Raw genomic sequence first — 230,686 nt, forward strand, 5'->3', positions numbered from 1 at the left:
TGGTGCTTGTTCACTAATGATGTCGGTAACTTCAATACCTTCCTCTAGTGTTTCGAATTGTAGGTTTTGCTCTTCAGGAATACCGTCAAGCACTCTTTTTGCATATTGAATTAAGGTTGGGTGAGCAGGAATTAAATACATAAAACGTTCAAAGCCACGACCTATTTACGTTAGGATAAAGAAAACTCATACCAAGGATAGCCATAATGAAAACCCTTTTCTCCCTCCTGTTTGTCTTGCTTTGCACCACTCCCGCCTATGCCGCGATATCGGATTTTAAGGCCGGCCCGGTGTTTACCGACTATGGCACCCATGCCCCGGTCCCTGGTGTATCCATTGCTCCCACGGAAACGTTTAATATCGCCTTTGATGCGGTAAAAGGGGCAGAGCCTGGTGAAATTAATCGAAAATTCGATACCCTCGCTCGGTTTATCAATATGCATGTAGCCAATGGTGCAAAATTAGAGAACATTCACCTTGCCATTGTGGTTCACGGTTCGGCTACCTTCGATGTGTTAAGCAACGCTGCTTATAAACAGATTAAAGGGGTAGACAATGCCAACACGCCGTTATTGCAAGCCCTGTTAAGTAAAGGGGTAAGGGTACTGGTATGTGGTCAATCGGCTACGGCAAAAGACATAAGCGCTAACATGCTTGAAAAGGGCGTAGAAGTAGAACTTTCAGCCATGACCGCCCATGCCCATTTGCAACAACAAGGTTATACCTTAAACCCGTAACCGTTATATCACCGAGAGTAAATCGTTATTATGCTGCGCTTTTTTTCAATTTTACCATCCAAAATGGGTATGCTGATTTTCAGTGTCTTGTTCCTTTGCTGTCACTCCGTGAGTGCCAAAGAATTTCTACTTAGTTCTGGGGCCAGTGCGGCATTAGAACAACCTAACTGCACGCCCAAGGCGAGTGTCTTGATGATCCACGGTTGGGCTGGGCAAAAAGACGAAGTGGCAGATATCTATAAAATTTTAGCCCAACAACTGGCGGAAAATTGTATCGCCTCGTTGCGCTTTGATGTGCGAGGAGAATCTGAGCGAGAAAAAAGTGATTACACCTTAACCAGTACGTTTGCCAGTCGTGTAGAAGACGCCCAGTCGGGACTCGATTATCTACAAGCCAAATACCCAAAAACGCCTGTAATCGTACTTGGTTTTAGTTTAGGGGGGGCCACCGCCATGGAATTAGTAAGCCAACATCCCGATGCTTTTTTCGCCATGATCCTGTGGTCTACTGCAATCAACCCAAGTGCCATCGCCACCGATACTGTCAACTTTAAAACCATTCGTCAGGCGGTAAGCGAAGGAAAAGGCCTGTTAAATACCTGGGCAGACTTTACCCTTACCCGAGAACATATAGTGGGTATGCTAGGCTACAATCCACTGCGGAATTTAGGCCAGTTCAAGGGGCATATTTTATCTATTCGCGGTAGTGATGACTTTTTACCCGCCGACGAAGACAAAATCTTTGCCGCTAGCAGCGCAGTAACAGAAGATGCCTATTATTTAGGTGGCGCTGATCATACCTTCCGGGTTTTCGAGCCAGAAAAAAGTCAAAAAAAGAAGGTGCTGCGGCTTACTCAGCAGTGGCTAGTTGCTACGCTAGAACTGGCATCAGCTTCTCTATGAGTTATCTGCCTTCTTAATCATGTGCAATAGTGTAGCGGTGCTCAAACAGACAAAGATACACGACACACCTAAAAAATAAACTCTAAGGGCGCCATTGGAGCGTCCTTGTAGTAGCGGGGCTTGAGGTCAATAAGCTTTCTATTTTCAGTAAAAAGAATATGCCGAACAGGGGTAAAATTGCGCCTAGAGGAAGGGCGTATAGCAATTTGATTTTAGATACTAGAAGCCCCAGAAAAGTACTGACTAAGCATGCTACTACGTAAATTATTATCGTTAATAATTTAAAATATAATCAGCTATATCAAAGCTATCATTGCTTGTATTTGAGGCCTTCGCCTTATTTAAAAACAATTTAATTGATAGATGCAAACCATACACAGCCGCTCCAAGATTTTATGTAGCCTACACAACAGAGCATACTTTTTGTCACACTTATGTCGGTAATAACAAATTCTGACGCCTTTATCGCAAATGGGGCCATACCAAAAAACCGTTACTTCTAGCCACCGTAGTTATTGGGTATCTAAGATAAACACGGTGAATCAATTATGAGTAATACAGTTGCAGACTTTATTGTGCAAACACTGGAACAGGCTGGTGTAGATCGTATATGGGGCGTCACCGGAGACTCTCTAAACGGCATCAGTGACCGTTTACGCGCCCTCGGAACGATAGAATGGCTAGGCACTCGACATGAAGAGGTTGCCGCATTTGCCGCAGGGGCTCAAGCCCATATTGCTGACAAATTGGCCGTGTGTGCAGGTTCATGCGGCCCTGGCAATATGCACCTGATGAATGGGCTCTACGATTGCCACCGAAATAGAGTACCTGTTTTAGCTATCGTATCTCATATTCCATCAACGCAAATTGGTAGCTTATATTTTCAAGAAACCCACCCTGAAACCCTGTTTCAAGAATGCAGTGTTTTTTGTGAAATGCTGTCTAATCCAGCTCAAATGCCGCAACTGCTTGAAAGCGCTATGCGGCAAGCCATTTTACACAACGACGTTGCGGTTATTATCCTGCCTGGCGACATCACCCTGCAACCGATGCCGAGTAATATTAAGCCTAAATGGACAACGCCAAAACAAGGTGTGCTAGTACCGCCAGAATCTGACATCCAGCAACTAGCTAAGGCATTAAATAACAGCGAAAACCTTACCCTATTATGCGGTGCTGGTGTAAAAGGCGCTCACAAAGAACTGGTTACACTAGCGGATAAACTAAAAGCCCCCATTGTCCATGCGCTTCGAGGTAAAGAGTACGTCGAATACGATAACCCCTTCGATGTGGGCATGACTGGGCTGATTGGCTTTGAGTCGGGTTATCACGCGATGAATAGCGCCGACACCCTCTTGGTCATTGGCTCTAGCTTTCCTTATAAGAACTTCTACCCACAATCAGCGAAAATCTTGCAAATAGACAACGACTCATCAGCTTTAGGTCGCCACGCACAAATAGACTTAGGGGTGATAGGAGGTACTAAACCTACGCTAAATGCACTATTACCCTTGCTAGAAGAGCGAAAAGATAGACGCCATTTAGACGCCTGCTTAGCAAGCTATAAAGAAGCCCGACAAGGCCTAGATGACTTAGCCAACGGTAAAACATCCCGTACCCTTATTCACCCGCAATATTTAACACGCTTAGTGGATGAAACAGCAGACGACAACACCGTATTTACTTGCGATGTGGGAACCCCTACGGTGTGGGCGGCAAGGTATTTATCGATGAATGGAAAACGAAGACTAGTAGGTTCATTCAATCACGGCTCGATGGCAAATGCCATGTCACAGGCCATTGGTATTCAAGCCCTAGATAAAAAGAGACAAGTGGTTGCCTTGTGCGGTGATGGCGGCTTTGCCATGTTAATGGGTGACTTAATAACCTTAAAACAACACAACTTACCCATTAAAATCATTATTTATAATAATCACTCGTTAGGCTTTGTGGCCATGGAAATGAAAGCAGCCGGCTTTTTATCTCAAGATACCGAATTAGATAACCCAGATTTTGCAGCCATTGCCCGCGCCTGTGGCATGAAAGGCACAAATGTGAGCAACCCTGAAGATCTACCTGATGCCATCGCAGCAACCCTATCTTGTGATGGACCTGCGGTATTAAGCGTACAAACGGCGAAACAAGAATTGGTTATGCCACCGAAAATAGAGGTTGAACAGGCGAAGGGATTTAGTCTTTATATGCTTAAGGCAATACTTAACGGCAGAGGCGATGAAATAATCGATTTAGGAAAAACAAACTGGTTAAGATAAATTTTTCCGCGGGCTTATCAATGGGTAACTCGGGCATAGTTTACCACTGTACTTTAAGAAATAAATTCGCGTACGCGCTTATGCGCAATCACTTGTTTGTCTAAAAGGCTAATGATACGCCCTCTGTACAGATAAAAATAAGCCAAAAAAAAACCCGCTTTAGTAGCGGGTTTTCTAAATTAAGATTTTATTTCTAACTTTGCCTGAGGTGAACTCTAGAACGGAATATCATCGTCAAAGTCAAAATCAGGCTCTGCCATAGGTGGCTTGTTACCGCCTTGGTTATTCCCCTGTGGAGGCGCTTGGGTTCCTGGGTTATTTCCTTGAGGACGCTGTTGATATCCGCCACCTTGGTTGTTATTGCTATAACCGCCTTGCTGACCACCTTGCTGTCCGCCTTGAGGGCGCTGCTGATAACCACCACCAGATTGACCGCCTTGGCCACCACCGTCACGGCCGCCTAACATCTGCATTTGGTCGACAATAATTTCGGTGGTGTAGCGATCCTGACCTTGTTGATCTTGCCATTTACGTGTTTGTAATTTGCCTTCACAATAGATCTGCGACCCTTTTTTAAGGTACTCGCCTGCAATCTCTGCTAACCGACGATACATGGTCAGTCGATGCCACTCTGTCCGCTCTTGAACCTGACCTTGCTGATCTTTCCAGCTTTCACTGGTGGCCAAGCTCAGATTTGCTACGGCGTTTCCATTTGGCATGTAACGCACTTCAGGGTCGTTGCCCAGATTACCTACCAAAATGACTTTGTTGACGCCTCTCGTTGCCATCGATGTCTCCTGTAATTCTGTCTATATTGCGCAAGGACTCTGCCGACAGCGCGAAATGTATAACGGATAAAATAAGTTATTTAAGCCTGCTAGTATACCTGAAAAAGGCAGCAGGCTAAGGTAAATTTCATTTAGATATAAGACTAGAGTAACTGATCATATTCTTTGTGAAAAGTCAGACAAAAGATCAGTCTGACTATCGCGGTTGTAACTAACTGAAAACCGGGTAATCCCGCGTTTATTGTCCACGCGTATGGTGGGTGGAAAACCGCCGTTGCGCGCATGCGCTGTGACCAACAGGAAAGCAAACTCGAGGATTAATCCTGCTTCTTGTATCGCGGCTTAAAAAGAGACCAGTGATAACGCCCCATTCCCCGCGGCTCTTTTTTTCATCATTTATTTCGTTTGATGCTTGTTAATTATAAAAAAAACTTGGCATTATGGAGGAAATAAAAAGGAGTCGCTCATGCCCGAGACGGGAAAGTACAGTCAATTAAGTCTACAAGAATTACGCGCCATTGCCGCCACCGTTGATGGGGATGCCGAACCCGAGCGAGCGGCGCAAATTTATGCTGAAATCGTAAAAAAGCAGCAGGGAGAATTTTCTGAGGAAAAGGTCCCCCCTGTTGCCGATGCCAACCACCACAGCGAAGCCGTAGACCATAATCCAAACCCAACCAACCAGCAGGAAGAGGAGCGTTTAGCCTCTCGGGGAGAGCGTTTTGCCGCGGCGCTGATCGATAGCGTCGTCTCTATACTGGCCACGATCCCGTTTATTTTTATAGTCGGTGCCGAAAAATTTGCTACCCCCAGTGTTTCGTTAATTATATTGAGTTTTGCTTACGGTTTATTAAGCCTGTTAGTGATTCACGGTTATTTGCTATTTAATTACGGACAAACTGTGGGGAAACGGTTTTTAAACATACGTATCGAAGATTTATCGGGGCGACAAGCGAGCTTTGGCACTATCATTCTAAAGCGATATATTCCCGTCAGCTTATCGATTTATATTCCAGGAATTGGTGGCATATTGTCACTGGTAGATGTGTTTTTTATCTTTCGACGTGATAGACGTTGCATCCATGATCACATTGCCGGTACCCGAGTATGTCGAGCACCAACATCATTAACGGTATAACGTGCTAGCTTCACATGCCTTTTAAGCGTCTCACGGCCCTGATAAACAAACGATATTGACCTTTGACGTCAGGATAAGACATGGATTTATTGTGTTTACCGCCAGGGACCACATAAATCCATTTGTCGTGGCTTGGTGAGGCTTCGTATAGTTGCCGACTAAAGGTAATGGGCGTCGTTCTGTCTTTGTCGCCAACCACCAACAAAAGCGGTTTGTCGAACTGACGAACAAAATCCTCATTCTCTATAATGGCCAATTCCGGGGAGACTTTTAGCACGGTGAAAAGACGCGTCCAGTCTGGCACCATATTTTGCACCACATCGTTTACCCGATTAATGGCGCTGTCTAACACCAAGCCATCAATGTCTCGTTTTACCGCAACATAGCTTGCCAGTATTGAGCCCATTGAAATACCGTGCACCACCGTCGGTAAGTTGTTTTTAAAGACTTGATTGGCATAGTCAAAAACCATAAGCGCATCACGTTTTAATTGATACATTCTAACTCGACTGGCTTTTTCACTGGCGCCTGTTCCCTGGTAATCAACCCAAAGCACATTTGCAGGCAACTGCCCAAATTCGTGTAACAACGGCGAGTTTTTGGTAATAGACATTTCATTGTCAGCAAACAAGACCACGTTGGCGATGGCGTTAGGATAGGTCACGGCCACCCCGTTAAGGGTTAAATCTTGACTGTTTTTCAGTTCAACCTTGGTAATGGTCGCTACGGCTTCATCTTGGCTAATTGACTTACTTAAAGCTGTTACTTCAATAGGTTGCGTTGATGTGTCCTGCTGTAGATAACTTGATGAACTGACATCGATAGCACAGCCTGACAGTAACGCCACGGACAATAAAAAAACACAATTTTTGATAACGTTAACCACAACTAAATACGCCTTGCTCGGTGAGTTTTATGTTTCCGGTGCAATGCGCTCTCATTCCTATGCTAAGCGATAACACACCCAAAGAAACCCCCTTAATATTGTACCTTTCCCTTCACCACCAGCTTACAGTCCATCCCTGCATTTGCAGCGGCTTGTTGACCTATATCAGTGTCTTCGAAGACCACACATTGCTGTGGTGAAAGCCCCATTTGCTGTGCTGCCGACAAAAATGTGTCGGCAAAAGGTTTACCATTTTTTACGTCTGATGAGGTGACCAGCGCATCAAGCTTATCAATAATTCCAAGATGGGATAGAAGCTTTTCAGCATGAGCGCGATCAGCACCTGTGCCTACAGCAATTTTCATAGACGAACGATAATGGTTAAAAATGGCAAACGTTTCTTCAATCAGCGAAGGCACAAAATTCATCCGTCCTCGGGTTGCCATTTTATAATCCGCCACCTCTTTAGGATCGGCTTTATAACCGTATTTTTCGTTTAAGATAATGGCGGTTTGGTGAGTCGGCACGCCCCCTAAGCTGTATATATAATCGCTGTCAAAAGGGTAACCAAAATGCTTACAGGTAGCTTGCCATGCTTCAAGGTGTGCCCCCATGGAATCCACCAAGGTCCCATCCATATCGAATATGATGCCTTTATAATGGCTTAAATCTATCATAATGCACTTGGCCTCCTTTAATATGTATTCATCACCAACTACGGGCTTTTTTGCGATTTAACTATGTAACATCCGAGGCCGCCGGCTGAGTAAAACGACTTAGCAGGGTTCGTGCTGCAGATGCATCGAAGGCTCTACTGACTTTTAAATATATGACGCTATCACTGGCTGACACAACCACCTCGTCTACGCCAGTTAAGCTTTGTAGTGCCGTTTGTACCGCAGTCTGATTTTCTTCATCCACAGAAAACTGCAACACCACACGTTTTAATTTGCTTACTTCTTTTAAACCGAAAAGCACAATGATCCAGACACCAGCCCCTAAAGCCCCGACCAAGTAGGCCGTTTTAGCCGTCCATAGGTCGGTCACGACGCCAGATAGTACCCCTCCCATAAATGCACCGAAGAACTGAAAACTGGCATAAAGCCCCATGGCCGTGCCCTTTTGTCCTGCTGGCGCGATGGTGGATACCAAAGCGGGGAAGCTGGCTTCTAAATAATTAAACCCAGTGAAGAACATCACCACTGCGCACACCACTACCCATTCGCGATGGTGCTGCATATTTAACATTAAAAATGCCATCATCATAAGGGCGGCCGCTGTGATCACTACGCTTTTAGGGGTACGGCCACGACCGATCCCCATCAACACCACAAGCCCAATAATAGAAATAGCGAGCACTGGTAAATAGATGGTCCAGTGACTTTCTAAGGTCATGCCAAATTGGGTGAGGGTCACCGGTAATTGAACAAAAAGCAGCGTAATAAGCATGTGCAAAATCATCACGCTAACGTTTAAACGCCACAGTTGAGGGGATGAAAATAGCGAGGCCACTTGAGATAATTTGGGCAATGTATCACCACTGGCGGAAAGGGTGACATCAGGTACGACCCATTTCACCAACGGCATACAGCAAACCGCCAGAATACCGGTGATCCCAAACACACCGGCCAGCCCCCATCGCTGAGCAATAAGAGGCCCAATAAGTACCGCCAGGTAAAATGAAAAGCCGATGGCAATACCAATTACCGCCATGACTTTTGCCCGCTGAGATTCACGGCTAATATCGGTTGCCAGCGCCATGATTGCACCGGCAATGGCCCCCGCCCCTTGTAATATTCGCCCCACTAGCATCCACACCATGGTATCCGCAGTGGCGGCGACAAAAGAGCCTAAAGCAAAAACCGACAAACCCATTAATATTACCGGTTTTCTGCCCCAGCGATCTGACAGCATGCCCATGGGAATTTGTAGCGCAGCCTGAGTGAGACCATAACCACCCACCGCAAGGCCCACTAAAAGAGGGGAATAATCGGGATATTCCATAGCCGCCACAGCTAAAACGGGCATGACCATAAACAGGCCCATCATGCGCAATACATATACCAGCGCCAATGTGAGGGCAGCGCGAAGTTCTAATGCGTTCAAAGGTTCTCGTCCTCGTTATACCAAGGCCGCGAAGTGTACCATAAATCCTTTCTACGCCTAATATTCGAATGATCCCAAATGCCTTTAGAGCGTAACTAATGATTAACTTTGGTGCCGTCTGTGGCATACTTCTCTTTTTGGTAATCGTCAGGCTTCAATGGATAAAATCGAAATACGCGGTGCCCGCACCCACAACTTAAAAAACATCGATTTAACCCTTCCCCGCGACAAACTGGTTGTCATCACCGGGCTATCAGGTTCAGGCAAGTCGTCGCTGGCGTTTGATACGCTGTATGCAGAAGGGCAACGGCGATATGTCGAATCCTTGTCGGCATACGCCAGACAGTTTTTATCGATGATGGAAAAACCCGATGTGGATCACATCGAGGGTTTGTCTCCCGCCATCTCTATTGAGCAAAAGTCTACGTCTCACAACCCCCGTTCGACGGTGGGAACCATTACAGAAATTTATGATTACTTACGTTTAATGTTTGCCCGGGTGGGAACCCCCCGGTGTCCAGAACATGACGTCCCTCTTGATGCACAAACCGTTAGTCAGATGGTCGATAAAGTGCTGTCGATGCCAGAGGGCACCAAGCTAATGCTATTGGCCCCGGTCATTGAAGCCCGTAAAGGTGAGCATGTTAAAACCCTACAAAATTTGGCTGCACAAGGGTTTATACGGGCCCGTATCGACGGAGAAGTATGTGATTTATCCGATCCACCGGAATTAGATCTTCGCAAGAAGCACTCCATTGAAGTGGTGGTAGACCGGTTTAAAGTGCGCGATGACTTACAGCTACGGTTAGCTGAGTCTTTCGAGACGGCGCTGGAGTTGGCCGGCGGTAACGCAAAAGTGGCCTACATGGATGATAGCGATGCCGAGGAAATTATTTTTTCGGCTAACTTTGCCTGCCCTCATTGTGGTTACAGCATTAGCGAGTTAGAGCCACGGTTATTTTCCTTTAATAACCCTGCCGGTGCCTGTCCTACTTGCGATGGCTTAGGTACACGTCAGTTTTTTGATCCCGCCCTTGTGATCACCAATGATGAACTCAGTTTGTCTGGCGGCGCAATTCGCGGATGGGACAAGCGCAGCTATTATTATTTTCAGATGTTGCAGGCCGTTGCCGAAGCATACGATTTTAGCCTCACCGCACCATTTAGCGAACTCAGCGAAGAGGCCAAAGACACCATCCTTTTTGGTTCTAAAGGGAAATCGTTGAAGTTTAAATATATAAACGAGCGCGGCGATGTAATGGAGCGCAAGCATCCCTTTGAAGGCATCATCCCCAATATGGAACGCCGCTATCGAGAAACAGAATCGAACGCGGTACGGGAAGAATTGGCGAAACATTTAAGCCAACAACCCTGTAACAGCTGCGGTGGCGCACGACTACGTACCGAAGCTAGGTATGTCTTTATTGAAGGCACCAACCTACCAACAATTACCGAGATGTCTATCTCAGAAGCATTAGCCTTTTTCGAAAACTTAAATTTAAGTGGTCAACGAGGGCAAATTGCCGAGAAAATCTTAAAAGAAATTCTCGATAGGCTGGGCTTTTTGGTCAATGTGGGCCTTAACTATTTGTCTCTATCTCGTAGCGCCGACACCCTATCTGGCGGTGAAGCACAGCGTATTCGTCTGGCCAGCCAAATTGGGGCAGGGTTAGTCGGTGTTATGTACGTGCTGGACGAACCGTCCATCGGTTTGCACCAGCGAGATAACGAGCGCTTGCTAAAAACCCTCACCCGGCTGCGGGATTTAGGTAACACTGTATTGGTGGTAGAGCATGATGAAGATGCCATTCGCGAAGCAGATTATGTGGTGGACATTGGCCCAGGCGCGGGGGTCCACGGCGGTGAAATTATTGCCGAAGGTACGCTGGAAGATATTTTAAATAGTGAAGACTCACTTACAGGAAAATACCTGTCTGGAAGAGAAAAGATTGATATTCCGACCACGCGTACGCCGTGTCAGAAAGAGAAATGGCTTTCGCTAAGTGGCGCGACCGGAAACAACCTAAAAGATGTCACCCTTAATATTCCAGTGGGTTTAATGACCTGTGTAACCGGCGTTTCTGGCTCTGGTAAATCCACCTTAGTCAACGACACCTTTTATCGCATCGCCCATCGTGAATTAAATAAAGCTACCACCTCTGAGCCCGCGCCTTATCACGAAATGAAAGGCCTGGAACAACTCGATAAGGTGGTGGATATAGACCAATCTCCCATCGGACGCACACCGCGCTCGAATCCGGCGACCTACGCCGGCATTTTCACCCCCATTCGTGAATTATTCGCCGGCACACAAGAAGCCCGCTCAAGAGGGTACAAACCCGGCAGGTTCAGCTTTAACGTCAAAGGCGGTCGCTGCGAAGCGTGTCAGGGTGACGGCGTCATTAAGGTCGAAATGCACTTTCTACCCGATGTTTATGTACCTTGTGATGTGTGTAAAGGGAAGCGCTATAACCGTGAAACCCTCGAAATCCAATACAAAGGAAAAAGCATTCACGAAGTGTTGGATATGACAGTGGAAGATGCACGGCAGTTTTTTGATGCCATTCCATCCATTGCTCGGAAATTACAAACATTAATGGACGTGGGTTTAGCCTATATCCGCTTGGGGCAGGCAGCCACCACACTATCCGGTGGTGAAGCGCAGCGGGTGAAGCTGGCCAAAGAGTTGAGTAAACGAGATACAGGACAAACCCTATACATTCTTGATGAACCGACTACCGGGTTACACTTCCACGATATCAAACAGTTATTGGCGGTATTGCATCGCCTAAGAGATCACGGCAACACCGTGGTGGTCATTGAACACAACCTTGATGTAGTTAAAACTGCAGACTGGGTGGTGGATCTTGGTCCCGAAGGTGGCTCTGGCGGTGGTCAAATTATTGCTGAAGGGACACCAGAGACCGTTGCAGAAGCCGAAGTCTCTCACACCGGACGTTTTCTTAAGTCTATGCTGTAGGCTTCGACCAGTATTATAAAGGGGTCGCTCAGTGACCCCTTTTTTATTGCAGGTTATGAAATAATACGACGATAACTTAAAAAGAAGATACGACGATGTTGTTTACTAAAAAAATTACAATGTGTTGGTTACTAGCCCTCATATGCATGTCACTGCCAGTATCAGCAAAAACACCAACTGAAGTATTCTGGGAAGATCTGGTACCCGAGGGTTTCAACGAGCTAGCCCCTACACCGTTAATGAACCATGAAAATACCATGGCCCAATTACAGCCCAACGCCCCCGTAGTAGAAGCTTATAACGGCAAGTACGTAAAAATTCCTGGGTTTGTGGTGCCGTTAGAAGGAACCGATGAGCTAACCACCGAGTTTCTCTTGGTTCCCTACTTTGGTGCGTGTATCCACGTCCCGCCCCCTGCGTCGAATCAAATTGTTCATGTTACCTTTGAAAACGGCGTAGCCATAGACGACCTATACGATGCAGTATGGGTAACAGGAACACTATCAACGGAAGGCTGGCAGGGAGATATCGCATCTGTGGGTTATCGGTTGAAAGGAGCCGCTGTAGCGCCCTATTAAGGCGCTAACATCGGCAAAGCGGTTGTCTAAAGCCGATGACATTTAACTATTGGGTGTAGATTTTTTCGGCTCGATTAAACAACATCCATGATGTAAGAATATATTTGTCATTGCTCACCGGCACATTACCCCGGTGGGTATGAGTAAAACCAGCAGGCGCAATCACCATGCGACCGACCTTCGGTTGAATGCATTGTTGCTGGTAATAAAACTCAGTTTCTCCCCCTTCCTCTACATCATTTAAGTAAAACATAAATAGCAGCACACGATGCAAGGCTTCATTATGAGGTAACTGAGGGTAAACTTCGGAATGCCAATAAGGATAGCCTCCTTTCTCGGCGGTATAGCGTTGGGTATTAATGTCACCAATGCGAAAGAGGTAATTAACCAGGTTCGCCAAATTCGGTTTACCCACTGCATGGAAGTTCTCTTCAGTAAGTTTTACCGGCTGCCCTGTTTGAGGGTGCATCACCGTTAAGCCGATAGGACCCGTTAGCGCGAAAAAATGCTGCTCTATATAACGCAGCAATTCGTTACCGGTGGCCGTCATAACTGCCTTAAGAAAGGGCTTGAACACCTCATCTTGGGTAAAAGACACATCCATACTACGTTTTTTATCCGGATCAACACCGCCGCCGGTTTTTCCTGCCGATAAGTGCTGGCTTTGTTCAAATGCTGCGGTAATCTGCTGACATAGCTTGGCGGGCAGAACGTTATCGACAACCGTAATGAAATCTGTTGGCGTGGTTTGCAATGACAATTTACACCTCTTTGATATACGGCTTCACCTTTTCCCGAATGGCATCGGGGATGGGCTGTGCCTGTTGCTTAACATAATCAAAATACACCATGGTGGTATTTCCGGTGGCGCAATGGGTATTGTTCTGCCAAATTTCCTGATACACATCAAATGAACTTCGGCCCAAACGCCCAACCCAGGTTTTCACGATCACCGAACTGCCGTAATAAATTTGGGCCAGAAAATCCACCTTGTAACTGGCTAAAATTAGCGGCCAGTCAGACAAAGATAGGGATGGCGAAAAGAGGCGAAACAACGGATCTCTGGCCGCTTCAAACCAACCGACGTGCACGGTATTGCCCACATGGCCAAGCCCATCTGTTTCATAAAACCGCACATCAAATTGAGTTTCCATAGGCGTCACAACAGCCATGAAGCCTCCTTATTTTATTTGTTTTCACTATCGAATGAATCAAAACATATCATAGGACACTCGAGATTGACCTATCTCTTTTTTCAATTACTGTTTGTCGAATAATTTTACAAATTCATTTAATAAACTTTGAAGATAAAAAATAAATCAATATAAATCATGCATATAAAAAGTGGCGTAATACATGCATAAGGCCAAAGCACAAGCTACTGTTCCCACAACGACGTTGTATAAACAGTAATTCTTAGAAAGTAATTATCGCAATATTTTAAGGAGTACGATAATGAAAAACACACTGTTAAAAACTGTTATTGCTGGGTCCGTTTTACTATTAAGTAACGTAGTAAGCGCTGCTTTAGTCACAATCGATTTTGAATCAGACACCACAGGGGTTCAAGTAGATGGATTTTCAAGTGTTGATGCGTCTGGTGTGTACTTTAGTAACTCTACAGGTAATTCTCTGGAATTAGGAAATTTCGGTTCACAAAGCGACGGTATAGGCCTGGGAATATTTGCAGACGATGCCAGTGCATTGAACATTAGCTTTGATAGTCAAATCTCATTTCTATCTTTAGATTTTGGTAACGACGACCCAGGCTACACCCAATCCGGTGATGTTGCTCTGTTAACCCTTTTCAATGGGGCCTCTCAGGTTGCACAAACTAGCATAGAAATGAACCTAGACGATATCCTGAACCAAACCATCTCTTATAGCGGCGTGCTGTTCGACAGTGCCAGCTTTGTTTTCGCAGATGCATCGTTCAATCCTCTTAGTCTGATTGAAATCGTTGACAATATTACCTATGAAACAAGTGCGGTAAGCGTACCTGAACCTTCCACACTCGCTATCTTAGCATTAGGTGTATTTGGTCTTGCTGCCCGTAAGCGCTGCCAAAAATAAGTTAAATGCTCATGTAGCATGCTAGATATATAATAAAAATGCCCCGTCTTTACGGGGCATTTTTATATCTCGATTAAATCACCACATTCATCTACCTAAGAATAGTCCGCTGTTAATGTGCATGCCGGTGATCCCGACACGCTTCACCGGGCGCTTCAAACTCAATGGTTGTGTGGGCCAGTGCGAATGGAGCAAGCTTTTCGTTAATGCATTGCTTAAGTTGTCGGGTTTCAGTGGCATCTAACTCAGCATCTAATTCAATATGTGCAGTAAGCACATGATGTTCGCCATCTAACGACCAAAAATGAACGTGATGTAAGTTATCAACATGTCCTAGCGCCAATAAGGTGTCTTGAATTGCTTGCTGTTGCTGAGCATCTGGGCTGCCTTGTAAAAAAATACGAATGGTTTGAAAAATATAGCGGCCCACATTGAACAAGATAAACAGAGTAAATAGCACCGACAACAGTGGATCTAACACTGGCCAATGCACAAACTGCAGCACGACCCCGACGATCAGCACGGCAACCCAACCAAGTACATCTTCCAACAAATGCCAATTAAGCACTTTTTCGTTAAGGGTGTCTCCGCCAGACAGTTTGTACGCCGCAGTACCATTTACCACAATGCCTAAAATTGCCAAGCCTATCATCCCTTCGGTAACCGGCATTTCGGGCGACCACAACCGTGGAATAGCTTGGGTCAAAACCCAGCTAGATCCGACAATAAGGATCAGCCCATTTATCATTGCACCTAAAAGGCTTAAACGCTTGTACCCGTAAGTAAAACGCTCGTTAGCTTGTTTATGCCCCGCCTTACTTAGCACCCAAGCAAGACCAATAGACAGGGAATCCCCTAAATCATGAACGGCATCAGCCATGATGGCCACTGAATTAAACAGCCACCCGCCGATAAACTCAATAATAGTAAAAATAAAATTAAGCCAGAACGCCCAACCGATTCGCGATGTGTCGCCGCCATGATGATGACCGTGGTGATGATGGTGATGGTTGTGAGAATGCAATCGAGTTCCCTAGCTATGGGGTTGTAATTAGGATTATAAAGAGCCTACCAATGGGAATACAAGACAGTTGTTGGGCATCAGACAATGGCTCATATCAGTGGCTTTATATTTGCCTTGTTAAGCTAGGCTCGTTCGCACGGCTTCAGCGCTCACTATAATGAAAACCAAACAGCCGGTCTATTTACCGGCTGTTTATTTAGAACATTATAAATTAACTAAGCCCGAGGACTTGGCTATGTTTGAGTATTCAATTCCTTCGTTGCCTATGGCAGCACTAACGACGGAAAAGGAAAGGTCAGCAAGATCATCAATACAATAATACCGACAATAACCGTTGTTTCTAGGGTGACTCTACTTTGAGCCTTACAGCAGGGGCACTCCCCCCGATCCCCATTACCCATAACATTGCGATAACCTTGCCCGTTAGGGCTTTTTAACCATTGGGTAGTCAATGCCCAATTGCTCCAGATAGGTATCGTACTTTTCTGGGTCATAATAGTACTTCCTCATCTTCTCTCGATACTTTTCCATTATATCTTCGTTTAAGTAGGTCTGAGGTTCATCGCCGTCTCTGAGTAACGAGGTATATTGAATATCCTTGGTTTGTACCTCTTTAAAATATCGGTTCATCTCTGGCAATAAATCGGGGTTAGTAAATAAATCCACCAAGTTCATAGCATGAGCTTTTGCCCCTGCAATAATGCCTTTATGCGCAATAGGCGTGGCCATGGACACCGCATTTGCCCAATTATGTCCCGGTAAGTTAGGTATGTTCGACGGATACAACATAAAGATTGTTGGGACGTTCCAGGCAATATCACCTACATCATCAGAGCCGCCACCGGTGAGTTTTTCCTGCGGTGGTGGTGCTCGCATGGGCATAACGTCTGTCGGCAAGCCGATGGGTTCTGCACCAATTTCAGTTTGTAACGCCTTGGCCAGGGTTAGATCGTCTTCTGACCATGTGGGCATGCCTACTTTTTTGATATTTTCGTAAGCCGCTAACGCTAATGGTTTATTGAAATGTCCGGGCCATGCTGTCCCCATCACCACCGAATCCCAAGTGGTATTGCTCATCATGGCTGCGCCCTCGGCCATTTTATCGCCAATTTCCCACAACGCTTTTATATGGGGGTAATCGGTTTCCCGAAAGAAGTACCATGCCGTCGCCTTTTGTGGCACAACATTGGGTTGATCGCCACCATCAACGATAACCGAATGGGTACGCTGGGCAAGACGTAAGTGCTCGCGGCGATAATTCATCCCAACGGACATAAGCTCTACGGCATCTAATGCACTTCGGCCTCGCCAAGGAGAGCCTGCACTATGGGCAGATTCGCCATAAAAGTTATACTTCACCGAGACCAAACCGGAAAACGCGGGGTTGCCGTAAAAAGTACCGAAGCTACTACCAACGTGGGAATAAAGTACTGCATCCACGTTGTCAAAGTACCCTTCACGAACATAATAGGCTTTGGTCGCTAACTGTTCTTCGGCTACTCCGGGCCACAATACCAAGGTACCTTCAATGTCATTGGCGATCATATAATCTTTCATCGCCAGTGCGGCAATAATATTTACCACCTGCCCAGAATTATGCCCTTCGCCATGACCTGGAGCGCCCTCTACGATAGGATCGTGATAGGCAACACCCGGTTTTTGCGACGCTTTAGGGATGCCGTCAAGATCGGTACCTAACGCTATCACAGGCTTACCTGATCCCCAGGTGGCGTACCACGCGGTGGGAATACCAGCCATCCCTCGCTCAACTTCAAAACCGTGCTGTTCTAAAAACGCAGTTAAATACGCTGAAGTTTCTACCTCTTGAAAGCCCAATTCGCCGAAGGAAAAAATCATGTCATTCATGACCTGAGCCAGCTTCGTTTGCTTATCAATGGCCGAGACTAAGGCTTCTTTTGCAGATTCCCGTTCGTTTTCACTGAGGGTTGTTGCCTGGGCTGCGGAGAAAAAGTGGCCCAACACAACCATGGTACCCAATGCCTTTAACACTTTATGTTGCATATAAACTCCTTTTGATGAAGGGTGAGGAAAACCTCACCCATTCCGTTTTACTCTTTAACAGTGGGATAAGTGATACCGAGTTGTTCCATATAGGTGTCGTACTTGTCCGGATCGTAGTAAAACTGTGACATATCGCCTTTAAATTCAGCCATGATCTCTTTGTTTAGATGTGTGGCAGGCTTATCTTGCTCACGCAGTAACGGCGTGTAAGTTTCATTTTTGGTTTGTACATTTTTGTAGTAACCCCATGCGTTCTCTAGCAGGGCATCATCGGTGATCAAATCAAGTAATGTGAGCGCTTGAACTTTTGCTCCGGCCACAATTCCCTTGTGCGCGATAGGCGTTGCCATTGCCACTGCATTCGACCAGTTATGCCCTGGCAAATTGGGAATATTGGCAGGATAACGCAACGTAATGGTCGGCACTTGCCAGGAGATATCGCCAATGTCGTCTGAACCGCCACCCATGTTTTTATTCGGATCAGGTGGATCAGTCAGTTCGTCAATTTCAGTTTTTAATCCCTCAGGTGCTACGCCAATTTCCTTCTGCAAGGCTTTGGCCAAAGCGATATCGTCTTCACTCCACTGGGGCATCCCCACCAGCTTGATATTTTCATAGGCATCTTCAGCCATGGGTTTATTCATGTGCTGTGGCCAAGCCGACCCTAACACCACCGAATCCCAGGTTGTGTTAGACATCATGGCGGCACCTTCGGCCATCTTATCGCCAATTTCCCATAACGCTTTGATATGGGGGTAGTCAGTTTCGCGAAGGAAATACCAACGACTGGCAACAGGAGGAACAACGTTAGGCTGATCCCCACCATCGACCACGATAGAGTGGATGCGCTGGGATAATCGTAGATGTTCACGGCGATAGCTCATGCCCACTTCCATTAATTCCACGGCATCCAACGCACTTCGGCCCCGCCATGGCGACCCAGCACTGTGGGCCGACTCACCATAGAAGTTATACTGTACCGAGATCAGTCCGTTGCCTCGGCCATCTCCCCAACGGGTACTAAAGCCATTCCCCACGTGAGAGAAAAGCACCGCATCCACATCGTCAAAGTAGCCGTCCCGCACATAGTAAGCTTTGGTTCCCAATTGCTCTTCGGCTACGCCAGGCCACACTTTGATGGTACCTTGCAGGCCGTTGGCTTCCATGTATTCCTTCACCGCTAAAATAGCAATGATATTCACAACCTGGCCCGAGTTATGACCTTCGCCGTGACCTGGCGCCCCTTTAAGAATGGGATCATGATACGCCACGCCAGGTTTTTGTGATGCTTTTGGAATGCCATCAATGTCAGAACCAAGTGCAATAACAGGTTCACCTTCTCCCCATGTTGCCATCCAAGCCGTGGGGATCCCGGAAATTCCCTTCTCTACGGTAAATCCATTTTCTTCTAAAATATCGGTGAGGTATTTGGATGTCTGATATTCCTGAAATCCCAGCTCACCAAAGCTGAAAATCATATCGTTCATCACCTGCACTTGCTTAGCCCGCGCATCCACAGCTTCAATTAACGCTTTTTTGGCATCCATTCTTTCGCTGGCAGACATACTGGCTGACGCTAGGGTCGGCCATGCCGACCCCGCGAGCGCCATGGCGACTAATGCAGAGCCGACTTTACGGGTAAAATGTTGTGATATTACTGACATGGTTTACTCCCTTACATTTCTAGACGGAAGCCGACTTTAAACTGGCGACCTAGCACATCGTACAAACCACGGTTAGTCGACAGATAACCCGCTCGGTTCTCAGAACCTTGATATGCTGGGAACGTCACTTCAGCGGGATCAGAGTTCATGAGATTACGTACTTGTAAATAGAGCTCTAAAGTACTGGCATCGCTAAAGGGGATAGTTTTTGATGCGTAAGCATCTAAATAAACTTTTGCAGCCACATGATTGTCGTTAATGGTGTAATTCGGCGCCGTGCTTACTGGGCAGTTGGATGAACATTCAATATAAGCATTGCTTAACGTTCCTTCACTGATACCCCGTGCTGTTAAATCAAAGCGCATATCATCAAGATCGTAGGTCACTGACGCACGATATTTCCAATCCGGCGTACTGTTCGCCACAGAACCGGCTTCATCAATCGCGGTAACACCGTTGTCCGTGATGGCTTCTAAATAATTGGTTGCTAAGAATCGCAACTTAAAGGAACCTGGAGCGCCTGCTACGATATCTGCCGTATCAAAGCGATAGGTTAAATCATAATCTATGCCCTTTGCGGTCATTGAGTTAAGGTTTTCATACAACAAGTTGATGGTTTGCAGGGTACCGCTTGAATCGTAAACCATGTTGTCGCAGTAACGCTCTACTCCGTATTCCACACAGTATTCTGCGGTTGAATCGGCTGTTACGTAACTAATAACACCATCAATTTCCACATCATAATAATCGATAGTGGCAGAGAACCCTTCTAGGAATGACGGTCTCAAGACCACACCTACCCCCCAGGAATCAGCTTCTTCTGGGCTAACATCTGGGTTGCCCTGTAGGTTCTGAACCATAGGTACAGACTCACCATCAATGGTGACTGAGTTTGAACGAGCTGTGCCCGCCGCATACAATTCTGATAAATTAGGAGCTCGAATGTCTTTCGAACGGGTTAAACGGAATGTGGCATCATCAATGGGTGTCCAGGTTAAGCCGCTTTTCCATGTGGTTACGCCGCCCGAAGTACTGTAATCGGTATACCGTACTGCACCGTTAAAATCTAAATCATCCATAACGGGAACTAACATTTCTACATAAGCTTCTTTCACGTTGTAAGAACCTGTTGTCACTTTGTAGTTACCGTACTTCCAGCCCGTTGTATATTCTTCATCTACCGAACCGCCCATTTCTTCACTGCGGTATTCGGCACCAAATGCTAAGGAAATTGGTCCCGCCCAACCTTCAAGATCATTGGTACTAAAGTTAATGGCTGCCACTTGTTGCGTAAAATCTTGCTTACGTCGAGGTTGGCCTAATACATAATCTAAAGCTTCTTCGCTGGCTACCCCTACCCCTAAGCGGTTTAACGGCACACAACCATTGCTAGGATCGGTTAAGGTAGAACGACATACAATGTCGCCACTATCAGGGTCAACCACTGCATCCGTGGCCAAAGTTAATCGTTCGGTATTGTAGGTAGGCGTCATATGTTCATCGGTATTGGTCTTACCATACTGGTAATACGCATCCCAGGTGAAGAACTTATCTGACATCATAAATTCGCCATTAGCCCCGGCTACAATACGAGTGGTATCCCGTTTGTTGTTGCTTCCCGATGCTGGCATATCGACGTTACTGGTATTCATAGAAAAGCTATCTAAACCTAGCTCTGCCATTTGTGCGGCGACAGAATCGGGTAAATAGGCATTATCGGCGTAAATGGTGACGCCTGTGGAAGTAGGATTAATATAGTAGCTTAACCCTTCGTATTCCGCGTACGACCCTTGTAAAAACACTTCTGTATCGCCTAGCATCCAACTTAAGCGCCCAAAAAAGTTATTTCTGTCAATTTCTGCTGCCAATGAATTGGTACCAATCATGCCTGAGGTGGTGTATTGCCAGTCACCGCCAATCATCCATTGTCCAGAAACATCACCATAAGCGAGTTGACCAGGAGAGCCGTCGACACCAAAGTAAGTGCCCTGCAAAGGACCGGATGAAATTAACCCACCAGGTGTGTAACTTGAAATACCGATGCCGTTACCCACGTAGTAAAAAGGCGCGCCTTCAGAGGTATCTGGGTTAATAATGGCAACGCTGCCATCTTCGGCGTAATCCCGGGTGGTATTATGAATACCATTGGCATGAAAGGTTTCACCACTTAGTAATAAGTGGCCATCACCATTACCGAGTTCAGTACCGTAAGTAAGTACAATTTTATTGTTTTCTCGATCGCCGTAAGTTGTTTCACCGTATTCGACTTCGGTTTTAAACCCGGTGTATTCTTTGTCTAGTATAAAGTTAACCACACCACTAATAGCATCTGAGCCATACACCGACGACGCCCCACCGGTCACAATATCTACCCGCTTTATAAGCGATTGGGGGAAGGTATTGGTATCTACCTCGCCGGTAGATGCTGACACCACTGAACGCTGTCCATCGAACAGCACCAAGGTACGCCCTGTACCTAAGCCACGAAGGTTAAGTGCTGCTATACCCGATGCTCCGTTACTTAACGAACCTGAACTTGTAGACGCGGTACTACTCCCGGTAACCGATGGCATGGTGTTAACAAAATCAGCCACACTATTTGGCGCAAATGTATTTATGTCCTCCTCTGACATAGAGGCAACAGGCGTGGGTGTATCGTACCCATCTCGGGATACACGAGAACCGGTAACCTGTATAGATTCCATCTTTTGTTCGTCAACAGCGGTTGAAGTAGATGCCTGCTCCTGCGCGAGTGCAGGCAGGGAAAGTGCGCTAGCTATTGCTGCCGCCAGTGTTAGCTTTTGGGTCTTAAACGATACCTTTGCCTTCATAGTGGTTTTCCTGTGTGAGACTGTGCTTGCTGAACTGTTGATTATTATTTGCGTCAGACGCTTGTCGACGCATGCCTATTTCAGTGATCCTTCACTTTCCAAAAAGTGATGAGTGACTCAACAGACAATTGCACAAGGCATACCCAAAACATTGTTTTAAATAATTTTTATTGAAAGTAAATTATTCTTGGGGAATTAAACACATAGGAAAAAAGCATTAAACACACGAATTTCAGGCTCTTAGAGCTCATAAATAAATCTATTAACAAACAATAAACACATAAATAATATTTATCCAAAAGTGATGAAATTAATTAAATATGTTTATGCCAGAAAAAACGCATAATTATTTTTTATAGGTAAATTAACTTACTTTATGATTAGCAAAAATTTGCACATTTTTAATGCAGGGAGGGAAAATTGAAGGAATACCACAACACGGATGTTATATCATAACATTTATTAAAATGTAAAATATTCATCCTAAAAAAACAGGTTATTGTCGCAATTTAGTGCGCGAAAGTAAGGATTACAAAGGGGTAGAGGAAGGTGCTATGGATCTATTATTAAGGAAGAATGACAATGTTACGAATATACACAATACATAAAAACACCATGTAAAAAATAGGAAAAGATGGTGCAATACTGAATAAATACCCAATCGTTACTGCACCATTATGGTATCAATAAGTTCAATGCCTTATCGTTAGTTTTCGGCAATTGAACTCACATTTTAATCAATACAGGGGATTCTTTGTGTACAACGTCGGGTAAAACATGTGTCGCGACAATCACTAACGAGGTCTTTGACTGCGCAATTAAAGAGTGGGCGACCCCCTCTATGTTGTCCTGATCTAACCCCTCAAAAGGCTCATCAATTAACCATACCGCAGGGTTAGCTAACCAGGTTCTAGCCAATGATAAGCGCCTAGCCTCACCGCCAGATAAGCGCCTTCCCCCTTTACCTAACCAAGCCTCAAGGTCGGTTAAATAACCTAAACCAACAAGGCTCAGTGCCTGTTGCGCGTCGTCATCGGCCAACTGCCGATTATTTGGTGCCAGATTCATTTTTAACGTGGCTTCTAAAATAACAGGCGATTGTTCTACGTAGATCCAATTTTTGCGCCTACCCGCTTTTACCGGTTTACCATCAAAAAACAAACTTCCCCGCGACTGAGTCATGCCAGCGAGGGCCAACAACAAAGATGACTTGCCGCAACCAGAAGGGCCAGACAAGATCACCAAACCCTTGGCCGGCAATTCAGCGTCCATGCCTTTTGTTAAATAGGCCGACTGAAAATCCTTAAGTCCAATGTGATGAGTGGCTTCATCGCCGACCACATCTGGCAACGCCTCGCCTTCATTCAGCTGCACCGCCTCGTTCGCCTTGCGATAACGTCCGAAGTGAGCAGCGGTTGTCAGTGGACGCCCCAGCCAGTCAGTGATGCTTAACAACAGCATAGGTACAATAAGTGATGTAGGTTGGTGAAAGCCTTGGTTGTCATTCAAGATAAACAGCATCAATAAGCCTACGATAGACAAGCCTTGCATACACCACAATGCCCACTGTCCAGCCGACTCTATCCGTTGGTGATCACGCCACACCTTACGTAAATCCGGCGCCGAGGGAAACTTACCCTGGTGTTCTTTTAGCTGCATATGCCAAAGGCTACTGCTACTTAAAAAGTGTTCTGACTGAAAACGAAAGTCGGTTTCTTGCTGAACCTGTTTTTGCGCAATCCTAAGACCATAAAAAACCAACCACCCAGTAAGCAGCATCCAGCTTAACGCCATCATCCACATAACCTGAGTACCCGGTAGCGCAAGACTGCTCACAATAGCAACCGACAACACTATCAGCACCACAGCACTCGCTTGATGAGCTACCCAGCCCACCCATATAGATGAGAGGGTTTCAGTTTGTGTAGCAAGTCGTTCAACGTCGCCGGCACGGGTCGGTAAATATTTGTCTTTGAGGCGAGAAAAAAGCTCACTTCGCAGCCAGGTGGTGCGCCCCAACAAGTCGTGGTGAGCCAACCACATATGCCCATAGCCAGCGCCTATTCGCACTAACGCCAAACCACGTATGATGACAGCGGGCAACATATAATTAAAGTTAGCCGGCACCAGCGCACATGCAGCAATAAACCAACTAGAAAAAATAAGAATGAGTAAACCGGCACTGGTATGAATGATGGCCAATAGCAAGCTTATAAAGGGAATACGCCCTAACATGTAATGCCTCCATCTTTGACCACCCAATGCTGAGTAAACCAGTCTTGTGATAGGGGTTTGTGGGATGCCCAAATGACGGTTGCATCATGACTGGCTTGTTGGATAAGCGCTGAAATTTCGTCATGTTGCTGGGCAGGTAGATGGGCCGTAGGTTCATCGAGCAGCCACACTTGGGGTTGGCGTAACAACACCCGGGCAATGGCAAGCCGTTGCCCTTGTCCGCCAGAAAGGGGCGGATGTTCCCCCATCAGGGTATGGATATCTTGTGGTAACGCCGCCACCCAGTCAGCCAATCCCACCGCATTCAACACCTGATGCAAGTTTTCATCTGTATAGTGGCCGCCTAACGTGAGGTTATCTTTCACGCTACATGGCAGCACCACCGGCGTTTGGGTAAGTAGGGCATAATCTTCTAGCGGGTTTTGTAACCCCGCTCTTTGTCCGCAAAGATACTCCATTAAAACCGTTTTACCCGCCCCCGAGGGCCCACTTAGCAATATCTTATCGCCGCGGGTTAAGGTAATCCCTTTCGTTTGTAAATCAGGGGCGTAGGTCAATGGTCCACTTAAGCTTAAGGTTTGTAACGGACGCCCTTGGCTTGCTGATGATGCTCCCGCCTCACTTAGCAAATCTTGTAAAGCATCCTTAGCGGCTTCGGCTTGGGCCTTTTGATGATAAAACTGCCCGAGCTTTTTCATTTCCGCCAACAATAAAGGCGCGGTCAGTAGCAACCAAAGCCCTTGCTGTAAATTAATGGCCTCCCCTAAATCAAACTCTCCCAATAAGGTAAAGCCGATATAAACGGCAATAAGAGCCACCGCTAAAGTAGAAAAAAAGTCGAGTACCGTTGTCGATAAAAACGCGATGGACACCACTTTCATGGTGCGATCACGAAGCCGACGCCCGGCCTTGTCTAAAAGCTGTTGCTGAGCATCGTGAGCTTGAAACATCGTTAGCAAGGGTAACGCGGATAACCGATCAACAAACAACCGTCCTAGCCTTTCTAATGCAATAAAGTGCTTTCGGTGTAACGATGCGGCACCTTTGCCTACCAGTACCATAAACAATGGCACAATAGGAAGTGTGATCAGTAAGCTAGCGCCCACCACCAAATTGACAATAAAAATCGCTACCAAGGCAATAAGGGGAACCACTACCGCGACCATTTGTTGAACGCGATAATCAAAATGCCAGTTCACCACGGCGGGTATGTGCATTTGCCAGAGGGTTTGCCAATAAAAAGTAGAATGCTGTCGAAGCAACGCATGCTGCTGGTGAAAAAATGTGGCCATCAAACGCTGTTGCAAAACCGCCGATAGCTGCAAACGTTTGTGATGGTTTAAGAATATAGCGAGTCCGGTGGATATCCACACCACCACCAAACCCATCGCCGTAAGCCACAGCATTGTGCGACTCGCACTGTGTCCGTCAATAACCCATTGACTGACAATACCGGCAAAACCCCAGTACGCGGCAATTAAGGCGATGTCTTTTAACACCTGTAGAAAAGTTAATGCCACCAAGATGCCGTTTGAGGCGGCATCAGAGGTGGCGACTGATTGCTGAAACCAGCGCGATAAAGTTTGGGAACGACTCAAGTTATCCCTTATTCTTCGTTATCGGGGCGGTCCAGGTTCTCTGTGGCTTCTAGCCACATGGCGTTAATAATACCAAATGAACAAGCTAACAATACGCCTAGTATCCAAGTGAAATACCACATATAGCCTCCTAGTAAATAGCGTGAGATTTGTTTAAATCAGATTGTTTCACCCGGCCACGCATTACATAAAATCCATACGCGGTATAAGACAATACAATGGGAACAAATATGCAAGCGACAACAAACATTACACGAAGGGTAAATTCGCTGGATGTTGCATCCCACATGGTCAAACTATCATTAGGAACAGTGCTGCTTGGCATTAAAAACGGGAACATAGAAAAGCCCGCAGTTAATATCACGCCTGCTATCATGGCAGAACTGGATACAAATGCCCATCCAGCGCGACCAATTTTAGAGAAAAAGCTGCATGCCATACCACCCGCAATACCCAATGCCGGAGCAATGATCATCCAAGGGTATAGGCTGTAGTTATTTAACCAAGCGCCTGTCTGGGTAATAACGGTTTTTACTGTGGGGTTTGATACGGCAGAAGTATCAACCGTAGAGGAGATAATGTACCCATCGATACCAAACGCCACCCATACACCGGCTAATACAAACAGCACCACGGTTGCGAGTGATAAAACCACCGACGTTGTCCGTGCTCTTGATTCAATAAAACCATCGGTTTTCATTTGCAAGTAAGTAGCACCGTGATTTAGCAGTAACGCCACAGAAACTAAACCGGTAAGGATACCAAAGGGGTTCAACAAGCCGAAAAATGACCCGGTGTAAGTTGAACGCAGTACGTTATCGAATGAATATGGCACGCCTTGTAACAGGTTACCAAACGCAACACCAAAGATAAGTGCAGGTACAAAACCGCCGGCAAATAAGGCCCAATCCCAGTTTGTACGCCATCTATCACTGGGTAATTTACTGCGATAATCAAACCCTAAAGGTCGCATCCATAACGCAGCAAGCGTTAAGAATAGGGCAATATAAAAACCTGAAAAGGCGGTAGCATAGATCATCGGCCAAGCAGCGAATATTGCGCCACCTGCGGTGATAAACCAGACCTGGTTACCGTCCCAGTGTGGCCCAATCGTGTTAATCATTACCCGACGCTCTTCATCAGTACGACCGATAATTGTCAGTAAGGCACCGACCCCTAAATCAAAACCATCTGTTATAGCAAAACCGATGAGTAGGACACCCACAAGTACCCACCAAATAACGCGCAGAACTTCATAATCGATCATGATTTTGCTCCTTGTGTTGATAAGCCAATTACACTGTCATCATCTTCTGGTGGAACTGGGCCTTTTTTGGCGAATTTCTTCATCAGATAGAACGCAATGACAAACATCACCGTGTAAAACAAGGTGTAGCCGACAATGGTAAATAACACGTCTGATACCGACAGGTTAGACACAGACACATGTACCGGTAACACTTCGGCAATAGACCATGGCTGACGACCAAATTCAGCAACAAACCAGCCCGCTTCACACGCAATCCAAGGTAAAGGCATGGCGAACAGAGCGGTCTTCAACAACCAACGAGGCTGAGTAATTTTGTGCTTGGTGCTATACCAAAAAGACGCGGCAAACACCCCTAGCATAATAAAGCCGGCTAATACCATAATGCGGAATGAATAAAACAGTGGTGCAACAGGAGGAATACTGTAATCCACGGCCCGTTTTAGTGCCTCTTCTGAAGGCGCAGTCACATCACTTGTGAACGGTTGCAATAACATGGCATAGCCAAGGTTATCTTTGTTCGCCTCAAACAGCGCTTTTTGCGCTTCAGTTGCGGTGCCATCGCGCACTGCATCCATATTTTTATACGCTTGTATGCCCGATAGAATCCGTACTCGGTGTTGATCTTTTAGATCTTTAATACCGGTAACTTCTTCGTCCACACTACGGGTTGCGATCAAGCCCATTAACCAAGGCACTTGCAGTGCATACTCCATTTTTTCTTCTTCGTCGTTGGGTATACCAAAAATGGTGAACGGCGCAGGCGCTGGATGGGTTTCATATTCAGCTTCAATGGCGGCCAATTTTACTTTTTGAACGTCGCCAATTTCATAACCGCTTTCATCACCTAAAATGATGACTGACAAAATGGATGCCAAACCAAAACTGGCGGCAATAGCAAATGACCGACGGGCAAAGGCGACATGGCGATGTTTAAGCAAGTAGTAACTAGAGATAGCAAGCACAAACATAGCGCCAGTGGTGTAGCCAGCGGAAACTGTATGCACAAATTTCACTTGCGCTACGGGGTTGAACACCACATCAGCAAAGCTGGTCATTTCCATGCGCATAGAGTCGATGTTGAAATCGGCACCTACAGGATATTGCATCCAGCCGTTAGCGATTAAGATCCACAAAGCCGAAAAGTTTGAACCAATGGCGACCAACCAAGTTGCCGCTAAGTGTTTTACTTTAGACATGCGATCCCAACCAAAGAAGAACAAACCGACAAAGGTTGATTCTAGGAAGAACGCCATTAGGCCTTCAATGGCCAGTGGTGCGCCAAAAATGTCACCCACATAGTGGGAATAGTAGGACCAGTTCATACCGAACTGAAATTCCATCGTTAGTCCGGTCGCCACGCCAATGGCAAAGTTTATCCCGAACAACTTACCCCAGAACTTAGTCATCTCTTTATAGATTTCCTTGCCGGTCATCACGTAAACAGATTCCATGATGGCCAGCATAAAACTAAGCCCAAGGGTAAGTGGCACGAAGATAAAGTGATACAACGCAACTAATGCAAATTGCAGGCGCGATAACTCCACTAATGTATCGCTCATAGGAACATCTCCAGTGTAATTGATAAATAGGTTGAGTGCATAAAACGCAGAGCGCGTTTATTGATGGAGCTTCAGCCACTTCGTGCCAGTAGAGTTTAAATAGTAGAATTGGATTATTTTAGCTCTAACAGACAGGCATGAGCTTCCTGCATCTCATTGGCAGAACAATACACCCATTCCTGAGATAGGCATTTGATCCAACGCAAAGAAACTCATTGAGAAAAAGGAACATGAGGTAACAAAATACGTAAGTGAAGGCGTTAAAATTTAGGCGGTGTAGATAAAATGCCAGCAGCAAGTAGTTTACTTACCTGATCGGTAAACCGAGACAGCAAATGTAAATGGCTCGAAAGTCGTTTTGTCTTGTAGGTTTGGTAATAAAGAGAGATGTCTTTACTTGCCTGTTGCTTAAATAGGTCAGTATCTAGAGCCCTGCACTGTGCGTGTGTCTCAAGAAAAGCAGCAAGCGCGTGACTGTCGAGCACCGACAGCGCGCTACCGTAGGCCGGCCTTTTTGCCGAAGGTGCGAAATATAAAGATTGCAGATCATGCACTTCAGAGAAACACACAACCTCATCACAGCGCTTTGCCAGTAAGGGCGTAAACATTTTATCGGCATGTTTACGTCGTTGTAGCACCACAATTTTGCCGGGTATTTCTCCAAGCAACTCCAATACGTGTAACGCCGTTCCTTCTGCGAATATTAGCACCTCAGCACTTTTGTAATAAATAAGCTGCTCTTGTAAGCTCAAATTTTCTGGCTTCATAATAAAAAAGCCCTGCTTTGCAAACATCGCTTCTAACACGGACTCACCGGCAAAGGCTCCTCTGAGCAAAAACCCGGTGCGGCTAATATAGATTTTTTTGGGTTTACTAGGGTCGGCTTTTATTCCTGCGGCTTTTTCCCGTGAAACAAGAAATTGACGGTAAGGCTCAGAGATCCCCGTTCTTGAGCGAAACACACTTTGCTGAGGAGCAATCCATAAATTGGCGGCAACAAAGCTTTTTGTGGGCAACAAAACATCCTTTTTAGCAATGCCGAAGTAAGCCAGTATGGCGTAGAAATGGGGCGGCAATACAGGCGTAGGCAGGCCCCTTTTCCTCGAATAACGCTGTGGAAGGAAAACCACCTTACTAATAGTATCTAAGCGCCGGGCTTCACTTAACGCCGCTAAGCGATGCACGCATTCGGCAAGAAAGTGGCCAAAGTTGTTAAACACGGGGCCACCATAGTAGTAAACCCCGCGTCTGGTTTTTAACGATGCCTGGCTCTTACTGAGGCTAGACATGTCTGTGGCCGATATGGGGCGGTCATCACTCTTATAAATCGGGTGGTGACGATACTGTTGAGCAAAATCCGGTAACGCCTCACCTCGCAACCCACCTTTTACAATAGCCGGGTTCGCGCCCTTTTCTTGAATAAGGATATCAACGTTAGCGCAGCGGATTGCGCCAAAGCCACAAGACGTTTCCTTTGATATGTGTTCCCCTTGGGTTATCCGTTCTTTTAACGACCCAACCAGGTTTCGTCGCCACAAGACCAGCCCACCTGCGAGCCTGGCCAACAGCGATACCTTAAACAGTGAGGGAATAAAATTATTTGTCTTGGGATTTTTGTTCTGCGCTAACACATTGGCTAAGGCCCGATATAATGACGGCCGCTCTTGGTGTAATTGCATAACCAGTTCTGCCACTTTATCTTCACTGTGAGCCTGATCAACAAAGGGCAATAGCGTAAGTTGGGCCTGCGCCTCTGCAATCAGTTTCCATTCTGCCGGTGTAAGCAGCGAACGGAAACGACACATGGCCGCCTCTAATTGCTGCTGACACTGGGTTAAGGCCTCATCATCAATTAAGCGATAACGCGGGCTATGCTGACTGGTCGCTTGTAAATAGGTATCAAGCTCTCGCTGCAACGACGCAATGGGAAACTGATTAAGACAACGCTTTAGTTCGAGTGCCGCAAACGAATAAGACACATTCACTGAGGTTGTAGAGACACTTACATCCTCTTCGATATGTAAGACCTTCAGTAAATCACCGATAATACTGCCTTGATCATCGGGCGATTTATAAGCAAAGCAATGGAATAGATCGGGTAGAAGCTGATTATTTGCAACCAACAGTTTCTCCCACTGCCCAAGATTCAACTTCGTGCGCGGGGTAAAGGGCTTGTGATTACCATGTCGTTTCACCGACTGATTATAAATCGACAGCTGAAACTCGACGGGGTTGCGAATAAAACAAACGATTTCGACCCCAGGTACCTGTTCAATAACATCATCTAAAATACGAAAAAAAGACTCAGAGCTTAACAGGAGTGTGTGATAATTTTTTTCGTTTTCAAATGCATCAAGGGCACGTATTAACTTTTTCGAATCAAGGATTAAGCGCCCTCTTTCATCGGCAGAGCACACCACTCGGGCATTACCAGAGCTAATACCATTTTCGTCAACGGTATGATTGGGGTACAAAATGCCAAACGAAGCCAGTTCGGTGCGATGATGATGAAGAAAATGCTGTATCGCAGAGCTACCGGTTTTAGGTGGCCCTATATGAAAAATGATCCGTTTCGACAATGCTGCTGCTCTGTTCGGCTAAAACGACGGGAATGGTAGCACAAAGCTCGCATTCCGCGAATCCGAATGAACCGTTCTTATGACTTAAGCGCCAGTTCCTTTTCAGTTTTAAAACCGAACACTTTACGTAACACAATGGTGGCAGGGCAAAATCCGGTAAAACTTTGTTGAAACAAATTGGCCCCCACAAACACAGTTAACCAAACAAAGTATTCACTTACATAAACCGTCAGTACAACACTTATCAACACCATCATTCCGGCAAAAGCGGTAAGGGCTCTTTCAGCTGACATACATTACTCCTCAAAAAAATATCTAAACGCTAGATACACATTACTGCCATCTTTAAATTGACTATAAAATGTGTAGGTTTCATCACCATAAAACCCATTCACTCCACCACTAATTTGCCACCGGTCGGTGGGCGAATAAGTGCCACGAAGGCGCAGGTAGCCGTCGTTATCGGAGGGAGAATAAAAATTAAAAAGTTGAAGGGTTAAAGTTTGTTGCAACGCAAGGTAACGCAATTCGGTTGTTAGCACATGGCGGCGCTCTTCATCTTCATATTGTGGCCACAGACTATTGGCAACAAGAGCGGCGTAATCATGATTGAACTCGGTATACCACTGTAGGCTACCGGTTAAATTCGCGATCAGTTCTTGTTCATAACCTATCAACAAACGACTTTGATCGTTGGCAGTAAAAGGATCGTTTCCAAAGGTATCCTCACCATCGTAGAAGGCATATTCTAGCTTTCCAATGCCTGCCCCTATTGGCCTAACCGCGCTAAACCCCGATACCGTCAGTTCACTGTAACGGGGATTGCCCTGTACATCGGCCCCTTGGGGTAACTTGCTATACCCTTTGTATCCGTATAACGCTAACTCTGTGCCTGCCAGTGTTCCGTATAACCGTATAGCGTATTCAGGCTCATCAGGTAAATTACTGTCTAGTACACTAAATTCGTCTGCTATCAGGGTACCGGTTGAAGGGGAAAAGTAAGAAAAGTACTCGCCATTTATGCCATTATCTGGCTCAAACTCAGGTGTTATCACCACATCGAAATTAACCAAGGTGGAATAGCCGCTAAGCTTTACCGACAACGACGGTGCTTTGAGGTAATCATCATCCCGACCGGCAAAGAAAGATTGATAATCCTTCGAGAACAAATCATTAAGAAAAAGATAATCACCGGTACCCCAGGTAAGCACCTGTTGGCCAGCTTTTAGATCAAAGTGGCGACCCATTGTCCCAAGAAAACCCAAGTTTCCCTGCCAATACAATTCTCGTATTTGGCTTTCTAATTGATTTTTCACGCCGTCATAATAGAGATCGCCACGAAAACTCACTTTTGACGATGACAGCAGGTAGTCGCTTTTAAGTTGCACGCGGGCATCTTGTAATGTGGTATTTCGTCCTATCACGTCATCACGTTGCAAGCGTCGCCCTAAGGCCACTTCAGCGAAGCCAGCCCAACTAAAAGGCGATACTTCTTGCTCTTCCCAGTTGTCCATTTCAGCCCATAGGTCATCACTTTGTTGCTCTTGGGCTAACACGCTTCCGGTTAACAATAGAAGGCCAATCAGATACTTAGCCATGCTATTTCAACCACTGCACCGGCGGCGTGCGCAAGCTTCGCTCGCTAAAAACACCCTCGTTAAGCCCTAAGTTGTAAGTCATGTTTCTAAATTCCATTAGGGTGTATCCGCCACTGGTTAAGTCAGTCACTTTGGATCGGGTCACGGTGGGATATCCCTCTATCGTGTCCACACTCACCGCTTCCACTCGCCGATAATTGGTATGGTTTTTATCGTAAAAATTGATAAGTACGGGCAGATTATTTTGTTTGTCAATTTCCACCACATAGTAGGCAAACTCCACTGAGTGCGTATCTTTGGCTTCCGCTTTAAGGATATAGCGGGTCTCAGTTTCTTTTTGCAGTGAAAACGTGTCTTCACTGACAGCGCGACCAGATACATCTTCATAGAAAAAGTGGGAGCCCACAAAGGATGTTCTTTTATCGCCAGCAGAAATACGCTTCACCAAATCCAACGCCGGTAGATACAACCAACGATCATCGTCTTGGTCTAGCTCAACGTGCTTTTCTACGCGAAAGACCGTATCGCGCACATCAGCAGGCCGAGAGAAAAACACCATCATTTTTTGATCACCATTATCTTCAACATCCTTGCGTAAAATGGTGAACTGGCGCATCTGTTTTCGGCCTTGGCCATCAACAATGATCATGCGGGCATCTGAGCGACTATCATCGCCAGCGTAATATGCGGCTTTTTCTGATGCGAGAATAAGCCCGTCAACATCCACCTCCTGTGCCACGCCGGATGCTGACAAAAACGTAAAAACGCTCAGTATTGCAAAACCTACCCCTTGTATAGCCATTTTATCTTCCTCTATTTTGTTTGATTGGGCGGACGAAAAACAAACCGACTCAATAAACTTAGTGCCGATGGCAATACCAACAAGGTCACCAACGCAGACACCGCCATGATACTGGCTAAAAACACCCCTACGGTGATATACGGCACGAGAGGGGCAAACAATAGCGGCGTAAAACCAAATGCAATCACCAAGGCATTGCGGGTGATAGCGGAAGCCGGCTCTTCAAACATAGCGTTAAGGGTGGCAGAGACACTGTTGGTCTGGCGAAACAACGCCCTTGCCCGCTCTAAAAAATGAATGGCAAAATCCACCGACAAGCCTAAAGTTAGTGCCGATAACACCGCAATGGGCATATCGTAATCTTTGCCAACAATGCCGATTAATCCATAAATAAAAGCAATGGTTATGGTTAACGGTAGCATGGCAAGCAGCCCAAATATCAAAGAGCGAAACAGCACCACCATCATCACAAACACCATAACGAATGCCCCTAACAAGCTATCGAGCATGCCGGCAACCATATTCTCTTGCCACACCACATTTAAATACGCTTTACCGGCCCAGTGATAAGCAAGCCCCTCAGGCAGCGGGTGGCGCTCAACATATTCTGCCACCTGCTGGGTAACCGCTGTCATATCTTGATTATCGCCACTGGTGAGTTGTAGCCACAATAAGGTTTGCCGGTAGTCTGGAGTGACAAAATGCCATAAATCCTGGGGGCGATGAGAAGACTGATACTGCAACAATGCTTGCGCTACGCCTTGAGGGCTCTTTGGTAAGACGTAATCCTCGTCTTTGCCGCTGCGCAATTCTCGGTTAACAACTTTTACCACATCAGCCAACGTATTGGCTTTACCCACCAACCCCGTTTGCGTCAAAAACTGCTGCAGATTAGCAATGTAAGCGAGTGCGTCAGGAGACTGAAACCTTTTACTATTTGAAACGGCTTGCTCTACCTTTGTCATCAGCGTATCGAGATAGTCTATGGCCTCATCTGATTGTACTTCGAACATGGCATCATCAATGGCAATGATTAGACTTTCTAGGGCCTCGGTACCGCTTTGCTGGCCAAGCTGTTGCTGTAGCTGTTGTTGCCAGGGAAGTAATGATTTAGGTAGCACAATTTCAGCGGCGGTTTGCGCAAATAGATCAGCGGTGGATGGCACCACACCGGTGTCTTCTATAACCAAATACGCATTGTAGGTTCCGGCGAAGTGTTCATTTAACACTTTGTCGGCCACGCGTATTTCATGGTCGGCTTTAAACCACCGCACGGGATTATCATTAATTTGTATTTGGGTGATGCCCCACACCGACACACCGAATAGGGCGGCAAACACCAACAACCAACCTCGCCGCCATGATAACGCGAGCTTGCCAATCCCTCGAGCAATGGCTCCCACTCGACTACTGTTGCTACCGTTTGGGTGCATGGCCTGCTGCAATTTTTCGAGGGTCGTGTCATTCATTCTCGACACATAGGCCGGTACAAAAATGATTGTCACCAAAAAGGCGAATAAAATACCAAAGCCCACAAACGCCCCGAATATTTGCACCGGAGGAATTGGCGTTAGCATTAGCGAAAAGAAACCGACGGTAGAGGTAATCGACGTAAACAACATTGGGGTGAATAAATGTTTGACCACGGCGCTAATCACATCCCCCGCTTTCTCGTTGGGCTTATAGCGATCGGAAAACTCCGAAAGAATATGGACAGAATCCACCACCGCAATGGGCATAAGAAATATGGCAATCATGGATGACATAATATGCACGGTATAACCTAAGCCAATCATGATGCCCATGGTGACAATAACGGTGGACATGGCCACAATCATAGGCGCAATTATAAGCGGAATATTGCGGAAAAATAGAAATAGTAGCGCAAAGATCATAAGACCGGCGAGTGGGGCAGACACCCCCATTTGGACGAACATTTCCACCCCAAATTGGTCTTCGGCCACAGGCAACCCAGTGATATACCAGTGTTGCGAGGAATCGAGGGCATCAATTTTTGTGCGAATATCTTCTGCTATCCGATAGCTTTCGTTTTTGTCGGCAATAGGTACATAAATCGCGGCGGCTTTACCCGTTTGCGCCACTAAGGTGTCGTACAGCAAAGGTAGCCGAGAAATATTACGTTCAATTTTTAAAGCATCGTCTTCACTTTTAGGTGGCGTGTGCATCATCCATTCAAAGCGAATGGCGCCAGTGTCTTGCTGAGCAATATTATCCACCGTTGACAGCGACATCAAATCGGCGTCGAGCACACCATCCAATTGCAAAATAGCATCGGTTAATTGCGCCAATTGCTGCAGCGTTTGAGGACTATAGATGCCGTTTTTAGCCTCTCCTGCAACCACGCCCACCACAATGGCATCGTGCATGGCAAAGGTCTTTTTCGTTTGATTATGAAAAATGCGTGCGGGATGGTCTGCCGGCAGCATATTTTCGGGGTCGGTATCAACCTGCAAACCAGGAATTAGCGCCCCCGCTCCAAGGGTAATGAGTAAAAGCGTGCCATACACCCATCGAGGATAATGAGTGCTTAACGAAATAAGAAAGGACACCACATTTTTCATGATTCATCGCTCAGCCAGAAACTGACAACCATTATATAATATAAATCTTATATATCAAGACAAAGAAATTTTACACTTTTGAAAAATGGCACAGCGATGGGGTAGCTAAAGGTGATTTTGGGCTAGGTAGATTACCCTAGCAACGGATAAGCCAGCGCCGTAGGCTGACTCACCAGCGGATACTAGAGTTTGTCGATGAGGTTACGAATAATATCAAGACTAAGAAACTGGGCAGCAACGGTTTGTAAACGCAGTTGCAGCCGTGCCACAGGGTAACCTCTAAACACCCAAAATTTGCGTTTTTTATTGTAACCTTCATACAGCTGGGCTTTAGCCGTAGGTATAGCTGTTTGCCCTATCTGTTGCCAAGCTTTGTACGCACCGGTGATGTCCGCACCTCGCATAAAGCGTTGTATTGCTTTGGGAAAGTGTGACAAACGCACAGCCGACTGGTAATCAATAATATGAGGCTTACCTTCTTTAGTACAAAGTACATTACCAAAGTTACGCAAATCAAGATGGCTCAAACCTATGCGGTGCATCGCCCCAATCATGCGTTCCATTTCAGTGAAAAATGTCGCCGGCAGTGTTGCTTCTCGATCCCGAATGGCTTTAAGGGACTCTCCTTCCACATAGGGGTAAGCAAATGCGATATCGCTTAAACGATAGCACTGAACATCAAAATAAGGGCTATTAGATAACATCGATAAAGCCCTGACTTCTCGATTTACAAAGCTTTTTGCTAGAGTACGGCGCACCCACCACGGACAATGACTGAAGTCTTTAATGATAAAATCTGCCTGTGCCCCTTTCACCAAATAGACTCTGGCATTGGCCCAACGCCCAGCATGCAACAATTCGACACTGATGACGTCACACGTTGATTGCATCGCCTTAGATAACCAGGCTTCAGCTTGTTGTTTATTCATCACATTACCTCGTCAGATAAAAACGTCGGCATTGTGAAAGCACAAGGTTGCCTAGGCAACCAAATGGCGAGTACTGGGCCAAAAAGTAAGTTAAATAGCAGTTAGAAGGTTTTCATTGCTGACGATAAAGCGTGATCTAACACGGTTAACTCTGCAGGTTCTACAGGGGCTAAACAGTGGGCAAATACCGCCGTAACACATTTATGTGCTTGGGAAAATTGCAAAGCCCCCTGCTCTGTCAGTGCCACCACAAATGAGCGCCCATCGGTTTGAGGTTTTTTGTATATCAATGATTTACTTTCAAGCCGCTTAAGCATTCTGCTCATTGCCCCTTTATCGTAAGCCAATGATTCGCACAACTGGGCCGGGGTGGCAGTTTTTAATTCTACCAGATTAATCAGCACACCATATTGGGCGGCAGTTAAACCGCACGCATCTAACGAGCTATCTAACTGGGCAACAAGGGCGTTACGTAAGTGGATAACCGAACGACAAATTTTGGTTGTCTGTGTTTCTGAATAACAGGTTGGCTCAGAATCCAAAGCAATACTCCTGATGCATTAGCGAAAAACATTACCGTCACAATAAAGCGTGTATGAAAATATAGACACTTACCGTGTAAATAATTCCCTACTCTTTTCCCATCTTCATCAATTAATTTGCAAAAATCAATTTATTTACTTTATTTTCATAGGTTTATATATTTTTTTAAATGATGGAATGTATTGGCATACTAATCGCTTATTACACTGTAGTCGTCAGCAAGTAGGGTTCACTGTGGTTTAGGCTATTTAGTCCGAAACGAGAGCCTTACAAGCAGAATATTCTGGTCAAATCGAGAATGCTGCCGATAACGTTTTTACGTTAGTGTTGCTATGATCTACAGGCAACCTTAGCGTTGATGGGTGTGGTGATATGAGAAATCATCGACTACATTCATAATGGACACTGATAACGTCGCTGACGTTGAAAGTGAACTGTCCTAACGGACAGTTATCTCCCCTAGGCCATTCAGGCCTAATTTATACCTCTGATTTTCTCCCGCTGAAAGGCGGGAGTTTTTTTATCTAACAGGCAAAGTTAAAGCTACACAGACTTTTTATAGGACACGCTGTAATTCCAATGTTTTGACAGTGGCGTAACTAACTTATTCTCAGACATCTGTTGCTGTTGAGATATTTCAATAAATTCGTCGATGGACTCGGGGTGAGACTGGTCTATGTTGTTTGATTGGGTTTGTAAAGGGTCGTTGAAACGATAACTGATCAACATCCTTGTATCGCCATCTTCATCATACCAAACTGGCATTTTAAGGGTGCAACGGCCTTCCACAGTGCGGTAATTTATGCCATCAATATCCACGGTGTCGGCCAAGGCAAGAATGGCCTTCTCGTTTTGCGAGCCAGTACCAATATGATACACATCCTCATCTTGGGCATTACCGACCCGACAGGCCAATGTAGCTAGCATGGAAAATGTCGAGCGATTTTCCCGAAAGTGGGCGGTTAACTCGTCGGAAGACGGACGGGGAGAGCACCCCGTTAAAGCTGCAATGAGTACCGTCAAAAAGGTGATTCTCGTCACTGATAATCGTCCTGTTGCCATACTGAGCATAAAATTGTGCCAAACCCGATACCAATTTCCAACCCTACAAACATTAAGTCTGCTTTTTCCTACACCCTTTGTATTAAAAGGTATCAGTAAAACCACTTAGATATAAAACCCCATATCGCTAATTAACCACTTGGCAACTACAGTATTATTAACAGTTTCATCACTTCCTATGATTCTGTGAATTCCTAAATGTCTTTGCCGGAACTTAGCTGTTCCGGCTTTTTTTATTCTAAAAAGACGGTCACAACAAACTTCATCATTCTGAAAACTGACATTTAATTAATAACAATTCTCATTTAACATTGCCGCTGTTGTTCATTTTTAGGATGTTTATGAAAAAGAAAGCCCCACCTCGCCCAATTTGCCTATCTGTAGTGGAAAACAACCCCATCACTCCCCATATGCGTCGCATTGTTTTAACCGGAAGTGCATTGGCTACCTATCCTGCTATTTCAACATCGGCCTATATAAAACTTCTTTTTGATCTAGACGGCAACCCGCTAGACACGCCACCTTCATCAAAAGAGGCCGTGCAAATGCGTACTTATACTATTCGGGCTCTAGAGCGCCAAAATAAGCGCCTATCAATTGATATGGCATTACACGGTGAAGGAAGTCAGGAGGGCCCGGCGTCTCACTGGGCTAAACATGCACAACCTGGCAGCTCCATTCTTGTGGGCGGACCAGGCAATGGCAAGCCGCTGGCCAAGCATTATGATTGGGTTTTATTTGCGGGCGATATGACATCCTTGCCTGCAATTGCTTCACACCTAGAAGCATTACCTAGCAACGTACACGGTTATGCGGTGATACAGATCACCAGTGAAGAGGATAAACAGTTGTTGAAGACGCCTGACAATGTGCAGGTAAAGTGGGTGATTGGTCATGGCTCACAACTTGTCGAAAACGTTGCGCAACTACCATGGTTAACGGGTATACCGGCTATTTGGGCAGCTTGCGAATTTTCTTCAATGCGGGGGTTAAGAACCTTATTTCGTGACCAGCGACAAGTGCCCCATTCACAACTTTATATCAGCAGTTACTGGCGGGAAGGACGTTCGGAAGATCAACACAAGGTAGATAAGCGCAAAGATGCCGAAGCCTTTGCCACCGCTAAATAAACCTTACTTCACTTCGCCCTTTACACATCTGCGTGTAACGCGGCATGGGGCAAGCGTTGTTTAAAAGTTAGCTCCGTATCGCTATCCATGTGATAGCCTTTTTGGGTAAGCCATGTTGACGCTTCTTCATAATAGCGAAAAAATGCATACTCAAACTCAAAATGGGTATAGAGCTTCTCCAGTTGCATACGGGATGCAACACCAACAAAAGATTCACCCGTCACGATAGCCACATCTTTTAATCCGTGTTCCGTAGCCCAACGAACTTTCTCGGATAACGTGCGCTCGGCTTCTGGGATCAATAAACTTTCACCACGTAACACAATGATATCGGCCCAACTCTCATCTTTTAGAGATCCCAGCTCATTAGCATAGTGCTTGGCAAATTGCTCGACACATTCAGTGTTCCAAGGTCCAAAGGCTTGGGTCAACATAACATTGCCAGAGCGAGTAATAGTAAATTCTCCGTGTGCCTCATTCATAACTAATAACAATATATTGCCGTAGACATTAATAAGTATAGTTGATGATTGCTAACTCGGGTAAATAGCGTGGAATTATCTGGGGGTGACGTTAAGCGAGAAGAGATTTCTAAGGGCCAGACACATGTCTAGCCCTTACACAAATTACCTAAGCGGCAATCACATTAGATAACGCAGAAAACGAGGGTTGCGCTTGTATGTCCAAGGGCAAGCGTAATTCTCGTGCTATATCGCTAACACTAATAATGCCGCGGATCACATGCTCTTTGCGATCCACCACTAGACAGTGCTGCTGGCCATTATCTTTTAATGTCTCAACAATATCCCCTACCGTTGACTGCATAATACTTTCGTAATCAAAGGATTGAATAGCAGACTTTGGCCGCATAAAGTCAGCCACGGTAAGTTCCTCTCTGCTGATGCCTTGTGCCACCTTTTGCATAATAGATTGCTCGGTGATGTCGTGCAGGGAAATGATACCGGCAAACTCGTCCTTGTTATCCAACACAATTTTCATTTTAACGTGGGATTGCTTCATCAATTGCTCAAGCTCGAGGGCTTTTACATTGTAGCCAATCACCAATGGCAGGTGCTCTTTAAAATCGGTAAATACCGCACTTGCAGGAGATTGCAGGGTCAGTTTGCCAGGTACTTCAGGCCAAGCGAGTTTTTCAACATTTTCAGTTTTAAATAAAGGTAATGCGTGCATGAGATATTCCTCAACAAATTTATAGACATGGGAAGGCTTTAAGCCTTAATAAATGTTGTTTAGGAAAGTACGGGTGGGGCACGGATGGCATTGGCCTTGAGGGCTATGCACACTGGGGATTCAAAAGTATCAAAGAACATAGCCACCAGTTCACTGGTGACAATGGCTATGCTATTTGAAATAAACTTATCACCGCCATCTTTTTCGTTCTCAGGCTCCACCTTGTCTGTTTGTTCTAAGACAAAGACATCAGCAGAAATAACGGCGATTTCAGACTTTATTTCAGTTGTCGCAACCCGACCGTCTCCATTAAATGGAAACAGCGCATACAGCAGAATCGCGATTAACCAATAGCCCATAACATTCTCCAACGGGTAGAAACCATTTTTTCTACCCTATAGATAACCATACGACCGTTAGCATAAAACGGAAGCCCCCTTTAACTACAGAATTACCGCATTCATCGACATAACACTGTTAACGACCCATTAACCTTAATAAGTGCAAGGTTAATGGTACTAAAGTAGCATATTACTCTGTACCATAAGTTAATGTTATGTAAATTATGCTTACTCTACGCTTTGAGGTATATCACTAGGGAATATAAATATGAACGCCCACTTAACCCGAAAAAGCGTACTGGCTCTTGCCATAAGCTCAGTTTTACCCTCATTGCATGCAGCAGAAGTCAACTGGGATGATGAGGAGCATATTGCGATATATGGCTCTACCCCTTTATCTACCAATTTTGAGGACAACTCAAAGGTTAACGGTGTATTAACCACTGACGATCTGTCTCTTGCCAAGGGAGCGACGCTTGCCCGTTTACTAGATAGCGAGCTATTGTCGGTATCTATTAATGATGTCCAGAACAATCCGTTTCAAACCGACGTCCAATATCGGGGCTTTACGGCTTCGCCTCTGCTTGGCCTTCCTCAAGGTCTGTCGGTTTACATAAACGGAACACGGTTTAATGAACCCTTTGGCGACACAGTAAACTGGGATTTACTGCCCGCTTCTGCCTTAAATAGCGCCAGCATGATAAGTGGCGCAAACCCGCTATTTGGACAAAACACCTTGGGCGGTGCCTTATCCTTGCGCAGCAAAACAGGCTTTAACTTTCAAGACAATAAACTGACCGTCCAAGGCGGTAGCTTCGGTCAGCAAGGCGGCACCCTAGAAAGCGGCGGCAATAACGGTGAGTGGGGTTATTACGTTAATGCCAGTTTTTACGAAGAAGATGGATGGCGAGACTTTTCACCTTCCGAGGTAAAACAATTATTTGGTACTGTTACTCGAAAAACGAAAGGCAGTGAAACACAGCTCACCCTGGCTCTGGCTGATAATGATCTTATTGGCAACGGTGCCATTCCGGTGGATCTGATTCCCCATGAGGGCCGAGATGCTATTTACACCCGGCCCGACCAAACGTTGACCAACCTCACTTTTGTCAGCCTCAACCAGCACTACGAACTATCAGATTCCATTGACCTAGCCATCAACCTGTATTATCGAGAAAACGATATCGATACTTATAACGGTGATGACAGCGATTATGAAGACTGCGATGTAGGCTTTGGTGAAACCCTTTGTGAAGAAGGGGAGGACGATGACGACGATGATGACGATGACGACGATGACGACGGGGATGATGACGACGGAGACGATGGCACGCCTGTAGCGTTTACCGGCTATCTGCCTGAAACACCGTTATCCGATATTATTGATACCGATCCAGACGAACTTGACGGTACAGCAAATACCAGCTCTACAGAAAACCAAGGTTACGGCTTAAGCTTTGAGCTTAGCGGCACCACAGACGGTGACATGACACATCATTGGGTCTTTGGTGGCGGCGTCGACAAAGCAAAGATAGATTTTCGCAGCCAGACAGAATTTGCCATTCTGGATAACGACACAGCCGAAGACACCCGGGGCGTTACCGGTGTTGGCGTCTATGATGCAGACTCAGAAGTCTTCCTAAAAACGGATGTAACCCACTATCATCTTTTATTTAGCGATACTTTGATACTTTCTCCCCAATGGCAACTTTGGTTTGCAGCACGTTACAATCGCTCAGAAATAGAAATGCGAGATCAAATCGACAGTGGTGAGGGCTCTTTGAATGGAGATCATACCTTCAATCGTTTAAATCCATCGGTAGGTCTTCAGTATTTCCAAGATAATAGCATGATAACCTTAAGCTACAGCCAGTCTTCCCGCACACCAAGCCCTGCAGAACTGTCCTGTGCCGATGAAGATGATCCGTGCAAATTACCCAACGGATTTGTTGCCGATCCGCCCCTCGACCAGGTTGTCACCGATACCCTGGAACTGCGATATCAGTGGCAGAAGGAGGACAGTGAATTTATTGCCGCGATTTACCACAGTGACTCTGATGACGACATTATTTTCCAACAAGCCGGCGATCGTGCCTCTGTGGGTTATTTTGTCAATATCGATAAAACACGGCGCCAGGGCGCAGAAGTTTCTGCGCGGCAACACTTCGACACCCTCTCAGTGGGGGCTTCGGCCAGTTACTTAAAAGCCACTTTTGAATCTAACTTCACGTCTTTTAGTCCACAGAATCCTCTGGGCCCAAATAGAGAGGTAGAAGCAGGCGATACGATCCCAGGACAACCGGCATTTCAGGCCGGCTTGGATTTAGATTGGCAAGCCTTGGACGCACTGGTGATAAGTGCAACCATCGATTATACCGGCGGTCAGTATTTCCGCGGTGATGAAGCCAATGAAAACCGGAAATTAGGGGGTTATACCTTGCTTGATATTGCGGCAACATGGCAAGTATCGCAAGCACTCGAGCTGGGTGTACGCGTAGATAATGTGCTGGATAAAGATTATGATACCTTTGGTACCTACGGCGAAGCCGATGAAGTCCTCGAAGGTATTTATGACGATATCGAATCCACAGAATTTGTGGGCGTAGGGCAACCTCGAACCTTTACCGCTTATGCCAGCTGGCAGTTTTAGCAGCCTATCTCAACGGGGTCTTGATCAGATCTCGTTGGCTTGGTTAAAATGGCAAAAAACATAACTACCATGAATTGCCAGAATAACATAAATACATAGTACTTATAAATCAGTCAGATAGATCAACCATTTACATAATTTAAACATCAAGTACAACTATAAAAAACACTAGTTACATCAAACAAACAACTTTCATCCTTCTACAACTTAGGTCTTATACTTAAGTTGTAGCATTCAGGTAAAGTAAATACTCTTTTCTATTTGCAGCTTGTTAACAACATCCTCTGTTCGGCAGTATACCTATAATGTTAAAACATCCTGGTCGGACTGAGAGCTGCGCGAGCTATTTATTGGAGTTTTCATGTTTTCTCAAAGCAGAATTCTGTGCCCTCAACTACGTAAAAAAGTAATGTCAGCCAATCAGGCTGCCCAGTTTATTGAGCACGGCGACACCGTTGGTATGAGCGGTTTTACAGGCGCGGGCCATCCAAAATCTTTGCCTGCCGCTTTAGTGGAAAAAGCCAAGGCTCATCATTTGGAAAGTAAACCTTTTCGCATTGATTTGTGGACGGGCGCCTCTACGGCACCCGAGCTTGATGGCCTGTTGGCCGAAGTTGACGGCATAAACCGTCGTTTACCCTATCAGTCCGATCCTATTTGCCGCAAACAAATCAATGAAGGGCATATGCATTATGTGGATATTCATTTATCTGAAGTATCCCAATATGCTTGGTCCGGCTTTTTGGGCAAGTTAAACACCGCCGTTATTGAAGTGGCCGGTATTCACGAAGATGGGCGAATTATTCCGTCGTCCTCCATCGGTAACAATAAAACTTGGGTAGAACAAGCTGACAAAGTCATACTGGAAGTAAACGACAAGCAAAGTATTAAGTTAGAAGGTATGCATGACATTTATTATGGCACTGCGTTACCGCCGCATCGCAAACCTATTTTGCTATCTAACCCGTCAGATCGTATTGGTGAACAATACCTTCAGATACCCGTAGAAAAGATCGTTGCTGTTATCGAAACCTCTTCGCCAGACCGCAACAGCCCATTTTCACCGGCTGACGATTGTTCCAATCAAATTGCCGCCCATATTTTAGATTTCTTTGACCATGAAATTAAGCAAGGTCGATTACCCGCTTCACTGCTGCCCATTCAATCTGGTGTAGGTAATATCCCGAATGCCGTATTAGATGGCCTAGATAAAGGTGCATATAAAAACCTCACCGCTTACACCGAAGTGATTCAAGACGGCATGCTTAACATGCTTAAAAGTGGCACCTTGTCCGCCGCTTCAGCCACAGCTTTCTCGCTGAGCCCTGACGCCATGGATGAGCTAAATGAGAATATCGATTTCTATCGAGAAAAAATCATTTTGCGCCAGCAGGATATTAGTAATCACCCTGAAATCGTGCGCCGTCTGGGCATTATTGCTATGAATGGCTTACTGGAAGCGGATATTTATGGCAACGTCAATTCAACCCACGTTATGGGCACCCGTATGATGAATGGTATCGGTGGATCAGGCGATTTCGCCCGTAACGGATACCTGTCTATCTTTATGACCCCTTCTGTGGCCAAAAACGGCGCCATTTCAGCCATTGTGCCTATGGTTTCCCATGTGGATCATACCGAACACGATGTGAAGGTTATTGTGACCGAGCAGGGTTTAGCCGATCTACGGGGCCTTTCTCCTCGACAGCGTGCCACCACGGTTATCGAGAAGTGCGCTCACCCTATGTATAAAGAAAAGCTACTCGATTACTATGAACGGGCCTGCCACAACGGCCGAGGAATGCATACGCCCCATATCCTCAGTGAATCACTAAGCTGGCACGAACGGTTTGAAGAAACCGGACACATGTAAGCAAAGCATCGGTGCGTCGCCTTTCGCTACGCACCGACTTCCCTAAATGAATTCCTGCTTCAACTTTACACACAACCTGATAAAGTATTAGGCTCTGTTTTTATCATGGCTACTGTATGAACTATCGCCCCTTACTCTTTTTGTTTACTCTGCTAAGTTTCACTTCGTTGACGGCCTGTACGTCTGTCTCTGAGAGACAAGAGCTACTCCCTCCAACGACTAACGTTACTGTTGAGGATGTGCGCTCCTTCGCTGCAGTTAATGAGCAGATAACAGCGCTAAACAATTTATACGGTGCCGAAAATGTACTGGTGGTGTCTGATATCGACAATACCTTGCTTACCAGCACTTCAGATTTAGGCGGTGATATCTGGTATCAGTGGCAACGGGGGAAGCTGCCCTTAAAACCAAGCCCAGAGCAAACGGTAAACTGCCTATTTGAAGATGCCATCGGCCTGTTGTATGAACTGAACCCCATGGTATTAACCGAGCCAGATTTACATCACATGGTGGCGCAATGGCAACAACAAGGAAACGCTGTCATCGCCCTAACTTCCCGCTCTCCGAAGTACCGCACTGCCACTGAACGGGAGCTGTATCGCAATGGTTTCGACTTGGCCACCACCGCCATTAAAGAGACAGATTTACCCTCTGATTCGCTAACGGTATACCGACAAACCTTAGCAAGGGAAATGAGTTACAGCCGGGGCATTATGATGACCACTGGTATGAACAAAGGCACCATGCTGCATTGGCTATTAGCCCAAACAGGGCAAACATACCAAGCCATCGTATTTATTGATGATTCAAAAAAGAATATTGATGATATGAATACCAGTTGGCAAGGAGACACCGTTCCTATGCATATTTTCTACTACACACGGGTAGAACATGAACGCATCAGCGCCAATGGAAGCGTCTTAACCGCTCAACAGGCGGATAAAATGGCCCGTGATTACCAAACCCTGACCACCACACTACAACAGGTATTCCCTGCCCGCCCTGCTCAGCAATGTCTCAGCGTTCAATAGTATGACAATTGCCATTACCGGTTCATTGGCTATCGATGACGCCGAAGTAGACATGACAGCCATTCGAGCCCAAGGCTCGGGTGGTCAGAATGTGAATAAAGTGAGCAGTGCTATCCATTTGCGTTTTGATGTTAAGGCTTCCAGCTTACCGGATCCCATTAAACAACGCCTCTTGGCAAAAGCAGATAGCCGCTTAACGGCCGAAGGCGTTTTCATCTTAAAAGCACAAAATTTTCGTACTCAGGAACAAAACCGAGCCGATGCCCTGAATCGACTCATCACCTGGGTAAAGGGCGCCACGGTAGTACAGAAAAAACGACGACCAACGCGAATCGGAAAAGGCGTGAAAAAACGCAGAGAAGCGTCGAAAAAACAACACAGTGAACGCAAGCAGCGACGGCAGAAAATCAACTTCTAACCAACCCTCGCCACCTTATTTTGGCCATCGTCCGGTTGCAACGGGCTGGCGCAAGATTGCCGTTTTACCAACGAACAAGGTACAAGCATACGCGTGTTCACCGATTTAGGATTGTTTAGTTTATTCATTAACATTCTTGCCGCTTCACTGCCAATCTCGTATGGCTGCTGCTTTACAATGGTAATAGGCACTTTAAAAAATTCAGCCATAGGAATTTCTTCAAACCCTAGCAAAGAAACTTGTTGAGGGATGGCAATGTGTGCATTTTCCAACGCTTTTAACACATCAATGGTAATGGCAATTTGTTGGGTAAAAAACGCTGTAGGCGGATTCGCCATTTTCAGCATTTCTACCGGTGAACTTTGCAATCCTAGCTTGCGATTCCAGTGAATAATCAGTTCATCATTGACCGCAATATTGTGTTTATTGTGGGCATCCACAAAGCCTTGGTATTTTTCTAGCCGCGATTTTACCGTCTCAAATTGCTGAGTGACAAAACTGATATTTCTGTGACCAAGACCAATTAAATATTCCGTGGCTTCAAAAGAGGCCCGTTTATAATCGGCCACCACGATGCCGGTATCACAGTCATCATGTTCTAACTGGAACTGCACTACCGGCACGGTATGGTTAGAAATCTCTTCAATTAGCGCCGCATTATTGCCGCAAGACGCAATAATCACTCCGTCCACATTTAACTGGCACAAGGCTGTCAGGGCGTTTTTTTCTGTTTTCGGTTCAAAGTCAGAATTATAAATAAACAAATCGTAGCCATGACTTTTACAGTAGTCATCCATGCCCCGAATAGCCTGACTGGTATAGTAACTGGAAATATCCCGCACAATAACGCCAAGGGTGCGGGTTTTATTTGTTTTTAGGCTACGAGCAATATTGTTAGGGACGTAATTTAACTCTTCTACCGCTTTTTGAAGACGTAAACGTGTATCTAATGACATAAAGTCAAAGCGACCATTTAGAAATTGAGATGCCGTACTCTTAGATACGCCGGCTTTGGTCGCCACGTCGATAAGTCTTACTTTATTTTTATTCATCTGCATGTTTCTCTTACTAACATTCGGCTCGCATTGACGCCTAGAATTAAAAGCCTGTGCTATTGCACAGGCACTGCTTCACCTACATTTAAGTAAGAAAATGACACGCTGGTATAGTTACCGTTTTGCTTATCCGTTTCCCAATCGCCCGTTCCTGGACAGGCCGGATAACGGAAAGTGGGAGCATCTTTTGTGCTGCACTGGTTATACGCACCAACCTTAAAGAAAAGCCAGTCGTTTTTATACCCATTTGGATCATCAAACGTATCCGTTTCACCGTTGCCATCCACGTTATTCGCCAGATTAATCTGATGCTTTACCGTGGGGTGATTATCAGCGGAAAATGTGAGATACATTATATCGCCATAAACATTCACGGTGTAACTAAAAGACTCACCTAGGGCAATGCCCTCATCTGCAGGATCGGTCTTATCATCCCAACCTACACCCCAAACCGGGTAATCAATATCAATACGGTTAGCATCGTCCTCAACAAGATTTCGTTCATAGTTCCAAAATACAGAGCCGGTCTTATGCTGAGGAAATTTCTTATAATAGATTTTTAACGGTTCGTTGCCCCAACCAAACCCCGAATCGTGGCTTCTAAGCTCATCGAGTTTGCCCGCATGAATTTGCCCTACCACCACAGAGTAAGCAGGCTCTTTGTCGCCATATTTCGCATTCACTGATACATGATTCACTTTAAGGGTCGCTTCCATGCGTCCACCGAGGGCGGCAAATTCATCAGCGCGGGGGTTGGATGTCAACGCAAAGTAGTTTTTAGGGCTATCCATGTCTGGCACATTGCCGTTTTCATCCACAAACACTTGCCGTAGTTCACTGCGAGTATTGGTGGAAGTCGGTGACGTAAAGGCTTTGTTTGCGGCGGCAAATACCATGTGATTGTTATCATCAAGGTAAAAGAAATCATCAACTTGGAAGGTTTGCAGATCGTTATTGTTCACCCTGTCGGCTGCGCCGTCGCCATCACTATCTAGTGGCAACAAGATATTCCAAGAGGACAGGTCAAACACCTCGCCAGGAGCCTTTTTGTGCATGCCGTTAGCCTGCTGCTCTTCTGAGTTTGCTGCTGGTGAATCGCCAGCATCATTACACCCTGCCAGCAATGTGGTGCCAAGTAACGCCATTGTAGCGGTACACGTTAATGTTAACTTTTTCATTGATTGTTCCAGATTATGTTGTCATTGATAACGCAGAAGAAAAAAGAAAAACGGCTAGCAAAAGATATTGAAGGGAGAGGTTAACTGCCATCTTATCTATAAATTTTGCTTTGCTAGCCGTGGAAATCAACCTTACCAGCGGGCTCTTACACCCACGGTAAAGCGTCGATCAGACTCGCTGTATTGCCAGATACTGCCAAGTTCAGTGACCTGAGTCACAGGCTCGCCGGTCAAGTTCACCGCATTGGCAACCACAGTGACATGCTCGTTCACATCGTAGCTAGCAGAGAAGTCAAACTGACCTCTGGCGTCACGATAGTTGTTACCTAACGTTGGGTCATAATACGCAGCGTCCGGATCCGTACGGTTGTAGATACCAGTCGCCAAGGCGCCGACTGGACGCACACGTTTTTCATCTTGGGTATCGAGATATTTATCACGCCAGTTATAGGCTAAACGAAGTTGAATACCTTCATTTTCCCAATAAATTTGACCATTGAAGGTATTGTTTGAAATATCTAATAGGGGGTTTCCATCGGGCTGCTCACTGTCGGCATAGGTGTAGTTCGCACTCACCCCTAAACCAGACCACAAACCGGGTAAGAAGTTAAACTGTTGTTGATACGCCAGCTCAAGACCTGTCACTTCACCGCTACCGCCATTCACATCAGTATCAATAACAATACCGGTAAGGCCTGCATCTCGCTGGGCTTCAACGTAGGCTAGGTCTTGGTCTCCAGACACATAGTTCACATTGGCTTGGCTAACGCCTGCCACATCAAGCAAACACACGTTAACGTATTCGGTCACGTTTTGTCCGGCCACCGTATCTGAATCGGCCATACAAGAACTGCTAGACACAGTGAACGACTTTACGTCTTTGTAGAAAAGCGCCGCCGATACCATGCCCCCTTCACCGAAGTAATGCTCCGCTGACAGGTCATACTGGGTGACTCGATAGGGGTCTAGTTGATAAGAACCTTGGGTACCGGTAACCAATGAGTTATCTACGTTTATAGCCGGACTTAATTCACCAAATTCAGGACGACGCATGACCTTGGCTGCGGCAAAGCGCAAAATGGTGTCGTTAGTTAATGTATAGGTGGCATTTAGGCTAGGCAGAAAATCTGAATACTCATTGGTGCCACTTTGATCATAGGTATTAGACGTTAAATCCGTTTCGATATAACGGGCCCCTACCACTGCGGTTAAGCGATCGAAATCTAAATGGAACTGGGTGTACAAGGCTCGTGTTTCTTCACTAATTTGTGCATAGGAACCCGTATTGCGCACCATGTTGTCGTCCAAAGAACCGGTGATCTCATGACTGCTGCCTGCTAACATTTGTTTTACCCGATCAAAGGTACCATTGATGTTGTAAGCTAATTCAGCGCCATCATAAACATAGTAATGGGTAAGAGCATTGCTACCGGAAATGCCGGTTTGCTCAAAAGAGTTACTATAATTGACTTCCTTAAACCCGCCGTAGGCTTCATTAAACTCATCCACCCAAATTGGCGTGATGACACCATCATAGGAGACACTGGTTTGCAGGTTTTTCAGCTCACTACCGTTAACACGAAGATCGTATCGGTCTAATTCGTAGTCTCGGTCAGTGGTGCGCACACCCGCTTTAATCTTAGTAAGAAAGCCTAAACTGGCGAACGGCTCGGTATATTCCACATCAAAGCGAATGGCGGTTTCTTCATTATCTTCATTGTAACGCTGATGGGTAAACTGACGGATGGCCAGATTATCCGGATTAAGTAAGGCATCAGGATCAGAAAACGCGACACCCGGCACCTTGTCACCATCTTGAGTCATGGTAAGTGTAAACAAATGCTCGGTTATCGTGCCGTCTTCTTCAAATTGAGAGCGAGAAATGGGTCGTAAGTTAAATTCTGAGTTAGTACGTAAGCTCTCAGATTTGGTATAGGCCACTTCACCGGAAATTTTCAGTTGATCGGTAATGTACCACTCACCACCTAGCGCATTTGACATAGACTCATTGGTAGTGAAATCGGCCCATGTTTTTGGCTGTACAAATACACTCCCAGAGCCAAAGTTTTGCAACTGGCCTTGGGCATCACCATAGGCATCGTCTAACACCAGATCGGAATAATCTTTACTGTCGTTCAGCACCGAATAGGCTTCCTGCCCACCATCTAGATCCGTAGAGTTAACATCTAGATAAATAAAGCCGTCAGCATTTTTTGGTGCCCACTGTAACGACAGGCCGATTGCCGTACGTTCACGTTGCTCTGTTTTTTGTTCAACGGTGTTTTGACTACGTACCAAGAAGTTGCCACCGGCGTTATTGGCTTCTTCGCTAGTACCATCGCCATCTAAGTCAAGCTCGGTGGGCGTAACCAGATTGAAAAATTGGTCTCGGCGTAAGGTGCGATCTTGATAAGACACCACCACTGATGCGCCAAACGTACCGGCATCCCCTAAATCCCAATTTCTCCCGGCAGCGCCAGTAAACATGGGCGCCCAGTTTTCCGCTTTATCAGCATATTCACCATCCAATGTAATAGCCACTAGGGGCTCTTCTAACTCCAATGGACGCACTGTGGTCATATTGATGGTGCCGCCGAGCGCGCCTTCGATCATTTCTGGTGTGGGCGATTTAACCACTTCCACGGTTTTCAAAAAGCTTGAAGGAAAATCATCTAAACTAATACCACCACGACCACTTCCCGAAGTAGAACGGCCATTAAGTTCCACACGGTTTTGTGAAATACCACGAATGGTCACCGATTCCCCAACACCAAAGTCTCGACTGATGGAAACCCCGGTGATGCGCTGGAGCGCCTCTGCAATATTATTGTCCGGTAACTTACCAATATCTTCCGCAACAATGGCATCCACAATGCGAGAATCAAAACGCTTTAATCGTGCTGATTCGGCAATACTGTTTGCAATGCCTCGCACTTCAATAACTTCTACCGGTTCTGAGGAATCAGATACTTGTGGGTTCTGCGTTTCCTGGGCAAAAGACGGCATCGATATCCCCACGGTGGTGGCAGATAAAATGGCAATAGTAAGTTTAGACAAGTTGTTATTCATGTTGCTTCTCCAAAAGCTGGTCAGCTGCCACTTCACATGCACCACATGTCCTTGCTTACTCATGTGAAGTTACTGCTTTCTAGTAAACCGGTCTACTAAATCGGTTTAGCTAGCCGGTAAAAAAATTCCTGGTCAGCCAGGAAATTAACAATAAAGTTACATTTTATCGTAATTGCGTCAACAGTTGTGTCAAAAAAAGTTCATTTTTTTAAAACATTTTTACGCTAACAAATGATAACCCCATGAAAATACTCAATTATTATTTTTTACCCTTTTTGGTATCACAACACAGGCCCCTTGTTAAAATCCATCCAAAAACTCCACCACCAATCCTGAATACCTTTAAATATTTCTCATAAAATTTACAAAAGATAGATTAACCACTGTATTAAAAGGATTTTTTACCATTAGAATGCAACCAGATCGTTAACAAAATAAAGGCTTGATGTATCATTTCATTTACTTTTACCGTTGACAACGTAACTTCCTATGTTAGCTTACTGGGCAACTAAAACGGTTTAGCCCGGTATAAAAGCCCATCGGCTGCACTTCAGTTTTGCGCTAGAAATGCCACAAAAAAAGTGCCTCAGCCAAGGTTAAACACGACTTTCTAATACGGTGGTGGATACAAATATGAACTCATTATCTGGTAAAAATGTCTTGGTAACTGGCGGTGCCAGCGGTATCGGTGGCGCTATTTCAGCAGAGCTTGCCTCCCAGGGCGCTCGGGTTATTGTGCATTACTTCCGTTCTAAGGATGCGGTGGAAGAACTAGAAAAAGAAGTGAAAGCCAATGGGGTGGGCGAAATCATTCCATTACAGGCGGATCTCACCAAAAAAGACACCGTGAACGCCTTCGCTGATGAAGTGAAAAAGCATTTTACTTGTTTAGATGTGTTGGTAAATAACACCGGTGATCTGGTGGAACGACACACCCTAGACGATATCGACAACACGTTTTGGGAAAAAGTGATGGCAGTGAATGTCACTTCCATGATGATGGTGAGCCGTGCCATGTTACCGCTTTTACAACAAGCTCAAGACGGCGCATCTGTTGTGAATTTGTCTTCTCTTGCCGGCAGAAAGGGCGGCCATGGCGGCTCTTTAGCTTACTCCACCTCAAAAGGGGCTGTACTTACTTTCACCCGTTCATTGGCATCGGAACTGGCCGCTGATGATATTCGGGTCAATGCAGTGACACCCGGTCTTATTCTTGGCACCCGTTTCCATGCTACTCACACTACCGATGAATCCGCCAACAAAACCATCAGTGAAATTCCGTTAAAGCGCGCCGGTAACCCATTGGACGTTGCACGGGCTGTCGCCTTTTTAGCGTCGGAATATAGCGGTTTTATTACTGGGGCCACCCTCGACATCAATGGCGGCGTGTATATGGCGTAAGCCATTTTCGCCCCCCCTTAGAATTCATAACAAAAACAGAGGTAACAAGATGTCATCACTTTTGAAAAAGATTATGGCGTTCGGCCCTGCGTTTTTTGCCATAGGCTACACCATAGGTACAGGCAGCGTGACATCCATGATTGTTGCGGGTAGCACCTATGGCATGGATTTGCTATGGGTATTATTTTTAAGCTGTTTGTTTTCCGGCGCACTTATCTATGCCTATGGCAATTACGCCATCGTGACTGGCGAAACAGCGTTATACAGCTTTAAAAAACACATCAAATTCGGCCGACCTATTGCCATCTTGATTATCGTGGGGGTGACATTCGGCCAGTGGAACTCATTGATGGGTATTTTAGGTATTTCCTCAAATATTATTTTCGAAATGCTTGCCCTCTATGCCCCCTCGTTAAAGCCCTATAAATACGAATTAGTGCTGGGCATCGCTGTGAGTGTCATCAGCATTATGTACGCCATTATGCTAATTGGTAAGTACTCCTTGTTTGAAAAAATCCTGGTGATGTTTGTTTCCTGTATGGGGCTTTCCTTTGTATTTTCCCTGTTTATCGTTCACCCCATGCCCGCGGAAGTGGTGGCCGGTTTTGTACCGTCAATCCCCCAGGTTGAAGGCGGAAAAATGATGGTTGCCGCTTTTGTAGGCACCACCATGGCAGCGGCTACCTTTCTTTCTCGCCCCTTGTTTATTCAAGGTAAAGGCTGGGGATTGGCCAACTTAAAACAGCAAAAGAAAGATGCCTTTGTTGCTGCGTTTTTAGTTTTTGCCATTAGCGCGTCCGTGATGGCCGTGGCCCAAGGTGCGTTATTTCACGAAGGCAAAAAAATTACCCACGTATTAGATATGGTTAATGCCTTAGAACCCATCGCCGGTAAAACTGCTTTAACCGTATTCTTTTTCGGCACCCTAGCCGCGGGCCTGTCTTCGGTATTCCCGTGTCTTTTAATTGCCCCTTTGCTCATTGCCGACTACCGTTCCGGTAAGCTCGATACCAATTCAAAACAATTTAGAATCATTACCGGTATTGCCTGTATTGTGGCGCTGATTATTCCCGTGTTCGGGTTTAATCCCATAAAAGGGCAAATTCTTTCCCAAGTATTTAATGTTTTTGTTCTACCGTTAGTGGTGGCAGGGATATTAATCATGATAAACAAGCGGGAATTAATGAAAGGCTATACTCCAGGGAAGTTACTAAACACCGTACTTGGCCTGGCCTTATTGTTTGCCATTATCATTTCGGTTAATGGTGTCATCGCCATTGCGGAACAAATCTAAGGGGTGGCATTGATGATCATTATTGTGGCCGGCGTATCCGGTACCGGAAAATCCACCATTGGCAAAGCCATTAGCGAGCATCTGCACTTACCGTTTTTCGACGCGGATGATTTTCATCCCCAATCCAATATCAACAAAATGCAGTCTGGATTGGCCCTCACCGATGAAGACCGCTGGCCATGGCTTGAAAAGCTTGCCGCCCTGCTGACCCAATATCAGCACCTTAAAGGTGCAGTACTTGCCTGCTCGGCTTTAAAAGAGTGTTACCGAGGCGTGTTAACCCACCACGGAACCCTCCCCGTTCAATGGATAATGCTGACTGGGAGTGCTGAGTTACTCCAACAACGGCTGTCTGCCAGAGAAAACCACTTTTTTGATGGCCGCTTACTCGCCACACAATTAGCCACATTAGAGCTACCCGACTACGGGCTCACCGTGGATGTATCCGACCCAGTTGAAACGGTTGTTGATAAAGCAATCGACTATATTCAAAAGGTTATCTGACACCGTCACTTTTGAAATGGATTTTTCCCAAGTACGGTACCGAAAAAGAGGAAATTAGCTATGTTTGGAATGCCAAGGTTGCAAATCCGAAAATCATTTATCGCCCTGTTATTGCTGGCGTTTCATCAAGTGGGCATGGCCCAGATAGTAAAAAACATTGATCAATTTAACGCCGCGGTTAAACAAGCCAAAGCCGGCGACACCATTGTGATGGCAAACGGTGAATGGCACGACGTAGAATTGGTGCTCACAGGCTCGGGAACCGAAGAAAACCCCATAACCCTTAAAGCCCAGACCCCCGGTAAGGTGAAGATCACAGGGGTTTCTAATTTGAGTTTTTCTGGCGAATACCTGGTTGTTGATGGCCTGTTTTTCACCGATGGGCACACCCCCACCGGTGAAGTCATTGCATTTCGTACCTCACCCGATGATCTAGCAAATCACTCACGGCTTACCAACACGGTTATCGACAACTTTAGCCACCCAGAAAGAGAGTTGTCTGATCTTTGGGTGGCGATTTACGGCAAGCACAATCGCATTGACCACAACTCCTTTATTAATAAACGTAACCGTGGCGTCACCGTAGCAGTACGGATGAACTCTGAAGGAAGCAGAAAAAATTACCATACCATCGAGTATAACTATTTTGGCCCACGACAAGTGCTAGGCGCCAACGGTGGTGAAACCTTGCGTATTGGCACCAGCCACTTCTCCCGTGAATACGCCAACACGTTAGTACAATACAATTATTTTGATCGCACCAGCGGCGAGCACGAAATCATCTCCAATAAATCCAGTGGCAATACGTTTAAAGGCAACGTATTTTTTGAAGCCCAAGGCACACTAACCATGCGCCATGGTCACTACACCACGGTAGAAAACAACTATTTCTTAGGGAATAGAAAACCCAACACCGGTGGTATTCGTATTATTAATGAACATCAAACGGTAAAAAATAATTATCTGTACGGACTAACCGGTCGCCGTTTCCGCGGCGCGTTAGTGATTATGAATGGGGTGCCTAATTCACCGCCTAACCGTTACGACCCAGTTATTGAATCTGTGATGAACAATAACCTGGTGATTGACAGTGACTACATTCAACTCGGTGCGGGTGCAGACGAAGAACGTTCAGCGCCTCCCACCACCTCAGAAATGAAAAACAATATTATGCTGGGTAAGCAAAACCTCAACCCCATCACCGTATTTGATGATGTATCCGGCATAGAATTTAGTGGCAATGTACTCAATGAAGATGCTAACAACCCTATTGGTGCGGGTTTTAAAGCTGCCCCCTATGCCATCCATAAAAATGAAAATGGGCTTTATGTACCGGAACAATCTCTATTGGATGCCATTGATTTTGGCGAAGTAAAATTACCCGTCGAAAAAGCTGACACCGGCGCCCCCTATTATCCTAAAAAAGACCATCAGGTCGCCTTTAACAGCGGTAAAACTATTGCGGTAAAACCTGGCATCGACACCCTAGCCATGGCACTGGCAAACAGCAGCGCCGGCGATACTTTGGTGCTTGAAAATGGCGGCGACTACTTACTCACTCGTTTCGCTACCGTCCACCACCCCATTACCATTATGGCCAAAGCCGGTGACAAGCCCATGATTCGTTCTGAAAAGCCCAGCTTCATCGTTATTGAAAACGGCGGGGCACTGGAAGTTGAAAACCTTTGGTTTGACGGGGCTGCATCGCCGGATTACAAAGGTAATAGCATCATTAGAACCAGCCGCTATTCCATGAATATTAATTACGCATTATCGGTCAAAAATGTGAAAGTCACCGATCTAGATATCAATGGCTACTTCTATTTCTTTAAGGCCCATCCAGGCACCTTTGCCGACTATATTGAAATTATTGACTCACAGATGAGCAATATTACCGGTGCCGTGCTGTCTCTTAATAAAGAAACCGAAGATTTAGGTGTCTACAGCGTAGAAAACCTCACGTTAACGGGCAACACCTTCAAAGACATCAAAGAAGAAGTGGCCACTGTATACCGGGGCGGATTTGACGAAAGTACCTTTGGCCCTAAGGTAACGATAACAGACAATCTTTTGACCAATGTGGGCAAAGGGAAAACCCATAGAACTGCGGCATCCATGTATTTTCATGGTGTTCAGAACCTTCATATTAGCAATACGACCATAAAAGATAGCGCGCCAATTTCAATGTACCTTACAAATGGTGAACCCATTACGGTACTCGACAACCTGCAACTGATTAACACGCCTAACATTAAATCGAACAGCGATGACTATACGGCCAAAGATATAACCTATCAGTAGCCGTCCCCTTTCACACCGCCAGCCTATAGCCTTATAGGCTGGTACTGGTGTTTACACTTTACAGGTCAATCAGCGCTTTTTTCCCATGTAGTATTATAATATTACCTCCCACTGCTTCAGATATGCTCATATGAATAAGTTGTAACAGTGAACTTTACACATTATTAACAGGACAAGGTTATGAGCAAAATATTGATGATTACCGGCGATTTCGTCGAAGATTACGAAAACATGGTTCCATTTCAAGCACTTCAAGCCTGTGGCCACAGTGTTGATGCGGTTTGTCCGGGCAAAAAAGCAGGCGAGACCGTTAAAACCGCCATTCACGATTTTGAAGGTGATCAAACCTATACCGAAAAGCCAGGTCATAACTTTGCACTCAACGCCAGTTTTGACCAAATCAATGTTAGCGATTACGATGGACTCTATATTCCCGGTGGCCGAGCCCCTGAATACCTAAGATTAAACGACAAGGTTCTTGCGATGGTAAAAGCCTTCTTTGATGCCGATAAACCCGTAAGCTCTGTTTGTCACGGCCCTCAACTCCTTGCAGCGGCTGGCGTACTTGAAGGCAAAAACGTTTCAGCATATCCCGCATGCGAGCCTGAAATAAAATTGGCCGGAGCCACGTATGTAAGCGTTGAAATGGATGAAGCAATCACCGACGGCAAACTCGTTACCGGGCCTGCGTGGCCGGCTCATCCTGCGTTGTTGAGTCAGTTTATGGCTTTGCTATAAACCATTAATTCTACTAGGAGGTTTTCATGTGTGGTCTGTTCATCAATGCTGATCCCGATTTGTGGAAAAGCACCACTCGTTCATTACGTATTGACGGGGTTGTGACATCCATTCGCATGGAAACCTTTTTTTGGAATATTCTGCAAGAGATTGCTTTTCGTGATGATCTTGCCATCAACCAACTCATTTCAAAACTGTATCTTGAAGCCCTTGATGCTGATCACGACATTGGTAATTTTACATCGTTTTTAAGGGTGTGCTGCACCCGCTACCTATCCATGGTAGCAGATGGTCATCTTCAACGGGACAGCGTACATCCCCTCGTTGATATGGATGCTAAAAACCTCATCAATCAAGAAGCGCAATCCATCGCACAGCGTAAATCCCGTTATTTATTAACCCGCACAGAAAAGCACTAACCACCTGCTAATAATGTAAAGAAACCCCGTTCACTTTGCCCCCAATTTCCGTGTAGCCAACCCCCCTCAAGGGTTTACAAACCTTGCAATTGTAAATTTGTTATAATATAACATAATCAATTTTTGAACCACTATACGGATGTGAGATGAAAAATAGGAACCAATTGGCAGTGTTAGCGGGCTTAATGCTGCCCTGCACTTCCATGGCTGCGACAATTAACGGCGAAGCGTTAAATCAAAACGGTGCGCCGCTTAAAAATGCGACGATAGAAATCGAATCGTTAAACGTCACAGTAACCGCTGATAAGAATGGTAAATTTACCCTTCCTGGGCTTGAGCAAGGCGAGTATATACTTCACATTGTATCGCCAGGCTATGCCCATTTACATCAAACCGTACAAATTAACGACGACGGCACGGTGCCGGTGTCTTTTTATCTGAAACGCTCGCCCATCGAAGTTATTGACATCGTGGCATCGCCCATGCACATGTCTATTATGGAATCAGCGGCACCGGTAAGTGTACTAGGGGGAGAAACCTTACGTCGCCAACAAGCCGCCACGCTAGGCGATACATTAGAAAAACAGCCCGGTGTACAAAGTAACTTTCACGGCAATGTGGCTAGCACCCCCATCATTCGCGGCTTAAGCGGCCCCCGTGTTCTAATTGCCCAAAACGGCTTAGATGTGAGTGATGTATCAAGAGTGGGGCCTGACCATTCGGTTGCCTCCGAAGCGTCCACATCACAACAGATAGAAGTACTTCGCGGTCCTGCAACATTGTTCTATGGCAGTGGCGCCATTGGCGGCGTGGTGAATGTCGTGGATGGTCGAGTGCCCACCAGCAGTGAAACACGAGGTGAATGGTTACTGGAAACAGATTCCGTTAATAATCAGAAACTCGGCGCATTTAACCTTACTACTGGCACCGACAATATCGGCTTTTACGCCGACGGCTACTGGCGGGAATCCGATGATTATGACACCCCTGTGGCCCCTGACATTGACGATCCAGATGGCGCTCATACCGTTGCCAACAGCGCGGAAGAATCCCATGGGTTTACCTTAGGCACCAGCTACCTTTTTGAAGAGGGTTATATTGGTGTTGCAGTAGAACAATTTGATCGTGAATACGGCATCCCAGGTCACTCCCACGGTGACGAAGGTGATCTTGATGAAGACGAGCAGGTTTATGCCGATCTTGAACAAACCAAAGTTCAACTACTTGGTGAGTACAACATAGACAGCGAATGGCTTAGAAAAATTCAATTTAAAGCCGGCTACACCGATTACGAACATGCTGAAATTGAACTCGGTGCCGTGGGTACCCTGTTTGAAAATACCACCAATGAAGTGCGTGTTGAATTGATGCACAACAAAATTGCTGACTGGAATGGTGGAATTAGCCTGCATTATAAAAATGCCGAGATATCTGCCCAAGGTGAAGAAGCCTTTACCCCGCCATCAGAAACCGAATTACTGGCTCTAGGCTTAATGGAAGAACGGCATTTTGGTGATTTTCTTGTTCAACTAGGCGCCAGAATTGAACGGGTAACGTTAGACGCCCCCAATGTGCTGTTACCTCAACTTAGTGCCCACAGTCATGAAGAAGAAGAGGATGAAGACGACCATGATCACGAGGAAGAAACCAGTCTTACCCGTGTTTTCGCGGTAGACCAAACCTTCACGCCGGTCTCTTTATCTGCCGGTATCGTGTGGGACTTCACCCCTGGCTACAACGTGGCATTGTCTGTATCTCGTTCGCAGCGAGCACCTTCAGCTTCTGAGTTATTATCCTTTGGACCTCATATTGGTACGGGCTCGTACGAAATAGGCGCGTTATTCGCACTCTCTGATGATCATGACAGCGCCTTAGCCTTGTCTCAACAGCCTATCGATTTGGAAACCGCCAATAATATCGATATCAGCTTTCGCAAAACCTCCGGCGATATCGGTTTTGTGTTTAACCTGTTCTATAACGAGGTAGATAATTACTACTATCAAACGAACACCGGCTTATTTGCTGAAAGTGGTCATGATCATGACCATGAGGAAACAGAAGTCGAAACTGATGAGCATACCGATGAGCTTCCTGTTTACTTATTTGAAGCCGATGATGCCATTCTGCATGGTTTCGAGGCTCAGGTTGCATGGCAAGTTACCGACGCTTTCAAAGCGCAAGTATTCTCTGATTATGTTAGAGCTCGCTTGAAAAACGGTGGCGAGCTACCACGCACACCACCACTGCGTTTTGGTACCCAATTGAGCTACGAAACAGAAACATACAGCGCTCATTTGGACATCACCCACTACAGTGAACAAGACCGCATCGCTGACTACGAAACCACGACTGATAGCTACACCCTAGTGGATGCCGTGGTGACTTACGATATGACGGTACTACAACAAGATATGTCGTTGTATTTAAAAGGTACCAATCTTACCGACACGGAAGCCCGTGTTCACACTTCATTTTTGAAAGATCTGGCGCCACGCCCTGGACGCAGCATAGGAATAGGCCTTAGAGGCTACTTCTAAATTTTTCAAAAATACGATTAAAAGGAACTCAACAATGAACACAAGCAAAAAATTAAGTTATTTGGCCGTGCTTATCGGCTCGATTTTACTCACCGGTTGTGGTGACGCAGAAACGAATATCGTAGAACAAGATCCGATTGTGGGTGAAGATGATGATGATCACGACCATAGTGATGATGAGTACGCCATTGAAAGCTTGGGCCGGCTATCCGTTTTAGATGCCGACTCTAACGCCCTAGCTATATACGACCTAGACGACGGCGACTTACTTGACAGCTTTTCAGCAACCTATTCAGGCAGTGCACTGAGCAGCTCTGCGGGCTATCGTTATGCGGTGCTCGCTAGCCGGTCAAACGACCTGGTTGAATTTGTTGATGGTGGCTTATGGCAAGAAGACCATGTTGAACACTTGCATGACTATGCGCAGGCTCCCGCCATGTCTGATTTCATCCTCACCGGCAGTTTACCCACACATGTGGTCACCCATGATGGTCAGATGGCAGTCTTTTTTGATGGCGACGCAGAAAGCAGCCAAGTTTCATCGGTAACGGTGCTTTCCGATACCAATATTGCAGCACAATCAGATACTCTGCCTACACTGACTTTTGACGTCAACATGCACGGTGTGGCAAAGCCGGTGGACGACATGCTTATTTCCACTTTTCGCCGGGATGACAGTGAAACGATCTCTGCTAACCCAATTTTGCCTGACAGTATCGCGATTTATCATTTACACGACGGTGAATATGAGCAAGAACAGTTGTTTGCTGGCGAATGTCCAGATTTACATGGCTCAGCGGTAAATGATGATTATGCTGTTTTTGGTTGTAGCGACGGTGTACTGGCGTTACACGCTCATGATGAAGAGTATGAGTCTGCCAAAATTGCTAATACCGATGACCTCGTCGCTGACGCCCGTATTGGTACGGTTTACGCCCACCACGATACCGATACCTTTTTCGGTATTGCCACCGTATATGGTGAAAGTGGCGCCATCATTATGGCCATTGACCCATCACATGGCGAAATGGAAGCGGTTGACTGGGAACCTGAAACCGACGCAACACCGGTAAGCTATGGCTTCTCCTACGACGGCGAGCACTTTTTGATTTTAGATGATCAAGGGTACCTTTCTGTCTTAACGGCCCATGCCCACGATGACCATGATCATTGGGAGTTAACGTCTCGGGTAGATATTAGTGACGAAGATCTCAGCTTCATGCCTGAAGGGGTCAGTTTCAGCATGGCAATTTCACAAAATGGCCATTTTGCTTATGTTGCAGACCCTATCGCAGGCCACGTGCTAACTATTGACTTGGATGATGCCGAAGTTATAGGCGACATAGAACTTGGCATAACCCCCGCTGCCATCAGCTGGTTAGGTATTCCTGAAGCCCACTAGTAGGCATAGGAAATCCACACCGCCGGGCCCTCCGGCGGTGTGCTCTTCTCTCTTTTTATCTCTTACCCTCAATATGTTTGCACATCATGTTGGCGCACATCATCCGGTTGCCCCACAAAAGGTACCACGGCCACGGCATCCATTAGATACGCCGAGGATCCCATGGGATCTTCAAACATCGAGGTTTTTAATATACCGGTGACAGAAACAGGGTTTTCAATGTCATCTATTTGTAGTCCCCCCGGCGTGCGCACATAGACCATTTGATTTGGAGAGGGAGGTGGAAAATGTATACAAGCACCAAAGTAAGGCACCAAAAAAAAGCTCAGCACCTCCCGTTCATCATTAGTATCTACCGGCACCACAAAACCGCTTAATTGTACTGACAAGTTGTTCATTTCAGGCACCGTTTGCATCGAATGTTGCATAGACTGATAGCGCTCATCGAACGAGGCCTGCAGCGCAGTAAAAACCTGTTCATGAAGGGGAATATCCTTTTTAGACTGGTACTTTTGGAACACCGCGTATTCTTCATCCGGTAAAAGCTCAGACCAGCCAATAACACGAGGGGCTTGCGCCTCGAAATGCTGCTGTAAGGCTGTATCCGATGTTTTATAAAGGCTACTTTCGCCAGAGAAAAGCGAATAAACATTCGTCCCACCGAGAAACGCAACTAGCCCGATGACCACTGCACATACGCACACCATGGCTATCAGGTACACAGTAGGTCTACGCAGGTATTTTGCTAACGCCATGAAAAAACCTTTTAGGTAACTAAACAGATTGTAAATTTTCCCTTCTTGGTGCGTTTTCACAAACAAACCCATAAAGACAAAATAGTATCGGCTATGTTATAACATAGAAAAAATATGACGGTTAACCATGCCGCTATGAAGTACCGTTTTTAGCCGCCTATTACCCGGGCGCAGCAGAAGGTTGAAGGCCAACAAACTATGAAAATAAAAAACGCGCTTGTCATCGCCGCAAGCTTTTTGGTTTTATCCTGCTCCACTGAGACGTTTCACGTTAACGCTCCTGATACACCGATGCCTGAGGTTGTGCCACAACCCCTTAAAGTGGCAACCTGGAATACAGAACACCTTGCGTCTCCGAGTCTATCCGGCTGTAAGCCTAGACAACCGTCAGAACTTGACGCCATGAAACGCTATGCCAAATCGTTAGATGCCGATATTATCGCATTGCAAGAAGTGGCCTCTAAAGAAGCCATTGCAGCCATTTTCCCAGCCCAAGAATGGAAAGTCATTCTGTCTAGCCGAGCCGACAGCCCCGCCTATGAATGCCGAGGTTCTGGCTATACATCCACCCAGCAAAAAGTGGCTTTTGTAGTTAAAAACACCCTTCCCATTGGCGATGTAAATGATTTTGAAGCCTTAGCTTTGGACATGCCGGGTTTGCGCTATGGATTAGCCATTACCCTCGATGAACCCACAGGGCCGGTCACACTGTTAAATGTCCATTTAAAAAGTGGCTGTTTTGTCGATGACTATCAAACCAGCGACGAAAGATCCTGCCAAGTCTATGGCCATCAAGCCGCCATTTTAGAAAACTGGATAGCACAACAACAATCAAGCCATGGCCGGTTTATTATTATGGGGGATTTTAATCATCGACTTTCACTGCCCCAAAATCGCTTTCGCCATGAGTTGTTAAACATGACGCCTAGCCCTATTCTGGTCACTGACAAGATGACTGGGTGTCATCCCCGTTATCCTGTGCCCATTGATCATATCATTGTAGGGGGCATGCCTGCCTCCGCCATTGCGTCACCCCCCCAAGTGCATTTGTTTGACGATATGCATGAAGAGGCCATGTTAAGTGATCATTGTGCCGTTTCTTTTGCCATTAGCCCCTAACTAAAGGGCCGCAGACTTTTTCAGCCCAGCCTGATTGCTAAGTTATGCTCAATTAGGAATAATGCCACCAAGAAAGTAAATAGTATGATGTGGGGACGACCCCACCGCTCAATTTTCATCGGGGACGGCCCCATCAAAATTGAGAGGTAGTAAGTAATGAACTGGCTAATTTTGTTCGCCGCAGGCGTTTTAGAAGTATGCTGGGCAGTTGGGCTTAAATATTCTGATGGCTTTACAAAGCTCTGGCCGTCGGTGTTCACCGTGGTTTCCTTAACGGCCAGCTTTATTTTACTGGGATTGGCGCTAAAAAGCTTACCCGTTGGCACCGCCTACGCCATCTGGGTGGGTATTGGCGCCCTTGGCACTGCGGTCATGGGGATCCTTCTATTCGATGAATCTTCAGACGTGGTAAAGCTTGTTAGCTTAGGTTTAATATGCGCAGGTATAGTTGGCCTTAAAGTATCCCAAGCTTAAATTGGCAACGAACCTGCGCTAATCACTGAGAGCACACTACAGGTTCTGATGTGGACCAAACAATTCATAGTGGATCTGATCATCCGCCACACCCGCATCCAGCAGTTGTTGTTTTATCCCCAGCATAAAGGGTAAAGGGCCACACAGATAAAACTCGCCATCATTCAGCGGTAACTGGGATTTTACCGCTGCAATCTCCATACGCCCTTCAAATTCGCCTTCATCAAATATGCCAACACAAAGCCGTTGTTCGATTTCCTGCCGACTCTCCGTTACCCGATCCCTACGATGGCATGGTCATCGGTCACAGTGAAGATATGTCAGTGCATTCGTGTATGGGGTTACCCTTATATCAACACACCCAGCTTATGGGCGTACTGACCCTCGATAGTATCGAGCCCAATGTTTTTGACCTACTCGACGATGGCGCACTCGACGTCATTGGTGAACTGGTGTCACGGATACTGTCCACGGCTCGGCGTATGGAGACACTTGAAAGTCAATCCTCACATACTCAAAACATATTACGGGAATTAAACGAACAGGCAGGCGGGCAACATAACGCCACAGAAATGATTGGTAATAGTGAATCCATAAAAAAACTGAATAAAACCATTCGCCTGGCTGCCCCTTCCGATTTAACCATTCTCATTGAAGGGGAAAGCGGCGTGGGTAAGGAACTGGTGGCCCGCGCCATCCATCATCAGTCTAACCGTAAAAACAAGGCGCTGGTTTACGTTAATTGTGCGGCTATCGCCAAGCACCTAATAGAAAGTGAGCTATTTGGCCATGTTAAAGGGGCATTTACCAGTGCCAGCGAAGACCGACAAGGCAAGTTTCTACTGGCCGATGGCGGCACCTTGTTTCTTGATGAAATTGGCGAGCTTCCCCTAGAAGTACAAGGGACCTTATTACGGGCTATTCAAAATCAGGTGATAACCTAATTATTTGCACACAAACTTGCCAAACACACTGAAGCCTAGACAAAAAGTTTCACTTCAAGGTAATGAAACCGTTATTATAGAATCAACAACCGGTAAGCACTCTGTCGCGCTTAGTCTGCCGCTCGCCGCGAAAAACGTTTACCATTAACAGAGTGACTACCCATAAAAACTCGCTTTCGTCACATTATAATATTCATGCTTTGTTGAAAGGAACGCTGTACATGCCCGTTAAACGCCCGCTTTCTTGCTTTATCATTGCCTGCAATGAGGGCGACCGTATTGAGCGGTGCTTACGATCCGTTCACGGCTGGGTCGATGAGTTAATCGTATTAGACTCTGGCAGCACCGATGATACCGTTGCCATAGCCCGTCGCTATGCCGATAAAGTCTACCAAACAGACTGGCCTGGCTTTGGTGCACAAAGGAACCGCGCGCTGTCGCTGTGCTCACATTCCTGGGTGATGAATATTGATGCCGATGAAGAAGTCACGCCACAACTTAAAGACGAAATCATCGCCGTGCTCAGTGAAGAAAACCTCGATGTTAATTTTATTAAGTTTCCGTGGCACACGGTACTTTTTGGCACCATCTTAAAGCATGGTCGCTACAGTTCTCCTCAGGGCAAGCTTTTTTATGCACCTGGCGCTAAATTTAAAGACACTAGCGTACATGAAACCCTGATTTTACCGAATTGCAAAGCACGCACCTTGCGTTCTCCCCTTTTGCACTATAGTTGGCGAGATTACGAACACGCAGTGGCCAAACATCTTCATTACGCCTCGTTATCGGCAAAGGACAAATTTAAACGAGGAAAGCGAGCCTCGCTGGCCTTTGCCAGCTTGCGTTTCTTCACCGACTTTTTACAACAATATATATTGCGCGGCGGCATACTCGATGGCAAGGCGGGGTTTGTCATGGCGGTGATCTTGGCCCAATATGGGTTCCATAAATACGCTGCGCTATGGTCGTTGCAAAGAATGGCACAGAAGGATACCGATAATGACAGATAAGCTTCCGGTTAGCGTTTATCTGATTACCCTAAATGAAGAAGATAAGTTGGCCGACGTGCTGAGCAAGTTAACCTTCGCCACGGAAATTATTGTCGTGGACTCGGGCAGTACCGACAAAACCCAGGCCATCGCCACCGCCTATGGCGCCAAAGTGATCCACCAACCATGGTTAGGCTTTGCTCAACAAAAAGCCTTTGCCATGAACCAGTGCTCGCAGCCTTGGCTACTTAATCTTGACGGCGATGAAGTACTTTCCAAGGCCAACATCGACAGTCTTCATAAAATACTGTCAAACCCTCAACATGATGCATATCGTCTTTATTTTGAAGATATTTTTTGGGGCCGTCCCATGTCGACTTATGCGGGAAAAAGAAACATCGTACGCTTATTTAAGCGAGATGTAGCAAATTATCCCACCGACAGACTGGTGCATGAAAACGTCAAACTCACAGCCAACGCCACCGTGGGTGATGTGAAAGGTTTAGTAACCCATTACGGCTATAACTCAACCGACCAACTAATGGCGAAGCAAAATACCTACTCAACCCTCAAAGCTCGGCAAAAATACAATAGCAACAAAGGGCCATCGCTGTTGAAATTACTGTTGGTGTTTCCCGTCACTTTTGTCAAAGTCTACCTGCTAAAGCGGCAGTTTTTGTCGGGCAAACGGGGGCTTGTGGTCGCGTATATTGATGCTATGTATGCGTTTTTAAAAGAAGCCAAGTTATTTGAGCAGGTAGCCACCAACAGCCAGCAAAATTAACATCAAGGTTGTCACCACCCGCTCTTCGCAACAGGTGGTGATGGGGTTACGCGTCCTGAGACTAAGGACAAGGGGTTAATGGAGTTTTAACTTCGGGCCGACAAAATTACTGACCTTACGACCCAATAATGTCATGGTCCCCTTAAACCAGCCATGAATAGAGAACTGGTGCATATTGTATAAAGAAATATACACCATTCGCGCTAAGCGCCCTTCTATAAACATACTGCTGTTTACCAACGCCCCCATCAAGCTACCCACTGTGCTATAGCGACTTAAATGCACCAGTGAACCATAGTCTTTGTAGGTGTACGCTTTCAAGGGTTTGTCATTGAAAATACTGATGATATTTTCCGCTGCCACGCTGGCCATTTGGTGCGCAGATTGAGCGCGAGGTGGAACCCAAGAGCCATCTTTTTGCTTAAAACCACAGCAATCACCAATTACAAAAATATGATCATCCACCGTACTTTGCAGAGACTCATTCACCAATACCTGGTTGGCTCGGTTGGTTTCAAAAATACCCATATCCACAAGAAAATCGGGCGCTTTTACCCCTGCGGACCAAACCAATAAATCGGCGTCTATGGTACTTCCATCTTTGGTGACAAAGCCGTTCGCCGTAGCCTCGGATACCATGGCGCCTTCCAATACGTTAATCCCCAAATCGGTAAGGGCTTTTTTAGCCGACCCGGCAATACGTTCGGGTAGAGCAGGTAAAATACGCGGACCCGCTTCGATAATGGATACTTGTAACCGTTCCGCTGACATTTCTGGCATACCGTATGCTCGGGCGAGATTCGCCACATGATGCAACTGTGCCGCTAATTCTGTGCCGGTAGCACCGCCACCCACAATGGCCACGTGTAAAGCCGATTGCTCGGTACAAGATTGATTAATGCGTAACAACTGATTGAGCAGGGCTTTGTGAAACCGTTCCGCTTGGGAGAGCGAATCAAGAAAATAGCAATGGTCGGCCACGCCAGGCGTACCAAAGTCATTACACACACTGCCCATCGCCAGCACCAGATAATCAAAAGCAATGGTTCGCTCGGGCAGAATTTGATTGCCGTCTTCATCATTTAGCGGGTCGAGCACAATGCACTTATTGTCTTGATCAAGGTGGCGCATGTTACCCAGTTGAAACTGAAACTTATGCCGCACTGCATGCATACGATAATCAACGCCATCGGAATTTTTATCAATAACACCGGCGGCGACTTCATGGAGTAAAGGCTTCCAAACGTGAGTTTGACTTCGGTCGACCAAAATTATTTCAGCCTTCCCCTTGCGCCCCAGCTTTTTACTTAAGCGTGTTACTAGCTCAAGTCCTCCAGCTCCCCCGCCAACAACGACGATTTTTTTCATGGTGGATCCTTAAATACAATTTTTCCAGCTATAGAATGCCAAGCAAGCATGCTATAGCTCGAAAAACTGCGCGCCCAATACCCCCTACAGGCTAACAACAACGGGAAACAAAAAAAGCGCGATCAACTGACATGAGGCGCTGATATGGGGCACAAACCTAGCATTTAAACAACAAAACCGACTAACCCTATATTTTTGCCGATGACTCGGCATTGCCAGCTAGCCTTTCTCTACTGCGGCCAGCCGCCGTTATTCCCTTGTAATAAATGCGCTACAAATAGTAAGTGCAAACGCCCAGCCAGAGAAGCTATTTTCGAGGTCTATTATGGGCTATTTCCTTACTACTCTTTAACCCAACCTGAAGTCAGTAACATGCCCAGTACTTTAGTACCAATACGATGGTGTCATTATCGCGAAAGACTAAAGTGTAACGGAAAAGACCCTATCGGGGAGTTTTCAATTTTGTCCCTGACAACAATACTCGATACACATCACAACAGTCTTCTGACAACGCATCAGAAGCATGGGTGAGAGCGACCCGGGATCGAAGTTCATGTTGCTCAACCAAATAAAAAACTAATTTTAAAAAGGTAGAACACATGAACAACCAAAATATACGCCTTAAATTAAAACCCGTTGCCTTAGCATTAACCGCCCTCGTGAGCACCACCTCATACGGCGCCATTACCTTATTTGATGATAACGATGTGGGCACTGTCTCTGTGGACGCGTCGTTTAACACTTTTTACGTAAATAGCAGTACTGACAGCGAAATAAGCGGAATTGAGCGAGACCAATCTCGCGTGAAAATGGGTTTTTTACCCAATTGGCTGGGAATGAATTTCAGCAAAGAGATCAATGGCCTCAAAGTGGGTGGACGCAGTTCATTCTGGGTCAGTATTAACGACAGCAATTCAGGCATTACGTCTACCGGTATTGATGTCAGACAATTCTACGCCACCGTGGGCGCAGACTGGGGCGAAATACTGATTGGTAAAGATTTCACCCTGTTTAACCGCAGCAACATTTTTATGGATGAGATGCTGCAAGGCTACGGGAACGTGAATGACACCTTAGGGCTGATTGATGGCCAAGGCGTGTCTTTTGGCAACATTGGTAGTGGTTATACCTACCCGTTCCCAACAGCACAGATTACGTATCGCTCGCCAGAATTTGGCGGCGGATTTAAGTTAGCGGTAGGACTTATTGACCCGTCTAACACCTCTTCTGACGATGGCCCTAACCGGGAAAGCGAAGAAAGTCGCCCTCGTATCGAAGCAGAATTAACTTATACCACCAAATTTGACGACGGGATGTTTAACGCTTGGGTTGGATTTTTAAATCAAACCACCGAAAGCGATACCCAAGGAGATGTGGACTCTAACGGCGTTTCTTATGGCGCAAAAATTAACATGGGTGGCTTTGCCTTACATGCCTCTGGTTTTAGCGGCGATGCCATCGGATTTTTACTTGGCCCCACAGATAACGCATTAGATCTACAAGGGCTTTTGTATGAAGCCGGTGACGAAGTAGAAAGCAGCGGGTATCTGGTGCAAGGCTCTTACAAAACAGGGAGTAACCGTTTTGTTCTGTCCTACGGCAACACCGAAGTAGAAACAGAAACACCGTGGGAAATGGACGCGACACAGGCTGCATGGTTTTACAACATCAACAGTAATGTGACCTTCGTCCTTGAATACAGTATGAACGAAATTTCCATTGGTGATGCCACGGAAGATACCGACAGCATTGCTATTGGCGGCATTGTGAATTTCTAAGCCCTGGCTTTCATTGCCAGAGAAAACCAGGACACAAATTTCCGGTCACCGGGGCCGGAGCAACAGGGCACACTGATTACTCTGTAAGCTGAAACCCGGCATCTGGCAACGCTTTTAAAAATTGAAAACCGGAGTAATAATTATGATCTACGCAGCACCTGGACAACCAGACTCGAAAGTAACGTTCAAAGAACAATACGGCAATTATATTGGTGGCGAATGGGTCGCCCCAGTTAAAGGTCAGTACTTCGACAACGTTTCGCCGGTGAACAACGAAGTTTTTTGTTCCATTCCTCGTTCAACCGCTGAAGATGTGGAATTGGCACTCGATGCCGCTCACAAAGCTAAAACAGCGTGGGGCAAAGCTTCTGTCACCGAACGTTCTAACATACTTCTTAAAATTGCCGATCGCATTGAGGCGAACCTCGAAGCTCTCGCGGTCGCAGAAACTTGGGATAACGGTAAAGCCGTGCGTGAAACTCTGAATGCTGATGTACCATTGGCTGCAGACCATTTCCGTTATTTCGCCGGCTGCATGCGTTCTCAAGAAGGCGGCATCAGCGAAATTGATAACAATACCGTTGCCTATCATTTCCACGAACCCCTTGGCGTTGTTGGCCAAATCATTCCATGGAACTTCCCGCTGTTAATGGCGGCATGGAAACTGGCGCCGGCCCTTGCTGCTGGTAACTGTGTTGTTCTTAAGCCTGCGGAACAAACCCCAGCGTCAATACTTGTGTTCGCTGAAATTGTGGGTGACTTGTTACCTCCAGGTGTACTTAATATTGTTAATGGATATGGCGCTGAAGCAGGTCAAGCGTTAGCCACTAGCACTCGGATTGCCAAAATCGCTTTTACCGGATCCACCCCCGTTGGCGCACACATTCTCAAATGTGCAGCGGAAAACATCATTCCATCAACCGTAGAGCTGGGTGGTAAATCACCTAACATTTACTTTAGCGATGTGATGAAGCAAGAAGACGAATTCTTGAGCAAGTGTGTTGAAGGTATGGTTCTGGCCTTCTTTAACCAAGGTGAAGTGTGTACTTGTCCTTCTCGAGCACTGATCCAAGAAGATATGTACGACGACTTTATCTCACTTGTAGTAGCTCGCACACAGCAAATTAAACGCGGTAACCCTCTGGATACTGAAACTCAAGTGGGTGCGCAAGCTTCTGCTGAACAGTATGACAAAATTCTCGGCTACCTAGAGCTGGGTAAAAAAGAGGGAGCAGAAGTGCTCATTGGCGGTGGCCCTGCCAATATCGAGGGCTTCAGCAAAGGCTTCTATATTGAACCTACGTTGCTAAAAGGCAGCAACGACATGCGGGTGTTCCAAGAAGAAATCTTTGGCCCTGTGGTTGGTATCACAACCTTTAAAGACGAAGCCGAAGCCTTGGCCATTGCTAACGACACCGAATTTGGTTTAGGGGCAGGTTTGTGGACTCGTGACACCAACCGCGCCTACCGTATGGGACGTGGTATTCAAGCCGGTCGGGTTTGGATGAATTGTTATCACGCCTATCCTGCTCACGCCGCGTTTGGTGGCTACAAGAAGTCAGGTGTTGGCCGCGAAAACCACAAAATGATGTTAGATCATTATCAGCAAACCAAAAACATGCTGGTGAGCTATGACATCAACCCACTGGGCTTTTTCTAAAAGCGTTGCCTGAGAAGGCGTAAGCCAGGCACCCGTTTCAACTGCGGGTGCCATTTTCCTGCCCTGATGCAACTTCAACAACCTGGGGGTAGGACTCAAAAAAAAGGATACATCATGCCTAAATTTATAATAGAAAGAGATATTCCTGACGCCGGTAAACTTACCGAACAGCAATTAAAAGAGACTTCAGATGGCTCTTGTTGCGTGCTGAACAAGCTTGGCCCCAAAATCCAATGGGTAGAAAGCTATGTCACCGCAAACAAAGTGTATTGTGTATACATTGCCCCAGATGCTGACATGATTCGCAAACATGCCCAAGAGCTGGGATTACCAGCCAATGAAATCAACCAAGTCACATCAATTATCGACCCCACCACCGCTGAATAGTAAGCCACAGATGAAGAGATTAGTGTGTATATTGCTACTTACCGTGAGCAGCATGGTTTTTTCACCCTTTCTCTTTGCTGCCAACGAGTTACGGGTGGGTATTTTGCAATATGGCACCGTCAATTGGGAAATACAGGCAATACAAGAACGTCACCTTGAAAACGCCTTTAACTTGTCTTTATCGGTGGTGCCTTTATCTTCTCCCCAAGCCCTGCTGGTTGCGCTACAAGGGGGCAAGGTGGACGTCATACTTAGCGATTGGCTATGGGTGGTGCGCCAAAAAGAAATGGGGCGTGACTACTATTTCTCCCCCTACTCGACCAATGCCGGGCATTTGGTGGTCAATAATGACGCCGGCATTCATGCCCTGACTGATCTTAAAAATAAAACCCTGGGTGTGGCCGGTGGACGGGCCAATAAAAACTGGGTGTTGTTTCGTACCTACATTAAACAAACTACCGGGTTAGTAGCCAATCAAGATTACACCGTAAAGTTTGCTGCCGCTCCTATTCTCAATGCACTCATGGCACAAGGCGAGTTGGATGGCGCGATCAATTTCTGGCATTACGCAGCCCAACTTAACGCTAAAGGAATGCCCACACTGCTAACCTTGCAACAACTGCTGGCGAACACTGGCATAACCCAGCCCGTTCCCATGTTAGGTTGGGTCTTTTCGGCTAACTTTGCGCAGATGCACAACGCCACCCTAAAGCAATTTTTAGCGATGTCTCAAGAGGCTCGAAAACAGTTAGTTCGCGACGATGATCTTTGGCAGCGACTACCGGCTTTTCAACGTTATCCCAATGCCGCTCATGACACTTTGAAAACACAGTATCGACAAGGCGCAGTGGTAAGCACTCCGGCCGATTTTAGCGCCAACATGGAAGCCATTTACCAGCGCCTTAAAGCCAACCAAGGTAGCGACAATATCACCGGTAGTTTTACCCACTTACCAAACGATTTACTTTGGTCTTATGAGCAACATTAGCAAACCACCACCGCCTGGTTCTATGTTCCGCATGCTTGGAGCACGTACAAACCGGGTTTTATCGTTGCTAGTGTTGCTTCTTATTTGGCAAGGTATTGTGATGGCATTTGCGCCGTCATTGCTTCCAGCCCCCACGGCGGTGTTTGTTCGCCTCATAGAAGCCCTACAAACTGGAAATATGCTATTTCATCTTTTAGAAACGTTACGCCGAGTGGGGATCACCTTTACCATCTCTCTTCTTTTAGGCTCCGGGTTAGGGTTGCTTATGGGGCACAGTCGGCGCGTGGATGAGTGGCTTGATGGCCTACTCACTCTGCTACTTAATGTGCCCGCATTGGTCACCATTATTTTGTGCTTTATGTGGTTTGGGCTGAATGAAACATCGGCCTTGCTAGCCGTCATCATTAACAAATTACCCAATGTGGCTGTCACCTTACGAGAAGGTGCCCGCGCCATCAACACCTCACTACTTGACGTCGCTCGGGTTTATCAGCTTTCGCCGGTACGCAAATTTGTAAAAATCTACTTACCTCAACTTTATCCTTACCTGTTAGCCGCCGCGCGCAGTGGACTCGCTTTGGTATGGAAAATTGTCTTGGTGGTAGAACTGATCGGTTGCAGTAGTGGCGTGGGCTTTCAGTTGTCCAGCTATTTTCAACTTTTTGATGTCACCGCCATTTTAGCTTATACCCTAGCCTTTGTAGCCATTGTCTATGCCATCGAAAGCGGCATTCTAAGGCCCATAGAGCGTTACGTTTCACGGTGGCGTCAATGCTAAACGTACATATTAAACATAAAGCCTATCAAGGTAATCACACACTCATCCGCGACTTTTCTTTATCGGTTAAAGCCAACGAAATCGTGGCGCTAATTGGTCCTTCTGGGGCAGGGAAAAGTACATTGCTCAATATTATTTGTGGCCTTGATTCACAGTTTGACGGTGACATTACCTACCAGCAGCCCAGCAATGTGAGCATGATGTTCCAAGAAGCGCGGTTAATGCCGTGGTTAACCGTATTGGAAAACATTACCTTGGTAGCAAAGAAACAAAGCGAGGACGTAACCCGCTATGCTTACCAATTACTCGAACAAGTAGGGCTGTCAGAGGTTGCCAACGGTTACCCGGGGCAGTTATCTGGCGGTATGAGCAAACGCGTTGCCCTAGCACGGGCAATGATGTTTAACCCCGACATATTGCTGATGGATGAACCCTTTTCATCACTAGACACGCCATCGGCAGAAGCCCTTAAACAGCGTGTGCTCGAGCTAAAAAATAAAAGACCATTTAGTATTATTTACGTAACCCATGATTTAAAGGAGGCCATTGCTATTGCCGATCGCGTACTTGTTTTGTGCGCCAACCCCATGCAACTTGTTCATGAACAGATTGTCAACTTGCCCCGTCCCCGACATCTCCACGACGATGCCATCGCCGCCCTGTGTCATCAACTGTACCAGCGATACCCAGGTTTGCTATCAGGAAACGTAAACGATGATATTTTTGTGTAAATACAAATACATTCTTGTTAAGCAATTGTGAAAGAGATATTATTCCTTCATACATCTGGAGGATCCATGAGTCAATTATCACAACTGGCCGTCGCTCAGCAACCACTTACCGGTGTAGCCCGAGCAGGAAGTGAAGAAGCCGACCCCATACTGGCTGCTGCCGAAATATACCGTGCTCTCGCCCCTTGCGAACCTGCGTGTGTGGTGTTTTATTGCTGTACTCGTTATCCTCTGGCCCTGTTATCGCGGGAACTAACCCGTTATTTCGACGGCATCACGGTTATCGGATGTACGTCCGCTGGCGAAATCACACCATTGGGCTTTCGCAAACACAGCATCAGTGCTTTTGGCTTAAGCCAGCATTTATTCTCTGTAGAATCCGTACTCATTGAGAATTTAACCACTTTTACCTCTGACGATTCAGACAGTGTGGTGAGTTGCATGCTCGATAACTTAAGGAAAAAAGCGGTCACACCCACGCCCATCGAAAAGCACTGCTTCGCGCTTTCCTTGCTCGACGGTTTATCGGTAAAAGAAGAATTGGTTATCAACGCATTAAGCACGAGCTTACATGAGATCCCCTTAGTAGGTGGTTCTGCCGGAGATGATCAACACTTTGTTGATACCCAGGTGTATTACGGGGGCGAATTTTACAGCGATGCTGCAGTTATCATGTTGGTAAATACCGTCTGTCGCTTTGAAGTGTTCAGCCAACATCATCTCGCACCTCAACATGAAAAACTGGTAGTCACACAGGTATCGCCAGATTTACGTGTGGTGCAAGAATTTAATGCCGAACCTGCGGCGTTGGAATATTGCCGAATTAACAACCTCAAGCTTGAAGATCTTAATTCCCGCACCTTTGCACTGCACCCTTTAGCAGTACAAATTGGCGATCATTCCTACATTCGCAGCATCCAGCAAGTAAATGACGATCTCAGTCTAACCTTCTTTTGTGCCATCGACTCGGGGGTGGTGTTAACAAAGATGACCTCCCCTGGTTTACTTTCTCACACCTCAATGATATTTAATTGGTTAGAAGAGTCCGTGGGCGAAATTCAATTATTGATTGGTTTTGACTGTATCCATCGACGTGCCGAAATAGATCAGTTTGAATTAGAGGCTGATATGTCTAAGTTATACAGGGAACATAATGTCATCGGTTTTAGTACATACGGCGAGCAAATCAACGGGTTGCATCTTAATCATACCTTTACCGGTGTTGCTATAGGATATCCCAATGACCCACTCTACCCCACCCTATCCGGCGCATAGCCCGTACCCCGCAGTTGACAGTAACGGTCAGTCTGACGAACTGGAACAACTGCGCTACGAAAATGACAAACTAAAAAAAATCAACGCCGTACTCATGCGGCGAGTGGAAATGGGCTGGGGCAACCATAGCCATGCTTATCAATCCTTTGAAGATGCCGCATTATTAGCTGATAAAGTTAAAGAGCGCACCTATAAGTTACAGCAAACCCTGCATCGACTAGAAGAGTCAAACTTACAACTAGAGCATGCTCGTCACGAAGCAGAAAAAAACCGCCTTACCGCAGATCAGGACCGCCAACGTCTCACCGATGCGATAGAAAGTATCTCAGAATCTTTTGTGTTGTTTGATGCAAAACGAAAAATGGTTTTGGTCAATAACCGTTGTCGTGAATTTTGGAATCGCTTTAACATCCCTTTTCAATTGGGCGTGACCACCTTTCAACAAATTACCGCCGCTTCGTTACCCTTAGTTGACCATAGCTGCAAAGTACAAAAAAAGGTAAGTGCCTATCCCAGTTCCATCACCCAAACCATCTTCAAGTTAAAAGATGGCACGTGGATCCAGATGTCCGAACGTCGGACCGCTGAAGACGGTTTAGTGGTGGTCTATACCGATATTACCAATATCAAACAAACTGAAGAATTACGTTACCAAACGGCCATGGCCGAGCAGGCCCAGTTACTTAAATCCACCTTAGAGAACATGACTGAAGCCGTCGCCCTGATTAACGAAAACAACGAACTGCAAACCTGGAATCAGCAGTTTGTGGAATTTGCCGAATTGGGTAATACCGATATACACCGTGGCATAAAATACGATGCACTATTAGCCGATACTCCCTTACGGGCTGTGTTTGAAATGTCCCAGTTAGATCAGCGTGACGATGATGGATACTGTGAATCAGAAATCACCTTGGACAATGGCATCGTACTGCTTTATAAAAGCCATCTTATCCCCTCTGGAGGCATGCTAAATACCCTAACGGATATTACGGACCGTAGTCATCACCAACGTGCATTACAAGAAAGTGAGCAGCGTATTCGCTTAATTACCGATGCCATGCCTGCCCTGATTTCTTACGTGAACAAAGACATGTGCTACGAGTTTGTAAACCGTGAATTCGAGAAATGGTTTCATCGCTCCCGTTCGGAGATTATTAGCCATCATTTACAACAGGTATTGGGCCAAGAAGAGTTTAATAACCTGTATATATACATCGAACGAGCCATGCTGGGGCAGTCGGTGAACTTTGAAGTGGAACACACGCTAGAAAACGGTAGTCAGCGCATTTCCAATAAAACCTTTATTCCTCACTTCGACCAAGAACAAAACATCGTGGGCTTTTTCGCCCTTGAACAAGACGTTACCGAACAACGCCGCACCGCGAAGGCCCTTAAGCACGCCTACGATTATATGGAACAGCGGGTTAATCAACGTACCAAGAAAATTTCCGAAATTAATGCCCAATTAAGAAAAGAAATAGAAGACAGACAACTTGCTCAAATTAGTTTGCTAGAAGCCAAGCGCGAAGCAGACAGAGCCAACGAATCTAAAAGTAAATTTTTAGCGGCCACCAGTCACGACTTATTGCAGCCGATGAATTCTGCTCGATTGTTTGTCAGTGCGTTAGCGGAGCAATCTCTTAAACCCGAAGCGCAAAAACTAACCCAATCATTAAGTTATTCTCTGGAAAACCTAGAGTCCCTAATTACTGCGCTGGTGGATATCTCTAAATTAGAAGCCGGACTCATCGAACCCGTGATGGACGACTTCCCAGCCGAAGAATTACTGGGTAACTTAGAAAACGAGTTTCGTCCCCAAGCGGAATCTAAAGGCCTTCACTTTCGTTTTAAAAATACCTCCCGCACCATTCATACCGATGGTTATTTGTTGGCGAGGATCCTGCGTAACCTGCTTTCTAATGCTATTCGTTATACCAATGAAGGCGCTATTTTACTTGGTACTCGCCGTCGCCCTGAAGGCTTAGAAATTCAAGTCTGTGATACTGGTATTGGGATCCCAGCCAATAAACTAAGCGAAATATTCCAAGAATTTAATCGCGTAGATCCCAAACAGCGACGTCATGATCAAGGTTTAGGATTAGGGTTGGCCATTGTAGATAAGCTGTCTACGGTCATGAAGCACCGTATTCATGTAGATTCTATAGAAGGCAAAGGCTCTCGCTTTAGCGTGATAATTCCTTACGGTAAATCACGCTTATCTAGCGACATGCCAGCACCGCGCATTATTGAAGATCGTTTCAACAGTCATTTGGAAGGGGCAAATTTACTGATTATCGATAATGACGAAGCTATTTGTCAGGGTATGGAAACCTTGCTAGGTAGTTGGGGAATTAATGTGACTAGCGTGCAAACCTTAGAGGCCCTCGCAAAACCCGGCTGGCTTGAAAGCATTGATGTGGACGTGGTGGTGGCCGATTACCATTTAGATAATAACGATACCGGCTTTGACGCCCTGGCCATGGTAAAGCCAGTGCTCGGTGATGATATACCGGTGATCATGATCACCGCAAACTACACCAATGCACTGCGACAAGAAGTGCGGGCTCAAGGGTATTCATTACTTAACAAACCGGTGAAACCCCACAAGATGAAGCTAGCATTATCAAACCTGATGTCACAACGTGAGAGGCCGTCCGACTAAATGGCCGAAACTGGCCGGCCACATCTTTTTTAGCGCATAAGGTAATGATTAAAATCAATACTGGCTGCACATAGGGCAGCCTGAATGCGGTTATGCACATTCAATTTACTCAGGATAGCCGAAACGTGCGCTTTCACCGTGGTTTCTGCGATGTTCAATTCGTACGCTATTTGCTTATTCGACTTCCCTTTTGCAATGCATTCAAAGACTAATAGCTGACGCCGTGTTAACGCGGCAATAAGCTTAGGATCAATTTGTTGAGTCGAATTCTCATCTTTAGGTTTACCCGAGCCACCTTTACGGATGATATCCGGCGGTAAGTAAACCTGCCCAGACAACACTTGCTCTAAGGCAGCAACAATTTGCTCACAGCTTGACGATTTTGTAATGAATCCCACTGCGCCATAGGTGAACGCTTGCAACACCACGTTTTTGTCTTCCTCAGCAGAGACAATCACAATAGGAATTTCCGGAAACTGGTTGCGAAAGCGCACAATCCCATTTAAGCCATCCATGCCCGGCATATTTAAATCGAGCAACACCAAATCAATATCAGGCTGTGCTTCTGCCACCTCAAGGGCGGCGTCAAGATCAGTACAGGTAATCGTCTTCGTATCGGCAATATTACGCTCTACGAAATCCGTAATGGCATAGCGAAACAGCGGGTGATCATCAGCAACCAGGATTTCTACCATAATCGTAAACCTATTGTTAAATTATAATTAATAGTATTCAATTCCTACTGCTTGTGTCGAGCACGAATTGTTACTTTCATCGGCCCGCTTTTCGGTTATGCATTCCCCGTTTCGGATCATAGCCATAAATTGCAGCACCACAGAATACTACAGCAGTTAGTAACGTTATAACAAATGCCATCACATTGACCTGCTCGTACAACGCAAAACGAATAAGCTCTACGCCATGTGTAAAAGGATTATATTGGGCAATGTAGTACAAAATGGTATTCGATTCTTTTAACTTCCAAAGTGGATACAAGGCAGAGGAAAGAAAGAACATGGGGAACACCACAAAATTCATCACCCCAGCAAAATTTTCTAACTGGCGAATAAACGAAGAAAGAAGCAACCCTAAAGCCCCTACCATAATCGCAGTAACAAAGAGCATTGGCGCAGCGAAAAGGTAGCCTAACAAACTCATCTGAATGTCAAAAAACCAGGCCAAAGCGAAAAAGGCATACACTTGCAGTAATGAAATTAACGCACCGGCCACCAATTTACTCACCAGTAAAAATGGTCGGGGTAAGGGGCTGGTCAGCAGCACTTTCATACTTCCCATTTCACGGTCATAGACCATGGATAACGAGCTTTGCATGCCGTTAAACAATAAGATTATGCCGGCCAAGCCAGGAACAATATACACATCGTAAGTAATATAAGTGCTGTACGGCGGAATAATGGCAATGCCTAATGCGGCTCTAAATCCTGCGGCAAAGACCACCAGCCATAATAACGGCCTGACCAACGCACTTACCAACCGGGCTTTTTGGTGCCAGAAACGACGCAGCTCTCTTGTGACAATACCGCAAAAAGCCATCCAATATTTCATTGGGCATCTCCCGCAATAAGTTGTCGATATAGTGTTTTTACATCATTAAACTGATGAGTTAGCAGTGCAGAAGCACACGGTGCATCAAGCAAGATCTTGCCATTGTGTAGTAAAATAAGGTGATCATCAGTTTGAATTTCATCCACCAAATGGGTGGATGAAAGCACGGTAATACGGCGCTCTTTGCATAGATAACGAATATGCTCATTAATACTGTCGCGGGTGGGCATATCTAACCCTACACTGGCCTCATCCAATAACAAAATAGCCGGGTCATGAAGTAACGCTCGGGCAATTTCAACCCGTCGACGATGCCCACCATTAAGGTTACGAATTTTTTCGTGCTGCTTTTGTTCAAGGCTAAATCGCACGAGTTCTCGGGCAATATTTTGTTCCGCTACCTTCGATGAAAGGCCATGTAAACTGGCATGATATTGCAAGTTTTGTCGTACGGTAAGATCGGTATCTAAGGTACTTTGTTGAAACACTATCCCCATCGAGGCAAGGGCTTTTCGAGGTGCAGATTTTATATCGTAGCCATTCACGGATATGTCACCATCGTTAGCACTAAGCAACTGGCTTAGTAGGCTAAACAAGGTGCTTTTCCCTGCCCCATTGGGTCCTAGCAAACCGTAAAATTTGCCTTTCTCCAATTGTAAGGATACGTCCTTTAACACCTTATGCTTCTGATAGGCATAACTTAAGGATGTAACCTGTAATGCCAAGCTCATGGTTTCACCGCCACACCCCAAGGATAACGGCCAACTTTTAAGGTTTTGATGACTTTAAGTTTATCTACATCGATAACCGATACATCGCCACTCACCCCATTGGTGGTAAGTAAGCGAGTTTGATTATCCGCAAAGGCCAGCTGCCAAACCCGTCGTCCCACCAGCAAGTAATCGAGCACCTCGAAGGTGTTGGCATCGACCACGGCCACGTGATTGGCAGGCCCTAAGGCAACAAAGGCGTATTTACCGTCGGCGGTGAGTTTCACCCCCACCGGTTGAATTTTATCTCGGTGAACGCCGGGGATCTTAAAGCGAATGGTATGGCTAATTTGGCGAGTCGCGACGTCAATAACCGATACGGTACCGCCAATTTCCGAAGACGCCCACAGGCTTTTTCCATCATCGGTGAATTCCACATGCCGTGGACGTTGATCCACCAACGTATTGTCTACTAGGGTTTGAGTGGAGGCATCTATCCAATGCAGCATATTGGTGGTTTCGGAGGTATTGATTACCCATTTGCCGTCAGGACTAGCGGCCATGCCTTCAGGTTCGACCCCAACATCAATTTGAGCAATAACGTCTCGCTTCTCTGTATCCACCACCGTTACCACCGCATCATCTTCGTTGGCAATATACAAATGACGATTATTCGGATGCAGCGCAAACTGTTCCGGATCTTCTCCAGAAGGCAAGTTATGAATAATTTGATGGGTGTTAACATCCATCACCTGCACCGCATCAGAGTTACTGGCGCAAATGTACAAATAACGAAAATCTTGACTAAAAATGATCCCCCGTGGGCGCATGCCCACGTCGATGGTATCGGTTACTTTTAGGGTTTCAGTATTAATAACAGAGATCGTGTCATCTTTTTCATTGGTGACATACGCGGTATCGGCTAGCACGCCGTTACTGATGAGTAATGATAAAGCCAACAACCGTTTTTTCATTTCTTTACTCCTTTACCATGCGGCATGTCACTTCCGGTTTGTCGTAGCCAAGGGTGTCTAAATCAGTGACCGGGTGAAGAAACCCTTGTTGGGGAGACTGAGAAACCAATCCATGGGCGTGCGCCAAGGGAATCGGCTGTCTTAGCTGACCATTCCACTTTCTAAACGTGAGTTTGCGGCCTTTAAATGCGGCTAATTCGAATTTATCCCCTGTCAGGTAGTCATACACCCGGTTAGGATCGCTTTCACCAGTGCGGGTTACCCCTTCGGCAATGGCCCGCACCGCTAACCAACCATTGTAATCATCGGCGGTCATGGCACGGCCATAGGCGTCATAAAACCGATTTTGCAACTGCACTGCACCCCATTGCTCTATGGCAGGGTGCCAAGCCACCGCCGTGAGACCTTGGGTACCTACCACCGGACGGGGCAACCAGGTGTTATAGGGCAAATAAAACCCAAACTGATTGTCTGTATCGGCCACCAGTACCACGTCATAATCATCCCCTTGGGTGAAACCCGGTACTTCTTGTTGTGCACTGCGTCGTAAATCCGTGTCGAAAGTCCAGGTTTTACGCTCAACGATTTTCGTACCAAAACGTTTTGATGCCCGTTCGAAGGCTGCTGCCATGGCTTTATCTGAGGCGCTTTGTCCTAGCACCAGAAACCACTTGCGCCAGCGCTTTGCTAGCAAAAATTGTCCTAAGGCATCCCCCAACATGGCGTAGCTAGGGGCGGTGTGTAGTAGCCGGGCCCGACACTGAGTTTGCCGCCATTTATCTGACTGATTGGTGGCATTAATCATCAACATCGAAGAGGTCTCAGGCGAAGATAACAACAACTGCAAGACATCATCAGACACGTCTAGCACCAATACACCCTGGTTGCCTTTAAGCCAACTAAGGGTGGCCGCTACCAGATCAGCAGGTTGGGCGTGTTCTATCACCGTTAAATCGAAGTGATGTTTAAGAAAGCGGCCGGTGGTGTTGCTATCTTCTATGCCGAGTTTGGCCCCCGCCACACCATTATTTTGCGGTAACTGAAATACAGACAAAGACACCACTGACTCATCAGATACTTGTTTTATATAGGCAATAGGGATCTGTAAATCAGCCATGACCGGGCCTGACAGACAAAGAGAGCAGAACAAGGTAAGCCTAGCCACACGTCTGCTTTTTACAAAGTTTAATGTGTGTTTTAAGCCTGCTGTCGCCTTTTTATATAGTTGGTGGGCGAACATATCAGCGTTCCTATACTGGAAAATCTATACTGCATACTAGTCTATGCCCCCTTCATTATGAATGAGCACAAAGGATGAAAGGTTTACTACCTTAGTACAATTGGCCTCCATCTGTATATCCAATACCGTTTAAAACGTGCCTGGTTGTGTCGCTAATACAACATAAACCCACTGAAGTTGTCCGCCACTTCTAACCAGCATGGAAACACTTTGACAACTTTTGGAGATGCATCATGAAAAATTTTTCAATTATTATGCGAAGTATGCTCACCGCAATCCTCGCTTTTTCTGCCAGTCATGTATTGGCTCACGGAGACGTCACACCGCAGGCCGTTGATACTAGCGCGCTGCCTCAACTCGGGGAAGAATGGAAAGCCACAAACCCGTTCACAGGTAACGAACTGGCTATAAAAATTGGTGATTCTGCATACAATCAAAACTGTGCACGCTGTCACGGATTAGAAGTGATTTCAGGTGGTATTACACCAGACCTTCGCAAACTCAATGACGAAAACGAATTCTTTAGCCCCGAAGAAGCCGATGAATGGTTCTTAATGCGTATTCGCCACGGCGCGGTAATCGATGGGCGGGTATATATGCCTCCCTTTGAAGGTATTTTAAGCCAAGAAGCAATGTGGGCCATTAAGTCCTACATTGAGACTCGCGGCACGCCGGAGTAACGCCTATGGCTCGCTTATTTCGTTGCTGGATAACGGGCCTCGCGCTGACTGCCATTTTGGCTTTCAGCGCTTTTTCCGTTATGGCGAGAAGTTTCGATGACATCATCGAATCTGGGTATATGACCATTGCGGTGTATAACAATTTTCCACCCTATTCGTTTATTGAAAACGATACTCCCACAGGCATTGATATTGATGTGGCAACGGAGGTTGCCAAAGAACTGGGCGTTGAACCGCGATGGATGTGGATCAATGCTGATGAAAATTTAGAAGATGACTTACGTCAAGCCATATGGAAAGGACACATTATTACCCGCAAAAAAGCGGATGTAATGATGCGAGTGCCCTACGACCGTAAATTCAGTTATGCCATGGACGGTTACGGCTTACCCCGTAACGAAATGGTTGTCATGTTTGGCCCGTACCATACAGAACAATGGGCATTACTGCGCAATACTGACAAAACGGACAAGATCGAAACACTGGCCATTTTTCAATATGAAAAAATTGCCATTGAATTAGATTCTCTACCCGACTTTTTCTTAAGCGCCACGTTAAACGGCAGGTTACGAAATAAGATTGTCCACACCCCAACAACCTTTGATGCCGTGGACTTATTTAATAAAGGTGAGGTAGCCGCTGTGGCCGGCATGCGCAGTCAGCTGGAGTGGGCAGTACCACCCCGTGCTAATTACACCATTAACACTGTCGGTTTGGCTTCTATGAGCATTAAATCTTGGGATATTGGCATGGCCGTGAAACAGGATTACCGCCAACTGGCCTACGCCATCGAAGGGATCACCGAACCCATGATCAAAGATGGCCGGATGAAAGCCATATTTGATCGTTATTCCGTTTCTTACCTGCTACCAGATCTCTACAAAGAATAATCTGACCGTGCAACTAAACACGCTAATTTCGGCGTGTTTAGCCTCTTATTAGTTCCAAAAACAACGGGGTATTACTACCAAGGGATTAAAAATGATAATCCAAGGTTGAATGGTTGTTAAAAAAACATTAGCTAATACTGACACTGTCGTCGTCCGTGATGTTCTATGCCTACAACAATACGCACCGGGAGACGGAACGAACACCAATCAAATCGAATGTGTCGTTTTGATTGCGTTTTGAGAACACAAAGATGTTTCTCAAGCACCTGTTGAACCACTGGAGAATTCTTATGAAAAGTCGAACAGTTTCAAGCCATCTGATTAGCACGGCTATCGGTTTGGCCTTGTCGCTAAGTGCGCTTGGAAATGCACAGGCTGCGGGCGTCACTGACAAGGACATCCTCAATGATCAAGCCACTACCTCAGATATCTTGACCTATGGCCTTGGCCCCCGAGGACAACGCTACAGCCCACTGGATATGCTAAACACCAAAAATGTGAAAAAAATGCACCCGGTATGGGCCTTTTCCTTAGGAGGAGAAAAGCAACGGGGACAAGAATCACAACCCCTTGTTCATGATGGCGTTATGTTCGTCACTGGATCCTATTCCCGTATTTACGCCATTGACGTAAAAACCGGTGATGAGTTATGGCAATACGAAGCACGCTTACCCGACGGCATCATGCCTTGTTGTGATGTTATCAACCGCGGCGCAGCGCTTTATGATGACTTGGTGATCTTCGGTACGTTGGACGCGATTTTGGTGGCCCTCGATCAAAAAACCGGAAAGGTAAAATGGCGTAAGAAAATGGGCGATTACAAAGCAGGGTATTCTTTTACCGCTGCGCCCATGATTGTTAAAGGCAAAGTCATCACCGGTATCTCCGGCGGTGAATTCGGTATTGTGGGCAAGGTAGAAGCCCGAGATGCGAAAACCGGTGAACTGGTATGGACCCGTCCTACCGTTGAAGGCCATATGGGCTACTTAAACGGTAAGGAAAACGGCATTACTGGCGGCGAAGCCAACAAAACCTGGCCGGGTGATTTGTGGAAGACCGGTGGCGCGGCTACTTGGCTTGGCGGTACCTATGATCCAGACCAAGACCTGATCCTAATGGGAACGGGTAACCCATCGCCTTGGAACTCTCATTTACGTCCTGGTGACAACTTATATTCAGCATCGCGTCTTGCCATCGACCCAGATACCGGAAAAATTGTGTGGCATTTCCAAACCACACCACATGACGGCTGGGACTTTGACGGTGTAAACGAACTGATTTCTTTCGACTACAAAGAGGGCAGCAAAACGGTCAAAGCAGCAGCGACCGCCGACCGTAATGGTTTCTTCTATGTGTTAAATCGAGAGAACGGTGAATTCATACGGGGCTTCCCTTTTATCAAAAACATCACCTGGGCAAAGGGATTAGATGAAAAAGGACGTCCTATCGTTAACGAAGACAGCCGCCCAGGCAACCCTGCTGACTCGGAAGACGGCAAAAAAGGTAAAACCGTATTCTCTGTTCCTTCATTCCTAGGCGGAAAAAACTGGATGCCCATGGCATACAGCCAAGATACCGAATTGTTCTACGTTCCCTCTAACGAGTGGGGTATGGATATTTGGAATGAGCCCGTTAGCTACAAAAAAGGCGCGGCGTATTTAGGTTCCGGATTCACCATAAAATCCATCTTCGAAGACCACATTGGCTCATTAAAAGCAGTGGATCCGAAGACCGGAAAAGTGGTTTGGGAATATAAAAACAATGCGCCGCTTTGGGGTGGAGTGCTCACCACTGCCGGTAACCTTGTTTTCACCGGTACACCTGAAGGCTACTTGTTAGGCTTCGACGCGAAGACTGGCGAAATTGTTTATAAATTTAATACAGGTTCAGGCATTGTTGGCTCTCCCGTCACCTGGGAGATGGATGGCGAACAATACCTAAGTGTGCTCTCTGGTTGGGGTGGCGCTGTTCCATTGTGGGGAGGCGAAGTCGCTTCACGGATCAAAGACATCAACCAAGGCGGTACCGTCTGGACCTTCAAGTTACCTCGCTCTTAACGTGAGGATCGTGACAGGGTTTAGGTCCCAACCTCCTGTCACGATTTTTTTATTCTCTGGGTCAGCGCGGACCTAATGCCGGCCCTTTTTTGAGGATGTAACCATGGGATTTATGCACTTTACTTTTTTACGGGTATTCCCCCTTGTCTTTGCGGGGCTGTTTGTAACCGCGGTGTTCGCAGAAGAAAGTAAAGTGGATGATTCGCTAATTTTTTCTATTTTCCCCAAAGCCACTGTTATTGGCGAAAAACAAACAGATTTGCCCGTACAACCCATCTACCAGTTACAAGAATTGTTAGGGTATGTCTTTCAAAGTAACGATTTAGTGAACTTACCTGGCTTTTCGGGGGATCGGGTAAATTTGCTCATTGGCATTGATATTCATGGCGAAATTAAGGGCATTCGCATTCTTTCCCATCACGAACCCATCTTCCTTCATGGATTAGGCCCTGAACCATTAGACCGATTTATTAAACAGTATAAAGGCATCAATGTTGGACAACGTGTCATTGTCGATTCTGCCGCAAAAAACAACCTTGATGACAACACCACTGTACATGTAGATGGTGTAACAAAAGCCACGGTTTCCGTCATTATTATTAACGATACCGTGTTACTTTCATCGCTACAGGTGGCACGGGGATTACTTTCAGGCTTTGCTTCATCGCCCTTAGCCACGGCCAAAGACACCTTTACACCAAAGTCGTTTGAAACCCTTGTTAACGAAGGCTTGGTGCGACGCTGGGAAATGTCTCGTGACACCTTCGAGGCCGGTTTAGGGGGCAATCTGGAAAACTTCCCCTACGACACCTTTCAACTGGCCCAAGGAAATGACTTTACCTTGTATTATGCGTATTTAAATGCGCCAACCATCGGCAAAAACTTACTGGGGCAGGCTGAATACCAACGTTTAATGGATATTCTCAAACCCAACGAGCAAGCTTTTTTACTGATGTATGATGGCTTTTTCAATTACTTAGAGCCTGATTTTAAACCCGGCACCGTGGCAAACCGAATATCATTTAGCCAAGATGATTTGCCCTTTCCTATGCGGGATTTGAACTTTTATAGTTACGCCAAACAAGTTCTCGCCGCTAAGGTGCCGGTGAAAAACAACCTACAAATATTTGTGGTCAATACTCAGTCGGGTTTTAACCCGGGTGAAACCATGACCTTGAATTTGAATATCGATGTTCCACGAAACCATCTGATCCGCAGTCAAATGCACCTAACCGATGACTATCAATTGCCTGCTGAGCTATTCGACTTTGCCGAACCGGTGGAAAACATGGCCACTAAACCAGCGTGGATGCGGATCTGGGAAAACCGCATCGTGGATATATGCGTGTTAGTTTTTAGTCTTATTGTCGTCACTTTTATTTTTATCTTTCAGCACAAACTATCTGCAAACCAAACCCTGTTTCGTTACGTTCGCTGGGGCTTTTTAACTTATACCCTGATTTTTATTGGCTGGTTATGGCAAGGGCAATTATCCATCGTCAATATTTATCCCATTTTACAAAGCCTCACTAAAGGGTTTGATATACAAGTCTATTTGATGGATCCCATCCTCTTTATTTTGTGGAGCTACGTATTCATTAGTTTGTTTATTGTAGGGCGAGGCATATTTTGCGGCTGGCTGTGCCCCTTCGGCGCGCTTCAGGAAATGGTGGGTTGGATCGCCAAAAAATGCCGCATACGGCAAAAGAAAATCCCTTACCACATTCACAGCAAGTTATGGTGGATAAAATACGCCATTCTTGGAGGACTGGTTATCACCTCGTTCATGTCATTGCGGGTAGCTGAAGTTGCCTCGGAAGTCGAGCCATTTAAAACCGCCATCACCTTACAGTTTGTGCGTTACTGGCCCTTTGTTATTTATGCCGTCGGGCTGCTGGCTGCGGGCTTGTGGGTGAACAAATTCTATTGCCGTTATGTGTGCCCACTAGGCGCTGGCTTAGCCATTGTGGGTTATTTTCATGCTGGTGAATGGCTTACCCGCCGACAAGCCTGCGGTAACCCTTGTACCCTTTGTCATCACAAATGCGACATTAAAGCCATTACCCCTAAAGGGGAAATAAACTACAACGAATGCGTGCAATGCTTAGAGTGTATTGTGTATTACAACAATGACGATTTATGCCCACCGTTGAAAAAGGCCAAACGTAAAAAGCCTTCCCAACAAGAGGGCGTTATTTTGCATCACCCAGCTTAAAAATTATTGTTACAACAGCAAGTTATCTCGTATGGGGATAAAGCGGCTGGCAGAGCGAATTAAACTGTCTGCGGTAAGCTTTTCAACCCCGTAAACCTCCACCTCACAACCATGTAATTGTTGTGCTCTTTGTACTAACAAATCAAAATCACCGTCGCCAGACACTAATACGATAATGTCCGATACAGCGGCCGCTTCCATCACATCTAAGGTGATCCCCACATCCCAATCGCCTTTCGCTGAACCATCGGCCCGTTGAATGAAGGGTTTTAATTTCACGTCAAACCCAATGGCACGTAGAATATTTTGAAACTGCTTTTGTTTTTCATCGTTGCGGTCAATGGCGTAAGCAGAAGCATTAAGCACCTGCCGCTCCATAGTGGCCATGGCCCAAAACCGATTGTAATCGAAGTGGCGTTTAAAACCGCTTCTTACGGTGTAATACACATTTTGCACATCAACAAACAGGCTGACTGTTTTCACACTTTTCGCCACGTTAACTAAAAGTCAGTGCAACACTATAGCACAGCAGGTTTACTCAGAAGCTTGCAATACAATTTTCACTTGGCAGCCTGTAGCGGTAAACGCTTGCTGATAACCCCAACCCAGTTTCTTTGTAATTCGGTGCACCAGCTGCAAGCCTAAACCATAACCCGAGTGCTCATTATCGGTAGGGGTGTCATCGTCACCTAGCTCATCGTCATTGATAATACGGATTTCCGTGCCCGATTGGATTATCTGCACGCTACCTTGCTGCGTATGCTGGAAGGCATTGCGTATTAAGTTGCCAAGCACGATTCGAGTCGCCGTCGCTGGTAATGAGATTTCGGTGTTATCGGTATCTATGTTTATTGTCACCTGTTTACCGGTAAGCAAGTACCCAAGTTCATCCACCAATTCCGTTAGTAGGGCGCCCGGCTGTATGGTTTTGCTGATCAGATTATCGGTGTCGTTTCTTCCTAACCATAATAAGGTTTCGGTGAGATTTGTCATGGTATGAGAAGCATGTTCAATACGTCTGATGGCATTGCCCCCCATCCCCGGCCCTTTCTCTTGAAATTTATGCAGTAATTCGACGCTAGAGCGTATTACTGCAATGGGTGTGCGTAACTCATGGCTTGCATGGCTAACAAACTCACGCTCTCGGGTAAGGGTTTTGCGGACATCCTGTAAACTCGCATGAACAATCTCCGCCAATTCATTAAGTTCCTGATACTTAAAATTAGGGGTGGGTTTACTCAACGTATTTTCATCTAACGTTTTGGCCCATTGCCGTAATCGTTCTACCGGTCTTGAAACGGAACGCATCAACACTAACAGCAACAATGAAAATGTCACAAGGACACCTAAGCCAATTAACAACGACCAGCCTTCGTGGGACATCATATACCTTGAGTCCCCTGCCCGTTTAGTGCGAGAAAAGACCTGGGCAATATATTTACGCTCATTGGTATCGCGGTCAACGATGGACAACACAAACACCGCCCGCTTGGGACGAAGAAAAATAAAGTCGCGCTCGATATACTTTTCCAGTTTAAACGGCTGTAGCTGATTCGGGTCGAAGTGCCGGGTGACTTCATCAGGAAAATCGTTCCAATCGCCCACGATAGTAAAGGTGAGTATGTTTACCGGGTTGCCAGCCTTAACCGCTACATCTTCGGCCGTATGGAGCATGGTGCCTCGCATCATGCCATCCATCCCTTCAAAGAAATTGTTCATTGCCAGTAACGAAAAGCCCACCGTCATCGATGTCCCCACGACAAACAGGGCAGCAATGACATATCGACGAAGACTTAAGCTAAAGGCGCGAACCATAATTATTCCTGCTCTATTACGAGTTTAAACCCTTGCTTTGACAGCGCCACCACATCCACACCACACTCTCGGCCTAAGCCTTTACGCACATTGTGAATATGAACTTTCAAACTGTTGCTATCTGGCACTTCCTCTCCCCAAATGGCTTCTGATAACGCATCCCGGCTAACTGGAGAAGGGTAAGCTCGCATCAACTGTTCAAGGATCACCCGAGCCGTGGGGCTAATTTTTACGGGTAGGTCGTGCAGTTTCAGCACTCCCCCTTTCACATCCATTTGCAAAGGCCCACAACATAACTGGCGAACCTGTCCGCTACGCCGAGTCGATAAAGCTTGTACTCTCGCCACTAATTCAGCCATGGCAAAGGGCTTTACCAAATAATCATCGGCACCGTTGGCAAACCCGGCGAGTTTATCATCAAGCCGATCTCGGGCAGTGAGCATGATCACCGGCGTGTCATTACCTTCGGCGCGAATACGTTCACACACAGACAACCCATCTAACCGCGGCAGATTAATATCTAAAATTACCACGGCATAGCGGTTTTGCGACAAGAATGTCAGCGCCGCCACGCCATTGCTGGCGTGGTCACAGGTATATTCTTCCAAGGACAAATAATCGATGATATTGCCTGCAAGGTCCAAGTCATCTTCAACCAGCAGTAATGTGGTCATCTTCCCCTCCAGTCTGCCGAAGCACCCTTCTAAGACCTTTTTTCAGTAATGATTTGATATCTTCATTAATGAGAATGAGCGCGGGTATAAGTAGTAAGGTAATCACAGTAGCGAACAAAATACCATACCCCAAAGAAGCCGCGGCGGGGATCAGAAACTGTGCCTGCTTGGAGGTTTCACCTAAAATGGGATACAAACCCACAAAGGTGGTTACCGAGGTAAGCAATACCGCCCGTAAACGACTGCCACAAGATTCCACAATGGACTCCACAACCTCGCCCCCCTGTCGACGTAATTCATTATAGCGAGAAACCAGCAACAAGGAGTCATTCACCACCACCCCGCTCAATGCCAGGATGCCGTTCAGAGAAAGGATACTCAGCATTAAGCCATTACTCCAATGCCCAAGTATGGCTCCCACGATACCAAAAGGGATCGCGGTCATAATAATCAGGGGCTGTATATAGGATTTAAGCGGAATGGCCAACAATGCATAGATAGCAATAAGGGCCAATATAAACACCGTTTCCATCGAGCTTTGAGTTTCAGCTTGTTGTTCGGCTTCGCCAGCAAAATACATTGAAAGATCAGAATAATTACGTGACAACTTAGGCACTAATTGTTCATTCAATTTCGCCACCAACTCGGTAGAAGTAATAACATCGCTGTCTACTGATGCGGTCACTGTAATGGCCCGTAAACCATCAATGCGCACCACTTCTTTTTGCTGGGTATCAGGAATGATTCGAGCCACAACATCAAGGGGAACCACCGTACCGTCGTCTAACCGAACCCGTGCGTTAAGAATATCTGCAGGATTTGAGCGCGATTCTTCTGGGTAACGAATTCGTACTTTCACTTCGTTTTTGTTACGTAAGTAACGCTGAACGATTTCACCACCAAAAGCCCGCAACAGTTGTTTAGATAAACTCAACGTGTCCATACCTAACGCCCGTCCTTGAGGAGTAAGCTCAAAACGCAGCATGGCCTCTCCCGGTGTTAGCGAACTTTCAACGCTATACACGCCATCAATATTATTTAGCGCTTCGGTGAAGGCCGCTTCTGCGGCTTCTAGCGTGTCGTCGCTGATACTTTTTAATTCCACATTAAAAGCGTCCACCATTTCACGGCGCGACTGTATCTTTAATTGTTTAACCCCTTCCGGCGAGCCCGCAAGCTCACGCCAGGTGTTGGCCAACTCATCAAGGGAGTAAGGCATGTCTTCGGCCAAGGCAACAGTTAGACTACCACTTTGATCGCCAGAACCGGTTACCTGCAAACTGCCAATACCCGTGCCCTCTTTGCCCACTTTTTCCATCAGTTGCTGGTCCGCTTCATTAAGCGTAGTTTCTAAACGCTCTAAGTTTTTCGCGGTCTGACCAAAACTAGCATCGCTTTGCAACGATAGGGTTGCCGATACAGTATCGCCTTGCATGCTTGGGAAGAATCCTACTCGGACCATACCATTTAGTGGCATACCAATAACTAAAACAAACAAAGCAACAAAGAGCATGACGGCCCCGTAGCGATAGCGAATCGCTTTACGTAAGGCTGGCTGATAAATGCGTAAATTAAAGCCCATTAGGCCTCTGTCGGCTCCGCGCTGTACTTTCCCCCACAGGTCGGCAAGCCCTTTTTTCGGTTTACGATGAGTAGGTAAATGGGCTAGGTGAGAAGGTAATATTAGCTTGGATTCCACCACCGATAACAACAAGCAGATAGTCACCACGGTACCAAACTGAGAATACAACTTACCTAGGTTACCCTCCACATTAGACAGTGCAAAGAAGGTCGCCACAGTGGTAAATACACCAAATAACGTGGGTACCGCCACCCGCAGTGTCCCTCTTACGGTATTGTTCAGTGTGTCGCCGTATCGCTGTCGTGTGGCATAGACGCTTTCCCCCACCACAACGGCGTCATCCACCACGATCCCCAGCGCCATAATGAAGCCAAAGGTAGTCATTTCATTGATGGTAAGGCCGGCAAAATTGTCGGTCATGAAAAACAGCGTACCGAAGAAAATAAACGGTAAACCCGCTGCCACCCAAAAAGCCACTCGCACATTTAAAAAGATGGCGAGGGTAATAAATACCAAGATGATCCCAGAAACCGCATTTTTGGTTAACAGTGCCAAGCGGTCCGTGATCAAAGTGCTGCGATCGTACCAGGTCTCAAGTTCAACGCCTTGGGGTAACAACCCCCGTTCATGCCATGAATCCACGACTTCCTGGGCCTGTTCCACCATGTTTACCACATCGCCATTTTCATCCATGAGAATTTCAATACCATAGCCGTTAACCCCATTGTATCTGGACAAGGTATAGCTATCGTCGGCAAACATATCCGTTACCACCGCAACATCACCCACGGTAAGGTAAGTCCCGTTATCATTGGCAAGCAACGGAATATTGGCAAAATCCTGCTTGTAATAAGCTTGCTCTGAGGCCTTAAGTCGAATGACTTTTTCCTCATTACGTAAACTGGTGGTTAACGCCGTCGCCGATTCATCGTTGATTACATCGGCAATGTCTGAAAAAGATAGGCCATACGCTTGCAGTTTGGCTTCATCAATTTCGATAGACATCATAGGATCAGTGAAGTTAGGTGTACTCACATCCCGGATGCCATCTTTTGCTAACAGTTCTCGTTCTAGCTGCCGTCCCAATTGTTGCAAGGTACCATGGTCCGTATCACCATAAAGCTCGACCCAAATCACATGATCCTGCCGGCGGCCTTTGGAAATAATTGGATTTTCAGCATCAGACGGAAAATTATAGATACTGTCGACTTCGTTTTTCACATCCGCCATCAAGGTATCTAAATCGTAGTCGCTTTCTTTTTCAATTTGTACGTTACTGCCGCTGGCGGTAGAGGTAGAAGTAATACGTTTAATACCCGGTACGGCTTCCAGCGCATTTTCAATATTGATGGCAATGCCTTCTTCGGCTTGCACCGCATCACCACTATCGTAGGTCATGGAAATATTAATGAAGCGTGGGTCCAAACTCGGGAACGCTTCTTTGCGCAGTTCCCCTAACGACGCAATCCCCACCACAATCATGGCCAGCATCAGCAAATTTGCAGCAACGGAATTGCGGGCAAACCAACCGATGATGCCGTTTTTATCGGTCTCCATCGAAGCTCTCCTCAATTGGCAACACCGCCATGTTAACCATGTAACTGCTTAGAGGACGGGCAACAATTTTCACGTTGTCCATATCTTCAACTGGCAAAATATACGCATTGCCATTTTTCATAAACAACACATCTGGGGTAAAGTTATCCAGCGTATTGTCATCGCGCACAAACCAGACTTCTTGCTGCTGCGAAATTGCCGATGACGGAATTTGCCAAACATCATCCCAGGTTTTACCGGCAATGGTTGCAGTCACATAAGTACCGAAATAAAGCGGGGCGGTTTGGTCCAATGGCTTTTCTATCTGCACGATGGCATTGCGCTGACGAGACGCCGTATCAAGGTGTTGCTCTATGCGCTGAACCACACCATGCCAGATATGCGTATTGTCCATATCTGAAAGGGTCACCGCCCAAGGAGAGGTGTTTAAGGTTTCAGCAGGTTTGAGGTTTTGCCATTGACTGGCAGAAAGCGGAATAGCAATTTCAGCGATGTCAGTGGAATATAGACTTGCCACGTCATCTCCGGCTTGTACAAAACTACCAGGTTGCACAGAACGACTTACCACTAAGCTGTTAAAAGGCACGGTGATTTGCGTAAAACCTAGATCCCGCTGTGCCTGTGCTAACGCACGTTCGGCTTCGGCTAAGGTGGCTTGAGCTGCCGCCAATTGTGGACCGCGTAACACCAGTTCAGAAGCGGGCTCACCATCTAGACCAGAGCGCTGCCATTCTGACATGGCCTGTTGACCTTGAAGACGTTCTTCTTCTAACGCCACTTTCGCGTCTTCTAAGTCTGCTTGCGCTTCTGCCACAGCTTGTAGGTAATCGGTATTATCAATCTCTGCCAAGGCTTCATCTGCTAAAAATCTTGCCCCTGTGACAAAATGAGTATCCAACGACTGAATACGACCAGAAACCAATGCTGATAAGGTCAACTCAAACTGCGGGCTAACCTCACCGTAACCGGTCACTAAGGCTTGGTGGGATTTTTTCACCACCGACACCACGCCGATTTCCGGCACCGAAGAGGTACTCGTTGAAGACTGAGTTTTGGCAGAATCTCTGGAGGCCGTGGCGCTACTCTCTGATGGTCTCTGCCGAGTTGCATCGTCTCCAGAACGTTCTCTTTCCGGCCGTTCGCCGCCTTGATGATTACCGGCGGGGCGATCTCCTGAAGGTCTTTGCCCGGCGGGTCTATCGCCACCTGGCATCCTGCCCATTGGTCCTTCATCGGACGTATTGCCGCCGACGAGATACACAGCTAACACAATAGCGATAGCAGAAAGACAAGTAATAAGAATAGTTTTTCGTTGCTGACTCATGAGGAAACTCCAAGGCCGAGAGCAAGACCTAAATCGATGCGGTTTGATAATTGATTGCGTTGTAATTCCACTAGTTGGGCTTCTAGCGAATAGGTGGTTTGTGTTACCGACAAGAAATCGAGAACGTCAGCTAGGCCCTGACGGTATTGGCTCGAATAGTTGTCCTGACTGCGTTTAGCATTCTCATAAGCCTGTTGTATGTACTGCTGGCGTACCTGGTAACTGTTTTCAAGATCCAGAGTTGCCTGCACTTCTTGCACCGCGGTTAATAAGGTTTCTTGATACGCCCACCAGCTGTTTAACGTGTCGAGTTCAGCACTGGCTAGGTTTGCTCGCAACGTTCCACCTTGAAACAAGGGAGCTGTGATGCCACCAAGTAATGTCCAAACAGGATCTTTAAGTAAAGAAAGGGCCGGTGTGTCACCGCTATCGCTTATAGATCCGCTAATTGACAAAGACGGCAACAAATTTTTGTATGCCACCAATTCTGAGGACTCGTTGGACTTAATGTCATAGTAGGCGGCAATAAGATCGGGGCGGCGGGCTAAATCTTGATTAGGCAATGAAGCCAAGGGCTGCACCACGGCTGGAAAGTCAGCATCAACATAGAGATCATCCACGGTAAGACTGGTGCGCCCTAATAGCACCGCCAAGGCTCTTACCCCATTGGCCAAATTATTTTCATATTCGGCAATACTGGCTTTAGTTGAAGCGCTACTTGTGCGGGCGGTATCAAGATCATCAAGTGAGCCTAAGCCTGCCCGATACCGCTGTAAAATGACCAACTCGCTGTTTTCCAGGGCAACAAGCTTGTTCTTTTCTATCTGTAAAATCTTTTGCTCAGCAATAATATCCACATAAGCTTGCATCACGCTGGCTGCGAGGGTGGCTTGTGCATACTGAAATGTCGCCCCATAACTTTGTGTGGCAAACTCCGCCGCACTCACGCTATTACCAATTTTATTCCATACGTCCACTTCCCAACTTACATCCACAGAGGTGGTGTACTGGGTGTCAGTGTTTTTGCTTTTATCGCCGGTAAACGAAAGTGAAGCATCGGGCAAGCGGTCGGCGTTGGCCAATGTCTCAGAAATTCTGGATTGTTTTAAGGTGATAAAGGTCTGCTGTAACCCAGGGTTATTGCGCAGAGCTTCATCAATCAGGGTTTGCACCTCGGGCAAAGGCAGCAACTGTAAAAGCGTGCTTGCCTGCTCGGCGTCAGAGGATTGCTCTGCCCAAGCGACATTTTCACCTAGGTTATCTTGTACCTGTTCACTGTAATGCGGGTCGTCGTGACTCGCACAACCGCTTAAAACGACGGCCAAGGTTAATGCTATTAGCGACAATTTCGCCTTCATTTCGAGTTCTCTGATAGCGTAAATGGAAACAGTGTAAAGAAAGGAGGGTTAAGGGAAGGTTAAGACCAAAGAAAAGGTGTCAACTTTAGCCACAGCACATTCTATAATCGCAAAATAGAAAGTGTGTGGCTTAAAGGTATTATTTGTTGCGGAGGGTCAGTCGTCCTCGCGGGCCAGAGCATCAAGAACGGCAAAAAGCACATTGGCTCCTACCCGTGACACTTCTTTGTCATAGATATGTTCCACGTTCACCCCTTCTTGCCCGCCGGCTAAATCGCTCACGGCGCGAATGATCACCCAATCAATATCATTGATGGTGCAAACCTGCCCCACCGCCGCTGACTCCATTTCGGTGACTTCGGCGTCAAAGACGGTTCGCGTCCACTTCCGATAAGCACGGTTATCAAGAAACACCGAACCGGTAACGCCATTACCACCTACGGTTAATTTGGCTTTTCGTTCACCTAAAATCCGCTGTTCTGGCATGGCCATCATGGCTTTTCGAGCGGCATCCAAAAGCCTTGGGGTTGCAGAAAAATAAGGGGTATCTTCAGGTTCGTCCATACCGTCTTTAATAATCAGTACTTCATCGGGATGGATAAACTGGAAGTTTTCATATTTAGGTACGTGAGGATCAACCTGACGACGGGCAGGCTGCTCGGCGAGAAACTTAGCGTAATACTCTGGCAAAATATACTCGCCATCGTTGCTAGGATCGGGGTTGGTATAGACACTTTCATCATGATAATACCAACGTTCAGGTACAATCACATCGCCAGGTTGCCATTGGGGATTGACCGCTCCGGCAATGCCCATATACACCACCTGTTTAATAGGGAAGTAATCAAAAGCCATTTGCATGGTTAGTGCGGCATTGGCAATACTCATACCCGTGGCAAAAACCAATACCGGCTCGTCATGATACATCCCCATGCGATAGGTTACGCCTTTATAACGCACCACCTCAGTAATTTGCGCGCCTGGGTCGGCATCTATTCGCCCTAATATACCCTTCATTTCTGGGCCATAGGCCACCACAATAGCAGTGAATGGCGTGCTGTCGAAAACTTTAGGGCCATAATTAGACGAAGGATAAGACACCGAGGTGTCGGTGGTTGCCGTGCTATTAGGACTAGACGTACACCCTGCAAACGCAAAAACGCACAAACCGATAACAAGCAAGCGTTGCCAGTTAGACATCACTTTTTTCATATTTTCCCTTAGATTGTTTAGCGAAGAAATTTTACTTTATCAGTTTTTAAGTAAGGATAAACCTGAAAGCCAAAGTAAAAAGAGAAAAAGCAGAATTAAAAAAACTCGGCCACAACAATGTGGCCGAGAACAAGACAGGTTTACATCATACCGAAGGCATGAGTCTTACCAGGGGGATTAGAGTGGTAGCACTTCCATCACAAGCACGTACATACCGCGACGTTGTTGGGCAGGCGCTTTGGCTTTGTCGTCTTCATATTCAGCTTCTAACCAGTACATTCCCGGCTCATCAAAAGACACGGATATCTCACCGTTTTCATCGGCCGTTAATGTCATGGCATCATCAGTATCACGGTACTTTTCACCCTCTTTTACGATGGTCACTTTTGTACTGGATGCGGCTTCACCGTCCATGAGGAAACCTAAGCTGATGGCTTCACCCGTATATAAGTCATTGGGGTGGGTCTCACCATTCAGCTCTAGGCCATTGCCGGTGGGCTTTAATACGGTGTCAGACGGGGCTTTTGCCGTTACAAAAACGTCGATTCTACGGGCAGAATCTATCACTTGAAGGTCATCTGCATCTTTGGGGACGGCCTCATCAAATTCATCCACAGACGCGGTTTCGCCACGCCCCGGCCATCTTTTACGCTTGCCGTTTTCGTCTTTCCAGAATGCCATAATAGAACGAGAAGCAGTAAAAACTCGATACGTGCCTTCTTCTTTTAGGTTTATGTCGAACACGCTGCGATAGCGTAATTTCTGACCATGATGTTTTGTGACATCTTCACCAGAAGGGGACAACACCGTAATAGAATCTAACGACAAGGGAAAATGATCAGGGGTAAAAATACCGTTTGCTACCGCGGCATCAAAACTAATCCATTCATCATCGCCGGACACCACCGTGGTTGTCGGCTTAATCCAAGCTCGGTGTGCTAGCGCCGGCGTAGCTATTAACGAAAGTGCCACAACACCTGTGCTAATTAGACTGCGAAATTTCATATTTTAGGGCTCCAGAAGTAATTCAATTTTAGCGAGTTCGTGACTGCCTTCGGCAGTCTGATGCTGTTTAGATGATACGGGCAAGGTAACAGGGACACTTAATACCTCTCGGCCGCCTAATTCTCGGGCCGCTTCCACGTAGAGGGTATATTCACCCGGTGCTACACCGTCAAATACACCGTTTAAGTCTATCGTATGATCGCCGGGACGACGGGTGGCGCCGCTTACGCCATCAATAGGCATATCTGCACTACGGCCACTTCTACGCCACCAAAGGCGCATATCTTTCAGCCACTTTTCACCTTTGCCGTTTTCCATACCCATGTCGTACCAAACAGCAATATCCTTCACTCGCTTTTCTTTACTGTTTGCAAGCCACATTGCCACATAAGGGGCGTGGTATTCAGCCACTGACATACGAGGCAAAGAGACTGTCAATTCATCGCCTTGCGCTAACGTCACAGAAGAAAACCATGAACAAGACAGCATGGCACCCACCACAGCAACGTGTTTTGCCTGCCTTTTCAAAGACCGGGCCTCTGGTCTCATTTAAGTACTCCTTAAATTCCAATGCATTTAAAATCGCGCGCACAGCAACCTACCCATTGGATAAGTAACGCTTTCCCTTCTCTCTGTTACCCGTAGGTTATTTGTCTTAAAGTCTATCGAATTGACCGACAGAACATCGACACAAAAGCCTTTGAACCTTAATCTGAATTATTCAGTTCGCTAGGAAATGAGAATTATTTTTATTTAAGATAAACTGACTCTCCTTTTTTCTCAACTCATTTCTGCGATTTTTCTAAGGAAATTCTTTTGTTATGAATACTAAGCTTTTGCGATCCTTACAGATATTTGTCGAAGTCGCCCATACTAGTAATATGAGCATGGCTGCAAAAAACCTTCATATGACGGTTTCCGCTATTAGTCAGCAGCTGAGAAAATTAGAAATGGAAGCCGGCCTAAGCCTGTTTAACCGAAATACTCGCCATATCAGTCTTACCGAAGCCGGACAGATTTATTATCAAACCAGTATGAAGTTACTTGAAGTTGCCAGAAACGCCCAACATGCTATTGAACAATTGCAAGAATCTCCATCAGGAAAGTTAAAAATCACGGCTCCAGAAGGGTTTGGCGGTGGACTACTTAGCAAGCCGCTTAATAAATTGCTCAGTGATTACCCTAAAATTTCTGTGGCTTTGGAGTTAACAGACGACTCGGTGGATGTGATTGCCACCGGTGCCGATTTGGCTATTTCGCTGGAAAAGGTGAACGAAGCCAACCTCGAATGCAGTCATCTGGCGACATGGGATTTACTCTTATGCGTTGCTGGCGATCATCCATTGGCGAAAATCGAGAAAAATACGCCCTCGGACTTACAGGACCATACCTTTTTGAGTCATCGTGTCATGCCTAATATTACGCTGACAAAACCCAACGAAGCCAATATCACATTGGCAAAGTCTCGTATTGAAGTGAATGCGATGCAGGCGTTAATACGTTTAACCCGTGACGGCTTAGGGTATGCAGTATTACCTGAACCCGAAGTGCGAGATCTACTGAAGTCGGGAGAACTGGTCAATATCTTTGCCGAATGGAACGTACCCACTTACAGCGTTTATGCCGTCACTCCCAAACATGAAGCCATGCCAGTGAAAACCCAAGCCACTGTCAACTGTTTAAAAGAGTCGTTTTCCGTCCTGTAGCCTTTCTTTTCAAGCCCAAAGGCGGTCACTAGGACGTAGCCGCCGATGATATTGCTTTTTTGACCAGTGGAGACGTGCGGGTACCTCGCATCTTGTATCGATACTGCTTGGTGCTGCCAAATTTTTCAAACCTGCTGTCACTTTTCAATTTAACCGGTTTCTTATGAGCTTTCGTTACGTTTATCACGTCAAGACACATTGTTTTACACTCCCTATTTAACCTATGTCTAGGCGACTCATCGCCCACCTCTATTGTGGCTGTACTGGCATTTGTCGATTATTTACCACCACATATTCTTTCTTTTTATTCGTACAGTGCAGGACATTGCAGGATTCAGACCAACGTTTTTTTGACGTTTTATTCGCCAAGGTTTCAATACAAAACCTCGGTTATCATAAGCCCAGTCTGGTATTAGCTCTTGCTCGGCGCTGGATTTTTCGGCGCGAATAAAGGATGATAGCGACACTTTTGAATGTAAAAATGGCATAGCAGTCTGTATGCCTTACCACTTTTTGTTCAACACCAAGTCTTAGGGAACCTTTATGTATAAACTGGTACTTATCCGTCACGGCGAAAGTCAGTGGAACTTAGAAAATCGTTTCACCGGCTGGCACGATGTGGATTTGACTGACACCGGCGTAGCGCAAGCACAGAACGCAGGCAAGCTGATGAAAGATGCTGGCTTTGAGTTCGATATTGCTTACACGTCTGTACTGTTACGGGCCATCAAAACCCTTAACATTGCGCTGGAAGAAATGGGACAGCACTATTTGCCAGTACAGCGTCACTGGCGTCTGAACGAACGTCATTACGGTGCGCTCACAGGGCTAGATAAAGCTGAAACCGCTGCCAAGCACGGCGAAGATCAAGTGAAAATCTGGCGTCGAAGTTTTGACATTCCACCACCAGCGGTAGAAGAAAGCAGCGAGCATTTTCCTGGTCACGACCGTCGTTATAGCCATGTGGATGCAAGTATTTTACCTCGTGCAGAAAGCCTTAAGCTGACCATTGAACGCGTACTCCCTTACTGGCACGATGTTATTCGTCCTAGCATTCAGGATGGTAAGCGTGTGGTCATTGCGGCGCACGGTAACAGCCTACGGGCACTGGTGAAGTATCTTGATGGCATGTCTGAAGAAGAAGTGCTGGAACTGAATATTCCTACCGGTGTGCCTTTGGTGTATGAACTGGACGAAAATTTAAAGCCCATTTCAAAAGACTACCTCGGTGATCCTGCCGCCATTAAAGCGATGATGGATGCAGTAGCCAAACAAGGTAAAGCCAAATAAATTAGTTCTACGTAAAAAAAGCGCCTTTATGGCGCTTTTTTTTGGCTTTTTTCTCGGTGACAATATCACTGATTGTGAGTAACTCTCGGGGCAATAATATGTTGCTCGATGGTTTGCAGTAATGCATTCCACGCCGGTTTTACAGACGGATACGTACCTGAAGACGGTAACCCATTATGCTGTCGATTGGTCAGCATGATCACAATCAGCTCGTCCTCAGGACGAAACCAAATTTGTGTCCCAGTAAATCCGGGATGACCGTATGCGACTCGCCCCTCTCCGTCTTCGTAACGCCAAAAACCCAACCCTTGATTGGTGTCGTATGGTGTGCTCAGAAAGTCTGCCACCGTTTCAAAAGATGCCAACTGGTACTGGCCGTACCCACCACCATTAAGTAACGTCTGACAATAGATGGCTAAATCACGCACCGTGGAAAACAAACCTGCATGCCCTGCGACTCCCTCTAGTCCGTACCAAGCGTTGCCATCATTGGCCTCGCCCACTAAGGTGTAATTGCGATAACCTATAAAGGTATCGGTCATGGGAGGATCCGACAAGATAGGATACGGTTCGGCATTTGCGACCATCCCCTGTTCGTAGGGGTTGCCATGAGAGGTAGCCGCTATACGATCCCGCCACGAAACTGGCGGTTTATAGGTAGTTCCATCCATACCAAGGGGTGCAAAGATGGCGCGCTTTACATATTCATCCTGCTTTACGCCCGTTACCTGCTCAACGATTTGCCCCAACAACATAAAACCAATATCTGAATAGGCCCGTTTTTCGCCGATATCATAGCGTCGTGGTAACGCCGCCAAATAAGCAAACACCGATTCTCGACTGTGCTTTTTGTGCAGCCACGTAGGTTGCCATTGCCACAAACCTGCACGGTGGGTCAGTAGTTGCTGTACCGTTATGCTGGCCTTATCGGTGTCGGCCATGGTAGGTATTAATTCGCCAAGGGTACTTTGTAAGCTTATTTTGCGTTCACTGACCAAATGCATAATGGCCGCGGTGGTACTCACGACTTTTGTCACCGAGGCGAGGTCAAATACCGTATCTGCGTCAGTTTTTAGCGGCGAAGCTAATACTTTCATACTTTTATCGCCCAGCAACTTGTATTGCTGCATTCCTTGGCCTTCGGCAAAAAGGATCTCGCCTTTTTGTGCCACTAGCACCGCAGCTCCAGGAAACAGTGAAGTATTAGGGTCGGTGCCAATGTATGGCTGTAAAGCATGTCGTATTAACCCCATTTGCGCAGTGGACAATCGATGTTCTTGGCTTGCCGGTTGTAAGGTAGGGTAATCCACCGACACCACTAGGCTGCCTTTTTGTAGGGACATTTCCAAGGCGTTGTCGCCTTCCTTTACTGCCGACTTGTCAGTTAAAATGAGCTGTCCGTTGCCATCGGGGTCGAGGGTTCCGTCAAACACCACTTCATCATTAATCGCAATACGTGCTTCGCTTTTAGCGAGGGGCTTAATTCGTAACGTCACCCGTTTTTGTGGCACGTTAAAATGCCCCGTTACCTCGCCACTATCTGATTCAGCGCGTAATACCAACTGTCCTTGCATGTCATCGGCAAATGCGGGCAACATGGCAAAGGTACTTAATGCTGTGGCCTGCACCACGTTTCGAACCCATTTCATCATGACTAACTTAGTATTGTTCACGTTCATCTAAAGAGACAGGCACCGTGCCTGTAGGTTCAAGCATACCGACAAATACCCGGGTTAAACTGTCTATGGCAACACCTGTATAGGGGCTGTCTTCCTCTTCGCTTAAGGCATACACATTGGCGTTGTAGGTGACCAACACCGCATCACTGCGTTTATCCAAACGAGCGCTATCATAAGGCATGCGCAAATACACTAAGATACGCTGTTTCCCGGCTTCTTTGGCATCCTCTAACAGTGCAGGCAGCATATTCTGTGCTTGTTCAAAATTTAAGATCTGCTCTGCGTTTTCATCCATATCTTCCATTCCGCCTAGCTCTACCAAGCTAGGTGCTGGCGTCATACTGCCTAACACCACCGTATCAGCCTGCGCCATTGCACTTTGTAACGACGTTTCACTTACCTGTTGTAAGCTTAAGCAATTCACTGTTTGCTGTGGGCGATATAAAGCAAAATGATATGTGAGCGCATCACATAAGTGGGCCTCTGGCATCAGCATTAACACGTTGTCTTGGGGAGATACCATGTAATCTTGACGCTTACCTTTAAGGCGAGTAATGGCTTCATCTGCAACCCGCTGTGCTTGTTGCTTATTCTCCACCAAGCCCCCTTGCAAAAGTGCGGGGGTCGGTGCAGACCAAGAGGCCAGATGGTATTGTTGTTTTGTGGCACGAATACGCGCAGCCGACGCGGCAATTGCATTTCTGTCTAGCTCGCCGCTTTTTACTTTCTCTACCAAGGTATCTAACAGGGTATTATAGCGACGAATATCGGCTTTTGAATGCACCGGTAAGGGCATCACGACCATGTCACTACCTGCCGCAAAAGTGGCCGCTACGGCATCGGTTTGATCGAAGAACTTAGCAATACCCGCCATATTCATAGCGTCAGTAACAATAAGCCCCTTAAAGCCCAGTTCATCACGCAAAATTCCTGTAAGAATTTTTTTCGATAAGGTGGCTGGCTTAATCTGATCCCGACCGGCTTTGTCCTTTAAGGTACTGCTATCAAGTTGGGGATATTGAATATGCGCGGTCATCACAAGAGCCGGTGATGACTGCGCTATAATTTTCTTGAACGGGTAAAGATCGATGGCATCAATGGTGGCTCTATCGTGATCCACCACTGGCAGTGCCAAATGGCTGTCGGTGTGGGTATCCCCATGACCAGGAAAATGCTTCAAGGTGCCAAGCACCCCTTCATTTTGCATCGCCGTAAGTTGTGCTTCGCCCAGTTGTGCCACTTGTGACGGAGTTTGCCCAAACGCACGAACATTGATTACCGGGTTGGCCAAGTTCGCATTCACATCCACGTCTGGTGCAAAGTTGGTATTAATACCTAGCGCCTTAAGTTCACGGGCAATAATTTTACCGCTTATGGTCGCGTACTGGGTACCGGATTTCTCCCAAGTGGCGCCAATGGCCATATTACCTGGGAAATCTGTGGTGAACATTCGTGGCGTTCTAAATACACGACCGCCTTCCTGATCAATACCTATTAGCAAAGGCTGTCCGGCGTCTGCAGACATAGCCGCTTGTTGTAGATCTGTGGTTAACCGCGTAATTTGGTCAGGATAAGCAAGGTTTTCACTAAACAAGATCACCCCACCAAGCCCTGAATCGGTGATCAAGTCTGACAGTTCAGGCGGTAGTTGTGTCATGGGAGTACGACAACGCTCGGTGTCTTGTTCGCAGAAGTAGCGAAAATCGAGCATGATTTTTTGCGCGAGATCCCGGCGAATTTGCGCTGTCTCAGGATCCGGTGTCATAGCGCAACCATTTATTACTTGAAGGCCGCTTAAGCATATTACGAACTGCAACAACCGTCTGCCCGAAACTAATTTAGCAATCATAAAGCGCCTCTATCATTAAATTTTTTATCCCGCTTATAAATCATACAATGTAATTTAATATTATTAATTCACGGTATATCTGATTAATCCACACATCATAGGTGTGTTGTAAAGTTAACGTACCATTGTTTTTACAACAATGCGGCCGTAAAAACGACCGCATGCTGTTTATTGCGACTACACTGGTAAAACGTTACAGAGTAGGCGTGTATCTCATTGATACGCCAATGGAACGTCCAACCACATCGTAACCACTTACCGTGTTATAGCGGGTTGCACCGGCCTCGGGTACAGGTGCCTCTTTGTTAAAGAGGTTATCGATACCCGCTCCCACATTTAGGCTATCGCTTACTTGCCAGGAAGCCGCCACATCAATGTAATTTTGTGCAGCAATGGACACGCTGGGGTCACTGGCATATACCACATCACCAATACGACGCCAGCTAACCTGCATATTTACATCTTCTAACGCCCAGCCAAAGCTCATGCGATGTTTGTAATCAGCTTGCAATGAACTGGCATAGTCGCCGGTACAAGCCGTACCATAAGTACCTTTACAATCTTCTACCGGTAACGTGGGATCTAGCTGTTTTTCCGCCAAGGTGACAATATTCGCAGAATAATTAAAGCTGAATTCGCCCCCGATGCTTTGCGGCGCTGCAAATTTATATTGCGCTGTTACATCCACGCCTTCTTGTGCAAAACTCGATACATTAAAGTCATTCACCAAAGCGGTAGTGATAAAGCCGGTTTCTGGATCTCGCAAAACGGCATCACATAACGGGTTACCAGCAACAGGATTATCGATATAGCAGCTTTGTAAGGCAGCGGCTGGTTGAATAACCCAAATCGCATCATCAATTTCAATTTGATACCAATCTACCGTAAGGTCGAAACCTTCGATATATTCTGGCGTATAAACCACGCCAATGGTGGTGGAATCTGCTTTTTCTGGACGAATGTTTGGGTTACCGCCATAGGTATACTGAGCTGAGGAAGAATCCCACTCAGTTCCCACCGCAGGAGCACCTAAACGTGCACACTGATCGGCATCACCTGTACCTAGCAAGCAAGGATCACCTTCAAAACGGCCGGCTAAACTACTAATAAATTGGTCACTGTATGGGTCAAACAACGCTAATGACAACCCAGATACCGGCCCGGCAAATTCACCTAAGTTGGGCGCACGGAAGGCAGATTGACGGGTCCAACGAACGCGCCAATCATCGTTGACTGTCCAGTTGAGGCCCAGTTTATGGGTATCGTCTGCGTCGGTATTTGAATAGCTAGATACCCGGTATGCCCCTTCAAAATCTAAAGATTGAATGAAAGGCTTATCCACCAATAACGGTACTAATACTTCCAAATACGCTTCTTTACTGTAGAAACTGGCATCAATACTGACTGAACTACTTGATGAATAGGTCGTACCTAAACTAAAGGCATCACCAGGTCTTTGTACACCAGCTTCTCGGCGGTATTCATAGCCAACAGCATAGCTTATCGGCCCTGCTGGCAGTTCAAACAGGGGGGTAGATTCACCAGAGAGGGTGATTGCGGCTACATTTTGCGTACGCTCACGGGTATGGTAAGTCAGCGTGGTTTCAAGATCCGTTAATGATACTGACGGGTCGAATAAGTTCACGCTATTGGCAATTCCAGCAAAGCTGCTGGTACCACTGCTGGTCGTTTCGTAACCGGAGTTATAGACCGTATCGGTTTCGTCGGTTTTGCCATGCTGGAAGTAACCATCGTAACGGAGATAATCGGTAATATCACCGCGAAACCCTACTTGGAATTGGAAACGGTCTCGGTCGGTCTTCGTTTTTTGTAATCCCAAACCTAGGTTGCGCTCTACATTGACCACGGCCTCACCGTTGGCATCAAAGGTAAGCTGGTCGGCAATTTCATCGGTTAAATACGGATTGTCTGCGGTTAGGGTGACTTCTTCATTCACTGAGATTGGCGTTTGCCCCACACTGCCTGAAGACCACACTTCCATTTGCGAATAAAGGGCGCGGCCGTACATGGTCACATTGTCGTGTAGATCCACATCCCAGAATAAGCCAGTAGATTTACGTGTCATCGGTGAAACCAAATACCGACCAGCAGTAGAATCTACGGTGTTTTTATCTTCCGTAAGCGCCCCGCTATCATCAATACCAAAACTGTTTCCTGATGCTACATCGGTGTAATACCCTCCGGTATTGACAACCTCTGTATTATTTTCCATGGCAAAAGCCCGATCGCCAGCCAATAACGCCTGACGGTCCGAATAGCTAACAAACCCGGTTAGGTGGCCTTTGCCATCCATAATATCGCCACCAAAAATGGCTTCGGCATTAAACTGTTCAGCGCCATCTTCTGGCATCTCATAACTAGTAGAAAATTCCACACCATCAAAATCATCATTCATGATGAAATTAACCACACCAGACACCGCATCGGCACCGTAAACGGCGGCTGCGCCACCGGTAAGCACATCCACTCGCTTAATCAAGCCCGCAGGGATGGCATTGACATCCACAGCATTACGAAACCCAAAAGGAACAGCACGAGTACCGTCAAGCAATACAAGTGTGCGGTTTTGGCCCAATGCGCGTAAATCAATTGTGGTAGCTGAGCCGCCACTGGCGCCGCTGCTAGGTGCTTGAGGTAACTTGAATATGATATCTTCTACATTCACCGCGCGGTCGAGCTGTAGTTGAAATTCTTCTACAGAAGTCACAGGACTTGTAGAAACCACTTCTGCACGAGGAATGCGTGAACCTGTTACATTGACAACTTCAACGTCGTCTTCAGAAGTGCTCTGGGCTGCGCCGGTTGCGGATAATAGTGCTAATTGAACAGCGAATGCCGCTTTTGTAAAACTGCGTACAGAAGAGTGTTTACTATGGCGTTGCATAATATCTCCAATTGAGTGATGAGAAAAATGTAATTCCGCCAGTGCAAGTGCCAGGACCACTTTCAGGAAGAATAAATACCAGTATGACTAAGTATGTTGTTATTATCGTCATAATGTAACAATTTTTTATAACAAATGAACATTTATTTCAAGAATAATTTATTTTATCGTGGTAAATTTACGGTTTGAATGATTACCCTAGACTGGCCGACCACCAGTTGTCGGTTCAAAGATTCAGTGAGAGTGTGATTTATCCCATGAATAGCTATATCGAGAAACTTTATACCGCCTGCCAGAAACCCAGTCGTCGTATTCTTGGCTTAATGAGTGGGACGTCCTTAGATGGCCTAGATATCGCGCTATGCCATATAAGTGGATATGGAAAAAACACCGCGGCCACCGTTGAACGTTTTGTCACCGTGCCTTACACCGCTCAGTTTCAAGCTGCCATTCGAGATATATTTGCCAAGCGAACGGTAGATCTACAGGAAGTGACTTTGCTGAATGGCTACGTGGGCGAATATCATGGCCAACTGATCAACCAAACCCTGCAAGCATGGCAAGTGGATCCTCAAGACATTGATTGCATAGCGAGCCATGGCCAAACTATTTTTCATTGCCCACAAGAGCAACACGGTTTACCGAATTACGGTAACGGCACACTACAAATTGGCGATGGCGATCGGTTAGCGACCTCCACCGGTATTCTTACCTTTTCTGATTTTCGCCAAAAGCACATTGCCGCAGGCGGAGAAGGTGCCCCCTTAGCCGTTTACGGTGATTACCTCGTGTTTTCTTCGTTACAAGAAAACCGTATTTTGCTCAATATGGGCGGGATTGCTAATTTCACCTGGTTACCCGCTTCTGATAATGCTGAAGAGGTTTTTAGTACCGATGTAGGCCCGGGAAACACGATTATTGATGCCTTCGTGGCTCAGCATTTCAGCCATCTACGTTTTGATAAAGACGGACTGCTGGCCGCAGCAGGCTCGGTAAATACTGCACTTTTAAATGCCTTACTAGATCACGACTTTTTCACCTATTCAGTGCCTAAAACCACCGGCCCCGAAGTCTTTAACTTAGCGTATTTGAACCACGCTAGGCGAACAAGTAACACCCTATCGATCAGCAACCTAGACGTCATTGCTACGCTTACCGCTTTTAGTGCCCGAGTGATTGTTGATAGTATCCAACAAACTCTAGGAAATGAGATGTCTGCGACGGTTTATGCCAGCGGCGGCGGCGTGCATAATCCGGTGCTAATGGACGGGATTGCTCAGGCCTTACCGGCCAAGATAGAGTTAAAAAATCTGGCCACGATTGGTATTAACCCTGATGCAAAAGAAGCATTATTATTTGCCATCCTCGCCAACGAAACCTTAGGCGGGACGCCTTGTTTTAACGGCAACAAATACGCAATTCCAAATACGACAATGGGCAAAATAAGCCTACCCTAAAAGCGGGTTAACCTCTCTCTTTTTTGTCTTGTGGCCGCGTAAAGTAAAATCAGTGACACGACACAAGTGCTTAAATTTAAGTGTTTTAAGGGGTGCAAAATTAAACTATTGGATTAGCGCTTTTTCGCCAGATTTAAGTATTATTTAATTATATTTTAATAATAATTTATGAGCCATTATTATGTTTGTTTCACAATCGGTGTATAAGCGCGATATCCGCCAGTTAAAAGACGAGATTCATCACTATCAAGCTTTCATCAATGCAATAAAACGTAATAATCCTTGCGTCGTATTTACCCCAGACGGTCATGTCACCGAAGCAAATCAGCCCTTTGCGGACATATTCGGCTTATCGTCACAAGATATTGTTGGCCAGCATCACAGCACCTTATGTTTTCCCGAACTTGTAGAAACCCCTGCCTACCGTCAGTTTTGGCGGGATCTTGCTCAAGGTCACGCCCAAACAGGACAATTTCAGCGCAGACACAGTAACGGCTCGGATGTGTGGCTGGAGGCCAGTTACGAACCAGTGCTTGATGCCCATGGAAATGTTACCGCAATCATGAAACTGGCGTGTGATATTACTGCCGAAAAAGATCAAGCCGAGCGGGCACAAGCCATAGCCAGTGCACTAGATCGCTCGATGGCCGTTATCGAATTTGAGCCCGATGGTACAATTATCACCGCCAACGATAACTTTCTTACTGCCATAGGATATACCTTAAACGACATTCAAAATAAGCATCACCGCATGTTCTGTTTCGATGATTTTTACATAGATAATCCTAATTTTTGGGAATTTCTAGCCGCCGGTAATTTTCAATCCGGTCAGTTTAAACGCCGACACGCAAACGGAGACACCCTGTGGTTAGAAGCGACGTACAATCCGATTTTCACTGCCGATGGAAAGGTTCGCAAAATTGTAAAATTTGCTGCCGACATCACCGCAAAGGTAGTAGAACAACAAGGCATAGCCAGTGCCTCTGAACATGCGGTGTCTATTTCAGAGGAAACATCGCAAATTGCTTTACAGGGCACAGAATCGCTTAACCAGTCGGTTAGTGTATTTCATGACACGCTGCTAGAGGTGGATCAGGCGAATGTGCTTATTGAGCAACTCACCTCGCAATCTGCCAATATTGAATCCATTGTGTCGACCATTCGCAGTATTGCTGATCAAACAAACTTACTCGCCTTAAACGCCGCCATCGAAGCGGCCCGTGCCGGTGACCAAGGCAGAGGGTTCGCAGTTGTTGCCGACGAAGTACGACAACTGGCAAAACGTACCAGTGATTCTACGGTAGAAATAGAAGCGGTAGTGACAGAAAACAAAGGACTGGCGCAGCAGGCCAGTGACAAAATGACAGAAGTAAAAAGCAAGGTAGATAAAAATGCCGAGCAGATAGAAGGCGTACAAGCTGTCATGGATGAAATTCATCAAGGTGCGGTCAGCGTAACCGAAAATGTATCACGCATTATGAACCGATAAAAAAACCGGGAACAAGCCCGGTTTTTTGCTCAGTGAACCCATTTAGGCCATGTGAACAACACTTCGTATGCTTTTTCCTTCATGCATAAGATCGAACGCCTCATTTACCGACTCTAATGGCATAGTGTGGGTAATAAAGTCATTGAGTTTAAATTCTCCCGCCATATAGCGTTCAACGTAGTCGGGTAATTCTGAACGCCCTTTTACGCCACCAAAGGCAGTACCACGCCATACTCGTCCAGTAACCAATTGAAATGGGCGGGTGGAAATTTCTTGTCCGGCTCCTGCCACCCCAATGATCACGGATTCGCCCCAGCCTTTATGACAACATTCTAAGGCCGAACGCATCACGTTCACATTGCCAATGCATTCAAAGGAAAAGTCCACGCCGCCGTCCGTCATATCAACAACGACCTCTTGAATAGGTTTGTCGAATGCTTTGGGATTCACACAATCCGTTGCGCCTAACTTTTTCGCCAAATCGAATTTACTTTCGTTGATATCAATGGCGATAATGCGTCCCGCTTTCGCCATGCTCGCACCGATAATAGCCGATAACCCAATACCGCCCAGTCCGAAAATAGCCACGGTGTCGCCTTCTTGCACTTTGGCCGTATTCATCACTGCGCCCATGCCTGTGGTCACACCACAACCTAGCAAACACACTTCTTCTAACGGTGCCTCAGGATTAATTTTTGCCAAGGAGATTTCAGGGAGCACGGTATACTCAGAAAACGTGGAGGTTCCCATATAATGATAAATGGGTTTACCATTAATACTAAAACGGGAGGTGCCATCAGGCATCAAGCCTTTACCTTGGGTTTCACGAATTTTCTGGCAAAGGTTCGTTTTTCCTGACAAACAAAACTTACATTCCCCACATTCTGGCGTATATAAGGGAATGACATGGTCACCCACTTGTACACTGGTTACACCTTCGCCTACCGATTCCACAATACCACCGCCTTCATGGCCTAAAATAGCCGGAAAAACACCTTCAGGATCTTCACCTGACAACGTGAAAGCATCGGTATGGCATACACCAGTGGCGAGGATTTTTATTCTGACTTCTCCTGCCTTAGGTGGCGCAACCTGCACTTCTTCTATGGACAAAGGCGCTTTCGCTTCCCACGCCACCGCCGCTTTACATGTAATAACCTCAGCCATAAAAATCTCCTACTTTGAATATTCACCTATTGTAACCTACTCCATAAATGTAACAATACAAGCATATTGAAAATCACTTTTTCATAAATGCAACAATAGGTAACAAGATGAATTTGGACGGCATTGTGGAATTTGTCACTGTGACGGATCAACGCAGCTTTACCCTCGCCGGTAAGGTATTAGGTATTTCCACGGCAAAAGTAAGCCGCAAGGTCACCGCACTCGAGCGCCGGTTAGAGACAAAACTGCTAAATCGCACCACTCGGGTTGTGACACCCACAGACATGGGCCAACAGTTTTATCACCAATGCCGTCATATGCTAGACCAATTAGGTGATGCCGAACGACAGATCAGTGCACAGCAACATACACCTTCGGGAAAATTAACACTCACGGCCCCTGTCACCTTTGGTGAGCGAATAGTCGCGCCTATCATCAATACCTTTTTAATCGAAAACCCCCGTATTGAAGTGTCACTAAATTTAACCAATCAAGTATTAGATTTAGTGCAGGACAACTATGACCTTGCCATCCGCCTGGGCGACTTAGAAAACTCTTCACTACGGGCTCGTCGACTGGGTGCACGGACCTTATACACCTGTGCATCTGCAGCCTATTTTGAACAGTACGGCAAACCCACTACCATCAGTGAACTTAAGCAACATCAATGTATCGCCGGCACGTCCTCTCATTGGCAGTTTACACTTCATGGCAAGCAAACCCCATTGCGGGTTCATCCTCGATTACGCTGTAACAGCGGCATCGCCATCCGTGATGCGGCCCGCAAAGGATTAGGCATTGTCCAATTACCGGATTATTACGTCAGTGAGGACATCAAAAAGGGGGTATTAGATGTAGTCTTAGAAAGCTATCAAATAGAAGATGACGGGATATGGGCGGTTTACCCACAGACTCGGCATATTTCTACAAAAGTCCGGCTGTTGCTGGATTATCTCGTCAAAAAGCTGTATTTATAACAACTATTGATAAGGCTGGTTTGCGCCATTTTTCTAACTTCCCAGCCCATTAGTTTAATGGCCACATACCCATAGGTAATAACCTCAACGCCATCAATAACGGATTTCGAACTGCTATGAATATAAGGGATGTAAGATGAAAAAGTTGCTGTTAATTGCCTCACTGTTATTTTCTTTTAATGCCGCCGCGCTTGATGAGTACGGTACCTTGGATGAAGGTATACGCACGTTAATCACCAGTGTGGTGAGCGAATTAAAACTGTCAAACGACAATGACACAAAAATGAAAATTTACAATGCCATTAGTTTCGTTTTTACCGATGATAATGAGTGGAGCAGTTACTGGATTGGCTATGGCGACACCGGCAACTCACGGATTAAAAGCGACGAAATTACCTATATAGAGCAGTTTATTAATACCTCTGATAAGGGCATGTTCTTTCTGACATTTGTGTACGACAAAAAAGTCGATCAGTTGCTACTTAGCAGTAAACAGATACGCCATGGTACAGATAAAGAAGTACTCGGTGTTTTTTCTGAAACCAAAAACAACACCTCCGATTATGAATTGATTCACGAAAGAGATAACTTCGCCATGACGCAAAAATCGGGCTATGTGGATTTTGCCGGCTTCTCTGTAATGGACGGTACGGGGTCAATCGTTTATTTTGACCAAATAGTTATCGATCTATAACCGGCTTTTTGAGGTAAAAAAAAACCAGCGATAAACGCTGGTTTTTTTATCTGTAGAATGTAAATACGTCTTTTAGAAAGTGTATTTAACACCAACCTTTATGCGCCAAGCTGAAGCTTCTTCATCAAAGCTGTCATAATTACTGGTGTTTGTGCCGCCGTAGGCTTCATACAATACATATTGACCTTCATCGTTAACATCAAAGTCATACAATATTGCCTGAGGATAGGTCATCTCGTACACATTGCCCCAATCGCTGTTTAGCAGGTTAGCGAAGTTGTCAATGTTCAGGTAAACCTTACCTTTATGACCTTCAACAAAACCTGGGATTTCCTGAGATATGGACAAGTCCACCGTGGTGATCCAAGGTTGTGTTTGGGTATATTTACCCGCATAACCACCGGCAGACGCTGCAATACCCGCTTCTTCAGCAATGGCCATGATTTCGTCATAGCTTAAGCCTGCATCGAAATCAAAGGCCGCATCACTGCTGCTAGATGGCAAGTAAGGCAAGTAAACATCTGCATCATCGAATTCAGCTTGATCGCCGAAATCATCATCCTGATAAGCGCCCAGCACCCATGAGAAAGGACGACCAGAGCGACGCTCGAAGTACAAATCAAAGGTGGTGTTATAGCCTGCAAAGAACTGATGGGTATAACCAAGGTTCATGACTAAACGGTGTTCAATCTCGTAGTATGCGGTACCGACCAACGGATCATTACGGTTAACCGTAACTTCGTACTGATAGTTTGATTCCGCCGTTGAACTGGTGCCTGGATTCGCTTCTGTAATATCCTGATGGGTATAGGATGCATTGAAACGGAATCCATTGTCCCACTGCTTGCTTAGCGCAGAAGTAAACAAGATACTACGGCCACCGTCATCAGAGTTAGTTAACTGAATATCATAGTTACCATCGTATTCAGTACCGTCATAAACGTTATCCCAGATGGTACGTCCTTCAACAGTAGTGTTGCCATTGTCTACACGAGATAAGTCTACCCAATATGCGGCATCCTTACGGTCAACGTAGGTGAGTTCGTTTGTCCAAGCAAAGTTCTCACCCAACCCAGGTACGTCAAACACATAGTCAACACCAATCTGATAACGCCAATCAGAAGGCAATTCAAAATCCGGATCGATAGAGTTGGTGCTACCCGCGCCTTGCATTAGCGCCGCTTGAGCCGACTCGGGAATAGAGGTGAAGTCCACCGCACTGGCATCAAGGGAAGAGAATGCCACCGAGTCATTTGTTACACCATCAGTGGTGTAAGCATTAGAGATCCACACCAATGGCATACCGCCATAGAAGCGACCAATACCACCGCGTACGGTAACATCATCAGACACTGCCCAGTCGAAACTGACACGAGGTAACAGGATATCGAAACCATCTAAGTTTTCAGTGTTTGAGAAACCGTAGGTGTCTAGGAAATTACTATTTTCCGCAGGTGAATCATCCACCAACAGATATTCATAACGTAATCCACCGGTAACCGTGAAGTTATCGAACAGTTCGTAAGTGGCATCACCATAAAACGCAAAAGAAGTACTAGAAACATCGTACGCTAAATCTTGTACATCGTTAGTGTAGGCGTTTGAATATTCGAAGTAAGAGATGTTTTTGTCTTCAAAGTCATCCAAATCATCGAAGTACCAGGTACCTAAAGAATCACGTCCATACAGGTTATAGTTCCATGTATTTTCGATTTCTGTACCGAATTTATATTCAACATCACCGGCCAAATACGTGGCGTGAACCGCAAAATTCCATACTTCATTTTTCAGTACGTTGGCGTGACGGTTCTCGTCAGTACCTGCCACAATCGAGTAGCCGCTATCGGTACCTGCACCAGTATCGATATTGATTTCACCCCAATCTGATGCGGTTACTGACTCCTGAGAAAACTCTTTATAAGACAAACTGACTTCTGTTTGGAAGTCAGCAGTCCAGTCGGAGTAAACGTGGGCGGTGTAGTAAGTATTATCTTGGGCTTTTGTCCAGGTATTCGACGTTAAATAAATCACATCTGCGTTATCGTTAAATACTTGGGCAGACGTATTTTCTTGGTGACTATAGGTAAAGTCTGCACGGTGATCATTATTGATGTTCCAATCCAATTTGATCAGAATTTTTTCATCTTCATCCGGTGCAGAACCGGTGGCAATTGAATCTTCTAATCCATAGGTGTTGGCCAGAATGCTGATTGCATCGTTGGCAGCAGTCACCAATTCTTCGTCATAGATATCTTCGTTATATGTGGTGCCGGCTTCTTCTTCCCACTTCTCGTAAGAACCAAAGAAGAACAACTTATCTTTGATAAGCGGACCACCAACAGTAAACCCATAGGTGGTTTCGTTGTTGTCCAAATCATAAGTTGTATTATTCAGCTTTTTGTCTTTTGCGGTGCCAACGAATGGGGTTTCTTCGTAGAACATGCTACCGTGAAACTCGTTGGTACCAGACTTGGTTACCACATTCACATTACCCCCGCCGAACTTACCCGCACGGGCGGTAAAAGGCGTAAACTCCACAGAGATTTGGCTAATTGCGTCTAATGAAACCGGTGAGCGGGAAGTAGGATAACCATTATCTTGCAAACCGAAAGTATCGTTAACACCAACACCATCTACGGTAAACGTATTATATTTAGGGTTGCTACCTGCAATACTCAGTTCTTCACCATCGGCACTAACCACCGCCAACGGGTTGTTTCTCACCAACTCTTTTACGTCACGGTTAAAGGTTGGCGCATTTTGAATTTTCGATTCATCAAAAACAGAATTTGAACCATTATTAGAGAAGAAATCACGGGTACCTGTTACGGTAATGCGTTCCACATCAGATAAAGATTCTAATTTCGCATCAAGTTCAAAGGTATTATTGAGATCTAAAAATACGTCTTCAATAATACGGCTTTGGAACTTATTAGACTCTACGACTATCATATAAGGACCACCAACACGTAAACCACGTGCTGAGAAAAGGCCATCTTCGTTGACCTCAACCTCTTTAACCGTACCGGAAGGCTGGTGAATGATGGTAATCTTACTGCCTGCTGCAGGATTTCCCATAGGCCCTACAATGGACCCTCGCATAGCGGATGATTGCCCCGTCGCAGCTACTGCACTGGTCGCGAGACCAATAGAGAGCGCCACAGCCATCGCAATGCGGCTGATCTGCCTGTTCGTTTTCATGTTTCTCTCCCTTAAGAGTATTTGCCATTAGACACACCCAAAACAATCTCTAAATGTTTACGCTTTTATGGTGTGGCGTGGTGTTTTTATGCGTCGAGATTGTTCTCTTTTTATATTGCATTTTTATGACGCGAACGGGTATACACCCTTACATAACTTTATGTATTCTTTACACATCCTTTGCAATAGTTGACTAAATGGACGAATTACAAGCCAAAATACTCTTGTGACTCTATTCCCTGATGGATGGTTGAACAGATTTGTCCGCTTAGTGACCGCAAGCATAATAATTGACGATTTTTCTTAGGTTTCATCCTTTACTGATTTTTTACATGAAATAAGTCACTAAAAGCCCTTAACCCATTTCCTTATTTTCATTTCTCTGCTATTTTCCGAATAAAAACTAACGTGTTGTTATATATAAAGAAATAAGCCAAAAGGCGATAACTCTATTAGTAATTTTCTTATGTGACCTACTCGCAATTCACCTCCCCCTTTCGATTTTCCTAGGGATGGTTTCGACGGTCAGCACAGAACATATGAAAAATAAACACAACTTGGAGTAAAGCAAAAAGTGAAAAGATCAATGATATTGGCAGGAATTGCCGTCACCCTAATGGGTTGCGGTGGAGGTTCAGAAGAAGCCAGCAGCGTAGAGTCCGTAGCAGGCAGCTTTAAATTCAGCGCCGACACCGGCGTGTATTATTCACCGGATTACAATGGTGTTTATGATGCCGAATATTTAGGCGAGGAAGCCTTGCCATGTGAAGAAAACCGCACCCAATATTATGAAACGGAAAACGTTTATGTTTTTGGCAATCCAGACTTACCTGACTCGGATTTTGAAACGGCCGCGAACTGGGTGGAAAGTTACTTTCAAGATGCACTTGATGTGATGGGTATTACCAAGGAAGAATTCTACGCAGAACGCACCCATGCCCGCTTTTTTGCACGAAACCATTTCCTTGAAGATCTAGTAGATCTGAAGGATGATCCTTCATCATCATTTGGAGAATTCACACTCCCCACGGACATACTCGAAACCCGTGACACGGAGGATTTTAACTTTAACCTGTATGAATGGGCGGTTACCCTTGCCACCTACACCGACGCGCAAACGGTCATGGATACCGTGATCGAAGAAGCGAACGACTTCGACGAATATTCCTCCTTAAATATAGACGATAAAATTTATGTCTGTTTGCACGAAGGCGTAAACGATAATTATTGGGGGGAAGGAACCTATGCGGGGATCGTCATTGCGGCACCATCGGTTAACCCCCCTTCCGACGCCAGCGAACTTATCACCCACGAATTAATTCATACCATACAACTTGTTTTCACCATGGATGCCACCCTAGTCCAACCCCTTCCTAGATGGTGGTTAGAAGGTCAGGCTACGTATTTAAGCGGTATGGGCACAGTGGCGAAAAACAAGCACGATGAGTATGACCCTACCCTTGTGATCTACAGCTTTGATGAAACATACGTTGATGATGCCTACGGCCACTACGCCCTAGCTTATCAATATTTAGAAGAAGCAAACGGAAGAGAAACCTTGGTGAACTTCATGTCTGAATTAAAAGCGCTGGTGACCAATATATATTCAGATGAGAATCCTGAGGATATTGAGGAATATTTGGCCACTGAAGATTATCAGTTTACCAATTTATTTAACGCCACCATGGTAGACATGGACGGTAACCCTTTAACCGTAGAGCAATGGCGGAATAACTACCATTCCTATATTGAAGATTGGTCAAATTAACACTGGCCCCCTCGCGGCGGAATGTTGTTTTCATCACGAGGGGGAAAATGTTTTTTAGATCCGCGACATCACCCTAAATACTGGTTAAAAAAGGCGATGGTACGCTGCCAAGCCAATTCGGCATCTTTGGGGCTATAGCGGCTTGTGGAGTCGTTATGAAAACCGTGCTGAGCTTTGGCATAAACATGGGCCGTATAAACCGCACCATTGTCTTTCAGTGTTTTTTCGTAATCCGGCCAGGTGGCATTTACCCGTTTATCATTTTCACCAAAATGTAACAGTAATGGCCCTTTCACTTGCTCTCGAAGCTCACCTTTTGCTGGAGTACCATAAAAAGGAACAGCGGCATCAATTTTATCGGGCAAAGCCGCGGCCAAAAAGTTACTGATGTAACCGCCAAAACAAAAGCCTACCACGCCCAGCTTATCCGTGGTTTTATCATGGGCACTTAACCACTCAGCGGCGGCAACAAAATCTTGTTCAATTTTGGCTTTATCCAGACTACTTTGCATGGCACGACCGTCATCATCATTACCTGGATAACCACCGAGAGGGAATAAAGCATCAGGAGCAAAGGCAATAAACCCAGCCATGGCCAAACGTCTTGCCACATCTTTAATGTACGGGTTAAGCCCCCGGTTTTCATGTACCACGAGTACCGCTGGCGCAGTTTCGCTTGCGGTTAACCCCGTGGGCAAGACCAAATAGCCGCTTCCTGTTCCATGCCCTTTAGGCGACGGAAACTCCTCGTAGGTGGCTTTGATGGCCGGATCATTAAACGACACCTGTTCGGCCTTGGCGTAATCGGGAATAAGGGCGCTGCCAATCACACCTACTGATAGTCCGGCTACAGACAATGACGCCAAACGGCTTAAAAAAGTACGACGATCAATGTCGCCATGGGCATATTCGTCGTACCAATCAAACGCCTCTTGGGGAATGGTTACTGGCGCGCTAGTTTCACTTACCGTCGATGATGTCATTATTAAAAACCTTCTTTGAAATACACTTGTTTATAGAAACCGTTTTATCTATTTACTTCAATACCAGAGTCTTTGCGGTTAAGCCAGTCTTTCAATATGGCTTCGGTGATGATGGGTCGGTCAGCATAGAAACCATGAGCGCCCCCTGGCACCACGGCTAACTCTGCCCCCGGCGTAAGCTTGATGTAATCTTGCACCGTATCAATGCGGGCCGAGTCGTACTGCCCAATCATAAAAAGGGTACGGCGACCATCAATCTTAGATAACAAATGGGTGGCATCATAGTGCTTAAGCACACCGGTTGATGAAAATTCACTGGGCCCCCACATTTTGTTATAAATAATGGGGTTAAAGCCTTTTCCGCCCACGTTTTGATAATAAGCCACTGCCGCGTTTGATGGTGCCTCAGGCTGATAATATGATGAATATAATACGGTGTAGGCATGCTGACAGGTGTCTTCTGCCGGCGGGGAGTCAGACTCACATTGCTTCAGAGTTTGTCTTGTATCTTCAGGAGCAGCCTGAACCAGCAGATTGGCGTCCATGATCCAGTGCGGTGTGGAGATAAAGGTACCGCCCAACACCGTAGACACCGTACGTTGTGGATATTTTGCGGCGTATTCCAGTGCCAACGCCGAGCCCCAACTATGACCAACGATATGCCAGCGCGCAATATTTAATGCACGGCGTATCTTCTCCAGTGATTCCACAAAACGCTCTACACGCCAATTTGCTTCATCGTTAGGGTGATCTGACTTACCGCTATCGAGTTGATCATACATTATGACCATGCGCTCACTGGCTAATCCCAACATACCGGCAAAACCATTATGGGTTCCGCCAGGGCCACCGTGAATAAAAATCACCGGAATACCATCAAGGTGTGATAAACCATTGACCCGCACATACACTTTTCCGCCCTCGACTTCCACCATCAGTTCCCGTTCAGGCGGACCAAAAGGTGCCGTTATATCCTTGCTACTATCGGCCTCAGTGCCTGTTGCTGACAATGGCGATAAAATAAACAGCGCCGTAATTAAAAGAGCCAGTACTGGTAGCCGGGTAATGTTCAATAGTGTGGTTCTCGTTGAATTTTGAACAATCAGTATAAAGCCCTTTTATGTGCGCCACTAGCGGCAAGTATTAACTTGTGATGCCTTTTTCGGTAAGACTACTTAATAACACTTTAGATTGCTGTTCACGCAATTGTTTGTACTGTTCCCAATCAAAAGATTGCAAAAATTCCACCGCTGCCTTGCAACCGTTCTCTACCAGCTTCTTTTTATCTTCAGGTGACATATCAAAATCTAACCAAGCAATACCGGTGGTATCAATTTCTTTAACCACCTGAGAATAATCAGCATAATGAGTGTGACGATACTCTCTGTCGCTGTTGCCTTTGGCAATATCCACCATATTGGTCAAATATTTTAACAACGAGCCATTATCAAACCGATCTACATCAAACCCTAACTTGGCGCCAAAGGTGGGCATTGACGGAATGATGCCAACGGGCGCATGGAATTCATCAAAGGGAAAATTAGACATCAATCCGCCATCGACAAAAGTTGCTTCTTTCCCGTACACCGCAGGATCCATCAAAGTGTGAGAAAACTCGGTTTGTAGCTGTCCCATAATGGTCTGATAAGAAGGAATATCCTTTAAAATGAACGGATCGAAGAAAATAGGCACAGACATGCTGGCGCGCGCAAAATCTGTCACCGGCACCGCAGCGTCTGCCCGATAAAATAAATTTTTGTGTTTAGGGAAGGTCACTTCAACACCGATAGACATACAACTCGCCTTCACCGCAAGATCGCTGAACTCCTGACCTTTAGTGAAAGCAAAACGGTCGGGATATACCAACTCAATGTCCTCAGGCAGCACCCACTTTTGCTCCAATTGTGCCACGGTGACCGCGTTAAAGGGTTTGAGAATTTTGTTTTCCATCCATTGATAAAACGCATCCCCAGGATTAAGCCCGCGTTTTTTAAATAGCCTAACGACGGCGCTTGCAGCGCCAATGGTAAAACGGAACACCTTGTGGCCTAGGCCTGATTTATTAAAATTCTGAATTAAGGTTCTAATGTTGCTAGGACCATCAACAAAACTAAAAAAAGCCACCTCGTCGAGCATACGAGCGATAGCGGGTGTTTTTTGTTGATCTGGCGTTCCCGCGGCACTGATACCAATAGCGTTAATGGCCCCCGCTGAAGCCCCTGCCACTTTACGAAATCGAATGTTGCATTGTTCAAGTACGTAGGTATAGCCCACCAGGCCTAGGCCCAACATTCCTCCCCCTTCCATCACTAAATCGACGAAGTAAATTTTGTTACCATCCTGCTCAAAATACACATCTGAATACGCTTTGTTTTTAAGTTCGTCAGGAATATTAAATGACGACAGTACTTGTCCAATATCGCTGGCTTGAGGATCCATGATAGCCTTCCCTGTTTACAATTTAACCAACATGCTAGCGCAGCAAGATAAATTTGCAACGGCTTTTGGGCAAATGAATAACGGGTAGACACAACAGCACTTTAGGTTTGTGAAGACATAAAAAAAGGGCCTTACAGGCCCTTTTTTCGCAATAAGGTAATTATCGTGCTTTTTTCATACGACGGGCGCCCACTAACAGCAAGGCTGCAGCAAAGGGGGCGAAAGTAGCAGGCTCAGGCACGCGAGTAACGTTAATCGCGTCGATTAAGTTACCTACCGTACCACTATTGATGGAAGTAAAGTTAATTGAAGCCAACGCGCTTGACGCTAAAAACGTGGTATCAAAAACAAGCCAGTCGCTTTTGGTATGATCATCCAGCACTTCAGAGTAAAGGGTATTACCTAACTCGTCGTTAATTTCAAACAGGAACGACTCATCATTATTAGTACGAGCTTTATAAGCAAACTCTACAGCGTATAACTCGTTAATGTCCGTACTAAAAGATTGGCTAACCACATAAGAGTTATTGTCACCATTTCGCGCGCCCCAAGCATTTAACTCTAACAACTGATCGCCCTCATAGGCCGTGGTGCCGCCAAAGGTATCCCAAATTTCAAAGTTTTGGCCATCCCAGCCATTCACATCACTGGCTTTATATTTTGCCCATGATCCTGAGGCCACACTATTGTCTTCAAAACTGCCATTAACAATCAAGTTTGCACTCACATTCGCGCTCAGCACTACCGCTAGCCCGGCTAATACTTTTACTAAATTCATTTTCTGTTACCTATCTTATGCCACAGTATCAACAGCCTGAATTTCGCTTTTGCGCTGTTAATGGTGAGTTGTTATCTGATAGGGTAAGTCTACGCAGCAATGCTTGGCTACAATAGGACAGTTGGGTATACATTTCGGTACAGATCTATACCGTTCGATATCCTACGCAGTCGATTTTCATTCGACTACCTTAAACATCTTCGACCATTCGGAGCCGCCCATGACCCAATACGTATCAGATATTGTATTGAAACAACGTAAGATCCGGTTTGACAAACTCGGTACCCCCTTGCAAATAAAGGACAAACAAAAGTACAAGTCGAGTCTAAAAAGATGGCAAAAAAAACTGCTGCACGTGCAACAGGCTTACTTTCATCAGCACAAACGTGCCATTGTTGTATTTGAAGGCTGGGACGCTTCGGGAAAAGGCGGCGCGATTCGACGATTAACCGAACAACTTGACCCCAGAGGCTTCGCCGTCCATCCCATCGCCTCGCCAACCGCCGAAGAGCAAGGCCGGCACTATCTTTATCGATTTCAAACCCGTTTACCTAAACCCGGTAGGATCGCTATTTTCGATCGATCTTGGTATGGCCGTGTTTTAGTCGAGAGAGTAGAAAGCCTTACCGAAGAGCGTGCATGGCGACGAGCCTATCAAGAAATCAATGAATTTGAACGTATGCTTACTGATGATGGCGTTCGTATTATCAAGCTATTTATGCATATATCACCTGAGGAACAACTGGCACGATTCCAAGAACGGCTGCACAACCCCTACAAGCGCTGGAAACTCACCGAAGAAGACATTAGAAACCGAGCTCGATGGCAAGATTATGAAGCCGCTACGGAAGATATGTTCGACTATACCGATACTAAACACGCGCCTTGGCATCTTATCGCCGCAGAACACAAATGGTTCGCCCGTATAAGCGTTATAGAAACCATCGTCAAAGCCTTAAGCAAGCACGTGGACGTTTCCCCTCCCCCTCTTGATGATGATTTTATAAAACTCGCAGAAGCATTGTTAGGTGTAGAAGGGCCTAAATCACCGGGTAAATGAGGGAGCTCACTTTCTATGGCTTGCTATTGAAATTGGATGTTTTTGTTAACCTAAAAGGCATTCTTTGTTAATGTGGTCAAACCAGATAGTTTTTTCAATAGGGATGAAGTATGAGCGATGCTCAAAAAACCTTTTTAACCCAGTTTCCCGATGCCCACTTAATTAACGTGGCATGGAGCGACATGGATGCCTTGCAACACGTAAACAATATTGTGTATTTCAAGTATTTTGAAATTGCGCGCATAGAACTGTTTCGTCATTCAGGGCTCTTTGATGCCTTGGAAAGTAACAAGATTGGCCCAGTATTAGCAGATAACTATGCTCGCTATAAACGCCCCGTGACTTACCCAGACCGTTTATATATTGGTGTTGGCGTCAGTGAAATTGGCAACAGCAGTTTTGTCAGTCAATACACGGTGTTTTCTGAAGCCCATCAAGGGGTGGTCTGTGAAGGTCAGGCGCGAATCGTCATGTTTAACTTTAAAACCGGCGAAAAAGCACCGATTAATGACACCATGCGCGCTTTCTTACAAACCCGCCTTTAACAATAAAGTGGGTAGTGCTCTGCTCACTTATTATTCGTCGGTTAAATTTAACCGACTGGTAAACTGCTCTACCGCATTCACCACCTCTTTTGCACCGTCTTGAATTTGGTCAATAACATCACCGGTTTCTTGGGCGTAATTTAAACCACTTCGTGCTTTTTCGTCACCCACATTCACCAACTCCACGGCCTCTGACGCTAACGATTGATTGTGCTTAACAACATTCACAATCTCTTCTGTTGCTTCTGTGGTACGAGATGCTAATTGACGCACCTCGTCTGCAACTACCGCAAACCCCCGACCTTGATCTCCCGCCCTCGCGGCCTCAATGGCGGCATTCAGTGCAAGTAAATTGGTTTGCTCTGCAATGGCGCTGATACTGCCGATAATCGTTGCTATCTGCTGAGATTGATCATCGAGGGCCCTGATACCGTCTTTCGCTTTATCCATTTGTTGCGACAACGATGACATTTCAGCCAGTAATTCACTGATCACTCCCTTCCCTCGGGTAGCGATTTTATCCGTGCTGTTCGATGAACGATAAGCGATTTCAGCGGCATTATTGACCGCATTCTCTTGCTGCACCTGCTCGGTGATATCGGTGGCCAGCTTTACCACCTTGTACATGCGGCCATGGGAATCACAGATGGGATTATAGGTAGCACCTAACCATACGGTATTACCATGGGCGTCAATACGCTCAAAGCGTCCCTCAACGAACTTACCATGGGATAGTTGCTCCCAAAACGTGGCATATTCGCGGGAATTTGCATATTCCGGGTCACAAAATATACGGTGATGTTTACCCTTTATTTGCTCTAAGCTGTATTTTACCGTACTTAGAAACGCCTCATTGGCATTTTGGATGTGACCGTGTAAATCAAATTCGATTACCGCATTCGATTTATGCAGTGCCGCCACCAAGTCTTCGTGTTCCTTGGATTTCGAAATAGTGCGAGTGAGATCGTTTAAATTCACTGAATATTTAAATATGTTTCCATTCACATCAAAAACGGGCTGGATAACACCCCGAAGCCAAGCCTCTTCGCCACCCCGGCGCAAAAACTCGATGGCACCAAAATAGTGATCTTTGTTTTCAATACACTGCTTTAGTTTTTTATAATGTTCCGTGCCCTTAGCTATCTTTGGAATGAATTCAAAAAACTGCCGTCCAATGACCTCTGACCGCCCATACCCCAGCACCCTTTCAAATAAATCATTCACATCTTGAATGTTGGCTTGACCATCTAGGTGTATGAAAATCATTTCTTCTCGAAGGCCCTCCCTCACTTGCCGCAACAAGTGTACTTGTTCACGTAATTCAGCATTTTCTTTTATAAGATGTTTATTAAACATAGGGCTTCCTTGACGGGATAAGAGAAGAGATAACGACTAGCTGTTGTGCCCATGTAATTTTTATAGCACACCGTATTAAGTTAGATTTAAAAACGACATAGAGCAAAAAAATTCTTATTAAATCTGTTAATTACCCTTTGCATTGATAATAGGCTTTTGCATACATGGCGTAAAAAAGACTCAGTAGCAAATAATAAAAAAGGCAGTGAGCGTGAGCTTACTGCCTTTTTTTAAGATTTAACGCGCTTACACTTGCTTAGAATCGAGCGACAAACTTGGTGTAGTAATAACCACCTTGCCAATCGACCACTGAGCCAGAGCTATATACACGACCACAACAGGCGTCGCCAGAGGTAGCGTCATTTACTTCATCAGGGTAGTTGTCGAATAAGTTACGTACGCCCACCACTAGCGATAAATCGCTTGAGATGTGATACGTGCCTTCCAAGTCAAACATAAACTCCTGACCGAAGGTTTGCGTACCCGTTTCTTCCCAGATAATAGAACCATCAGTAGCCGTTTCTACAGAGTCAATATTTTCGTACTCGCCGAAATACCGAACGCGAGCCGTCAATTGATAGTCATCTAGAGAATGCACAACAGAGAATACGCCACGTGTTTTCGGTGTAGAATGTTCAAAGTCATACATTGCTTCTGCATTTAAGTAATCACTAGGATCCGAATCGAACTCGGTGGTGTTGTAGTTCAAACTTAAAGTGAAGCGAGTATTACCATACTCAGATTTCAAATTGTAAGCAGTTACAAAATCCACCCCTTCAGTCACGGTATCGAAGGCGTTTTGGAAGTAGATAACCGCACCAATTGAGTCTGCAGTGGTTTGATCCGTAGCTGCTAACAGTTTCAGGTAATTATCGTACGCCTCTTCATCACCATCTTCATCAGAAGAAATATCCAACTCAGAGATGGAATACAAGCGATCTTCAATTTTAATGTTGTAGTAATCGAGGGTGGCAGAGAAATTACCTGATGTGTAGGTTATACCTAACGTACTATTGGTAGACTTCTCAGCTTTTAAATCTTCAGCGCCCAACGCTTGTGCCACTTCACTTGATGCGGGGAACAAGCCCTGCGCTACAGGAAACCCGTCAGGTAAGGTGGTAGACACGTTTGTCGTACCTTGTTGGCCTGGAGTCGGCGCTCGGAAACCGGTACCGAATGAACCCCGTACACCAAACTCATCAGTAATTTGGTACATCGCGGCTAACTTATAAACCAACTCAGAACCAAAGTCAGAGTAATCTTCGAAGCGAATCGATGCCTGTCCAAAGAGGTTATCAGTTAAGTCACCACTGAGATCACCGTATACGGCATATGAATCACGGCTATAATCCCCTGAATATTCAGGATCGTAGCCAGGGAAACCGTTAGAACCGACACCCATGATTTGATAAACCGGATCATCCTCGTCAGCACAATCTAGGCTAGAGCCACTTGCAATAACATCCAGACCCGCGGTTGTGGTACCGCCAGAGCTATCACAGAACCCCCATGGATCAGACGCAGAGTAAATACCTGCCTCGTAGGAAGCAGCATCACCCGGGATCAGGTCATACGTTTCATCCATATAGCTGAAACCAAACGCCAATACGTACTGATCGATATCGTAGAAGAAATCACCTTGAATTTGGAATTCTTCGTTAGACAACGAACCTGGGCTAAATTTGGTTGGTGTTGCATCGCCTAAAGAAGGGTTAATGGTATTTTCAAGGGTATAGGCGATTTCATCGTAGCCATAACGAGCGCTCAAATCATAACCTAAACCGCTATCTAAAATGCCTTTACCACCTAACACGATAGAATAATCAGTTACTTCACCGCTAAACACCGGCGTGAAGCCACCTGGGAAGATATCCGTTGGGCTCCAAATAGAACCATCTTCTAAACGAATGTCTTCTATGGTGCCGTTACCGGGGTAACGATAGAAAAAGTTAGTGGTACTGTCGCTCCACGAATAGTTACCGAAGGCATATAAATCTAGGTTGCTATTAACCGTATAACCGGCATTGAAAAAGAGTCGTGCAGCTTCGCTTTCAGGCTGGCCCCAAGGGTTCGCATTGTCAGAATCAAAATATTTGTTCGACATGGCTTTTTGGGCTTCTTGATAATCTTCAGATTGATCCGGTACACAGAACCAGCTTTCACAATACTGTTCAGCGCGGTCCGTACGTTCCTGATTCACATACTCAGCTGAAATACTTAGAAAGCCATTATCGCCTAGCGAGAAACCTTTGTTACCACTGATGGTAATAGAGCCTCCGTCGCCTTCGAAATATTGGCCTAGCTCAGCACTAAAAGATCCGCCTTCATCATTGTCTTTTAGGTTGAAGTTAATTACACCGGCAATGGCATCAGAACCATACTGAGCAGCTGCACCATCACGTAGCACCTCTAGCCCTTTAATTGCAGCGGTGGGAATGGTAGCCAAATCGGGGCCTTGTGTACCTGAACCACTGGTAGCAACAAGTGCTGAACGATGGCGTCGTTTACCATTAACCAAGACTAAGGTTTTATCTGTTGGTAGGCCACGCAAACTAGCCGGACGAATGAACGAAGCACCATCAGAAATAGGTTGACGACTGACAGAGTACGAGGGTACCAATGTCATCATCACGTCATTCATATCAGAAAACGACACAGAGTTGATTTCATCTTCGCTAATCACGTCCACCGGTACCGGTGAACTTGTGACAGAGCGAGGCGCTCCACGAGCACCAACAACGGCTATTTTCTCGACATTGTCTTGCGCTTCTGTTTCTTGTGCGTTTGCAACACCCATTACAGGTATAGAGAGTGTATAACTTGTTAGCCCGGCGAGTACCGCAGCATTTATTTTGTTGAGTTTCATCTTTACTCCTTTATTGCCTTAACTCATTTATTCTTCTGTGAAGCATTAAGATTGCTGTGAAATAACAGCCTTCTCGGAGAGTTGATCCCAAATGGGTGTTCCCAGTAATCGCAAGTAAAGCACCAAATTAATGCGATCCAATGATAAACATCTCGTTGATGAACTATCTTCTTGCTTCAAAAAGAGTAAAAAATCTACAGCATCGTAGGAAGAAACAAGTTTATTCAGGGGTATAGCTAAAACCTTGATCCAAGAATAATAACCTTTAAAATCATATAAATACGAAATTTATAAGGCTGGAATAATTTCGTCAAGATTTGTAAGTTAACAGAAATGATACAAATAAATCACCAAAACACGCCAATTCGGCACATAAATTGCTTGATTTACAATGATTTACCATCAACTGTGTGGATGTCAGCAGAATGTAAGCATTTGTATGATGGCTGAGCAATCGCTCTTTATCATCCGAAATATGCTCTGAATGTCAGGTATCAAATTTTTTGTTTATTTCTATTTCATACTAGTAGCAGATGATGAATTATTACTGTTATCCAAACTATTGCACATAATGCAATCGCCAAGAGTACAGCCGCAGAGCCTAAATCTTTCGCCAAACCCGATAATGGATGAATATCTAAACTTATCCGGTCTACCACAGCTTCGATGGCGGTATTAATGATCTCAGTGAACAAAATAAACACAACGGACCAAACCAGTATTAATTTTTCGTAGATACCAATATCCCATATACAAACCACGATTAAAGAAAATAGCAACAATACGACTTCTTGTTTAAAGGCAGCTTCATTTTTAGCGAGCCAATATAAAGCTCGACCTGAGTTTTTATAGGCAAGAAATAGACGCTTAGTACCTCTAGCCTTATTGGTGCTATCAAATTGCATGGTTAGCTCTCTTATCACGGTCAGAGGGAAGTACAAGAATTGAAAATATCGGTAGTAGGCCGATACTCCGAGCTGCTTACATGTGTAAGGCCTAAGAGCGTGTCAAAAATATTGTCGTGGGAAAGCGGCTTTATCTGCTCGTGTCGAACACAACGGTTAAACAAGGGTTTGTCTAACTTATTGCTCCAAAATAACATAGGAACGTGGGTTTGCTCCTTTGGCGCCAAGGCATAAGGGAATCCGTGCAGATATAGTCCTTTCTCGCCCAAGGATTCGCCATGATCCGATACATATAGAAGGGACTTGTCTGATATATCGCTATTTTTTAGCACTGATACTAGCTCGCTTAGCACCCAATCCGTGTAAACAATGGTATTATCATAGGTATTGATAAGTGCTTGATTGCTGCAATTTTGAATATCACTGCGTGGGCAATCCGGAATAAAAAGCTTCTTATCGTTAGGGTAACGACGAAAATAGGTTGGACCGTGAGAACCTATCATATGCAAAATAACCAACTGATGTTTTGCCTGGCTACTTGCAATTGTACGTGCCAATTCTTTCACCAGTATTTCATCGTAACAATAGTGTCCGTCACATAGTGGGTTATCCTGGCGAGGATTAATTGTCAACGCGTTAACACGGGCGCACACACCTTTACAGCTGCTATTGTTATCTATCCACGTGACCTCGACTCCGCTGCGTTGAATAATATCGAGAGCATTGTCTTGGCTTTGGGCCAAACGAGCATCATAGTCCTTTCTCCCCAAACGAGAAAACATACAAGGCACTGAAATTGCCGTTGCAGTGCCGCATGAAGAGACATCTTTAAAGTAAATCATGCCCAATCTAGTGGTAAAGTTATTGGTATCTCTGGAATATCCTTGTGATGAAAAATTGGCCGCCCGCGCTGTCTCGCCTACCACCATGACGGTCAATGATGAGATGTCACTATCTATAAGAACGGGAGTTTTATCGAGTACTGTAAAGGCTAGGGGGGGATAAAAATAACTGTCGCGCAAATACTTATAAGCCGCACTGTAAAAGGCGAAGGGCGTGATATAACTAGTAAGTTGCTGATTATTTCGCCCCACGGCTGCATAATCTTTGTAAAACGGCACGGCAATAAGAATACAACACAGACAAGCAATAGAATTCAATAAAATAAAGCTTTTTAGGCGACGACGAAAGTGTCCAACCACTTCAATTTTAAAAAATAAGTAGGCAGGCATTACACCTGTAAAAATAAAAAATACAACAACATGAACATTTAAATAGGATAAGGCTTCGCCGGAGTTCGTTTCGATAATATTTTGGAGCATACTTTTGTCATAAATCACGCCATAGTTAAAAGTCGAATAAAACAAGACTGAAGAAATCAGAACACTGACAATAATGACTGGCTTCACAAAAGTAATTAGTGATATACAGCTTAAAAAAATCACGAACAAACAAAAAAGAAGACATGGAATACTAATAATAAACAACCAGTTAACCTGATCTGAAAAAGTTACCGCTTGAAAAGATTTTGATAAAAACAACCCATTAAATGCAATAACTAAATACGTGGCAGCCAAGCAAACATATTGGCAATAGCTTAACTTCCATAAATTAGTAAGTAATCGGGAAAAATAAAGCTTCATACTTATTCCCTATCGCTAATTTTATTTAATAAGGAATAGGCGGGTTTTAGGATAATAAGTCTTACTGTCATAGCTGTACTCGGACACAAAAAGTGCGCAAATGCTAGACACCAAAACTTAAGAAAGGCTGACCAAAAGCTGAATGTTGTGAAAATGCACTCCCCTTAAGTCAACCTTAAGCTAAAGAGCGTAAACTAATGACTAATCAGCATGCTAAGTTAATGAATTACACATGAAGTTATTGATTATTGAAGATTCTATTTCGTTGCGACGTAGTCTAAGGTTAGGTTTAAAAAATCTTGGTTTTGCCGTTGATGAGACAGGAGACGGTGCTCAGGGATTAACCATGGCAGTGACGGGGGAGTATGAACTCATAATACTTGATATCATGTTGCCCAGTGTCGATGGTATCACCTTGGTTCAAACATTAAGAACGAAGCAACTTAGTACCAGAATACTAATTTTATCCGCCAAACATGAACCTGAAGATCGGGTCAACGCTATTTTGACCGGCGCCGATGATTATCTTACAAAACCGTTTTCCTTTGATGAATTGCATGCAAGATTAATAAACCTGATGCGTCGAGGCGAGTTAAAAACGACCAGTGATGTAATCTATGTAGACAATTTAGCATTGAATTTACAATTAAAATTATTAAAAATCGGAAATACTATTATCGACTTAACGCCCAATGAATATAGAATTGTTGAATGTTTATTTAATAATCAAAATAAAGTTTTTAGCGCAGAAAAATTAAGTAATCATATTGCAGGGCAATATGACTTGGTATCAAAAAACACAATTGAAGCTCATATATCTTCCGCCCGCAAAAAAGTAAGAGTGGCCGGTGGTGAATTGCCCATTCAAACTAAACGTGGTTTTGGGTATATGGTACAAGGATGACAATGCGGTCGATTCGCAATAAGTTGGTTATCACGCTTTCCCTATCAATTGCAGGATTAGTATTTTGCATTTTGTTAGCGATAGACATCGCCGTTGATAATTGGATAGATGACGAATTCGACCGGAGCATTCAAGCTAAAGCAAACATGCTGATGACGCTAATTCAAGAGGATAGTGAAGGGATTTTTTTCGATTTTTCAAGTCAATACATGACCGAGTTCAATAGTCATATCGAACCTGAATATTTTCAGGTATGGAATAAAGACAAGATTGTTGCCCGTTCAAAAAGCCTCGATTTGTTTCCCCAAAAAAATCTCCCTTTTAAAAAACTAGATATAGGTACATCGCAAATACAAGAAAACCCATTGCCTGATGGCCGCGACGGTAGAATTATATACATTCGATTTATGCCAGAAGTGGCCCTAAACCGACAACTAGCGGCGGACAAAGAATACAAAAAAGGAAAGGACGATGGACTCACCTTAGCCTATGCAGCCTCATCAGAAGAAGTTAACTTTATACTTTGGCTAATAGACATCATTTTTATTATCACGACTATCAGCGTGATCATATTCATTCGTTTATTTGTCAGAAAAGCCATCGATACCGCTCTGGCACCTCTAAGCAAATTAAATGAAGATATTGGTCAACTTAGTATTGTGGACAAAAATGCCCGTATTAGCATTGATGAACCCATAAAAGAATTATCTCCTATCGTAGATAGTTTAAATTTGTTTATAGAAGAGAATCGCCAACTCTACCTCCGAGAGAAACGCTTAACCTCTGATATTTCGCATGAAATTAAGACACCTATTGCCGAACTGATTAACCTAACTGAAGTATCAATACGTTTTCCCGCCGAAAAAGAACTTGCCGCAAACTTCAAACCCGAGGTTTTGCAGATAAGTTTACGACTAAAGAAAATCGTCGAAAACCTATTGATTCTACACAAATATCACGACGGAGAGCTCCCTAAAAAGGATGCTTGCGACCTAAACCAAGTCATTATGAGGATACTGGAACACAGTGATGTATCTTCCATAGAGTTTCATTTAGCAAAGGATCTACCGGCGATTGTAAGTAACTTGTTTGCGCTCGAATCGATTATTAGTAATCTTGTGAACAACGCGAAACAATACAGTCCTTATGATTCAAAGGTTATTATTACCACCTATAGCCTAAAGAAATCACTTGTTTTCTCTGTCACTAACCCGCTTTGCAATCCATTAGACAGCAGCGATCTTCATCAACTCTTCGCTCCCTTTTGGCAAAAAGACGCCGCCCGCTCCTCCCGCGATAATTTTGGTCTTGGCTTATCTATTGCGAAAACACTCAGCTTGGCCATTAATGCTAATCTAGAAGCCGCAGTGGAAAATAATACCATTACTTTCAGGCTAGTATTGCCAGTTAAGTAACTTTCACTCTGTATGAAGACGGTATATTTGCAGTGTTAATATTAGGAAGTACAAACGCGGGAGATACAAAAACGGCTCATGGCACCGAATGAGGATGCAACATGAACCGTTGGGGCAGATTAACAGTTACGATTAAAACTTAGTTGTCTTTTTCGCACTCGCTAACATCACCGCCCATTTTTTCTTTCATTTTTACGCAAGCTTCATACATCTTATCTGACGCTGCATCTTTTAATTCGTCACCTTTTTCGGCGCCATCGTCCATCATGTCAGAGGCTTTATCTTTACCACTTTCATAAGCCTCAGTAGCCATTTCTTTTCCGCCTTCGTAGGCATCAGATGCGGTATCTTTTGCTTCATCCCATGTGTCAGATGCCATCTCTTTGGCACTTTCCATAGAATCGCTCATGGCTTCGCCTTTATCGTCCATTTCCGACATCATTTCTTCTTTGACGTCACCTTTTGGCTCTTTGTCTGAATCTGTACAGGCTGTAACCCCTAAAGTAGACAATAATAATGCTAGCGCGATTGTTTTAGTTTTCATTGTGAAGTTCCTTTTGTCTTTAAATGTGGAATGTAAATAGGTAAATCCGCTAAAACGTCGTGTTTGCTGACTCATGCAATATCATGATGCAACCACGCCATTCTATTGAAACTTATTAGTTTGCAGTCTAGCCTAATTACCCTATTAAGCTAGCCTTTTGTGTTTTAAAAATCACCAATTATAAGAAACCCATAATGGCCTCTCAAAGGTGGTTAACTGCTACCTAGCGTATAGGACTAATAAAGTGAACAGCAATGAACATGCCATTAAATACAAGTCCCGACTAAAAACACCCAATTTGCCAGTAAATGCCCGCCACTAAGCAATGGTAACTGAAGATAATCGATTGCATTGATCTTACCGACCTCTGTAAGTTACTTAATTTCAAAGTAAAAATTCGCGTAAGCCAAACCACGCTTTTGTAATGCCACTTAAAGGATTAGAGGGTACTGCTAGGTTACTGGTACTGGCGCCATGGCGCCCCCTCAGACAGGTGTCGCAAATTACAGACTGAAATTAAGGGATAGAAGAACCAACTTAATTAAAACGAAAGGTGACGTTTAGGTTTGCAGTTAATAACGAAACTTCGCTTTTTATCCTGTACAAAAAAAGCCTTGTTGCAACACAACAAGGCTTTTTAACCATGGTAGAACCGATATTAATTAAAAATATCTTTTAATTTATCTTTGCCCTTTTCCATCAGCTTTTCTTTTTCTTCGTCAATTTTCTCTTGTACTTTTTCTTTGGCTTTTTCTGCCAATACTCTTTTCGCTTCGGCTTTTGCTTGGGCAATCACATTATCGAGCATCTTACTAACCACAGCAGCGCCCACTTGGTCGGCGGGTAACCCATCCGGTTGGCCAATAGAACCGGCGCTGAAAGTCGGCAAGGTTACATCGTACACTTTTTTGTCTAGCTCAATATCACCGGTATCGAGTTTTTCAAAATTCAGCGTTAGCTTGGCATTGCTTACCGTAATTTCATCAACAATGAGTTTGGGGTTGGCGCCGTCTGATTCGCTAGGTGTGCTTTCACCTTCACTGGCAGGTAAATTTTCCATCAAGTTATTTTTAAGTACTAACAAGTTACCCTGACCACTGGCATCCACTTCGTATAAAATTTCCGGAGCATCCACCGTGATCTCCTGAATACGGTAAGGTTCTTGGGTGGCACCGGCTAAGTCGAGGGTGACGCCATCTAAACTAAAGGCATCTTCTTCACTAAATCCATCTGGGTTTTCCACATCAATATCGGTGATGGTTAATTTACCCTCGCTAAAAGAGAGATCCACCGCGCTCACTGTCACTGGGGTGGCCAAATACTTGGTCCCTTGGGTTTCTATTTGTGTGCGAATAAAATCGTTCGCTCCACTTGCCAGATACACCACGCCTCCGGCGATGATCACAACAATTAACAGTAAAATGACCAGAACTTTCTTCATTATTATCTTCCCTTCATAATTTAATCTTGGCTGATACCTTTAAGTATACTACGGCGTACATCCCGATAGCGATTAATCGGTGAAGCACTTCGATTTATGGCGTTTGCCTTTTCGCCAACGCCCTAGACTGTTATGGTGAATGTTACGCTGAACATGCATCAGGCTTGTCAGCCATCAGACTAATTTGAAGAGTAAAGGAAAGCAATGAATAAACTCTCATTGGTGCTGTTAAGCGCACCGCTTTTATTCGCCTGTTCAGATCCAGCGAATAAACCACCAACCCCGACAGAAAATATGGCCTCCGAGACAGCCCATACCGCAGCCATTGTCTCTGGTACAGACTATCATTCATTTTCTAACCCCGATGAAGTGCGGGTAACCCACCTTGATTTATCCTTAACTGCCGATTTCGATTTACATGAACTTATTGGTTCGGCAACACTGGATTTTAAACGGGTGAAAGACGATGCCGATACACTCATCGTCGATACCCGCGACCTTGCCATCAAGCAGGTTACAGTAAATGGCGAACCCGTGGATTACGCCCTTTCTGATCCCGATGAAAACCTTGGTAGCGCCTTGTCTATTTCGCTCCCAAAACAAGCCAGTCAAGTTACCATTGAGTATGCCACCTCAGCCAACGCATCAGGCGTACAATGGCTTACACCGGCTCAAACCCAAGGTAAAAAACATCCGTTTTTATTTACCCAAGCACAAGCCATTCACGCTAGAAGCTTTATTCCCCTGCAAGACTCACCGCAGGTGCGTATCACCTATGATGCCCGTATTCGTACACCGAAAGATTTGCTGGCTGTAATGAGTGCCTCTAACGACCCTGATACCCCAAGGGATGGCGATTACTCCTTTACCATGCCCCAGCCTATCCCGTCTTATTTGATTGCCCTTGCCATTGGCCACCTGGATTTTAAAGCCATGGGCAAGCGCACCGGTGTCTATGCAGAGCCAGAGATCTTAGATGCTGCCGCCGCAGAATTTGAAGACACCGAAAGCATGCTTGAGGTAACAGAAAACACCTACGGCCCCTATCGCTGGGATCGTTATGACCTGCTTATTCTGCCCCCATCCTTCCCCTTTGGTGGCATGGAAAACCCACGGTTATCCTTCATTACCCCCACTGTGATTGCCGGTGATAAAAGCCTAGTATCCCTTATTGCCCACGAACTGGCCCACAGTTGGTCAGGCAATACCGTGACCAATGCCACATGGCGTGATCTATGGTTAAACGAAGGCTTCACCACCTATTTAACCTACCGCATTATGGAAATGGTTTATGGTGAACACCGCTATAATATGGAAGCCGTATTGGGTTATCAAAGCTTACAAGCAGACTTAAACGCCTTGCCGCCTAAAGACCAAATTTTGGCCATCGATCTGCGCGGTCGCAACCCCGATGATGTGTTCTCCGACATTCCCTATGAAAAAGGCGCCCTATTTTTGCGGGAGTTAGAACAAAAAGTGGGGCGGGCGAATTTTGATGCTTTCTTAATGGCTTATTTCGAGCATTTTGCTTTTCAAAGTATCACCACAGATACATTCGTGGCTTACCTAAATGACACCCTGCTTAAACAATATCCCGAAAAATTAAGCAAAGCCCGTATTCATCAATGGATTTTCGAACCTGGCTTACCTGAAGGTGCCCCTGTGCCGGAATCCGATGCCTTCGATATCATCGATACCGCCCGCCAAGCTTGGTTAAATGGCGATATTCATGCGGCACAAATTAATACTGCTCAGTGGACCACCCATGAATGGTTATATTTCTTAAATAATATGCCAAAAGCCTTGTCTGATACCCAATTACAGGATTTAGACTCGGCCTTTAACCTAACTCAAAGCAGCAATAATGAAATTGCCCATAGCTGGCTGTTAATTGCAGTCAACAATGAATACAAGCCGGCCTACGACAGACTGTATGATTACTTAGTGCACATAGGTCGCAACAAGTTAGTTAAGCCCCTTTATAAGGCACTGGCTCAAACCCCGGAAGGCAAAGCCTTTGCCAAAAAAGCGTTTGAAGAAGCCAAACCGGGTTACCACCCCCTCACCATCCGTGTGAATAAGGGGTTCGTTGAAGACTAATTCTGCTAGTGAGTTCACACAAAAGGTCAGCGTTATGCTGGCCTTTTTTATTGCTCAAATATAACCGGCTGTTAATTTTTGTGGATTATTGTGAATTTTATGTTAATAATGAATATGTACATAATTTCGCCAGCAGGAGTGTTGAGTATGAGCAATCACATATGGGGCTTGATGCACCATCCCGACAAAGAATGGCAGCACATTAACAAAGAACACGAAACCGTTAGTCATTTATACACACATCATGTGCTGTGGTATGCCTTGATCCCCGTGTTCAGTGCCTTTATTGGTACCACCCGTTTCGGCTGGACATTTGGTGGCGAGGACGCTTTTCAAGTTTCTGTAGCCACTGGCATTGGTCTAGGCGTGATTTTCTACCTACTTATTCTTTGTGCTGTGGCCGCAGTGGGGAATATTATACATTGGATGGCGAGAAAATATCCCCAGCGCCCTTCTCGCGCCGAGTGTATTGTGTTTGCAGGCTATACAGCAACCCCCTTGCTACTCAGCGGCGTGGTCGCCCTATACCCTGTTTTCTGGCTGTGCGTGTTTGCCGGCGTTGTGGGTTTGTGTTACACCGCATACCTGCTCTATGCTGGCACCCCCACCTTTTTAGGTATCAGCCGTAAAGAGGGCTTTATTTTATCCACATCCACTTTATGCCTTGGGGTGTTGGTACTGGAAGCCTTGATGATAGCCGTGGTGGTGTTGTGGAGCATGGGCTCTGAGCACAGCATTATATGGCATTTCTTTAGATAGTGGCGTCCAAATAGCCCCGCTACACATTGTTACTTCGTTCAGTTCTCGCGCTCGATGTTTTCCATCGGGCGATTCGTATAGTCAGACGAAAGCCATGTAGGGTGATGAAAAATCCCAACGTTCCCTCAGTCTCGTTATAGTTTCATCCAAGTGTTGTACTTCAGAATTGAATTTGCGTGTGGCCTTGAACCGCGTTTTTTAAAGCAATGTTAACTTGTTACAATAAGGCAGTACGCAAACAAAATGTAAAAGGTTACACTGGTAAAACATACAATGTATGAACAAGCAGTTTAGCTCTAGCACAGAGATTCAGTAACGGGTAATTATTCACCCATCGAAACGCGAGTCGAAGGTGCAGGACCGGAACTCTGTCTCTCTAACAATTGAAAAGGCATGATTTCTCGCGACCTGTGTAAAGGTTCGCGGCGAATTTTGCGAATTAACACTTCTACCGCCCGCTTACCCATTTCGTAAGCAGGTTGATCCACGGTCGTTAGTGGCGGATCAAAATAGGCAGAAACCCTCACGTTATCAAACCCTGTAACGGAAATATCGGCAGGAATTTGTAACCCTTGTTTTTTCAGTTCGTATACTGCACCAATAGCAATGTCATCGTTTAAGCAAAAAAGTGCGGTGGGCACTTTAGTCTGCTTCAATAACTGTTGCACGCCCTCAATGCCAGTTTCAATAGAATAGCTTTCTCCTACCACCTGCTCATCAGTAAGGGGAATACCTTCTTCTGCCATGACACTTCGAATACCTGCTAACCGATCAATATAGATTTGACTGGCACGTTGTCCGGCAATCACACCAAACTGAGTGTGGCCATAGGCAATAAGGTGATGGGCCAGCGCTCTGCCCGCCGCATAGTTATCTAACTCAACATAAGGATATTTGCGACTTCCGTCAATGCGCTCACAAACACTCACCATAGGCACATTTTGCGCTAACTCCGTATCTTGTTCAGAAAAAGGGAAGGTATGATCCAGTTGAATTAACCCGTCTGCCCGGTTCGATAGCACCATACCTGCATATTCGTGTTCTCGCTGGATTTTGCCCTGAGTGTCACCTAACAATACCGAATATCCCTGCTCTTGAGCCGCTTGTTCTATACCTTCAATAATGCGCATGAAAAATGGGTTAACAAGATTAGGTACCAGTACAAGCAACGAATTAGATTTCCCAGTTTTAACACTGGTCGCCATCCAATTCGGTCTATACCCAGCTGCCTTAACGGCTTTCATCACTTTTTCACGGGTATGCTTGGCCACTAGATCAGGGGTTTTTAAGGTTCTGGAGACCGTCGCAGTAGATACCCCTGCCAGTTCACTTACCTTTTTTATATTTGTCATTAGCCTTGTGTTTCCATAACCATATTTACCTAACATGCGCGCGGTGTTTAATGATCACACTATGTTATCAGGATGGCAAGTACAGATGTAATCGATTACACTCCATATTAATTGTTAGTACGAAAACTGGCAAGTGTGAGGGAAAGTGCATTATGCAATGCATGTAAAATCACACCAAGCATAGACTTAGCCATTTTTATCACGGGCAGTTTCATTCTGTCACACAAAGGGCTAATGGCTGGCGGAAAGCTGGTATTCACAATGAGTAATCATCCATGACACGTATTTTAATCTTTATCCTTAGCGCCCTTTCGCTTCATGATGCAGTGGCAGGTAACAGCGATTATGTGGATCCATTCATTGGCACATCTAATTTTGGTGCCACACACCCTGGCGCCCAATACCCCCACGGCATGGCATCCGTCTCGCCCTTTAATGTGGCCTTTGGCGACAAGCTAAATCCAACCCAAAAAGATGAAGCGTGGAATTCCCGGGGCTACATCTACGAAAACGGTTTTCTTACCGGCTTCAGTCACCTTAACTTAAGCGGTGTAGGTTGCCCGGAAGCCGGCGTAATGTTGCTTATGCCCACCACCGGCGAAGTAAACGCCGATCCCCGTCAGTACGGCTCTGCCTATTCAAATGAACACGCCACCCCCGGTTATTACCGTACTCATCTGGATAAGTACGATATCACTGCCGAAGTTTCTAGCACCTTACGTACAGGCATTAGCCGGTTTACCTTCCCTGCCGGACAGGCCAATATTCTGATGAACTTGGGTTTAGGGTTAACAAACGAAACCGGCGGCATGGTTCATGTGGTGTCTGATACCGAAATTGAAGGTATGCGCACCGTGGGTACATTTTGCTATCACGCCGACGCGGTACGCCCGGTGTATTTTGTTGCCCAGTTCAGCAAACCGGCAACCCAACAGGGCGTTTGGAAAAAAATGCCCGCCTATAAAAACGTGGAAGCCCAATGGGTAGGTTATAACGATACCATCAAACCTTATGTGAACTATCGTGCACCTATGGCGGGCGACAATGTGGGCGCTTGGCTTAGTTTCGATACAACTGAAAACGAATCCATTGAAGTAAAAGTGGGGATTTCTTTTGTCAGCATTGAAAATGCCCGAGAAAACCTCGCCGCGGAACAAGATGGTTTTGCATTCAATGACATAAAAGCGCAAGCCAAAACCGCTTGGGATACTTATTTAGATCGAGTAGAGGTGGAAGGTAAAAAAGAGGATAAAATTAAGTTTTATAGCGCACTGTATCATACCCTCATCCACCCCAATATATTTCAAGACACTAACGGTGACTATCCGTTAAACGGCCAGTATGAGGTAGGCAATAACGGTGATAAAAACCGGTATACGGTATACTCACTGTGGGATACAAACCGAAATGTACATCCATTGTTAAGTCTGCTCTACCCTGAGCTACAGGCCGATATGGTGCGCTCTGCCATTGCCATGTCACAAGAAAGCGGATGGTTGCCTAAATGGGAGTTATACGGCCTAGAAACCCATGTCATGGTGGGCGATCCAGCCACCCCCATGATTGCCGATACCTATTTGCGCGGCATCACCGATTTTGATATCAACGCGGCCTATCAAGCCATGCAGCGTTCAGCCGATGAAACAGAAAACAACCGCTTACGCCCTGAAAATAAAGACTACCTGCATTTAGGCTATGTGCCCGTTGATGATGAAGGCCCCTATGACGGTAGTGTATCCACCAGTTTAGAGTACTATTTAGCCGACTATAACCTTGCCCGCTTGGCCGAGGCGCTGGGCAAAAAAGACGATGCGAAACGGTATATGGCTCGCGCCCAACACTATCGGCGTTTGTTTGATCCCACCACCGGCATGCTGCGCCCCAAAGACCGTCACGGTAACTGGTTAACTCCCTATGACCCCGAATTAGGTCGTAATTTTGAGCCTGCACCTGGCTATATTGAAGGCAATGCTTGGAACTATCGCTTTTACGTGCCCTTTGATACCCCGGGGTTAATCGACCTCCTCGGTGGAGAAGACGGGTTTATTCATGCCCTTGATCAAACTTTTAAGACCAATAACTTTGATATGGCTAATGAACCAGATATTACCTATCCATTTTTATACAATTTTGTACCTGGCCAAGAAAAAAGAACCGGCTCTCGGGTAAAACAGCTTATCGATGAGCACTTTTTAACCACGCCCGGTGGGATCCCAGGTAATGATGACACCGGCGCCTTATCGGCCTGGCTGGTCTACAGTATGATGGGATTCTATCCTATGAGCCCGGGTGACATGAATTACGCCCTGTTCACACCCGTATTTGATAAAGTGACCTTACACTTAGATGAAAAGTACTATGGTGGAAAAACATTGGTAATTGAAAAAGCCTCTGAGGCCCAAACGTCACCGATGTGGAATAATCAGTCTTTAAATGACTATTTTATCTCCCACCAAACTCTGACTTCAGGCGGGGTATTGCGCATCCGCTAACCCCTACCCTAAATGCGTCTTTGCTAACTGCAAAGACGCAGCCACCGTATCGTCCATATCGTAATACTTATAATCCGCTAACCGACCGCCGAAAATATATTTATCTTTATAGGGTGGTGTGTTCGCTAACGCCTTATAACGGGTTAACAACCCATTATTATGCTCATCGTTCATGGGGTAATAGGGCTCGTTATCCTTGCTGTATTCATGGGGATATTCCCGGGTTACCACGGTATGAGGCTGGGTACCAAATTCAAAATGTTTATGTTCAAGTATGCGGGTGTAGGGCACGGCTTTGTCGGTATAATTGACCACCGCATTGCCTTGGTAGTTATCTTGTTCAAGCACTTCTGTTTCAAAATGCAGGCTACGGTATTCCAGCTTGCCTAACTGACAATCAAAAAACTCGTCAATTTTACCGGTATACAATACTTGGCGCGCCTGTTTGTCTAGCTTGGCTTTATGCTCAAAATAATTAATGTCGGTACGAACCTCAATGCCTTCTAACAAAGCGTCGGTCAGGGCATTGTAGCCACCCACCGGGATCCCTTGATACAGATCGTCGAAATAATTGTTATCAAAGGTAAAACGAAAGGGAAGACGTTTAATAATAAAGGCGGGAATTTGGGTGGCAGGTCGCCCCCATTGCTTTTCGGTGTAGCCTTTTATAAGGGTTTCATACAAATCTCGCCCACCCAGATACAAGGCCTGTTCTTCTAAATTCTGCGGCGTTAGGTGGCGGTAATCTTGGCGCTGCTCGGCAATTTTCGCCTTGGCTTCAGCAGGCGTTTTCACCCCCCATAATTGGTAAAAGGTGTTCATGTTAAACGGCAAGTTAAACAGCTTACCTTGATAGTTGGCAATGGGAGAATTCACATAGCGGTTAAACTGCACAAACTGATTGACGTAATCCCACACCGCCTGGTCACTGGTATGGAAAATATGGGCGCCATATTTGTGCACGTTAATACCGGCGATATTTTCACAGTGAATGTTACCACCGGTATGGTTTCGTTTGTCTATCACTAACACCCGTTTACCGGCTTTCACCGCCTCATGGGCAAACACAGAGCCAAACAGCCCTGCTCCAACAATTAAGTAGTCGTACTGAAAACCTGACATTTTTTTGCCTGCAACTCATTCTACGTAAAATGTATCAGAAAATTCGTCATTATTCGCCATTAAGTGTGTGTTGATAAAGGGCAAACGGCGGCATCACTGACGCAAGCATTTTCTCTACATCACTGGCTTCTAATGAACCTGGTGATGCAAGTTCAAAAAAGTCCCCTCTTAGCCGATTCAGTGCCTTTTCATCGGGGAGGGCGGTTAGTGCGGCTAAGTAATAACGCTTTTTACCTGTACCTCGGGGTAAGGGAACAAGCAAATTTGCCAATGGCAATTGCTGTAATATCACCTTGTGCTCAGCTAACCCAATAAACACCACAGCAGCCACGTTATTGGAATGAAGAATGTTTATTCTGCATAGATTGGTCGATAGCAAAAGCGGGGAAAACACCTGTTTATTTAAGGGAATAGGCCGAGTATCGGTTTGTTTTTCGCCGCACGATTGACCGTAATGGGCTTCTAAGGACAGGGTCAGTGGTGACGGTGTGGACACTGTCGGTGCTGCGTCTACTTTATTATCTGCTAGGCGGGCTACCCCTTGAGGTTGTGGGTTGGGCGATGCCTGCAGCGGGGCCTCATAACCCTGCCACTGCCACATAACCCAACCGACTAGCGTGACGACGAAACAGGCTGCTAGGGCCAGCACCCAATAATTTGTTGTTTTAATAGGAACGTCTTTTTTTTGTGGTGACTGGGGAATGGATAAAACTGGGTTAGTGGTCATAGGGCGAATACCCGCAGGATCAGGCAGATAAAGTCCAACCTCTTCTGGTGCGTTAACCGTTTGAAAGCTAACCCCTTGCACCTGGGTAATGTGTTCGCGGTTAGCCTCAGGCAATAAAAACAGCACACTACAGGTACTTTGCCACTGGGCTAACTGCCCTTTTGCCTGTTCAATTTTCACTGCAACATGTGCCACTTCCACCACGCTACGTTGGGCGGTGTTGATTGCTCCGGTGGCACAGATAATACGATCCCCCGGTTGTGGTTGGCCGTTGCCCAAAATGCCACATTGGCGTGCGGCATGGGCCAAATAAAACCCCAATTGCCAGCTCTGGCCCTGGTTAATTTCATCACTTAAATCAATGCGAAATGTGCCCTCCCCAAAATCTTCTTCAATAATACCCGAACCCAACTTCACAAAATTATGATAGTTATTGGCGATGGGCAGAGGCTGGGAAAAGCCTTTGGCTGTTACCGTGGAGTTCGCCACCGCCGGGGGCAAGGTATATAGATTATTCACGGCAACTAAGCCTTGGGTGGTTGCGATAAATGCATGGGTGGCCACGGGCTGTCCTTATTCTGACTAATTCATCACAACGATGCTGGCATCCAAATCCATTAATGCCTGTAAAGCAAGATCACTTTCTTCAAACAAGGATTGGGTTTTATTATCAATAAGTGGGGGAAACTGTATTTGGCTGATCCCATTTTTAGAATCCACATTCACCAGTACACCATCACGACTGTGTGTTGGGTTTGGAAAGTGAATGGTTAGCACCACATATATTTGAGAGTGCACCACCGGATCGCGGCTAAAACTCAAGGCAAATTTGTCGGTTTCTCTGCCGACTAAAGTTTCTAGACTACTTGCCGCTGCCTGAGCAGGACTATATTCATAGGAAAACTGCTTAACCAAGGTCATATATTGGCGACGTAAATCAAGGGACTGATTAATTTTATGCAAAATGTTGCGATGACTACCGGGTAACCGCCCGCAGGCTACTTGCATAAGATCATTAAACATCACGGCAGCCTGCTCCTCACTGGCCTCATGACCAGCACTTAGGACATCATAGTGTCGCTTGGCCACAAAAATTGCTTCTGCCTGCTTATGATTCACTGGCGACATGGATCTCTCCGTATAATTGATTAAATCTGGCTGTGAATATAGAAACATCAGCGACAAATTTGCCGTCTTGGGAGGTATTTTCCCCCAAAGCGTTCAGGGCCTTTAGGTGATGTTGCACAATGCCCTGCAATTTGCTCACCTCGCTAAGTGCTTCTAAATAGGCATCGCAAACATAGGCGTCGGGCAATGTTTTAAAACCCTCTTTATTGTTGGCTTTATAGGAGGATGCCAGTTGATGCAGGGCATCTTGTAATGGGGGCCATGTCTGGGCAAGGCTTTCCACCAAAGCCTGTTGTTGCTGTGGGCTGTTCGCTCCTTTTACCTGCAAAGCCAACCGTTGCATATGGTTTTCATCTAGTGGCGGCAAGGTATCGATAAGCTCGCCTAGTACCCGTTTAGGCTCATGGGGCAGTAATGCATACAACAAACACTGCCGTGAAAATGCCAGTGTCTCGGCACAGGTGAGCACTTCCTGCTGATACCTGTCATAGCCGTTATCGGGCGGCGAGGCCATTTTTTCCTTTACACTGGCGGCGGATTTGCGCTTTGCCTGAGACAATACCCCTTGCCATTGCCCAAATACCTGCAACCTAAGTAGGCTTAGGCAAAACCGTCTAAGGTACGGGGTATGCTTAACAATGGGCTGCATGCGTTTTGCTTGGCTTTTGGTTAAACATTTAGGGGTAAGGGTAAGTAAATTAGGCTGGGGAGGTTCGGGCGTATCGTTAAACAACGCCCCATGGACAAAATCAGCAAGGTTATCTTCCCCTTCTGAATCCTCAGGCGCGGCCATAACCCGAGAGAGATCAACTTCACCTAAATCATCATCAAGCCCTTGAGAAAACGCCCGCTGCGACGCCTTTTGAATACGCAATAACGTGAGGGCCTGAAGTGTATTGAGCACATCATCTACCGCGGTTTCAAACCTCACATGGCTGGGTTTAGACAGTGCGGTGTCATCATTGGCCTGCTGCCAGAACAGCAAAATATCATCATCGTTAATGTCTTCTGGCGCTTGTCCATTGCGGTTTAACCAATCGGTGACATAGCGATAGCGTTTTTGCTCATTGGCTTCGGGTAAATGATGTTTAAGAAAGTCGTACAGGCATTTTTGCAGCGTTTTGGACAATGTATCGGTGTCTCCACTTCCCCCTTTGCTCACCGTATGGTCAATATGTTGAACTTGGGTATTATCCACCGAGACAATAAATTCCATCAGGCCGGCTAGTACACCCGCACGGGAAGACGATATAGCAAATGGAGTTTGTCCAACCTGAATGTGCAACACGCCTTCTTGCAAAGTGACCTCGCCTTGGTCACTTTGCCAAGGGTTGGCAAATGCCCGTCGAAATCCACCGGCGGAGGCCACATCGGTCAGCCAAAAATACGTGAATAAAGGCTCGTTGTATTCTTTGTCAGGAAAGGCACGTACAATTGCCCAACATAAAAAACACAGCTCGTGGCAAAGAAAACCGTAATTTCGACAACAAATGTACTGGGCAAGACGATCAATATCGGCACAGAGAAATTTACGCTTAATTTCCCCTTGCGATTCTGATGTAGATATCGTGGTCTGTCTTAACCCATCAAACATACTCAGTAGCGTTTCGCTAACACCATAGCCCACTGTACTTACCATGCGTCTCTTACTCCTTGTAGATGGACTCCCACTGGGCAACCTTGGCGCGTTTGCTGGTTGTCGCAGCGTTGTAAGGCAAAACAGCGTGCCTGGTTAAACTAGTTTGCACTTCTCCCGCGCTTCTGGTCAAGTTATGAACACGGAGTTTTTGCAGCGCCTCAATTCGGCTGTCATGGCGTGCGTCTATCGTCAAAGTTGGCGACGGCATTGAAGCGCTGGCCAGGGTGTCATCCTCGTAAAAATGTGAATACTCACCATCACCATAAGCGCTATAAAAACGGCTATCCAACCCGTCGTGCTGATATTTTTTTTGATAGGCAAGCACTTTCGAGACATACGCTTTTGTGGCTGGAATTATTCGATAATTGTTATTTTTATCTTTTACGGCGGAGCCACCGTTGTAGTGAGAAAGGGCGATATCTACTCGGCCACCATAAGTTTTTATGAGTTGTTTAATAAACGCCACCCCAATGCGAATATTGGTAGTGGGCTCATAAAGGCGCGAGGCCGGTACGCTAAATTCTCCTTCCGCGGTGGCGGGCATAATTTGCATAACTCCCCGGGCACCGGCATGACTTAAAGCGTAAGGATCAAACCCCGATTCCGCTTTTGCTATAGCCAGCGCCAGTGATGGGGGCAGGCTCTGACGCACCGATTCAGTAATGATTATCTGCTCGATATCCGATTGCTGATACGGACTATAGGCTAATGCCCGCGGGCAAAACGTCAGTACAAACAGTAAAAGAACCAGGGAAAGTGGTGTAATAGGTGGTTGTATCATGGTTGTTGCTCCAGCCGTGTTTGCCATGGGTGATCAATCAGGGTTATAAAAAGCTTTGGATGATTTATTTGTTGCTGAGCTTGAATAATGGGTTCCACCGCTAAATCCGGCGGCACCGCCAGATAAACCGGGCGCTCAGGATCCAGCGAATCCACCACCACAGCCCTTAATGTTTGATCCAGTAACTTGCCGTTATGATAGAAAATAAACTGGGCATTCACTGTGGCCTTGTCATTGCTCGTGTCATTGTCCTTGCTCGTGTCATTGTCCTTGCTCGTGGCAGCCCCCAAACTTAATGAGGCATCCGGTAAGGTCATCGGCTTCACGCCCTGCATCTGGGTTTCAGGCCGTTGAGGGGAGGCGCTCGTTGACAACAAGGCCACTATCAGTATGGCGAAAAAGGCCATGGATAAACCCAGTGCCACCTCGGTCATGGCTTGGGTACTGGTATCCTGACTGTAAGTGCTATTCATCCTGTTTTCTCCATGGCAAAAAAGTAATAGGTAGTAACATCATCGACAATTTGCGGAACCCGCTGAAAGTAACCACTCACTTTCAATCTGTTTACCGTTGATAATGATATGATTGAGGTAAAGTTGGGAATGGGTTAACTGGTATTGCCCGTATAATGAAATCAGGCTTTCGTCACCAAGGGCCTCACTGATGTAGGCTGATAAACGCTGATCCACCCTTTCGGGCAGTAACCTCACCGCCGTGCCGGTTGCCCTTGCCCCATTAATCCACCGTTGTTCTTGTGCGCTTAAACTGCCGTGTACCACCCTTAACCACGCACTTTTACGCTCAAAAGTATTGGGCGATAAGTAAACCAGTGTTTGACCATCAAGAAGGGCAAATTCTGCGGCTAAACAGGTGTAAAGGTAGTCAAGTAGCGTCTCCCGCTTGCCCTTGTTTTGGGGCCAGGCTAATTCAATATCCAATTGAAGGTTTTGCGCTAATTGATGATAAATGTCTTGCCCTGTCGCCGGTTTGCTCACCGGATTAATAGAAGGCTTGATCATGGGTTGTGTAAGGGCAGTATGGCTTTTAACGGCGTGAGGCGGGGAGGCTAGTGGTGGTGGCGGTGGCAACGACGACGCAGACAAAACATGCACTGGCGGTGCTGACGGTAAAGCAGGCTCCGTCAGTACCGGCGGTTTTACCCTGCCTTTAGCCGCGTTAGACAACACTTGCGCCGCCTGATAATGGGTCCAGGCCACTAAGCTTGCGCCAAGCAGTACCACCACCATGAACACCCCTAAAAAACGCCATAGCCTGTTACCCATGGTTTTACCCCTCTACAAGTGGCGCAAAAGACAAGGCCTGCATACGCTCAGCAATAGCTTGTAAGTGGGCCTCGCGGATGGGTGCGGGGTTATCAACCACCTGGGTATTTGCCTTTCGTTCATCAGGGAATGTGGCAGTTTGTTCCGGCTTAACCGGCATCACCGAGCTGTCTTTTTTGTCATGAGCCGCTTGCTGTTGCAACAAGGCATCAACTTGATTTTGTAGGGTATCTAGGCGCTGGTGAACCTTCGCCAAGGTCGCTTGTTGCGCCTTTTCATGCTGTAAGTTAAAGCCTGCAATTTGGGCATCCACTTCATCCAGGACTTGCTGGGCGGTTTGCGCCATTTCATCTTCCCAAAAAAAGCCACTTACGGCGTTTTCAGGCATCTGCGGGCGGGCGACTAAATAGACAGCCGCGCCAGCCACAACCATGATAAAAAATAAGGTTTTCATGACTGCGTTCCCCCTTTACAAGTAATGGCTTGTAAGCGAATACTGCTCCATGCCCGCAATAAGGTCGCCGAGGGTAACCCCACCACTGTGGTCATAAAGGCGGTGGAAAAGCGCGCGGTAAGCTCCCCGATAATGGAATTGATGTTATCTGGCGTAAGAGGCTGCACCGATAAGGTACCTATGCCTAAACTAATTCCTAGTAGGGTAAAGGTGAGGGCCAGCGAGGCAATGCCGTTACCGGCTTGCTGCGCAATTTCCCAATAAAAAGCGCCGGTTTTGTGGTTGTTTGTGGCCTGACAGGCTAAAACACCAATCACCATTAGCACCGTATATAAACCAGCGAAACTCCAGCCAAAGACCTGCTGCGCCCAGTGAAGTAAATCCGGTAATTCTTTATCGGTAAGATAGCTCGCCATGGCCAGCATAATAATAATGCTACCTATGCCCGCCAGCGCCCACCGGCCAAGTTGTTTGGGTTGGGTAAGTAGAGTCATTATCGTCCCCCTATTTTGCTGCGGCCTAACACCTCTGACGTGATATTCAGTGTGAACAACCAGTGGCTGTAAGGTATGCGCTGACTTTCTGCGCTGGCATGGGCCAAGAAGGTTAATTCGTAGCGGGAAAAGGCGTTTTTCACCATGGGCGCGTCACTTTGGGTAATACGTTCATCCCGCAGCACCATGCGCTCCATATCCACCATACGCCGATAGGTTTGCTTACTTTGACGGAGGCGTTCGTCGGCACTTAACGCACTGTTTGTCATTAGGTGAAGATAAGACGCCCGCTCCCGTTCTAGATTTTCCAAACTAAACAATACGTTACTGTTAGCGTGATGACTCACCAATAAGGTGCCCATCGCCAATAATGTTGTAAGAGAAAGTAATTTCATGTCATCGCCCCTTATAAAATAAATAGATCCACAGCCTGACTGGCCTGATTCACCACACCGGTTTTGTTGCCGTCGGCGCTATCGCCGTAGGCCAGTTGATACTCCAATTCCTGGGCATCCAAGGCCACCAATCGGGCCATATAGCTCAGCATGAGCCCTTCTTGATCTAACAAGGACCGATGCATGGCAATATCCATTAATAACTGGCGTAAATACTCTTCGGAACTGACTTGCGCGCCGTTTAAGGTGGGCGATGCGTTGCCTTGATGGCTGGCAATGGCTTTTTTTAGTTGTTCAATCTGGGCCAGATTTCCCGCGTATTCATCGGCGTAGGGCGAAGTCTGATTAAACCCAGCATGAATGAGGTTTTGATCCACCTCTGCCATGACTTTTTCCATCCGCGCTAAGGCCGCTTCCTGCTTTTGTTTTAGTTGAATACGGGTTGACCCATTGGCCGTGGTTTGCTGATGGCGAAATTTTTGCAATACCTGCTGATACACTTGTTGCTTTTGCATCGACGCCTGTTTTCGCAATTGATGGCTTTCTTGCAGTAAATCCAAATAATCCGATTTTTCTTGCACCAAGGCATATTTCACGTCGGCCAGCGTCCCTTGGTCTGCGGTTTGTAGGCTATTTTGCAATTGGTCAATGCGCGCCGTTTTATCCTGCATTTGGCTATCTAGATCGGCCAGTCGCCGGGCCATGGGGGATGCACTAAAATCTTGCTCAATACGTTTTTCAATAATATTGGCCGGTAAGGTCATGAGCTTGTCACTGGCTTGGGGCTGCCATTCTGACGCCACGCTACAAGCGCTCATCCACAAAATCGTCATGGCACAACAAAGGGTTAATTTACGTATCTTCATCATTTGCTCCTTAATGGGTAAGCCAATACTGTTGACGTTCTATTTCAAGGCGCAGTCCGCGACTAATATTTAACGAGGCCAGGATCTGTGGCTGTAAACTGGCACCGGCTAGTAATGCGGTAGCCGTGTCTCTAAAGGACGTAAAATCTGGCAGGTAAAGATCTTGGCCGGGAAACTGGGTATCAAAACGGCGAAGCTGGGCCGCCGCCCCATCCATATCACCGGCTTTAAGGTAGGACAGCACAGAAATGGCCATCACCTGCATGATCTGTTCGTGGTCTTTGTCGCTAAGGTGGGCAGGCAACGGATTGGCAATGCAATGTTGCATGGCGTTTGCCGCGCCTAAGTGCTGCGCCGGCGACTGGCTATATTCGGCATGCTCGCTCATCTTTTGGGCTTGGGTGATACAGTGATGATCAATGGCACTTACCGGTGAAGTTGCTTCCGTGCTCGTACAGGCGCTAAGGGCGAGGGCCAGCACTATACCTGTGGTCAGCGAAAGTGGCTTGCGGTGAGTCTGTGTAAAAATACAATTCGACATTGCCTTTTCCTTATCAGTTGGGAACACATCTGACTATGAAAGGCTTTGGCGTTTTTTTAGTTCGCGGTGCTGTAAAAGCTAAAAACAACCCTCAACAGGCGCAAAGAAAAAGGCCCTCCCCCTTATAAAACCAAGGAAGGGCAATATGGAGATGGCAAATGAATTGGCAGGGTTAGCAGAATGATTATTCTTCCCAGCTATGAAGATCGTCTTTGGTATTGTTAATGCGCCCTTTAACAATGGTGGCCGTATTGCCCGATAACCTAACTACACCGGTTAACCCCAATTCAGACAACACGCGGTTAAGGTTTTTGTTCAGCTTATTACGGCTAATGGCAGCAACATACTGAATTTGTGCAAAATGCCGATGAGAGGCAACATAGCTCATACTGTGGTAGCCGGAAAACACCGGTAAATAGACCTCGATATCTTCCATTTGCTGTGCATTAAAGCCCTCAAACACCAAGGTGAAATCCACCGTTTTAGGCCCACTCTGGGTAATCGGTGCCGACGGCTTTCTTTTGCTTTTTCCCTTTTCCTTTGCACCAGGTAACGTGCCTAGAATGTGCTCGGTAACCTCACCGGTTAGGGTTAAAAGTGTGTCTTCTGTTGCCGTCTTTATGCACACCCTTGAACACTGGGCGTCACGATTTATCAGCGGAGAACCCACCTCAAATGCGCCATTAACACGGCCACTATTCACACTTAGGGTTTGTCCGGTAACCGTGGTGCCTATTTTGGTGGTATAAGCGGTACGACTCACCTGACTGTCTGCGGTTAAAACAACCACAAAATCCACGACTGGCGTTGTTTGATTACGGGCAATAGCCAGTAATTGGGCTTTGGTCTTCGCGCCTGCGACCTCTCCTTGGTACACCGCCACACCCTGCTGAGTCAGCTGACCGGATACGGCATAAATAAAGCGTTCCATCTGGCGGTGGGCGTCGGGTAATGCCCTAGCCCCATCCTCTTGGGCCAGCAGCATGATTCGTAGGGGTTCCTCAACGCGGTTTTGATGAGCACAAGCGCCCAACATCACCACTAAAAATGTAATAAGTAGCTTTTTCATGTCTATCCCCGGTGTAGCTTTTTGGTGATGCGCGACAAGATCGCGCATGGGTATATGAGTGACAAGGTGGTTTAAACCGATGGGGCAAGCCCCTTACCAGCCACCATCTTCCGTGGGCTTACGCTTTTCGCCCCGACGAAGGATCCGCTTTATGGTAAAGGTATTCCCTTCAAAGGTAGTGGTGGCACGCATGTCTAATTCACCTAACATCTTTTTAAGATTGCGACTGAGTTTGGCGGTGCCAATACTAGAGCGATACAAGACTTCCGAACGGGTATGGCGCTGCTCTGTGGGGCGATGAGATTTATAGCCACTGAAAATCACTAGGTATTCTTCAATATCCATGAAATCTTCGGCACTAAAGCCATCAAAGACAAGGTAGTAGTCGGTGATCATGTCATTGGTGGCGCTACGATCTTGACCATTTTCAGCCATATGGCCTTCCACTAGCCAATCGAGCTTCTCTGCCAGTACTGCACCTAATTCGTCGGCCAGAATTTTTGCTTTATCGCCCACCACTTCCAAAATACATTCACGGCTACACTCAGTAGGAGCATTCCAGAACTGGCCGCTATCCACTTCAAAGGTGTCGATAAACTTACCGCTTTTGGCGTTGATCATACGCCCGGTAATACGGGCTTTTACCTTAGTGGTATGCTCTTGTTGTTGTGCGCTGGCGTACATGGTAAATACCACCACCACATCAATGGGTGGACGCTTGACCGAGCGAGCAATATCAAACAATTCCCCGTCACTACGACGTACCCGACCTTGAGTGAAATTATCCATGGTGACGTAGGTTTCATCGTACACATCAAAGCTGTAGTAGTTCATTTGTCCTTGCAGAGCATAAACCACTCGCTTGAACACACGACTGTTACGGGGCACAGAATCTTCATCTGCATCCTCGCCCATAACCAGTAAATTAGGATTATCTGCGGCATAAACAGGCACAGATAGAAGGCCGAACGTTAAAGCAAAAGCCAGGGTTTTGAACAAGTGATGCATAATAATTCCTTAGTTATCTATGTATTTTTGCTACCTGGGTTTATAAAAACCTTTGGTAGATTTCCTTTTACTGCATGTAACAAATTCTTTTTTTTACCACTTCACACACGAAACATTGCCCTTTTTATCGGTGACTGCCATGCCCTTCCCTTGGCAATCCACGGTTTTCACCGGAGCAGGTTTTGGCGTGTTAGGCGCAGGCTTGGCGGGAACCGGGGCTATAGGTTTAGGCTCAGCAGGGGGCGGCGTCTTGGGCTGAGATGGAGCGGGAGTTACTGGCTCGGGCGTTGTGGGCACGTCGGCCTGAGGTGGTGTTTGTTGCCCCGAACGCCGCCTTGCGGCGGGTGCCTCTGGTGTTTGTGGAGCCGGTGTGGTGGTAGCCCGCTGTTTGCCTCGACGGGTTGGCGCTTCTTGGGGTAAAAACTGACGAATTTGCGCATAAATTCTCGATGAGGGGATCCCTTCGTTAACCAACCCCTTACCTTGGTTGTCTTTAAAACCCGAGTGGTGCAGCGCAATGATAGTATCGCCATCGGCAGAGAGCACCGGTGAACCACTGGAGCCTGGCTCGGTATCGGCAAAGTAATGGATCACGCCATCATTTAAGTATTTTTTATAGAGCCCAGTATTTTTAAGCACCACTTCTTTTGAACGCCCGGCAGGATGCTGAATAATTTTCACCTGCTGGGCATTTATAATGGCGCTATCGGTATCCGCTAAGGGGAACCAACCCAGGGTATTGCCCACCGGTTGGTTTAATTGATATAAGGCGTAATCCAGTTTGGCGTCGTATTTAAGCAAAGCCACCGCCTTAAACAGGGGCAACCCAGAAACCTGTTTTAAGTCATCCACATAATAATCAAAACTAAACAGGTATTGTGACAGTGGAATGGCTTTTCCCGCAGAAAACGCGCAGTGCTCATTGGTGAGAAATAAATCTGGCCCAACCAGACTGCCAGTACAGATAGGTCGGCCATTTACGAATACCGCACCCACCCGGCGACTTAGGGTATACAGTTCACTGGTCGGTGGATAATCTCGCATTTTCTCAAAGTCGGCACTGCCCACAATGGTTTGTATATCGTAGCCTTGAGTAATTTCGTTGGCGGGCACGGGTTTAAAAAAACCACTACCCGGAAACTGATTGGGTGGGGTTAAATCTGCCGCCAAAACGGGCAGTGTCAGCAGACATAGAGCTACACTGACAAATCGATTGATGACGCACATATCGCTTTCCTTGTAATTAGTGTGGTGTGAACCGGATATGGGCAAGCTCGATACTGCGCCATGGCGCCTGCACTTGTTCACGGTACTCAAACTGTAATTGGCGAAGCCTAAAGTCATGTGCGGCCTGCCATTTCCCGTTTATAAAAACATCAGCGCTATAACTGGCGCTATCGATGGCTTGTGGTGACTGGATCTCGGTAATCAATACCGCCAATGGGGTATTATCGTGATAGCGCGCCACCTGCAACTGGGGCGGATAACTTTCCAGTATGTCGTCGCTGTTTTTGTAGGCCGGCCAAATATGCCCGTCTACCGTCACCATCAACAGGCTTCCTTGTGCTAAGAGGGCCAATTGAAAATCACTGTACTGGGGTAACGATAAAGACAGCGGTGATATTCCATCTTGGGTGTCGGGTTTACTGTGACAGCCTGTTACTAACGTAAGCAGAAGCAGTACTTTAACGAGATTGGTAACACGAAATATGCCCATAATCAGGTCCTTATCGTGGATAAAATTTATCAATGCTGATGTTTTCAACACCGGGCTGTTCACTTAGCGCAATAAATTCGCTCATGGTTAATTCCACCAACCATTGATCGGTGGCTTTAAATTCCGACACAATGGAAATATCTTCATCCTCCAACCATGACTTCAATGTGGGTTTATCCGCGGTGAAGCTAACGGTAACAATGACGGTGATAGGCTGATGATTGTTTAGCTCTGCACACACCGCTGGAAAGCGTTCACAGGCATGGGTGGCGTCTTGCTCACAGCCGGTACTCAGTAACCCAGCAACAATGCAAAAGTAATAACGGCTTATTACCATTGGATAGTTCCTTCTTGTGGCTGACATGCTGCGTCAGTGTGTTCGATAACAATTCCATCTATAACCTGCCGACAAGGCGTTTGCGGCGTGTTATCAGGAACCGGCGTATTATTGGGTGGTGGAACAGAAGACATCATCTGCTGCAAATAAGCCAAAGCCGTGGGCAAATACAGCGCTGGGGTTTGCACGTTATTTCTCGGGTCGGTAAAAGTATTTCCATGCTGTAACGCCGCAATAAGCTGTTGTGCAGTGGCCTTAGGATAGGTGGATTTAAGCAGCGCGATGGCACCGGCCACATGGGGTGCTGCCATCGAGGTACCGGAAGATTCTGCATACTCGCCATTTAACACCGACGAGGTAATGCCACCGCCGGGGGCAACAATATCTAGCTGGGCATAACTATTGGAGAACGCAGAGATGGTGCCTTCCGGTTCAATGGAACCCACCGTGACTGCCGTAGAAATACAGCCAGGGCTGGCCACACCATCGTCACGGCCCTCATTACCGGCCGCAATAACAGTCACAACTCCACGTGTTGCCAACAAATCCACATAGCGTTTAATGGGGGAATCATCACAGGGCTGGGAATAATAGCCGCCACCCAAGCTCATGTTTACTGCCGCAATATGATAGCGTTCGGCGTGCTGATAAACCCAGTCCAACGCTTGCATCACATCGCTGTCGCGAGAGGTAATGCCCTGCCCCAAGGTAGAAAATACATTGATAGCAACCAGCGATGCCTCTTTAGCAACACCATTAAATTGGCTATGTTGTCCGGCCACAATGCCTGCTACATGGGAGCCATGAAAACAGCTAGGTTCTGTACACGGCGCCCCAGCGGTAATGCCTTCTGCGCGTCTTGTACCACCTGGACAGCTAGCATTGAAAGAAAAACACGCGCCAGCTACCACCCGCGAGGCCAAAAAAGGATGGAAAGCCTGTACGCCGGAATCGATTATAGCGACGGCATAACCCTGACCAAGACGGGCGTTGTCCATCACGGCATCTACCCCAATGGTTTTGCTGCTTGTACTGAGCGATAGGCTGTTTGAACGGTCGGTATATACACCTTGCACCAAATTTGATGCGGCTAACTGTTTGTATTCTTGGGGACTAATGGTTTTCGCAATGGCAGGGACATGTTTAAACTTAACCATGTCATTAAAATTTACCCAGCCCATATCATCAGCAAGTTGCTGTTGTACCACGTCAATATAGTCTTGCAGATTTAGCCATTGCCCTTTTTGCTTAGATGAAGGCACAACGTTCGTCTTTGTGTTGTGTAAAAGCACAATGACAGGAACCGTACCATCGCCTTTAGCAAGGGCAGAAAACTGTTTCGTATCAAGTTGTTGAGCCTTGGCACTGTAAAGTATTACGCTACCAAATAAAGCAATGCAAAACGAGCTGGTATATAACAGTAATGACGCGCTGATCCTAAACATAGCATGTTCCGTTTATTGCACCGTTTGGCTTAGTATGGCTGCCACCGATGCCAAGATTGATGTCTCTTTTTCTATGTATAAGAAGAACAGAGCAAAAACCTGTTATTCCCAATGAACCGTTTTATGGTTCACGGTACTGTGTCTTACTACCGATTTAATTGAAAATGCTCGACACATCGACCTCTTGTTTTTCTTGCTGTACCGGCGAAGCGTTAACACTGACACTAAACACGCTGCCTAATTGCTCAACCCTCACCGGCACTGACCAACCTGAGACCAATTGCTGTAGCGTCACAGCCACTTTCTCTCGACGTTGTCGACTGCTTAACATCACGCCAATATCTTTGTATTGCACAACATTCACATAGCCCTCGGCTTGCGGTAACGCCGCCATAAATCGCGCAATATGCTCGTCACTCATTTGGACAAAATTAATTTGATGCTTGTAGGTAAAATCAGGACGGTTTACTTCGTGATCCAACATTTCAGCCAGTACCGCCCCCAATTCTTCGGCTAACCAGCTAGCATAGCTCCCCACCGATTCAGACAAACACACTGATGTGCAATTTATCGGCACAAACCAAGAATCCGATGCCTTGGTTTCAAAAGATCCCAAAGCTTCACCCGTAGCGATATAAATAAGCTTACCCACCAATCGGGCTTTCACTGCTTTGCGGGTTTTATATTGATTTTCAGGGGTATGCAGATGGATCGTAAACTGCACTAAAATATCGATGGGTTGGCTTTGAATACTGCGGGCAAGCGCCTTAACTCGCTTGTCGGTTCGCTTTCCTGTGCGCTGATAATCTAACGTAAAAATGTCGTTATCGGCGTAGGTGGTAAACCCCCGAAATACCATTTGTTCCACAATGGCGGTGGTAACGCGGGAATAAATAGGATCCGTAATTGCAATAGCGCTATTTTCGCCGTCGGCGCCCATTACTACCAAACTCGGTGTAGCGCGGGCAAACAGCGACAAAAAAAATAGTCCGGTTAGCAACAGTATTTTAGTCATCGCCATCCCCTCACCGTCAACGCCGCCTATAAACTCATTTGCGAAATATCGTTTAACTCTTCCATTTCAGATGGCATCTCGATGCCTTGATCTTGGGAGTATTCATAGACCAAAGCCGTGGTTTCGTACAAGGTGGTCATATAGTTTGGGCCGCTACGTGTAATTTCCGTTACCGCGTTGAGACGAATTTTATTTTGCTCTAGCTGACGGTAATCCGCTGCGTTATCAATTAAGTACTGAGAATAGCCTGGCGCTACCTGTACCACCTCTCGGGCTTGTTTCACGCCAACGTAATAAGGCACAAAACCGGTAGCGAATAACACCGAATTCTCCCGCGATAAGGTTTCTTCCTTATCTTTGGTTTCGGCGATGACATCTTGTGCCTTTTCGCTTAATGCATTAATGGTGTCTAAGGCTTCACTATCTAAGGTGCTGCCTCTTTCTAAGTCTTCACGCTGCGCTTCTAATTGTGCTGCTAATTCGGCTTTCCCAAGGGCTGTTAACCAAATTTCTTGAGCTGAAAGTATGGACAACAGCGAGGTAATATAAGCGCCCAGCAAAGGGTCGGCCACAGCTAACCCTGGGTTTATATCGAACCGTTCGCTAATATTTTCAGGGCTGACACTGTTGCTGCTTCCTTGCAAAATAACTAAGGTGTCTTTAATCACCTGCTCAGTTGACTGGCATGCACATAGCACACTTGCTCCTACGAAAACCGCCACCGCTTTTGCGTTTACCATTATCTAATCCTCTGATTTATAATTTACGTAAAAAGTAACTTTTTATTTTTGCCGCTAATTTTCTAGTGGCATTGTTGATCCCGTTTTGGGCTGCCAATTCCATGGTCTCGCCCTGTCCTAACACGTTACTCACGGTTTCTGTGGTCTCTATCTGGCCACTTTTGGCATTGGTGATCCTGGCTTTCGATTCCAGCTTCACCAGATGTAAGGTTTCGGTAAGTTCATCAACCCCTGCGTAAATCAACGTATGACTGACCAACACACTATAGGCTTCGGCAAGACCCGCTTTGGCTTTTGCAGCCACATTCAATGGCGCCATCCCAATATCGCCACGGGATTCAAACTCTGCCTCTAACAGGGTTAAATTAAATACTCCGCCGGTTCTGTCTGTTAGCTCTGCATAATCGGTCTCTACAGATAAGTTGCCCCCTTTGAGGTATTCAGGCAGCGATGGCGTAACACCATCAACGACCTTAAGCAGTTCCTCTTGGGTTGGTTGCATCAATTCCACCACCACCAAGGTAATTGATGACTGCCCTGTCATTAGCGTATCTAGCCGCGATTCAAAATCGCCCTTGTTAAAATACGCAACGACGTCGGTGTGTAGAGTCGAGTCAACAATGCGGTGGGCGACCTTGTGCTCACCGATAAGCTGCCCAACGTTTTTAATCATGGTGGGATGAGGAATATGTTGTTTTATAAACGCCAACATATGAGGGTCGTGAGCCTGATAATACCCTTGAATACCGTTGTACAAAGCTTCCTTTGTTTGTTCGTCTTTCTGTTCACGGGTAAAGCGAGACTGGGTTAGCGTGGCGTAACCTTCTATTCTTACTTGGGTTGTATTGGCGTAAGTATTTGTGGCAAAAGCACTTAGCAGTAGCACTAACATCATTAAAGTCGGCATGATTTATAGGCCTCCTTTAATGCTTCAAACTGCTTTAAAAAACCACGTTTTTGTTTGCGTTGGAAACCCTGCATTTTGAAAAATGCAGTGGTATCTGAGTAAATATCCGTATTGGTTTTATAAATTAACGACAACAATTGCTCTTCAAAGAATACCCACTCAGCAAAACCACTGGAGCCACTGGATGAAGGAATGGCTTGGCCGAATTGCAACGGTTGACTAAAAATCAATTCGTCACCACGTTCGAGGTTTTTATTTACCGTAATGCGAGAAAACGCCACGTAATAATTGGCTTCTCCGGCACTATTTTTACTAAAGGGGACTTTTTTAAACCCGCGAACGGTGTAATCCACTTTGTAGTAGGGTTTCGGCAAAATTAAATTGTAGGTTTGTTCACCGCCAGAAAAACGCCCCTGCATGGTAAGTACAGATAAATCGGCGTTATAGGGTTGCACTGCAATACCTTGGGTTTCAGCCATAGCCTTGGTCAGTTGATTGGCCACATAACGCTTAAATACCGCCATATCGTCTGCTTTAAATTTTTCAGGAATAAAAGCGTTGGCTTTCTCTTCAACCACTACCGAGGACACCGCAAACTGAGTAAGATTTGATTTTCCTGGTGGGGGGGCGGTGTGCAAGTAGTCTACAAAATGAGCAAGTAGATGTTCAGGTTTACCGCACACATTATTGGCCAACATATCAGATACCCGCTGGCGGATCATGGCTTCGGTGGGCGGGGCTTCGTCAATATCCTTACAACGAATAACCGGTAAGGTGTGAGTAAAAACCAGCTGGGAAGATTCAACATCAAAAATTAATAGCTGTGCAGAAAGTTGTACCCACCAAGTAAACCAGGGGGTGTGATCAATCATTAGCTGCTCGGTAGACACGGTTTCACTGTCGAGCAACAAAGTAGCGGCGTATTTGTAGCCTTCATCTTTATCCAGAATACTGGCGGTAAGGGTAAAGTTTTGCGGTGGCTTTTTTAAAATAGCCTGATACAAATGACGATTTAGTTTTTCTGATTTAACAATAGAAGATGAAAACGGAAAGCGAACGGGAAGGGCTTTCTTCCCGCTTTGAAAAGTAATACCCGCAAAAGCCACCGTTTCTTTAAATTCATTGTTACCGCTGGCTCCCCATGTAACGGGAAGCCACAGAAGTAACAATGGGCACCAATTAAGGCGCTTCGGTTGCCGTATTTTTTGCTGTAAAAACTGCTGCCATAACCTCTGATCCATAACACCCATTGCCTAACGTGTCCTTTTGCTTGAGGCTATAAGAGCATTTGCTTAATTTTTTCTTAAAGTTCAATCTATATTAACTTTAATGGCTGTGCAAATTTTGATCAGCTGTGATAATGGGTTAATCGAGCCATTTCTCCCAATGCAATTTGTTATCTTCCCAGCGCAATAACATACCACCACAGTTATCAATGACTTGGCCTTGGTCAAAACTCTGCGCCAAGCACGCCATAGCATCACCATGACTAATGATCATGACGCCGTTATACTTATGATTAGCAAACAAATGTGCAAAGGTTTTATAGAACCGGGCAGTGACCATATTGGCGCTTTCACCGCCGGTATTTGGCATGAGATCAGGGCGCGTATATCGGTGCTCACGAAACGCCTGATATTCTGGCAATGTGGCAGTTTGCTTGCCTTGCCAAGAACCAAAATGGCGTTCACAAAAGCCCGGCAAGGTTAAGCGAGGTTGCTTTAACGTGGCGGCAATAATATCAGCCGTTTGTACCGCTCGGCCTAAATGCGAGCTAACAATAAGTTCCAGCGGCCAAGATTTTGCTTTTTGTGCCAATTGCTGGGCTTGCTTTTGGCCATCTTCAGTGAGGGGGCTATCTAGCTGCCCTTGTAATATTTTGGCTTTGTTCCATTCCGTTTGCCCATGACGGCATAAGTAAATCTGTTGCCCCATTATTGCTCCTCGTTATATTGAAATTTGTTGCATAATACTTTGATAAATAGCGGCCATGTTAAGTACACTTAATCACTCTAACCTTTATTTACCAACAAGATTACATTACCGGTGTCACAAAACACTCACTCCCGCTGGATCAATGCTGCCACCACTGCTGCAGTTTGTGTGGCATTACTTTTGTGTGCGGTAAAAATAGCAGGTTGGTTTATCACGGGTTCAACCGCTATTTTAGGCTCGTTAGCCGATAGCTGTATCGATTTACTGGCTAGCGTTGCAGCCGCACTTGCCGCTCGCTTTGCCGCCATTAAACCTGATGCCAACCATAAATATGGACACAATAAAGCTGAGGCCTTGTTTGCTTTAACACAAGTTGTGTTGATTAGTGTTTCTGCCGCGTTAGTAATTTGGGAGTCTACCGGCCGCTTATTTTCACCTCAGCCCGTTCACGCTCCCCATATTGCCATGGGTACGCTGGTGTTTGCACTCATTGCGACCCTTACTCTAGTGACCTTTCAAACCTATGCTCTGAAAAAAACAGACTCGTTAATTGTGAAATCTGATCGGGCCCATTACTTAGGTGATGTGATGGCTTTAGCAGGTGCACTAGCAGCGATATTCATTGGCGAAACTTACGGTATACCTCGACTTGATGCTATTGCTGGACTGATCATGGGAATATTTTTGGCCTATGCCGCCTGGCAAGTGGGTAAATGCGCCATTCCAGAATTAATGGATGAAGAACTTCCACAGCAAGACAAGCTAAAGATTGTGGCTATCTTAAAACAAAACAAAGATATTTTAGGTTATCATGCGCTGCGCACCCGTCGTGCTGGCTCAAAACGTTTTATTCAGTTAGATATTCAACTTTCCGCCTCGCTATCGTTTCGTCAGGCACATAAGATCACCGACGATGTTGAATTAGCGCTGGAAGCCGCTTTTGCCGACACGGATGTGATTGTTCATGCCGACCCGGCTGGCGAAGCCAGGCTTGAGCGTCGGGGGCGAGAAGAAGTCGCCTATAAAAAACAAATAGATACCGAGTAAGTAGCCCCTTGGCATTCATTCTTTTCATTTTCAAACGCCACAATTAGAGATTTTTTTAGTATGGCCTTTCTTTTTAGCAAACTTGTCGCGTTTTTCTTAGGCACGTTCAGCTGTTTTTCCTTACATCAAGAACTTCAAGTACCCGTAGTATTGGCTGGCGCCATCACTGGGTTAGCAGGGAGTTTTTGGCATTATCCCAAACGCTTTGATCCTCACCCGCAAGCGGCGGTGTATGCCGGAGCGTTTGCCGGTATGTGCTCGTCTCAGTTAATCGGTGGTTACGTAGAATTGGCGGCCGTGGCAGCCCTTGGCGCTGTGCTTTATACCTTGAGTCGACCGTTATTCCATGGCTTTGGTGGTCGTTTAGGTACCATATCCTTTATTGCCGTGACCTTAGTCTTACTGGCAAAGGGGCTATTATGATCGCACTATTTACTGTTTTAGTGTCTGTGGTGAGCGCCATGAGCACGTATAAATTAGCACAATATTCATCCTTCAACGCCATACGCGCATCGAGCACCCTTACCATTCTTGCCTATGGTGTTGCAGTCGTTGCCCATGTCGACGCCGCCTATTGGTCTCTGGTTTTCTTTGGTGCCAGCTTTGTCGGTATGAGTACACCCCAAAAATTTGGCTATACGTCGATGGCGGTTTCCGGTGCGTGCTTTGGTTGTCTTTACCTATTAATTGCCCCTTTTATTAACGGCATTGGCGGCGCACTCGGTAGCAGTGCCTTTCTGGCGGTGTGTGTATCTCATGTGGGAATACTACTAAGAGAACGAAACACAAAACGCAGCGTATGAATGAACCATACGCCGGCAACAATCTGGGGCGCTAAGTGGCCCGTTGTAACGTAGTGATAATGACAACTAAATACCTGGCATAGAAATAAAATTAGGCAATTGTTTAATACGTTTTAGCCATGCTTGTATATGGGGATATTTTTGGATTTCGATGCCACCCTCCCACGACAATGCCACATAGGGGAAAACGGCACAGTCAGCAATGGTTAATCGTTTGGCAGCCAGCCAATCATTGGTCGACAAGTGTTCTTCTAATAAACTAAGAATACGCGCGCTTTGCTGCCGTGCGACGTAGCGATCAAGGGGAATATTGAACTTATCAATAAGCCTAGCCGCGTTAGGCCCGTGTCTAATTTCACTGGCAGCAACCGATAACCACTGCATCACGTCGGCTTGCAAATAAGGTTCTTTAGGCCACCATCTTTCGTCGCCGTACTTGCTTGCTAAATAGACTAAAATGGCTTGAGAGTCTCGCAGCGTAATCTCATTATCAACAAGTATAGGAAGCTCACAAAAAGGATTCAGTTGTTTGCATTTATCACTTTTGTGCTCGTCGTTCATAAAGTCGACTTCCACAATTTCTATCGGCGTATCGATAAGGGCACAGAACAACCTTACCTTATAGCAATTGCCAGACAATTCCATATCATAGAGCTTCATGGGACCTTCCTTTTCAGTTATTCATTTCTTAAATTCAACAACTTGCCCATGTAAAGCACGAATGAACAAGCCAAGTCTTTAGAGACCGAGAAAGTTAACTCAGCGTCCCACTGCCATAAAGCGCGGCTAAGCAGAGATGGCAAGTTGGGCAAACCAGCAAGTAGACAACTTTGTCTCCTTGCTTTGCAGAGTAGACAGAGTTGTCTACACATGTCAATATTTAAGCGGGATTCTTTGAGGTATTACGGTGGAAAAAAAAGCACATATTGTAAAAGTAGCCTTCGAACTCTTTTACCAATACGGGGTTCATGACGTCGGCATAAATCGCATCATCGCCGACGCCGGTATTGCGAAAAAAACCCTATATCATCATTTCGACAGCAAAGAAGCGTTAGTGGCAGCCACTATTGCCTATCGTGATGAATGCTATTTTTCATATCTGACGAAAAGGTTAGAAACAATACCGTCAGGTTTAGAAGCAATTAACACCTTGTTTGATTCACTCAATGATCTTATCTACGAGAAACAGCCTGAAAACGGTGAATTTTTTGGCTGCTATTTTATTAATGTAAGCGCCCAATTCAGTAGCCAAGACAACCATCTTCATAAGCAATGTGCCCAAAGTAAGCAAAAGATGCTAAACCTCATTCAACATCATGTCTCTCATATACTAGACAAAGAGACGGCAATTATAACCATGACAGATGCAATAGGATTATTGTTTGAAGGTGCCATTGTGCAGGCATACGTACTAGGAGATAAACAAGCTGCTGCAAAAGCAAAAGCAATAGCTGCGGGGCTTTTAGAGCAAAAAGCAGCGGCTTAATGGTACCCCTAAGATAAAAAAACCAGTTGTTAACAATTTTGCTAAGATCTTCGTCATTTATATTCTAGAAAATTAATTTGAATCAATAATCTAACTACTTTAGTCTTGGTCACTTATTTTTTCGTGCATTCGCACAAAAACCTCGAAATGGGGCCCTTTGCCGCCATTTTCTAACGGATTAAATATAGTCATTATGAAGGTTTTTCTTCTCGATTGGATGAGCGTCTTATTTTTTTGGGGCGCAGCACTTTTCTTCTGTTTTATTGGTACCGAAGCAGGGTTTAAATACTGGAAGCGCAAACTACTTATTGGTGTACCATTTTTCCTTTTGTTTGTGTTTTTGGTGCAGGCATGGGGCGCTCCCCGATACTTTGTTTATGACGATGTTGCGCCGCAAATGTTAGATGGCAAACCCTATTATCCTGCGGTTAAAAACCACCTTATATTCCAGCGGCCTTCGTTTAAAACATACGGCGTAATCAGCCAAGATTTAACTGACTTTAAGCAAGACGACACTTTATTTGCGTCTTTTAAGGTGACACCACTTAAACGTTATCCGTCGGTAAGCGGCATTAAAGGTTGGACAAATGAACTCATATTGCTGGCCTATTTTGTCCTTTGGTTTTTACTGCTAAATAAAATGCATAACGCCAGTGCCGCCAGCTTACTTTACCGCGAGGCGCGCAACATCGGCCGATTAGAGGGTTATCGACGTTATCTTAACGCATCGCACCCCATTCGCTTTTTACAACCGATAAAAAGACGAAATGCAAAGCGACAGTTTAACGAAATACGTATGATTTATATCCGCTCTTTACAAGCGGTACTTAATTCACTTATCGCTCAATCAAAGGGCACGTCAAGTACAACATTGGCCTTTATCTCACAGCGCCTTTCAGACTCGATTAATCCCCGCCCATCGATTAACGCTAAAGGTTTAATCGAAGACATTACAACAAAAGATGACGAAACGCTGTATGAAGCTAACGTGGATCTCAAACGCAGCCACTACACGCCCTCTAATCACGATTTAAGTCATGCACTGACTAACAGCTTAACGCAAACGCTAAACCAATTTTTGCCTGAACCTTTTTTGCAGGTTGCTGATGACCCCTTAGATGCCACCATTGCTTTGAACTGTGAACTCGTCATGCGCGCTTATGCACGTAGCGAACTGAAAGACTCGAAAAAGAAACTGACATTAGTGGTCGTGGCCAATAAAACACCCCAAGATGATAATGAACATTGCCTCGCTTTGAGGCATCAAATAAGTCCGTTTCCCCCTAAAATTTATCAACATGGCCGAGAGAAAAGTAAAAAGCTTTGTGCAAACACCTTGGCTCAAATGGTGGTCAATGACACCTTATTTTCAACGACCCAAATGGTTAATGTCAGCGCCGAAAATGCGCTAGCCCTCAAAACGAAATTAGCGCAAATTAAAGCACGGCAAAACGCCTTGTTTGACACCATCATTCAAGAGTGCAAATCCACAGCTAAAGACGCAGCGCTTGCCGAAAGCATTAATTACGTGATTAAACAAAATGAGGCCCTCTTTGACAGTGTTATGTCAGACGTCCACCAGCTTATTGCTGACAATTCCAATCTGTATGCAGATTTTGTCGCACAAGAGGTTATCGGCGGCCTGTTAGAGGATTTTGCGGAGGTTGCCAGTGATTAAACTCACCAGACTTTGTATTTTGGTAATCATATCCACACTCCTGTTCTCTTGCTCGAAAAGCACAAAACTGTGGCACACGGCAAAGGAAGAGGGAGTATCTACCACCACGGGTTGGGGGGTAGATTCAGCACTACAGTACGTAAGGCTTGATTACTTGTTATCGTTAATTGAAGAGAACCGTGTTCATAGTGCAAAAGCCGGTAGAGGCGTAACCCTCACCATAACAAACTGGCAAAGCAAAATGGTCCTTTCCCTAGAGCCGGTAAACACCGTGGGCAAAAAGCGGAGAATTTATGAAACGATGCATGTTATTCCCGGCACCTACGTAATTACATCGAACCTGGGTACCGCTGCCTATACGATCACCCTAACTGAAAATACCTCGTTAGATTATTTTGATCTTGCCAAAAAACTGCACGCAGATGCCAGCAAAGGACGCGGCAGACTGACACTCACGTTGTCTCCTGCTGATGCAAAAGTGGTGCTGTATGGAACGCCACAGAAATACCACAAAGGGGTTAAATTGCCCGTTGGAACGTTCAAAGTTAAAGTGTCTAAGCATGGCTACGAAGATTCACTGCTTAGCGTAACTATTAGCGACAATACGCTTACGTCAAAAACCATTACATTGAAGAAAAAAGAAAGCACGGCTGGGGCCACTAACGGCAATAGAGACGAAAAAGGTGACATTATTTCGGTTGTGGGGGGCGCCAAAGAAACCTCAGAGACTGGACCAGCAGTTGAAACTGGCCAGTTAGTAGTGTTACCTCTGCGGGACGATATCGCCTACCTTGTTAAATCGGTATCCGGTGAGCAATTCGAATTTGCGCCCAAATTACAACTTCCCATTGGCAATTACAGTGTTACGGCCAAGCGCAGTGACGATGGGGAAGTATGGGAAACAAAACTAGTGCGCGTGCGTAAAGACCAATCTCAATCGGTGATTTTCGATATTCCTGTGCAAGCCTATCAATACAAACTAGATACGACACTAAGCTTTAAAAGCACATCGTTTTATCGCCAACGTGTGGTCATTCATTTAACCCCGAAAAGGGGCAACACAGTGACATTCAAAGATCGCATGGGCCGAAATGGTCTGGAAATCGAAACCGAATTACTAAACGGGGTTTACGAAGCCGAGCTTCATGCTCGGGGAATACGGTATGATTTAGGTACCATCGCAATTTCTAAATCGAAAAGTAACAAGTTTGAGTTTGTGCTTAAATAGTGAATATATTGGTGCAATTAACGCAACCAAATCTGAGTGTTTGGCAACTTGTTGAACACCTCCGCCTGCAATACCCTGCATTAAATAACTATCGTAGTGATAAAATATTAAATGCTATTCCACATTGCAGGCGCTGTAAGTTCGTTCGCTTTTCTTCTTACCTGGTACGGCTTAGGCAAACAAATAAGCGAAATTAGACACCGAGAACAGTGCGGACAAAAGTCAACTCTTGGGTTATCGATAAACCAGTTTGTATCTAGTTATTTTGCTTTTTTTGCTAACTTTATATTTGCTATCGCAGTAGACGTTTTTAATCACTATTTATTCTGGACCCGTTTAGGAGCTCTCGCTTTATTATTGATAATTTTATTTAAAATTTGGCAAGAGAGACGTACAGCAGTATCCGGTTTAGTTTACTACTTTTCATTCTTCATATTTATTGCTGGGTTGCTATCGATTGCTTTTCGCCCCTATCCAGGCATTGCTAAAATGGGGGCAAATACACTCATGATGATCGTGACCTTATTGCTCATCCAAGGCACTGTACATCAAATTTTGACGATAAGAAAAGCAGGCACAAATGGCGCGCTATCCCCTTCTCTTTTTAGAAGTATATTGATTAAAGATCTCAGCACTCTTGGCTTCGCCTTTACCATGCCATTTGCTACTGCTTGGCCGTTGCTGGTACTTAATGGCGCAAGTGTCATATTTCGTGGCGCATTATTACTACAAATAGAAAAACTATCTAAGAAGCAACGCATCTAATTACTATTTGGCAATAAGATTGCTGGCAAGTGGTTTATAACTCACAAGTATTATAAAACTTGCACAACCCACAATGGCACCATGAAGCATCCAAAACTCTGACGGTGAAAGTAACTCGTAAAATCGTCCCAGATAGCCACTAAATATTCCGCCGACGAAAATAGCTAAATAGTAACTACCCATCATAGTTGCGTTAATGTATGGCGGTGCCGACTGAGAAACTAATGCTAAAGCAACGGGGCCTACATATAGATAACCTAGGGCACAAATAAAATGAAAGACAACCGGCCAAATTAACGCTATTTTTTCACCGTCACTCACCCACCCTCCTAAACTTAACCAAATATTCGCCATAGCAAATACTGCACATCCGATTGTAATTTTTATTAAACCGTTGGGCTCGCTTTGACGTCGGTTCTGTTTTTTCCATAACATAATAATAACGGGGGCTAAGATAAGAACAGCGAACATATCTAGAGATTGAAACCAAGTTATTGGAATAGTAAATGAGAAGAAGCTACGGTCGACATTATCACGAACCCAAATGGGATAAGTATTCCAAACCTGTGACTGAACAGTCCAATACAGTGCGGTGATAAGAATGACGCAGACTGTACTTATGATCACTTTCCCATCCCCTTCTTGCACGCCCTTCTGTTGCTGTCGGCTTACGTCCTCGTTCTCCTTTGGCAAAAATTTCTGCCCTCGCATATAGATTAACATTCCGAACAGCATTCCCACGCCTGCGCAATTAAACCCGTAATGCCATCCATATAATTCGCCTAAAGTGCCGCAAACAAGCGGTGCGACAAATCCACCTATATTAATTGCCACTGAATACAGCGAAAATGCGGCATCTCTGCGCTGATCACCCTGCTCATATAAGCTACCTACCTGAGCGGCTAAGTTACCTTTTAATAGACCACAACCAATAATAAGTAGTGCTAGAGCCAAAAAGAAAAGAGATTCAAAAGCCATCATAAAATGCCCCAGAGACATTAAAATGGCACCTGATAGTACGGCTTTCGTTCTGCCAATAAAGCGGTCTCCAATAAGACCGCCGAATACTGGCATTAAATATATCAAGCCTATATACAAACCAAACAATTGTGTTGCCAGTGCTGTAATGCTTAACGCGCCGAAGACACTTTCAACACCAGAAACCACTAAATCGAAACCTAAGACATGTACGCTATTTTCGGGCAACAAAATATAATTGACCATATAGAGAACAAGAAGCGCCTGCATGCCATAAAAAGAAAAACGCTCCCAAGCTTCAGTAAACACAATAAATGCCAACCCTTTAGGATGACCCAATATTTCGCAACTTCCCTTATTGCCGGCCGTTTTCATAAATTACCTTCTAAACACGCTACCATTGCATTGAAAAAATCGTTGTCTTCAATGGCGTTGTCGCACATTGGTTTAGAACGAATTGCCGACGTTACAATAACCACATTCTGTTGTGGGTTAACGTAAATACGCTGACCAAAAATACCTCTAGCACTGAAAGCTCGACTTCCAAACTCTCCATCGCTGTCCGGCACCGACCACCACATAAAACCGTAAGGGACTCTTTCGCCGTTCATAAATGTTGGCCCAGATGCTTCGTTACACCACCCGTCCGGCAGGATTTTTTTATTATCTATAACGCCACCATTCGCCATAAAGCAACCAAACCGTGCAAAGTCTCTTAAGCATGCATTCAAACCACTGCCAGCCACTTCTAACCCGTCATCTGATTCAAGCCACCAGTAAGCATCTCTTTCCATTCCCAAGGGCTTCCATAAATTTTCAGATAGATAATCGGATAGCCACTTTCCAGTCGCGGCGCGGATTAACTCACCCACCAAATGTGTTTCGCCAGTACTATAGTTCCAATGGCGGCCCGGTGAATGTAATCTCGGAAGATTTGTCATAAAACGTAATATTTCACCTGGCTTTTGCGCAATTTGAGCTTCTAAAACAATGCGTCTTTCAGATTCTGGATTGGTGTGGTCTTCGTTCCATTGAACACCAGAAGACATGAGCAAGAGCTGCCTTATGGTTACTTTTTCGTAAGATGTGTTGCTAAGAGACGGAATATATTCAATTAAATAATCATCAATGCCTTTTATATCGCCATTTTTTATCGCGATGCCCACAAGCGTTGCACTAATAGATTTCACCATAGACATTGAGATCCAATGGCTCGCTTCTGTCATACCGAAGTCATAGTGTTCGAATCGAATATCACCATTTTGCACTACAATCAGTCCCGTGATCCTATTTCGCGAGATGTAGTCATAAATGTCATGCTCATTTCCGTTGGAACAAAAAGTAAAATCCTTAAGTGAAAGTGGAACCTTTGGAAACTCGCGGGCCAAACTTCCAGCTTTAACCCGACGTGTTGGAAAAGCGGAGCTCATGGTACTGAACGCTTGGACTTGCTCAGCAGGAAACAATTTTCCAGAGTACGCGTTTCTTATAGGATTAGACATATTCTGATAAATCGAATCATGCTTTTTCTCAATATTCTTCATTAGCAATCTCAACACTGATGGGCTACATAAAGTTTTCACTCATAAAAGTTTACGTGACTTGTTCACATAGAGAAGTTGCTAACGCCGTGCATATCGGTGCTTCAATGTCACCAGAGGTGTCTTAACAACACCTAAACTGTCCGTTTAAGCATCGCCATTATGTGAAGCAAATAACTTAAAATCATTTTGACCTTTGCTTAGATAGGATAAAAAGATGAATTTAGACGCGCATTGGATGCCATTTACAGCGAACAAGGCATTTAAAAAAAATCCTAAAATGCTGCATTCGGCAAGCGGCATGTATTGGAACTTTGACACAGACCAAAAAATTCTAGATATGACTGCAGGACTTTGGTGCACCAATCTAGGACATGGAAGAAAAAAAGTAGCTGAAGCTATGTACAATTCAGCCTGCAAACTAGATTACGCGCCATCATTCAGTTTTGGACATGAAAGCGCTTTTGTTTTGGCTGAGAGACTGGCTGAAATATCTCCAGCAAACCTGAACAAAGTATTTTTTACAGGTTCAGGTTCAGAATCTGTAGATACGGCGATAAAAATGGCACTGGCTTATCATGTCGCTAATGGCCATGGCAGTAAGAAAATGATTATCTCTAGAGAGAGAGGTTATCATGGTGTAAATATGGGGGGAACAGCTGCAGGCGGACTTCCCTACAATACTAGAACGTTCGGACGCTGGGGGCAGGTAGATTTTTTATCATGTCCGTTGGATATGGAAAACAGCGCTTTCAGTAGAGGGCAGCCTAAGCTCGGCGTGGAAAAAGCCGATGAATTAGAACAAATCATTAACCTACACGGTGCCGAGAATATTGCTGCGGTGATCGTAGAACCCATCGCTGGCGCCGGTGGCGTTATAATTCCACCGCAAAACTACCTTAAGAGGTTACGTGAAATTGCCTCGAAACACGGCGTCCTCCTGATCTTCGATGAAGTCGTATGCGCGTTTGGTCGTACCGGGTCGTTTACGGCATCCCAAGAATTTGATGTAACCCCCGACATTTACACAACAGCAAAAGGGCTAACATCAGGAATGATTCCTATGGGAGCCGTTTTTTGTACCGATACCATTCATGATGCAATTATTAATGGCAGTGAAGGTATTGAGTTTTTTCATGGATATACATACTCTGCGCACCCCACTGCCTGTGCGGCGGCACTAGCGTGTTTAGATATCTATGAAGAGGAAGGCTTGTTTACTCGCGCTAATGAAGGAATTGGCCAGTATTTTGAACAAGTTCTTCATAACCTTAAAGAATTGCCCGGTATCATTGATATTCGAAACTATGGCCTTTTAGGAGCCATCGAATTCGAACCTCAACAGCCAGGACAAACCCCGATGGGCGTAAATGTTTCTAATGACTTGTGGAACAATGGCGTCATGGTAAGAGGATTAGGCAATGCGATTGTCGTTTCTCCGCCCTTGATTATTGAAAAAACACACATTGATGAATTTGCAGAGAAAGTATGGCAGTCCATCAAGACATGTTACAACGGTTAACACGATAACATGTAAAATAAAAAACCAGCCCTAGGGCTGGTTTTTTTGTCCTCGTAGACTTATACAAATACGGCTTTCGTTTCTAGGTACTCCTCTAAGCCGGCCACCCCTCTCTCTCGCCCATTCCCCGACATTTTGTAGCCTCCAAACGGTCCTGCAAGATCGGCATTCGTATCGTTTATGTGCACCATTCCCACTCTTAGGGCTGTCGAAAATTCAATGGCTTTTTCCACATCGTCACAAAATACATAAGCCGTTAACCCATATTCTGTGTCATTTGCCATATCGATTGCTTCTTGTCTTTCACGGTATGTCAAAATACTGAGAACTGGGCCAAAGATTTCGTCCCTTACCACCGCCATACTTGAGTCCACATTAGAAAATACTGTCGGTTGTACAAAATAGCCTTCTTTGATTCCCTCAGGAAAACCCACTCCACCAGCAATAAGCTTCGCACCAGCATCAACACCTTGTTTAATATAAGATTTTACGCGTTCAAATTGCTTTGCGTTTACTAGCGGGCCAACATCAACGCTTTCATCAAATGACCGGCCAATTTTATATTCTGCAATAACTTGGGGAATGAGTTTTTCTACTGCACTCAATTGTTCACAGTGAACCAGCAATCGTGTAGGCGCATTGCACGATTGTCCGTTGTTAATTAACAAGCGTCGAATACAGCTTCTCACCGCCACATCCAAATTAGAGTTAGGCAAGATAACATAAGGAGACTTCCCTCCAAGCTCCTGAGTCACTCTTTTCACAGTTGGTGCAGCCGCTTTCGCCACCGCAATTCCCGCGCGAGTTGACCCCGTAATGGAAACCATATCAACTAACGGATGGGCAGACATGGTAGAGCCCGCTTCTCCCCCTCCCTGAATAAGATTAAAAACGCCCTTTGGCACTTCTGCTTCATCAATGATCTCAGCCAGCAACGATGCACTGGCAGGCGAATATTCGCTGGGCTTAAGCACCATGGTTGAGCCCGCAGCCAACGCTGCCGCTACTTTAGCTACCATCTGATTTAGTGGCCAATTCCAAGGCGTAATCATTGCACACACGCCAATGGGCTCTTTACGTTGCAAGTACCCATCAAACTGCTCTGAAAAACAAAATGCTTCAAGGGTATTTCTCGTGCTTTTAAAAAGATTTAGCCCTGCTGCAACCTGCATATTGCGAGATAATTTAAGTGGCGCTCCCATTTCACAAGACACTGCCATGACCATGTCTTCATATCGTTTTTCATAGCAAGCTATGATTCTATCGAGCATAGCAACTCGCTCTACCTTCGAAGTGAATTGGTATGTTTTAAAAGCTTCACTTGCCGCTTCGATTGCTGTATTAACGTCTTCCGCTTTGCTTAGCTTAATCGTGGCAATTTTTATTTCTGTAGAGGGATGAATTAACGGATGACTTTCATAATTTGTTGAGTCAATCCATTCCCCATCGATATAATTTTTGTCTAAAAAAAGGTTAGGTAACATGTGTATTATCTCCGATTAAGTACCGTGTATACGATTGCGACACGTGAAATAGAGCTAGATTAGCTGAAGGCATGTCTATGCATTAGGTGTTTAAAACGTTAGTTGTGTTGTGATATGAGCAACGCGGCAAAAATAATAAGCGCTATTTGCTTGAGGAAAATAGCGCTCACAAAGCGTTGTTTTTATTAGAATCGGAATATGCTGCTAAGTCCTATCGTTCTAGGTTTTGAACGATTGGCATTATTCCATCCATGGTAGGGGTCGATATATTTATTCTCGTTAGTAATATTCGTCACAAAAAATTCAACATCAATATTTTCATGAGACCAGCCCAACCGAGCATCAACCAATCCAATACTATTGGAGAATTGGGGTAAATTATCATCAGGAAAAGACGACCGATCTACATATGATAGTTGGTCACGATAGCTGTAATTCACACGGATAAAGCCAGGCATGTCTTGCGCCCAATCAAACTGATAATATGCTCCTAAAGTAAAACTTGAATCGGGTACATAATCGACTGGATCGCCGGCTAAATTAGTGGCATCTGCCGAGTCAACAGAAACAACTTCACTGTCAATAAAACTGGCAGATACATCAAAAGTGAGCGAACTCGTTGCTCGCCAACTTAAACTCCCCTCTAGGCCCTTTACTTCTACTTCACCTATATTACTTACCAACGATTGCAAACCTACATCAGCGCTTACAAATATAAGTCCTCGCCTCAACATGTCGTCGTATGACGTGTAATATGCGGCTACATCATAAGTCAACGAATTATCTATTTTGCCTTTTAGACCAATCTCGTAGCTCCATAAGGATTCGGGCCCATAATTGGGTAACTCCTCTCCTGTAATTAGGTCAAAACCATTAAAGCCGCCACTTCTAAAGCCTTTTGCTACGTTTGCATATAAGTTCGCACTTTCCGTGAGTTCATAATGCAAGTAAAAACGAGGATCTAGAGAATCAAAAGTCCCCGTTTGTTTTGTGTAATCATCATACTCAGTTTGTTTCTCATCAAAATAACGCAATCCAACACCTAGTCTCAGTTTGTCAGTTACTAGATAAGATACATCACCGAACAATGACCACGACTCTGCTGTATTTGCCAAATAGGAATATAAGTCAGAATAGACGGTACCGTAGTATTCGGTTTCGTAAAAAGCTTCGAGATCTCTTTCTATATCTCGGTAGAAAATACCAATTGTCCAATCGATGTTTCCGCTACCGTTTGAGTTCAAGCGTAGCTCTTGGGTAAATTGATCCCCTGTGTTGTATCGTGCATCATTGCCTGATAAATAACCCTCATAAAACGTATCCTCACCACCGAAGTAGTTAAATGGATACTGGTGATCCATATCTGAATAACTTGAGGCGCTTGTGAGAGTCATATCGCCAAAGTCGTAATCGAATGACAGGTTAAATAATTTGTAATCCCAAATTTTAGGTATTAACTCTTGGGCTGGGTCGATGGCTACCCATACTGTTCTATCAGGTTGTTCATAGCCTAACCCCAATTGATACTCAGCTTTATACGAAATACCGGTGGCCATTATGTTCAAATTCTCGGTAGGAGACCAAAGTGCTTTAACTCTCAAGTAATTGAGTTCTTCGTCATTTCCATCTTCGATATTTGCCTCAGGTTGGTCCTGCCAGCCGCCACCGTTTGTGGTTGCTGCGACCACACGTATGGCCGCGGTGTCTGATACAGGAATATTTAGCATCATATTAATGTCTGTGCCTATATCTCCATCACTCACAGACGTGAGTTCGGCTCCTACCCGCCCTTCAAACTCATTGAGAATAGGATCATTGGTAATGTAGCGGACTGTTCCGGTAACTGAGCCTTGTCCGTATAAAGTTCCCTGCGGGCCTTTTAGCACTTCCACTCGGTTTAGGTCATAATTTTTCGTTGGTAATACGTCATAGCCAGAAAGGGTTAGGGGAGCTTCATCTTGATAAATACTGACCAACGCTCCTCCCCCATCGGTATTCGCTACCCCTCGCATAAATATTTGATAACTGCCTGGCCCATCTTCCCGAGTTGTCAGACCTGGGATTGCAAAAGATAAATCTTGAATGCTGTCGATGCCTCTTTGCGCTAACTCAACACCGTTTATCGCTTCGATTGCCATCGGTACTTCTTGTAGCGTTTGCGTTCGCTTTTGAGCGGTAACCTTAATTACCTCGTATCCGTCGTCTGGCAACGCCTCTTGAGCTGATAGCGCAAATGCGATCGGACTGAGTGAAAAAATAGTTAGCAATGCATAAGGTTGCATTAGTTTGTTCATGTGAGGTTCCCGTTAGTATTCGTTACTCTTGTTGTAATTGGACCCTTTCCCGTTCCGCCATGACATCAAATTTAGTTGTAGGATTATTGATGTCTTGGATAAAAGAAAAGCTCAAATTTAGCTTACACTGCTCAATAAAACTGCAAAGGTGCGTTAACAGGAACTTGTGTTGCCCTCTTAACACCGGCATAAATTACGCAATTATTTTTATATTCAAAAAAGTTGGAGTTTGAAAAATACCGATAATAAACAATGCTTTACCAAGGTGGCGGAATTCAAAAAGGGCATATTAAGATAGGTTGAGGAATGAATATTATGGTGAGGGAAGCCGCTTCTGTAGCGACTTCGTTTTGCAAAGAACTCAGATGGTTGGTGGCATTTACAATCAGTTTATTTTATAGCCTGTTTGTTGCCAATGACCGGGATTTAACTTGATCACATTTTTAGTTGAAAAATCAAATAACGCAGGGTATCTAGATGGAAAACTGAAGCCACCATTGGAGGTTGGTTTAAGCTCAACCCAGTTTTCAGTTCCAATTCCATACACTGACCGCTCCCCCGATGCTCTGGCAAAAACTTTTTGTTTATCGGTTTTAATATCCAGTAAAGCTAATCGGCTAAATTTGTAAGTACCGGAAATTGCAGATACATCAACCTCGTTAACCTCAGTAGTAATTGGTAACGTTGGCTGAATAGGTTGGGAATTTAGTACCGCATCCCACGCAACTTCACCAGCTAGTACACCAAGATCATGGGGTAACATGATTTGTTCTTCAATTTCGTTTGTGGAGACCGCATAAAGCACGTCACCATCAAAGATAGTGGCGAAAGGCTGTATAGCCCTAGCCATTGATGTATGTACCTGAACGGCTAAACGCTGCAGTAAGGCAGGCTCTAGCTTTTGGTTTACAACGACTAAAGTAATGGTAGTGTTTTTGCTACTTTGCTCATTCTCTTTGGAAGAAATTACAGGTTTCTTACTGTTTGCAAATGCACTGATTAATTCTTTTGCAGTAAGCTCATCTGACATTCCTGCTTTTTTAAAGCAAGACTGGATAACACCGTCTCTGTTAACAATGACGCCTAAAGAATTGACCACAGTGAAAACTGCAATTTTTATATCTCCTATCTGTCGAAAGGCCCCACCTTGACCAGAAAAAGCATTGCAGCCAAAGTAAGCTCCGGACTTAGCAAAGCGGCCCGCACCAGTCGCCCCCATAGGAAATGTGCCACTTGAAGTATGTCGAAACGTAGCTTGAGCTAAGCGTTTATCGGGATATATTTCATTTAAACGCCTTGAACCAAAATCGAAAATAATTGCACCCGCCGACAGCGCAATAGAAGGCTCTATTGCAAAGGCATTCCCATCTCTAAGTCCATCGTCTTTCAGTGCCGAAGATACCGCCGTGACGGCTTCGAGGCCGTACCAAGACCCCCCCGCAAATACGATAGCGTCTAATTCGGGAATGTCATATCCAAGCTTTATATACTCAGCATTCACTCCACTTGGCCCGCCGCCCCTAGCATCGATCGCGACACTTACTTTTTCTTTAAAATGGAAAACGGTTAAACCGGTAGGGCCATCGGGGTATTCTCCAGTGCCTACACTCAGAATTGGCCAATCATACTCTAACGTTCTATCGGTTTTTTCGTTTAACTTTATCGGTAGTGAAGACTGATCATCAGACGCGAAAACCGTATTGGATATACCAGCTAGCAATGTGATTACTGCCGCTATTCTTACTTGAAAAATTACTTTGCTGAGTAATTTCATATCACCTTCCCTCATGCTTTTCCACAATACTAACTTTCAATATGGCAGATAAGAAGATGTGTAATTGTGCTCTCGCGTTGCGCCTTAAGCACCAGTGTTTAGATAGCTCATTAACAGGCCAGTTCAGACGCTACACGTTTAAGCAGCCACTCTCTAAAGCGCGCCACTGGAGGGGAATGCCAGCGATCACAACGTGCAATAAAACAATATGACCACAATTTAGTAAACGCAAAACTTTCACTATGCTCGCCAATATAAACAAGCTTTCCCTGTGCCAAATCATCGGCAGCAACCAATGTGTTAGTTAATGCTATTCCCCTATCACGCCGGGCGGCGGCCAATGTCATATGTCCATCCCACAAACGAGGTCCTGAAAACTCACGTCCATCGATAATTCCATTTTCTCGGAACCAAATACGCCAGTTGTCATCGTTTTCTTCATTCAATAACTGATGATTCAATAAATCTCTAGGGTGAGCGATTTCAGGATATTTTGATAAATACTCAGGACTTGCAACCGGAATTATTGGAGGGCTAATTATCTCGATACTACGGGCATTTGCAGGAAGCTTTTTTTCAGGACCAAATAGCGGAATGTGTCGAATATCTACGTCGGCTTCTTGACGACTGAAATCGGGCTCTTCGTGTGTAGACCTTAATTCTATTTCTATACTAGGGTGAAGACTTTCGAATGATGAAAGATGATTAACCAGCCAGTGCAGAGCAAAGCCAGGCATGCACCATGCATTGATTGAATTCTGCTGATTTCGTTTAATAAGATCAATTGTTGCCTCTGCAATATTATCAATAGCGACAGCAATACGATTATGATAATCAGCCCCTTCTTCTGTCACCATTGCTCCTGCTGGTGTTCTTTCGATGAGTTTAGTTCCTGTCCACTCTTCTAATGTTCGTAAATGTCGACTCACCACAGCGTGATCTCTATGAAGCTCTTGCGCTGCTTTTCGGATCCCTCCTAATCTTGCTACTGCGTCGAAAGCCCTCAATGCTTCGAACGGCGGTATTGATTTTCTAGCGGGTATTTTTAAGTTTGTTGTTACTAAACTTTGTTCAGATTCAGCCAATTGATTATCACCCTACATTTTTAAAATCGTTAAGCTTTACTGCTAACCAGTTGCTTGCTTTAGTATTTCCTTTATTTTTAATCCCACCCTCCGAGCCTGCCAATTCAAAGATGAGCACAGGCCATCAGCAATACTCTCACGATCAATATCCGACTTTTCTTGAACAGTCCTAGCAATGCCTTCCATCGAATTTATATTTATTTTTAGTCCGACGATTCCAGTTAATAAGCGATTAACCAGTTCATTATCAGCATCCTTCAGGCTCCAGTGGGCTGAACTATCGTCTTGCTGCCCATCCACAGTAAACTCTAACTGCTCAATAGTGCTTTCTAATATTGTTCGAATTTGGCTTGGTTCATTTACGATTTCCAACGTTCCATGAACATGCACCGACGAAAAACTCCATGTTGGAACTGTTAAACGCTCTTTAAACCAGCGAGGGGATATATAGCTATTTGGCCCTGAGAAAACGCCTAATACAGGCATTCCATTTTTCAAATCAGCGGTATGAGGATTACGTTTAGCAATATGCCCTAGCAGCATTAAACTTTCACCTGGCTTCTCATGCTCATCCAAGACTAGTGGTATTGAGGTAGCACTTAAGCCACCGTTTGAATTTAACGATGTTAAATGGCAAAGAGGGGCTTCTTTTATTAGTGCTGCGCATGCCATTTCATGCATATTGTAAAGACTAGGAATAAATAGTTTATCACTGCAATTTTTCATGCCTGAGGATATTGGGTATGCTAAGTGCTCATTACTCGGCTGCTCTTTCATGCTATACCATGGTTTGTGGTTATAATTACACCTACACTACTCATAATTCGTTTAAACCAATAGATGCTAAATACAGCATTTGCGGTGTTTTTAGCACACCAACGTTTCTTAATAGGTGTGAACCTACCCCGTAAAGCACAATTCACGCCAAACCACCTCTCCTTTTCGATTACGAATAAAGATGAAGAAGGTCTCAGTTTTCTCACGAATGCTCATTGCTTTTTTTCTCAACAAAAAGTGAGAGATGAACACCTTCATAGCTCAACAATGCTACAAATAGAAAATAGAAAAATTACACAAATTTCTTTGATTCAACCTAAAAGTTCTAATGAATTGCAGGTGCGATGATGAGTATTCTGGTGGGATGATCTATTTTGGTGCTCTTACCAAATGCACTTTGGTGCATTTGAGGCATATTTTTGCGCTTCGGCTTAGGTATCGAGTAACACTATCAGTTTTTTTACCGACAATACCAAAACTTCAAAAATACATTGGAAATCAACTTAGGATACGCCAGAAGCCAAGCAAGTAGTTGATAAAATATACAATATCAAAAGCAACCAATGTACTTCCCCGTCAAATCATCCGTATTTACTCATTTAATACCATCTTGACGAATGATTTTCTTAAATTAAAAGGTCTATTTATTTTACCTTACATATAATTGACTAGGCAGACACTAATCGAGATTAGTCTGCCCACTCACTTTTGCCCATCATTTAAAAGGCCTAATATGCAAAACCTAACCATTCGACATAAGTTATTTACCGGCTTTGGTTTAGTGCTATTAATGATGGTGTCGCTAGTGGTTATCGGTATTCAAAATGTGAACTACATTGATGAAACCTTAACCGAAATCTCTGATATTAATTCTGTGAAGCAACGCTATGCCATTAACTATCGTGGCAGTGTGCACGATAGAGCCATTGATATTCGAGACGTTGTGTTAGCCACTAACACGACTGAAATAATGGATCTACAACGTAACATTGATACGCTGGAAGGCTTTTATCACGAGTCTGAGCTGGCTATGAAACGCATGGTCAACTCTGGCGTGTTGTTTACTACCGATGAGATGAACATCCTATCTAGCATTGCTGCAATTCAGTCAACAACCACACCGCAAATCGAGCAAATTATTACCCTAAAGCTGCAAGGCAACGACGCACAGGCTAGATCGCTACTGGCCACCGAGGTAGGGGACAATTTTAAGCAGTGGTTAGAAGTGATAAATAAATTTATTGATTACCAAGAAGATGTAAATAAAATCGCCACCCCCAAGGCCCGAGAAGCCGCGGGCAACTTTCAATTTCTGATGCTTATCATCACCAGCATCGCCATTGCTATTGGCATTAGCGTAACGCTGTTTATTAGCCGAAATTTAACCAACCAGCTAGGCGCGGAGCCTATTGATGCCGCCAGTGCATTAGCAAATATGACCGCAGGCGACTTAAATACCCCCATTGATAACTGCTGCCCTGATAGCTTAATGGGGTCTGTGGTTACTATGCGTCAAAAGCTGAGGGCGATCGTAGCCAATATTCTTAAGGGCGCAACAGACCTTGCCGACCAAGCTCAACAAGTGTCTGTTGGGTCTGGGCAGGTGTACAGTTCGGCGCAAATACAGGCAGACCTCACCAGCGAAACCACCGAAAACCTTAATACTATGCGTCAGGGACTGGCGTCTGTATCGGAATCTATGTCTCAGTCAAAAGACAATTCTGCTACCACCTCTAAATTTGCCAAAGTGGGCAAAGAAAAAATTGAAGAAAGTGCCCGAGAGATGGATTTAATTTCAGCTACCGTGGGCAAAACTGTAACTCAGATAAAGCAGTTGGAAGACAGAACTAAAGAGATTGGCAGTATAGTGAGTGTGATTGGCAGCATTTCTGATCAAACCAACTTGCTTGCACTTAATGCTGCCATAGAAGCAGCTAGAGCCGGAGAAAGCGGGCGCGGTTTTGCCGTTGTGGCTGATGAAGTCAGAAATCTGTCTTTGCGCACCGGAGAAGCCACCCAGCAAATAGAAAAAATGATAAACGAAGTGCAAAAGGAAACCGCCGCATCCGTATTGGCCATGGAAGAAACCCAGCCTTTGGTGGAAAACGGCCGCACCTTAACTATTGAAACCATCGACTTACTTCAAAATATCGAACAGCAAGCAGCCGGCACATTACACAACGTTCAAGAGGTGGCCAGCGCTACCCTTCAGCAAGTGGAATTTATTGAGAAAATATCAAGCTCTATGACACAAATTAACACTATGTCGACAGAGTCTATCGCCGCCTTACAACTAAATAATGAAGTAACCCAATCGCTTAATGCCTTGTCTCAGGAATTAAAAGCAACGGTGAATTACTTCAAAATTAAGTAAGCCAAAATAGCTGACGTAGTAAATTTGGATGAAGTTTTAGCCATAGCAGAAAAGTTACCACCTGCAAAAAAGGCACTGTAGAAGTGAGGCCTATTCTACAGTTAGATGAATTCGGCGTAAGCATATAAAGCTAAACCTGAATTAACACTGTTGGGCAGTATGAGGTTTCAAATCATTCTAAGGATTGGCAACAGTGCGGTTTATCCAAATAAAAACGCACCATCGCTGCGACACTTTGTCACATTGTTCTTTTTGGATTTCGCACTAAACTGTCCAAGTTTGGGCTTATTCAAGCCTTCTAATCCAAGGAATTGGTGGTGTTTTTATTCAATCGTAAATCTTTTGTGGTGTGCGTAATTGTCAGCATAACCATGTTTTCCCTCTCTCGCGCCGGTGCACAGGATGCCGATCCAGATAGCTCTGAAGACGCCGGAAGCTGGCTTGTAGAAACCATCGTGATTACTGGTAAACGCGAGAGTTACGCCGTTCCCACCACGTCCTCGGCAACGCGCACTGATACCCCAATTATCGAAATTCCCCAATCGATTCAGGTTATTACCGGAACCTTGTTGAAAGAGCAGGACCGTCGTCAACTTGGGGAAGCCCTAATCAATGTTTCAGGTATTACACCCACTCGTTCGGACGAGAGCCTCTTTATTCCCCCAATCGTGCGTGGCTTTTCAGCTGAAGTATATCTTGATGGATTGCCTGTTTTTGCGGGTAATCAGCAGGCATACGACCCGATCAGCATTATCGGTGTAGCACGAACCGATGTGCTAAAAGGGCCCAGTGGAACGCTTTATGGCGGTGGACTTGGCACGCCCTTAGGCGGACTGATCAATGTGGTTTCGGCAAATCCAGATAAAGAGCTTGGCGGATATGTAGCACTGCGCGCAGGAAGCTTTTCAACTGTCAATCCCTATGGTGAGATCAATATTCCACTCGCAGATGGCGTTTTTGCCAAGCTCGTGGCTGAGTATCAGAGCAATAACAGCTGGATCGATGTGGTGGATGGTGAGCGCTGGTCTGTGCAACCCAGTCTTTCAGTAGAGATAAGCCCGGACACTGAACTGCTTGTGCAGGGGCAATTTAACCGCCGCAGTAATCTTGAGTACTCGGGTATTCCTGCCGATCAAGCGTTGGCGGGCGACCTCGACCGCAATGTATTTCCCGGTTCGCCTACCAACCAGCCGGACACGGTAAACGACAATCAAATGCTCACCGCCAACCTGCAACATGCCTTGTCGAACTGGCTCGAGCTCAACGTAACTGGTCGCTACTATTCGGGAGATATCGATGAACATGGAAGCTTTGTACACCCTGACCTGTTCCCGGCCGATCCGGCCACGCCCACGGTCTATCCGGTGGCTTCGGTGACGATGGATACGAATACCAAGGAAATCACCATCGACATCAACGTCATCGCAAAAACCGAGTTATGGGGTGCGGAGCACACATTGCTTGCGGGCGTGAATTACGACAATACGCAGTTTTACAGCGGCATGGGCTTGTTCGTCAGTGAGACTCCGTCTGGCGTCATCGATTTGGCTAATCCAAACTACGATCTTAGCTACACGGCTCAGCTGCCGGTCAATTCATACACTGACGATCGTTTCGAAACTACGGCAGCCTACCTACAGGATCAAGTCTCCTATGGCGCGCTGCATCTAACCTACGGGCTTAGATTAACCTCGCTCAAATTCATTGAGGACAGTAATTATGGAGTGGATAACGATTCGACCTATAGTCACCTATCACCGCGTTTTGGCGCAACCTACGACCTCGTTCCTGGTGTTGCTCTTTACGCAGGATATGCCACCGCGTTTCGTGCTCCCTTTGGTTTCATGGGACTACAATCGCCTAGTCCAGAAACCTCACAAAACATCGAAGCAGGCATAAAGCTGGCGCTGACCAATGCCGGCGTGTCAGGCACTATCGCGGGGTTTCGACAGGAGCGCGATAAGGTGACACTTGCCGACCCTGACAACCTAGGTTTTTCTATCCAAAGTGGGCGGCAGCGCGCCAGCGGTCTAGAATTCGATATGGTGTGGGAACCAAGTAGAGCATTCTCGCTGCTTGTAAACTACGCCTACACCGATTCGCGCGACGATAGTATTGCGCCCGGTGACGAATTGACCCGTATTCCCAAGAATAGCGGGCGTCTCGCAGCTCGCTATCGCGTGCTTGACGGCGCTCTTGATGGGCTTTCCTTTGGGGTTGGCGTCACCGCCTTTTCATCTCGTGAACTCACCTTGCCAAACACCACCGCGGTGCCCGGGTATGCTGTTCTTGACGCGCAGGCATCGTACGATTTTGACCGATACTCGTTTGGCCTATCAGTCGTCAACCTTGGTGATCGCGATGCTTTTGATCCCTATTCTTTTTTCGGTAATGCCGTCGTCGCCCCCAACCAACCGCGATCTGCATACCTTACATTGAAAGCGAAAATATAAAGATGAATTGTCAAAAAAAAGGTCTCGCGAAAGCAGTTTTCGTTGTTATCACAGCTTTGGTGACAGCCTGTTTAAATGCACAAGAACGCGAAGCTGAAGATACGATCTTTCCCTTGTACGAAGCAGGTGAGGTTGGTTCTTTGGGCGTACCCGAAACCCAAGTTATACAGAAACAAGCGCAAGAGACTCTAATTTTTAACGTAAGCGAGCCAACCCTCGAATTATTTCTACCTGAGCCTAATACTGCAACAGGAACGGCGGTGATCATCGCACCAGGGGGTGGCTTTGTTGCCCTAACTTACAACCAAGGCGGAACCGTCATTGCAAGAAAGCTTGCCGAACAGGGCGTCACGGCATTGGTACTTAAATATCGTACTATCCAAAGTTCGGGAGATCCAATGCGGGTGCCAGATGTGCATCAGTCGGAGATGGATATGTTGATGACTAGGGTTGCAACGGGTGTCCCTAACGAGATCCCCGAATTCGCTGGTGAGAGGCGAGCTGTCGAGGATGGCGCCCGTGCCATCGAAATTGTCCGCCAGCATGCAACAAAGTGGGGGATTGATCCCAATCGGGTCGGAATGCTTGGGTTGTCAGCTGGAGCTTTTCTTGCAGTTGATCTGGCAATTGGCAAAGAGGTAAACCGCCCAGACTTTATTGGTCTGTTATATGGTGGGCTGCGCAGCCCTGTACCGGCCAATGCTCCTTCAGTTTTTATTGCCGCGGCGGCAGATGATCCCTTTCTGGCTACCGACAGCCTGAAAATATTCTCCGCTTGGCGTGCTGTTGGTGCGCCCGCTGAACTGCACATGTACGAAAAGGGGGGGCATGGTTTTGACCTCAGGCCGAAGGGTACAACCAGCGATGAGTGGCTCGATCAATTCATCAAATGGATGAGGGTGCGCAAACTGCTCTAAAAAAACCTGGAAAAACGTCTTAGCTGAATGATGTGGCGGTACTACAAATGCTGCCTTGTTCGAAGCAGAAACTATTGCTGCATGGCTACATGCCAAAAAAATTGAAATAGAGAGTTACTACGACGAACCAGTGGCCAAATGTGTGGGTATCATTACTCCACTCGACTTCTTAAATAGCCGACCCTGCAACACAAACTAGCAGCCCGTGATATAGATAAAAAGCGTCACGCCTTTGTCCCGAAGTGACTCAACACCATTTTTCAGCATACCCTCAGACAGTTAATTGCTGATTATTCACTTTTAATGAGCAATTACGAAGTAATTTGCTTGCCCGTGAAATATTCGAATATTAAGTACGTTCTACTAATGTACACAATCAAACGGGCTAGTAGGTTCGTTTACCAGCGCATTAATAGGATATGCCTTGCTAAGCCAATTTAAAAACAAAGTGATGCACGTACCTTCAGCAATGTCGGGGTTAGCGCTGGGCATAGCTAGCTTAGGTTTGGTGTGGGAAAGCGTTATCGATCTGAACAATAGTGGGCCATTTCTGGGGGCAAGTTTAGCCGCTATTTTGATAATATTTATCACCGTTAAATATTTACTACACCCCAAGCTATTAAAAGCTGACTTAGCCCACCCTGTTGCTGGTAGCGTGATCCCAACGTTTGCCATGACCAATTTTGTCATCTCACATTCTGTAGGACTCATTAACCCGTTTGCAGGTGATGTGCTTTGGAGCTTGGCTTTTTTGCTTCATCTTATCTTCTTAACAAGCTTTGTATATCACCGCGTGAAGAAGTTTAACTTTGAAGAAATGAACCCTAGTTGGTTTGTACCGCCTGTCGGGATAATTATTGCGGAAATGACTTTTTCAGGTAACCCGTCATTAGCATGGTTAGCTTACGGTGCGTTAATCGTTGGTATGTCGATGTACAGTATTATGCTACCCATCATGCTTTATCGCTTTATTGTCGCGCTCAAAAGCAATTACACAATAAAGCCTATACTAGCTATTTTAGCGGCGCCAGCCAGCTTAACATTGGTAGGTTATTTACATTTGGTTGCAGAGCCATCAATACCCATCGTAAAGATGTTGTTTATATTGGCACTAGCAAAAACCCTTATTGTGTATTTTCTTTTTATAAAACTGATAAATAAGCCATTTTCACCTAGTTATGCTGCTTTCACGTTTCCTATGGTTGTAGGTTCAACAGCCTTGTTCAACTTGAAAGATTGGATGAAAAGCACAAACGTAGATGTCGCTTACATTACATTGATTAACCAATTAGCTATTCTAGAACTCTTAATAGCCACCATGGTAGTTGGCTATATCAGTATTCGATATTTTTACTATTTCAAATTAACAAATCAGCGAGCGAATTAACGATTACAATTTTTGAATAGCAGTCGCTATTCGATTTTAGTACCAACCGTTTTCCCTGCCTTTAAAATGAGTTGCGGAGCTTTGCTGCGTCCGGCGCCGAAGGCGCGTAGTGAATTGATTTGTATGTAACTATTGCACCGCAATATGGACTTCTATTTCATTACCGTTTGGGTAATATTCAAAGTCCGTTGAAAATAACCTTTGATGCTCGCAGTTTTCATTAGAGAAATATTCCCAAACCTCTGTCCAAGCATCGATGGCGATTTGAGGCATTTCCCCTTTATGGGTGATCACTAGGTACTTACCTTCAGGAATAGTTATTTGCTCAATATCCATATTTGACGGATATGACTGACCATCAAAACCAGCGAGAACTGAGAACATCCCGTTATGGTCTGATTCGTAGTTGTAATAAGCGCCGTAAACACGTTCACCACCTTTATAGTCAACCGGAATACTTTCATCGAAAGATTGCCACAATGCGGGTATTTTTCCATTTGGACTCATTTCTGCCGCATTATTTGTTCTAGTCGATATTCCATAAATAGTTTTTTCTGAAATAAATCTTAATTCCATCACAATACTCTTGTAGTTACATAGACACCATGTTTGCGTCCCAGCGGGCGTAGCGGGCGAACTTAATTTTTTGTTATGCGCGATGCGCGTTTTATACCGCAGTCATATTATACGGTGAGACATGTAAAGAGCTTTGAGTTTATTGTGGTGTTCAAAAACTCCGGACGACTAAGTCATACGGTAGTTATACCGAAATACGCACTATTGTAGATAGTGAAATCACTTTTCAATTTTATTTAAGACTTCCCAGTACTATTTAGCAACCTGTGGTGGCACAGAGAATTTGTGCCACCACATTCACCCTACTCCACCGTTACCGATTTCGCCAAGTTACGAGGCTGGTCTACATCCGTGCCTTTTATTAGCGCCACGTAGTACGACAACAACTGTAGCGGCAAGGTATACACAATAGGGGCAATGGGCGAGGCGCAGTGAGGTACATTAATCACCCGCATGGTGTCATCGCTGGCAAAGTTGGCATCGCCATCGGCAAACACGTACATGATGCCACCACGGGCACGTACTTCTTCCACGTTAGATTTTAACTTTTCCAATAATTCATTATTCGGTGCCACCACAATCACCGGCATTTCTTCGTCAATCAGTGCGAGTGGGCCATGTTTTAGTTCACCGGAGGCATAGGCTTCGGCGTGAATATAAGAAATTTCTTTAAGTTTTAACGCGCCTTCCATAGCAATGGGGTATTGATCGCCACGGCCTAAGAACAAGGAGTGGTTTTTATCGGCAAATTCTTCTGCTAAATCTTCAATGCCTTGGGTGATTGCTAAGGTTTCTTCTAACTTAGCCGGCAAACTGTGTAGGGCGTTTACGATACCGCTGCTATCTGCTTCACTAATGCCGTTGTGTTCACCTAATGCCAAGGTCAGCATTAAAAATGCTGTCAGCTGGGTAGTAAAGGCTTTGGTAGAGGCCACGCCGATTTCTGCCCCGGCCCGGGTCATAAACGAAAGATCAGACTCCCGTACTAACGACGAACCAGGTACGTTACAGATTGCCAAACTCGACATATAGCCCAACTCTTTTGCTAAACGCAGGGCGGCTAATGTATCGGCGGTTTCCCCAGACTGGGAAATGGTCACCAGCAAGCTGTTTTCGTACACCACCGATTTGCGGTATCGAAATTCTGACGCTATTTCCACATTACAGGACACATTGGCGTATTGTTCCAGCCAATAGCGAGCAGTCATGCCGGCATGATAGCTCGTACCACAGGCAATAATTTGTACGTGTTTTACTTTTGCCAGTATGGCTTCAGCACCAGCTCCAAAAATTCCGGGTACCAAGCCCCGTTCATCGACCCGTTGCTGCAAGGTATTGCGCACCACCGTTGGCTGCTCGTGAATTTCTTTCAGCATGTAATGGCGATAACCGGCTTTATCCCCTGCATCGTGCTCGATATTTGATTCCACCACTTCCCGCTCTACCGGGTTTCCGTTAACATCAAAAATGCTAACCGAACGGCGGGTAATTTCTGCCACGTCGCCTTCTTCTAGGAAAATAAACCGACGGGTAACCGGCAATAATGCCATTTGATCAGAAGCAATAAAGTTTTCGCCTAATCCCAAACCAATCACCAGCGGACTACCAGAGCGGGCCACCACTACGCGAGAAGGATCTTCACTGTCCATGATCACGGTGCCGTAAGCGCCATGAAATTGTGACACGCTATTTTGTACTGCCTTTAACAGCGAGCCGCCTTTTTGTAGCTCGGCGTGCACCGTATGGGCAATGGTTTCCGTATCCGTATCACTATCGAAGGTATAGCCTTGCTCTGTTAATCCTGCGCGCAATGCCAAATAGTTTTCAATAATGCCATTGTGTACCACTGAAATACGATCGTTAGAGCAATGGGGGTGAGCATTGTATTCGGTTACGCCACCGTGGGTGGCCCAACGGGTGTGGGCGATGCCTGTAGAGCCCAACGCTTCGTGTTCAGCCACGGCGTCGGCTAACGCTTGCACCTTACCGGTTTTGCGCAGGCGGGTTAAGGTGCCATTAGGCTGCAACAGCGCCACACCGGCCGAATCGTAGCCACGATATTCAAGACGCTTTAAGCCTTCCAGCAAGATTTCGACAACGTTGCGCTCTGCCACCGCGCCTACAATTCCACACATGGTTAATCTCCGTTCGTCGGCGCTATCTTTACCGAAACGCCTTGTTCTTCAAGTTGTTGTTTGGTGTTCTCATCAATACGGTTATCAGTAACCAATACATCGATGTTTTCCCATGCCAATTCTAAATTTGGCATGCGATGAAAAAATTTGTCTGACTCGGCCAAAATCACCACCTTGCGAGCGACCTCAGCCATGGCTTTAGATAACCCAGTCAGTTCATTAAAGGTGGTAGAGCCACGATTTACATCCAAACCCGATGCGCCGATAAAGGCAACATCAAAACTGTAGGCGGCGATCATGTTTTTTGCCATTTCGCCCTGAAAAGATTGGGAATGGGCATCCCAAGTGCCGCCCGTCATTAGCACCGTGGGTTCGTTATCTGCCGAAGTTAACGCACTCGCAATACTTAACGAATTCGTTAATACCACCAGTTTTTGTTGATGCAAAAAAGGCAACAACGCAGCGGTGGTATTGCCACTATCGAGGATCAACTTGCTGCCATCAGACACAAATTTCGCCGCTTCTTGGGCAATGGCGACTTTTCGCGCTGCTACGGCAGACAATTCGGTGCTTGTCTGCGTTGTGGCTGACGGCAAAGGCGCGGCGCCACCGAATTCTCTGAGCACCCGCTTCTGTGCGGCCAATGCGGCTAAATCTTTGCGGATTGTGACTTGTGAGGTACCGAATCGCGATGCCATTTCATCCACATGAACATGGCCCGATTGATTCACCCATTCCACAATGTCATTTCTGCGCTGCTGGGTATTTCGCTTTTGCATTTCGAAACTTCTAAATTACGAACTGAAACAAATAAACCAATAAAAGTTACGTTGCGCAAGCTTTTTTAGTTATTTTCTTTCATATCTAGGTATACAGGTAAGGTTTTACCTGTTTCAGCGCTTTCTAATGCCAATTCGATAAGTTGAATAACAGGCAGCACCGATTCGCCACTGGCCGGTATCTCACCATCACCGGATAGGGTTTGCGCTAACCTGTCATAAAATTGCAAATATCCGCCATGTTCGGTCTGGATAGTGTGTAATTCCTCTCCATTACTCAGCTGCCCGTGTTGATGGCTAGGGGTTACTGCCCATTGGCTATCATCGAAAGTGAGTCCTTGCTTCAATTGGTTTTCCTGGGGATCTAAACCCAACTTCCTATAACTGCCTTTATCCCCTTGAAGATCAAACCGTATTGTTTGCTGAGCCTGAAAAGGCGAGCTTCCTAGAGTTACAGTGGTGTTTTCATAAAACAGGGTTATATCGAAGCTATCATCGCTTTGGCCGCCTTCTCTGAGAGTTTGAACCACTCCAAGTACCTGTTTAGGCAAACCAAATAATTGCACTGCTTGGTCGAAAAGGTGCGGTCCTAGATCCCACAAAATACCTGCACCGGGGCCGGCATTTTCTCGCCAACGATCCCGAGGGGTTGGTCTAAAGCGGTCGAATCGGGATACAAAACGGCGCACATGCCCCACTTTATTATTGGCAATGAGCTTTTTCACCGTAAGAAAATCGCCATCGAATCGCCGGTTTTGATACACGCACAACACCCGTTGTTTTTCTTTGGCTAAAGACACCAGCGCTTTGGCATCGTCACTGCTAAGGGTAAAAGGCTTTTCTACCAGTACGTGACAGTGAAACATTAACGCTTGTCTGGCTTGCATGGCATGTAAGGTATTGGGTGTGGTGATCACCACAAGGTCAATTTCGGCTGCCGCTAACGCCTTAGACATGGACGAATACACCGTCATACCGGGCAGCATGTCAGTCACCGCATCGGGCCTAGAAGACACAACGCCCACAAGATCAAAATCAGCAATAGACTGAAGGAAGGGAAGATGGAAGGTTTTGGCAGAAAAACCAAAACCCACCAAAAGGGTTCTAATCATTACGGTGTTGCCTGTCTTAAAGAAAAGCGACACATTAACCTATTGCGTCGCTTTCAACAAAAAACAGCAGTAACAGCTAAGTTACTTTTTCGTTGGGCGTGGCCAGTTGGCAATGGTGCGCTGACGTGCTCTGGCAACGGTTAAGGCGTTATCTTCTACCGCGCTAGTCACCGTTGAACCGGCGCCTACGGTGGCATTATCACCAATTTTCACCGGTGCCACCAACGACGAATTAGAGCCAATAAACGCATTGGCACCAATAGACGTTTTCGACTTATTCACGCCATCATAGTTACAGGTTATGGTGCCGGCACCAATATTGGCACCTGCCCCCACTTCGGCATCACCTAGGTAGGTTAAATGGTTAGCTTTCGCGCCTTCACCTAGCACCGCTTTTTTCATTTCCACAAAGTTGCCAACTTTGGCACGACTTTGCATTACCGCGCCGGGACGCAGGCGGGCATACGGCCCAACGGTACAAGCTTCGCCCACTGAGGCGTCTTCGATGATAGAGTTAGCTTCGATAACCGCGTTATCATCAATAGTGCAATTAGTCAGCATACAGTTAGGGCCAATACGCACGTTATTACCTATTTTGACGTCACCGCTTAACACAACGTTGACGTCGATGGAGACATCTTGCCCTGTCACTACGCTACCGCGTAAATCAAAGCGAGTTGGATCTGCCAAGGTTACGCCATCCATCATCAAGGCATGGGCTTGGCGTGCCTGCAAAGCTCGCTCTAGGGCGGCTAATTGGGCCCGATTGTTGATCCCTTCTACCTCGGTGGCAGTGTCGGGATGGGCGGCCTGAATCTCTTTGCCTTCTGCCGCGGCCATAGCAATCACATCTGTTAAATAGTATTCGCCCTGGGCATTGTCGTTACTTAGATTACCCAGCCAGCGTTTTAAATCAGCACCCGACATCATCATCATGCCGGTGTTAATTTCCTTAATTTGACGCTGAGCCTCGGTGGCATCTTTATGTTCCACAATGGCTTTTATGCTGTTGCCTTCTCTAACGATCCTTCCCATGCCGGTAGGATCATCAAGTTCAACGGTAAGTAGCGCCAAATCACAATTGGCCTTCACCGCCGCTAAACGGGCGAGGGTTTCAGCTTGAATAAGAGGCGCATCCCCTACCAAAATCAGCACATCTTCTTTTTCATCGATGTAAGGGACGGCCTGTTGTACCGCATGACCTGTGCCTAATTGTTCTGACTGCAAGCACCAATTTAAGTTATTGCCGGTAAGGGCCGCCTGCAGTTGATCACCGCCATGCCCATAAACCAGATGTACTGCACTTGCGTCTAAAGAATCCACCGTATTGATGACACGCTGGACCATTGGAATGCCGCCAATGGGGTGCAACACCTTAGGTAACGAAGATTTCATTCTTGTGCCCTTACCTGCGGCAAGAACAATGACAGAAAAAGCCATGTATTTTCCTTAATAAAAAATGCTGAACATCGATTTCATCCTGCTAGTGTAACCAAGGCGATAAAACAAGTCAGCGCATCATTAGGTAAAAATTGGCTTTATATTCTTATCCTTTTGTCTGGGTAGTAGTTTATATAGCGAAAAGGTATACTGAATGTTCATTGAAAATCTTTCACACAAGTTGAGAAAGCTAAGGAGAGCAGGTAGTTCGTGAAAACATTTCGAACCCTCCACAGAAGTATCTTATTACTCTTTGCAGTGGTGGTCATCGCCATTGTAACGCTCGTCCATTTTAGCGTTAATACTATTGTGGCAGAGCAAAGCCGTGCCCAACAGCAATCGTTATCTCCAGCCATTTCACTTATTGTTAATCAACTTCTAAAGCCTTTGCACATCTCTGAAGCTCTGGGTAAATCTCAAGAGTTGGTTGAGTTGATGGACAACCCTGAGGTTGATAAAAATCGTATATTTTCAACTCTTAACCGTTTGCAAGATGAGTTCGACCTGTACTTTTTTATTGCCAGTGAACAAGATCGCATGCAGTACAACTCAGACGGTACCTCCCTGCCTTTGGTTAAGGGCGATGTAAGCTGGTATTTCAAATACAAAGAACTGCCCGAAGACGCAGTAGCAGATATCGGAAAGTGGGAAGACACCCACTTTTATATTGATATTAAGATATACAACGACGACAACGAATTTCTTGGCTTTTTTGGTATTGGTAAAAGCCTATCTAGCTTCATCAGTATTTTCGACTCGTATAAACAACAGTATGGTTACGACTTTCTATTTGTTGATGAAAACGGCGATATTATGCTGTCATCTGACGCCAATTTAATGGCTGCGTATTCAGATTTTACTAACTTGTCAGAATTACCTTGGTACGCCAGCTTACCTGCGGATGTGCGTGACCAGCGGGCTCTCAATAATCGGCTAGTGACCATCAATCAGCAAGAATATCTTATTGCCGAAGTCAAATTGAACCAGTTTAACTGGACAGTATTTTTGCTTAGTCCGCTAGATAAACGCAAAGCCGAAATATCCAAAGCCTTTGTGATCAGTGTGGTCACCCTTCTGGTGGTCGTCTTTTCATTATTTATGATGATTTATCATCTGCTTTATTACTTCCGCAAAGACATGCAGCCCGATTTGGTTATTCGTAATACCCAACGTTTACCCGACCGACAGAAAATCGACTCCAAATACAAAGAAATGCTGGAAGAATACTCGTCGTTAAGTGTCATCATTGTGGGTGTGGATAACTTTAGCACCATCAATGACACCTACGGACGGAATGTGGGCGATGATGTGCTCGACCTAATTTCAGGGCACCTGCTTACAAGCGTAAGAACAAAAGACATTGTGGGCCGTTGGAGCAGCGAAGAATTTATTATTTTGCTGCCAGAAACTGGACCGAATGAGGCAGTGGAAATTGCACAAAGTTTACGCCACGGCATTGCCACTATGGACACGTCGGACATGCAGCCCCATATTCACCTTACCGGTTCGTTTGGCGTCTCGTTTACTGCCACACCACGGCCCTTGAACGAACTGACGGCAAACGCTGAAGATGCGTTGTATCAAGCCAGACGTGACGGCAATAACCTAGTCCGCAAGCAGCTAATTCAATAGACTTTATTGAAAGGCGACAAAACTTCCTAAAGTGGGGTTTGTCGCTCTTTTAGTACCTGCTGAATACTTGCTGAAATCGCGTCTGCTAAAGCGCTATGCTGCTTATGTAAAGAATGTACAGCGTTATCGGCTATTAATGTTACATGGGTTATCTTCTGCTTTGAAAAAACCGGTATGGGATGCCCATCACTGGGCAAGATCGCGTAGTCGTAGCGCCCTTTTACCATCAACTGTATAACCCGGTTAAAATCTTCTACCTTCAGCATTAACGCTTTAACCGGAATATCTGATCGCGCCTCTTTTATCGCACTGATCATCCGTCTGGTGGTAACTACCGTTTCGGTGCTGTCGGTCAGTATTGATGCATCACATACAACGCGAGCACTGCAATATAAGTTGGTATAGGCCTTACCCACTGGCGGATCCAAGGCAATCACATTTTCAAAGTGTTTAACGGCTCGATGTACCCTTACCGAGCTAGCATCCACCAAGCCTTCATTCAGTAACATAAGGCCCCGCTCACCACTCACCTCCATAAACTGAACACGTAACCCTAACCGCTCGTAGGCTTCCTTAACGATATCATTATAAAAGGTTTCAATTCGTGGGTGAGCAACATAACTAATGATATAAACCCGCTCTCTAGCAGAGGCTGGATAAATAATAGAGAGCAAAAAAACAAATACCCAAAGGGAGGGGCATCTTGCCATAAATAGCAAACCGGTAATGTTACAGTATATAGAATATAGTGCAGTTCTAGCTGTTCTGCCTAAAGATGAGCAAAACGAAAGGAACGGACTTTCCGTTTAAAGCAGGAAAGCCCGTAAAGTAGCAATTAGAAAGATACTTTCATTTGCAGACGGGCCGTCGCACCATCACCAATGGTCACATTGTTTGTGCCGCCACCGCCAAGGTAATCGGTATCGAACAAGTTCTCGATATTCAAACGCACACCCACTTCCTTGCCCATCACGTCTGTGGTGTAGGTTGCCCCAACATCGACACGAGTATAAGCATCTTTTTCAACGGTATTGGCATTATCGGCAAAGCGTGCGCCTTGATAAAACAACCCGGCATTCAGTGCGAGCTTGTCCGTCAGTTCATAACGAGACCACAACGATGCTGACCATTTAGGAGCATCGGCCGGGGTGTTACCTTGGAAGGATTCATCGACTTCGTATTCTGCATGTAAATACATCGCCGATGTCATCACAAACCATTTATCAGTCACTGCACCTTGAGCTGAAATTTCAAAACCTTTATGAGTTTGTAAGCCCGATTGGGTAGTTACTGTTTCATATACGGGATCGTCATCTAATTGCTCTGAAATTAACGTACCTGACTTTTCAATGTTAAACACAGCGGTATTCACTAACAGGCGCTCTGATACTTGCCATTTCGCCCCTAACTCCCATTGCTTAGAAGTTACCGCGTCGATTTCCATACCAAAGTTTTGGTCTAGCTCATCGTTAATGGTTTCGCTCGACTGAGGTTCAAAGCCTTCAGAGTAGTTCACATAAATGGTACTGCTTGCATCAGGATGGTAAAGCACGCCCACTTTAGGCAGTAAAGATTCATTATCTGCACCTGCACGATTTTGTTTGTCGTAACGACCACCTACAGCCACTTGCCAATGTTCGTTAAAGGTCATTAGATCTTGAAAATACACGCCGTAATAATCGTATTTGGTCACACTTAACGTATCGTCATTGTGGTAATCGAGATCCGGCCGTCCTGGTTCGGTTTCACCCGGCGTATAGGTAATGGTATCGCCACGCTCTATCAATTGTCCGTAGTAATAATCAAGGCTATTCGCACCAAACAATAAGTTGTGTTCAATACCGCCAAAGTTAACCTGACCATGCAAATCCACATAAGCCGTTTTAAACTGCCAATCATCAAAGCGGTCGTAAGGGTTGGAGTCATAGCTGTCGCCAGCTACGTAACCAGACGGATAACTCGGAGACGATTCGAATCTTTGCCGCTCGAAGGTTTGCTCGTTGTAACCAAGTTTTACGTCCCACTGAGAATTAAAAAAGTAGCTTAAATTTGCGCCAACATTCTCTACTGTGATGTCGGTAAATGCCCACGAGAAATCATTGATGGTGTGCTTTTCGCTAACCACATCGCCATTGTCGTCTAACCATGCGCCGGTATCCAAGGCCGCTTTATCGTTAGTGCGATCATAATACGCGTTCACTACAAGATCGTCGCTAAAATGATGCTCTACAATTAACGAGCCTAAAAAACGATCCCGTTCGCGGGTTTCGCCATTGTAATAATCACGGTCGAAATTCACGTCTTGTTTTACCAATACCGCGCGGTAATTAGTGTCTTCTACAATTTCACCGCCTGCATCTAACATAAAACGGGTAGAGCCGAATTGGTCTGTATCGGCGCTTAACTCTAGCAAGGGCGCAACAGTGGGTTGCTTGGTAACCATATTCACCAAACCACCCGGTGCAGATTGCCCGTATAAAATACTGGATGGGCCTTTAATGACTTCTACACGGGACAAGGTTTCGATGGGTTGCTGATAGTGGGACCAGTGTTGATGACCGTCACGCAAATAACCGGTGGACGAGCTTAGCTCAAAACCACGGGAGTTAAATACTTCTCGGTTTCGTTGGGTAGAGCCTGGCGACAAGCTGGCATCATTATTTAGCACCTCACCTAATGTGGTCGCTAATTGTTCACTCATAATTATTTCTGGAATTACGGTAACCGATTGAGCCGTTTCAAGCAGAGGTATGTTAGAGCGCATGGCACCAGATGCATCTTGTACCTGATAATCATCAAAAGAGGCACCATTAATGGTGATAACTTCCATCGCGTTAGCATTTGTGTTTGCTTCGCTTTCATCTGCTGAAGCCGATAACGCCACCAATCCCAAACTCACACCAACAAAAATCCGATTTAAACGCATGAAAGTTCCCAAATAGTATTCGCAATTAAGATAAGAGGCGCTGATATTAACACAAATGCAAATAGCATCAATTCCCATTTAAATATATTTCCACAATTTCTTTACAATCATGGGGTATTTGCTGACTACTGAATTGATTAAAATTTAAACGTAAATTATTGATATGTAAGTAGTATTAAATTACTCGCTTTTGAATTTATAGCCCACACTGTAAACGGCGGCAATTGGGTTTACATCCGCATCAATGGCGCTAATTTTTTTGCGTATATTTTTAATATGAGTATCGATATTACGATCGGAGATGTTGTCCGTGCAGGTGTATACACTATTGATAATATCTTCCCGACTAAAAACCCGTCCCACATGACTGATAAATAACCAGAATATTTTAAACTCTACAGCGGTAAGCTTTATATTTTCGCCGTGAAGATAAGCATCGTAGTTGTCTTTGCTTAAGCGAAAACCCTCGTACTTAATGGTATTGGCTGTGGTTGGGCTTGTTCTTCTAAGTACCGTTTTAATGCGGGCAACAACCTCTTTGGGGCTAAAAGGTTTACATATGTAATCATCTGCGCCCAGTTCCAAGCCCAGTAAGCGATCGCCTTCTTCTCGTTTCGCGGTAAGCATAATGATAGGTACATTCGAGAAAAGGCGAAGTCGTTGACAAATTTCAATGCCGCCAACATCTGGCAGCATTAAATCAAGAACCATAAGGTCGACCTCATGTTGCTTGATATATTCCACCACTCCCTGTCCGCTGGAAAAATGCACCGTGACGTAACCTTGCTGCTCACAGTACGCCACAAGAACTTCGGCAATGCTTTGTTCATCTTCAACAATGAGTATTTTTTGTGCCGTCATGTGCTAGCCTAACAATGAAAAGATAACCGTTACCTCTAGCCCACCTAACGGTGAAGTATCAAGGGTAATTGTTCCACCATGGGCATCGACGATTTGTTTACATAGGGCAAGCCCCAAGCCAGAGCCTCCGTGTTCTCTGCTACGAGATTTTTCGACTCGATAAAAGCGTTCAAATAACTTTTTTTGATCTTGGGGTAAAACCCCTGGTGCAGAATCTTGCAAAGTAAGTTGAATCGTACCATCTATTAATTGGCCAGTGATGATGACCTGCCCGCCACTTTGGGTATATCGACAACTGTTTTCCAACAAGTTAGAAAATAACTGTTTAAGGCGATTTTTATCGCCTTTTACAATCCATTCTTCTCCGTTGTATAAACTATCGCGGGTTAAAGTTAACCCTTGTTCGGCAAAACGGGCGGCATAGCTGTCAATCAAGGCGTTTAATAAACCTGTTAGATCCACCGGCGCAATCGTATAGGATAAATTCGCCATATCGTTATGGGCTAACTGCGCCAAATCATCCACAATTAGATTAAGGTTTTCTACTTGATTAACCAGCAAGGCAATACGTTTCTCATCGGGATCGAACACGCCGTCTTGTATGGCGATTAAATGTGAACGCAGCACCGTCAGAGGCGTTCTTAATTCATGGGAAGTATCTGACACCCACTGTTGACGCATTTGCTGATTTTGTTCAAGCGTTTGAGCCAACTCGTTAAAATTTTTAGACAAGGTGCCTAACTCGTCTTGGCTTACCGGTACTATTCGGCTACTAAAGTTACCTTTAGTTAACGCATCGGTACCGCCTACGATCTGCTTAATAGGTTTGGTTAAATGGCGAGACAAAACAATCGCCATAATAAAAGCCAAAACGACAACCCATAGCGTGATCACAAAGTAATTATTAAACTGAGCGGCTAAAAATGCCTTTGCAGGGCTTGTCTGTATAAACCGAGATGGCACCAGGCCTATCCAGCCAATGACCTTATTGTTCAACAAAATAGGCTCTACATGGGGGTTTTCATTTAACTTAGCTCTGCCCACAATCACTTGTTTATCTTTGTTATATAAACTTATTCTCTGCCCGGTTTTAAGGGAATCTTCAAGCCCAGACATACTCGGCTTTTTCTGCGGCTCGACGATAGCCCGCCATAATTGCATATTTTCTGTTATTGGCTGCCAACTCCCTAGCTCTCGATAGAACTCGGTAAGTTGATACTTAATACTGGCAACGTGGTTTTTTTCCTGTTGTTCCACAAAGTCGTTAAACCCTGTGGAGAAGCTCATATATAAAAAACCAAACATCACTCCAACCAGAGCGATATTGGTAACAAAAAAAGCCAAAAAGAATTTATGGATTAATTTCACAGAATTAAGACGCTTAGCGACGATAACGTAACACCTATTTCCCAGTGTTGCATATTGATTATACGCCTACAATTACCCCAGCTAAAAAGCGCCCCCTTTTCGAAACCCTTTTTGCCAAGAGCACCCGTATTGCCAACTTAAAAGGTAATATGGGCGGTATCACCTGGACTAAGCAATTGATATTGTGGTTTCACAAAGTTCGCATGTACCGTGCCTAAGGCTTTAGGGAACGATAAGGCAAGTTCATCGATGTTACTAAACCCATGTTTCGCCTGAAATACAATTGCTAAATCGTGGACATCAGTACCATCTATAGGAGTAACATCCACACGAGCAAAGGAAAGGGTTTGCTTATTAATACGCAATTCCATTTTTTGCGTAAGCGCCTTTTTTATATAATTTTTTAGCTCTGCAGCCGTTAAATTTTCTGGCATTATCTCGTCAATATCTCCCATAAGCCACGCTTGCTCACTTTGCAGGGCCGAGATCAAATGCGTGGTATTGGTATACACCTTTACCTCTACTTGCCCATCTCGCAAAATAACCTGTGCAGTGGTGGCTTTTAACTCGTGAGCAACAAGTTGTGGGCTTACACAGACAATATTTAAGAAAAAAACCAACCAGGTTATTTTAGTTAATACATTCATACTCGTTCTCTTTATGCTTTACCAAACAAATCCACTAGCCTACTTAGGCGGTAGGATGGTTACTTTGCAAATAAGGGTATTGTCGGTTTCCAGATCGTCACCCCAAATAAATTTTGCGCGTTTATCCCAATTAATATCGTCATAGCCGTCTTTTGGTCCCACCGACGCAAAATCATGCTCAACAGCATTAGGCCAGTCACTGTCATCAAAATCACTGCTTAGCCAATCACTGGGGGCCTCTTTGGCCATAAAAGTACAAAATCCTTCTCCCGCTACGGGGTTAGCTTCATTTTCACAACGTTTATTTAATGGCGCTTTATGCAACACCTCGCATTTAAAGCTTTTATCACTTACGGCAACCACAGCTTGAGAGTCGGTATCGGTTAACTGCATGATAAAACCCCCATCGCCCATTTGCTGATTTCTAGCACCAATGTATTCAAGGCCCGTATCATTTTGCTTAAAGTCTTTAATCATTAAATTAAGCTCAATAGGATAATTGGCAGAAAACGTAATACTTTCAGCATTAAACGAACGCTCTGTGGTAATGGGAACTGAATCTTCAATAAGCAATTGTTCGCCAATATAGGCGGTAAACCAGTTATCTGCCCACGCATCCAGTTTGAAATGGTGTTCGCCGGTAATTTCAGGATTAGTGCTTTGTTTTGTCACCGTTGCGGTGTGTTTATTAGGTAAAGGGCCTCTACAAAATGTGCCCGTTTCTACCTTACCGCCATTACTAATGGTTTTTTGCGTAAATTCGTAGCAGTTTTTCCCCTCTCGGGCGGGACGATAGGTCGTGAAATAGTCTTCCCCTTTGTATGAATAACGCATGGTACGGCTACCATCTTCAGCAATAGTATGGGTAAGGTTTTCAACATTGCCTCGCGGTGGGCGCAGGTCGGCCCGAATGCCCTGGGTATCGCCATTTAACGGTGCCACTCTGGGTAGTCGGCTTGTGTCTACTTCGCCCACTAAACACTGAATAATGTAGGGCGGCGTAGTCGAGGTTTGGTATCGATACCCAAAGGTGGGATCTGACTGTCCGTTACACACGTCAAGCTGCCCTTTGGCAATTGGGCTTCCGTCTGGATTATTATTGCCATACAACGGATAGCCGTCGTACCCCCACCCAATAATGGCATCACTCCCCTGGTTTTCCATTGCATCAATCATACAAGTGGGTGCCGCATGATAGTGATAGTCATCCCCCCGCCCTGCATGGCCTCCGCATATATCCAGTTGCCCCAACACCACTGTGTCGTGCTGCTCATCGTAGCTGTTAACGTCTAACTCCCCCTGAGAAGAATAGTCGTATATGGGCACACCATTTACCGCCACACCCACAGCAGCATCAATGGTGGTTACCGATTGAGCCTTTTGGGGGTGCAGCTTAATAGGAGCCACATAATCTTTCGCTGGCACAGGTATTTGCTCGTTGGTCGAGGTGATGCCAGTCATCATTTCGTGTTCAGGGTACGTTGAAGAGGCTACGTATGCGTAATTTTCATCGCAAGTCACCGATACGCTTTCCCCAAAGCCAGCCTGGCTAATAGATTGCTTGATTTGAGTACATCGCGGTGAATCTACATTTGCCGTTAGGTAAGCAGAATTCAGGGATGTTTGATCATTAGGCTCGGGTTTTCTATTTGGCTTGGGCCTATCACCACCGCGATCAGGTCGCTCGTAGGTAACCGACATACTGGCAGAGCCGAGGGTTATATCTTTTATGGCATTAAGCAGTGTGGCACGGTCCACTGTGACATTGGGGTTAACAATGACAGGCGCCGACAATGCATACAAGGTATAAGTATAGCGTTTCACCCCCGGCCCTTTAGAACAAGGTGGCGCGTACTGATTTACATTATTTACGCTATTCGACCCCACTTCACCAAGGGTTTCCCCTGCGTCGATATGGGTTTTGCTAGCTGGAATATTGTAAAGCGTCCAATACCAATGCATGCCCTCTGGTGCTTCATGATCCATAATTAGCGCATAATATTGCGTATCTGTGGGCGCGCCATGCCAATTTAACGGTGGGCTAATACCTTTGCCATCACAGGTGTAAACCATTGGTAGTTTACTATCATCATTTACTGCCGGACTACTTAGGGTAAACCCCTGCTCACGTCCTTGAGGATCCTGGCTATTGCAAGCCGTTAACAACAAACAGCAGAGGCCCATTAAGCACATAGCGTTAATTTTCTTCATCATGTAAAACTCCAAAGTTTGAGGTACATATATGAGTTCGCGAAGATAACTATAACCGGCAAATGTAGGGCAATTATGTAGTTTTGGGATTTTTAAATCGTAAAGGGATGTCCAGTAAATCCGTTAGGGGTGACCTTTCCCCATAAAAACAAAAAACAAAGCCCCGCACGAGGGAGGCTTTGAATGATAAATCCGTGCTTTGTAGTAGAGTAATCGGATTCACAAGCCATGCTGTTATCTTGCAGAAAGGCTTTGATATTTTGGAGGGTTGCATCCCAGCAGGTTTTAAAAGAGCAACTTACTTCCTCGTAAGCGATATCCATCGTTGATTCTATGTGTCAATTCTGGATAAATCTAGCTGGGTTAAATCAATTCGTATTTCATGCCTGTCATCTATACAAGCACCTTTTTCTTATTCGCTATCGGATGAGATTGCTTGAGCAAATATTGCCTCAAGAAGAGACAAGTCTAAATTTACGCCTGCTATATTGGCATCTATCCAGTCTTGCTGGGGTATTCGAGGCCATGACACATCATAGCCCAAGGTGAATAGCATTTCCTCGAAGAAGAAGCGCTGAACTCGGCCATTTCCTTCTCTGAATGGGTGGAGTAAGTTTATCTCACAAAATAAGTCAGCCACTTTGGATACGAAGGCTTCTTCAGTTTCCACATGTGCAAGAGTTGGGATAGTGTTAAATAACTTATTGGCTTCTGGCTCAATGCGTGACCATGTACAGAACCGCGTGCCACCTTTCGAAATATCGACATCTCTTAACTGACCTGCCCAATCATAGACATCCTGAAAGAGGTGATAGTGGAGCTGTTTTAGATGCTCCAGCGTAAAATCAGCTATTGTTAGCTTGGGGGCTTCGTAGGTTCTGTAACGCTCAGCGGTGAACTCAGCTTCGGCTTCTGCTAATAACACCGCATCGCGTATATCAAGATGATTGATAAGAACGTCAGAATCGGGGTAACAGTATCTATCCTGTGTTACACCGTACTTATCGAGCATACTTCCGTTTTAAGTCGGTAATACTTTTACGCTCATTACTTTTTTTAAGCGCAAGCCCTTCATAGCTCAGGCTTACTTCGAAGTTATCCATATTCGGGGTAAACCGACCTTTTTGGCTATTGCCAGTCTTTGCTTCGGTGTTTTTCATATACCCTCCAGTGTTGCTACGATTTTACCTTAACATGCAAGAAATAGCCATTATGCCCTACCTGAACAACCTCTTATCGCTTAACGCGGACGGATGTGTCTTGTTGTACACATCACGAAGCTTAGAGCGTGAAACAAAGGTGTAGATTTGTGTGCTGACAATGTCAGCATGGCCCAGCATTTCTTGCACATACCGGATGTCAGCGCCGTTATCCAGCATGATAGTGGCTGCTGCATGGCGAAACAGGTGACACTTGAAGCGCTAGAAGCAGAAATAGCCGACCTGACCGATGACCCTGTGCTCAGAGAAGAATGGCTTAATACCAACGTCCCCATTCTGGGATCAAAAACGCCTCAGAGCTACTTCAACACTCCCTCGGATAGAGCTAGGCTCATGCAAGTTGTGCTTGAAATGAAATTCGGTGAGATGGCTTAGGTCGCTTGATTAACAGCGACCTAAGCCATTAAATGCAAAGTCCGCCAGAGCAAGTTCGGTTTCGACAACAAAGCCCCGCACGAGCGAGGCTTTGGGTTTAAATTAACTTACATAAATAAGAGCCTACTAACCAAAAAAGTAACGCCAATCCCAGCTTCCGACATAGACATTAAAAATGCCAAATATTGCCATAAAAAAACTTAAAATCATGAAAGACACACTAATTAATGTGCCTAATTCAATACTGAGTGAACTAGAAAATTCCTTATTGAAAACAGAAGGAAAGATTGATGCGTTGTAACTTAAAATGACCAATATAACTCCAATAATTCCATTAAGGCCGTTCATTGCTAACTCAAAAGAAAGCCAGATTCCATATACAAAACTCATTAATAGAAAACTAGTTTTAAAGTAATTACCTGCGTCACCATTAGTATAATCGTATTGGTTACTAGCCGACATTAAAATGAATAGCATAATAAACCCAAGATATATTATTAAGTCATACTTTCTTACATAATTCGCAAATAGTAAGTCAAGAATAAATACCGTTATAAATATCAGACTTGGCATTACCGTTAATATAATAGATTTGTACTTAATCATTGTGCGGGGTAGACTCTCATTCGACCTTTCTGGCTAGTAGCTTTTTTAATAATTTCACTCGCAGCTGAGTTGCTTTTCAATATTCCCTTAATTATTGCTTCTTTGGATTCAGAACTAACAGAATGCCTTAAGTTACCATTCGCTTCTGCCATAGACAGCTCAATAGCAGTGAGCAGTGCAACCTTATGTGATGTAGATAATCCACCATAAAATATAAAAGGTTGTGCTGCCACGAATGGTAAAGCAGTTATCCCTGCTGTAATATACATTGTGTCCATTTGCAACGAATTCATATCTGCTCTCAAATTAGCGACTCCATCCACACCAGAAATATCATGAAAATTCGGCCCTGACTGTATATTTGAACCAGACATATAGACAGTATACCTAGCTATACCGTCACTCGTTTCTCCATTCTGTTCCAATCCACCATTTTCAATTAAGGTTTCAGAGTTAGCTGAATCAAAACATAATTGTGTAGGATTTCCTGCACCACATCCAGTCATACTCATTCCTGAAGGATCAACCATATTAACTGGATCATTCCCCACATAAGCATAAAGATTCATCTGATCTTCATAACCCACAGGGTCAGTCTGAAGGAATCGCCCTAATTTTGGATGATAAATCCGTGCTTTGTAGTAATAAAGCTCAGTACCTTCTATTAGAATTTGACCGGTATATCTGAATCGGGAATCGCTGCTGTTTTTATGAACCCATCCTTTATTTCACAATATACTTTAAATGGTATATCCGAAAATATGCCTTATTCAGAATATTATTGAAGACATTCATCAGTTAAGGTTTTACCCGCCTTAAACGCGTTATTACACCCGTGGTGAGGGTGATCCCCAGTAGAATTAAAACGCCACCAACAAGGGTTTGTAGTGATAGGGTTTCATTTAAGAATAACAGCCCCCAAAGAATACCGAATAAGGGCACAAGATACGCTACGGTTATGGCTTTGGCCGGGCCTACGCTGGCAATAAGGTTAAAATACAAAATGTAGGCAATACCCGTACCTAACACCGCTAGCGCCACCGCATTTGTCCAGGCCAATGCAGAGGGCATCACTGTAGGCAAGGTAGCCAAAGAAAAGGGCACTAACGCAATGGCAGCGTAAAATTGACTACCAAACGCCACCACTATAGGTTTTATTCCCACCAGCCAGCGTTTCATGGCACAAGCAGCAATGCCATAGCAAAAGGTTGCCGCGCAGGCGCTTAAAATAGGAAGAAAGCTAACATCACCTTCACCTACCCTATGGGCACTTAACAGCGCCACCCCAACAAAACCTAAAAATAACCCCGCCACAGCCGAACGGGATAATTTATCGCCAAGCCATACCAAGGCCACAATAGCGCCAAACATTGGCGCGGTAGCATTTAAAATAGCGTTTATTCCAGCCTCAAGGTGCAAGCTACTGTAATTAAACAGCACGAAGGGTACGGCGGTATTTACCACGCCTATAAAGGCAATTTGCCACCAGTATTGGCCTAAAGCGCGCCATCCGCCTACGGCCATGGCAAAGGGCAGCATCACCAATGTCGCCAGAATGGTTCTTAACTCTACCAAAGCAAACACGCCAAACTCGGGGGCGGCAACACGCATAAATAGAAAAGAGCCTCCCCAAATAGCCCCTAACACAAGTAACGACAACATATTCGCAGCTGACATAAACTTACAGCACTCCTTCTAATTTCAGCAACCTAGCTTTTCGCGTCAATCCGCCGGCATATCCGGTTAGCGTACCATTGGCGCCAATAACACGATGGCAAGGCACCACAATAGACAAGGGGTTTTTACCGTTAGCCAACCCCACGGCTCGAACGGCTTTCGGGTTATTGATGGAGCGGGCAATATCACCGTAAGTACGGGTTTCACCATAGGGGATAGCGGAAAGTGCCGTCCATACCTCACGCTGAAATGCCGTGCCTTCGGCGGCCAGAGGAAGGGAAAATTCGCGTCGTGTTGAGGCAAAATATTCTTGTAGCTGTTGGCTCGCTAACTCGGTAACACTCGAAGGGTTCTCTGTGGTGGCTTGCTCGTCGACAAACCGAATGGCGGTAATCCCACTATTATTGGCACAAACCTGTATTAAGCCGCATGGGCTTGGCATATACGCATTATACATGTGTTTATCTCTTGTCTAATTTTTGATTTGCCATGTGCCACATTTGCAACGTTAAATAAGGTCGCCATGGCGCAGCAGCAGTGGGTTTAACACCATGTTGCCTTGCTATTTTTTAACCCTTATCGCCAATCACGGGACCATCTTACCTGCTAATATAGGGCGATAAGATCGCCATCAAGAATGTCACCTGTCATGGGAAAGCCCGCCCCGATAATAGAAAATGGGTGCTGTGTTTGAATGAGTAGTGTAAAGCATTTTTACAACAAACAGGCGACGAAAACGGCACTGACAAAAAAGCACGGCATCTGTTTAAGTTAACGTCATTTTTCTCAATTATTCCGTAAAAACAACCAAAACACCTTACCTTATGAGCCGAAAGTCAGAGCAAGGTTGATTATGCCGAAGCCCAAAAGCATAATACTTCGCAAATTACTGTCTTTCCACGGAGGGAAAGGCGTCTATCATTCGCGGAGTTATTCTTGTCTAATAAGCTGACCACGTCCTTTTTCAGTCTAATCGTGCTGATAATGCTTTTATTTTCAGGCTCCGCGCTGTCAGCAGAAGACTGGCTGGATGATTATGCCGACTACGTCAAACGGCAAGCCATTAAATACAATGTGCCCGGTTACGCCTTTGTTTATTATCAGCAAGGCGAAACACCAAAGGTGTACGTTTTTGGGCGCACCCATAAAGGCGGCAAACCGATTGATGCCGATACCGTCTTTCGTTTAGCGTCGGTTTCTAAATCTTTTACGTCGCTTTTAATGGCAAAACTGGTGCATCAAGGAAGACTTAGCTGGGACACCCCTCTAAGTGATCTAGTCCCTAATATCCCATTTCAGGGTAAAGGCATGGACAAGCTGCAATTAAAACACATTGTTAGCCAATCCAGTGGCTTTATGCCCAATGCCTATGACAACCTCATTGAAGCCGACTACACCTTAGAGCGGGTGCTTCAACAATTAGCCGTGCTAGATCCTCTCTGTTTACCAGGCGATTGTTATACCTATCAAAACGCCATGTTTGGAGCCATTGCCTATTACTTAGGCATGCACAACACCTCGTATCATCGCCAGATGAGCGAGCAGGTGTTTGTGCCCTTAGGTATGAAAACCGCCAGTGTAGGGAAAAGCGCCTTACTTTCGTCAGCGAAATGGGCCCATCCACACATTGCTATTGCCCGTAACAAATGGCGAGAAGGCCGGGTGGAAAGCAATTATTACCGCTTTGCTCCTGCTGCCGGGGTTAATGCCAGCATTCGTGATATGACCATTTATTTGCAGGCCTTATTGGGGGAATTTCCCACCGTGGTGCCACCGGAAATTATCGAGGAAATCACCACGCCCGTGGTAAGAACCACCCGAGAAATACATCGGCGGGGCTGGCGGGAATACTTAAAAGATGCCCATTACGGTAAAGGTTGGCGCATCTATGACTTCGATGGCAAGCGTCTTAACTACCATAGTGGTTGGGTAAAAGGGTATCGGGCAGATGTGGCATTTTCTCCCGACTATAAGGCCGGGTATGTGATGCTAATGAATGCCGAATCTAACATGATCAATAGCACTACCGCCCAATTTTGGGCCCGCTATTTCGAGCAAGCCGATGAGAAACGACAAGCCAATAGCACTAACTAGTCCGGCAACGTCCCTGTAATGCCGGACACGTTTTCATCATGACTGGGTTTTCATATACGTATAACCACTTAAGCAGTTTTCGTAAAAATCAGTCCAGCGTACCGCTTCTCTTGGGTTTAAATTACCCGCTCGAATTTGTTTGTCTATCATACGTTTCACATCCGAGGCCATAGCACGGGGGTTGTATTGCATGATCTCAAGCACATCTTGTACCGATGACCCTTTCACCACTTCTTCAATGTAAAAGTCTTGGGGATCATCATCATAACTAAAGATATGCACTTCGTTTAAGCGACCAAACAGGTTGTGCATATCGCCCATCACATCTTGATACGCACCGGTTAAAAACAACCCCACATAATAGGGCTCATCTTTGTTCAGTTTGTGCATGGGCAAAATATCGGTAATTTCACGCCCGGCAGCAAATTGATTAATTTTACCGTCGCTGTCGCAGGTAATATCCACCAGCGAGCAATTCACATCGGGTTTTTCATTCATGCGAGTAACAGGCACAACGGGAAGTAACTGATCAATGGCCCAGGTATCGGCGGCGGATTGAAATACCGAAAAATTCGCCAAATACTGAGACGACAAACTGTAATCTAGTGCCTGAATTTCTTCAGGAACATAATCAGCAGCGGCGTAATAGGCCTGTAACCGCTTCATAATACGCCAGTACAGGGTTTCAATTTTGCCCAGTTCATCTAACGACAACACTCGTAGTTTAAAGGCGTCCATGGCCTGTTCTTTCCACTGCGAGGCATCGTTAAATACTTCCTGCATATTGGTTTGGGTGTCGAAGGTATCAGCCAGTTCACGAATGTTCTTCACAAACACATGTTCGCCGTCTACGGGGGTAACGTCCACTTCGGCCATGTCAGAGCGAATTTCACCCACAATTTCAGTGATCACGCAGCTATGATGAGCGGTAATGGCCCGGCCACTTTCACTCACCAAATTAGGATGAGGCACGCCTTCTAGGTCGCACACTTCTTTCATGCCGTACACCACGTCAGACACATATTCTTGCATATTGTAGTTGCGAGACGATTCATTGGTAGAAGCACTGCCATCATAATCGATACCCAATCCGCCGCCCACATCCACATAATCTAACTGAAAGCCCAATTTATGTAATTCGGCATAAATACGGGCACCTTCGGTCATGGCTTCTTTAACCGACCGAATATCTGTAAGCTGGCTGCCAATATGAAAGTGCAACAGTTTTAGGCACGACTCCATGCCTTGTTCGCGTAAAAACCGCGCGGCTTTAAGTATCTCGGCCACGGTTAAACCAAATTTGGCCCGTTCGCCGCCGGAACTTTCCCATTTGCCCCGCCCTTTTACCGTCATTTTGAAACGCAGACCAATAATAGGGTCGATGCCTAGTTCTTTGGCGGTTTTTACCAGCAAGGTAAGTTCGGAGTATTTTTCAATCACCACCACAATGCGACGGCCTAACTTGCGACCAAGCAATGCCAGTTTCATAAACTCGGCGTCTTTGTAGCCATTTAATACCGTTAATGATGCTTCATTGGTATTTAATGCCAATACGGTGATCAGCTCTGCCTTTGAGCCAGCTTCAAGGCCATAGTTAAAGGGTTCACCGGCATCGACGATCTCTTCAACCACTTCACGCATCTGATTTACTTTTACCGGATAAACACCTTGATACTCACCGTTATAATCGGCTTCAGCAATGGTATTTCTAAAAATGGTGTTTAAGTTTGCCACCTGTGAGCGCAGTACATCATGAAACCGAACCACCACCGGAAACTGTACACCCTCTTCCCGTATTTCATCGATAACCGCTTTTAAATCAATGCGAATACTTGAATCGGATGGAACCGGCGTAACATGTACATTGCCGTTTTCGCCAATGGTAAAATAGCCGCCGCCCCAGCGAGATACGCCGTACAATTTTTCCGCTTCTTCAATGCTCCACTGTGCCAATGTCTTCACCTTAAAAAATTAAACGCCCTGTCAGACATACTGAACAAGGCGAGTTGTGGATTATGTTTTATATTGCCCGCATTATAATCACACTGCGCACAAGCGCTATCAAAATTCGTTAAATACAGTGTATTTCATGGTATCGGTCGGTTTGCGATGTATTCCCGCCTCAAGGTATTTGCAGTGCTAATCATCATCCATTACGCTGAGTTAAAATAATCAAAATATCAGGGAACCATGTTTAAACCATTTATTGTAAGTAGTTTGCTTTTAGCTGCTTGCCAAAGTTTTGCTGCCACTTCCATTTCGCCTCTCGGTGAACAATTAAATCTCGATAATTTTAGAAAAGACGTACAGGTATTGGCCAGCGATGACTTCGAAGGTCGCGCCCCCTTGTCTGAAGGCGAACAAAAAACCGTGGATTACATTGTCTCACAGTTTAAATCTATTGGATTAAAGCCCGCTTTTGGTGACAGCTATATTCAAAAGGTGCCTTTAGCTAAAATTACCGCCGATCAAAATATGTCACTAACCATTGGTGATATGGAATTTAAAAATGGCTCGGACTTTACCGCTCGTACCCAACGGATAAGTGAGTCGATAGCAGTAAACGATGATGTGGTATTTGCCGGTTACGGCATTGTAGCACCAGAATATAACTGGAACGACTACGCCAATATTGATGTAAAAGGCAAAACCGTTATTGTGCTGGTAAACGACCCGGGGTTTGCATCAAAAGATGACGACCTGTTTACCGGTAACGCCATGACCTATTACGGGCGCTGGACTTACAAATATGAAGAAGCCGCCCGCCAAGGTGCCAAGGCTTTGTTTATTGTCCATGAAACCATGCCCGCAGGATACGGTTGGGGCGTGGTACAAAACTCGAACACCAACACTAAATATGCCTTGGTAGACGACAACGACAATCAATCCCAAGTTGGTGTAATGGGCTGGATTCAGCTTCGTGCAGCAGAAAAAATCTTCGCCGCAGCGGGTTTGAATTACCGCGAATTAAAAGCTGAGGCCGCCAAACCGGGATTTACAGCCATTGATTTGCATACCAAAGCAAAACTCGCCCTACATAACCGTATAGAACACGCCGAATCACAGAATCTTGCGGCACTTTTACCTGGCACATCCGCCGCCGACGAATGGATTGGTATACATGCTCACTGGGATCATTTAGGTAAAGCCATAGAAAACGGTAAAGAAGTGGTATTAAACGGTGCGGTGGATAACGCTTCTGGTGTGGCAGGTGTACTAGAGTTGGCTCGTGTACTTAAAAAACAAAGTAGCGAAAAACCGTTCAAACGTACACTCATGTTTAGTGCCTTTACCGCAGAAGAAACCGGCTTGCTGGGTGCCGAACACTTTGCCAAAAACCCGCCCATTGACCAATCGCAAATCGTAGCCTTTTTAAATATCGATGGTATGAACGTCAACGCCAGCACCGACTATATCTTGCAATATGGCAGTGGCTTATCGGAACTGGAAGACTATGTGGCTGATACCGCCGCCTCACAAGGTCGCTATGTGAAACCCGATCCTCGGCCACAAAATGGGCTGTTTTTCCGCTCTGACCATTTTGCCGCTGCACGACAAGGGATCCCGTCTTACTTGTTCATGAGTTTAGGCGATACCGACCCCTCATTTATTGCCAAGCGCTACCATAAGGCCGCGGACGACTACCTTCCAGAGTGGAATTTAGGCGGCGTAAGACAAGATTTAGATCTTATCGGGCAAATTATGGTGCAACTGGCAGATAATGGCGATTGGCCAGCTTGGACCACAGAGTCAGATTTTAAAGCCGCCAGAAAAGCCTCGGGTAGATAACCTGTAAGTTTAAAAAAGAGAATAAAAAAAGGGTGTAGCATTTTGCTACACCCTTTTTTTATTATTAGCTAACAAGGCTTAGTCGTCGCCAAATTCACGGACAATAGTATTGATGGTGTCTTTAGCATCACCCAATACCATCCGCGTGTTGTCTTTAAAGAACAGCGGGTTATCGACTCCGGCAAAACCTGCATTAGCTGAACGCTTCAAAACAAACACGGTTTTTGCGCGATAGGCCTCAATAACCGGCATGCCATAAATGGGGCTACCTTTCATTTCTTTCGCCGCAGGATTGACCACGTCGTTAGCACCGATAACAATCACCACGTCGTAGTTTTCCATGCGGGGGTTTACCTCGTCCATTTCATACAACTGATCATAAGGCACATCGGCTTCGGCTAGTAACACGTTCATGTGACCGGGCATACGTCCGGCTACCGGGTGAATCGCGTATTCCACCGTACAACCGTTTTCTTCCAGCAAGGTTTGCATTTCACGTACCGCATGTTGCGCTTGTGCCACCGCCATACCGTAACCTGGCACAACAAGTACTGCTTGTGCCGCTTCCAGTACATAAAAGGCGTCTTGGGCGGCCATCACTTTAATTTCACCTTCAATTTTCTCGCCCGCTTCTACCGGCTTCGCAAAACCTGAAAGTAATACGTTCATCAGCGAACGGTTCATGGCCTTGCACATAATGTTGGTAAGGATAAGCCCAGATGCCCCGACCAATAAGCCGGTAACAATGAGTATGGTATTGCCCACAGCCAAACCTGCTGCCGTAGCCGCAACACCGGAATAACTATTAAGCAGGGCAATCACCACTGGCATATCCGCACCACCAATTGAAATGGTGGCCAGAACACCAAAGGACAGAGCCAGCACGATGATAAGCGTTAACAAAACCGCATTAGCTGGATCGTTCACAAACAAATAACCCACCACAAAAAACGCCACAAGGTGAGCAATGCTAAGCTCTCGAAGACCAGTAAAGATAACCGCTTTGGCTCCCATGCGTCCGGACAGTTTTCCCCAGGCCACCACCGAGCCCGAAAAGGTAATGCCACCAATCACAATGGTGAGGATCACGGTGATGAGCATAAAGTGTGACAACAGATGAAATGACATGGCTGTTTGCTGGCTAATTGCCGCCCATCCCAATAACAGAGAAGCCGCACCACCAAAACCGTTAAACAAGGACACCATTTCTGGCATCTGTGTCATCTCAACGGACTTGGCTTTCCAAGCACCGTATGCGCCGCCCACAACAAAGCCCAATATTATCCAATGGTAAGAGATAATTTGATGGTCAAGCAGGGTGACGATCACCGCCACAAACATGCCCACCGCAGAAACAAGGTTCCCTTTGCGGGCCGTGGCCGGATGACTAAGTAATTTTAAACCCAAGATAAAAAGCCCCGCCGCAAGGACGTAAGCCAGATTAATAATCAGTGCTACAGATTCCATATTTTCGGCCCCTTACTTCCGGTCTTTTTTCTTAAACATGCCAAGCATACGGTCAGTAACCATATAGCCGCCCACTACATTGATGCTAGCTAGCGCCACCGCCGCTGTGCCTAAAATGGTAGTGAGTACATCATGATCCGTGCCTGATGCCGCTAATGCCCCAACTAAGGTTATGCCCGAAATGGCGTTAGAGCCTGACATCAGTGGCGTATGTAAGGTAGAAGGCACTTTACGAATGAGTTCGAAGCCCAAAAAAGCTGCCAGTAGAACGATAAAAATTAAGTAGATATTTTCCATGGTCAGACTCCTTGATAGGCTTGTTTAAGCATGCCGTTGGTGATTTCACCGTCATGGGTGATAACACAACCGGCTAGAATTTCATCATCCATATTCAGGGTAAACTGGGCAGATTCGTCGTCGTAAAACTCATCAAGCAGGTTGTAAAGGTTATTGGCGTACATGTCGGTGGCGTCTTTGGCTACAAACTGACTCCAATTACCATAACCAATAACGGTGACACCATTTACCGTGGCAACTTGGCCGGGTACTGAGCCTTCCACGTTACCGCCCGATGTGGCGGCCATATCCATCACCACGCTTCCCGGCCGCATCAACGCCAAGGTTTCTTTACTGATAAGTTGGGGCGGGCGGCGACCAAAAAGTTGGGCCGTGGTGATCACAATATCAGAATCGGCAATGGCATCGCGCTGAGCATCTTGCTGTTTTTGCTTCTGCTCATCGGTGAGTTCCTTGGCATACCCGTCTTTGGTTTGCCCGGTTTCACCAATGTCTATTTTGAGGAACTTGCCCCCTAAGGATTCCACCTGTTCTGCCACCACATCGCGAGTATCGTAGGCGGTCACATTGGCCCCTAAACGTTTGGCCGTGGCTATGGCTTGCAAGCCCGCTACGCCGGCACCAATAATGAATACTTTCGCGGGTTTTATCGTCCCAGAAGGGGTCATCATCATAGGTAAAATAGAGGGTAAGTGATTGGCCGCTTGCATTACCATCACGTAACCGGCAAGGCTAGCTTGGGAGCTTAGCGCATCCATTTTTTGTGCCCTTGACGAACGTGGGATCATTTCTACCGATAAGGTGGTAAGCCTACGCTTAGCCATGGCTTCAACAGCCTGTTTCTGGAAAAATGGGTCGATATGACCTATCACCAACGCCTGCGCTTTAAGCAAGGTATAAACGGACTCGTCGGGACGGTTTACACAAAGTAAAATGTCAGCATCTTGCAAGTCAGCATCACAGTTTTGTTGAACCGTGCCCCCGGCTTCAATGAAGGCCTCATCCGGATAGCCTGACAAGGCACCAGCGCCTTGCTGCACTACCACCGTGATACCGCGCTTTACCATTCGTTTTACGCTGGATACAGACACAGCACATCGCTTCTCAATGTGTCCCTGTTTTTCAAATCCTTCGTTCAATATCAGTATTTTCAAAGTGTTTTCCTCAGGAAGGGAGGGTTCTGAGAGTCATCATTCGGTCTTGGTTGTACCGAACTTGTTAATTTATATTTATTATTGTTAATTCAACCTAATATTATTTGCCACCGATGGCAATTTTGTCCGTAATAACAAAATGGAATAAGTAATGGGTCGAACTGCCTATAAAAACAACAGTAATGGTTTCTCGATTACTTTGAAGTACATCAGTGAAGCAGTACGTAACGAAATGATAAATATCAAAATTTGCTTTATTTTATCGTGGAATTACAGGTTGCAGAATTCGATACAGGGGAGAGAAAGAAAGGCCGACCTCTAGGTTGAGGAAAAAGACAAGATTGAAAACTTTTTTACCGGAAAACCTTTCAACATGAAAAAAATCCAAGCCAATTGGTTAAAAAACAACCTAATGTAAACCCGTAATTTATTAGCTTATCAAAAGACAACCCAATGCCGAATACGACATTGGTCTGAATTAAATCACCTTAAAACTACTCGGACCCACCTGCCTTTGTTTGTTTTAGCGGCTACGATAGAGCGGCTTTATTAAATGATAACCAAAGCGGGTTTTTACTGGGCCATGGATCTTCAATAGCTCTTTTTTAAATACAACTTCATCGAAGGCCTTTACCATTTGCCCCCGCCGTAACTCACCGAGATCGCCGCCTCGCTTTCCCGAGGGACACAAAGAATGCTTTTTTGCTAACTTAGCAAAATCGCCGCCTCGTTGAAGTTGAGAAAGTATGCTCAGTGCCTCTTTTTCTGTTTTTACAAGAATGTGCAATGCTGATGCTGTTGCCATAATGCTGCCTTTTATTGGTAATGGTGGCTGGTATCGTTGGACTAATCCTTCTGTGTACACCTAAGCTTTTTTCGCAAAATAGAATAGATGGCGCACAGCGAATGACAAACCTGACACCTTGATCTAAAGGACTAGGTTTATTTCCAATGTCATAGTCCGAAAAATACTACAATTGTTCTTACATGTTTAGTTTCAGGATCTATACCGGCGTAATCCGGAAAGTGTATTAAATGAAAGCAAAATTGATCTACCTTTGCGCTTGCTGGTTTCTCACATTCGGCACACCCGTAGTAAGTGAGACATATACGGTAGGTATAGTACCTCAGCAATCACCGAAAAAATTAGCCCAAGCATGGCAACCATTAATTAATTACTTGTCTACAATTACAGGGCATGAATGGCGATTCGAAACCGCAAAAGATATTCCGGCATTTGAAAAAGCCCTTGCCAATGGCGAATACGACCTTGCATACATGAACCCATATCATTTGGTGGTATTTAGTGAGGCCGCTGGTTATCGCGCCATTGCTCGGCAAAAGGAAAAGTATATTCAAGGCATTATAGTGGTGAATAAAACAAGTAATGTTAATACGCTGGCTGATTTAAACGGTGCAGACATTGCGTTTCCGGCTCCAGCTGCTTTTGCGGCGAGTATTATTCCGCAAGCTAAACTACGGCAAGAAGGAATTCAGTTTAACCCGGTATACGTGCATTCCCACGACTCTGTATATTTAAATGTTCATCGTGCTTTTTTTGTTGCCGGGGGCGGAATTTACCGTACCCTTAACGTTGCTCCCAAGGCCGTGAACAAGGATCTTAACGTGCTATGGGAAAGCCCGCCTTTTACCCCTCACGCGTTGGCTGTGCACCCTAAACTAAAACCCGCGCTTGCCACAAAGCTGCAAAATGCGCTGTTACAACTAGCGCGCACCGACAGTGTAGGAAAAGAGATTTTAACGGGGCTTAAAATGAAAGGCTTTGTTTTGGCGAAGAATGAAGATTGGAACGACGTTAGGGCGCTGAATATTAATTTACTTTCTAGTGTAGGCGAGTAAGCAAGCAAGATATGCGATTTTCTATTAAGGCAAAAACAATTTTGGGTGTTGCACTGATTGAGGCAACCCTTCTTGCGATCTTGCTGTTTACCACATATCAATTGCTCTCAGACCTAATTAACGACGCGGTGGTAAAACGGGCATCTACCACCGCAAACCTGTTTTACTCTACCACTAAGAATGCGTTTCTTTCATATGACTTAGCGTCGTTAGAAGCCGATGTACAAGAACTGATGAACAACCCTGATATTGAATATGTTCGTATTGCCGATATTAATGGAAGGGTGTATGCCGAGGCGGGAAATCAAACCGCGTTATCACGCCCGTTTTCCTCAGACAGCAGCGTCAATTTAGCAACAGATGGCATTTACGATGTGCGCAGGAACATTGACGTAGACAATACACTGTACGGGAACGTTGATCTTGGGATCAATATATCCACAGTAAAGTCTTCGTTGAACGACATTCGCCAGTGGGCCATTGGTATAGCCATCGCTGAAATGGCGTTAGTTGCCCTTTTTTCCTTCGCCTTGGGCAGCTACCTCACCGGAAAGCTAAATTCACTGCGTAGCGGCGTACGTCGGTTAATTAGGTCATCTCGACAAAAACAATACGAAGCTATTGAAATACAAGTTAAGGGTAACGATGAACTTAGCGAATTAGCGCTGGCATTTAATGAGCTGGCCAGCTATTTAAGAGTCGAGCACACCCACCGAAAAAATGCAGAAAGCGCGCTACAAAAACTTAATCAATCGTTAGAAAGCCGGATAGAAGAACGTACGGCGATGATCAATGCCGCCAACGATGAGCTCGTTAAAATTAATGATGAACTAAAAGAAACACAAGTGCAGTTGCTACAAGCGGAAAAAATGGCTTCAGTTGGCCAGTTGGCCGCAGGGGTAGCCCACGAAATCAATAATCCCATTGGCTTTGTCACAAGCAATATTGCCACACTTAAGGATTATACAGCCACCTATAGAATGCTCTTTTACGAATTTGAAAGTGTTCTCAACCACCATGAGAGTAAAGACTTTGAACAGCGGCGAAGCAAGCTGTTCTCATCGTCGGCTTACGAAACCATGACGTTCATAAACGAAGATTTAGAGCACGTACTAGAAGAATCTCAAGAAGGACTTTCGCGGGTTGAAGAAATCGTTCGCGGCTTGAAACTCTTTTCACGAGCAGATTCAGATGAAAAGCAGCTGTTTAATCTTAATGACTGCGTTAAAACCACCCTCGCTATGGTAAATAACAAACTAAAGTACTCTTGTGAAGTGGTGACACAATTAAGCCCGCTACCAAAAACGTATTTTAACGTGGGACGTATATCGCAGATTATTACTAATTTGCTGATTAACGCTGGGCAAGCTATCGAAGCCACAGGAAAAGTAGGCACAATAACTATCAGCACCCAAGAAACCCAGGGTTACGTAGAGCTTGTGGTGGAAGACACTGGCTGCGGGATCCCGCAAAACAACCGCAATAAAGTATTCAATCCCTTTTTTACAACTAAAGCGGAAGAAGAAGGCACTGGATTAGGCTTGTCTATTTCTTACGGCATTGCTCACGAACATGGCGGTAAACTCACCTTTGATAGCGAAGAAGATAAAGGCACTAAGTTTTTGCTTTCCTTACCTATTATTCAGGAAAACAACAACGAAGTTAGTTAAGCCTCCTGCGTCATCGATACCTATTATTTAGCAATAGTAAGATCATCATTACCATAGTGCGAACGGGGCCGAAACAGGTTTTACTTCTACCAAGGTACAAATAAAAAAAGGCGCTGAGTGTTAACCCAACGCCTTTCTTAGAGCTGCTTACTGTCTACATTGCTGTATACATTTAATGTAAGTCGTTGATTTTAATAGACCGTAAAGGGCAGTGGATGATTACATCATGCCGCCCATGCCGCCCATTCCACCCATGCCGCCCATATCAGGTGCAGCAGGAGCTTCTTCTTTAGGTAGTTCAGCTACCATGGCTTCAGTGGTGATCATCAAAGAAGCAATTGAAGAGGCAAATTGCAATGCAGAACGGGTCACTTTAGTTGGGTCAAGAATACCCATTTCCAGCATGTCGCCGTAAGTGTCGTTACCTGCGTTGTAACCGTAGTTACCTTCGCCGCCTTTAACCGCGTTAACCACAACAGAGGCTTCTGCACCAGCGTTGCTTGCGATTTGGCGCAAAGGCGCTTCCATTGCACGTAAAGCCAGTTTGATACCGTGTGTTTGGTCTTCGTTGTCGCCAGTCATTTCTGACAATTTAGCAGCAGCACGTACCAACGCTACACCACCACCAGGTACCACGCCTTCTTCAACCGCAGCACGAGTCGCATGCAGCGCATCTTCTACGCGGTCTTTTTTCTCTTTCATTTCAACTTCGGTAGCAGCACCGACTTTGATTACCGCTACACCGCCAGACAATTTAGCCAGACGCTCTTGCAGTTTTTCTTTATCGTAGTCAGAAGTAGACTCTTCAATTTGACCACGAATTTGTCCGCAACGACCTTCGATAGCGGCTTCTTCACCGGCACCGTCAACCACTGTGGTGTTGTCTTTGTTGATAACAACGCGCTTCGCAGTACCTAGGTCTTCAAGTTGAACTTTTTCAAGTTCCAGACCGATTTCTTCAGAAATCACAGTACCACCAGTCAAGATAGCGATATCTTGCAACATAGCTTTACGACGGTCACCGAAACCAGGCGCTTTAACCGCAGCCACTTTAACGATACCGCGCATGTTGTTCACTACCAAGGTAGCCAGCGCTTCGCCTTCTACATCTTCAGCGATGATAAGCAAAGGTTTACCTGCTTTTGCAACGCCTTCTAGCGTAGGCAGCAATTCGCGGATGTTAGAGATTTTCTTATCAACTAATAGGATGTAAGGGCTGTCTAATTCAACTGTGCCATTTTCCTGGTTGTTGATGAAGTAAGGAGACAGGTAACCGCGGTCGAACTGCATACCTTCTACCACGTCTAACTCGTTTTGCAGAGCCTGACCTTCTTCAACAGTGATTACACCTTCTTTACCTACTTTTTCCATTGCTTGAGCGATGATTTCACCCACTTCAACGTCGGAGTTAGCAGAGATAGTACCTACCTGAGCAATTGATTTGCCGTCGGCACAATCAGTAGAAAGGGCTTTAAGACCTTCAACTGCAGCGATAACGGCTTTGTCGATACCGCGCTTAAGATCCATTGGGTTCATACCCGCCGCAACAGACTTCAGACCTTCAGTTACGATAGACTGAGCAAGCACTGTGGCGGTGGTTGTTCCGTCACCGGCTTCGTCATTGGCTTTAGAAGCAACTTCTTTCACCATTTGCGCGCCCATGTTCTCGAACTTGTCTTCCAATTCGATTTCTTTGGCTACCGATACACCATCTTTTGTGATGGTAGGAGCGCCGAAAGACTTATCTAAAATAACGTTACGACCTTTAGGACCTAAGGTTACTTTTACTGCGTTTGCCAGAACGTTAACGCCTTTGAGCATTTTTGTGCGGGCGTCATCACCAAAACGTACTTCTTTAGCTGCCATCTTTAAATTCCTCTAAATACGGTTAAACGATTAATTACTCAACGATTGCCAGAATGTCGCTTTCACTTAGGATAAGCACTTCTTCATCATCTAGCTTCTCGGTTTTCACACCGTATCCGTCATTGAAAATAACGGTGTCGCCAACTTTAACGTCTAAGGCTTTAATGTCACCGTTATCAAGTATACGGCCGTTACCCACAGCGATAACTTCGCCTCGGGTAGATTTTTCTGCTGCTGAACCGGTAAGCACGATGCCACCCGCAGATTTCGTTTCTTGCTCTGCGCGCTTAATGATTACGCGGTCATGTAAAGGACGAATTGCCATTTTCAAGTCTCCTGAAAATTCCAACTATATAAGTGTTAGTTATACGGACGCACAGGGTCATAGTTGTACGCCATTTACTGTAAAAAGAAGTCAGGCAACCTGACTTCAAATCTCATTCTGCGAGGTTAAATGGGGGAGTCACCACACAACTTCAAGGGGAATAAGTGAAAAAAATGCAAATTTTTTTCACTTATTTATCGGCTTAACGCAAATTCAGGGGTAAAACCCATAAAATCAACGTTAATTGTGAGCTAGCGTAAACGGGGGTTATCGTCGTCATTTTTCGACTTGTCAGTGTACTGACCTTCGTAAACGTCACCGTTTTCGTCCCGTTGCTGAGCAAAAGGATCAGTATGTGAAAACGGACTATCTTGCTGTCCCGACGTCGCACTAACCACCCGCAATTTCATATTGGCGCTGATATAGCGGGCAATCACGTGCCGGGTACCTGGCAGCACCAATAAAATACCCAATGTATCGGTAATTAAACCCGGCGTAACCATAAGCACGCCAGCCACCGCCAACATCAGGCCATCAACCATTTCTTTACCCGGCATTTCGCCCCGCTGCATTTTCATTTGCGCGGTTTGTAATGTTTGGATCCCTTCTCGACGCACAAAATAAGCGCCAATAAACGCAGTTAAGATAACAATGCCGATGGTATTCCAACCGCCAATGATACCTCCAACCTTCACCAGCAAGGCAATTTCAATAATTGGCAATACGGCGAACAGTAAAAATAAAATCCGCAAAATAAACCTCATTAGTTGGTTTTAGGTAAGGGTTAACACTTACCTGCTCACAGTGATCGTTGCACGCACAGAAGTGTTTACCCTGTACATTGAATGCATAATAACTCAATGGGGTGCCCTTAACTTATCACAAGTAAAAATCCATTCTTTGAGGTAAGTACGTTACTTTTCACGATTGGGAGTTCGTGATTTGAACAAAAATCTGAAAGAATAGCCAAAAGATTACGGTCAGCTAGCGATAACAGAGATAAACCTAAGCACGCTTGAGCAGGGCTAAACAAGGCAAATGCCATTATTTTTAAAGGCGCTTTATATATGAAGTACATAGCATCACTGATGCTCGCATGTTTTTTTATATTATCGGCAGGTGTAGCATTCGCGCAGCTTCCCGATATTTCTGCGGGATCCTTCTTTGACCAGGGAGAGCCTGAATATCTGCCTGTTGAAGAAGCCTTTAAATATGATTACCAACAAGACGGTAGCACGCTAACCCTGCGCTTCTATATAGCCGAAGGCTATTATCTTTATAAGCATCAATTTAAAGTAGTAGGCAAAAATCTAACGGTACAAGCCCCCGCATACCCAGATGGGGAAACAAAATTTGACGAGTTTTTTGGCGAAACTCAGGTTTATTATCAGTATGTCACTTTTACCGTTTCCCTTAGTGACATTACCCAAGACAGTGTATTAAAAGTGCGCTTTCAAGGCTGTGCAGATGCAGGATTATGTTACCCCCCCGCCATACGCGAAATCCCTTTAACGGCAGTGACTTCCGATAATAAGGCAGACAGTCACAATACTCAGACAACCCAGTTGTCCTCCGCCACAGCGACGAAATCTCAGCAATTTACTCTTGCCGATCGCCTTGCCAGCAAAGAAAACCTTGCCCTTACCTTGCTGCTCTTCCTTGCGCTAGGCATTGGACTGGCTTTCACCCCTTGCGTATTTCCCATGTACCCCATTCTCTCCGGCATTGTATTGGGGCAAGGGCAAAGTCTTAGCCTACGCAAAGCATTTTTGCTTAGCATGGTATATGTACAAGGCATGGCCATAACCTACTCCATTTTAGGGTTAGTGGTGGCGTCTGTGGGTGTCCAGTTTCAAGCCGCGCTGCAACATCCTGTGGTATTGGGTATCTTCATCCTGCTGTTTGTTGCCTTAGCACTGGCCATGTTTGGTGCATATGAAATTCAGTTACCTGCGGCTTGGCAAAGTCGGCTGAGCCAATTAAGCAATACGCAAAAGCGAGGTAATATTATTGGCGTATTTGTGATGGGGGCCCTCTCTGGTCTTATTGCATCACCCTGCACCACCGCGCCGCTAACCGGCATATTGTTGTTTATCGCCCAATCCGGCGATTTATTCTTAGGCTTTATATCCCTTTATATTTTGAGTATTGGTATGGGTATACCGCTTATTGTCTTTGGTATGAGCGGCGGCAAATTACTACCTAAAGCCGGTAACTGGATGAATACCGTTAAGATTAGCTTTGGCTTTATGATGCTGGCAGTGGCCCTAATATTTATAGAGCGGATTTGGGTATCACCCTACACCAATCTGTTATGGGCGGGACTTGGGTTGGCTGCATTTTCTTACTACCACACCATCAATCAACCCACTCAAACCAGCTTTTTTAAAGCAGTACGTACGCTGGTTATCTTTTTGGGCCTATTTGGTAGCGCCATGCTAGGTTACCAAACCCTCTCGCCGACCATAACGTCATCCCCACAGGTAGGACGCACCGCTTCGCACTTACCAGCTCCCTTGCACCCTACCTTCATAAAGGTGAAAAACCTTGCCGACTTTAAAGCGAAACTGGCAGCAGCGAACGCCGCGGGCAAAACTGTGATGGTCGATCTATACGCTGACTGGTGTGTGGCGTGTAAAGAGTTTGAAAAGTACACCTTTAATGATGAACAGGTGGTAAATGCGTTGTCTGACACCGAGTGGATGCAAATTGACCTTACCGACAATACACCTTCAAACCTTGAGTTCCAAAAAGCGTTTGATGTACTCGGCTTGCCCACTATTTTGTTTTTCAACACACAGGGCGAGGAAATAACCCATGCTCGGGTTACAGGGTTTATGACGGCATCTGATTTTGCCACTCATGTGAATCAAGTACTGACTCACTGACTATGCAGCGACAGTAAAACTTGCGGCCATTTCCCCTGATTAGACCAGTATTTTGCTGCGAAAATTGGCAAATCCACTATACTTGCCCACTAAACTGACGGAAGCCCTCAGTTTACGGTTGAAATTTCGTGCAAACAGACGTTTTTTTTGTTGAAATGCTTTAAAGGCAATCATTTTAAGAAAGATAGCAGCAAGTTATGGAAATTTTATTGTTAAATGGCCCTAACCTGAATATGTTAGGCAAGCGTGAACCTGAGACCTATGGTCATCAGACACTTCAGGACATTGTGGATAATCTGGAGCACAAAGCCAGTGCGGCAGGTGCTACGCTCAGTCATTTTCAATCTAACGCCGAGCACGAGCTCGTCAACCGCATTCATGAAGCCATGGGGCAGGTCGATGTCATCATCATTAATCCTGCAGCCTTTACCCATACTAGCGTTGCCCTGCGTGATGCATTGCTAAGTGTCAGTATTCCTTTTATAGAGGTGCACTTATCCAATGTTCACGCCCGCGAACCTTTCCGTCACCATTCTTACCTTTCTGACGTTGCAGCTGGCGTTATCCTTGGCCTTGGAGCTATAGGGTATGAGTTAGCGCTAACTGCAGCACTGAATTTAAAAAACTGAATTAATAACGAGAAATGACAATGGATATCAGAAAAATCAAAAAACTCATCGAATTAGTGGAAGAATCCGGTATTGCCGAACTGGAGATCACTGAAGGTGAAGAATCTGTACGCATACATCGCGGTCCATCTGGCACGCCTGCGCCAATGCAATACAGCGTAGCAGCACCGGCCGCTCCTGTTGCAGCACCTGTGGCACCCGCTGCAGAAGCCGCGGCGCCCGTTGACGACACACCCACCGGACATCAGGTGAAATCACCTATGGTCGGTACTTTCTATCGCGCCTCGTCGCCCGCTGCGAAATCATTCGTAGAAGTCGGCCAGTCTGTGAACGTAGGTGATACGCTATGTATTATCGAAGCCATGAAGATGATGAACCAAATCGAAGCCGACCAAGCCGGCGTTGTAAAAGCGATTCTGGTTGAAAACCAAGATCCAGTTGAGTTCGATCAGCCACTGTTCATCATCGAATAATCGGGCGGCTACTATGTTAGATAAAGTACTTATTGCTAACCGTGGAGAGATTGCACTACGTATTTTGCGTGCCTGTAAAGAACTAGGCATCAAAACCGTTGCTGTGCACTCTACCGCGGACAGAAATTTAAAACATGTACTGTTGGCAGATGAATCTATCTGTATCGGCGGTGCCTCGGCCACCGAAAGCTACCTTAATATTCCTCGTATTATTGCCGCAGCAGAAGTGACCAACTCCATCGCAATTCACCCCGGTTATGGCTTTTTGGCAGAGAATGCCGATTTTGCTGAAGCCGTAGAGAAAAGCGGCTTTGTTTTCGTTGGTCCTAAAGCTGAAACCATCAATTTAATGGGCGACAAAGTGTCGGCCATTAATTCGATGAAAAAAGCAGGCGTACCTTGCGTACCAGGCTCTGACGGCCCACTAACCGACGACGAAGATCGTAACAAAAGCATCGCGAAACGTATTGGTTACCCCATAATCGTTAAAGCTGCTGGCGGCGGTGGTGGACGTGGAATGCGTGTTGTTCGCAGTGAAAAAGAGCTTATCTCTGCCATTGCCACCACCCAAGCTGAAGCGGGTGCCGCTTTTGGTAACCCCACTGTATACATGGAGAAGTTTCTAGAAAATCCTCGCCATGTAGAAATTCAAGTTTTGTCCGATGGACAAGGCAACGCCATTCATTTAGGTGAACGAGACTGTTCTATGCAACGTCGTCACCAAAAGGTGGTTGAAGAGGCCCCTGCGCCTGGTATTTCCGAGCAAATGCGCAATAAAATTGGCGATCGCTGCTGTAAAGCGTGTATTGAAATTGGTTATCGCGGTGCTGGTACTTTTGAGTTCTTGTACGAAAACGGTGAGTTCTACTTCATTGAAATGAATACCCGTATTCAGGTTGAACATCCGGTATCAGAAATGATCACCGGCGTTGACCTAATCAAAGAGCAACTGCGTATTGCTGGTGGGCAGCCATTATCCGTGGATCAATCTCAAGTACAAATTCGTGGCCATGCCATTGAATGTCGCATTAACGCAGAAGATCCTGATACCTTCATCCCTAGCCCTGGTTTAATAAACATGTTTCATTCGCCAGGCGGTTTAGGCGTGCGCTGGGAATCCCATATTTATGCAGGCTACACAGTGCCACCTTATTACGATTCTATGATTGGTAAGCTAATCACCTACGGTGAAAGCCGTGATGAAGCCATTGCCCGTATGCGTCATGCGCTAGAAGAGATCGTCGTAGAAGGTATTAAAACCAATATTCCGCTACAGCGCCGAATAATGGCCGATGAAAATTTCTTTGCAGGTGGTACGAATATTCACTACCTCGAGAAAAAGCTTGGCATGGCCTAGTTTTCATTTTTCATAAAAAACACCCGCCACGGCGGGTGTTTTTATTTCTATTTCCTTCCTGCTGCAGACACTCTCTATTCGATAAAAACGATTTCAATAATCAATTTTTACCGCTTTTTTAGTTTAGGGTGTTGGCACTATACTTATCCCATATTCAAACGGCGTTACACATTAACGCTTAACGTCTCCCAGATTAGTTTGAATCCCCTTAAAGCTGTTCCCTGCAGCTTGTGTGTTTCCTTCATGGAGTCCTTCTCCATTGCGTTGTTTTTGCCAGCCTTCTAGGCTGGCTTTTTTTTGCCTGAATTTTATCTACATACCCTTTGGAAATAGACCGATACCAGCAGATTTAAGGCTGGGCGAGGCGTCGTGATGGTAAATTAATAAGTATAAAGGAAGTTCAGTTCGCAACGATTTCCCAGTGCTCGATTTGCCAGTTATAGCGTTTGGCTTTTTCTGCAACAATGGTGTCTGCATTAACCACAACCGCCTGCTCCGCATACATTAGCAAAGGGAGATCATTCATCGAATCACTATACATGTTGGATAATGTGTGACTGTTGATCTGTCGTTTACATTGCCACTGCTGCAAACATTTGAGCTTTCCGGGACCAAAACTTAAAGGCTCTTTAACCCGTCGGGTGTATTTGTCACCTTGGGTTATGATATCAATTCCAATAACATGACTTATACCAAACAGCGAAGCTATTGGGCGAACCACCAGTGTGGGGCTCGCAGATATCAACAAAACCGTATCACCCGCATCAAGGTGTGCTTTTACGCAAGCGAATCCCTCCAAAAATACCCGCGGCTGCATAACGGTGTTTGCAAATTCTTCTGCTAGTGCGTCCATTTCGACCACAGGTAAACCCGCTATGGGCGCAACCCAGTAACCCATGTATTCATGCATATCCATGTTCCCAGAATCATAATTTTGCATGATTTCTGCGCACACATTCTCCGCTTCTTTTGCGCCAGGAAAGCCCTTCCGTTTCAAAAAGGTAAGCCATTCTTGTGCACAATCTGCGTCAATCAGTGTGCCGTCTAAGTCAAATACTACTAATGCAGATTGCGACATTTATTCCTCTTTATTCGGATACTGCTACAAAGGGTGTTAAGCAGGTATTCGTCCTGCAAATTCAAGAAAGCCTTTGGCTTCGCCAGGCAATGTTACAAAGAAATCGTAACGTCCGTTGGCGTCTACTGGCATCGATACCTGCGTGCCAACTGGCAGGGCTTGTGTAAGGCGTTGCCCACTATTCATGGTTACTGCAAATGCACTCTCTTTGGCGGTAACAAAGCAGCCTTGGGAAGAGATAGTAAGGGATAGTTTGCTGAACGTCTCTATCTGTGATTTTTCTATGCAAATGCGGCGGTGAAACCCCTCTGGTGCCATAATTTGCAGGTCATATCCTTTATCTTGGCTTTGCCAAACATCAGCATACT

At 45.5% G+C, this 230,686-nt stretch carries 193 protein-coding genes and 1 pseudogene (1 of these 194 cut by a window edge); 73 read left to right on the top strand and 121 right to left on the bottom strand.

All coding sequences use genetic code 11. The features are described from left to right. The first annotated feature begins 206 nt into the window (after positions 1 to 206). From KO501_RS07650 to poxB, 3 genes are all read left to right on the top strand, one after another. The gene (locus tag KO501_RS07650; RefSeq protein ID WP_216029068.1) at positions 207 to 737 is read left to right on the top strand and encodes a DsrE family protein; all 531 of its coding nucleotides are present in this window, start codon (positions 207 to 209) and stop codon (positions 735 to 737) included. 108 nt (positions 738 to 845) lie between these two features. Then, entirely contained in the window at positions 846 to 1,640 is a 795-nt protein-coding gene (locus KO501_RS07655) for an alpha/beta fold hydrolase (protein ID WP_216029069.1), read from the top strand. Positions 1,641 to 2,188: 548 nt separating this feature from the next. Next, positions 2,189 to 3,913, top strand: a complete 1,725-nt coding sequence (poxB, locus tag KO501_RS07660) for a ubiquinone-dependent pyruvate dehydrogenase (RefSeq protein WP_216029070.1) — start codon at positions 2,189 to 2,191, stop codon at positions 3,911 to 3,913. Positions 3,914 to 4,128: 215 nt separating this feature from the next. On the opposite strand, the gene KO501_RS07665 is transcribed toward poxB, so the two are convergent. Further along, complete coding sequence (locus KO501_RS07665; RefSeq protein ID WP_216029071.1) at positions 4,129 to 4,701, bottom strand: single-stranded DNA-binding protein; 573 nt, start codon at positions 4,699 to 4,701, stop codon at positions 4,129 to 4,131. Between the two features lie 466 nt (positions 4,702 to 5,167). Here KO501_RS07665 and KO501_RS07670 point away from each other — a divergent pair, with 466 nt between their 5' ends. Continuing rightward, positions 5,168 to 5,839 carry an RDD family protein gene (locus KO501_RS07670; protein ID WP_216029072.1) on the top strand — a complete coding sequence of 224 codons (672 nt, stop codon included), beginning with the start codon at positions 5,168 to 5,170 and terminating at the stop codon, positions 5,837 to 5,839. Positions 5,840 to 5,849: 10 nt separating this feature from the next. Here KO501_RS07670 and KO501_RS07675 read toward each other — a convergent pair whose 3' ends face one another. The 3 genes from KO501_RS07675 to KO501_RS07685 all read right to left on the bottom strand — a co-directional run bounded on the left by KO501_RS07675 (position 5,850) and on the right by KO501_RS07685 (position 8,831). Further along, a complete protein-coding gene (locus tag KO501_RS07675; RefSeq protein ID WP_216029073.1) occupies positions 5,850 to 6,725 on the bottom strand; it encodes an alpha/beta hydrolase in 876 nt (291 codons plus the stop codon). Between the two features lie 92 nt (positions 6,726 to 6,817). After that, entirely contained in the window at positions 6,818 to 7,402 is a 585-nt protein-coding gene (locus tag KO501_RS07680) for a beta-phosphoglucomutase family hydrolase (protein ID WP_216029074.1), read from the bottom strand. A 61-nt stretch (positions 7,403 to 7,463) separates the two neighbouring features. Continuing rightward, on the bottom strand, positions 7,464 to 8,831 hold the full coding sequence (locus KO501_RS07685) for an MFS transporter (RefSeq protein WP_216029075.1): 1,368 nt from the start codon (positions 8,829 to 8,831) through the stop codon (positions 7,464 to 7,466). A 157-nt stretch (positions 8,832 to 8,988) separates the two neighbouring features. Between KO501_RS07685 and uvrA the strand changes: the two genes are divergently transcribed. Beyond that, a complete protein-coding gene (gene uvrA / locus KO501_RS07690; protein WP_216029076.1) occupies positions 8,989 to 11,811 on the top strand; it encodes an excinuclease ABC subunit UvrA in 2,823 nt (940 codons plus the stop codon). A 119-nt stretch (positions 11,812 to 11,930) separates the two neighbouring features. Further along, the gene (locus tag KO501_RS07695) at positions 11,931 to 12,389 is read left to right on the top strand and encodes a DUF3299 domain-containing protein (protein ID WP_216029429.1); all 459 of its coding nucleotides are present in this window, start codon (positions 11,931 to 11,933) and stop codon (positions 12,387 to 12,389) included. Positions 12,390 to 12,435: 46 nt separating this feature from the next. Here the strand turns inward: KO501_RS07695 and KO501_RS07700 are convergent, their stop codons facing one another. Both KO501_RS07700 and KO501_RS07705 read right to left on the bottom strand, forming a co-directional pair. Further along, a complete protein-coding gene (locus KO501_RS07700; RefSeq protein ID WP_252728259.1) occupies positions 12,436 to 13,149 on the bottom strand; it encodes a 2OG-Fe(II) oxygenase in 714 nt (237 codons plus the stop codon). Position 13,150: 1 nt separating this feature from the next. Continuing rightward, positions 13,151 to 13,561, bottom strand: coding sequence for a thioesterase family protein (locus KO501_RS07705; RefSeq protein WP_216029077.1), 411 nt, complete (start codon positions 13,559 to 13,561; stop codon positions 13,151 to 13,153). A gap of 283 nt (positions 13,562 to 13,844) precedes the next feature. On the opposite strand from KO501_RS07705, the gene KO501_RS07710 reads away from it, so the two are divergent. Beyond that, positions 13,845 to 14,462: a PEP-CTERM sorting domain-containing protein gene (locus KO501_RS07710; RefSeq protein ID WP_216029078.1), complete on the top strand. Its 618-nt coding sequence runs from the start codon at positions 13,845 to 13,847 to the stop codon at positions 14,460 to 14,462. A gap of 112 nt (positions 14,463 to 14,574) precedes the next feature. Here KO501_RS07710 and KO501_RS07715 read toward each other — a convergent pair whose 3' ends face one another. From KO501_RS07715 to KO501_RS07795, 17 genes are all read right to left on the bottom strand, one after another. Then, complete coding sequence (locus KO501_RS07715; RefSeq protein WP_216029079.1) at positions 14,575 to 15,486, bottom strand: cation diffusion facilitator family transporter; 912 nt, start codon at positions 15,484 to 15,486, stop codon at positions 14,575 to 14,577. 423 nt (positions 15,487 to 15,909) lie between these two features. Continuing rightward, a complete protein-coding gene (locus KO501_RS07720) occupies positions 15,910 to 17,508 on the bottom strand; it encodes a peptidase dimerization domain-containing protein (protein WP_216029080.1) in 1,599 nt (532 codons plus the stop codon). A gap of 47 nt (positions 17,509 to 17,555) precedes the next feature. Further along, complete coding sequence (locus KO501_RS07725; protein ID WP_252728260.1) at positions 17,556 to 19,172, bottom strand: amidohydrolase; 1,617 nt, start codon at positions 19,170 to 19,172, stop codon at positions 17,556 to 17,558. Positions 19,173 to 19,183: 11 nt separating this feature from the next. Next, the gene (locus tag KO501_RS07730) at positions 19,184 to 22,003 is read right to left on the bottom strand and encodes a TonB-dependent receptor (protein WP_216029081.1); all 2,820 of its coding nucleotides are present in this window, start codon (positions 22,001 to 22,003) and stop codon (positions 19,184 to 19,186) included. Between the two features lie 726 nt (positions 22,004 to 22,729). Further along, on the bottom strand, positions 22,730 to 24,238 hold the full coding sequence (locus KO501_RS07735) for an ATP-binding cassette domain-containing protein (RefSeq protein WP_216029082.1): 1,509 nt from the start codon (positions 24,236 to 24,238) through the stop codon (positions 22,730 to 22,732). Next, the gene (locus KO501_RS07740) at positions 24,232 to 25,836 is read right to left on the bottom strand and encodes an ATP-binding cassette domain-containing protein (protein ID WP_216029083.1); all 1,605 of its coding nucleotides are present in this window, start codon (positions 25,834 to 25,836) and stop codon (positions 24,232 to 24,234) included. The genes KO501_RS07735 and KO501_RS07740 overlap by 7 nt, the downstream gene beginning before the upstream one ends. A gap of 8 nt (positions 25,837 to 25,844) precedes the next feature. Next, entirely contained in the window at positions 25,845 to 25,958 is a 114-nt protein-coding gene (gene cydX, locus KO501_RS07745; RefSeq protein ID WP_216029084.1) for a cytochrome bd-I oxidase subunit CydX, read from the bottom strand. Between the two features lie 8 nt (positions 25,959 to 25,966). Next, positions 25,967 to 27,103 carry a cytochrome d ubiquinol oxidase subunit II gene (gene cydB / locus KO501_RS07750; protein ID WP_216029085.1) on the bottom strand — a complete coding sequence of 379 codons (1,137 nt, stop codon included), beginning with the start codon at positions 27,101 to 27,103 and terminating at the stop codon, positions 25,967 to 25,969. Beyond that, a complete protein-coding gene (locus KO501_RS07755; RefSeq protein WP_216029086.1) occupies positions 27,100 to 28,665 on the bottom strand; it encodes a cytochrome ubiquinol oxidase subunit I in 1,566 nt (521 codons plus the stop codon). Before KO501_RS07755 ends, cydB begins: the two co-directional genes overlap by 4 nt. A gap of 260 nt (positions 28,666 to 28,925) precedes the next feature. Then, positions 28,926 to 31,244 (bottom strand): glycosyltransferase family 61 protein, encoded by a 2,319-nt coding sequence (locus KO501_RS07760; RefSeq protein WP_216029087.1) that lies wholly within the window; start codon positions 31,242 to 31,244, stop codon positions 28,926 to 28,928. Between the two features lie 77 nt (positions 31,245 to 31,321). Further along, the gene (locus tag KO501_RS07765) at positions 31,322 to 31,537 is read right to left on the bottom strand and encodes a DUF2892 domain-containing protein (protein WP_216029088.1); all 216 of its coding nucleotides are present in this window, start codon (positions 31,535 to 31,537) and stop codon (positions 31,322 to 31,324) included. A 3-nt stretch (positions 31,538 to 31,540) separates the two neighbouring features. Then, complete coding sequence (locus KO501_RS07770) at positions 31,541 to 32,842, bottom strand: hypothetical protein (RefSeq protein ID WP_216029089.1); 1,302 nt, start codon at positions 32,840 to 32,842, stop codon at positions 31,541 to 31,543. 1 nt (position 32,843) lies between these two features. Beyond that, a complete protein-coding gene (locus KO501_RS07775) occupies positions 32,844 to 33,644 on the bottom strand; it encodes an outer membrane lipoprotein-sorting protein (protein ID WP_216029090.1) in 801 nt (266 codons plus the stop codon). Between the two features lie 11 nt (positions 33,645 to 33,655). After that, positions 33,656 to 36,226 (bottom strand): MMPL family transporter, encoded by a 2,571-nt coding sequence (locus tag KO501_RS07780; protein ID WP_216029091.1) that lies wholly within the window; start codon positions 36,224 to 36,226, stop codon positions 33,656 to 33,658. Between the two features lie 182 nt (positions 36,227 to 36,408). Next, positions 36,409 to 37,155, bottom strand: coding sequence for an RIO1 family regulatory kinase/ATPase (locus tag KO501_RS07785; protein ID WP_216029092.1), 747 nt, complete (start codon positions 37,153 to 37,155; stop codon positions 36,409 to 36,411). 101 nt (positions 37,156 to 37,256) lie between these two features. After that, positions 37,257 to 37,697 (bottom strand): MarR family transcriptional regulator, encoded by a 441-nt coding sequence (locus KO501_RS07790; RefSeq protein ID WP_216029093.1) that lies wholly within the window; start codon positions 37,695 to 37,697, stop codon positions 37,257 to 37,259. Positions 37,698 to 38,241: 544 nt separating this feature from the next. After that, positions 38,242 to 38,739, bottom strand: coding sequence for a hypothetical protein (locus KO501_RS07795; protein ID WP_216029094.1), 498 nt, complete (start codon positions 38,737 to 38,739; stop codon positions 38,242 to 38,244). A 362-nt stretch (positions 38,740 to 39,101) separates the two neighbouring features. Here KO501_RS07795 and KO501_RS07800 point away from each other — a divergent pair, with 362 nt between their 5' ends. Continuing rightward, complete coding sequence (locus tag KO501_RS07800; RefSeq protein WP_216029095.1) at positions 39,102 to 39,890, top strand: siderophore-interacting protein; 789 nt, start codon at positions 39,102 to 39,104, stop codon at positions 39,888 to 39,890. Between the two features lie 20 nt (positions 39,891 to 39,910). Here KO501_RS07800 and KO501_RS07805 read toward each other — a convergent pair whose 3' ends face one another. The 3 genes from KO501_RS07805 to KO501_RS07815 form a co-directional block, all read right to left on the bottom strand. Then, positions 39,911 to 40,372 carry a hypothetical protein gene (locus KO501_RS07805; protein ID WP_216029096.1) on the bottom strand — a complete coding sequence of 154 codons (462 nt, stop codon included), beginning with the start codon at positions 40,370 to 40,372 and terminating at the stop codon, positions 39,911 to 39,913. A gap of 148 nt (positions 40,373 to 40,520) precedes the next feature. Beyond that, positions 40,521 to 41,081, bottom strand: coding sequence for a CBS domain-containing protein (locus tag KO501_RS07810; RefSeq protein ID WP_216029097.1), 561 nt, complete (start codon positions 41,079 to 41,081; stop codon positions 40,521 to 40,523). 59 nt (positions 41,082 to 41,140) lie between these two features. After that, positions 41,141 to 41,440: a hypothetical protein gene (locus tag KO501_RS07815; RefSeq protein ID WP_216029098.1), complete on the bottom strand. Its 300-nt coding sequence runs from the start codon at positions 41,438 to 41,440 to the stop codon at positions 41,141 to 41,143. Positions 41,441 to 41,690: 250 nt separating this feature from the next. Between KO501_RS07815 and KO501_RS07820 the strand changes: the two genes are divergently transcribed. From KO501_RS07820 to arfB, 4 genes are all read left to right on the top strand, one after another. After that, positions 41,691 to 44,072: a TonB-dependent receptor gene (locus KO501_RS07820; RefSeq protein ID WP_216029099.1), complete on the top strand. Its 2,382-nt coding sequence runs from the start codon at positions 41,691 to 41,693 to the stop codon at positions 44,070 to 44,072. 361 nt (positions 44,073 to 44,433) lie between these two features. After that, positions 44,434 to 45,945: an acetyl-CoA hydrolase/transferase family protein gene (locus KO501_RS07825; RefSeq protein WP_216029100.1), complete on the top strand. Its 1,512-nt coding sequence runs from the start codon at positions 44,434 to 44,436 to the stop codon at positions 45,943 to 45,945. A 116-nt stretch (positions 45,946 to 46,061) separates the two neighbouring features. Further along, positions 46,062 to 46,976: a DUF2608 domain-containing protein gene (locus tag KO501_RS07830; RefSeq protein ID WP_216029101.1), complete on the top strand. Its 915-nt coding sequence runs from the start codon at positions 46,062 to 46,064 to the stop codon at positions 46,974 to 46,976. Between the two features lies 1 nt (position 46,977). Further along, on the top strand, positions 46,978 to 47,394 hold the full coding sequence (gene arfB, locus KO501_RS07835) for an alternative ribosome rescue aminoacyl-tRNA hydrolase ArfB (RefSeq protein WP_216029102.1): 417 nt from the start codon (positions 46,978 to 46,980) through the stop codon (positions 47,392 to 47,394). On the opposite strand, the gene KO501_RS07840 is transcribed toward arfB, so the two are convergent. The 3 genes from KO501_RS07840 to KO501_RS07850 form a co-directional block, all read right to left on the bottom strand. Further along, positions 47,391 to 48,446 (bottom strand): substrate-binding domain-containing protein, encoded by a 1,056-nt coding sequence (locus tag KO501_RS07840; protein ID WP_216029103.1) that lies wholly within the window; start codon positions 48,444 to 48,446, stop codon positions 47,391 to 47,393. The genes arfB and KO501_RS07840 overlap by 4 nt on opposite strands. Positions 48,447 to 48,505: 59 nt before the next feature. Further along, the gene (locus KO501_RS07845; protein ID WP_216029104.1) at positions 48,506 to 49,627 is read right to left on the bottom strand and encodes a polysaccharide lyase family 7 protein; all 1,122 of its coding nucleotides are present in this window, start codon (positions 49,625 to 49,627) and stop codon (positions 48,506 to 48,508) included. Between the two features lie 132 nt (positions 49,628 to 49,759). After that, positions 49,760 to 52,696 carry a TonB-dependent receptor gene (locus KO501_RS07850; protein WP_216029105.1) on the bottom strand — a complete coding sequence of 979 codons (2,937 nt, stop codon included), beginning with the start codon at positions 52,694 to 52,696 and terminating at the stop codon, positions 49,760 to 49,762. Positions 52,697 to 53,329: 633 nt separating this feature from the next. On the opposite strand from KO501_RS07850, the gene KO501_RS07855 reads away from it, so the two are divergent. From KO501_RS07855 to KO501_RS07890, 8 genes are all read left to right on the top strand, one after another. Beyond that, complete coding sequence (locus tag KO501_RS07855) at positions 53,330 to 54,097, top strand: glucose 1-dehydrogenase (RefSeq protein WP_216029106.1); 768 nt, start codon at positions 53,330 to 53,332, stop codon at positions 54,095 to 54,097. 49 nt (positions 54,098 to 54,146) lie between these two features. Beyond that, positions 54,147 to 55,391, top strand: a complete 1,245-nt coding sequence (locus KO501_RS07860; RefSeq protein WP_216029107.1) for an Nramp family divalent metal transporter — start codon at positions 54,147 to 54,149, stop codon at positions 55,389 to 55,391. A 12-nt stretch (positions 55,392 to 55,403) separates the two neighbouring features. Next, the gene (locus KO501_RS07865) at positions 55,404 to 55,895 is read left to right on the top strand and encodes a gluconokinase (RefSeq protein WP_216029108.1); all 492 of its coding nucleotides are present in this window, start codon (positions 55,404 to 55,406) and stop codon (positions 55,893 to 55,895) included. Between the two features lie 60 nt (positions 55,896 to 55,955). Beyond that, entirely contained in the window at positions 55,956 to 58,196 is a 2,241-nt protein-coding gene (locus KO501_RS07870) for a polysaccharide lyase 6 family protein (protein WP_216029109.1), read from the top strand. Between the two features lie 180 nt (positions 58,197 to 58,376). Further along, entirely contained in the window at positions 58,377 to 58,934 is a 558-nt protein-coding gene (locus KO501_RS07875; RefSeq protein WP_216029110.1) for a DJ-1/PfpI family protein, read from the top strand. A gap of 26 nt (positions 58,935 to 58,960) precedes the next feature. Then, positions 58,961 to 59,353, top strand: a complete 393-nt coding sequence (locus tag KO501_RS07880) for a ribbon-helix-helix domain-containing protein (protein ID WP_216029111.1) — start codon at positions 58,961 to 58,963, stop codon at positions 59,351 to 59,353. Positions 59,354 to 59,499: 146 nt separating this feature from the next. Beyond that, a complete protein-coding gene (locus tag KO501_RS07885) occupies positions 59,500 to 61,890 on the top strand; it encodes a TonB-dependent receptor (protein ID WP_216029112.1) in 2,391 nt (796 codons plus the stop codon). A 34-nt stretch (positions 61,891 to 61,924) separates the two neighbouring features. Continuing rightward, positions 61,925 to 63,292, top strand: a complete 1,368-nt coding sequence (locus KO501_RS07890; RefSeq protein ID WP_216029113.1) for a 5-methyltetrahydrofolate--homocysteine methyltransferase — start codon at positions 61,925 to 61,927, stop codon at positions 63,290 to 63,292. Positions 63,293 to 63,360: 68 nt separating this feature from the next. Here the strand turns inward: KO501_RS07890 and KO501_RS07895 are convergent, their stop codons facing one another. Beyond that, the gene (locus tag KO501_RS07895; RefSeq protein WP_216029114.1) at positions 63,361 to 64,047 is read right to left on the bottom strand and encodes a DUF3299 domain-containing protein; all 687 of its coding nucleotides are present in this window, start codon (positions 64,045 to 64,047) and stop codon (positions 63,361 to 63,363) included. Between the two features lie 198 nt (positions 64,048 to 64,245). Between KO501_RS07895 and KO501_RS07900 the strand changes: the two genes are divergently transcribed. Both KO501_RS07900 and sugE read left to right on the top strand, forming a co-directional pair. After that, positions 64,246 to 65,166, top strand: a complete 921-nt coding sequence (locus KO501_RS07900; RefSeq protein WP_216029115.1) for an endonuclease/exonuclease/phosphatase family protein — start codon at positions 64,246 to 64,248, stop codon at positions 65,164 to 65,166. A 156-nt stretch (positions 65,167 to 65,322) separates the two neighbouring features. Further along, the gene (sugE, locus tag KO501_RS07905; RefSeq protein WP_216029116.1) at positions 65,323 to 65,640 is read left to right on the top strand and encodes a quaternary ammonium compound efflux SMR transporter SugE; all 318 of its coding nucleotides are present in this window, start codon (positions 65,323 to 65,325) and stop codon (positions 65,638 to 65,640) included. 36 nt (positions 65,641 to 65,676) lie between these two features. Here the strand turns inward: sugE and KO501_RS07910 are convergent, their stop codons facing one another. After that, positions 65,677 to 65,841, bottom strand: coding sequence for a hypothetical protein (locus tag KO501_RS07910; RefSeq protein WP_216029117.1), 165 nt, complete (start codon positions 65,839 to 65,841; stop codon positions 65,677 to 65,679). 116 nt (positions 65,842 to 65,957) lie between these two features. Here KO501_RS07910 and KO501_RS18465 point away from each other — a divergent pair, with 116 nt between their 5' ends. From KO501_RS18465 to KO501_RS07925, 3 genes are all read left to right on the top strand, one after another. Then, the gene (locus KO501_RS18465) at positions 65,958 to 66,584 is read left to right on the top strand and encodes a sigma 54-interacting transcriptional regulator (protein ID WP_289847285.1); all 627 of its coding nucleotides are present in this window, start codon (positions 65,958 to 65,960) and stop codon (positions 66,582 to 66,584) included. Positions 66,585 to 66,805: 221 nt separating this feature from the next. Then, positions 66,806 to 67,594: a glycosyltransferase family 2 protein gene (locus tag KO501_RS07920; protein ID WP_216029119.1), complete on the top strand. Its 789-nt coding sequence runs from the start codon at positions 66,806 to 66,808 to the stop codon at positions 67,592 to 67,594. Beyond that, positions 67,584 to 68,357: a glycosyltransferase family 2 protein gene (locus KO501_RS07925; protein ID WP_216029120.1), complete on the top strand. Its 774-nt coding sequence runs from the start codon at positions 67,584 to 67,586 to the stop codon at positions 68,355 to 68,357. Before KO501_RS07920 ends, KO501_RS07925 begins: the two co-directional genes overlap by 11 nt. Positions 68,358 to 68,432: 75 nt before the next feature. Here the strand turns inward: KO501_RS07925 and KO501_RS07930 are convergent, their stop codons facing one another. Further along, entirely contained in the window at positions 68,433 to 69,725 is a 1,293-nt protein-coding gene (locus KO501_RS07930) for an NAD(P)/FAD-dependent oxidoreductase (RefSeq protein ID WP_216029121.1), read from the bottom strand. Positions 69,726 to 70,324: 599 nt separating this feature from the next. Here KO501_RS07930 and KO501_RS07935 point away from each other — a divergent pair. From KO501_RS07935 to KO501_RS07970, 8 genes are all read left to right on the top strand, one after another. Further along, positions 70,325 to 71,503 (top strand): porin, encoded by a 1,179-nt coding sequence (locus KO501_RS07935; protein WP_216029122.1) that lies wholly within the window; start codon positions 70,325 to 70,327, stop codon positions 71,501 to 71,503. A 142-nt stretch (positions 71,504 to 71,645) separates the two neighbouring features. Then, complete coding sequence (locus KO501_RS07940) at positions 71,646 to 73,163, top strand: aldehyde dehydrogenase family protein (RefSeq protein ID WP_216029123.1); 1,518 nt, start codon at positions 71,646 to 71,648, stop codon at positions 73,161 to 73,163. 114 nt (positions 73,164 to 73,277) lie between these two features. Then, entirely contained in the window at positions 73,278 to 73,550 is a 273-nt protein-coding gene (locus KO501_RS07945) for a DUF4242 domain-containing protein (protein ID WP_216029124.1), read from the top strand. Between the two features lie 10 nt (positions 73,551 to 73,560). Continuing rightward, a complete protein-coding gene (locus tag KO501_RS07950; RefSeq protein ID WP_216029125.1) occupies positions 73,561 to 74,538 on the top strand; it encodes a transporter substrate-binding domain-containing protein in 978 nt (325 codons plus the stop codon). Then, complete coding sequence (locus tag KO501_RS07955; RefSeq protein ID WP_252728262.1) at positions 74,525 to 75,316, top strand: ABC transporter permease subunit; 792 nt, start codon at positions 74,525 to 74,527, stop codon at positions 75,314 to 75,316. Before KO501_RS07950 ends, KO501_RS07955 begins: the two co-directional genes overlap by 14 nt. Continuing rightward, positions 75,310 to 76,047: an ABC transporter ATP-binding protein gene (locus KO501_RS07960; protein ID WP_216029126.1), complete on the top strand. Its 738-nt coding sequence runs from the start codon at positions 75,310 to 75,312 to the stop codon at positions 76,045 to 76,047. The genes KO501_RS07955 and KO501_RS07960 overlap by 7 nt, the downstream gene beginning before the upstream one ends. A gap of 66 nt (positions 76,048 to 76,113) precedes the next feature. Continuing rightward, positions 76,114 to 77,322, top strand: a complete 1,209-nt coding sequence (gene nosP / locus KO501_RS07965) for a nitric oxide-sensing protein NosP (protein WP_216029127.1) — start codon at positions 76,114 to 76,116, stop codon at positions 77,320 to 77,322. After that, on the top strand, positions 77,288 to 79,987 hold the full coding sequence (locus KO501_RS07970) for a NahK/ErcS family hybrid sensor histidine kinase/response regulator (RefSeq protein WP_216029128.1): 2,700 nt from the start codon (positions 77,288 to 77,290) through the stop codon (positions 79,985 to 79,987). The genes nosP and KO501_RS07970 overlap by 35 nt, the downstream gene beginning before the upstream one ends. Positions 79,988 to 80,016: 29 nt before the next feature. Here the strand turns inward: KO501_RS07970 and KO501_RS07975 are convergent, their stop codons facing one another. From KO501_RS07975 to KO501_RS07995, 5 genes are all read right to left on the bottom strand, one after another. Next, a complete protein-coding gene (locus tag KO501_RS07975; protein WP_216029129.1) occupies positions 80,017 to 80,682 on the bottom strand; it encodes a response regulator transcription factor in 666 nt (221 codons plus the stop codon). A gap of 76 nt (positions 80,683 to 80,758) precedes the next feature. Continuing rightward, positions 80,759 to 81,553, bottom strand: a complete 795-nt coding sequence (locus KO501_RS07980) for an ABC transporter permease (protein WP_216029130.1) — start codon at positions 81,551 to 81,553, stop codon at positions 80,759 to 80,761. Then, complete coding sequence (locus KO501_RS07985; RefSeq protein ID WP_216029131.1) at positions 81,550 to 82,284, bottom strand: ATP-binding cassette domain-containing protein; 735 nt, start codon at positions 82,282 to 82,284, stop codon at positions 81,550 to 81,552. Before KO501_RS07985 ends, KO501_RS07980 begins: the two co-directional genes overlap by 4 nt. Continuing rightward, complete coding sequence (locus KO501_RS07990) at positions 82,281 to 83,237, bottom strand: YVTN family beta-propeller repeat protein (RefSeq protein ID WP_216029132.1); 957 nt, start codon at positions 83,235 to 83,237, stop codon at positions 82,281 to 82,283. The genes KO501_RS07985 and KO501_RS07990 overlap by 4 nt, the downstream gene beginning before the upstream one ends. Positions 83,238 to 83,241: 4 nt before the next feature. Then, the gene (locus tag KO501_RS07995) at positions 83,242 to 84,354 is read right to left on the bottom strand and encodes an ABC transporter substrate-binding protein (protein WP_216029133.1); all 1,113 of its coding nucleotides are present in this window, start codon (positions 84,352 to 84,354) and stop codon (positions 83,242 to 83,244) included. Positions 84,355 to 84,710: 356 nt separating this feature from the next. Between KO501_RS07995 and pedF the strand changes: the two genes are divergently transcribed. The 4 genes from pedF (at position 84,711) to KO501_RS08015 (ending at position 90,319) form a co-directional block, all read left to right on the top strand. Then, positions 84,711 to 85,157 carry a cytochrome c-550 PedF gene (gene pedF / locus KO501_RS08000; RefSeq protein ID WP_216029134.1) on the top strand — a complete coding sequence of 149 codons (447 nt, stop codon included), beginning with the start codon at positions 84,711 to 84,713 and terminating at the stop codon, positions 85,155 to 85,157. Positions 85,158 to 85,162: 5 nt separating this feature from the next. Beyond that, positions 85,163 to 86,047 carry a transporter substrate-binding domain-containing protein gene (locus tag KO501_RS08005; protein ID WP_216029135.1) on the top strand — a complete coding sequence of 295 codons (885 nt, stop codon included), beginning with the start codon at positions 85,163 to 85,165 and terminating at the stop codon, positions 86,045 to 86,047. A gap of 290 nt (positions 86,048 to 86,337) precedes the next feature. After that, entirely contained in the window at positions 86,338 to 88,104 is a 1,767-nt protein-coding gene (locus KO501_RS08010; RefSeq protein ID WP_216029136.1) for a PQQ-dependent methanol/ethanol family dehydrogenase, read from the top strand. Between the two features lie 103 nt (positions 88,105 to 88,207). Next, positions 88,208 to 90,319, top strand: coding sequence for a NosR/NirI family protein (locus KO501_RS08015; protein ID WP_216029137.1), 2,112 nt, complete (start codon positions 88,208 to 88,210; stop codon positions 90,317 to 90,319). 9 nt (positions 90,320 to 90,328) lie between these two features. On the opposite strand, the gene KO501_RS08020 is transcribed toward KO501_RS08015, so the two are convergent. The 9 genes from KO501_RS08020 to KO501_RS08060 all read right to left on the bottom strand — a co-directional run bounded on the left by KO501_RS08020 (position 90,329) and on the right by KO501_RS08060 (position 101,395). Then, a complete protein-coding gene (locus KO501_RS08020) occupies positions 90,329 to 90,802 on the bottom strand; it encodes an NYN domain-containing protein (RefSeq protein ID WP_216029138.1) in 474 nt (157 codons plus the stop codon). A 51-nt stretch (positions 90,803 to 90,853) separates the two neighbouring features. Next, complete coding sequence (locus tag KO501_RS08025; protein WP_216029139.1) at positions 90,854 to 92,134, bottom strand: HAMP domain-containing sensor histidine kinase; 1,281 nt, start codon at positions 92,132 to 92,134, stop codon at positions 90,854 to 90,856. Positions 92,135 to 92,136: 2 nt separating this feature from the next. Further along, on the bottom strand, positions 92,137 to 92,808 hold the full coding sequence (locus KO501_RS08030; protein WP_216029140.1) for a response regulator transcription factor: 672 nt from the start codon (positions 92,806 to 92,808) through the stop codon (positions 92,137 to 92,139). Further along, on the bottom strand, positions 92,786 to 95,947 hold the full coding sequence (locus KO501_RS08035) for an efflux RND transporter permease subunit (RefSeq protein WP_216029141.1): 3,162 nt from the start codon (positions 95,945 to 95,947) through the stop codon (positions 92,786 to 92,788). Before KO501_RS08035 ends, KO501_RS08030 begins: the two co-directional genes overlap by 23 nt. Then, complete coding sequence (locus KO501_RS08040) at positions 95,934 to 97,271, bottom strand: efflux RND transporter periplasmic adaptor subunit (protein ID WP_216029142.1); 1,338 nt, start codon at positions 97,269 to 97,271, stop codon at positions 95,934 to 95,936. The genes KO501_RS08035 and KO501_RS08040 overlap by 14 nt, the downstream gene beginning before the upstream one ends. After that, positions 97,268 to 98,629, bottom strand: a complete 1,362-nt coding sequence (locus KO501_RS08045; protein WP_216029143.1) for a TolC family protein — start codon at positions 98,627 to 98,629, stop codon at positions 97,268 to 97,270. Before KO501_RS08045 ends, KO501_RS08040 begins: the two co-directional genes overlap by 4 nt. Before the next feature lie 156 nt (positions 98,630 to 98,785). Then, on the bottom strand, positions 98,786 to 99,841 hold the full coding sequence (locus KO501_RS08050) for a 5'-methylthioadenosine/S-adenosylhomocysteine nucleosidase (protein ID WP_252728263.1): 1,056 nt from the start codon (positions 99,839 to 99,841) through the stop codon (positions 98,786 to 98,788). A 177-nt stretch (positions 99,842 to 100,018) separates the two neighbouring features. Next, on the bottom strand, positions 100,019 to 100,846 hold the full coding sequence (locus KO501_RS08055) for a DUF4198 domain-containing protein (protein WP_216029144.1): 828 nt from the start codon (positions 100,844 to 100,846) through the stop codon (positions 100,019 to 100,021). A gap of 3 nt (positions 100,847 to 100,849) precedes the next feature. Further along, entirely contained in the window at positions 100,850 to 101,395 is a 546-nt protein-coding gene (locus tag KO501_RS08060) for a DUF2271 domain-containing protein (protein ID WP_216029145.1), read from the bottom strand. A 272-nt stretch (positions 101,396 to 101,667) separates the two neighbouring features. On the opposite strand from KO501_RS08060, the gene KO501_RS08065 reads away from it, so the two are divergent. Further along, positions 101,668 to 102,552, top strand: coding sequence for a LysR family transcriptional regulator (locus KO501_RS08065; RefSeq protein WP_216029146.1), 885 nt, complete (start codon positions 101,668 to 101,670; stop codon positions 102,550 to 102,552). A gap of 543 nt (positions 102,553 to 103,095) precedes the next feature. Then, positions 103,096 to 103,842, top strand: a complete 747-nt coding sequence (gpmA, locus tag KO501_RS08070) for a 2,3-diphosphoglycerate-dependent phosphoglycerate mutase (protein ID WP_216029147.1) — start codon at positions 103,096 to 103,098, stop codon at positions 103,840 to 103,842. Positions 103,843 to 103,907: 65 nt separating this feature from the next. On the opposite strand, the gene KO501_RS08075 is transcribed toward gpmA, so the two are convergent. The 3 genes from KO501_RS08075 to KO501_RS08085 form a co-directional block, all read right to left on the bottom strand. Continuing rightward, the gene (locus tag KO501_RS08075; protein WP_216029148.1) at positions 103,908 to 105,494 is read right to left on the bottom strand and encodes a serine hydrolase; all 1,587 of its coding nucleotides are present in this window, start codon (positions 105,492 to 105,494) and stop codon (positions 103,908 to 103,910) included. A gap of 7 nt (positions 105,495 to 105,501) precedes the next feature. Then, positions 105,502 to 107,286, bottom strand: a complete 1,785-nt coding sequence (locus KO501_RS08080) for a glycoside hydrolase family 3 protein (RefSeq protein ID WP_216029149.1) — start codon at positions 107,284 to 107,286, stop codon at positions 105,502 to 105,504. Between the two features lie 277 nt (positions 107,287 to 107,563). Next, a complete protein-coding gene (locus tag KO501_RS08085; RefSeq protein ID WP_216029150.1) occupies positions 107,564 to 110,275 on the bottom strand; it encodes a TonB-dependent receptor in 2,712 nt (903 codons plus the stop codon). Positions 110,276 to 110,532: 257 nt separating this feature from the next. Here KO501_RS08085 and KO501_RS08090 point away from each other — a divergent pair, with 257 nt between their 5' ends. After that, positions 110,533 to 111,732 (top strand): anhydro-N-acetylmuramic acid kinase, encoded by a 1,200-nt coding sequence (locus KO501_RS08090; RefSeq protein WP_216029151.1) that lies wholly within the window; start codon positions 110,533 to 110,535, stop codon positions 111,730 to 111,732. A gap of 181 nt (positions 111,733 to 111,913) precedes the next feature. Next, positions 111,914 to 113,221 (top strand): PAS domain-containing methyl-accepting chemotaxis protein, encoded by a 1,308-nt coding sequence (locus KO501_RS18470; protein WP_216029152.1) that lies wholly within the window; start codon positions 111,914 to 111,916, stop codon positions 113,219 to 113,221. Positions 113,222 to 113,263: 42 nt separating this feature from the next. Here KO501_RS18470 and KO501_RS08100 read toward each other — a convergent pair whose 3' ends face one another. After that, positions 113,264 to 114,388: an S-(hydroxymethyl)glutathione dehydrogenase/class III alcohol dehydrogenase gene (locus tag KO501_RS08100; protein ID WP_252728264.1), complete on the bottom strand. Its 1,125-nt coding sequence runs from the start codon at positions 114,386 to 114,388 to the stop codon at positions 113,264 to 113,266. A 107-nt stretch (positions 114,389 to 114,495) separates the two neighbouring features. Between KO501_RS08100 and KO501_RS08105 the strand changes: the two genes are divergently transcribed. After that, positions 114,496 to 115,365, top strand: a complete 870-nt coding sequence (locus KO501_RS08105) for a LysR substrate-binding domain-containing protein (RefSeq protein ID WP_216029153.1) — start codon at positions 114,496 to 114,498, stop codon at positions 115,363 to 115,365. A 136-nt stretch (positions 115,366 to 115,501) separates the two neighbouring features. Further along, the gene (locus tag KO501_RS08110; protein WP_216029154.1) at positions 115,502 to 116,059 is read left to right on the top strand and encodes a hypothetical protein; all 558 of its coding nucleotides are present in this window, start codon (positions 115,502 to 115,504) and stop codon (positions 116,057 to 116,059) included. 72 nt (positions 116,060 to 116,131) lie between these two features. Here the strand turns inward: KO501_RS08110 and KO501_RS08115 are convergent, their stop codons facing one another. After that, positions 116,132 to 119,260 (bottom strand): TonB-dependent receptor, encoded by a 3,129-nt coding sequence (locus tag KO501_RS08115; RefSeq protein WP_216029155.1) that lies wholly within the window; start codon positions 119,258 to 119,260, stop codon positions 116,132 to 116,134. Positions 119,261 to 119,834: 574 nt separating this feature from the next. On the opposite strand from KO501_RS08115, the gene KO501_RS08120 reads away from it, so the two are divergent. Beyond that, entirely contained in the window at positions 119,835 to 121,028 is a 1,194-nt protein-coding gene (locus tag KO501_RS08120; RefSeq protein WP_216029156.1) for a hypothetical protein, read from the top strand. Between the two features lie 68 nt (positions 121,029 to 121,096). Here KO501_RS08120 and KO501_RS08125 read toward each other — a convergent pair whose 3' ends face one another. The 4 genes from KO501_RS08125 to KO501_RS08140 form a co-directional block, all read right to left on the bottom strand. Continuing rightward, positions 121,097 to 122,011, bottom strand: a complete 915-nt coding sequence (locus KO501_RS08125) for a dienelactone hydrolase family protein (RefSeq protein WP_216029157.1) — start codon at positions 122,009 to 122,011, stop codon at positions 121,097 to 121,099. A 44-nt stretch (positions 122,012 to 122,055) separates the two neighbouring features. Then, positions 122,056 to 123,084, bottom strand: coding sequence for a proline iminopeptidase-family hydrolase (locus KO501_RS08130; RefSeq protein ID WP_252728265.1), 1,029 nt, complete (start codon positions 123,082 to 123,084; stop codon positions 122,056 to 122,058). 70 nt (positions 123,085 to 123,154) lie between these two features. After that, entirely contained in the window at positions 123,155 to 124,450 is a 1,296-nt protein-coding gene (locus tag KO501_RS08135; protein WP_216029158.1) for a patatin-like phospholipase family protein, read from the bottom strand. A 160-nt stretch (positions 124,451 to 124,610) separates the two neighbouring features. Next, positions 124,611 to 125,228 carry a DUF642 domain-containing protein gene (locus KO501_RS08140; RefSeq protein WP_216029159.1) on the bottom strand — a complete coding sequence of 206 codons (618 nt, stop codon included), beginning with the start codon at positions 125,226 to 125,228 and terminating at the stop codon, positions 124,611 to 124,613. Positions 125,229 to 125,448: 220 nt separating this feature from the next. Here KO501_RS08140 and KO501_RS08145 point away from each other — a divergent pair, with 220 nt between their 5' ends. Beyond that, complete coding sequence (locus tag KO501_RS08145; protein WP_216029160.1) at positions 125,449 to 126,288, top strand: PPK2 family polyphosphate kinase; 840 nt, start codon at positions 125,449 to 125,451, stop codon at positions 126,286 to 126,288. A gap of 110 nt (positions 126,289 to 126,398) precedes the next feature. Next, complete coding sequence (locus tag KO501_RS08150; RefSeq protein ID WP_216029161.1) at positions 126,399 to 126,833, top strand: thioesterase family protein; 435 nt, start codon at positions 126,399 to 126,401, stop codon at positions 126,831 to 126,833. A gap of 30 nt (positions 126,834 to 126,863) precedes the next feature. On the opposite strand, the gene KO501_RS08155 is transcribed toward KO501_RS08150, so the two are convergent. From KO501_RS08155 to KO501_RS08170, 4 genes are all read right to left on the bottom strand, one after another. Further along, entirely contained in the window at positions 126,864 to 128,189 is a 1,326-nt protein-coding gene (locus tag KO501_RS08155; protein WP_216029162.1) for a PAS domain-containing methyl-accepting chemotaxis protein, read from the bottom strand. Positions 128,190 to 128,445: 256 nt separating this feature from the next. Beyond that, on the bottom strand, positions 128,446 to 131,055 hold the full coding sequence (locus tag KO501_RS08160; RefSeq protein ID WP_216029163.1) for a TonB-dependent receptor: 2,610 nt from the start codon (positions 131,053 to 131,055) through the stop codon (positions 128,446 to 128,448). 518 nt (positions 131,056 to 131,573) lie between these two features. After that, positions 131,574 to 131,960, bottom strand: a complete 387-nt coding sequence (locus tag KO501_RS08165) for a diacylglycerol kinase (RefSeq protein WP_216029164.1) — start codon at positions 131,958 to 131,960, stop codon at positions 131,574 to 131,576. Between the two features lie 20 nt (positions 131,961 to 131,980). Further along, positions 131,981 to 133,603: a phosphoethanolamine--lipid A transferase gene (locus tag KO501_RS08170; protein WP_216029165.1), complete on the bottom strand. Its 1,623-nt coding sequence runs from the start codon at positions 133,601 to 133,603 to the stop codon at positions 131,981 to 131,983. Between the two features lie 232 nt (positions 133,604 to 133,835). On the opposite strand from KO501_RS08170, the gene KO501_RS08175 reads away from it, so the two are divergent. Both KO501_RS08175 and KO501_RS08180 read left to right on the top strand, forming a co-directional pair. Beyond that, on the top strand, positions 133,836 to 134,507 hold the full coding sequence (locus KO501_RS08175) for a response regulator transcription factor (RefSeq protein WP_216029166.1): 672 nt from the start codon (positions 133,836 to 133,838) through the stop codon (positions 134,505 to 134,507). 2 nt (positions 134,508 to 134,509) lie between these two features. Then, the gene (locus tag KO501_RS08180; RefSeq protein WP_216029167.1) at positions 134,510 to 135,922 is read left to right on the top strand and encodes an ATP-binding protein; all 1,413 of its coding nucleotides are present in this window, start codon (positions 134,510 to 134,512) and stop codon (positions 135,920 to 135,922) included. 139 nt (positions 135,923 to 136,061) lie between these two features. On the opposite strand, the gene KO501_RS08185 is transcribed toward KO501_RS08180, so the two are convergent. Then, positions 136,062 to 136,466: a hypothetical protein gene (locus KO501_RS08185; protein ID WP_216029168.1), complete on the bottom strand. Its 405-nt coding sequence runs from the start codon at positions 136,464 to 136,466 to the stop codon at positions 136,062 to 136,064. Between the two features lie 658 nt (positions 136,467 to 137,124). Continuing rightward, the gene (locus KO501_RS08190) at positions 137,125 to 137,907 is read right to left on the bottom strand and encodes an AsmA family protein (protein WP_216029169.1); all 783 of its coding nucleotides are present in this window, start codon (positions 137,905 to 137,907) and stop codon (positions 137,125 to 137,127) included. A gap of 204 nt (positions 137,908 to 138,111) precedes the next feature. Here KO501_RS08190 and KO501_RS08195 point away from each other — a divergent pair, with 204 nt between their 5' ends. Both KO501_RS08195 and KO501_RS08200 read left to right on the top strand, forming a co-directional pair. Beyond that, positions 138,112 to 140,007: a M1 family metallopeptidase gene (locus KO501_RS08195; RefSeq protein WP_216029170.1), complete on the top strand. Its 1,896-nt coding sequence runs from the start codon at positions 138,112 to 138,114 to the stop codon at positions 140,005 to 140,007. Between the two features lie 147 nt (positions 140,008 to 140,154). Then, positions 140,155 to 140,766 carry a Yip1 family protein gene (locus KO501_RS08200; protein WP_216029171.1) on the top strand — a complete coding sequence of 204 codons (612 nt, stop codon included), beginning with the start codon at positions 140,155 to 140,157 and terminating at the stop codon, positions 140,764 to 140,766. 323 nt (positions 140,767 to 141,089) lie between these two features. Here KO501_RS08200 and KO501_RS08205 read toward each other — a convergent pair whose 3' ends face one another. After that, positions 141,090 to 142,118 (bottom strand): LacI family DNA-binding transcriptional regulator, encoded by a 1,029-nt coding sequence (locus KO501_RS08205; protein ID WP_216029172.1) that lies wholly within the window; start codon positions 142,116 to 142,118, stop codon positions 141,090 to 141,092. Positions 142,119 to 142,393: 275 nt separating this feature from the next. Here KO501_RS08205 and KO501_RS08210 point away from each other — a divergent pair, with 275 nt between their 5' ends. Next, a complete protein-coding gene (locus KO501_RS08210; RefSeq protein WP_216029173.1) occupies positions 142,394 to 144,610 on the top strand; it encodes a GH92 family glycosyl hydrolase in 2,217 nt (738 codons plus the stop codon). A gap of 3 nt (positions 144,611 to 144,613) precedes the next feature. Here the strand turns inward: KO501_RS08210 and glf are convergent, their stop codons facing one another. The 23 genes from glf to KO501_RS08325 all read right to left on the bottom strand — a co-directional run bounded on the left by glf (position 144,614) and on the right by KO501_RS08325 (position 164,213). Beyond that, the gene (gene glf / locus KO501_RS08215; RefSeq protein WP_216029174.1) at positions 144,614 to 145,732 is read right to left on the bottom strand and encodes a UDP-galactopyranose mutase; all 1,119 of its coding nucleotides are present in this window, start codon (positions 145,730 to 145,732) and stop codon (positions 144,614 to 144,616) included. A 49-nt stretch (positions 145,733 to 145,781) separates the two neighbouring features. Next, positions 145,782 to 147,023, bottom strand: a complete 1,242-nt coding sequence (locus tag KO501_RS08220; RefSeq protein WP_216029175.1) for a hypothetical protein — start codon at positions 147,021 to 147,023, stop codon at positions 145,782 to 145,784. An 18-nt stretch (positions 147,024 to 147,041) separates the two neighbouring features. Further along, entirely contained in the window at positions 147,042 to 147,587 is a 546-nt protein-coding gene (locus KO501_RS08225) for a hypothetical protein (RefSeq protein WP_216029176.1), read from the bottom strand. Beyond that, positions 147,568 to 149,226 carry a hypothetical protein gene (locus KO501_RS08230; protein ID WP_216029177.1) on the bottom strand — a complete coding sequence of 553 codons (1,659 nt, stop codon included), beginning with the start codon at positions 149,224 to 149,226 and terminating at the stop codon, positions 147,568 to 147,570. Before KO501_RS08230 ends, KO501_RS08225 begins: the two co-directional genes overlap by 20 nt. A gap of 7 nt (positions 149,227 to 149,233) precedes the next feature. Further along, complete coding sequence (locus KO501_RS08235; RefSeq protein WP_216029178.1) at positions 149,234 to 150,007, bottom strand: lytic transglycosylase domain-containing protein; 774 nt, start codon at positions 150,005 to 150,007, stop codon at positions 149,234 to 149,236. Further along, the gene (locus tag KO501_RS08240) at positions 150,004 to 150,480 is read right to left on the bottom strand and encodes a hypothetical protein (protein WP_216029179.1); all 477 of its coding nucleotides are present in this window, start codon (positions 150,478 to 150,480) and stop codon (positions 150,004 to 150,006) included. Before KO501_RS08240 ends, KO501_RS08235 begins: the two co-directional genes overlap by 4 nt. A gap of 39 nt (positions 150,481 to 150,519) precedes the next feature. After that, a complete protein-coding gene (locus KO501_RS08245; protein WP_216029180.1) occupies positions 150,520 to 151,290 on the bottom strand; it encodes a hypothetical protein in 771 nt (256 codons plus the stop codon). A 4-nt stretch (positions 151,291 to 151,294) separates the two neighbouring features. Beyond that, complete coding sequence (locus tag KO501_RS08250) at positions 151,295 to 151,744, bottom strand: hypothetical protein (protein ID WP_216029181.1); 450 nt, start codon at positions 151,742 to 151,744, stop codon at positions 151,295 to 151,297. Further along, complete coding sequence (locus KO501_RS08255) at positions 151,741 to 152,238, bottom strand: hypothetical protein (protein ID WP_216029182.1); 498 nt, start codon at positions 152,236 to 152,238, stop codon at positions 151,741 to 151,743. Before KO501_RS08255 ends, KO501_RS08250 begins: the two co-directional genes overlap by 4 nt. Then, the gene (locus tag KO501_RS08260; protein ID WP_216029183.1) at positions 152,238 to 152,633 is read right to left on the bottom strand and encodes a hypothetical protein; all 396 of its coding nucleotides are present in this window, start codon (positions 152,631 to 152,633) and stop codon (positions 152,238 to 152,240) included. Before KO501_RS08260 ends, KO501_RS08255 begins: the two co-directional genes overlap by 1 nt. 11 nt (positions 152,634 to 152,644) lie before the next feature. Continuing rightward, on the bottom strand, positions 152,645 to 153,499 hold the full coding sequence (locus KO501_RS08265) for a hypothetical protein (protein ID WP_216029184.1): 855 nt from the start codon (positions 153,497 to 153,499) through the stop codon (positions 152,645 to 152,647). A 10-nt stretch (positions 153,500 to 153,509) separates the two neighbouring features. After that, a complete protein-coding gene (locus KO501_RS08270) occupies positions 153,510 to 154,040 on the bottom strand; it encodes a hypothetical protein (RefSeq protein ID WP_216029185.1) in 531 nt (176 codons plus the stop codon). A gap of 184 nt (positions 154,041 to 154,224) precedes the next feature. Beyond that, positions 154,225 to 155,109, bottom strand: coding sequence for a hypothetical protein (locus KO501_RS08275; protein ID WP_216029186.1), 885 nt, complete (start codon positions 155,107 to 155,109; stop codon positions 154,225 to 154,227). A 93-nt stretch (positions 155,110 to 155,202) separates the two neighbouring features. After that, positions 155,203 to 156,117, bottom strand: coding sequence for a hypothetical protein (locus KO501_RS08280; protein ID WP_216029187.1), 915 nt, complete (start codon positions 156,115 to 156,117; stop codon positions 155,203 to 155,205). Positions 156,118 to 156,210: 93 nt separating this feature from the next. Continuing rightward, complete coding sequence (locus tag KO501_RS18475) at positions 156,211 to 157,344, bottom strand: trypsin-like peptidase domain-containing protein (RefSeq protein WP_216029188.1); 1,134 nt, start codon at positions 157,342 to 157,344, stop codon at positions 156,211 to 156,213. Positions 157,345 to 157,360: 16 nt separating this feature from the next. Continuing rightward, positions 157,361 to 157,834, bottom strand: a complete 474-nt coding sequence (locus KO501_RS08290; protein WP_216029189.1) for a hypothetical protein — start codon at positions 157,832 to 157,834, stop codon at positions 157,361 to 157,363. A 10-nt stretch (positions 157,835 to 157,844) separates the two neighbouring features. Further along, a complete protein-coding gene (locus KO501_RS08295) occupies positions 157,845 to 158,171 on the bottom strand; it encodes a hypothetical protein (protein WP_216029190.1) in 327 nt (108 codons plus the stop codon). Then, positions 158,165 to 159,616 (bottom strand): S8 family serine peptidase, encoded by a 1,452-nt coding sequence (locus KO501_RS08300; protein WP_216029191.1) that lies wholly within the window; start codon positions 159,614 to 159,616, stop codon positions 158,165 to 158,167. Before KO501_RS08300 ends, KO501_RS08295 begins: the two co-directional genes overlap by 7 nt. A 154-nt stretch (positions 159,617 to 159,770) precedes the next feature. Then, complete coding sequence (locus tag KO501_RS08305; RefSeq protein ID WP_216029192.1) at positions 159,771 to 160,631, bottom strand: hypothetical protein; 861 nt, start codon at positions 160,629 to 160,631, stop codon at positions 159,771 to 159,773. A 26-nt stretch (positions 160,632 to 160,657) separates the two neighbouring features. After that, on the bottom strand, positions 160,658 to 161,371 hold the full coding sequence (locus KO501_RS08310) for a hypothetical protein (protein ID WP_216029193.1): 714 nt from the start codon (positions 161,369 to 161,371) through the stop codon (positions 160,658 to 160,660). A gap of 16 nt (positions 161,372 to 161,387) precedes the next feature. Next, entirely contained in the window at positions 161,388 to 162,278 is an 891-nt protein-coding gene (locus KO501_RS08315; RefSeq protein WP_216029194.1) for a hypothetical protein, read from the bottom strand. Beyond that, a complete protein-coding gene (locus KO501_RS08320) occupies positions 162,266 to 163,519 on the bottom strand; it encodes a hypothetical protein (RefSeq protein WP_216029195.1) in 1,254 nt (417 codons plus the stop codon). Before KO501_RS08320 ends, KO501_RS08315 begins: the two co-directional genes overlap by 13 nt. Before the next feature lie 124 nt (positions 163,520 to 163,643). Further along, a complete protein-coding gene (locus KO501_RS08325; protein ID WP_216029196.1) occupies positions 163,644 to 164,213 on the bottom strand; it encodes a histidine phosphatase family protein in 570 nt (189 codons plus the stop codon). A gap of 111 nt (positions 164,214 to 164,324) precedes the next feature. Here KO501_RS08325 and KO501_RS08330 point away from each other — a divergent pair, with 111 nt between their 5' ends. Genes KO501_RS08330 through KO501_RS08340 form a run of 3 tightly spaced genes read left to right on the top strand, consistent with a single transcriptional unit; the run spans position 164,325 to position 166,063 of the window. Then, a complete protein-coding gene (locus tag KO501_RS08330) occupies positions 164,325 to 165,260 on the top strand; it encodes a cation diffusion facilitator family transporter (RefSeq protein ID WP_216029197.1) in 936 nt (311 codons plus the stop codon). Positions 165,261 to 165,320: 60 nt separating this feature from the next. Continuing rightward, a complete protein-coding gene (locus KO501_RS08335; protein ID WP_216029198.1) occupies positions 165,321 to 165,683 on the top strand; it encodes a hypothetical protein in 363 nt (120 codons plus the stop codon). Then, positions 165,680 to 166,063, top strand: coding sequence for a hypothetical protein (locus KO501_RS08340; RefSeq protein WP_216029199.1), 384 nt, complete (start codon positions 165,680 to 165,682; stop codon positions 166,061 to 166,063). Before KO501_RS08335 ends, KO501_RS08340 begins: the two co-directional genes overlap by 4 nt. A 66-nt stretch (positions 166,064 to 166,129) precedes the next feature. Here the strand turns inward: KO501_RS08340 and KO501_RS08345 are convergent, their stop codons facing one another. Further along, positions 166,130 to 166,723, bottom strand: a complete 594-nt coding sequence (locus tag KO501_RS08345; protein ID WP_216029200.1) for a glutathione S-transferase — start codon at positions 166,721 to 166,723, stop codon at positions 166,130 to 166,132. 247 nt (positions 166,724 to 166,970) lie between these two features. Between KO501_RS08345 and KO501_RS08350 the strand changes: the two genes are divergently transcribed. The 4 genes from KO501_RS08350 (at position 166,971) to KO501_RS08365 (ending at position 171,220) form a co-directional block, all read left to right on the top strand. After that, positions 166,971 to 167,549, top strand: coding sequence for a TetR/AcrR family transcriptional regulator (locus tag KO501_RS08350; protein WP_216029201.1), 579 nt, complete (start codon positions 166,971 to 166,973; stop codon positions 167,547 to 167,549). Between the two features lie 193 nt (positions 167,550 to 167,742). Next, entirely contained in the window at positions 167,743 to 169,227 is a 1,485-nt protein-coding gene (locus KO501_RS08355; RefSeq protein WP_216029202.1) for a hypothetical protein, read from the top strand. Further along, entirely contained in the window at positions 169,220 to 170,455 is a 1,236-nt protein-coding gene (locus tag KO501_RS08360; RefSeq protein WP_216029203.1) for a hypothetical protein, read from the top strand. The genes KO501_RS08355 and KO501_RS08360 overlap by 8 nt, the downstream gene beginning before the upstream one ends. A 111-nt stretch (positions 170,456 to 170,566) precedes the next feature. Continuing rightward, entirely contained in the window at positions 170,567 to 171,220 is a 654-nt protein-coding gene (locus tag KO501_RS08365; RefSeq protein WP_216029204.1) for a hypothetical protein, read from the top strand. 3 nt (positions 171,221 to 171,223) lie between these two features. On the opposite strand, the gene KO501_RS08370 is transcribed toward KO501_RS08365, so the two are convergent. Both KO501_RS08370 and KO501_RS08375 read right to left on the bottom strand, forming a co-directional pair. Next, on the bottom strand, positions 171,224 to 172,573 hold the full coding sequence (locus tag KO501_RS08370) for a peptide MFS transporter (protein WP_216029205.1): 1,350 nt from the start codon (positions 172,571 to 172,573) through the stop codon (positions 171,224 to 171,226). After that, entirely contained in the window at positions 172,570 to 173,742 is a 1,173-nt protein-coding gene (locus KO501_RS08375) for a serine hydrolase (RefSeq protein ID WP_216029206.1), read from the bottom strand. Before KO501_RS08375 ends, KO501_RS08370 begins: the two co-directional genes overlap by 4 nt. A gap of 214 nt (positions 173,743 to 173,956) precedes the next feature. On the opposite strand from KO501_RS08375, the gene KO501_RS08380 reads away from it, so the two are divergent. Continuing rightward, on the top strand, positions 173,957 to 175,261 hold the full coding sequence (locus KO501_RS08380) for an aminotransferase class III-fold pyridoxal phosphate-dependent enzyme (protein ID WP_216029207.1): 1,305 nt from the start codon (positions 173,957 to 173,959) through the stop codon (positions 175,259 to 175,261). Between the two features lie 59 nt (positions 175,262 to 175,320). Here KO501_RS08380 and KO501_RS08385 read toward each other — a convergent pair whose 3' ends face one another. The 5 genes from KO501_RS08385 to KO501_RS08405 all read right to left on the bottom strand — a co-directional run bounded on the left by KO501_RS08385 (position 175,321) and on the right by KO501_RS08405 (position 182,675). Beyond that, positions 175,321 to 176,745 carry an aldehyde dehydrogenase family protein gene (locus KO501_RS08385; RefSeq protein WP_216029208.1) on the bottom strand — a complete coding sequence of 475 codons (1,425 nt, stop codon included), beginning with the start codon at positions 176,743 to 176,745 and terminating at the stop codon, positions 175,321 to 175,323. Positions 176,746 to 176,930: 185 nt separating this feature from the next. Then, complete coding sequence (locus KO501_RS08390) at positions 176,931 to 179,039, bottom strand: TonB-dependent receptor (RefSeq protein ID WP_216029209.1); 2,109 nt, start codon at positions 179,037 to 179,039, stop codon at positions 176,931 to 176,933. A 385-nt stretch (positions 179,040 to 179,424) separates the two neighbouring features. Next, positions 179,425 to 180,813: a P1 family peptidase gene (locus KO501_RS08395; protein WP_216029210.1), complete on the bottom strand. Its 1,389-nt coding sequence runs from the start codon at positions 180,811 to 180,813 to the stop codon at positions 179,425 to 179,427. Positions 180,814 to 180,923: 110 nt separating this feature from the next. Then, positions 180,924 to 181,898, bottom strand: a complete 975-nt coding sequence (locus KO501_RS08400; protein WP_216029211.1) for a LysR substrate-binding domain-containing protein — start codon at positions 181,896 to 181,898, stop codon at positions 180,924 to 180,926. 42 nt (positions 181,899 to 181,940) lie between these two features. Continuing rightward, positions 181,941 to 182,675, bottom strand: coding sequence for an FMN-binding negative transcriptional regulator (locus KO501_RS08405; protein ID WP_216029212.1), 735 nt, complete (start codon positions 182,673 to 182,675; stop codon positions 181,941 to 181,943). 733 nt (positions 182,676 to 183,408) lie between these two features. Between KO501_RS08405 and KO501_RS08410 the strand changes: the two genes are divergently transcribed. The 4 genes from KO501_RS08410 (at position 183,409) to KO501_RS08425 (ending at position 189,806) form a co-directional block, all read left to right on the top strand. After that, positions 183,409 to 185,049: a methyl-accepting chemotaxis protein gene (locus KO501_RS08410; RefSeq protein ID WP_216029213.1), complete on the top strand. Its 1,641-nt coding sequence runs from the start codon at positions 183,409 to 183,411 to the stop codon at positions 185,047 to 185,049. A gap of 317 nt (positions 185,050 to 185,366) precedes the next feature. Then, a complete protein-coding gene (locus tag KO501_RS08415; protein WP_216029214.1) occupies positions 185,367 to 187,502 on the top strand; it encodes a TonB-dependent receptor in 2,136 nt (711 codons plus the stop codon). 2 nt (positions 187,503 to 187,504) lie between these two features. Next, entirely contained in the window at positions 187,505 to 188,419 is a 915-nt protein-coding gene (locus tag KO501_RS08420) for an alpha/beta hydrolase (protein WP_216029215.1), read from the top strand. 424 nt (positions 188,420 to 188,843) lie between these two features. Beyond that, positions 188,844 to 189,806 carry a TDT family transporter gene (locus KO501_RS08425; RefSeq protein WP_216029216.1) on the top strand — a complete coding sequence of 321 codons (963 nt, stop codon included), beginning with the start codon at positions 188,844 to 188,846 and terminating at the stop codon, positions 189,804 to 189,806. 129 nt (positions 189,807 to 189,935) lie between these two features. Here the strand turns inward: KO501_RS08425 and KO501_RS08430 are convergent, their stop codons facing one another. The 5 genes from KO501_RS08430 to glmU form a co-directional block, all read right to left on the bottom strand. After that, positions 189,936 to 190,382, bottom strand: a complete 447-nt coding sequence (locus KO501_RS08430; protein ID WP_216029217.1) for a GyrI-like domain-containing protein — start codon at positions 190,380 to 190,382, stop codon at positions 189,936 to 189,938. 302 nt (positions 190,383 to 190,684) lie between these two features. Continuing rightward, entirely contained in the window at positions 190,685 to 192,517 is a 1,833-nt protein-coding gene (gene glmS / locus KO501_RS08435) for a glutamine--fructose-6-phosphate transaminase (isomerizing) (protein WP_216029218.1), read from the bottom strand. A 2-nt stretch (positions 192,518 to 192,519) separates the two neighbouring features. After that, positions 192,520 to 193,296 carry a DeoR/GlpR family DNA-binding transcription regulator gene (locus KO501_RS08440; RefSeq protein ID WP_216029219.1) on the bottom strand — a complete coding sequence of 259 codons (777 nt, stop codon included), beginning with the start codon at positions 193,294 to 193,296 and terminating at the stop codon, positions 192,520 to 192,522. A 65-nt stretch (positions 193,297 to 193,361) separates the two neighbouring features. Next, positions 193,362 to 194,408 carry a Gfo/Idh/MocA family oxidoreductase gene (locus tag KO501_RS08445; RefSeq protein WP_216029220.1) on the bottom strand — a complete coding sequence of 349 codons (1,047 nt, stop codon included), beginning with the start codon at positions 194,406 to 194,408 and terminating at the stop codon, positions 193,362 to 193,364. Between the two features lie 81 nt (positions 194,409 to 194,489). Further along, the gene (gene glmU / locus KO501_RS08450; protein ID WP_216029221.1) at positions 194,490 to 195,848 is read right to left on the bottom strand and encodes a bifunctional UDP-N-acetylglucosamine diphosphorylase/glucosamine-1-phosphate N-acetyltransferase GlmU; all 1,359 of its coding nucleotides are present in this window, start codon (positions 195,846 to 195,848) and stop codon (positions 194,490 to 194,492) included. 210 nt (positions 195,849 to 196,058) lie between these two features. Between glmU and KO501_RS08455 the strand changes: the two genes are divergently transcribed. Next, positions 196,059 to 197,480 carry a sensor domain-containing diguanylate cyclase gene (locus KO501_RS08455; protein WP_216029222.1) on the top strand — a complete coding sequence of 474 codons (1,422 nt, stop codon included), beginning with the start codon at positions 196,059 to 196,061 and terminating at the stop codon, positions 197,478 to 197,480. A 26-nt stretch (positions 197,481 to 197,506) separates the two neighbouring features. Here KO501_RS08455 and KO501_RS08460 read toward each other — a convergent pair whose 3' ends face one another. The 9 genes from KO501_RS08460 to KO501_RS08500 all read right to left on the bottom strand — a co-directional run bounded on the left by KO501_RS08460 (position 197,507) and on the right by KO501_RS08500 (position 206,872). Then, entirely contained in the window at positions 197,507 to 198,190 is a 684-nt protein-coding gene (locus tag KO501_RS08460) for a hypothetical protein (protein ID WP_216029223.1), read from the bottom strand. Positions 198,191 to 198,315: 125 nt separating this feature from the next. Further along, positions 198,316 to 200,406, bottom strand: a complete 2,091-nt coding sequence (locus KO501_RS08465; RefSeq protein WP_216029224.1) for a TonB-dependent receptor — start codon at positions 200,404 to 200,406, stop codon at positions 198,316 to 198,318. Between the two features lie 180 nt (positions 200,407 to 200,586). Further along, positions 200,587 to 201,267, bottom strand: a complete 681-nt coding sequence (locus KO501_RS08470) for a response regulator (protein ID WP_216029225.1) — start codon at positions 201,265 to 201,267, stop codon at positions 200,587 to 200,589. 3 nt (positions 201,268 to 201,270) lie between these two features. Next, positions 201,271 to 202,635 (bottom strand): ATP-binding protein, encoded by a 1,365-nt coding sequence (locus KO501_RS08475; protein WP_354667817.1) that lies wholly within the window; start codon positions 202,633 to 202,635, stop codon positions 201,271 to 201,273. A 137-nt stretch (positions 202,636 to 202,772) separates the two neighbouring features. Next, positions 202,773 to 203,282 (bottom strand): hypothetical protein, encoded by a 510-nt coding sequence (locus KO501_RS08480; RefSeq protein WP_216029226.1) that lies wholly within the window; start codon positions 203,280 to 203,282, stop codon positions 202,773 to 202,775. A 39-nt stretch (positions 203,283 to 203,321) separates the two neighbouring features. After that, positions 203,322 to 205,496, bottom strand: a complete 2,175-nt coding sequence (locus KO501_RS08485) for a YHYH protein (protein ID WP_216029227.1) — start codon at positions 205,494 to 205,496, stop codon at positions 203,322 to 203,324. A gap of 409 nt (positions 205,497 to 205,905) precedes the next feature. Next, a complete protein-coding gene (locus KO501_RS08490) occupies positions 205,906 to 206,505 on the bottom strand; it encodes a putative adenosine monophosphate-protein transferase Fic (RefSeq protein ID WP_216029228.1) in 600 nt (199 codons plus the stop codon). After that, a complete protein-coding gene (locus KO501_RS08495; RefSeq protein ID WP_216029229.1) occupies positions 206,495 to 206,653 on the bottom strand; it encodes a hypothetical protein in 159 nt (52 codons plus the stop codon). Before KO501_RS08495 ends, KO501_RS08490 begins: the two co-directional genes overlap by 11 nt. A gap of 57 nt (positions 206,654 to 206,710) precedes the next feature. After that, positions 206,711 to 206,872 (bottom strand): tyrosine-type recombinase/integrase, encoded by a 162-nt coding sequence (locus KO501_RS08500; protein WP_216029230.1) that lies wholly within the window; start codon positions 206,870 to 206,872, stop codon positions 206,711 to 206,713. Here KO501_RS08500 and KO501_RS18480 point away from each other — a divergent pair. Further along, on the top strand, positions 206,801 to 207,088 hold the full coding sequence (locus KO501_RS18480; protein ID WP_216029452.1) for a hypothetical protein: 288 nt from the start codon (positions 206,801 to 206,803) through the stop codon (positions 207,086 to 207,088). The genes KO501_RS08500 and KO501_RS18480 overlap by 72 nt on opposite strands. A gap of 126 nt (positions 207,089 to 207,214) precedes the next feature. On the opposite strand, the gene KO501_RS08510 is transcribed toward KO501_RS18480, so the two are convergent. The 4 genes and pseudogenes from KO501_RS08510 to KO501_RS08525 form a co-directional block, all read right to left on the bottom strand. Further along, entirely contained in the window at positions 207,215 to 207,565 is a 351-nt protein-coding gene (locus KO501_RS08510) for a hypothetical protein (protein WP_216029231.1), read from the bottom strand. Between the two features lie 125 nt (positions 207,566 to 207,690). Further along, positions 207,691 to 208,392 (bottom strand): annotated as a pseudogene (locus tag KO501_RS08515) (RHS repeat-associated core domain-containing protein); the annotation flags it as partial. 100 nt (positions 208,393 to 208,492) lie between these two features. Next, on the bottom strand, positions 208,493 to 209,371 hold the full coding sequence (locus tag KO501_RS08520) for a DMT family transporter (RefSeq protein ID WP_216029232.1): 879 nt from the start codon (positions 209,369 to 209,371) through the stop codon (positions 208,493 to 208,495). A 4-nt stretch (positions 209,372 to 209,375) separates the two neighbouring features. Beyond that, on the bottom strand, positions 209,376 to 209,828 hold the full coding sequence (locus KO501_RS08525; RefSeq protein WP_216029233.1) for a methylated-DNA--[protein]-cysteine S-methyltransferase: 453 nt from the start codon (positions 209,826 to 209,828) through the stop codon (positions 209,376 to 209,378). 527 nt (positions 209,829 to 210,355) lie between these two features. Between KO501_RS08525 and KO501_RS08530 the strand changes: the two genes are divergently transcribed. Continuing rightward, positions 210,356 to 211,465, top strand: a complete 1,110-nt coding sequence (locus KO501_RS08530) for a serine hydrolase domain-containing protein (protein ID WP_216029438.1) — start codon at positions 210,356 to 210,358, stop codon at positions 211,463 to 211,465. Positions 211,466 to 211,501: 36 nt separating this feature from the next. On the opposite strand, the gene speA is transcribed toward KO501_RS08530, so the two are convergent. Further along, entirely contained in the window at positions 211,502 to 213,418 is a 1,917-nt protein-coding gene (gene speA, locus KO501_RS08535; RefSeq protein ID WP_216029234.1) for a biosynthetic arginine decarboxylase, read from the bottom strand. Between the two features lie 237 nt (positions 213,419 to 213,655). On the opposite strand from speA, the gene KO501_RS08540 reads away from it, so the two are divergent. Further along, on the top strand, positions 213,656 to 215,254 hold the full coding sequence (locus tag KO501_RS08540; protein WP_216029235.1) for a M28 family metallopeptidase: 1,599 nt from the start codon (positions 213,656 to 213,658) through the stop codon (positions 215,252 to 215,254). Positions 215,255 to 215,332: 78 nt separating this feature from the next. Here KO501_RS08540 and KO501_RS08545 read toward each other — a convergent pair whose 3' ends face one another. The 4 genes from KO501_RS08545 to ppiC form a co-directional block, all read right to left on the bottom strand. After that, on the bottom strand, positions 215,333 to 216,721 hold the full coding sequence (locus KO501_RS08545) for an NAD(P)(+) transhydrogenase (Re/Si-specific) subunit beta (protein WP_216029236.1): 1,389 nt from the start codon (positions 216,719 to 216,721) through the stop codon (positions 215,333 to 215,335). 12 nt (positions 216,722 to 216,733) lie between these two features. After that, positions 216,734 to 217,018 (bottom strand): NAD(P) transhydrogenase subunit alpha, encoded by a 285-nt coding sequence (locus tag KO501_RS08550; RefSeq protein ID WP_216029237.1) that lies wholly within the window; start codon positions 217,016 to 217,018, stop codon positions 216,734 to 216,736. 2 nt (positions 217,019 to 217,020) lie between these two features. Further along, positions 217,021 to 218,172, bottom strand: a complete 1,152-nt coding sequence (locus KO501_RS08555) for an NAD(P) transhydrogenase subunit alpha (RefSeq protein WP_216029238.1) — start codon at positions 218,170 to 218,172, stop codon at positions 217,021 to 217,023. A 523-nt stretch (positions 218,173 to 218,695) separates the two neighbouring features. Next, entirely contained in the window at positions 218,696 to 218,977 is a 282-nt protein-coding gene (ppiC, locus tag KO501_RS08560) for a peptidylprolyl isomerase PpiC (RefSeq protein WP_252728266.1), read from the bottom strand. Between the two features lie 230 nt (positions 218,978 to 219,207). On the opposite strand from ppiC, the gene KO501_RS08565 reads away from it, so the two are divergent. Then, positions 219,208 to 220,032: a phosphate/phosphite/phosphonate ABC transporter substrate-binding protein gene (locus KO501_RS08565; RefSeq protein WP_216029239.1), complete on the top strand. Its 825-nt coding sequence runs from the start codon at positions 219,208 to 219,210 to the stop codon at positions 220,030 to 220,032. Positions 220,033 to 220,043: 11 nt separating this feature from the next. After that, positions 220,044 to 221,702 carry an ATP-binding protein gene (locus KO501_RS08570; RefSeq protein ID WP_216029240.1) on the top strand — a complete coding sequence of 553 codons (1,659 nt, stop codon included), beginning with the start codon at positions 220,044 to 220,046 and terminating at the stop codon, positions 221,700 to 221,702. Between the two features lie 219 nt (positions 221,703 to 221,921). On the opposite strand, the gene groL is transcribed toward KO501_RS08570, so the two are convergent. The 3 genes from groL to KO501_RS08585 all read right to left on the bottom strand — a co-directional run bounded on the left by groL (position 221,922) and on the right by KO501_RS08585 (position 224,645). After that, positions 221,922 to 223,568, bottom strand: coding sequence for a chaperonin GroEL (gene groL / locus KO501_RS08575; protein ID WP_216029241.1), 1,647 nt, complete (start codon positions 223,566 to 223,568; stop codon positions 221,922 to 221,924). A gap of 34 nt (positions 223,569 to 223,602) precedes the next feature. Then, the gene (locus tag KO501_RS08580) at positions 223,603 to 223,893 is read right to left on the bottom strand and encodes a co-chaperone GroES (RefSeq protein WP_216029242.1); all 291 of its coding nucleotides are present in this window, start codon (positions 223,891 to 223,893) and stop codon (positions 223,603 to 223,605) included. Positions 223,894 to 224,144: 251 nt separating this feature from the next. Then, a complete protein-coding gene (locus KO501_RS08585) occupies positions 224,145 to 224,645 on the bottom strand; it encodes an FxsA family protein (protein WP_216029243.1) in 501 nt (166 codons plus the stop codon). Positions 224,646 to 224,960: 315 nt separating this feature from the next. Here KO501_RS08585 and KO501_RS08590 point away from each other — a divergent pair, with 315 nt between their 5' ends. From KO501_RS08590 to accC, 4 genes are all read left to right on the top strand, one after another. Further along, positions 224,961 to 226,781, top strand: a complete 1,821-nt coding sequence (locus tag KO501_RS08590; protein ID WP_216029244.1) for a protein-disulfide reductase DsbD — start codon at positions 224,961 to 224,963, stop codon at positions 226,779 to 226,781. Positions 226,782 to 226,978: 197 nt separating this feature from the next. Next, on the top strand, positions 226,979 to 227,410 hold the full coding sequence (gene aroQ, locus KO501_RS08595) for a type II 3-dehydroquinate dehydratase (protein ID WP_216029245.1): 432 nt from the start codon (positions 226,979 to 226,981) through the stop codon (positions 227,408 to 227,410). Between the two features lie 20 nt (positions 227,411 to 227,430). Further along, positions 227,431 to 227,883, top strand: coding sequence for an acetyl-CoA carboxylase biotin carboxyl carrier protein (accB, locus tag KO501_RS08600; RefSeq protein WP_216029246.1), 453 nt, complete (start codon positions 227,431 to 227,433; stop codon positions 227,881 to 227,883). A 13-nt stretch (positions 227,884 to 227,896) separates the two neighbouring features. Next, entirely contained in the window at positions 227,897 to 229,240 is a 1,344-nt protein-coding gene (accC, locus tag KO501_RS08605) for an acetyl-CoA carboxylase biotin carboxylase subunit (protein WP_216029247.1), read from the top strand. A gap of 400 nt (positions 229,241 to 229,640) precedes the next feature. Here accC and KO501_RS08610 read toward each other — a convergent pair whose 3' ends face one another. Further along, complete coding sequence (locus tag KO501_RS08610) at positions 229,641 to 230,318, bottom strand: HAD family phosphatase (protein WP_216029248.1); 678 nt, start codon at positions 230,316 to 230,318, stop codon at positions 229,641 to 229,643. A gap of 36 nt (positions 230,319 to 230,354) precedes the next feature. Beyond that, a protein-coding gene (locus tag KO501_RS08615; protein ID WP_216029249.1) for a phosphocholine-specific phospholipase C crosses the window boundary here: on the bottom strand, positions 230,355 to 230,686 show its final stretch. It continues 1,696 nt past the right edge of the window; only the last 332 of its 2,028 coding nucleotides appear in the window; the start codon falls outside the window, past its right edge; it ends in the stop codon at positions 230,355 to 230,357.

This window comes from Alteromonas sp. C1M14 (assembly GCF_018860965.1).
In the GTDB taxonomy this organism is placed as follows: Bacteria; Pseudomonadota; Gammaproteobacteria; order Enterobacterales; family Alteromonadaceae; genus Alteromonas.

Excerpts from the sequence above, each read along its gene's own strand:
- sugE (WP_216029116.1), top strand. The coding sequence starts at position 65,323 with ATGAACTGGCTAATTTTGTTCGCCGCAGGCGTTTTAGAAGTATGCTGG.
- KO501_RS08495 (WP_216029229.1), bottom strand. The coding sequence starts at position 206,653 with ATGAAAAACACCGAAGCAAAGACTGGCAATAGCCAAAAAGGTCGGTTT.
- KO501_RS07870 (WP_216029109.1), top strand. The coding sequence starts at position 55,956 with ATGTTTGGAATGCCAAGGTTGCAAATCCGAAAATCATTTATCGCCCTG.
- KO501_RS07705 (WP_216029077.1), bottom strand. The coding sequence starts at position 13,561 with ATGGCTGTTGTGACGCCTATGGAAACTCAATTTGATGTGCGGTTTTAT.
- KO501_RS07945 (WP_216029124.1), top strand. The coding sequence starts at position 73,278 with ATGCCTAAATTTATAATAGAAAGAGATATTCCTGACGCCGGTAAACTT.
- KO501_RS07860 (WP_216029107.1), top strand. The coding sequence starts at position 54,147 with ATGTCATCACTTTTGAAAAAGATTATGGCGTTCGGCCCTGCGTTTTTT.
- KO501_RS08355 (WP_216029202.1), top strand. The coding sequence starts at position 167,743 with ATGAAGGTTTTTCTTCTCGATTGGATGAGCGTCTTATTTTTTTGGGGC.
- KO501_RS08545 (WP_216029236.1), bottom strand. The coding sequence starts at position 216,721 with ATGGAATCTGTAGCACTGATTATTAATCTGGCTTACGTCCTTGCGGCG.
- KO501_RS07815 (WP_216029098.1), bottom strand. The coding sequence starts at position 41,440 with ATGGGCTATTGGTTAATCGCGATTCTGCTGTATGCGCTGTTTCCATTT.
- KO501_RS07840 (WP_216029103.1), bottom strand. The coding sequence starts at position 48,446 with ATGAATAAAAATAAAGTAAGACTTATCGACGTGGCGACCAAAGCCGGC.
- KO501_RS18470 (WP_216029152.1), top strand. The coding sequence starts at position 111,914 with ATGTTTGTTTCACAATCGGTGTATAAGCGCGATATCCGCCAGTTAAAA.
- KO501_RS08255 (WP_216029182.1), bottom strand. The coding sequence starts at position 152,238 with ATGACTCTACTTACCCAACCCAAACAACTTGGCCGGTGGGCGCTGGCG.
- KO501_RS08305 (WP_216029192.1), bottom strand. The coding sequence starts at position 160,631 with ATGACTAAAATACTGTTGCTAACCGGACTATTTTTTTTGTCGCTGTTT.
- KO501_RS08005 (WP_216029135.1), top strand. The coding sequence starts at position 85,163 with ATGGCTCGCTTATTTCGTTGCTGGATAACGGGCCTCGCGCTGACTGCC.
- KO501_RS08150 (WP_216029161.1), top strand. The coding sequence starts at position 126,399 with ATGAGCGATGCTCAAAAAACCTTTTTAACCCAGTTTCCCGATGCCCAC.
- KO501_RS07820 (WP_216029099.1), top strand. The coding sequence starts at position 41,691 with ATGAACGCCCACTTAACCCGAAAAAGCGTACTGGCTCTTGCCATAAGC.
- KO501_RS08035 (WP_216029141.1), bottom strand. The coding sequence starts at position 95,947 with ATGGAGACCGATAAAAACGGCATCATCGGTTGGTTTGCCCGCAATTCC.
- KO501_RS07900 (WP_216029115.1), top strand. The coding sequence starts at position 64,246 with ATGAAAATAAAAAACGCGCTTGTCATCGCCGCAAGCTTTTTGGTTTTA.
- KO501_RS08275 (WP_216029186.1), bottom strand. The coding sequence starts at position 155,109 with ATGAAAAAGCTACTTATTACATTTTTAGTGGTGATGTTGGGCGCTTGT.
- KO501_RS07960 (WP_216029126.1), top strand. The coding sequence starts at position 75,310 with ATGCTAAACGTACATATTAAACATAAAGCCTATCAAGGTAATCACACA.
- KO501_RS08580 (WP_216029242.1), bottom strand. The coding sequence starts at position 223,893 with ATGGCAATTCGTCCTTTACATGACCGCGTAATCATTAAGCGCGCAGAG.
- KO501_RS07950 (WP_216029125.1), top strand. The coding sequence starts at position 73,561 with ATGAAGAGATTAGTGTGTATATTGCTACTTACCGTGAGCAGCATGGTT.
- KO501_RS08420 (WP_216029215.1), top strand. The coding sequence starts at position 187,505 with ATGAATTGTCAAAAAAAAGGTCTCGCGAAAGCAGTTTTCGTTGTTATC.
- KO501_RS08055 (WP_216029144.1), bottom strand. The coding sequence starts at position 100,846 with ATGAAATTTCGCAGTCTAATTAGCACAGGTGTTGTGGCACTTTCGTTA.
- KO501_RS07990 (WP_216029132.1), bottom strand. The coding sequence starts at position 83,237 with ATGAAAAAACGGTTGTTGGCTTTATCATTACTCATCAGTAACGGCGTG.
- KO501_RS08040 (WP_216029142.1), bottom strand. The coding sequence starts at position 97,271 with ATGAGTCAGCAACGAAAAACTATTCTTATTACTTGTCTTTCTGCTATC.
- KO501_RS07975 (WP_216029129.1), bottom strand. The coding sequence starts at position 80,682 with ATGGTAGAAATCCTGGTTGCTGATGATCACCCGCTGTTTCGCTATGCC.
- aroQ (WP_216029245.1), top strand. The coding sequence starts at position 226,979 with ATGGAAATTTTATTGTTAAATGGCCCTAACCTGAATATGTTAGGCAAG.
- KO501_RS08385 (WP_216029208.1), bottom strand. The coding sequence starts at position 176,745 with ATGTTACCTAACCTTTTTTTAGACAAAAATTATATCGATGGGGAATGG.
- KO501_RS07865 (WP_216029108.1), top strand. The coding sequence starts at position 55,404 with ATGATCATTATTGTGGCCGGCGTATCCGGTACCGGAAAATCCACCATT.
- KO501_RS18465 (WP_289847285.1), top strand. The coding sequence starts at position 65,958 with ATGTCAGTGCATTCGTGTATGGGGTTACCCTTATATCAACACACCCAG.
- KO501_RS08050 (WP_252728263.1), bottom strand. The coding sequence starts at position 99,841 with ATGAAAAAAGTGATGTCTAACTGGCAACGCTTGCTTGTTATCGGTTTG.
- KO501_RS08080 (WP_216029149.1), bottom strand. The coding sequence starts at position 107,286 with ATGACACCGGATCCTGAGACAGCGCAAATTCGCCGGGATCTCGCGCAA.
- KO501_RS07825 (WP_216029100.1), top strand. The coding sequence starts at position 44,434 with ATGTTTTCTCAAAGCAGAATTCTGTGCCCTCAACTACGTAAAAAAGTA.
- KO501_RS08570 (WP_216029240.1), top strand. The coding sequence starts at position 220,044 with ATGCGATTTTCTATTAAGGCAAAAACAATTTTGGGTGTTGCACTGATT.
- KO501_RS07730 (WP_216029081.1), bottom strand. The coding sequence starts at position 22,003 with ATGAAGGCAAAGGTATCGTTTAAGACCCAAAAGCTAACACTGGCGGCA.
- KO501_RS08470 (WP_216029225.1), bottom strand. The coding sequence starts at position 201,267 with ATGACGGCACAAAAAATACTCATTGTTGAAGATGAACAAAGCATTGCC.
- KO501_RS08160 (WP_216029163.1), bottom strand. The coding sequence starts at position 131,055 with ATGAAACTCAACAAAATAAATGCTGCGGTACTCGCCGGGCTAACAAGT.
- KO501_RS07735 (WP_216029082.1), bottom strand. The coding sequence starts at position 24,238 with ATGTTAGGGCGTATTCCCTTTATAAGCTTGCTATTGGCCATCATTCAT.
- KO501_RS07930 (WP_216029121.1), bottom strand. The coding sequence starts at position 69,725 with ATGAAAAAAATCGTCGTTGTTGGCGGGGGAGCTGGAGGACTTGAGCTA.
- KO501_RS07880 (WP_216029111.1), top strand. The coding sequence starts at position 58,961 with ATGTGTGGTCTGTTCATCAATGCTGATCCCGATTTGTGGAAAAGCACC.
- accC (WP_216029247.1), top strand. The coding sequence starts at position 227,897 with ATGTTAGATAAAGTACTTATTGCTAACCGTGGAGAGATTGCACTACGT.
- KO501_RS08065 (WP_216029146.1), top strand. The coding sequence starts at position 101,668 with ATGAATACTAAGCTTTTGCGATCCTTACAGATATTTGTCGAAGTCGCC.
- KO501_RS07940 (WP_216029123.1), top strand. The coding sequence starts at position 71,646 with ATGATCTACGCAGCACCTGGACAACCAGACTCGAAAGTAACGTTCAAA.
- gpmA (WP_216029147.1), top strand. The coding sequence starts at position 103,096 with ATGTATAAACTGGTACTTATCCGTCACGGCGAAAGTCAGTGGAACTTA.
- KO501_RS07920 (WP_216029119.1), top strand. The coding sequence starts at position 66,806 with ATGCCCGTTAAACGCCCGCTTTCTTGCTTTATCATTGCCTGCAATGAG.
- KO501_RS07780 (WP_216029091.1), bottom strand. The coding sequence starts at position 36,226 with ATGAAAAATGTGGTGTCCTTTCTTATTTCGTTAAGCACTCATTATCCT.
- KO501_RS08180 (WP_216029167.1), top strand. The coding sequence starts at position 134,510 with ATGCGGTCGATTCGCAATAAGTTGGTTATCACGCTTTCCCTATCAATT.
- KO501_RS08345 (WP_216029200.1), bottom strand. The coding sequence starts at position 166,723 with ATGAAGCTCTATGATATGGAATTGTCTGGCAATTGCTATAAGGTAAGG.
- KO501_RS08045 (WP_216029143.1), bottom strand. The coding sequence starts at position 98,629 with ATGAAGGCGAAATTGTCGCTAATAGCATTAACCTTGGCCGTCGTTTTA.
- KO501_RS07770 (WP_216029089.1), bottom strand. The coding sequence starts at position 32,842 with ATGGCTAAGTATCTGATTGGCCTTCTATTGTTAACCGGAAGCGTGTTA.
- KO501_RS08110 (WP_216029154.1), top strand. The coding sequence starts at position 115,502 with ATGAAAAAGTTGCTGTTAATTGCCTCACTGTTATTTTCTTTTAATGCC.
- ppiC (WP_252728266.1), bottom strand. The coding sequence starts at position 218,977 with ATGGCAACAGCATCAGCATTGCACATTCTTGTAAAAACAGAAAAAGAG.
- KO501_RS07935 (WP_216029122.1), top strand. The coding sequence starts at position 70,325 with ATGAACAACCAAAATATACGCCTTAAATTAAAACCCGTTGCCTTAGCA.
- KO501_RS08340 (WP_216029199.1), top strand. The coding sequence starts at position 165,680 with ATGATCGCACTATTTACTGTTTTAGTGTCTGTGGTGAGCGCCATGAGC.
- KO501_RS08590 (WP_216029244.1), top strand. The coding sequence starts at position 224,961 with ATGAAGTACATAGCATCACTGATGCTCGCATGTTTTTTTATATTATCG.
- KO501_RS08480 (WP_216029226.1), bottom strand. The coding sequence starts at position 203,282 with ATGAATGTATTAACTAAAATAACCTGGTTGGTTTTTTTCTTAAATATT.
- glmU (WP_216029221.1), bottom strand. The coding sequence starts at position 195,848 with ATGGCTTTTTCTGTCATTGTTCTTGCCGCAGGTAAGGGCACAAGAATG.
- KO501_RS08405 (WP_216029212.1), bottom strand. The coding sequence starts at position 182,675 with ATGAAAGAGCAGCCGAGTAATGAGCACTTAGCATACCCAATATCCTCA.
- KO501_RS08365 (WP_216029204.1), top strand. The coding sequence starts at position 170,567 with ATGCTATTCCACATTGCAGGCGCTGTAAGTTCGTTCGCTTTTCTTCTT.
- KO501_RS08210 (WP_216029173.1), top strand. The coding sequence starts at position 142,394 with ATGACACGTATTTTAATCTTTATCCTTAGCGCCCTTTCGCTTCATGAT.
- KO501_RS08290 (WP_216029189.1), bottom strand. The coding sequence starts at position 157,834 with ATGGGCATATTTCGTGTTACCAATCTCGTTAAAGTACTGCTTCTGCTT.
- KO501_RS08335 (WP_216029198.1), top strand. The coding sequence starts at position 165,321 with ATGGCCTTTCTTTTTAGCAAACTTGTCGCGTTTTTCTTAGGCACGTTC.
- KO501_RS07670 (WP_216029072.1), top strand. The coding sequence starts at position 5,168 with ATGCCCGAGACGGGAAAGTACAGTCAATTAAGTCTACAAGAATTACGC.
- KO501_RS08145 (WP_216029160.1), top strand. The coding sequence starts at position 125,449 with ATGACCCAATACGTATCAGATATTGTATTGAAACAACGTAAGATCCGG.
- KO501_RS08100 (WP_252728264.1), bottom strand. The coding sequence starts at position 114,388 with ATGGCTGAGGTTATTACATGTAAAGCGGCGGTGGCGTGGGAAGCGAAA.
- KO501_RS08235 (WP_216029178.1), bottom strand. The coding sequence starts at position 150,007 with ATGATACAACCACCTATTACACCACTTTCCCTGGTTCTTTTACTGTTT.
- uvrA (WP_216029076.1), top strand. The coding sequence starts at position 8,989 with ATGGATAAAATCGAAATACGCGGTGCCCGCACCCACAACTTAAAAAAC.
- KO501_RS08245 (WP_216029180.1), bottom strand. The coding sequence starts at position 151,290 with ATGGGTAACAGGCTATGGCGTTTTTTAGGGGTGTTCATGGTGGTGGTA.
- KO501_RS08370 (WP_216029205.1), bottom strand. The coding sequence starts at position 172,573 with ATGAAAACGGCCGGCAATAAGGGAAGTTGCGAAATATTGGGTCATCCT.
- KO501_RS07695 (WP_216029429.1), top strand. The coding sequence starts at position 11,931 with ATGTGTTGGTTACTAGCCCTCATATGCATGTCACTGCCAGTATCAGCA.
- KO501_RS07710 (WP_216029078.1), top strand. The coding sequence starts at position 13,845 with ATGAAAAACACACTGTTAAAAACTGTTATTGCTGGGTCCGTTTTACTA.
- KO501_RS08540 (WP_216029235.1), top strand. The coding sequence starts at position 213,656 with ATGTTTAAACCATTTATTGTAAGTAGTTTGCTTTTAGCTGCTTGCCAA.
- KO501_RS07805 (WP_216029096.1), bottom strand. The coding sequence starts at position 40,372 with ATGAATGAGGCACACGGAGAATTTACTATTACTCGCTCTGGCAATGTT.
- KO501_RS07755 (WP_216029086.1), bottom strand. The coding sequence starts at position 28,665 with ATGAGCGATACATTAGTGGAGTTATCGCGCCTGCAATTTGCATTAGTT.
- KO501_RS18475 (WP_216029188.1), bottom strand. The coding sequence starts at position 157,344 with ATGTGCGTCATCAATCGATTTGTCAGTGTAGCTCTATGTCTGCTGACA.
- KO501_RS08380 (WP_216029207.1), top strand. The coding sequence starts at position 173,957 with ATGAATTTAGACGCGCATTGGATGCCATTTACAGCGAACAAGGCATTT.
- groL (WP_216029241.1), bottom strand. The coding sequence starts at position 223,568 with ATGGCAGCTAAAGAAGTACGTTTTGGTGATGACGCCCGCACAAAAATG.
- KO501_RS08565 (WP_216029239.1), top strand. The coding sequence starts at position 219,208 with ATGAAAGCAAAATTGATCTACCTTTGCGCTTGCTGGTTTCTCACATTC.
- KO501_RS07810 (WP_216029097.1), bottom strand. The coding sequence starts at position 41,081 with ATGCACGCATTACCTTTATTTAAAACTGAAAATGTTGAAAAACTCGCT.
- KO501_RS08015 (WP_216029137.1), top strand. The coding sequence starts at position 88,208 with ATGGGATTTATGCACTTTACTTTTTTACGGGTATTCCCCCTTGTCTTT.
- KO501_RS08200 (WP_216029171.1), top strand. The coding sequence starts at position 140,155 with ATGAGCAATCACATATGGGGCTTGATGCACCATCCCGACAAAGAATGG.
- KO501_RS07910 (WP_216029117.1), bottom strand. The coding sequence starts at position 65,841 with ATGGAGATTGCAGCGGTAAAATCCCAGTTACCGCTGAATGATGGCGAG.
- KO501_RS08125 (WP_216029157.1), bottom strand. The coding sequence starts at position 122,011 with ATGACATCATCGACGGTAAGTGAAACTAGCGCGCCAGTAACCATTCCC.
- KO501_RS08610 (WP_216029248.1), bottom strand. The coding sequence starts at position 230,318 with ATGTCGCAATCTGCATTAGTAGTATTTGACTTAGACGGCACACTGATT.
- KO501_RS07985 (WP_216029131.1), bottom strand. The coding sequence starts at position 82,284 with ATGAGCTTGGCATTACAGGTTACATCCTTAAGTTATGCCTATCAGAAG.
- KO501_RS07785 (WP_216029092.1), bottom strand. The coding sequence starts at position 37,155 with ATGAATAAACAACAAGCTGAAGCCTGGTTATCTAAGGCGATGCAATCA.
- KO501_RS08500 (WP_216029230.1), bottom strand. The coding sequence starts at position 206,872 with ATGCTGGATAACGGCGCTGACATCCGGTATGTGCAAGAAATGCTGGGC.
- KO501_RS08185 (WP_216029168.1), bottom strand. The coding sequence starts at position 136,466 with ATGAAAACTAAAACAATCGCGCTAGCATTATTATTGTCTACTTTAGGG.
- KO501_RS08445 (WP_216029220.1), bottom strand. The coding sequence starts at position 194,408 with ATGATTAGAACCCTTTTGGTGGGTTTTGGTTTTTCTGCCAAAACCTTC.
- KO501_RS07775 (WP_216029090.1), bottom strand. The coding sequence starts at position 33,644 with ATGGCTATACAAGGGGTAGGTTTTGCAATACTGAGCGTTTTTACGTTT.
- KO501_RS08520 (WP_216029232.1), bottom strand. The coding sequence starts at position 209,371 with ATGTCAGCTGCGAATATGTTGTCGTTACTTGTGTTAGGGGCTATTTGG.
- KO501_RS08085 (WP_216029150.1), bottom strand. The coding sequence starts at position 110,275 with ATGCAACGCCATAGTAAACACTCTTCTGTACGCAGTTTTACAAAAGCG.
- KO501_RS07665 (WP_216029071.1), bottom strand. The coding sequence starts at position 4,701 with ATGGCAACGAGAGGCGTCAACAAAGTCATTTTGGTAGGTAATCTGGGC.
- KO501_RS08430 (WP_216029217.1), bottom strand. The coding sequence starts at position 190,382 with ATGGAATTAAGATTTATTTCAGAAAAAACTATTTATGGAATATCGACT.
- KO501_RS08310 (WP_216029193.1), bottom strand. The coding sequence starts at position 161,371 with ATGGTAAACGCAAAAGCGGTGGCGGTTTTCGTAGGAGCAAGTGTGCTA.
- KO501_RS08240 (WP_216029179.1), bottom strand. The coding sequence starts at position 150,480 with ATGAATAGCACTTACAGTCAGGATACCAGTACCCAAGCCATGACCGAG.
- KO501_RS07720 (WP_216029080.1), bottom strand. The coding sequence starts at position 17,508 with ATGCAACATAAAGTGTTAAAGGCATTGGGTACCATGGTTGTGTTGGGC.
- KO501_RS08155 (WP_216029162.1), bottom strand. The coding sequence starts at position 128,189 with ATGTTTAATAAACATCTTATAAAAGAAAATGCTGAATTACGTGAACAA.
- KO501_RS08230 (WP_216029177.1), bottom strand. The coding sequence starts at position 149,226 with ATGGTAAGTACAGTGGGCTATGGTGTTAGCGAAACGCTACTGAGTATG.
- KO501_RS08300 (WP_216029191.1), bottom strand. The coding sequence starts at position 159,616 with ATGTTTAGGATCAGCGCGTCATTACTGTTATATACCAGCTCGTTTTGC.
- KO501_RS08550 (WP_216029237.1), bottom strand. The coding sequence starts at position 217,018 with ATGGAAAATATCTACTTAATTTTTATCGTTCTACTGGCAGCTTTTTTG.
- KO501_RS07680 (WP_216029074.1), bottom strand. The coding sequence starts at position 7,402 with ATGATAGATTTAAGCCATTATAAAGGCATCATATTCGATATGGATGGG.
- KO501_RS07925 (WP_216029120.1), top strand. The coding sequence starts at position 67,584 with ATGACAGATAAGCTTCCGGTTAGCGTTTATCTGATTACCCTAAATGAA.
- KO501_RS08140 (WP_216029159.1), bottom strand. The coding sequence starts at position 125,228 with ATGAATTTAGTAAAAGTATTAGCCGGGCTAGCGGTAGTGCTGAGCGCG.
- KO501_RS08190 (WP_216029169.1), bottom strand. The coding sequence starts at position 137,907 with ATGAAGAAAGTTCTGGTCATTTTACTGTTAATTGTTGTGATCATCGCC.
- KO501_RS07875 (WP_216029110.1), top strand. The coding sequence starts at position 58,377 with ATGAGCAAAATATTGATGATTACCGGCGATTTCGTCGAAGATTACGAA.
- KO501_RS08460 (WP_216029223.1), bottom strand. The coding sequence starts at position 198,190 with ATGGCAAGATGCCCCTCCCTTTGGGTATTTGTTTTTTTGCTCTCTATT.
- KO501_RS08265 (WP_216029184.1), bottom strand. The coding sequence starts at position 153,499 with ATGAAGATACGTAAATTAACCCTTTGTTGTGCCATGACGATTTTGTGG.
- KO501_RS08225 (WP_216029176.1), bottom strand. The coding sequence starts at position 147,587 with ATGTCGCCAGTGAATCATAAGCAGGCAGAAGCAATTTTTGTGGCCAAG.
- KO501_RS08205 (WP_216029172.1), bottom strand. The coding sequence starts at position 142,118 with ATGACAAATATAAAAAAGGTAAGTGAACTGGCAGGGGTATCTACTGCG.
- KO501_RS07895 (WP_216029114.1), bottom strand. The coding sequence starts at position 64,047 with ATGGCGTTAGCAAAATACCTGCGTAGACCTACTGTGTACCTGATAGCC.
- KO501_RS07855 (WP_216029106.1), top strand. The coding sequence starts at position 53,330 with ATGAACTCATTATCTGGTAAAAATGTCTTGGTAACTGGCGGTGCCAGC.
- KO501_RS08250 (WP_216029181.1), bottom strand. The coding sequence starts at position 151,744 with ATGAAAACCTTATTTTTTATCATGGTTGTGGCTGGCGCGGCTGTCTAT.
- KO501_RS08105 (WP_216029153.1), top strand. The coding sequence starts at position 114,496 with ATGAATTTGGACGGCATTGTGGAATTTGTCACTGTGACGGATCAACGC.
- cydX (WP_216029084.1), bottom strand. The coding sequence starts at position 25,958 with ATGTGGTATTTCACTTGGATACTAGGCGTATTGTTAGCTTGTTCATTT.
- KO501_RS08320 (WP_216029195.1), bottom strand. The coding sequence starts at position 163,519 with ATGGATCAGAGGTTATGGCAGCAGTTTTTACAGCAAAAAATACGGCAA.
- KO501_RS08030 (WP_216029140.1), bottom strand. The coding sequence starts at position 92,808 with ATGACCACATTACTGCTGGTTGAAGATGACTTGGACCTTGCAGGCAAT.
- KO501_RS07650 (WP_216029068.1), top strand. The coding sequence starts at position 207 with ATGAAAACCCTTTTCTCCCTCCTGTTTGTCTTGCTTTGCACCACTCCC.
- KO501_RS08175 (WP_216029166.1), top strand. The coding sequence starts at position 133,836 with ATGAAGTTATTGATTATTGAAGATTCTATTTCGTTGCGACGTAGTCTA.
- KO501_RS07890 (WP_216029113.1), top strand. The coding sequence starts at position 61,925 with ATGAACACAAGCAAAAAATTAAGTTATTTGGCCGTGCTTATCGGCTCG.
- KO501_RS07970 (WP_216029128.1), top strand. The coding sequence starts at position 77,288 with ATGACCCACTCTACCCCACCCTATCCGGCGCATAGCCCGTACCCCGCA.
- KO501_RS08195 (WP_216029170.1), top strand. The coding sequence starts at position 138,112 with ATGAATAAACTCTCATTGGTGCTGTTAAGCGCACCGCTTTTATTCGCC.
- cydB (WP_216029085.1), bottom strand. The coding sequence starts at position 27,103 with ATGATCGATTATGAAGTTCTGCGCGTTATTTGGTGGGTACTTGTGGGT.
- KO501_RS08295 (WP_216029190.1), bottom strand. The coding sequence starts at position 158,171 with ATGGTAATAAGCCGTTATTACTTTTGCATTGTTGCTGGGTTACTGAGT.
- KO501_RS08090 (WP_216029151.1), top strand. The coding sequence starts at position 110,533 with ATGAATAGCTATATCGAGAAACTTTATACCGCCTGCCAGAAACCCAGT.
- KO501_RS08490 (WP_216029228.1), bottom strand. The coding sequence starts at position 206,505 with ATGCTCGATAAGTACGGTGTAACACAGGATAGATACTGTTACCCCGAT.
- KO501_RS08260 (WP_216029183.1), bottom strand. The coding sequence starts at position 152,633 with ATGAAATTACTTTCTCTTACAACATTATTGGCGATGGGCACCTTATTG.
- KO501_RS08010 (WP_216029136.1), top strand. The coding sequence starts at position 86,338 with ATGAAAAGTCGAACAGTTTCAAGCCATCTGATTAGCACGGCTATCGGT.
- KO501_RS08075 (WP_216029148.1), bottom strand. The coding sequence starts at position 105,494 with ATGATGAAATGGGTTCGAAACGTGGTGCAGGCCACAGCATTAAGTACC.
- KO501_RS08530 (WP_216029438.1), top strand. The coding sequence starts at position 210,356 with ATGCTTTTATTTTCAGGCTCCGCGCTGTCAGCAGAAGACTGGCTGGAT.
- KO501_RS08280 (WP_216029187.1), bottom strand. The coding sequence starts at position 156,117 with ATGCATCACTTGTTCAAAACCCTGGCTTTTGCTTTAACGTTCGGCCTT.
- pedF (WP_216029134.1), top strand. The coding sequence starts at position 84,711 with ATGAAAAATTTTTCAATTATTATGCGAAGTATGCTCACCGCAATCCTC.
- KO501_RS07830 (WP_216029101.1), top strand. The coding sequence starts at position 46,062 with ATGAACTATCGCCCCTTACTCTTTTTGTTTACTCTGCTAAGTTTCACT.
- accB (WP_216029246.1), top strand. The coding sequence starts at position 227,431 with ATGGATATCAGAAAAATCAAAAAACTCATCGAATTAGTGGAAGAATCC.
- KO501_RS08270 (WP_216029185.1), bottom strand. The coding sequence starts at position 154,040 with ATGTCGAATTGTATTTTTACACAGACTCACCGCAAGCCACTTTCGCTG.
- glf (WP_216029174.1), bottom strand. The coding sequence starts at position 145,732 with ATGTCAGGTTTTCAGTACGACTACTTAATTGTTGGAGCAGGGCTGTTT.
- KO501_RS08410 (WP_216029213.1), top strand. The coding sequence starts at position 183,409 with ATGCAAAACCTAACCATTCGACATAAGTTATTTACCGGCTTTGGTTTA.
- KO501_RS08525 (WP_216029233.1), bottom strand. The coding sequence starts at position 209,828 with ATGTATAATGCGTATATGCCAAGCCCATGCGGCTTAATACAGGTTTGT.
- KO501_RS07885 (WP_216029112.1), top strand. The coding sequence starts at position 59,500 with ATGAAAAATAGGAACCAATTGGCAGTGTTAGCGGGCTTAATGCTGCCC.
- KO501_RS07955 (WP_252728262.1), top strand. The coding sequence starts at position 74,525 with ATGAGCAACATTAGCAAACCACCACCGCCTGGTTCTATGTTCCGCATG.
- KO501_RS08440 (WP_216029219.1), bottom strand. The coding sequence starts at position 193,296 with ATGCAAAAGCGAAATACCCAGCAGCGCAGAAATGACATTGTGGAATGG.
- KO501_RS08325 (WP_216029196.1), bottom strand. The coding sequence starts at position 164,213 with ATGGGGCAACAGATTTACTTATGCCGTCATGGGCAAACGGAATGGAAC.
- KO501_RS08170 (WP_216029165.1), bottom strand. The coding sequence starts at position 133,603 with ATGAAGCTTTATTTTTCCCGATTACTTACTAATTTATGGAAGTTAAGC.
- KO501_RS07765 (WP_216029088.1), bottom strand. The coding sequence starts at position 31,537 with ATGTCAGCTGAAAGAGCCCTTACCGCTTTTGCCGGAATGATGGTGTTG.
- arfB (WP_216029102.1), top strand. The coding sequence starts at position 46,978 with ATGACAATTGCCATTACCGGTTCATTGGCTATCGATGACGCCGAAGTA.
- KO501_RS07800 (WP_216029095.1), top strand. The coding sequence starts at position 39,102 with ATGAAAAAGAAAGCCCCACCTCGCCCAATTTGCCTATCTGTAGTGGAA.
- KO501_RS07725 (WP_252728260.1), bottom strand. The coding sequence starts at position 19,172 with ATGTCAGTAATATCACAACATTTTACCCGTAAAGTCGGCTCTGCATTA.
- KO501_RS07845 (WP_216029104.1), bottom strand. The coding sequence starts at position 49,627 with ATGAAAAAGTTAACATTAACGTGTACCGCTACAATGGCGTTACTTGGC.
- KO501_RS08465 (WP_216029224.1), bottom strand. The coding sequence starts at position 200,406 with ATGCGTTTAAATCGGATTTTTGTTGGTGTGAGTTTGGGATTGGTGGCG.
- KO501_RS08165 (WP_216029164.1), bottom strand. The coding sequence starts at position 131,960 with ATGCAATTTGATAGCACCAATAAGGCTAGAGGTACTAAGCGTCTATTT.
- KO501_RS08395 (WP_216029210.1), bottom strand. The coding sequence starts at position 180,813 with ATGAAATTACTCAGCAAAGTAATTTTTCAAGTAAGAATAGCGGCAGTA.
- KO501_RS08510 (WP_216029231.1), bottom strand. The coding sequence starts at position 207,565 with ATGCTATTCATTTTAATGTCGGCTAGTAACCAATACGATTATACTAAT.
- poxB (WP_216029070.1), top strand. The coding sequence starts at position 2,189 with ATGAGTAATACAGTTGCAGACTTTATTGTGCAAACACTGGAACAGGCT.
- KO501_RS08390 (WP_216029209.1), bottom strand. The coding sequence starts at position 179,039 with ATGAACAAACTAATGCAACCTTATGCATTGCTAACTATTTTTTCACTC.
- KO501_RS08485 (WP_216029227.1), bottom strand. The coding sequence starts at position 205,496 with ATGATGAAGAAAATTAACGCTATGTGCTTAATGGGCCTCTGCTGTTTG.
- KO501_RS07850 (WP_216029105.1), bottom strand. The coding sequence starts at position 52,696 with ATGAATAACAACTTGTCTAAACTTACTATTGCCATTTTATCTGCCACC.
- KO501_RS07995 (WP_216029133.1), bottom strand. The coding sequence starts at position 84,354 with ATGGCTGATTTACAGATCCCTATTGCCTATATAAAACAAGTATCTGAT.
- glmS (WP_216029218.1), bottom strand. The coding sequence starts at position 192,517 with ATGTGTGGAATTGTAGGCGCGGTGGCAGAGCGCAACGTTGTCGAAATC.
- nosP (WP_216029127.1), top strand. The coding sequence starts at position 76,114 with ATGAGTCAATTATCACAACTGGCCGTCGCTCAGCAACCACTTACCGGT.
- KO501_RS08315 (WP_216029194.1), bottom strand. The coding sequence starts at position 162,278 with ATGCCGACTTTAATGATGTTAGTGCTACTGCTAAGTGCTTTTGCCACA.
- KO501_RS08115 (WP_216029155.1), bottom strand. The coding sequence starts at position 119,260 with ATGAAAACGAACAGGCAGATCAGCCGCATTGCGATGGCTGTGGCGCTC.
- KO501_RS08060 (WP_216029145.1), bottom strand. The coding sequence starts at position 101,395 with ATGAGACCAGAGGCCCGGTCTTTGAAAAGGCAGGCAAAACACGTTGCT.
- KO501_RS08375 (WP_216029206.1), bottom strand. The coding sequence starts at position 173,742 with ATGAAGAATATTGAGAAAAAGCATGATTCGATTTATCAGAATATGTCT.
- KO501_RS08025 (WP_216029139.1), bottom strand. The coding sequence starts at position 92,134 with ATGGTTCGCGCCTTTAGCTTAAGTCTTCGTCGATATGTCATTGCTGCC.
- KO501_RS07980 (WP_216029130.1), bottom strand. The coding sequence starts at position 81,553 with ATGAAATATTGGATGGCTTTTTGCGGTATTGTCACAAGAGAGCTGCGT.
- KO501_RS08135 (WP_216029158.1), bottom strand. The coding sequence starts at position 124,450 with ATGGATCCTCAAGCCAGCGATATTGGACAAGTACTGTCGTCATTTAAT.